Genomic DNA, 230686 nt, shown 5'->3' with positions numbered 1-230686 from the left:
AAGCAAAAAATAGACAAAGAGCAAAACGTCAAAACCTTACCATCATGCCTTATTCATGGTCAAAGTGTTTCATTCCCTTACAAAGCTTAATGACGGGGTTTACGTAAAATTCAAAACATCTCAACACCGCGGCACGGAGACACAGCAACACCGCAACACAGAGAAAAGCCAGAGTAAGCAGCTCCATCAAATATCGATTAAAGGGTTTTTAGAAGTTCCCACTACGGCGTGCCCATTTTTGCATACTCAATGTTTGCAGAAATCTCCAGATCATTAAAATCAAGTTCCACGCCGACATTTGGGGGGCGATATTGCTAAAATGCGGTAAAGCTCATTGCAAATCGATGTTCCATTCTGCAATTTATTAAAAATGGGGGAGTATCTGCTTTACAAAGCCGATTCCGCACGTAATCATTGCGGAATTAAACAAAAAATAGATATACCCCTAACCAGTATCGAAAATATGACTATTTCAAACGAAAGCGCCCTCGTCCTGTTCAGCGGCGGCCAGGATTCCACTACCTGCCTTGCCTGGGCGTTGTCGCGCTACCAGCGGGTCGAAACCATCGGCTTCGATTACGGCCAGCGTCACGCGATTGAGCTGGAACAGCGCCCAGTCTTGCTCAAAAAAATCCGCAGCTTCTCTGCCGACTGGGATAACAAACTTGGCGAAGATCACATGATCGATCTCTCGCTGATTTCGCAACTCTCCCATACGGCGATGACGGAAGACATCGAAATCGTCATGCAGGAAAACGGTTTGCCGAATACTTTTGTTCCCGGCCGCAATCTGATGTTCATGATGGTAGCGGCAACGCTGGCCTACCGTCGCGGCGCAAATGTACTGGTCGGCGGCATGTGCGAAACGGATTTTTCCGGCTATCCGGATTGCCGTGACGACACCATGAAAGCACTGCAAGTCGCCCTCAACCTTGGCATGGCAACCCGCCTGAAACTCGAAACACCTCTGATGTGGATCAATAAAGCCCAGACCTGGCAACTCGCAGAACAACTCGGTGGTGCTAATCTGGTCGATCTGATCCGTGCCGACACGCACACTTGCTATCTCGGTCAGCGTGGCGAGCTGCATCCCTGGGGACATGGTTGCGGCACATGCCCAGCGTGTGCTTTGCGGGCGAATGGTTATAGCGAGTATGTCGCTGGCAAAGCAGCGTAGGCCGTTCAGGCGGTAAATATGGTCAGGTTTGCCTGATTTGGCGATTGGCAAATTTATTTTCGATGTGATTTTTTAAGTCTATTTTCGACCTTAGCGTAAGCATGGCGTTAGCTATGCCCCGTAGTATCTAGTTATTCCATCACCGACAGACTGATCACCATGTTGCTAGCCATCCTGACCGACCTGCATGCAAACCGCGAAGCGGTCGAGGCGTGCATCGCCCATGCAGAACAACAAAAGGCCGGTCAGTACGCGTTCCTGGGGGATCTGATTGGCTATGGCGCCGACCCCGAATGGGTAATGTCCACGGTCATGGCCTACGTCCAGCGCGGTGCTTATGCGCTGATGGGCAATCACGATATCGCGATATTACAAGACGATCGTCAGGGCATGAACCCGATAGCACGGCAAGTCGTCGAATGGACACGCTCGCAACTCAGCAACGCGCAGATTGCCTTCATCCGCAATCTGCCTTATCGCATCGACCTGCAAGACCTTCTGCTGGTTCATGCTAATGCCTGGGCACCTGACGAATGGGAATATGTTGATGGCGTGATGGAAGCCATGCGCAGCATGCACGCAACAAAAGCGCAGGTGACTTTTTGCGGTCACGTCCACATGCCAACCCTGTACCACATGACGATGACGGGCAAGACCGGCGAATTTCTGCCAACGCCGGAACATAGCATCCCGCTGAGCAAGCAACGACGCTGGCTGGTCATTCCCGGTTCGGTCGGACAACCGCGCGATGGCAATCCGGCCGCATGCTACGCCACCTTTGATACCAATACTCAGGAACTGACCTACTTCCGCGTACCTTACGATAACGAAACCGCCGCCAAAAAAATTATCGCGGCGGGTCTCCCGGTCAGCCTCGCCCAGCGCCTGATGACAGGGGACTAAATTGAGTGATTTGAGCCCAACCGGCGCGTCCGGTACCGCGTCATCCAAGCAATACAATCAGAATGATTCAACACCTAACACGCCCCACCAGAGCCTCAAACCAGGCATGGACGTAAATGGCTACCGGCTAGAGGAAAAGCTGCACACGGGCGGCATGGCCGCATTGTGGCGCATCACCGATCTGCAAAAACGCCATCGGTCCGAAAGTAGTGATATTGATGAAGGCAACATCAGCAGTCCGCCGTTGATCATGAAAGTACCGCTGCTATTTTCTACCGATGATCCGACTGCGATCGTCGCGTTTGAAGTCGAGCAAATGATCATGCCCAAACTCAAGGGCAAACACGTGCCGCGCTACTACGGCTCCGGCGATTTTGATACCCAGCCGTATATCGTGATGGAGCATATCGCCGGTACTTCGTTGCGCAGCCGCTTCGAAGAATCGCCGCTACCGGTGGAAGAAGTCGTCACCACCGGCATCAAAATCGCACACGCCTTACAAGACCTGCACCGCCAGCATGTGATTCATCTGGATATCAAACCCAGCAATATCATGTTCCGCGCCGATGGCACGGCAGTGCTGATCGACTATGGCCTGTCACGGCATGACAAATTGCCGGATCTGCTAGATGAAGAATTTCGCCTGCCGCTAGGTACCGGCCCCTACATATCGCCTGAACAAGTGTTAGGTGTCCGCAACGAGCCGCGCAGTGATTTGTTCGCCCTCGGCGTGCTGCTCTATCACCTCGCCACCGGAGAGCGGCCTTACGGTCACCCGACCTCTGTCGCCGGTCTCAAAAAACGTATGTATCGCGATCCGGTTCCGCCACGCAGCCACAACCCGCTCATCCCAAACTGGCTGCAAGAAATTATCCTGCGCTGCCTCGAAGTCAATCCCGCTGCGCGTTTTGACACCGCAGCCCAGCTCGCTTTTTTACTCCAGCATCCAGATCAGCTCACCCTCACTGAACGTGCCGACAAGAGCAATCAGGACGGCTATTTATCCGTACTCAAACGCCGCTTTCAGGCCGCTGGCGCAGAACCGTTGTTGCAGCACAGCGTCTCCGACCAGCTCTCACAAGCCCCCATCATTGTCGTCGCCCTCGACCTGAGCAATCCCAATGCATCCGCTTCACTGAGCGACAACCTGCGCAACATCACACTACGCATGCTACAAACCAAACAAGGCGCCCGCCTCGCCTGCGTTACCGTCCGCAAAACCAATCGCATCGGCATGGACGACAGCATCATTCAACAAGGCCAGAACATCCACGTCAAACAACTGGTCGACCTCAAGCACTGGGCCAGACCACTCAACATCAGCCCCGACAAAATTACCTTTCACGTCCTCGAAGCACACGATCCCGCCGCCGCCATCATCGACTATGCAAACAACAACGACGTCGATCACATCATCATAGGATCAAGAGGCAGCTCAGCATTACGCAGATTTTTAGGAAGCGTCTCGTCGCAGGTAGTCGCGGAGGCGCATTGCACGGTGACTGTGGTGAAGGTGAGTGAGAAGTAGTGTGTGAATACATCAGCAAACATATGCAACTATTCATCACTTTTTTAAAAAGCGATGCGTCTTTAACTGCGTAATAGACAAACTAGAAGCCTTTCTCGTATACTGTGGAATTGCAAATAATGCAACATGGCAATCGCACGACCACTCCCGCAGCTATGGCATTAGCCACATTTCTAACGAAAATATTGAATGAATAAACCAGATTTCAGTAAATACACGGAAGCACAACTTCGGCAAGTATTAACACGCATTGATACTGTACGTTTTCCAGACAGAGTGAAGGAGATCGAGGAGATTCTCTCAGCCAGAGTATTTCCTCCTACACGTGCCGAGCTTAATTCCGTTGTGGTGAATGCACCGTCCATTGCAACTATTGCCGATCTGTGGCGGAGATTTGGGGCATTCCTTATTGATTTCATTATTCTCGGAATCATTGGAATGGCTGCGGGTACCGTTCTTCAAACGCAATTTGCAGCGCTTGGTGCGTGGGGCAGAGTCATTGGATTTATCATCACACTTATATTGCTCGGCGTATCGCAAAGCAGCCTGGGTGGTGGTCAATCATTGGGGATGAAAGTATTTGGCCTGAGAGTTGTATCACGAACGGGTGACATGCTCGGCGTTCGAGCCACGGTCATTCGTACAACCATTTTTGGCATAGCCTATTTCTTGAATGGCGTAAATGTTAATCTTGGAATTGGCAACGAATGGGGCTCTATAGGAATTGCTGTCCTGGTATTTGGACTGGCCTTTAGTATCTTCTATATGCTAATTTTTAATCGCCGAACGCGACAATCCATCCACGACCTAGCCGTCGGCGCTTTTGTTGTTAAAGCAGGCCCAGGTAAGGTCAATTTTTCGACAGAGTCAATTTGGCGCGGCCACGCCGCTATAGCTGGCGTAACAATTATCGCTATCTGCATTGGGGGAATTGTTTTATCAAAGCATTTCTTGCAAAGCGAGTCATTGGCCTCCCTTGCTCTTACACAGCAGGCTATAGTGAAACTCCCGGGGGTTGACGGCGTGAACATCAACCTCAATTCGTTCCCATCAAGCAAAGGAACAACAAACCGGCTACTTATTAATGCTTTCGTCGACGCATCAACCCCGAATCCCGAGGCACTCGCACTACAAATTGCGCAGACAGCGCTAAAAAACTGTGTTGAGGCAAGCAATCAGGATGTAATCGTCGTTACACTAGTATCTGGCTATGACATCGGTATAGCATCGTCTTGGCGCTGGAGGACCTACCCCCATACACCGCAGGAATGGCGAGCACTCCCGAGCACGTAGGTAAAATTAGGTTACCTTATGGTATCTACGTGCAGTTTCCCCAAGCTGATTCGGGTTTCAACATATTCATTTCTCAACCTGACTAGCAGTCTGCCCGTCAATAACCTGACGTTGCGTGTCTGCGGCTTTTTGCAAGGTTTGTTCTACCTCTTTAGATTTTTGTAGTTGCTCGCGTTGCGGCTCTGCGATGTTGAATGCTGGTGGTTCTGAAGAAACTTTGGGATCTGGTTTTTTGTTGCAGGCACCGAGCAAAGTCAGGATACAAAGAATGAATATGGTGCGCATGATCGGTTTCCTTCTATAGTCAATTTTTGACGCGATTCAAAATAAGGTTTTGTCGGATTTGATGTCACGATATGCAGCCCATGCCAGCATTGCCCAGGCGAGTAAAAAAGCTAATCCGCCTATGGGGGTGATCGCGCCCAGCCAGCGTACACCGCTCACCGCCAACAAATAAAGACTGCCGCTAAAAATCACGATACCGGTCAGCATCGCAATCGCCGAGCGGGTCAGCCAGATTGATGAGACGCGCGGCATGAGCAAAGCGATGCCAAACAAACCGAGTGCATGGCTGGTCTGGTAGCTGACCGCCGTGTGCCAGATGGTCAGCATCTCGGGAGACAACATATTTTTTAAAGCGTGCGCACCAAAAGCGCCAGCGGCTACCGCGATCAACATATTGATGGCGGCGAGGATGATGAGGTGGCGTTGCGTCATAGTCTTTGCATCTTTATCGGGTCGTATTTGTATGAATGTGGCTGACTTGTCTGATGCCATCATCATACGCGCTCACGGCCTTATTGGCGTTGCGCCAGCGCATTCAGACGATCGAGTTTTGCGGCATATAGGGCCTGGTCGTTACGCGTGGTGCTGTTCTGCATCGCAATCGCCATATGCTTGCGTGCCTGCCGGATGTCATCGAGGCGGAAGTAGGCTAGCGCCAGCCAGAACTGAAATTCATGATAATGCGGTGCGCGGTCAACCTCTTTGGCAAACCAGTCTCTGGCCTGTGCGTAGTCATTATTTTTCATCGCTGCGATGCCACGATCAAAATAATAAAACGGTGGAAAGGGTTGCAAACGCTCGAGTTTGGCATGTAGGTCTTTTGCCTCTTCGTCACGTCCTTGCGCAATAAAAACTTGCGCCAGATTTGCCATCGCGAGCAAATTGTCCGGCTCACGTTCCAATGCAAAATTGAAAGCCTGTTCTGCCTCAAACAAATTACGATGTCGCCAATAAATCACGCCGAGCATATTATAAGAAGGCAAGTAGGACGGACTTTGCACAAGTGCCTCGCGTGCCCACCAGTAAGCATCATTCAGATGACCTGTGCTGAGTAATTCAGCCGCTCGGTTATTCATATACATCGCGATGATGGTACTCTCATCAATCGGCGTAACATGCTGACCTCGAACCTCTTCCGGTGGTAAAAAGTCGATAGTCAGCGCCTGGTAATAGTCATACGCGTTACTAGTATCAAAGCGCCTTTTCCCGAGTACCAGATTCACATGTCCAGTAGAAAAATACAAATTTGCGCGACGACTCCAAGTCTCATCAATAGCGACGCTTTGGTACTGTACAGACAAGCCCATTTCCTTAGCAAAGGCGGCGGTCATGATCACTAATGACAAGCAATTACCAGACCGGACTTTGAAGGTATCCGGTGCATTGCGAGTCATCTCGGCGTCATATTCCAATTTAAGCTGATGCTTGCTATATAGCGCATCGAATAATCCTTTTTGCGCCCCCTTCGCTCTGATTTCACTCGCAATATTGAAACTAATGTACTGCCGCATTTCGTCACTGACGGCAAAGATATTGGTCGCATCAATACCGGCTGCAGGTGGCGTGAAATAAGCATCATTGAAAAAATGCGTCGGTTGCGACGTTACATGTTGAACAGCGACCTGGGTTGCACAACCGGGCAGACAAGCAGCGACTACCGCAGACCATAACAAGATGAACCAGTTTCTCATGACAGTGTCTCCTAATCAGGTCAGGAAGGCAGCAACACTAGCTATAAAACAGGTCGCTGAAGAATATCTACTGATATCGTATATTTGATTTCCAGTATCCTCGGCTGCAATGCACCTGTCAAATGTCGTGACATCTTGATTGCGAGAACCATAACGGGCTGGTGCGAACTCAATGAGTTTTACCGACGTCAGAATAGCGATTGTGAAAGCCGACGTGTCAGGGGAACGGCAATTAAAACGCCCTGATCCGCAAGGGGGTCAGGGCGCCAGGGTAGAACTTAAACCTATGTCAGATTTACACCTTAGCAGGCCCGTTCGTAATCAGTTTCCTCAATACCGGAATCAGGACAATCAGTACGATACCGACCGCGACACTGCCCCATCCCAGCATGGAAAAAATATGGTGATAGGTCGGATTGGTCGAGCTGGCCATACCTTCTTTTGCCTCGGGTATCAGCGCGGAAAAATAGCTCGCAAAAATGGATCCAGTTCCGGTCACCAGCATCCAGGTGCCCATCATCACACCCTGATATTGGGTCGGTGCCAGACGCCCGATCATTGCGTAACCAATAGGCGAAATCAGGAGCTCAGCGATACTTTGAAAAACAAAACTAATGAAGATCCATTTAAATGCGACCATACCATTTTCGGCAGCGAATGAGATACCGAGCGGCAGCACCAAAAAGCCCAGTCCTATGATGACCAGAGAGGCAGAAAACTGTCTTGGGATATCAATGTTCCAGCCTTTTTTACGCAAATGATCAAAGAGCATCGCCATCAGCGGGCCGCCAAACATGATCACAAAGGTATTGATATTCTGTATCCACTGAGGCGCGATTTCAAAACCCCAGACAATGCGGTCCACATTGTTATCAGCAAATAATTGCAGGCCACTCGGTGCCATCTGATACAGCGTCCAGAACACCAGGGAACCCAGCGCAAGAATCAGATACGCCGCCATATTGCGACGTTCTCTGAGATCTTTATGCACATATGTCAGATAGCCCAACACAATGGCAATCGCAACGCTGATCGCCAGTACCAGATAACCGCTGACCTCAGCATGATGCAACATAAACTGCACCAGAGGCACCAGGCCAACCAGGATCAGCAATCCAACTGCCAGGCGCTGTTTAAATTCTTTTGGCGGAGCTTGTAATAACGGCGTGTTCAGATCAGAAATTCTTTTCCAGTTCCAAGCAGCCAATACGATCGCCATGAAGTTGCCGATGGTCGCAAAGATAAACAGACTCTGATAATCCTGCTTTAACTGATACACACCAGCGGCAGAGAATCCGATAAAAAACCCGAGATTCATACCGGCATAATTCCACAAAAACGCACTCTCGCGCCGGTCATCTTCGGGCTTGAATCTTTGTGTCAGCATCAGATTAATGCACGTCACATTCAGGCCGCTACCAGTCAGAAACAAGGCCAGCCCCCAATATAATTGCGCCGAGCTACCACCAGAGATACACGCACAACCAAGCACCTGCAAGACCATCCCGCCGACGAACAAATTACGGTTACTGATAAAGCGGCCACCGAGATAACCGCCAAACAAATGCAAGCCATAATTGAACGCACCAAACACACCCATGATCGCCGTCGCATCCTTCACACTAAAACCAAGTTTCTTGGTCGAGTACAACACCAGCGTCGAATACAGCACCGCAAAACCCAAAGTCGCAAAAATCTGGATAAAGAATAATGCACCGGCTCCCTCAGGAATCGCCGCTAGTTTTTTTTTGAATGGTGACAAAATGGTCTCCTGGATAAATAGTTGATTTTGTTGTGGGCGGTTTTAATGGATGGCGGCATCGCTGAGCTGCACGATATACAACTTACCGCCATTGAGGTTGCTAGAGGCTTTTTGTCTTCCTGTAAATTGCAATTGCCTCTTCTGTGCATCCCAGGTCATTGGGCTGGCATCATAAGGATTACGCAGCGCTGGTGAGGCTTTAGCAAGATATTCGGAAATTCCCGACTCTGTAATATGCTGCGAACGTAGCTCCATTTGCAAACTAACCAGACTCAAATAACCGTCCAGATCGATACTTCGTTCCAGATAGGTTACATAAGTTGCCGAGGTATCCTCAGAGACATAGGCGAGAATTTTCCCTATGGGATTATAAAAATAATGGGTGTAGGGGAAAGTCATGTTTTCCTCTATCGCCTTACTCCGGGCAGCGGCCTGCTGGCGCATCGTATCAATAGGCAAAGGAGATTGTCGCAATAAGGCGATGCGCTCTGACCACAACAAAAGAATTTGATTCATCGTCGCATTAGGCTGATAAAAAAATCTGCCTAGCTTCTTTGAGAAAAATCCTTTGACAATGTCTTCTCGTGAGTCATTTTTCTGGTGCAGCAGATATTGCAAAAACGTGAAGAAACGTGCTTCGTTAGTAAATACACCGACGAAATTTTTTTCCTCTTGACTCAAGGGACGAACCAATTCACTCAACTGCTGCCGGTAGTGCGTGAGTAATTCTGGCTTCAACTCGACCAGATCACTGACTAGCTTTGCTTGTTTGCGGATGATCGCGATGCTTACCATTCGCGATATCAGCGTCGACGTATTCCGCATCAGGCTGCGTAAATACCGGTCGTTTTGTTGTAAACGCTGTATGCCGCGGTCAAACTTCCCGTCCGCAATGTCAAATTCTGCCAACACCATCACCATCTCTGCGGCTTGTACCAGTGGGGACATATTCGGTATCGGACTTCCCGGTGTCGGAATCACATGCTCCTCAAATCCCTCCATGACTTGCATTTGCATATACCGTTGCAACAGAATCTGATTCGCCACAAGCAGCTTCTCTAACTCAGCACGCCTGGTCAAATCGGCTTGCATACAATTGTTTAGCGGCGAGATACAACGACGCTGATCCCAGGTGGACTCCAACTTCTTTTCTTTACTCTCGTCCCTCGTAAGCTGATCAAAAGTGATGGGATTCTGGAGGTAACGACGTTCGTCGGACGCCACGATTTCACGACCTGACTTGAATGCGTCGAGCGAGGGATCCGCATCGATTGCGCGCAAAATAAAAAAACCATTTTTTTTGTCGGCGACTTTATAGACAGGTGCTTGCATGAGCGCACGCACCTCTGGCGACAAAGACTCATCATGCAAATTGATGAACATGACCCCAACAATGAACAACAGGATAAGTACAACAAAACCTAGCAATACCCACATAATCCTGCGTAGAACCCGTATTGAACGCGATCTTGGTGAGCGTAGTACAGGCTTGTTTTGCAGCATATCTGTTTGAGAATTCATCAATTACTCAATCCTAAAAAGTGACACTCTAACGCACAAAGGCCGGAGGAATTACCTGACACGTACAAGATACTTATCTCCAGTATATTTTAGAGGCCTACTAAAACAGAGCGAATAAAGTGCATTTAAAAAAAATAATGGGGGAGTATATCAATATTTAATAAAAACCAAGTAATTCGTGGTAAGGGCAACTCTTTGCTCTTTGGTCATCAGCGGTACTGAGTCTGGACGCCTAAGTACAACTAGGTCATCGTCAACACCTGTGACAATACCTGGTGTAAAAATTGATACCACAAGAAATAGAAATGGCCGGCTAGCGCCGACCATTTTTTTACTGCTTTATCAAAGTTTCCATGCTGACTGGCTTATGCCGCCCTTTGCGCTTGCGGTCTGTCATTGAATTCTGCCAGCAATTGCGCCTCTTTCGCTTTTGCTGCGGCGAAGTGGCGTTCCTTGACATGACCGTAACCACGGATGTCTTCCGGAATACTCGCAATCGCGACGGCTTTTGCTACATTGTCGGCGTTCAGCTGAGTGAGCAATTTACTGACTGTGGCTTTGTAATCGACCGGCAGAGCGCGTTCCATCTTACGTTCTGCGGTATAGCCGAAGACATCGAGCGCACTGCCACGCAGGGATTTGAACTTGGCGAGCAGGCCAAAGGCTTTCATCATCCATGGACCGAATTGCTGTTTGATCAGGTGACCCTGGCTGTCGGTCTTGGCGAGCAATGGTGGTGCGAGGTGGAAATTGATTTTGTAATCGCCTTCAAACATGCCAGCGATTTTTTGCTGGAATTTGCCATCGGTGTACAGTCGGGCGACTTCGTATTCATCTTTATACGCCATCAATTTAAACAAATATTTCGCAACGGCTTCAGTCAGGCGTAATGGCTTGCCACCAGCAATGGCTGATTCTGCTGCTTTGACTTTGTTGACAAATTCACTGTACTGCAAAGCATAAGCGGCATCTTGATAATCCGTCAGGAAAGCGATGCGCTTGTTAATGGTGTCGTCGATCGTCGGAGCGCGTTTGAGCTCAATGACTTGGGCTGGCGTAACCAATTTTTTCACCGCCGCCAGATCATGTGCCGCGACGCGTCCCCAGTTGAATGCCTGCTTGTTGAAGTCAATCGCGACGCCATTGAGCTCAATCGCACGCATCAGCGCTGCTTCGCTTAAAGGCACACTGCCCTTTTGCCAGGCAAACCCGAGCATGAACATATTCGAGGCGATGTTATCGCCCATCAGGGCCGTCGCCATGCGCGTGGCGTCGACCATGTCTACGCGGTCTTCGCCACAGGAATGGCGAATCTCAGCTTCGGCGCTCTCACCCGGAAAAGTCCAGTCAGGATTCTTGATGAAGGTGGATGTCGGAGAAACAGACGAGTTGACCACTGCGCGGGTGCGGCCTTCGCCCATCCGGGACAGCGCATCACGGCTGGCAGTCACGACCTCATCGCAACCGATGACCAGATCTGCCATGCCGGTACCGACACGGGTGGAATGCAGGTCACCAGCATTGTCCGCAAGACGCACATGCGACATCACCGCGCCGCCTTTTTGCGCCAGACCAGTGATATCCAATACGGAGCACGCTTTGCCTTCCAGATGTGCCGCCATCGCCATGATCTGGCCAATGGTGATCACACCGGTGCCGCCGATACCGGTTACCAGCACGTTCAAAGGCTCTGTCGTTGCAGGTAAAACCGGTGCGGGCAAACTGGCGACATCGAGTGCGGTGCCTTGTTCTACTTTGGCTTTGGCTGGTTTTTTCAGCTTACCGCCTTCGACAGTGACGAAGCTTGGACAGAACCCGTTCACGCAAGAAAAATCCTTGTTGCACGAAGATTGATTAATCTGACGCTTACGGCCAAACTCAGTTTCCAATGGTTCAACGGACAGACAGTTTGATTGCACGGAACAATCGCCGCAACCTTCGCAGACAGCTTCATTGATCACAGCGCGTTTGGCCGGATCAGGGAAGCCCGGCTTGCCATCCTTGTCAAATTTTTTCCGGCGGCGACGCTTTTCGGATGCACAGGTCTGGTCATAAATCATGGCCGACACGCCTTCGATTTCACGTAACTCGCGTTGAACAGCATCGAGTTCGCTGCGGTGACGTACGGTCACGCCGGGTGCCCAGTTGTAATCTGCCGGATATTTTTCCGGCTCGTCCGTCACTACGATAATCGGTGTGACACCTTCTGCGGCGATCTGACGTGAAATCATGCCAGGATCAAGCGGGCCGTCAAACTCCTGTCCGCCAGTCATTGCAACGGCGTCGTTGAATAAAATTTTGTAGGTGATATTGACATGCCCGGCGACCGCCGCGCGTATCGCCAGCAAACCGGAATGGAAGTAAGTACCGTCACCCAGATTGCTGAACACATGCTTCTCCGTCGTGAACGGTGCCTGACCGACCCAGGTCACGCCTTCACCGCCCATGTGACTGAAAATAGTGGATTCGCGGTTCATCCAGGTCACCATGTAATGGCAACCGATCCCCGCCAGAGCGCGGCTGCCTTCCGGCAATTTGGTCGATGTGTTATGCGGACAACCGGAGCAAAAATGCGGGATGCGGTCCTTGTTCGGATCAGGTTTGGCGGCGATATTCAGCGCGGCTTCTTTTGCCTCTAAATAAGCGACGCGCTCTTTAACGCGCTGCTCGACAGGATGACCGGAAAAATATTTGGTGATGCGTGAGGCAATCGCACGGGCGATCTGCGCCGGGCTTAATTCATACGTCGCTGGCAGCAACCAGTCGCCATGACCAGCGTGATCTAGATCGCTCCATTCGCCAGTATCGTCAAACTTGCCAACCACGCGCGGACGCACATCGTCTTGCCAGTTGTAGAGTTCTTCCTTGAGTGCGTATTCGAGAATCTGACGCTTCTCTTCGACCACCAGAATCTCGTCGAGACCTTTGGCGAATTCACGTACGCCTTGTGATTCAAGCGGCCAGGTCATACCGATTTTATAAAGGCGGATACCGATGTCGGCGGCAGTTTGTTCATCAATACCGAGATCTGCCAAAGCCTGACGTGTATCGAGATAGGATTTGCCTGCCGTGATGATGCCGACCTTGGCGCGCGGACTATCCCAGATAATCTGGTTGAGCTTGTTGGCGCGGGCATAAGCTAAAGCGCCATACCATTTGTAGTTAATCATGCGTGCTTCTTGGGCGAGCACAGGATCGGGAGTGCGGATGCTGATACCGTCAGCGGGCATCTGGAAATCACTCGGAATAATCGGCTTGATACGCTCTGGATCGATATCGACTGAGGCACCGGATTCCACGACTTCGGTCACGCATTTCATCGAGACCCAGAGACCGGTGTAGCGTGACAACGCGATACCATGCAAGCCGTAATCCAGATATTCTTGTACCGACGATGGGTACAGAACCGGAATGCCGCACGCTTTCAAAATATGTTCAGACTGATGTGCGGCGGTCGAGGATTTAGCAGCGTGGTCATCACCTGCAATGACCAGTACACCACCATGCTTGGACGTACCTGCCAGATTCGCATGCTTAAACACGTCACCGCAACGATCTACACCAGGGCCTTTGCCGTACCACATCGCAAATACACCGTCGTATTTAGCACCCGGGAAAAGATTCACTTGCTGCGTGCCCCATACCGATGTAGCGGCCAAATCTTCGTTCACACCAGGGTGAAATTTGACATGCGCTTTTTCCAGATGCTTTTTGGCTTTAGCGGCGGTCAGATCGACGTTGCCCAGTGGTGAGCCGCGATAGCCCGAGATAAAACCTGCCGTATTCAATCCGGCTTTTTCATCTGCCTGACGTTGCAGCATCATCAGGCGCAATAGAGCCTGTGTGCCAGTCATGAAAGCGCGTCCGCGCTCCAGGGTAAATTTGTCGTCCAGCGTGATGTCATTATCGATCAACGTCTGTGACTTGATGGGTGCATTCATGGGGTCTCCGTGCTTTTTAGTGTTGGCGGGGTAACGCCTCTGACAACCTGGTTCACCTTGTGAGTGAATCATATACCTCTTGCGAGCTTGCCACAGTAGCACGGTGTATTGCCAGTCTCAATGGACAGTGCACAACAAATAGACCAGTACAGTATGACTGACAGATACATAAAGTGTACTGGTCGGATCGATAAAACAAGCCCGCCAAAAACATTCCTAACCGCAATTATTTTTATCAATTTGGCGCAATGGAGGATCAAAAATCTGCGAGAATGGCTGAGAGACACTTCGCCTCCTCCTACCAAATAAAACGGCAGGGAATAGCGCGAAATAATTTGAGAGGACAGCATGGCCACCTACCAAGAGCTTGTCAGCAAAGTGATGTACCCATGCTCGGTTATCATGGGTAAATTAAGTTTGCGCACCAAATTGATCGCCATGACTGCAACTTTTGCGTTGCCCATGCTCTTCCTCAGCATCAACATTACGCTCAAATACCAACAAGACCTAGACATCGCATTAAGTGAGGCAAACGGAGTGCAACTGAGCCGAGAGGTTATGGACCTCGTGGTTGAGACACAGAAACACCGCGGGCTAACGAATCTTAAATTTGCGGCACAAGAAGTTGAACAAGCGCTTAACACCAACCGCGGCAAACTAAAAGAACAAATCAATCGTATCAATCAATTGATCAAAAGCGTGCCGGATCTCGAACTCGATACAACATGGAAACCGCTGTCTGAAAAACTAATCCAACTCTCTGACGGCAAGATTGCGGCAACAGCCACAGAGAATCTGACGCAACACCACCAGCTTGTCGCTGAGGTAAATCGTTTTCTTTTGTTGGCGGCGGAAAAAACCGGCCTGGTGCTGGATCCCGAGGCAGGCACCTATTTTTTGATGGACGCGTCTATTCAGAAAATGCCTTCCTGGATAGAAAATATGGCGCAATTGCGCGGGCTTGGCGCAGGATTTGCAAAAAAATCTGAACTCGAATTTCGTGATAAATCTACATTAATTTCTAAAATTGATGCGATCGGCGTCGCGTCAAATGCGGTGGTGGAAACTAATGCCGCGCTCAAACGGGCAAACGAAGAAATTCCCTCTGCGCAAAAAGCCGCTATTGACGCCTCAGAGGCATTTATTGCCAGCACCAGGAAAAATTTGTTAGGTGAAAAACCAAGTATTGAGGCAGCAGTTTTTTTCGAAGATGGTACTACCGCGATTAACAAATTGCTGGCCTTACAAAGCCAGATATTGAACAGACTGGACAGCTTATTGCAAGAACGGGTCAGACAGTTTTACTTTAAACGGAATCTGACCATCTCCATTATTGTCGTTGCATTTATTTTTACGGGCTATCTGATTTTTGGTTTCTACCGCGGCTTCATCCGTGCACTCAATGCAGTATCCCAATCATCAAAATCGGTGGCATCCGGCGACCTGACAACGCAGGTCCATATTCACGGAAAAGATGAATTGGCAGAGACCGGGAAAATTTTAGAACATATGAATTTTAACTTGTCTGCGCTCGTAGCCAACGTTCGCACCAATGCCAGCATGGTGTCCCAGCTAGGTGGACAACTCGCGACGGGAATTGGCGACTTATCAATCAGGACCGAGCAGCAAGCATCCAGCCTTGAGCAAACTTCAGCAAGTGTAGAAGACCTTGCAGAGACGGTCAGAAAAAACGCAGAGAATGCCCGTGCGGTCGACAATATGGCCTCGAATGTCAGATTGATCGCCGAATCTAGCGGTGCAACTATGAATGCCGCTGTGGATTCGATGCACGGAATACAGAACAGCGCTCTTAAAGTGCAAGAGATCGTAAGCCTGATTGACACCATTGCCTTTCAAACGAATATTCTGGCACTCAATGCGGCCGTCGAAGCTGCCCGCGCAGGAGAACAAGGCCGGGGCTTTGCCGTGGTTGCGGCTGAAGTCAGAAATCTCGCTCAACGTAGTGCGGGATCGGCAAAAGAAATTAAACTTTTGATCGATGAATCGGTAGGTAGAGTCAAAACAGGTGTGTCTCAAATTAACGAGGTCAATTCAACGCTGGCCGATATCGTTGATGGCATCCGAAACTTGGCGGGCAATATCAATTCCATTTCGACTGCCTCTGAAGAACAGAGCAATGGGCTTGCACAGATTTCTGAAGCCATCCGCCATCTCGATGAGATTACACAAAGTAATGGTCAAATGGCGGAGCAGGCAAAAAATTCCTCCGTCCTGCTCGAAGAACGCGCTATCGAATTAGCGAAGGCCGTTTCCTCTTTCAAACTCAGACAAGGTACGGCCGACGAAGCCCTTGCACTCGTTCAAAAAGCACTCGCGCTCCATAAAACCATGGGGCGTCACACTTTAGCAGCAATTACCGCAAATAAAGATGATGCCTTTGCGGATCGGGATATGTATGTCTTTGCCTTTGATCGACAAGGCCAATATCGCGCTTTTGCTGGCAATGCGTCGAAGCTCCAGGTCAATCTGATGCAAGTAACCGGATTAGATGGTCGCAAACTGGTTGCAGATGCCTTTGCAATACCTGCTACAGGTGGCTGGGTTGACTACACTATTCTGAACCCCACAACACAAAAAGTAGATGCGAAAACATCGTATATCGTACCGATCTCAGAAGACCTTGTATTAGGCTGCGGTATATACAAAATTTTGTAAGATATTTCGTCGACACTGAGAGCTTCAATCGGCCAACTTAGCCAAGGCTGAGCGCGCTATAATGTGCTGATGAAACTCAAATTCACCAAAATGCATGGCGCGGGCAACGATTTCGTTGTGATCGACGCCATTAATCAAGCTATTTCGTTCACGCCCGCGCAATGGAAACTGCTGGCAGACCGGCGCTTTGGCGTGGGTGCCGACCAGATTCTGGTGGTCGAACAATCGCCGAGTGAGGGCATTGATTTTCGCTATCGCATCTACAACGCAGATGGCGGCGAGGTTGAACAATGCGGTAACGGTTCACGCGCTTTTGTACGCTTCGTCATCGATAAAAAACTCACCGCCAAAACAGCGATCCGGGTCGAAACCATGTCCGGCGTGATTGAGCCGCGACTCGAAGCCGATGGCAGCATCACCGTGAACATGGGGGCACCGGTTCTGCTGCCTGCCGATGTCCCGTTTGACGCCACAGGACTGACCGCTACAACACAGGGACGTGATGCGCTCTGGCCTCTGGAAATCAATGGCCAGACGATTCTGTTCTCCACCGTCTCCATGGGCAATCCGCACGCCGTGCAAGTCGTCGGCAACACCAGCACCGCTGCGGTCGCCACGGACGGCCCGGTGATTGAACATCACCCGCGCTTTCCACGCCGGGTCAACGCTGGCTTTATGCAGATTGTCTCACCTCAACACATCCGTCTGCGCGTGTTCGAACGCGGCGCAGGTGAAACGCTCGCCTGCGGCACCGGCGCCTGCGCGGCTGCCGTTGCTGGAATCCGTCGCGGTCTGCTGGAGTCCCCTGTACGGGTCAGCATGCAAGGCGGCGAGCTGTCGATTGCCTGGCAGGGCGAAGGACAACCTGTATATTTAAGCGGTCCGGCTGTCACTGTGTTTGACGGCGAAATCGACATTATCTAATTTACCGACATTGACCAAGAATGAATTCCTCTGATATCGCCGAGTACCTCGCCAGCCATCCGCATTTTTTTGAAGAACATGCCGAGCTCCTGTCCAGCGTCAAACTGACCAGCCCGTTGATGGGGCGAGCGATTTCGCTGCAAGAACGCCAGATGGAAGTCGTGCGCGAAAAGTATAAAGTGCTGGAATTACGCATGTCCGATCTGATGCGTCTGGCGCAAGAGAATGATGGAATTACGACTAAATTCCAGAGCTGGACGCGGTCGTTGCTGCTGGCACGCAATGACGTCGATCTGCCGCATATCCTGACCCAGGGCTTACAGGATATTTTTACCGTTCCGCATGCAACGCTGCGCCTGTGGCAAGTCGCCCCCGATTTTTCCCATACCTGGTTTGCCGAGCCTGTCAGCGAGGACGTACAGTTGTTCGCCAAAGGTCTGGTGACGCCATATTGCGGCAGCAATCATGATTTTGAAGCGGCTGGCTGGATCGAATCCGATCACAGTATTCAGTCGCTGGCGATGCTGCCTTTACGCCTGGCACCCGGCTCCGCTACGTTTGGTTTGCTGGTATTGGGCTCGCCTGACGCGGCTCGTTTTACCAAAGAAATGGCAACCGATTTCCTGGTGAAAATCGCGGACACCAGCAGCGCTGCGCTGAACTGCCTGATCGACTGACGATTCACGCGCATCTATTTTATTTATATCAATCCCGCACAATCCATCACACACCATGACCGCTGATGCGCCCCGGACAGAGATTCACGATTATCTGGAGGTCCTGCGCACTCAGCGGCAACTCTCGCCACATACGGTAGAGAACTACCGGCTCGATTTACTCGAATTAAAAAAATTTGCTGGTGAGTTTAGTCTTGCCAGCCTGAGCTATCACCAGATCCGGCGTTTTACGTCACAGCTACATGCACAAGAAGTGAATCCGCGCTCGATTGCACGCAAGCTCTCGTGCTGGCGCGGCTACTACCGCTGGCTGGCTGAGCAGATCACTCTGCCAGCGAATCCTGTCGATGGCATTAAACCGCCGAAAAAAAATAAAAGCTTGCCCAAAGCCTTAGGCACCGATGATGCGGTGCGCCTGGTCTCGCAACACCGCTCTGACACCGCGAGCCAATGTGCGAACCGGGCGATGTTTGAATTACTGTACTCAAGCGGATTGCGGGTGTCAGAACTGGTCGCACTCGATATCAGCCAGTCCATTGAAAAAGCACACATCAGCCTGGGCTGGGTCGATCTCGAACAGGCTGAGGTGCATGTCACCGGCAAAGGCAATAAACAGCGCATCGTTCCGGTCGGCCGCCATGCCATAGATGCACTGCTCGCCTGGATTGCCGTACGTCCGACATTGCTAAAAGCCGATCCCCATCCCTTATTTTTAAGCGAGCGCGGCAGCCGTATCTCGCAACGTCTTGTACAACTACGGATCAAGGCGCATGCGCAGTCGCTGGGCATTCCGGCCGATGTGACGCCGCACGTCATGCGTCACTCATTTGCCAGTCATGTGTTGCAATCCTCAGGCGATCTGCGGGCGGTCCAGGAAATGCTGGGGCATAGTTCGATTGCCGCGACCCAGATCTATACCTCGCTCGACTTTCAGCATCTGTCCAAAGTCTATGACCAGACGCATCCCAGAGCGAAGAAATAATATACTCCCCCTTATTTTATTAAAAATAGTCCTGATCCCCCGCTTAAACAGGGCGCATTAAAATATACTAGGGATGAGTATATTTAAATCATCATCAAATACCGCTCATGCATGCCAATGCTGCCGCCATGCATCGAGACGCTGGTAGAACCAGTCACGCACGATACGATAACGAGCCACATCGCGCTCAAGTTCTTCGCTATTTTGACTACCTTCGCATGATGCGGCAGACAAACGCGGCAAAGGCGACGCATCACCAAAGAAATTATTTAACTCCGCAACCGATGCCGCATTCCATTCAGGATGAAATTGCACAGCAATCCGCCGCTCGCCATGGGTCACATATTGCTGAGGACAAGCCGGACTGCTGGCGTGCAATACGGCTCCCGGCGGCAAACTAAAACTATCTTCATGCCACTGCAATACCGTCATCTCGCTGCCATGAGTCAATTGCACCTGGCTCCAGCCTCCTTCTTTTTCGGTTGCCGGAATAATCTCCGCTCCAAGGCAGCCTGCAAGTAATTGCGCTCCCATGCAAATTGCGAAAACCGGCGCATCTAGCGTCAGGATTTGCTGCAGCCACGCTCGTTCACGTTGCAACCACATCGGAGGGCGGTACACCGCGTAAGGGCCACCCAGGATAATTACAGGCCCTGCGTCCATCGCCGGTAACTCGCCCAGATCAGCGCGCACTATGTTGAGATGCACACCTCGCGACGCTGCCCACACAGCAATCTCACCCGGCCCTTCGGCAGGATGATGCTGAATCACATTGAGCGATAGTTTGACTGGCTTGAATGGTTGGTCTGGCATAAATGAGTATTCGTTGTATATGCAATCTGCCCCTCAAAACACAGCCACAGAGATGCAGAAGATGCACCAACACAAAGAGAATATCAATGCATCAGTGCTTTTCTCTGCCGCTGTTGTTCCTCTGTGTCTCCGTGCCTCTGTGGTGAGAGGTTTTGTTTTTCCGTCAGTCTATAACGGCATCACAGATTGATAAGAAGGTCCACGCGGCTACTCAGACTAAGTGAATAAATACAGGGTTTCTTTACATCACAATTAAGGCATTTTGCAACTGAATTGCATTTTCAGGCATAATACTGCAAAGTATCGTACAGCTCGCATCCTACTACCGCCGTTTTGCTCTCACCGATTTTCATCATGACAGCCGCCACCCGCAAAAAATCACCCGCACCCTCTCAGACCACAAACGAGGTGAGGGCACTGGCCGAACACATGCTGCAGCAAGCGACGATCCGGGCAACAGAGGCACGCACCAGCGTCCTGACGGTCTTGCTCAATACCAGCCGCGCCTTATCGCACCAGGAGATACAAGATACTCTGCCGGAGATGGACAGAGTGACGCTATACCGTGCACTTGACTGTCTGACCGATGCCGGTCTGGCGCATAAGATTGCAGGCGATGACAGAATTTTTCGCTACAACACAGGAAGCGACGATCAGGCACATGTGGCAACAAGCGGCATACAGCATCAGCATGGTCATTTTAAATGCACGCGATGCGCCAAAGTGTTTTGCCTTGATGAAGAACGGCATTGCACGAACCACTCACATCATCACCCGTCCCTACAGGATCAGTTGCAGGCGACCCTGCAAGCGACACTGGGTAAGGGTTTTCAGAATCACGACATAGAACTGACCATCAAAGGCTGGTGCGCCGAATGCGCCAGATAACACGACAAAACGCACAAAGCACAGAAAGACAGTTATGGCATTAATTCCCACCACGATACTGACCGGCTTCTTAGGTTCAGGTAAAACCACGTTACTGAACCGGATTCTCCAAGAAGACCACGGCCACAAAATCGCTGTGATTGAAAATGAATTCGGCGAAGAGAATATCGATAACGATATTCTGGTACAGGACCGCAACGAGCAAATTATCGAAATGAACAACGGTTGCATCTGCTGCACAGTTCGCGGCGATCTGATTGTGGCCCTGAGTAATCTGATACAGCAAAAGAATGACGGCAAGATCGACTTTGATCGCGTCGTGATAGAGACGACAGGCCTTGCTAATCCAGGGCCGGTTGCGCAAACCTTCTTCGTCGACGAAGAAGTCGGCAGTTATTACATGCTGGATGCCGTTGTCACCATGGTCGATGCGCGCCACGCTATGCAACAACTCGACGAGCACGAAGAAGCGCAACGCCAAGTCGGTTTTGCCGACAAAATTCTGCTGTCTAAAACCGATCTGGTGGATGCAGAGCAAGTCCGCATCTTGCGACAACGCCTGAGCCGCATGAACCCGCGCGCTACCATCAGCATTGCTGATTTTGGCAAAGTTGCGATTAGCGAAGTGCTGGACCTGAAAGGCTTCAACCTGAACGCCAAGCTCGAACTAGATCCAGATTTTTTACAGGCTGAAGCCGCTCACGAACATGCTGATGAACACATTGACGAGCATCATGTGCATGACGAACATTGCGGACATACTCATGATGAGCACCATCATGACCATCACCACGCCCATCATTCGGATGATATTGCCGCCTTTGTGTTTAAAAGCACACAGCCATTTAATACCGCGAAACTCGATGAATTTTTAGGCGGACTGGTCAATGTATTCGGCCCTCGCATGCTGCGCTATAAGGGAGTGCTCCTGATGGATGGCGCTGATCGCAAGGTCATTTTTCAGGGGGTGCATCAAATTATGGGCACCGATGTCGGCATGAAATGGGGCGACGACGAGTTGCGTGAGAGCAAGATGGTGTTTATTGGCAAAAATTTACCTAAAGAAGTATTTATTGATGGTTTAAAACTATGTTTGGTATAAACTAGCGGGCTACTGAATTGGGGCAACCGTTTTTGCTGCTCCAGCAATGTAAAAGGCAAACTTCATCAGGATGTCATTTACTTTGTCAGTAAGGGGAGGATAATGGCTAGCCAAATGCAGATTCAGTGCAATTTAGCTATTACTTGTATATTAATCCGTCGTATCGAAAGTCAGCGAAGTGGCAACTAAATCACCTAAATCGACTGCAACAGTCAATGCGCCCGCAGCTCTGCTCACCGAAGAAGAAATTCTGAAGATGGGCGAGAAGGACTACATGAATGCTGCACAACTGGCATTTTTTAAAGCCCGTTTGCAACAGCTAGAGAAGGATTTGCTTAAAAACGCCGACGAAACTACCGAACATCTGCGCGAAACAGTGCTGGTTCCGGATCCGGCTGACCGCGCTACCATCGAAGAAGAACACGCGCTGGAATTGCGTACCCGTGATCGTGAACGTAAATTGTTGAAAAAAGTTCAGCAATCCATCGCCAGCATCGACGAAGGCGATTATGGCTGGTGCGAAGAAACGGGCGAGCCTATCGGCGTTCCACGCTTGTTAGCGCGACCGACAGCAACTTTGTCTCTGGAAGCACAACAAAGACGAGAAATGAAGCAAAAACTGTACGGCGATTAATCCTCGGCCTACGGTCAGTCAACAGCGTGCATTATCCATGCACGCTTTTTTTGGCAAAATGTATGCAACCCAGTTGCAAATAATGAGTACGCAGTCAGCGATTGAGGACGTTTATGCAAAAGAATGTCGGTTTTTTGCCACACTACCGGATGCATCAATAGCCACAATCCATGCGCTAATTTTTTAACGACACAAGCGACCGTAAGATCATTCTCTCGTATGAGATTTGATGCGAACTTAAATGACGGAGGCTTGTCATAAAGCAGGCAGCAAATAAATACACTCATGGCGACATGAAAAGACAGCAAACGACACGTAACATCACAGCAATAGACCTGACCATTTTTTTGTAAAAATCACAAAATCTGCATGCGATTTTTTTCTCTATCCCGTCCACATCACACAGCCCGCTTGCTGTTATGGATACTGCTGCCCGCATTATTGCTGGCGCAGTGGATAGGGCAAAGTCACAAAATCGCCCATGCTGGCTGGAGCAATGGCAAGCCCGCCTATAATGTGCTCGGCAGTCAGGTGCAGAACCCGTCTGCAGTCACACTCTTAGAAGCGCTCAGTCAGCCATTTGGCGACGATAAACAAGTACACTCTTGCGCATTTCTTGATGCACTGACGGCCGCCGACTGTCTGCATGCAGTAACGCCGGGGTTACCGGATTTAGCCGGCACCGCCATCCCCGCCGACCTGCCTGCAGAACAAAGCTGGCAAGCGCCTTTGCAACTGCACTTCTCCTCGCGCGCACCACCAGCTTCTCTCTCCTGATCGGGCAATCTGCCCGCTGTAATGTCACGAGCCATCGTTTCGATGACGCTTGTTTTTTTCCATTTTTCAGGAAGTAATATGTCTTTCCAACGCTCCCTTATCGCAAGCGCCGTGCTGTCTGCACTGGCCTCATTGAGTTCTGCCGCATTCGCCGATAGCGCGATCAACACCGTTACCGTCTCATCCAATCCTCTGGGTAATGATGAGAATATGCAAATCCTGACACCCGCCAAAATTCTCTCTGGTCCTGAATTACGCGCCAAACTCGGCACCTCGCTGGGCGATACTTTGGGCGGCGAACTGGGTGTCGCTGCCTCAGGTTTTGGCGCCGGTGCATCGCGTCCGATTATTCGCGGACTGGAAGGTCCGCGTGTCAAAATTTTGCAAAACGGGATGGGTGTCGCCGACGTCTCCAGCCTTTCGAATGACCACGCCGTTGCAAGCGAAAGTGCCACTGCACAGCAAATCGAAATTTTACGTGGTCCCGCAGCACTGCTATATGGCAGCGGCGCAATCGGTGGCCTGGTCAATGTGGTTGATGAGCGAATTCCCACCGTGCTCAGCAAGCAAATCAGTGGCGAAGCTGAACTGCGTTATGGCAGCGTGAATCAGGAAAAAAATGCCTCATTCTCACTCCTCGGCTCGAGTGGCGATGTGGCATTCCATCTGGATGGCAATACACGCGACACCAGCGACTACCGCATCCCTGGGCAGACCGAAGCCGGCAACCCCAATTCTGCAAGCGGCAAATTACCAACTAGCTACACACATGAAACAAGTTTCGGGATCGGCGCAGCGCTGATCAAGGATTGGGGTCATGTCGGCGCTGCGGTACAAACAATGAGCGATCGCTACGGCATACCTACTGCTGAAAAATCCTTCATCGATCTGAAGCAGAATCGACTCGATATCGACGGCATGATCAAATCGCCGCTGTCCGGTTTTGACTCGCTGCATTTCAAACTTGCCGATACAGATTACAACCATACCGAGAAAATGGAAAATGGCACGCCCATTACCGATTTCACAAATAAGTCTCTGGAAACCCGCATCAGCCTTGCACATAAGAACTGGGACGGATGGGAAGGTAGCTGGGGCATGCAAACAGAGAGCATCCGTTTCTCTGCCTTATCTGCCAGCACAGGTCGCTCCGATACCGTACCAACGACAAAGTCCACATCCTTCGCCCTATTCGCGGTTGAGCAAAAAGCGTTTGGTGATGTGATGGCCAGTGCCGGCGCCCGTCTCGAGAACGTCAAACGCGATCCGGAAGCACAGTTCCAGCTACCAAGCCGCAGCTTCAATATCGGCTCTGCATCGGTCGGCGGTTTATGGCAATTCGCACCCGGCTATGGCATCGGTGCGACACTCTCGATGGCACAACGCGCACCATCGACCGAAGAACTGTATTCGAACGGTCCGCATGAATCGACGTCAACCTACGACATCGGCAGCAATACATTGAAAAAAGAAAGCTCGCGTAATCTGGAGTTGACCGCACAAAAAACGACCGGCCTGATCCGCTGGAAAATCAATGCATTCCTGAACAAGGTCAGCAATTATGTATATGGTCATAGCGATGGAACCAAGGTCGACGAGGCGGGCATCCCTGATGCCGACGCCGAATTCACCCGTCGCTATTGGTCCCAAGCGAACGCGACCATACGCGGTGGCGAAGCTGAAGTGAGCTACAACCAGCATGGTGAAGGTTTATCAGCACGCGCATTTGCCGATACATCCCGCGGCACACTCGACGACGCAGGCAATCTGCCCCTGCAACCGGCAACACGTTTTGGCACCGATCTGGCATATAAAATGGGCGCGTGGAATGGTGGCCTGAATGTCTTGCGTGCACAAAGCCAAGACCGGCTCGCGAGTTTCGAGGATTATGTGACGCCAGGTTATACCAAGCTTGATGCCAGCCTGACCTACACACATGCCTACAATAATAGCCAGCTCACCTGGTTTTTATTGGCGAAAAATCTCTTGAATCAAGATATCCGTCTTGCGACATCGGTATTAAAAGAAACCGTTCCTCAGCCGGGTCGTGGTGTCGTCGCCGGAGTCAGAGTGATGTTTTAAATGCAGGCCTTGTCAGGTAAGTAAATTACAAATCAGCAGGACACCGCCAACACAAAACGGTAAAAAAAGAGGGCAAATAAAGTCCTCTTTTTTTATTATTCAACAAATTTCAAAGACCTTACGCAAGCTTAAATGCAAAATTATTCTTGTCTGTTACAATTTTTGTAGAATTTTTTACATTTTCATTTGAGCAAAGCCGCTCCACAGCTAACAAAAGTTACATGTTTCAGACTATACTTTAGCTTCGCCAAATTGGTCGCGCGCCCATGACCAAGATTATTTTGTAATCCAAAGAAGCAGATAATAGTTTCAACTATTTATATTCAGGAATAACGTGGGGATTTTTTCGCTTTTCGGCAAGAAGAATGGTCAGCAGGAGAATGACTCCTCGCAGAAAACTTCTGCTAAAAAAACACGTTCAAAAAGCGGCAATACCGATATCGCGGTGCCTGCTGAGGACGAATTAGCGTCTCAATCCATCATGGCGCAACGCCATGTTGCACGTGCAACTGCCCGTAAAATTGATGCGATCGAATTTGAGATGTCGCGCGATATGGGTAAGACAAAAAGTCCGATCCCTCCTAAATCTGGGTCAGATGCTGCGAGTAAAAAAACAGCTAAAAGTATCGATGCTTCTACTGCAGAACATGTTACCGACTTCCAAAGTACTCTGCCTTTAGAAGGTCAATCTACCGACTACCTGCTAGATCAGCACACGGATGTGATGACAGTTGAACTGGCAGAAACCGAATCAGTTCCCTTGCTCGAAGAGGCAGCGATCCTCTTCGCCAGTGGTCAGAACGAAGTAGCAGCACAAATGCTACAGGCAGCAATACATAGCAACAATCTCGGCCAGGTAGAGCAAATCGGCTGGTATATGCTGTTTGATCTGTATCAGATCACCGGTAATCAGCAGCAGTTTGACAGTCTGTCGCTTGAATACGCGAGTAAATTCGAAACATCCCCACCAATCTGGCATGGTCCTGATGAAGCGGAAGCAGACACAGAAAACGAGGCTGACCAAACCACGGCCAATCTGTCTTTCCCAGCAAGCCTGGATGCGAATATCGTCAAGGTATTAGCCCGCTTGCAACAGATGAGCCTGAAAAGTCAAAGTCTGAAACTTGATTTCACCCGTGTAAAAGAAGTGGATCCAGTTGGTTGCGGCTTATTGCTACGGGCGATTAAGAATCTGAAAAAAACCAAGCATGATCTGATGCTTGTGGCTGCGCAAGATCTGGCAGACAACATACGCGCGATCTTGCAAGTGGGTCGTCGTGACGAAACTGAAGCGCCATGGCTGCTGCTACTGGAAATCCTGCAATTGCTCCATTTCGAACAAGCGTTTGAAGAGGTTAGCATGGATTACTGTATTACATTCGAAGTGTCTCCTCCCTCATTTGAAGCACCGATCAATAAAGTCACCACCTCCCTGCCAGATATCCGGATAGAAACACTTCAGCCCTCAAACCGTTTCATGATGCCTGCTGTGATTGACGGTAAAACCGATATTCTGATCAATCGTATCGCCGACCACGCCAAAACTTTCCATAACCCCCTGATTCTTGACTGCTCCAAACTTGAGCGGGTGGAATTCGGCGCATCTGCGCAACTGCTCAACGGTTTAGTGCCACTATCCGCAGCACGCGACACCCATATCCAGTTTGTCGAAGTTAACTATCTCGTCATGGCGCTGTTCAATGCAATGGGCCTGAAAAACGTTGCCACTATTTTCCCGCGCAAACGTTAATTCCACACAGCGCTCTACTTCTGTCCTATCTTGTAATTTTGGGGATGCGCCCCATTTTTCAGTACAGGCTAAGGTCAATGTGTCGCGCAACTGCGTTTTGCAGATTAAGTGACATTGAAACTTGATACGAAATCAACTACATCGAAATAATCGGATACTGATTGAAGCGCAGAATGCTTGTCTTTATTCTTGCGTTTAGGCTCTTAATCAGACAGATGCCGCTGTAATTTACGCACATATAGCAAGTAACATCATCATTGAGGATCACATGGAACAATTCCACGGCACGACTATTTTGTCGGTACGACGCGGCAATCTGGTCGCACTAGGCGGCGACGGTCAGGTCACTTTAGGCAACATCGTCATGAAGGGTACTGCACGCAAAGTACGCAAGCTGTATCACAACAAAGTACTGGCAGGATTTGCCGGTGGAACGGCTGACGCCTTCACACTGATTGAACGTTTCGAAGCGAAACTGGAAAAGCATCAAGGGCATCTGATGCGCGCATCCGTAGAGCTCGCCAAGGACTGGCGTACCGACCGCATGCTGCGTCGCCTGGAGGCGATGCTGCTGGTAGCGGACAGAGAAACTACTCTGGTCATAACCGGCAATGGCGATGTATTAGAGCCCACTGACGGCATCGGCGCGATTGGCTCAGGCGGCACCTTTGCTCAGTCAGCGGCCAAAGCGCTGCAAGAAAATACCGATTTATCGCCGATAGAAATTGTCAAAAAATCGCTCACCATCGCAGGCGAATTATGTATCTACACCAATTTGTCGCACACGATAGAAACCTTAGAATAAGCCTGGACTAGCGCTATGAACATGACTCCCCAAGAAATCGTTTCTGAACTCGACAAACATGTGGTCGGCCAGGGCCGCGCCAAACGCGCCGTCGCCATTGCACTGCGCAACCGCTGGCGCAGACAGCAAGTGCCAGAGCCGCTCCGTCACGAAATTACGCCAAAAAACATTCTGATGATAGGCCCTACAGGTGTCGGTAAAACCGAAATCGCCCGCCGGCTGGCAAAACTTGCCGATGCCCCCTTCATCAAAATTGAAGCGACTAAATTTACGGAAGTTGGCTACGTCGGTCGCGACGTCGATACGATTATTCGCGACTTAGTGGATATCGGCATTAAACAGACCCGCGAAGCAGCAACGCGCAAGGTGCGCGCCCGCGCTGAAGATGCCGCAGAAGACAGAATCCTCGATATCCTGTTGCCGCCATCACGTGATTTTGGCTTTACCCCGAATGCCGATAGTGCAGCCAATACGGGCGATGCTGAGTCTGCAAGCAATGACAAAGCCGTCGACAATCCGACCCGTCAAACCTTTCGCAAACGCCTGCGTGAAGGTGCCTTAGACGACAAGGAAATTGATATCGATCTCAATGAGCCAGCGCCGCAAATGGAGATCATGGCACCGCCTGGCATGGAGGAGATGACAGAGCAGATCAAATCCATGTTTTCCGGAGTGGGCAGCGGCCGCAAAAAATCCCGTAAGCTGAAAATCAAAGAAGCGCTGAAACTCTTGATCGAAGAAGAGGCTGGCAAGCTAGTCAACGAAGACGAGCTAAAGCAACACGCGATCCAGAATGTCGAGCAAAACGGTATTGTGTTTCTTGATGAAATCGACAAAATCGCATCGCGCTCAGAAACTGGCGGCGCTGAAGTATCACGTGCTGGCGTGCAGCGCGATCTGCTGCCACTAGTCGAGGGAACCACCGTCAATACTAAGTACGGCATGATCAAAACCGATCATATTCTGTTCATTGCTTCTGGTGCCTTTCATCTGGCAAAACCGTCCGATCTGATCCCGGAATTGCAAGGTCGCTTTCCGATACGCGTCGAGCTGGAATCTCTGTCGATTGCTGATTTCGAACGTATCCTGACCAGCACCGATGCTTGTCTGACACGTCAATATCAAGCATTATTGGCAACCGAAGGCGTCACCGTAGAATTCAGTGACGAAGGGGTACAAAGGCTCGCGGGAATTGCTTTTTCCGTCAATGAAACAACCGAAAACATCGGCGCACGCCGGCTCTACACTGTGATGGAAAAACTGCTGGAAGAAATCTCTTTCGACGCCCATCAGAACTCGGGCAGTACCGTTGTGATTGATGCCGCCTATGTGGAGAGTAAGCTCGCCGCCTTATCGGTCGACGAAGACTTGTCCCGCTATGTTTTATAAGCTTTGTAAGCGCTTACAAACTATAAAACATAGCACTGAAAAATGATCGAAAAGGAAAGCAGCAATGGCTAATAAAACTTCAGGAACGCGCCAGAAACTGACTTTCCGCCTCGATCCGTCACAGACCAAACCACGCAACCCGGTAGCTGTCGCCGCCAAACAAAGAAGCGCAGGCAGTCACCAGAAATCGCCCTCCGCTCTGCGACAAGCGCATAAACTCGTCGTCAAAAAATTGCCTGTCGATGGAGAACAAGATTGATTTGGCCGAAAAATCAGTTACAGTGAGAACGTCGGAGTGAGTAAGCAAAGTAAGTGGCGTAAGTAATTTACCCGAGCTTGTTCGAGATGCAGTCCAGCCATGCCCTATGTAGTCCCCTCTCCAGTATCACTTTCGCAGAGAACATCAGGTGCAATCATGTCAGGAAGCAGGCGCAGAAAACAGCAGGTGCAACACCATATGTTCTTACGCCGTAAGGATATTCTTACGCGTTTTATGGTGGATCTGGGAACGCTTTATCTGTCTACGCTGGGTTTGAAAAAGACCCGCGAATTAATGAGACGGCAGCATGTGCCTGAAACCGTCATCATCCGGGTATTAAGCTTTCCGGGTTTTCGCCGTACGTATGGCCGCACCTGATTTATTAGGCGGCTTTATTGTTGCCCAAAACTTGTCTAACGGAGCTCTTGCTTGGCATCGCGTGCCAGTAAGCGCGCAATCATTTGCTGTGCAGGAACATCATCGAACAACACCCCTGCGACGGCATTTGTAATCGGCATTTCAATCCGCAAACTTTCTGCCAGATTTTTGACGGCTCTGGCACAACGCACACCTTCTGCGACATGCCCAAGCTCTTGCACAATCACCTCCAGCGACTTACCCTGGGCCAATGCCAGTCCGACTTTACGATTGCGGGAAAGATCGCCGGTGCAGGTTAAAATCAAGTCCCCGACACCGGTTAACCCCATCAACGTTTCCACATGTCCGCCTAGGGCAGCACCGAGCCGACTAATTTCAGCCAAGCCACGCGTCATTAAAGCAGCCCGGGCATTTAAACCCAGGCCAAGTCCGTCGGCGATGCCGGTGGCAATGGCTAAAATATTTTTAACAGCTCCACCGACTTCAACGCCGACCACATCATCACTGGAATACACGCGAATCGCGTTGCCGTGCACCGCATTAACGACGTGCTGACATAGCTCTGCGGAGCTGGACGCAATCGTCAGTGCACACGGCATACCTCTGGCAACTTCCTGAGCGAACGAAGGACCGGACAAGGCCCCTGCCAGCGTGTCATCGCCCAACACCTGACGTACTACCTGATGCGGCAATAATTGCGAACCTTCTTCAAATCCTTTACACAACCAAACCACATGCTTGGGATGATACGGGAGGCATTGCTGCAAAAGAGGTCGCAAACCCGCAACCGAAGTCGCAATAATCAACAAACCGTCGTCTGTACTTGCATGACTCATTGCTTGCTGAAAATCGTCACTTGCTTGCAATTGAGGCGGGAACGGGAAGCCTGCAAGATAAGTCTTGTTCTCACGCACGGCCTGCATCGCCTGCATGACATCAGCGTTACGCCCCCACAACTGCACCTGATGCCTGGCAGCTAAAGAAATCGCCAGGGCAGTCCCCCAGGCTCCTGCACCAAGTATGCTGATGTTCATAGTCTGACCTTCACAAGAAGTTGTTTCATAGTTGCTGATACCGGAACCGCCATTTTGCTGCGCACAGGTACGCCAATTCCCTATCTACTGATGGTATATCGTAACGGCTGACAGCATGATTTTTACATCGGAATCCATATACTCCACTTAGTATATTCACAGGCACTAATTTTTATATGCGGATGCAGATATATTTTTTAGTAAATGAGGGGGAGTATATAAAAAAGGACAGCTTCCTGTCCTTTTTTATGCGTGCCTTTTACTCTGCGCAATACCTGTTCCATCTGTCTTCCGTGCTTCTGACTTAGACGCCCCAGACTTCCGACACTTTGACATAACCGATCTGGCCATCACGATGTTTGACCTTGACCCAGCCAGCATTGACCGGCTCTGCCATTTCTAGCAACACATTCTTGTCTGCACTGAAAACTAGTGCGGAAGATTCGTCAGCAGTGGCACGGACTTTCGCATTCGCTACACGCACGACCACATTACGACGGGCAAGCAGTTCTTTGGACTCGACCCAACTGAGATCACCACCCATATCGCGCACCTTGCTCCAGGTGCCGTAGGTCAAAATTACTTCGACCGGCATACCACGTGGCGCAACATAGACCTTGCTGCCTTTGGCAGACGGCGCGTCATACAAAATGACTGGCGAAGCACCAATCGACTTGAAATCGAGAGCGAGCGCAGCACCTGACACCGATGTCAGGGCAAGCACTACAGATAAAACCAGAGAACGACGCATAGTAGTTTCCACTTAATCCCCCGCCAGCACAATGGCTGACAGGGTAATCATCAAGAATGACAATTAGTGAGTGGTTGCTGGCGTTTCAGTACCGGCATCTGCTGCGAGTTTGGCTTGTTGCTCAGCCAAAGATTGCAGACGTTGATGGTAGAAAGCTTCAAAATTGATTTCTGACAAATGCACTGGCGGGAAACCAGCACGGGAAATCACATCAGCGATGTTGGAACGCAGGTATGGATAAATGATATTCGGGCAACCGATACCGAGCAATGGATCGAGTTGATCCGCAGGGATATTACGCGCTTCGAAAATACCCGCTTGCTTGCCTTCAACCAGGAAAGCAACTTTGTCTTTGATTTTCGCTGTCACTGTCACAGTCACAGTGGACTCAACGATGCCTTCAGCGAGCGGCTCAGCAGTCACATCCAATGCAACTTCGATCGTCGGTGCTTCTTGTTCCAGAAAAATCGCTGGAGAGTTTGGCTGTTCAAGCGACAAATCTTTCAGATAAACGCGTTGAATTTGAAATACGGGCTGCAGATTTTCGTCAGACATGTGAGACTTTCTAAAAATTCTAAAAGATTAATAATGAACAGCGAGATGGCAAGATGTGGCTGTTTTCAGCCATTTCAAGATCACGGCGCATTATTCTATCAAGTCAAAGACAAAATCAGCAAAAATCCTCAAATTAGTGGGATTTTTGCTGATTTTATTTGATTTCCGGCAAGCAAACCCCGAGCAAAAGCTGCCAGTTAAGCCGGATTCAGCAGCGCATCGAGTTTACCAGCCCTGTCTAATGCAGACAAATCGTCAAAACCACCGACATGCGTTTCGCCGATATAAATTTGCGGCACGGTACGACGACCGGTCTTTTGCATCATATCATCACGAATCACCGGATCCAGGTCGACACGGATTTTTTCAATCTCTTCAACACCCTTGGATTTCAGCAGGCGTTCTGCCATGGTGCAATAAGGACAAACTGCGGTGCTATACATTAGGACATGCGCTGTCATGTTGTTCTCCTGCGCTAAATAACTTAATAACTGAATTACCGGATTATTTTACTGTTGGCAGACCTTGCGACTTCCAAGCCGCAACGCCCCCCTCAAGACTGACCACCTGTTCAAAGCCTGCTTTATTCAGAACACCAGTAGCGGTCGCAGAGCGGATACCACGCTCACAGACTGTAATGATGGTAGCGCTTTTTGATTTTTCCAGCTCTTTCAAGCGGTTTGGCAATTCAGCAAGAGGAATATTTTTTGCGTTTTGTAAATGACCTGTCGCAAACTCAGCCGCATCGCGTACGTCAAGAACGACGGTCTTGCCTTGATTGATCAATTGGGTTGCCTGCAGTTGTGTGACCTTCGCGCCACGTCTCTGTAGCGCGGGAAAAAGCAATGCTCCGCCAGAAACCAGGGCGAGGCCAATAATCCAGATGTTATCAATAAAGAATTTCACAGTGTTCCAATGATGAGTTAATTGTTATAAACGGTAATAAGTAGCAGTAAAGTATCTGTAACGAACGCCGCCATTATAAAATAGATGCTGCAATAGCGACTGACTCCCTCAAATTCACAACAATTTCACGTAAATCATGTACAAAATCGTTTTGATGCGCCACGGCGAATCCACCTGGAATCTCGATAACCGCTTTACTGGCTGGACCGATGTTGATCTAACGGAGAAAGGCGTAGCCGAAGCACGTCAGGCCGGACAGGTTCTTAAAGAAGCTGGTTTCACTTTTGATCTGGCATTCACCTCCGTATTGAAACGCGCCATCCGCACGCTCTGGGGCACCCTAGATGAAATGGATTTGATGTGGCTGCCGGTAGTACATGACTGGCGCCTCAATGAGCGTCATTACGGCGCGTTGCAAGGCTTGAACAAAGCGGAAACCGCCGCCCAGTATGGTGATGAGCAGGTGTTGGTATGGCGTCGCAGCTACGATACGCCGCCGAATGCCTTAACTGAAAACGATCCACGTGCTTCATTCAATGACCCGCGTTACGCTGGTTTGTCCCGCGCACAAATTCCACTCACAGAATGCCTGAAAGACACCGTAGAACGCGTCATGCCAGCGTGGGAAGATACGATTGCACCAGCAATCCGTTCCGGCAAACGCATCATCATCAGTGCTCACGGCAATAGTTTGCGCGCTTTGATCAAAATGCTGGATGGCATCAGCGATGCCGATATTGTTGGCCTGAATATTCCAAACGGTCAGCCGCTGGTGTATGAATTAGATGCTGATCTGAAGCCCATCAAACATTATTACCTTGGCGACCAGTCCGCTATCGAAGCGGCGTTGCAAGCCGTTGCCAGCCAAGGAAAATCCAAATAAGTATCTTGATGCATCAAGCCGTAACGGGTGCTTTTCAACAAAGTACTCACCACACACCATCGCATGTAGTGTCCTTAGCGTCACGACTATGTGCGATGGTCTGTCATGCTGCGATTGTGCTGACAATCAGCTTAACGGCATCGCATATCGCCCATGCGGCCTCCACTGCGCGCGCCACGCAAAAAAATCAGGCCGAAGCACAACGCGCCGAACTTCAGCAAAAACTGAAGACGCTCAAAACCGATATCAATAAAACGGAAAACGCCAAAGACAAAGCCAGCGATGCTTTAGCGGCATCCGAGCAGGCGATCTCAGAGGCGAATCGTTCTTTACGTGATTTAAAAATCGAGCAGGGCGACACAGAAGCACGTTTACAAAAACTATTAGACGAACAAAAGCGGCTCAGTGCCAAGGTAGATCAGCAGAAGAAACAGCTTTCCGATTTTTTGCGTCACCAGTACATGCGTGGCGATAGTGACCGTATCAAATTATTACTCTCTGGCGACAATCCGAATCGCATCAACCGCGACTTGCAATACATGGGCTATGTCTCGCAAACCCAGGCCAAAATGATAGAAGGCTTGCGTGTCAGCCTGGCTGCAGTGGAAAAGAATGCGAGGGATGAGCAGGAAGCCAAAGACGAATTAGATGAAATCGCGCAAGAAGAACTCACGCATAAAAATGCGCTCGAATCAGAAAAGAAAAAGCGCAGCACCCTGCTCGCCCAGTTAGCAGACAAATTGCACGCGCAGAAGAAAGAAGCGGATAGCCTGCAAAAAGATGAGCAGCGTCTGGGTAATCTGGTGTCGCGCCTGAATAAACTAATCGAGGAACAAATCAAGGCAGAGCAAGCACGAGCTGCCCAGATTGAGAAACAACGCCTGGAAAAACTCGCCGCAGAAAAAGAACAGCGTGACAGAGCGGCCAAAGACAAGGCGCTCGTAAATCAAGGTAAAAAATCAGGCAAAGCAAGCAACCCTAATGCGATTGACGCCGATGAGCCACCGGCAAAATCCTTCGCCAAGAACGAGCAAACGCCCACACCCAATAATTTTGAAGGGGAGTTCAGCAAGCTCAAAGGGCAGTTACGCCTCCCTGTCAAAGGTGATCTCATCGCCAGATTTGGCAGTAAACGAGGCGATGGCCCTAGCTGGAAAGGTCTTTTTATTAAGACCAATGAAGGCGCTGAGATCAAGGCAATTGCAGCGGGACGAGTCATTTTTGCCGAATGGCTGCGCGGCTTTGGCAATATGATCATTGTGGATCACGGCAGCCGTTACTGGAGCCTGTATGGCAACAATCAGTCGGTTTTCAAGCATGTCGGCGATGTCGTCAAGGCCGGCGACACGATTGCCAGTGCGGGTAATAGCGGCGGCAATGAAGAATCAGGTTTATACTTTGAGCTCAGATATCAAGAGCGCGTATTCGACCCGTTAACCTGGGTAACAATTAAGTGAGATGTGAGTTATAAAACATGGGCAGCAAAATTAAGAACTTTGGTTTAATCAGTTTGGGCATGATCGCCGGTGTCGCTGCGTCAGTGCAATTTTCTGCGTTGGCGCAAAAAAGTGCCGGCACGCCTTTACCGGTTGAAGAGCTGCGTCAGCTGGCCGACGTGTTTGGTCTGATCAAATCGGATTATGTGGAGCCGGTAGAAGATAATAAACTGCTGACCGAAGCCATTTCAGGCATGGTCGCCTCACTTGATCCACATTCAGCTTATCTGGATAAAAAAGCCTACGCAGAACTGCGCGAAGGCACACAGGGCAAGTTTGTCGGCCTCGGGATCGAAGTCGGGATGGAAGACGGCTATGTCAAAATCATTTCCCCCATCGAAGATTCTCCCGCCTATCGCGCCGGTGTCAAAGCAGGCGACCTGATTACCCGCCTTGACTCTCAACCGGTCAAAGGTCTGTCGCTGGACGAAGCCGTCAAAAAAATGCGCGGTGAACCGAATACCAAAATCACCCTGACGCTAGCACGCAAGACGGAAGACAAGCCTATCGTCGTCACCATCACCCGCGAACTGATCAAGCAGCAAAGCGTCAAAGCGAAACTCATCGAGCCTGGTTACGCGTGGTTGCGCATCGCGCAATTCCAGGAACCGACGGTCGAGGACATGGCGAAAAAAATCCAGACACTGTACGCGCAGGATCCGAATATCAAAGGTCTGGTCTTAGATTTACGCAATGATCCCGGCGGTGTATTGCCAGGTGCTATCGGCGTCTCTGCTGCGTTTCTGCCAAAAGACGTAGTCGTGGTATCAACAAACGGCCAGCTGCCAGATTCCAAAGCGACGTATTACGCTAAGCGCGAAAATTATGCTAACCGTGCTGTCGGCGATCCGCTCAGCAAGTTACCTGAAGCGATCAAAAATGTACCGATGGTAGTGCTGATTAATACCGGCTCCGCATCGGCATCCGAGATCGTCGCAGGGGCATTGCAAGACTACAAGCGTGCAACCATTATCGGTACCCAGAGCTTTGGCAAGGGATCGGTGCAAACCATCCGTCAACTGTCTGCCGATACCGCAGTCAAACTGACGACGGCACGCTATTACACACCGAACGGGCGCTCTATCCAGGCGAAAGGTATCGTGCCAGATCTGAACGTTGAGGAAACTGCCGATGGAGATGGATTCAATAGCCTGCGTACACGTGAAGCCGATTTACAAAAACATCTGACGAACGATAAAGAAGCTGAGCAAACCAATAAAGGCAAAGTCGATGAACTCGAAGAGGAGCAAAGACTGATTGCAATGGCAAAGAAAAGTAAGCCGCTCGAATACGGTAGCAAAGATGACTTTCAGCTGGCGCAAGCTTTAAATCACTTGAAGGGTTTACCCGTCAAAGTCACCAAAGCCGAAGCGAAAGAAGAGATGAAGGATGAGGCCGATACCAAGTCAGATGGCAAATCGGACAGCAAGAAAAAATAACCGAAAACTGGAATTAAATCAGGCCTGACAAGGTTGATTAAGCTGTCAGACCGGATGGAGCTGACTTAAGGCTCGTTAAAAGACCGCAACTGATGCGGTCTTTTTTTATCTGCGTCCCATGCATTCTTATTCCGCTTACAATACCTGGCAAGTTACGCAGTACACTTTTCCAAAGCCAGAGAATCCCATATGGACGACCACCAGCTATTACGTTATTCGCGGCATATCCTGCTCGATCAGATTGGGATCGAGGGGCAAGAAAAAATCCAGGCAGCTCATGCCTTAATTATCGGTGCAGGCGGTCTAGGTTCGCCTGCGGCCTTGTATCTCGCCAGTGCTGGCGTCGGTACCATCACACTGGTAGATCACGATACCGTCGATCTGACTAACTTACAGCGGCAAATCGTGCATAGTACTGCACGCATCGGCCAGGCCAAAGTAAGCTCGGCAAAACAAACGCTGGATGCCATTAATCCCGAGATCAATATCGTCGCTCTGCAGGAGAAAGCCAGCGATGAACGTCTGTACGAATTAGTTCAGTCCGCCAGTATTGTGCTCGATTGCTGCGACAACTTTAGTACGCGCCAAGCAGTCAATCAGGCCTGTGTCACGGCGGGTGTTCCGCTGATCTCTGGTGCGGCAATCCGCTTCGACGGGCAGATTAGTGTGTTCGATACGCGCGACGCTACATCACCTTGCTATGCCTGCCTGTTCCCGCCAGACCAGGCGTTTGAAGAAGTCATGTGCTCAACCATGGGCGTGTTCGCTCCCTTAGTCGGCATCATCGGCAGCATGCAGGCCGCTGAAGCCTTAAAAGTAGTCATGGGGATAGGACAGGCATTGACCGGTCGTTTGCTTCTGCTCGATGCCCAAAACATGGAGTGGACACCGATCCGCATCACCCGCAATCCACTGTGTCCAGTATGCGCTCAGCGCCACCATACACGATGATATCAAACTGATGTAATGCTCACGACCTCATGCAACGGTGAGAACGGCAAAGACCCTTTATTCAGCCGATCCGGTCGACCTAGCCTCTTTTGACGAGGACATGCAGCGCAGATTTGCATACCGTGTTTGCACCTGTTATTATTTGCTTTTAGACAATTAATATTTTGTTAGCGTTTATCCTTATCTGTATCACCACTATTATTGGTAATGGCGCGCCAACACAATCAAACCAGCCGTTTGCACATCCCATGCTGAATATCGTCAAAAACGAAATCAGGTCTTTATTCAAGATCCGCAAAGAACGGATGCTACCGCCACCGGGTAACATGCCCACTTTTGGCAGCACCATCGTCCTGCATCGTTTAAAAATTCAATTGCGCATGACTCTGGAGCCAGAGCAATGGGAATGGCTAACCTTAAAAGGCTGGCGCACGCAAGACATGCGCAAAAATCGCCGCAAGTATTTTAAAGTTCCGAGCAAAGCCGTCGCACGTCTGCTGCATGCCGCGCCTGAAGAGCGTGAAGATATTTATCAGCGTATCGTGACGTATGAATTTGATGAGAGTCATCTGATCTGAACCTCACGACCGCGGTCCGTCGTTACTAAGAGAGGCAGCTCTCCAGCACCTTTTCTGCGTCCTGTCTTAACTAACAGACTGACTATAATTCATCATCACTAAAAAGTATCTGCCCCCCCTCGGTTGTCTGGAAACCCTGACGACGTGTGTTACTTCCTTCCTTCATCACTAGCTATCTCGCTAGTTGGGCATCATCATCTTCCGTTTTAGCAAAGATTGGCTCCAAAAGGACCCCAGCACGACTAATTGCACTACTTTATGTCGTTGGATTACGCTTAACTTGATTGTAGGGCCCGCCAATTTCGACAATATTGATGAACCCCGATATTTAAAAAATATTTAAAAACTAGTGTAAGTAATTCTGGTTTGCGTACGACTGATGCTCAAGTTCAAGCAAAGAACAACAAATAACTCTTTGTGATGAACTTGAAGGTTCAATCCTTGACCGGTAATTTTTACTCATCAACAATTTATTTTTCGGAGAACACATCATGAAACAAACTATCCAAACTGGCGCCCTGATCGCTGCTGCCGCTGCTGCTATGGCATTGTCCGGTGCGTCTTTCGCTGCGACAGCAACTGTCAGTGCTGGCGATAAAGTACATTGTGCTGGCATCAACAGCTGCAAAGGCACCAGCGATTGCAAAACAGCGGAGAACGCTTGTAAAGGCCAGAACTCTTGCAAAGGCCACGGCTTCGTTGCAACAAAAGCAGGTGAATGCCTGGCGAAGAACGGCAAGATCGTTGATCTGGATAAATAATCCACAAGTCCGTCTGTCATGCGCTTGCTCTGGTCATTCCGGACAAGCGCAATTTTTTTAAGTGATTAAAAATGAGTATGCCCATCGCTTCACCAGGTTTCGGTCTGGGATTACGCACCGATCATTACCATGAAATTCTGGCAGCACCACAGGCAGTAGACTGGTTTGAAATCCTGTCTGAAAATTACATGGTACCGGGAGGTAAACCGCTCGCGATGCTGGATGCCGTACGACGTGATTATCCTATGGTGATGCACGGTGTATCGATGTCGATAGGCTCAGCTCAAGGACCGGATCCAGACTATTTGCGTGACTTAAAAAAATTGATACAACGCGTTCAGCCAATGTGGGTTTCTGACCATATTTGCTGGACTGGTGTACATGGTAAAAATCTGCACGATCTGTTTCCTCTGCCCTATAACGAAGAGACGATCAATATTCTTGTAAAGAATATCCGGCGCGTACAAGATGTGCTGGAACGTCCGCTTGTATTGGAAAACGTCTCCAGTTATCTCTCTTTTCAGAGCGACACGATGAGTGAGTGGGAATTCGTGGCCGCTGTGGCAGAAGAGTCGGACAGTCTGATTTTGCTCGATGTCAACAATATCTATGTCAGCAGCGTCAATCATGGTTTTGATCCATTGACTTATCTCAATGCAATTCCCGTGCGGCGGGTACAGCAAATCCATCTGGCTGGCCATCATGATCACGGCACCCATATCATCGATACGCATGATCATCCGGTCGCCGATCCGGTATGGGCTTTATACGAACAGGCTTTGCGCCGTTTCGGTAACATCGCCAGCATGATAGAGCGTGACGATCATATTCCACCTCTGGCAGATCTGGTGTCTGAACTGGCGATTGCGCGTCAGATTGCCCGGTGTGTCTCGGAAGAACAATGTCTGCTGGCTAAATCAGCTCCTTCACAGCCTGCATACCCTGCTCACCATCAATACCATCAAGCCATGCCGGAGACTTCGACATGATGCCGCTTTCCGCACTGGGCAAACTGCAAGCTGAATTTCAAGATGCGATTCTTGGTCTCAATACGCCGGCCAGCATACTGCCTCACATAGGCAATCAATCTGGGCTAGCGACGGAAGAGCGACTTGCCATTTATTTCGATGGCTATCGTTTGCGCTTATGCGAAGCAATGTCCAGCGCGTTTGATAAAACCCGTGCCTATCTCGGTGACGAATTATTTGATCAGGCATGCCGTGTTTATATTCAGGGGCACCCATCCCAATCGCGCAATTTGCGCTGGTATGGCGCTGATTTTCCTGCGTTTTGCCAGGTCTTCTTTTCCGACTATCCCCTGGTTGCCGAACTTGCCGGATTTGAATGGTATTTAAGCCTGGCGTTTGATGCAGAAGATCAGCCCGTGCTAAGCATCGATAACCTAGGTTTGATAGCGCCGCATGCATGGGAAAGCATAGGATTTAGTTGTCAGGCATCGCAACACTTTTTGCACAGCCAGTGGAATTCGGTGACAACCTGGCTGGCGCTGAGCGAAGAACAAACTCCGCCAGCACCGCAGCGATCTGAGGACACGGTTATCTGGCTGATCTGGCGCAGAGAGTTGCAAGCGCATTTCCGCTCGGTCTCGCCGGCAGAACACCAGGCGCTGCAGTCACTCAGTGCCGGAAAAAGTTTTGCCGATGTGTGTGCCGGGGCGGCCGAACATAACCCGGAAAGCACCGTACAAATTGCAGGCTGGCTGCATACTTGGCTTAACGAAGGACTACTCTCAGGGATAACCTGATCTGCTGATGCCATCATTGCGCCTGACCTTGGCCAAACAACGGGAGCGGAGCCAGATGCTACAATCTGGCTCCGCTGTTTCCTGCCTTCGACCATGCCCCTCTCAGATCTGATCAAACTCATTCTCCTTGCTGCAATCTGGGGAGGATCATTTATTTTTATGCGTGTCGCGGTACCGGAATTAGGGGTTGTAGTGACAGCGAGTTTGCGCGTGACAATCGCTGGTCTTGCCTTGCTGGGTTTTGTGCGGCTGCAATCCGTTCCCATGTTATGGAGGGAGAACGTAAAATCGTATGCCATCGTCGGATTTTTCTCTGCAGCGTTTCCATTTTCCTGCTTCTCTTACGCATCACAGTTTTTGCCGACTGCATACTCAGCAGTGTTAAATGCCACTGCACCTCTATTCGGGGCTTTATTTTCCATCATCTGGCTAGCAGACCGTCTGACAATACGTAAGCTGACTGGTTTATTGCTGGGTATTATCGGCGTGGCCGTTCTGGTTGGCGCAGGTGCACTGGATTTAAATCCACAGACACTCAGCGGCGCTCTGGCATGCCTGTCTGCCGCAGCCTCCTATGCGATCTCCAGTATTTTGATGAAAAAGATGGGGCAGAATAAAACTGCTACCAACACCCCATCAACAGGCATTCATCCATATGCAATGGCATGCGGATCCATGCTAATGGGAGGCTTGATACTGGCACCGGCAGTACCGTTCTCGCTACCGCATCAAATCCCCTCAGTCACTGCGATTGTGTGCATGCTCTCACTCGCATTGCTGGCAACTGGCGTGGCGCAAGCGATTTTCATTCCGCTAATTAGTCGTATTGGCCCTACCAAGGCAATGACCGTGACATTCCTAATTCCAATGTTCAGTATGTTGTGGGGTTATTTATTTCTACAGGAAACCGTCAGCACGTCGACCATTTTAGGTACCACCATCGTACTCTGTGCAATGGGTTTAATTTTGCACACTCGGCCATCAGTACCCGTATCGGCGAAAACTTAAGTCGACATAGTTGGAGTCCCCTGCATGCGCAATGCAGGACGTAAATTTTGTTCAACAAAGTCGGCGCACTGCGGTGCAGGTAAAGGCTTGCTGAACAAAAATCCCTGTCCGTAAGTGCAATCTAGCCCCCGTAAAAATTCTGCCTGCTCCCGGGTCTCGATACCTTCCGCGACAACCCGCATATCCATATGATTTGACAGCGAGACGATCGCCTGTGCAATCGCGGCATCATCTTTATCATCAGGTAAATCTGAGACAAAACTCCGGTCGATTTTTAATTTGTGAATCGGAAAGCGTTTTAAGTAAGCCAGTGAGGAATAGCCTGTTCCAAAATCGTCGAGTGATAATTTAAAACCACGGCTGGACAAATCCGTCAAAATCGTCAGAGTCTCCGCCGTTTGCGACATCAGCATCGTCTCAGTCAATTCCAGCTCCAGCAAATGCGCCGGACAGTCATTTTCCCGGGCGATGCGCTCCACACTGTCGGCAAACCCGGGCTGACGAAACTGCCTTGCCGAGACATTCACCGCGACGAACAGAGGTCCGAATTGCTGTTCCCACCGGTTGATCTGCGCACAGGCTTGATGCAATACCCATTCGCCTATAGTCACGATCAATTGGCTCTCTTCGGCAATCGGAATAAATTCCGCAGGAGAGACAAAACCCAGACTCGGATGCTTCCAGCGTAATAAGGCTTCCATCCCCGCGACTTTATTGGTCGCCAGTTCCATGATCGGCTGGTAATACACTTCCAGCTCGGCATTTTCAATCGCCTTGCGCAAACCAGATTCAATCGTAAAGCGCTGTAAAGTACGCTTAGACATCGCAGGCTTCCACAGCTGGACATTGTTCTTGCCAAAGGCTTTCGCCTCATACATCGCCGCATCGGCCGAGCTGAGGAGGTCTTCAAATGTACTGACATGATCAGGCATCATCGCCACACCGATGGAGGCACCGACATTGAACTCATGGATCTCGCACAAAAATGACTGACTTAATAATGCCAATAATTTTTCCGCCAGACGCAAGGCATCATCGGTACTTTTAGGATTATCGAGTAGCACCGCAAATTCGTCGCCTCCTAGCCGCACAACCAGATCATTCGAGCGCAAGGTTTTTTGCAAGCGATCTGCCACGGCGATCAGTAACAGATCGCCTATGCGATGACCGAAGGTATCATTCACATATTTAAAGTTATCAATATCGATAAAGAGCAGGCCAAATTTGGCAGAATTTTTAGCTCGATGCTCCAACTCTCTGGTGCGGCGATTAAAGAAATGCCGGTTCGGCAATCCCGTCACACTATCGTAGTGCGCAATATGATCGAGTTGAATTTCTGCACGCTTACGTTCAACTAATTCCTTGCCGATTGCCATATCCCGCCGCTGGATCTGCTCAATCATGAAATTAAAACTTTCACCCAGCGTACCGATTTCATCATCGGTAGGAATCAAGGCGCGCTGATTGTAGTCATCTTTACCGGATACCTCCTGCATCAGTAAAACCAGCTGCTGAATAGGATTAAGAATACGGCGCAAATAACGTCTAAGTAACCGTCCTGCCAGCAATACCGCTGCCAGCGTCGCGAGTACGATCACCGTCACCAGCCCGGCTATCCTTTGATATGTCGCGGTCAAATCAACATGCATCTGCAGGGTACCGACCTGCTGCTCTTCTGCCATGACAGGCGTATTCACAACCAGATAGCGCGAATAAAAACGTGACTCGACGGTGTTCAAAGGGGTGGTTTCTGGTGCGTCACTGATCTGCCATGGCTGGTCAGGACTCACCGGACGAACATACGAAGCAAACAAAGTGGCATCCGGGTAGCGCAACTCACCGGCCAGAACATTTGTATCCTGCGCCAGCGCACGTACGACTTCCTGTGCCGCTTTTGCGTCTTTGAATAAAAACGCCGGGGCGCTGTTTTGTGCAATGACCTGGGCGACGATTTCGGTATTACGCAGCAGATCGGTGCGTGCCGTCATCCATAGGTAAGACACGATCAGCGCCACCGCAAAAAAAGACGCCAGACTGAAAGCCAGCAGATTCACCAGCATCAGCTTTTTTTCCAGCGTTTTTTTTATCATCGGCTTAGTCGTCATCGCTTTATCCATCATTTAACATTACGCGCGAGACGCAACAGCTTGGAACTCAGGGTCAATCCTGCCGTTTTTGCGACGTTTTGATTGACGTCAAACATGACGTTACTACCGTCCTGCACGATGACGATCATAACGTTCGGGTATTTCTCATCGATATGTGATGTTTCGGTCACAGTGAGAATGGCTTGCTGACTAATGGATGGCGCAATCCGGTTAAAGTTTTCTCTCTCTGCAGCAGGGATAAACAATAAATGGCAATTTTTAAGATCCGCGCTACTCACGGCACGGCGAATACGGATGGTTTTACCACGGATTCTTTTTTGTGCGGCTTTTTCTAAAAAACGTCCAAACGGATCTTTGCCGAATACGCAAAACTCCAGGGCCTCATCAGTGGATTCAGGCCAGTCAGTAAATAGCGCAAAATTATTCAGATAAACAGCCTTCAACGCGTATTCAGGCGCATCTGCAACGTCGTCAGCCAATGCCGGCGAGGCAATGCACAAAGGCAGCAATGCAGCCAAGGTGAGATAGTTCAAAAATTGCCTGCGCAATTTAAAACGCATAGTTCAATCCTAGTTGCCATTGTCGTCCATCGCCGGGCAAGGTGCTGGTAGGTGCTTCGTCTGAGGCAGGATATAAAATCCGCCGGCCCAGTGCGTTTGCGACGCGTAGTTGCAGATCCAGACCATGCAATAATTTAGTGATATTCAGCGTCAGATTCAGCACTGATTGCGTGCCCATCGCAGTGCGTGTACCGCGCCAATCCAGCGTTCTCGGCCCCAGCGCATTGAACTCAAGTCCGCCGACCCAGTTGTCATTCCATAATGCACGGCTGGCGCGCAGCTTACTGATCCAGCGCGGACTGTTCCCCAGACTCATACCATTCATATCACCGCTACGATTAAAGGCAAGACTGGTATTGACGACCAGACCGTCCCCGGCACGCAAACGATGAAATAACTCGACGCCCTGCGCGGCAACGCTAGGATGATTTTGATATTGAAACAGACCGCCGCCCAGATCGACCTGACGTATCAGGTCGGACAAGCGATAATCGAACAGGGACAATCCCATTTCCTGACGCGAATTAATCTGATATTCCGCTATCGCCTCCAAGGTACGTATCGTCTCTGGCGCGAGTTTGGGATTCGCCAAATATACCTGATCGCGTGCATACGCAGATTCATAGGCATTCGCGGCGCGGTAAGCACGGCCACCCAGAAGCTTCAAGGTCAGGTCAGAACTCGGATTCCAGATCAAGGCAAGCCTAGGGCTCGTATGAAATCGGCTGTCGCTGTTTCTGTCCGTACGCAGACCTGCATTTAAACGCCAGTCGGGTAAAAAATTCCACTCATCCTGCAAGTAAAAACCATAGCGTTTTCCTGGTGTACTGATCGACAAAGGCGTATTCACCGAGGCACTGATATCGGCATTTTTTTGAATGGCATCAAGATCGCTTTGAAAATCAATTCCGGCAATCCATTTGTGGTCGTCCAATCCGGTGTACATGAGTCTGGCCTCACCAGAAAGCCAACTGCCTTTAGCCTCATCACGGTTAACATAGCTGCCAGCGACGGAGTCCTTGTAGGGTGCATCGCCCTGATAGGTAATACGCTGATAAGCGAAACGCGCATCAAACTGGGTCGTGGCCGTCAATGCCTTTTGATACGAACTCATCAGGCCATAACTGCTGTCGATCAAATGCAGGCGGCCATCATCAAAATTGCTGCCATACAGCGCGGAGGAGGGATGCACATCACGCCGGGCAGCCCAAGCAGACATGGCAAATCCGCCTTGCTTCAGTCCAGCAAATAGTCGCGTGACCGTCAGCATATCCAGACCATGTGTCATGCCATCGGGTGAAGGTTTGCCATTGCTGGTCAGCAGCCCGATTGCACCGGGATATTGCAGATCCTGTCCCAGCTTATCGGCACGGCTCACTGACATGATCAGATCAGGCATGTCGCTATCAGCCCGCCTGCTGGCGACTGCATGTAACTCGCGCCATCCATCGCTTTGCCATTGCATACCGGCACTCAGCGCGGGCAGGCTTTTGGCGCTGCGGGTCAATACATTGATCACGCCAAACATCGCATTGGCACCATAAATCGATGAACCAGGACCAGGTACATATTCGATCCTGTCGATCAGCCCCATGTCGACACGGAACTCATGCCCCAGATTGGCCTGGTCATATAAATTGTCATTTAGCGGCTGCCCATCCAGCAACAGCAAAAACCGCATGTTGTAGTCACCCGGCACCATAAAACCACGGGCACCGACAAAGGCAAACGCACGATCCGAACTCGCATACATACCCGGCAAACTGTCCAGAGCTTCGGCCAGTGTGCGCCAGCCGTGACGACGGATATCTTCTGCGCTGATGACCTGCACTGCCGAGGGCGCCTGACTCACGCTTTGCGCATACTTGGAGGCACTGCGCACCTGGACCTTCATCAGGTCTTCGAGCGACAGTTCATTGAGATCTTCTATGCTGGTACCCGCTGTGCTGGCAGCTTGTGCCGATGCGGGTTGTGAGGCAAAAGCAGAGGCAAATCCCGCAAGAAGGAAAAGAAGGGGCAAGCGGGACATGCAAGACTCTGCAACATTCATGGTGTTGTTCTCTGCCAGTTAGTGGAATTATATTACTCTAACAACTGGCTTTTTGCCAATTAAACAACACCAGTTTTATCTGTAAACAAATTTAATTTTTCGGATTGAGGTAAGAATTCAAGCCTTTTTTTGTTGCAATACAGATGACAGCAGTATCGATACCAATATACAACATTATTATTTCTTAGGCGAAAGAATTGTGCGGCCTAATGTATTTTCACTACATTGAGAAAATCGGGTCAGCCTGCATCACGCCTCGTAGGGAATTGCACAGAATAACCGCCTCGGCATCGCGTACGTCATCGATACACAGGTGCGCTTCGCTGGCCTTCCACTGCGGATCGTCGAGCAAGACGGCCCGCATGATGCCTGGCAATACGCCGTCGCTGAGTGGCGGAGTCAGCCATGTGCCATTTTTCCGGACGAACACATTGCTGCGCCCGCCCTCGGTTAAGTGCCCGTGCTGGTTGAAAAACAGCATATCAAATGCGCCTTGGCGCTCGGCGGCCTTCCAGGCCTGATCATAAACTTGGCGTACCGTCGTTTTATGGCGCAAAAACAGATCGTCGCTATGTGTAGAACCGCTTGCCAGCAGCACCTTCACACGCGCCGTCAACGGCAGTAGCGCAGCACTCTGTATATCCACCTGACCATCGGCCCGAAGTGCCAGACGCAGGCGGTGAGCGCCTTGTGGCGGCAAATTGGCCTGAAAGGCGCATAAAGACTGCGTGATTAGATCTTCATCAAATTTGAAACCAAGATAATCTGCCGACTGGCGCAGGCGCTGTAAATGCCGTGTCAGATGGCGACAGCCCTCGGCATGAGTGGCGTGCATAGTTTCAAACAGTTCGAATTCAGGCGCCAATCCACTCAGGAACCTGGCTTTTAACTGGCACTCTGCAAATTCCTCTCTGGCGACGCTGTCATGCACGATACCTGCGCCAACACCCATGACAGCAGGCCTTACAAACAAGCTATCCGATGCGGGTAAATGCAAAGTGCGTATTGGCACCGACAGGCAAAAATCGCCGAGATTGTGGGACGCTTGCGGTGGATCGAACCAGCCAATGGCGCCGGTATATAAGCCGCGCGGCGCTGTCTCCAGCTCACGCACGATCTGCATCGTTCTGCGCTTTGGTGCGCCGGTGATAGAGCCGCAGGGATACAGGGCCGATAAGACAGCATCAAGCCCAGTCCCTGCCAGCAACTCAGCATCAATGCTGGACGTCATTTGCAAGACGCTGGAAAACCGCCTGACCTCGAATAAAGCAGGTACCTTGACCGATCCGGGCACCGCGATACGTCCGAGATCATTGCGCAGCAAATCGACGATCATCAGATTCTCTGCACGATTTTTTACGTCCGCCGCTAGCGCCTCTGCCAACGCCGCATCCTGCACTTCATCGCCGGTCGCAGCAGCCGTACCCTTCATCGGCTTGGCATGCAAATGTCCGGCCTGATGACGGACAAAAAGCTCTGGCGAGAGTGACAATATTGCCTCGCCATCGGGCAGACAAATCAAGGCGCCATAAGGCACAGGCTGACGCTGGCGCAAACGACGATACAGATTCAGGGGCGAGCCATACACATCAAAATGCAAGCGATAGGTGTAATTCACCTGATAAGTATCTCCAGCTGCAATGTACGCACGCACCTGATCGATAGCCTTGGTGAATTGCGTCTCGTCTACGCTATTGCGCATACCGGCAACACCGGCAAGGCTGGCTAACTCGGAGCCTCTAGCCTCTGCCTCGGCTGTGGCCGACGCCTCCAGCAAATAATGAACCTGCGCTTGGCTCACGACCTCACAACGTGAGAATAACAAGATCCTGGATGGTATTTGCCGACCGCTCCACGAGTCGATGTCCTGCAAGGCAGCGCCAGTCTCATACGATAACAACGCGACCGCGTACCGCCCCTGCTGCAAAGCGACTTCTAGCTCTTGCCACAGCACATGCCAGGTTGCCGCGTCATAGCAGGTCAGCACCTCGATAAGGTCCGAATATAAACGTGACGAGGCGCTACCTTCCGGCGACTGCGCGTCATCAAGCAAGGCAAAACATGCAGGTGACTTGTGGGGCAAAAAAGACACTGATCATTCCAGACAAACGAGGATGCGCAGGAGTTTACTCGCAGACGCCATTCAGTGCATGAGTGATACGATTATTTTTATTGCAATAAAAATAACAAAATCTTATACTGACTTCAGTAAGAACAACACCACTCGCGCTTATTGGTCGATAATATCGTTCAAAATAACTCAAATAATAGACAAGATAATGCAAACAGCATTCCTCCGATTACCTCTCGCAAAAAAACTACTGCACGACAACCTGACCGCGATCACGATCGTACTGTCGTCCGTGCTAGTGTTGTTTCTACTTTTCTCGACTTACATGACGCAAAAAAACCTGCGTGCCGAGACTTTGTACAAAGCGAATGTACTAGCTGCCAATCTCGACGACAATTTGAGTATTGAATATCAGAAACAGGCACGCAAACTAATACTCAATGCAGGCACCGCAAGCAATGTTCTGAGCATCTACGTATTTGACAATAAAGGTGTGCCTCAGATTAGCTGGAACCGCATGTCACATTTTGTCAGGCCCGATCCTGCTGCGACCATTACGCCTGCCAACCACGCACAGACGAGTTTGCAATCGTCTTACCTGGCCGCCACCGTACCTGTCATGGATGGTGCGGAAATCATCGGCATGATTCAGATGCATGTGAGTCTGGAGTCGATTTATAAAGACTTCTGGCTGCACCTGGTCATGGGACTATTGTTGCTGATCGTCAGCACAGTCGCGAGTGTCTACCTGCTGACCGAACGCCAGATACAACGACTGGCGCCGATCATCGAACTATCCCGGGTCGCGGAGCAAGTCGCTAATTCAGAAGACTACACACTGCGCGTACAACATCCTGAGAGCAAGCAACTAGGCAGCCTGAGCCAGCATTTTAATAAAATTATGGCGCATATCGAAGTCTGGGAATCCGACATCCAAAGCGAAGCACATCAGCGTCGCGAAGCTGAACAACGGCTGTCGATTCTGGAAAATCACGATAGCCTGACCAAACTGCCAAACCGGCATTTCTTCCATCGTCTCCTGACGAATTGCGTAGAAGACGCGGTTGAATCGAATCAGCTAGCCGCACTGGCGTTTATCGATATCGACCATTTCAAGGCGCTGAACGATGCCTATGGCTATGATGCCGGCGACCTGATCATCACCACGATGGCGAATCGTCTGTGTAATGTGTTGCGCAATACTGATACGCTGTGCCGTGTCGATGGTGATGAGTTTGCCGCGATCTTACCGAATATCGGTAGTGTTGAGATGGCACAAATTTTATCCGAACGCCTGGTGCAGGCAGTGCGTGAACCGCTGATTGTCCGCGGCAAAAAACTGGTTATCACAGCCAGCGTCGGCGTGGCATGCTGCCCCATGCATGGCAAAGAGCAGCGCCTGTTTTTACACAATACGGATCTGGCCTTGAAAGAAGCAAAATTCTCGGGTACGAATACCTGGAGAATCTTTACGGCCCCCACCGGGAATCTGGTACCGGCTACCCCAGCAACACGCTTAGCTGTACAGTAGCCTGCTCGCCTGGCAATTGTTTAAAACCGGTTTTGGCGTAACGGTGCCAGCGCCCCATGATAAAACTCACCAGCAAATTAGCGCGCGGCAGGACTTCCGATTCCAGCGCGCTTCCTTGGGTGCTGGCGAGGCGCAATGACTGCTTGAAGGCGAGTTCAATCCGCTCGGCGAATTGATTCATGCGTAGCTGCAAGCGCTCATCTTCATTGACCAGAGCATCGCCAATTAGCACCCGCGTCATACCGGGATTACGCTCGGCAAAATTGAGTAACATCAGCGCAATTGCCTGTGCCTGCAAGATACCGTCCTCTTGTTGCTGACTGATCTGATTGATCAGGCCGAACACCGATCCCTCGATAAATTCAATCAGTCCTTCAAACATCTGCGCCTTGCTCGCAAAATGCCGGTACAAAGCCGCCTCGGATACGTCGAGCCGGGCCGCCAGAGCGGCTGTCGTGATTTTTTCACCCTTAGGATTTTCCAGCATTGCCGCCAGAGTTTGTAAGATCTGTAGCTTACGCTCACCAGGTTTCGTAGTTGCCATATTATTGATTTTTTAGAAGTGCGCTGAACATAAACGATGAACGTGATCGGGTAAGTCGAGTACTGATTTTACTTTGACATCGACGCAGGCATACATTTTTTTCTGCGACAAACTGTCGGCTGGCAAATACGCCGTCACCAGCACCGTACGCATCCCGATCTGCTTGGCGGCACGGAGATTACTCACCGTATCCTCAACCAATACACAGTCGCGCGGATGCACGCCTTGCCTCGCCAGCAGTTTTAGCAAATACGGCACCGAGGGTTTCGGCCGCAATTGCCCATGCACCCGCATGGCTTCAATCGGTATGTGCTCAGCAAAATGCCGGTGCAAACCCAGATGCCGCACGACCTCATGTGAATACTGTCGCGGTGCATTTGTGAGCAAAATTTTTCGCCCCGGCAAACGCTCTAACAAACGCCCCAATCCGCGTTCGGCGCGAATCATATCAGCTAGATGCTCAAAGCGATGCGCTTCGTGTAAAAAATGATCGGCTTTTACACCATGATGACGCACCAGTCCCATCAGGGTTGCACCATAGCGCTTCCAGTACAGCTGCCTTGCCGCATTGACGGTCTCCGCATCTGCCGGTGTAATGCCGTCGCCCAGCAGATCCGCCATAAACACATTCATGTTGTGCGTAATCGCAGGAAAAATCGCATGACTGGCATTATGCAAGGTGTTATCAAGATCAAACAACCAGAGCGGGGTGCGTTGCTTCATAGCGCCATCAAAGAGAAAAAGGGCGGATAACCGCCCTGTTTATTGGTTTAATTGACTGAATCAGTCTGATTATTATCGCTATACGACTACATACCCGCTATGCATGAACATGTTTTTCCGCATGCATGTTTTCTAAATGCGTGTTTTTCTGCACGATTTCTGGACGTTTAATGGCTGCGTATCATGGTACCAAAGGCCTGCTCGGTCAGTACTTCCAACAACAGGGAATGTTCGATCCGGCCATCGATAATATGCACCGTATTCACGCCAGATTTCGCCGCATCCAGTGCAGAAGAAATTTTTGGCAACATCCCGCCAGAAATAGTACCATCAGCGAACATCTCATCAATTTCACGCGCCGACAAATCCGTTACCAGATTACCTTGCTTGTCTTGTACACCGGCGATATTGGTCATCATGATCAGCTTTTCGGCCTTCAGGATTTCTGCAATTTTGCCTGCCACCACATCGGCATTGATATTGTATGCCTGACCGTCTACACCAAAGCCGATAGGTGAAATAATAGGAATAAATGCATCATCCTGCAAAGCCTTCACAACAGCAGGATTGATGGCATCGATCTCACCGACAAAACCGATATCGAGGAACTGGCCTGGTTTTTCCCGATCAGCCATCATCATTTTTTTGGCACGGATCAAACCACCATCTTTGCCAGTCAGGCCGACTGCCTGTCCACCGTAGTGATTGATCAGCATGACGATGTCCTGCTGCACTTCACCACCGAGTACCCACTCCACGACTTCCATGGTTTCTTCATCGGTGATGCGCATACCCTGGACAAAGGTGCCCTGCTTACCCATTTTTTTGAGTGCATTATCAATTTGCGGGCCACCGCCATGGACGACAACCGGATTCATCCCGACCAGTTTGAGCAAAATCACGTCACGCGCAAAACCATGCTTCAGGCGCTCTTCTGTCATGGCATTGCCACCGTATTTGACGACGATGGTTTTCCCGTGGAATTTACGGATGTATGGCAAGGCTTCTGCGAGAATCTCCGCCTTGATCTCAGGCGCAACACCTGCCAATTTATCGTCTGTAGACGCTGCTGTGTCGGTTACACTACTCATAATAAAAGTATCCTATATGCATGGAAGTTTCCCGAATTTTACAGGGAAAACTCCCTGCTCAGTCAGTGAGCTTAGGATTTACGCCGTCTCTCTTGTGAATACCACGAATAAATTTAAAAAATGACATCACTATCGTCTTTGCATCAACAACTGGAAGCCATGCGCCCAGTCTTGTTTCGCTTCGCGATGCTGCAACTACGCAATGACTCACAGGCAGAAGATGCGGTCCAGGAGGCTTTGCTGGCGGTTCTTGAAAAACCAGACAGTTTTGCCGGGCAATCTTCTTTACGCACCTACGTCACGGGCATATTGAAGTACAAGATTATCGATTGCCTGCGCGCGGCGAATAAAGAAGTCTGCCTGCAAATAGATGACGATGAGTCCGAAGCCGATTTAATCGACAGCCTGTTCACCAAAAACGGCCATACTCAGGAACCGCCCAAAGCCTGGGGCAATCCTGATGCCAGCCTGGAGCAAAAAGATTTTTTCCGGGTGCTTGAAGTCTGCCTGGAAAAATTACCCGCCAATACAGCACGGGTATTCATGATGCGCGAGTGGCTGGAATTAGAAACCGAAGAAATTTGTAAGGAATTGGCGCTGACCACGTCTAACCTGTGGGTGCTGCTCTATCGCGCCAGACTACGCTTACGTGAATGCCTGGATTTGAACTGGTTTGCGAATAAAACTTAGTACTTATTACAATAAAAACCGATCAATCATGCGATTACTTATTACCTGCAAACAAGCACATCAGATGGTGTCCGAAGGCTTAGACCGGCATCTCAGCCTGGGGGAGCGTGCGCGTCTGAAAATGCATTTATCCGTCTGCGATGGCTGCACCAATTTTAACGGGCAAATGCAATTGCTACGCCGCGCAATGCGCAAGCTGCCGCTACGGGATGACAGCAACGATCAGGACCATACGTCATGAGCATTTGTCCACGCTGCCAAGCTGTGTTCACCTGTGCCATGGCGGACAATACCGGCAAAGACTGCTGGTGCACAGCGATACCTCCTATCGCCTTTGAAAAATTACCCGATGGCAAACTGGAGATGGATGCACGCTGCTTCTGCCCCAGGTGTTTGCCGGAGTGGAAAGCGGAACGGGAAGCGCTGCAAAACCCGATATCCACAATTCAGTTACCATAGCGTTTTGATGACGTTTTGCATCGTCATCCAGCATCTCAGGCAAAAAGAAAAGAGAGAGGTCGATAATCCTCGTCAATTTGCCTGAAACAGACATCATCCCGGACACCCACTATGCCATCTGATCAGAAAACTGAACTCACTCCTGCTACTACAGCTGTTACTACGGCCGTTACTACGGCTCTTACTCCAGTTAGCGTCCCCATCTCGCAGCGTATCCGCGAACGCATTGTAGCCAGCAAAACACGTTATCACGCGAACGATAATATCGCCGCGTTTATCCAGCCTGGCGAACTGGATCAGTTGCTTGATGAAGTCGAAGAAAAACTCAAAGGTGTGTTGCAAAGTTTGGTCATTGATACTGATAGTGATCACAACACACAGGATACCGGTCGCCGTGTCGCCAAGATGTATCTGAATGAAATTTTTAAAGGCCGGTATGTCAGCATGCCACCAGTCACGGAATTCCCGAACGCATCACACCTGAATGAGCTGATGATCATCGGACCGATCACGGTACGCAGTGCCTGCTCGCATCACCTGTGCCCGATTATCGGCAAGGTCTGGATCGGCGTCATGCCGAACGAGCATTCGAACCTGATCGGCTTGTCAAAATACGCCAGGATCGCCGAATGGATCATGAGCCGACCGCAAATTCAGGAAGAAGCTGTAGTGCAGCTAGCCGACACCTTGCAAGAAAAAATGCAACCAGATGGTCTTGCCGTTGTGATGGAAGCAGACCATTTCTGCATGCACTGGCGCGGCGTCAAAGACATGGATGCCAAAATGATCAACAGCGTCATGCACGGATCTTTTTTAAAGGATCCGAATTTGCGCCGTGAATTTTTATCTCTGATCAAGCGTTAACCGGTAGCACAATACCGGTAATCTGTCTTTCCCACTACGCTCATACCAACTTAAAAGAGAACATCATGTTAGTCCGACTTTTATATGCCAGCCGTGCCATCGATAACCAGATGTGCGACATGATTCAAGGCATCATGCAGCAGTCGCGCGCGCACAATCCGGCTAACGGCATTACCGGCATTTTATGTCACAGCGATCACGTCTTTATGCAGGTATTAGAAGGCGGACGTGAAGCAGTCAATATCCTGTACGGTCATATATTGCGCGACCCGCGCCATACCGATGTGACGCTGCTGCATTACGAAGAAATCAATGAACGGCGCTATGCAGGATGGACCATGGGACAGGCGAATCTGGGGAAAATCAATCCATCGATTTTATTGAAATATTCGGCTTTGCCAGAACTTCATCCTCATCGTATGTCAGGGAAAAATTCTCTGGCCCTGATTGATGATCTGATGGCGACCGCGGCAATCGTCGGCCGCACGTAGACGCCATGTAGTGCCGGCCAAACCTGCTATGTAATCGAATAGGCAGAGTAACTCGCGGCGACTTTGTCCGGAATCGGGGCATCAATCGCCGCACAAATACAACGCAAGATGTCGGCGGAGTCGATACTCAATTGTTCACCAGCGGCGGCAAGCAGCAAGCGTATCAGGAATGGTTTGGCCAGCGGTGCCAGCTGGTTCAATTTATCCAGCGCTTGTTTGACTTCAAAATAATCCGGGCTTTCTGCCGCCACACTCGCTACATTCGCTGCACCCTCAGTACCTACCGCCGCACTAGCCGTCATCATCTGCATATCACCGGCACTCAGCCCCAGCTCCGGCATGCTATTCGCAGCGCGCAGGAAGATATCTCTGGCGGCAAAATCAGCAGCCTGTTTGCCTGAGGCAGTTTGAGCTACCAGTGACAATAATAAGGCCGCTTCTTTCTTTAGTTGAGTCAGTTGCGTGTAGCGTATCGGTACGGCACGTCCTGCCATTGGACCAAGCCTGCGCTCAAGTACCGTCTGCAGCACAAATTCTGCCTGTGTCATTTTCTGGTCAGCAGCAATAAGCTTGTGTACGTTGGACAAGACCAGACCCCTTTGCTCAGGCGATAATAATTTCAACGCAGGCATCGCCAAGTCAAGCAAAGGCAAGCGGACACTGCGAGGGAGACGGTCGACATGATCTTGCAACATCGTGGCCAGCGCACATTGCGACTGCGCTGATTGCTGCAATAGCTGTATCTGCGCGGCATAGCCCTGAGCTTCGCTACGGTCAAGCAACAAAGCGTAGACCAACGCGGCAGCTCCTGCAGGCTCACGTAAGTTGTTCAGCAACTCCGCAGGTAAACCTGGTTGGGGCTGAGATTGAGGTTGAGATTGGCTATGGTTACCAAAAGCGATAGCTGCGCTGCCCGTATCCGCACTGACATGACGGACCTCAGCGGCTCTGGCAGCCTGTGCGGATAAGACATTACGTGCACCGAAGCCATACATGCCCTCAGGCAAACCCGCATGTGAACCGGTTTCTACAATTTCGCTTGCATCAAGGAATTCAACACTCTTGCCATACACCCGACGCAAGCGCTCCTGCAAAGGCGGATGCGTCGCAAATAATCCATCCAGCAGATTCGGTCTGGCAGCGCCCAGGAACATATGCGAAAACTGTTCTGCATGCGGATTGTCGATGCGCGAGCCACAATCGTTCGTGCGCGTTAGTCCGCCAATTTTACGCAGCGCGCCGCCGATACCATCCGGGTTACGGGTGAACTGCACGGCGCTCGCATCTGCCAAAAATTCCCGCTGACGCGATACCGCTGATTTGATCAACCGTCCGAAAAATATCCCTACATAACCGACCACAAACAAGACGCCACCAACGACCAGCAGAATCATTTGTGCCGATGGCCCTTTTTCGTCACGGCTGCGCGATGAACCAAAACGCGCGCCCCAATACATCAGCTCCTGACCGAAAGTCGCAATCATCTGTATGCCAAACAGAACGCCGATCAGTTTGATATTCATGCGCATATCGCCGTTCAGGATATGACTAAACTCATGTCCGATCACACCTTGCAACTCATCACGGCTAAGACGCGACAAGGTGCCTCGCGTCACGGCGACTACCGCCTCATTCTGATGATAGCCCGCCGCAAATGCATTGATCGCATCCTCATGATCCATGATGTAGACGCGGGGACAGGCGATACCGGATGCCAGCGCCATTTCTTCGACGATATTCAGCAAGCGACGCTCTTGCAGATCCTGGGATGATGGCATCACCAGACGTCCGCCAGCCATCTCGGCAACCGCATCGCCGCCGTCACGCAGACGGAACATTTCAAATAAAGTACCGCCACCGATAAACAATAAAGTGAGGCCGGTATTTAAAAAGAAAAATCCACGGGGGTAATGATGCAGACCCGCGAAACGCTGACCACTGGACCAGATCCAGACCAATGCCAGGCTGAAGTTAACTGCGAGCACAATAGCAATCACCGCCAGAAAAAACAAAAATAGTAGTTTTTTACTTTGGCGGTGAGCCTGGTCTTGTTGCTCGAAAAAATCCATGCGGATTCAGGCAGCTAAAGAGAAATGGATCGCGATCAGAACGATACCTTCACTGCTTTACGTTCTTCTGCTGATTCAGTTGCCTGCAATAATTCGCCTGGTTTAAAACCGAACATATTGGCAATCACCGAACCCGGGAACTGCTCTATCGACGTGTTGTACTGCATCACGCTGTCGTTGTATGCCTGACGTGAAAAGGCAATTTTATTCTCGGTACCGGTCAGCTCTTCTGTGAGCTGCATCATGTTCTGGTTGGCCTTCAGATCGGGATAAGCTTCCGACAAGGCAAACATCTTTCCAAGGGATGCTGTCAGTGTACCCTCGGCTGCCGCCAGTTGCTGCACTGCTGCGGCATCAGAAGGGTCGCTCACGGCCTTGGTATTGGCGGTCACCGCCTGATTGCGTGCAGCGATTACCGCCTCTAAGGTCTCACGCTCATGCTTCATATAGCCTTTTGCGGTCTCGACCAGATTAGGGATCAGGTCATAACGGCGCTTGAGCTGCACGTCAATTTGTGCAAAAGAATTTTTAAAGCGATTACGCAAACTCACCAGACGGTTGTATGCACCGACTGCCCAGAAAGCGACCACTGCAATAATGACGATTAAAACGATGAGTGCTGACATATATTCCCCTGATAAAAAAGAGAGGCCGAATGATCAGCCTCGTACTTACCGTTACAGATAATTTATTGCACTGGTTCTTGTTTCTTCGGTGCTGCCTGCATTTCTTTTAATTCGGCTTCGGAGATGTATTCAAACACCTTGACGACTTTGCGTACGCCATTCACACCACGGGCAACCTCACCGGCCAGATTGCCTTCGCGCTGAGTGACGCGTCCCATCAGATAGACAGTACCAGCCTCAGTCACGACTTTAAATGCACTCGCGTATAAATCTTTCGTATCGACAAATGAGGCTTTGACCTTGGTCGTAATTAAAGCGTCGCTGGAACGTGCCGAATAATTCGACAATCCGGCAATCTGCAATTCATTCTGTACCGCCTGTACGCCTTCGATCGCACGCATCTCACGCTCAGCGTTCGCTCTGGTCTGTTCATCGGCGACTTCGCCGGTCAGTAAAGCGCGGCGGTTAAAGCTGCTGACATTGATATGCGCAGCATCGCCAAAAGTGCGCGACATGCGGATTTCGCCTTTGAGCGTGATCGACTTATCTTCTGTCTGCGCACCGAAAGTACGCCGGTCCGTCGCGGCAAACGTGCCGACAACCGCGCTGCCTACCATCATTTCTACGCAGCCCTGCAAACTCACGGCTGCGGCGCAGCACAGGCTGATCGCCAGTAACGGTCGCGCTGATTTCTGGAATAAATTTTTAATCATCTGCATCACCTCCGAATAAAGCGGCATCGATGCCGTCACACAAACAATGTATGGTTAATAAATGGACTTCTTGTATCCTGGCAGTACGGTCATGCGGCACACAGATATGGACATCCGCATCCGTTAAAATTTCACCGATCTGACCACCGCCTTTGCCCGTCAGCGCAATCACGCGCATATCACGCTCAATGGCAGCGTTGACGGCATTCACGATGCTGGCGGAATTGCCCGACGTCGATAAAGCCAGCAAAATATCGCCTGCCTGGCCGAAAGCCTGTACCTGCTTGGAAAATACCTCCTGAAAGCTGTAGTCATTCGCTACCGCCGTCAGAATGGACGTATCCGTCGTCAATGCCAGCGCTGGCAAAGGCAGCCGTTCACGTTCAAACCGCCCGACCAGTTCCGCCGCAAAATGCTGGCAATCTGCAGCGGAACCGCCATTACCGCAGGCCAATATCTTGTTACCGTTAGACAGCGCGGAGAACATTAGTTCCACTGCTTGTTCAATAGGACGAGCCAGAACACTGGCCGCTTGGATTTTGAGTTCGGCACTCTCTTGGAAGTGCGCAAGGATGCGTTGATTTGTCATGGTGCGCTGATTATAAAGCAGGTTATCCCTTTTCAAAATCATTCGTGTCACTAGCCTGTGACTACAGCCTTCCTCCTACTACAATCCGCAGGCTGGATGCGGCTTGTGGAGGCATTTCATGCCAGAAGGCGCGTCCTGATTGCGGATGCGGTTTTGGACGTTGCTATTAATGCCGCAATACTATGCGGGTTCACTGAGAAAGCGTCATCTATGGGACGAGGAATTTTGGTGTATGTATTAGCTTGTTGGACACAACCGGCTACAAGCGTGAAGCAAATCATCAGGCAACGATCACATTCTTTAGCCAGTTGATATGCCCGCCATCAATCGCGATCAGATCAAAGCGGCAAGCGGGTTCCGTCGATTGTTGTTGCAAATAGACTTGTGCGGCATGCGTCATACGACGTTGTTTGGCTGGCGTGACGCTGGCAACCGCACCGCCGAATTGCTGGCCGCTCCGGGCTCGGACCTCGACAAACACCAGCGTTGCACGATCCAGCATGATGAGATCTATCTCCCCGCCTTTACACGAAAAACTTCTTTGCACTAAGCTCAATCCTTGATGAAGCAAATAAGTAAGTGCCTGCTCCTCACCCTCATCACCTTTTCTCTGGCGACTGGTTCTGACTGATGCCAGCCGCTTTGATAACCAACTCTGCTCCACCATTGTCGTACAATCCTTATTTGATCAAACTGAAGTGAACTCGCATGCATCCATCCGAACCGTATCTGCTCGCCAACTCGCCCGTCATGGATGCGGTCGCTCACCAGACTTATCCTGTCGGGACATTATATGTAGTTGCCACACCGATAGGAAATGTCTGTGATATTTCCCTCAGGGCCTTGCATTTGCTGGGACTGGCAGACGCTATTGCCTGCGAAGATACGCGCAATACCGCTCAATTGCTGAGTCGCTACGGCATCAACAAACCTTTGATCGCCGCGCATCAGCACAATGAGCGCGAGGTCGCTGAAAAAATTCTCGGCCGTCTGCAAGCGGGTGAACGTATTGCCCTGGTTTCGGACGCGGGGACGCCCGGCGTATCAGATCCGGGAGCAAAGATTGTGGATCTGGTACGCGCGAACGGCATGCAAGTCATGCCATTGCCCGGTGCCTCCGCCGCGATCAGCGCACTGTCTGCCAGTGGCCTGATCAATGACCAGTTCTATTTTGTCGGCTTTTTGCCTGCGAAAGCAGGACAGCGCGAAACCAGCTTACGTCATCTGCTCAGCCTGCCTGCCACACTGATTTTTTATGAAGCGCCACATCGGATTACCGAGACAGTCAACGCCTTGCAAGCCGTCTTTCAGGCGGACCGGCAAATCGTGTTCGCACGTGAATTGACTAAATTGTTTGAAGAGATTCATCGCTGCCCTTTGGCACAGGCGGCAGGGTGGCTGAGCGCCGATCCGCATCGTGAAAAAGGGGAATACGTTATTTTGCTGGAAGCTGCGCCGCTTGCGAAGGATGATGAACAGGTCGAAGCGCGCCATATACTAAGCATCTTGCTGGAAGAATGTTCAGTGAAGCAGGCCGCCTCGTTAGCCGCCAGAATTACCGGCCAAAAGAAAAATGCTCTGTATCAGATCGCGCTGGAAATGAAACAGGCTGACGAAAGCCAGGATGACTAAGATGCACCGTCGATAGTGCGGTGAATAGCAAATTCATCCCGATACTGCGTCACATTGATAATGCAAAGCACTAGCAATTTTTTACACTAGCGTTGCACCACAATCGGCTTAGCGATGCCTAAATCGGCGGTTTGCACGATCGCTGCAGACGCTTCCGAACGGCTGGAAAAAGGACCACTGACCAGCCGGTATAAACTCCCTTGCTGCACAATATCGAATCCTGGCAAACGGCTCTCCGCCTGCGTCTTCAGTCTTGACATGACGGCCTCTGCGTTCGCCCGTATCGCAAACGCGCCGAACTGAATATAAAATCCGGCAACTGCACTAGTTCCGGCCCCAGCACCAGTATCGGTCGTGACGTTGATTAATTGCGCTTTAGAAGGCGTCGTTGCCTCCTTGCTTGGAGCAAATTGCTCAACAGGCTTGCTACTTTGCTGAGCTAACAACTCTTCCATACTGATTTGCTTTGCCGTCGACTCACTCATGGCACCGGGCACCTGCACGGTTGATGCCAAGGTCGATGCCAAGGCTGTTTTCGCCACGGGCACCGGCCCCTGATTTTTGCGGTTTTCCGCCATGCGCTCTATATCTTCAGGCAATAAACGCTCGACTTCCAGCTGACTGCTGCCCTTCCCTAAATAGTCAAGCTTCAGTGCTGCGGTATAAGATAAATCGATGATACGGCTGGAGTGAAATGGTCCCCGGTCATTGATCCTGACGATGATCTGCTTACCATTCGCCAGATTGGTGACGCGTGCATACGACGGAATCGGCAATACCGGGTGCGCTGCCGTTATTTTGTACATGTCATACAGTTCGCCGGACGAAGTTTTTTGCCCGTGAAATTTTTTGCCGTACCAGCTACCGACGCCGCGCTGTACAAACGGTGTCGCAGTATCGGTTAAAGGTGTGTAGGTCTTGCCAAAGACAACGTAGGGCTTGTTGCCTGAGCGGGAAAATGCTTCCACGGCCGGAATCGGCTCAACGGTATTTTCCAGTCCTTCGGGCGGATTATCCCCAGGGCCGTCATCTTTGTAATAGGCACCTTTACCGGAATTGGCTTTGGGAAGCTGAGGCACGACAGATGCATTGCCAACAGGCTTACCCGGGACTTGCGTAGATGGACGCGGCTCATTGACAACCGCTTGCCTAGGAGCGCTGCCACATGCAGCAAGGAACATCGCAGTGATCAGCAAAGACCCGTTGCGCGCAAGCTGAAAGCGGCGGTCCATCATGTCTGCACCAGTTTGCGGTTTCTTTGTATGCTCATCAAAATACCGGCCCCCATACCCAACGTCATGAGTGCGGTACCACCATAACTCATGAACGGTAAAGGCACACCGACGACGGGCAAAATACCGCTGACCATACCCATGTTAACAAAAGCATAGGTAAAGAAAATCATCGTCACTGCTCCCGCCATCAGACGCGCAAACAAAGTCGGCGCGTTTGCGGCAATCATCAGGCCGCGGATGATCAGCAAGAAATACAGCACGACCAGTACGCAATTACCGATGAACCCAAATTCCTCGGAGAACACCGCGAAAATAAAATCCGTCGTTCTTTCCGGAATAAATTCCAGATGTGCTTGTGTACCTTTGAGCCAGCCCTTACCCGTCGCGCCGCCGGAACCCACGGCGATCGTCGCCTGAATAATGTGAAAACCCTTACCCAACGGATCGCGGCTGGGATCAAGCATCGTCAGGACACGGTCACGCTGATAGTCATGCAATAAATAAGGCCAGATCACCGTAGGCACAGTCACCGCAGCAAACACGGCAATAGAGATCAGGATTTTCCATGATAATCCCGCCAGAAAAATAACCGCAAAACCGGCGGCAACCACGAGTAAGGCGGTTCCCAGATCCGGTTGCTTGGCGATCAGGCCCACCGGTATCGCCAAAATCACGGTCGCGATCACAAAGTCCTGCATGCGCAGCGCACCCTCGCGCTTTTGAAAATACCAGGCCAGCATTAACGGTGCAGCGATCTTCATCATCTCGGACGGCTGCACCGGAGTGCCGATGTTAATCCAGCGACGCGCTCCTTTTTTTACCATGCCGAAAGCAGCAACCGCAATCAACAGGGCAACACCAAATGTATAAATCGGAATGGCGAACCGCATCAGGGTTTGAGGGGGAATATTGGCAACGATCCACATTGCCACAAAAGAAATCAGGATATTACGTAACTGATCCTCGACCCGCCCCGGAAAATCAATCCCAGCAGAATATAAAGTCACGATACCAATCGACATGATCAAAAAAATGATCATCGCCAGCGCAGGATCGAATACCAGGAAGCGCGACTTCAGCGATTGCCAGTTAACTCGGTGATTATTCATCGCTTAATCCTTATTGCCTTGTGTCTGTCCACCCGGTTGCGGGCCACCTTCTGATTCCGCATCGGCTTTAAGCTCCGATTCGGCACGCGTCGTCAGGGCATCGCCTTTGATGACAGGTGTTTTGTCTTTATCCAGCGGGCGCTTACCAAGCAAATAATAATCAAGCGCTTTGCGGACGATCGGTGCAGCCGCCTCGGATCCCCAACCGCCATTTTCTACAATCACGGCAATGGCGATTCTTGGTTTATCCAGAGGAGCGAATGCAATAAACAATGAGTGATCCCGCTGGCGCTCAGCGACTCGTTTAGCGTCATATTTTTCACCTTTTTTCAGTCCAACAACTTGCGCCGTGCCGGTTTTACCTCCTGCCAGGTAAGTCGCAGTATGAAATACACCATAACCAGTACCACCATTAGGATCCGTCATGACACCTGCCATGGCCTTTTTGATGACATCAATATTTTCCTGCTTCAAAGGGATGCGGGCACTTTCTTTAGCGACGGTCAGCGTTCTGGCATGCGACTGCGGATCCTCGGTCATCTTCACCAGATGCGGTTTCATCACGACACCATCGTTCGCCAGAGTTGCCATCGCATGGGCCATTTGTAAAGGCGTAAAGGTGTTATAGCCCTGGCCTACCCCGAGTGAAATTGTTTCGCCGGCATACCATTTTTGTTGTGCCGGTTTTTTATACACCGAACGCTTCCAGCTTGTCGATGGCAACACACCTTGTTTCTCATGCTCCAGATCGATCCCTGTCTTTTGGCCGAAACCAAACGGCGCCATAAAATCGTGGATCGCATCAACGCCAAGATCGTTCGCCAAAATATAGTAATACGGATCGCAGGAAGCTACGATGGAGCGATACATATCGACGTAACCGTGACCGCCGGGCTTATCGTCATTAAAGCGATGTCCGCCAAACATAAAATAGCCGATGTCGTTAATGCCCTGGCTTGGTGTACGCTTCCCGAGCTCCAGTGCTGCCAGCGCCATGTAAGGCTTGTAGGTTGACCCCGGCGGATATGCCCCAGTCAGTGGACGATTCAATAAAGGCCGGTCTTCTGAGGTATTCAGCTCATTCCAGCTTTGCTGATCAATCCCCTCGACAAATAAATTAGGATCGTAGGTCGGCTTAGATACAAATGCCAGTACGTCGCCTGTGGCCGGCTCAATCGCAACCAGAGCGCCGCGCCTGTCGCCAAAGGCCTCTTCGATAATTTTTTGCAGTTCGATATCAACGGACAGAATCAAATTCTTGCCCGAGGTTGGCGCGGTCCGGGACAAGGTGCGAACTGCACGGCCACCGGCTGAAACTTCAACTTCCTCAAAGCCGGTCGTGCCATGCAACAATTTTTCGTAGCTTTTTTCCAGACCTTCCTTGCCGATGTAACTGGTACCGTTATAGTTCGCACCGTCTTCGCTGTCATCAATGATTTCGGCATCTTTTTGACTGATACGGCCAATGTAACCAATCACATGGGAGGCCACGTCACCCAGAGGATATTGACGGAACAGACGGGCCTGGATATCGACACCGGGAAAACGGAAGCGCTGCGCCGTAAACCGGGCCACCTCTTCATCGGTCAGTTTGGTGCGGATAGGCAGACTCTCGAAACTCTTGGACTCTTCCATGAGCTTACGAAATTGCTTGCGGTGCTTGGGTTGAATGTCGATCAGCATCGCCAGCTCGTCAATGACGATATCCAGATCCCTGGAAATTTTCGATGGCGTAATCTCTAAAGTGTACGCTGAAAAATTACGGGCCAGAATGGCGCCGTTCCGGTCGAGAATCAAGCCCCGATTCGGCACCACAGGAACGATGGAAATACGATTCTCATCGGCTTGCAGCGCATACACATCATGTTTGACAATCTGCAGCCAGACAAAGCGGGAGATTAAAGCAATGAAACAGAAAACAGCGAACGCACCGATGAAAAACAGGCGCGTCCTGAACAGATAGAGTTCACGTTCGGTATTCTTGAGTTCGGTCATATCTGTTTCTATCCAAGAGACAAGCCTGGATTAAATCTGGATCAAATGGGGCGGGTATCGTCTTTATCGACCGCACGACGCTGCGGTGCTAACAATAACCAGGTAACGACAGGCCATAGCAAGGTTGTGACAAAGCTTTCCGAGAAATACAGAATGCCGGGAAACTGTGCATCCGGCGCAACCAACATACGCACGACAACTTGAGTTGCCTGCACAAACAAGAACAACGGCAGTACATGTAAAGACTGCGTCAAAGGATTAAACCAAAGTACGCGCCGGTGTATGGTAATCGCGAAGTAGGATAGCAAAGTGTAGGCCAGCGCATTCTCACCGAGGTGAATCGCATCATGTACATCCATCAGCAAGCCCATGGCAAAGGCCACACCAATACCTACTTTGCGCGGCTGATGAATACTCCAGAACACCAACACCAAAGCAACAAAATCCGGTACGCCGATCCATGTACCCCAAGGTAAAAAATTCAGGAAGAAAGCACAGACCAGACTCACTGCTATAAAGGTCGAACTCACCGGCAACAAGATATAGTGCGGGCTATTCATTATGGCGTCTCCTTGCGAGTATCCCTAGCTACATCCTGGCCAGCGTCTTTGCTATCTTTAACCGGCGCGTTCTGTATGTCAGGATTTGCAGGTCTCGGTCCGTCTACAGGTTTTTGCACAATACCGTCCGGCGATTCTGTCGCTAATTCTCGCGCGGCATCACGGGTAACTTTACGGTTGATTTTTTCTTTTTTGACGCGGATATCTTCCGTATCGGGACGGGATAAATTATTGGTAGAAACCAGCAGTATCAATAATTGCCGGTTCTTTTCTATTCCCGCAGAAGGTACGCAAATAATATTTTCAAATGGCGTTGCCGCCTTATTCTCCACTTGCGCGACTTTAGCGACCGCTAGTCCGGCCGGATAGACGCCATCAATACCGGAAGTGACCAGAGCATCACCTTTCTGGATATCCGCATTCGTCGTCATACGCATATCCAACTGACCGGGCTGACCACGTCCATACACCACGCTGCGCAAGCCATTGCGGGCAATCTGCACCGGAATCGCCTGATTTTTATCCGTCAGCAAAGTGACTTCGGCTGTCATCGGAAAAACCCGTGTGATCTGTCCAACGACTCCGAGATCATCAATGACAGGCTGACTCAGCGCCACACCATGCTGCAGACCGCGATCGACAATGATCTTGCGGGTAAAGGGATCGCGTGCATCGTAAATGATTTCACTGAGGATGGATTTGACTGGCAGGCGTTCACGGACATCCAGCATTTTTCGCAAATGTGCGTTCTCGGCGGAGAGCTGTCCGTTTTGCTGCAATGCCTCGGCATTCAACGTCTGCTGACGCTTGAGCGTTGCATTTTCTTTTTCCAGCGTGGAAGCCGAGGTAAAGAAGTCAGATACCCTGAGTACAGCATCGCGCGGCATGACGGCAACAACCTGAATCGGATACAGCACCGTAGCCAACACCTGGCGGGCAAAGACCAGCGTCTTCAGGCGCGAATCAACAACGAGAAGGAAAATTGCCAGAATCGTAAAGAACACCACTTTGGCGCGGGCAGATGCGCCTTGTTTGAAGAGAGGTGGTGGACTGTATTGCATAAATTAAGCAAAACTTCGGCTAAAAAACTCATCAATATAACAGCAAGGCGAATACTGCCGGTACTATCATTGCGTGCAATTCGCGATGAAAGACTGATTGTATTCGCCGTGCCGGAAACTACTTTTTTACTATTTTTTGCTACTTTTTTTGACCTAGTAAATCTGCCTGAGCAAAATTTTACTGGCAGGTTTATTCGTAGGAAAAAATTGAACCCAGTTTGTCCATACGTTCCAGAGCCATGCCTGAGCCGCGTACCACGCAGGTCAACGGATCTTCCGCCACGATCACCGGCAAACCGGTTTCCTCCATCAACAGACGATCCAGATCACGCAGCAATGCGCCGCCACCCGTGAGCATCATGCCTTTTTCTGCGATGTCGGCACCGAGTTCCGGTGGCGTTTGCTCCAGCGCGTTTTTAACCGCCGACACGATATTATTCAAAGGGTCGGTCAGCGCTTCGAGAATTTCGTTACTGGAGATGGTGAACGAACGTGGAATACCTTCGGACAGGTTGCGTCCTTTGACTTCCATTTCTTTCACTTCAGAACCCGGGAATGCAGAGCCGATATTTTTCTTGATTGCTTCAGCAGTCTGCTCACCGATCAACATGCCGTAGTTACGGCGGATGTAATTGACAATCGCTTCGTCGAACTTGTCGCCACCGACGCGCACAGAGCCTTTGTACACCATGCCGCCCAGGGAAATAATACCAACTTCAGTAGTACCGCCGCCGATATCCACGACCATGGAACCCGTCGCCTCAGATACAGGCAAACCGGCACCGATCGCCGCTGCCATCGGCTCTTCAATCAGATACACTTGCGATGCACCGGCACCTAGTGCAGATTCACGAATCGCACGGCGCTCCACCTGTGTAGAACCACAAGGTACGCAGATAATGATGCGTGGGGATGGTTTGAAAAATTTGGTGTCATGCACCATGCGGATGAATTGCTTCAGCATTTGCTCTGTGACAGTGAAATCGGCAATCACGCCGTCTTTCATCGGGCGAATCGCTTCGATATTACCCGGCACTTTGCCCAGCATCTGCTTGGCTTCTTTACCAACAGCCTGGATGGTTTTTTTACCGTTAGGGCCACCTTCCTGGCGAATCGCCACGACGGAAGGCTCATCCAGCACGATGCCCTGGTTGCGTACATAAATCAGCGTGTTGGCTGTACCTAAGTCAATTGCCAGATCATTAGAAAAATAACTGCGAAAAAAACCAAACATGAAAGAATCCTGTATTTTGTGTTGTTGTCATGCGCAATCCCGTTGCGCGAATCTGTTGTACCCGCTCTTCGCTCGCCAATTAACGACTTATTACTGCCGGGCCGGCGTATACTATGGACGCAAGATCGGGCATTAAGTTGCACATTACTGTAGAGCAAATCATAAACAAAGAAGCTCTCAAAACCCTCGCAAGCGTTTCAATTCTGGCTGAGAAACATGCGATATCAAAAATCACCAGATACGGCAGGCTTCACAAACGCAATATTGTGCTGCGCAGCAGGTTTTCAGAGCTTCAACAGGTATTAACCCTACATTCTACCTTATAATCTGGGGAATAATAGGCTATCTGCAACAGATGCTAAAAACGGCTTTTTTGCCGATGTTGGCGACTTTAACCAACTTTTAGTCTTGTTGTTTTTAGTTTTATTCCCATTTTGTCATTAGCAGGTTTTTACTTACTTTTTACTTACTTTCTCACACGCGATTTACGCGTTTTTGCCATGTCATTAGACCTATCCGACGTAAAACGTATTGCCAATCTGGCACGACTTGAGCTCTCCGAGGCTGAAACTGTCACCACTTTAGACAAGCTAAATGGCATTTTCTCTCTGGTCGAACAGTTGAAAGCCGTCGACACCACCGGCATTACCCCATTAAGCCATCCGATTGCAGCGCTGATGCCTGAACTCGCATTACGCCTGAGAGAAGACGTCGTCAGTGAAGCGAATCATCGTGAGGAATACCAGAAAGTCGCCCCCGCAACGCAAGACGGGCTGTATCTGGTGCCGAAAGTACTGGAATAAGGCGAAACGCTGCCAGCCGTACCAAACACCGACACCCCGATTCACGCATCCAGTACTCACTCGTAACACTTGATCGCTTCGTCAAATAGCCTCCCCCGGCGCTATAAAACGAAATGACGTCAGACACCACGGACAGCCGAACATGCATAAGCACTCTCTTACACAACTCTCTGCCCTGCTGCACAGCAAGCAGATTTCCGCTACGGAACTCGCACAACATTACTTACAACGCATACAAGCCAGTGAATTGAACGCATTTTTACACGTCGATCCTGCGCTGACTTTGCAACAGGCAGCGGCAGCAGATGCGCGCCTGGCGAAGGGGGATGCGACGGTGCTGACGGGTATCCCGATTGCGCATAAAGATATTTTTGTCACACGCGACTGGCGCTCGACTGCTGGCTCCAAGATGCTGGCTAATTACACCAGCCCGTTTGATGCGACCATCGTCGAGCATTTCAAGCAGGCTGGCATGGTCACTTTGGGTAAACTCAATTGTGATGAATTTGCGATGGGCTCCAGTAATGAAAATTCGGCCTTTGGTGCGGTCAAAAACCCGTGGGATTTACGCGCCGTTCCAGGTGGTTCATCAGGTGGATCCGCTGCCGCAATCGCTGCACGTCTGGCACCTGCTGCGACCGCAACCGATACCGGCGGATCGATTCGTCAGCCAGCGTCCTTTTGCGGAGTGACCGGCATCAAACCAACCTATGGCAGCGTATCTCGCTATGGCATGATTGCTTTTGCGTCATCTTTGGATCAGGGCGGCCCGATCGCACAGAGCGCAGAAGATTGCGGTCTGCTGCTCAATGCCATGACGGGATTTGATGCGAAAGATTCGACCAGCCTCGAAAGAGCACAGGAAGATTTCAACCGCGACCTAAACAAAGATCTGAAAGGTCTGCGCATCGGTGTGCCACGCGAATTTTTCAGTGAAGGACTCGCCAAAGATGTCGAGCAGGCGGTACGTGCTGCACTCGCTGAATATGAAAAATTAGGCGCGGTTTTGGTCGATATTTCTCTACCAAAAACTGAGTTGTCGATTCCTGTGTATTACGTGATTGCACCTGCAGAAGCTTCGTCAAATCTGAGTCGCTTTGATGGCGTCCGTTACGGTCACCGCGCAGCGAATTACTCAGACTTGAACGACATGTACAAAAAGTCGCGGGCCGAAGGTTTTGGCGATGAAGTCAAACGCCGCATTCTGGTCGGCGCGTATGTGCTGTCGCATGGCTACTACGACGCTTACTACTTGCAAGCGCAAAAAATCCGCCGCCTTATCGCTCAGGACTTTCAGGCAGCCTTTGAACAATGCGATGTCATTATGGGCCCTGTTGCCCCCACTGTCGCATGGGATCTCGGCGATAAAACTGACGACCCCGTTGCGAACTATCTGGCCGATATTTTCACCTTATCGACTAGTCTGGCAGGTCTGCCTGGCATGTCGATTCCCTGCGGTTTTGGTCAGGGCGAAAAAAATGCAAAGCGGCCTGTCGGTCTGCAATTAATCGGTAATTATTTTGAAGAAGCAAAATTACTCAACGTTGCACATCAATTCCAGCAGGCGACTGACTGGCATAGTAAAACACCGGCATGAAACTAGCATGCGCACTGCTTCTGCTCATGCTAAGCACACTTAGTATGGCGCAGCCATCTACAGATAATCTGGATGCAAAGTTTTCTTGTAATCTGGTGCGTCAGGAAGGTGGTGACGGCGAACGTCTGAACTATGCGGATCAAGGCGTGATCCAGTTGCAAGGTAGCGTGATCAAAAACCTGCAATGGGAATCAAGTTTATTCCGCAGTACCAATGGTCACGAATGCAGTATCGACCTCAGTGACGAACCGCAAGCAGAACAGACAGCCAAGGGCTGGCGTATCAGTCTCAGCAATGCCGCAGATGCGCGCAGCAAACGTGGTTACGATTTTGAACGCGGACTCAATTGTAGTATTCGTTTAGAACGCAGTGGCGACGAACTGGCAATCAAACCAAGCTGTCCTGCGCTATGCGGGTCACGCGTCAACTTTACAACGCTGACAGTCAACCTGAAAAATGGCCAATGTCAGTATGATGAATAAAAAATAGATCTCACGTCTATTTGTACACGAAGGAAAAGGACACATCATGGAATGGGAAGTCGTCATCGGTTTTGAGACACATGCACAGCTCAAAACACAATCAAAAATTTTCAGCGGCTCCTCGATACAATTTGGCGCCGAGCCAAATACCCAGGCCAGCCCGGTCGATCTGGCCTTGCCTGGCGTGTTGCCAGTCATGAATAAAGTGGCGGTCGAAAAAGCAATTCAGTTTGGTCTCGCCGTAGGCGCAACGATCGCACCGGAATCTATTTTTGCCCGCAAAAATTATTTCTATCCAGATCTCCCCAAGGGCTACCAGATCAGCCAGTTTGAGATCCCCGTCGTTCAGGGTGGCACGGTGACTTGCGTCGTTGAGAGAGACGGCAAATCCGAAGTCAAAGTCATCGAACTCACGCGCGCTCATCTCGAAGAAGATGCCGGCAAATCACTGCATGAAGACTACCATGGCATGACAGGGATTGACCTCAATCGCGCTGGCACACCGCTGTTAGAGATCGTCACAGAGCCTTGCATGCGCAGCGCAGCGGAAGCCGTCGCCTACGCCAAAGCACTGCATTCACTGGTAGTCTGGCTCGACATTTGTGACGGCAATATGCAAGAAGGCTCCTTCCGTTGCGATGCCAACGTTTCCGTTCGTCCGGCCGGACAAAAAGAATTTGGGACACGCGCTGAAATCAAGAATTTGAACTCCTTCCGTTTTCTCGAAGAAGCGATCAATATCGAAGTCCGCCGTCAGATTGAATTGATTGAAGAGGGCGGTACCGTCGTACAAGAAACACGCTTATACGATCCGGATAAAAAAGAAACGCGCTCCATGCGCAGCAAAGAAGATTCGCAAGATTATCGCTACTTCCCTGACCCGGATTTGCCGCCGCTGAAGATCGACGCAGCGTGGATAGATCGCGTGAAAGCGACAATGCCAGAGCTGCCTACCGCCATGCGCGCACGCTTTACCGAGCAATACGGCATTTCTGAATACGACGCCATGATCGTCACGCAGTCGAAAGCCACTGCCGCTTATTTTGAAGCCGCAATATTAGCCTCCGGCAGCGCAGACAAAGCGCTACAAGCAACGCAGGCCAAGCAAGTCGCGAACTGGATCATGGGTGACGTGTCCTCTACCTTGAACCGCGAAGGCATGGATATCAGCGCCATTCCGGTCAGCGCAGCGCAACTCGCTGTGCTATTGCAGCGGATTGCAGATGGCACGATTTCTAACAAGATCGCGAAAGAAGTTTTCGCCGCCATGTGGCAAGCGCCATCTGTCGATCCTAAGCTAGCGGATCAGGTCATAGAAGCAAAGGGTTTGAAACAAATTTCCGATGTCGGCGCTTTAGAAAAAATCATCGACGAAGTCATGGCAGCGAATCAGCAATCCGTAGACGAGTATCGTGCCGGCAAAGAAAAGGCATTTAACTCACTGGTTGGTCAGGCGATGAAAGCCACCAAAGGCAAAGGCAATCCTGCTCAAGTGAATGAATTGCTGAAGAAAAAATTAGCGGGCTGATTCAATTCTCCGCTTAGACAAATGTAGAGGTTATAGTGACAAACTTAAGACAAGAATTTATCGAATTTTCCGTGAATGCCGGTGTAATCAAGTTCGGCAGTTTTATTACGAAAGCTGGTCGTAATTCACCTTATTTTTTTAATGCCGGTCTGTTCAATGACGGAGCAAATCTTGGTAAGCTGGCCAATTTCTACGCTGACACGTTGATCAGCTCAGGTATTGAATTTGACATGTTGTTTGGCCCGGCATATAAAGGGATCACTCTGGCCTCCGCGACAGCAGTTGCGCTGGCAGCACGAGGACGCAATGTACCGTTTGCATACAATCGCAAAGAAGCTAAGGATCACGGCGAAGGCGGCACGATTGTCGGTGCAAAATTAGTGGGAAAAGTCGTCATCATCGATGATGTAATTTCGGCAGGAACCTCTGTGCGTGAATCAGTGGACATGATACGTGCAGCCGGTGCCGCACCGTGTGCGGTATTGATTGCTCTTGACCGTATGGAGCGTTCTGGAAAAGATGATGCTTTATCTGACCAATCCGCAGTTCAGGAAGTCAGCAAATCGTATGGGATGCCCGTTGTGTCAATCGGCAACCTGAATGATTTATTTGATTACCTGTCCTCATGCACAGATAGTCGTTTGACTGAGCATAAAACGGCAGTTGCTGCTTATCGTTCAAAATATGGTGCGACAGCAAACCAGACATAATTTGTGTCCGCGTAAATTAACCATCAATTGGCCAATAACCTAAACAATCGGTTGCCTGCGTAACTATTTAACTGTTCAATTCCATTACATAAAAAAAGGGTTTGCTGAATAGCAAACCCTTTTTATTTTGTTTATCGCTTCTCTACAGCCCGCCGCAATTCCTCTAACAAATCTGCATTTTCTACAGGCTTAGTTCCTGGCAATGCCGGTACGGATTTTGCACCAGAAGTAGCTGCTTTATTTTTCTTAACGTCATCTGCTTTGCCTGAAGAGGCTGGTACTGTTGTGGGTACCGGCTTACTCATAACCACATCGGATGGTGCCAAAGACTCTTTGTTACTCAGAGATTCTGCGGTACTGAGTTTTCCTTTGACCTGATCCTCACTACGCTCAGCTGGTACCGGCTCGTCTGACGTTAGCTCTTTCACGACTGGTTCAGCAACCGGTTGATTAGAGCGGTCTTTGGTGTTTACAGGCGCATCATCTTTAACTGGAACATTGACCGATGGAGGCATACGCTTCAACGCCCTCAGATCAGTCCGCTCCTTCAAATCCTTAGCCCAATCACCGAGAGAACTCTGAAAAGCATTACTGATCGATTCAGCCTCAAAATCATCATTGATAATGTAAGGCGTAATCAAGATAATCAGTTCTTTTTTATTCTTGTTAGTAGATTCAGTTTTGAACAAACTACCAATACCCGGAATATCCTTAAGCAAAGGAACACCAGAATCAGATGAGCTATTGTCATTGGAAATCAGACCAGCCAGCATGACAGTACTACCATCACGCAAAGTCAATTTAGTATCCACTTTACGAGTACCAATCGTCGGTGAGGTAATTGCACCGCTGCTCAAGGATTTGACGTTACTCACTTCCTGAGAAATATCCAGATCAATACGATTGCCTGAATTGATCACCGGACGCACCTTCAAAATCATACCGGCAGTACGGTATTGAATTGTGTTGGTTGTCGTGCTGCCAGAAATAATAGAGCCCGGCGTACTTGTCGTGCTAGTCAGGATAGGTACTTCATCGGCAACTTGAATCGTCGCCGTTTCACCGTTACGTGCCATCAATTTAGGACTAGATAAAATCTGCGCATCGTTTTTTGAAGCCAAGGCAGAAATATCTGCACGCAGCAATCCAGCAGAATTCAAGAAACTGAAAGTCAGACCGCCAGAACCAGAACCCGCGTTCGATGAGGTGACCGTACCCGGCACACCACCAGCTGAAGTACTTCCGGTAGTTTTAGAATTACGGAAATTCCAATCCACTCCCAGAGTATTTGCGGTGCCAGCAGTGACTTCAGCAACCATCACATCAATTAAAGCGGACTTAGTCGGCTTATCTAGTTCTGCTAGCAATGCCATCCATTGGCGATACTGGTCTGGACCTCCACCTTGAATAATCAAGCTGTTTGTAGCATTGTTCACTACAATCTTTGAGCCGCCCCTCGATGTCGGGGCGGTTGAGGCTCCTGCTGGCTGCCCAGATGCTACCGTGTTAGTTGCATTAGTAGATCCCCCAATCAGTTCGGATAGCGTCTTGGCTAGCGCCTGAGCATCCGCATATTTAACGGGATAAGTAAAAAATGCGCCTCCAGCTTGGCTGTCAGACGGCTTATCTAATTCTCTGGCCCACTTTAAAGAATGATTTAATATTGTCTCAGAGGACGCAAAAATGATAATGCTATTAATAGGAGGTATTGCTAAAACTAAAATTGGTGCCCCAGATGTAATTGACGTACTGGCGGCGTAACCTTCCGCGGTTAATACATCGACCAGTCGCCGGCTAAACTCATCAGCCGTCCAAAAAACCGGAGTAATCTTCTTGGTCCGCTGACCACGCATAATAGGCTGATCAAAAACTTGAATAACTTCCATCGCTGCTGAAATGTCGTCAGCTTGACCACTCAGTAATAAAGCATTACGAGCCGGATCATCTTGAATTTGAATTTTGGCACCAAACATCGTCCGTAACAAACCGCTAAAATCGCCGATACGAACAGCATCTAATTCAACATAATGAAATACCGGACGCAAACTCATCGGCGTATCAGGCTGAGCCCGACCGCGTCTGATCGCTGGCGAATAACTGCTGGTCGCATTGTCTGGCACCATTCGAATCACACCACCAAAATCCTGTACGGCGATGCCATAACTTTTTAAAAGCATTCGAGCCAGGTTTGCCATCTCGCTTGCTGTTTTTGGTCGCGGAGTATGAAAAGTGACAAGGTCAGTGCGGGCAGCAACAGCGCCGTCCATCGAATAATTTGTCTTTAGAACGCTTCCATAAACAGCTTGAATAAATGTTGGCAAAGGCATCTGATCAAATGACACTGTCAATTCGCTTTTTTCATTGGCGACGTCAGATGATTTGCTCTGATTCTTCTCAACACTGCCCGATCGCAGTGCAGGCAGTTTCGGCGTATCGGTCTCGGTATACTTACGCTGCAACTGCTCCTCGCCCAATAGGGAGGCTGAACTCAATTGTGGGCTGCGCTCAAACTCTATTTTCTTTGGTACATTCAATTTTGGATCTGCGCACCCAGATATCAATAACAGAATAGTTATCGCAGAAACTGGAGCAAAACGATTCACCAGAAATCTTGTGTTAAGTCGGGAAGATGATTTTTTCATTGCTTACGTAAATTCAGTTTCATAAGTTGACCATTCAAAGAAATTTTCAATTGGTCTTGGGCGATTTCAACAATCCTGGCACCACCTGGCAATTTCTCACCAATTTTTCTAGTCTCTGTCGCAGGCTGATTTTCAAACAAAAGTAGAACATTTTTTTCACTGCCCACCGAGGTCACTCCAACGATTCTCCAGCGAGGCGGTGTCAGCGCCTCTTTTCTTGGAGGTAAGGGCTGTCTGACGGCGGCTTCCCAAACACGAAGCTCACCCAGATCCGTAGCCACTTTCTGTGCATCATCTACATTCGGCTTTTCATCTTTTTTTACTTTTTCAGGCGGTGCCGCAGGTACGGTAAATGCCGGATCTGACTGTGTTTGTTTTTGCTCACTCTCTAGCCGCATTTCGGCCAAAGAGCTGAGTAATACATATCTGCCTGATAAAGCGCCGACAACGGCACAACCTAATACAAAAAAGGCAGCAATCCACTGCTGGCTAGAAATTTTCTTTAAATTCAACATAATCATGTGCGATCAGAGCGCCCTTGAAACAGATTGGCTCTCTGCTTTGTCTTTAGCAAATGCAGTATCAACACGCCAATAGCAACGAATACCAATTTCCATCTGCGCACCACGAACGATTGCACGCTCAACAACAGTAAATCGTTGTTCCTCTTCCAGGGAGTGAAGTAGTTTCGTAAATGCCAGCGGATCAAAGCGGCCTGTCACGGTCAATTTGATCATTTGAACACCAGAAGGTAACACATCAAGCTTAGTCTTATCCGCGTTAGACTGATAAGAGGATTTCGTGCCATACCCTCCAGCAGACAGGTCAGTCTTCTCACCACCCTCGGCATCGGTAGCTGTGACCGCTAGACTGGGTATTCCCGCATCTTTCGCTAAATCACGAATATCACTCAGTAACCTTGCCTTAGCAAAAGTAGGCGATTTTTCAGTTGGCAAAAACCCAATCCAGGCTTTTTGTACTTTTTGTACTGCAAGCAAATTTTCAGTCCAATGATTTTTCTTCAGCAGAGATTCCTGACGATCCAGCAATTGAGTCTGGCTTTCCAACTGCTTTTGTTGCGCCACATTCGCGTCATATAACTCAGCAAGTCCGTGCGCGACGAGTATCAACATCACCATACCTAGCAGTTGCCAAAAACGTTCACCCGTTTTCATTTCACTCCCCCTTCTCTCGCTTGCCGCTTCGGTTAATGGAAGGAGCTTGATCCGCTTTCACAGGTTCAACTGATTTTTGCACTTGCCCTAAAATCTTCAGCTCACCAGATGGCTTCCCAAAGCGTTGCATCTTTGCAGATAATCTGACGACTCTTACATCGCTGTCCGGCAACAACCGTATGTTGCTTAGTTTAGGCAGCGACTCCATATCTTGTATCAATGAAGCGATATTAAGTTCTGTATTAATCGGCACCAGCATTAAGCGCAGTTCACCGTCAAGGTAATCAAATTCACGTAAAGCAGCTTCTTGTTGCTGTAAAACAGGTTGTAAGCTTTTGAGCATGTCCTGAATACCATCTGGATTGCGCAATCCCGCCAACTTATTAATCCATTGCTGTTGTATTAGAGCCTTACTGCGAGCATCGTTCAAAGGATCAACACGTACCGACAATGTGGCAATTTTTACTTCGGTCTCTTTTTGCAAGGACTGCAAAGTCCACCACTGCATGGCTAAATAGGCTGCAAATCCGGCCAGAAGTCCTCCGGCAACAACCAGCAGCATATCAATGCGAAAATCTTTAATAACATGCCACCACTGGACGCCAAGTACATTGCGCCCCCATGGCTCTGCCAGTCGTGCTGATTTATCGACAGGTGATACTTCGACAGGTGTGACATGGGCGGGCATCTTTTCCGGCCAGCTGACGAGCTGTGAACGAGTACCCGCTCCTGCAGCGGAGGTAGGGCGCCACGCATCCCACTCATCAGAACTAATGCGATCTGGCCACCAGGCACTGTCGATCAAAACACCCTGATGCCATAACTGCGCCTCAATACCCTCTTGGCATTGGTAAACAACCGCACCGTCTTTACGTTTTGGAAAACAAACACTTTCCGGAGCAAGCTGAAGCGAAGCGAAGTCCAGGCCTTTTTTTGCGCACAGCTCCCGTACGCGCCGGTTTTCCCAGAACCAGAGATGCACCCAGTCTCCTGAGCGGCAGGCATACACACCACAATCAGCAAAAGGAGCCAGCCGGCTTAAATGCAACTGCACCAGTGCAGCAGTTTTATGACGGGCTACACCCTTAACTTGCAAAGACGTCGTAACACACCAGGCACGTGGCAGTATCCACAATGGTTTGATCCAACCCGCATGGTTAATGGACTTCTCTCCACCGCTGTCGCCTGCGGGCGAGCTGGCAGATCCGGCAAAATCAGAAAGGTAGTATCGGTTGCGTAATTGCATTCTTATCCGTATCAGAAATTTGGTCGATTTTTGGCCATTCGGCACGACCAGCCGGCATGATAACCGAAGCCAATGGTATTCGGCGCGGAGAAGAGAGCTCCCAAGGCATCCCTTCGGCATTAGACCGTAATTTTAATTCATAGCGAAAAACCCACGACATATCAGGCATCGAGTGTGTCACACGCAAAGTGCGCCCGGGATAACGCCCGTCCGGCAAGCCTAGAAAATTATTTGCCTGATTGCTTTGCTGCAGTGCATTGATCGTCGTCGACTCACCAACAGCACGCTCCTTGTCCACAGTTGCCACTTGTTCAGATGTTAGTCCATACGCTGCCAAGGCCTTGGCTGTTGCAGTACCGGGATTAAAGTTACTATCACCCCATACAGTAACGTCTTCAAAACAACGGCGCGAGTCCCAGGTTGCCTGCAATTTTTGCCAGCCATAAACACGCCAGATCTCTGGCTCCGCCAATAGTGGAGCACCGCGTGGCGGTGGAAGGCTAGCCATTGAGTATTCAAAATCTTTGGCGCCATTCAATCGCTTCAATTTACCTGGCTCGGCATAATCTTCTAATGCATCCATCAGTGCGTCTGTTTGCGACTCATCTGCACCGCAGCTAACCAAGAGCTTTGATAATAGGTTTCGCTTAGGGCGGTTTAAATTTAATAATCCTCGTACATCCTGAAGTTGTATAGTGCTGCTACCCGCGCCAGCATAACCTCTGCTGTCAACGCGCAAATATTGCCCTGACCAGCCATAACCAGACTCCGTCGCCTTGCTCGTCGACAACCAGTACAAGGCCTCGCTACGGCTGGACAAAAATGCCTGCTCAGCGTCAGCACGTTGTTTTAGTTTGGCTTGCCGTTCTGCCAGTATCTGATTGGATTGACTAATCATGGCAGCCAATATGGTCAGACCAGCCAGCAACCATAATACGGCAGCTAGCGCAAACCCGTTATTCTCATATTTCAATGTTAAGTAAGGTCTTAAGTAAGTTCGGCGCATCATTTCACATCAACCCCAAACAACTTACTCATATCGTTTTTTCCATTTGGCTCAGCCTTGCGTAAGCCATTGTACGAAGCAATCATTTGTATTAGTCGCTCACCAGAACTCGCACGCACAATCACGCCTCGGGGCATGTCCTCAACAACCTTGCCAAGGGGTGGCCACATCGACTCAGCAGTACCATCTTCAGTAAGATACTCTAGTTGAATCGGCATATCCCAAGAGCCAATAATGACCGGTTGCGCATCACCAACCGTAACTAGCAAATCCGTTTTACCTTGTTTAGCGGAACTTAATTTCACCTTGAATTGTTGCAAATTACCCCAGTCATTTTGCGGCAAGGACAAAGAATAAGCCTCAAAGCCATTACCGTCGCCCTGAAACGGCCTCTCTACATTTTCAGGCAATACAAGATTGCCAACTAGGTCTTTAAGCGAATTGATGCGTATCCACTGGGACTGAAATTGACCGTTGACGTTTTCAGCAATCCGCACGACTTGCGCAACCTGAAAAAAAGCCCCAGACATAATCACGACGACAAATCCTAAGATTACTAGGCTGACGAGCAACTCAATTAAGGTAAGGCCTCCCTGATTCTGACCAGAGATTGCTTTATGCCGCACTGGATAACCCATGCTCAGATAAACAGGTTTCGACTTTGTCATACTAAAACGGCGTAGCCGCTGCTGGCTGACGAACCTGCTTATATCCCACCAGCCGTAATGGAAACTCAAACCAGGTACGACCTGTTTTGTCGTATGCCTTCACTTGTACTTTGTACATACTCATTTGATACAAACCCAAACCACCGGTGGGGGACACGGCATCTCTGACCTCTGTAACAGGCTCGCTCTTCCACTCCATCTTAAAAGAGTCAAAGACCTGCTTACCTTCGGGGATCAATGCTGGATTTTGTGTAGAGAGAAAATCAATCGCCTGTAATTTGGCCAAGGATTCTTTTTCTTGCATTTGAAAGCGATTGAGTTGCCCCATCGTCTGCCCAAGCCAGCTGAACAAAACAACTGAACCTATCGTCAAAATAGTGAGTGCAGCAATCATCTCCAGCAAACTAAAACCAGCTTGTTTCCGACGACCAGAACGCAGCCGGCTACGACCTACCTTGTCTGGAGACGCTGCAGACATAAACATACTCATGGCCTGATCACACTGACGTCACAACTGACAGACGCGATATTTAATTTCACTTTGCGCGCTTGAGGGCCAGTAAGTTCGACAACGCCTCCCTCACATACACCGCTATGAAAAAAGGTAACGGGTTTTTCATTCACAATCGACCAGCCATCCGGCAAACTCAGCATCGTGCTCCCGTCGCCCAGCTTACTGGTCCAATTCAGCTTACTCAGCTTCACCGTCTCGGACAACAACGCCGCACGTGACGCGAGCCGCTGAAACTGAATCGATATCTCAGTCAACTGCGCCCGCTCAGAAATAGAATCAAACCACCGTTGCATTGCGGGTACTGCGACGCCTGCCATCACTGCCGCCAGCGTCAACACCGCCACCATTTCGATCAGCGTAAAGCCACGTGCAAACTCACGCCGGACAACCACGTGCTGACACCCCGAGTCAAACGGACATCGAAGAGCTAAAGTCGTCACAAAATCCATTCCATCAATTCAGATTCCACCGTTTATTTTGCAGGAGCACCAAGACCAATATCAGCATTCAACCCGTCACCGCCCGGCTTGCCGTCCGCACCAAACGAATACACAGAATACGGTTTGTTATCAATGCCAGGAACCTTGTACTGGTAAGGATTACTCCACGGATCCAGAGGAATTGCCCCCTCAATGTAAGGCCCCTTCCATAAGGGTTGCAGGTTGGGATCCAAGGGAGCCGTCAACAACCATTGAAGTCCCTGCTCCGGGGGCGGCACTTGTCCCACATCGAGTCGCATAATATTCAATGCACTCTCCAGCATCTTGATTTGCGTCTGCGCAGTTTGTACCTTGGACGAATCGACTTTACCGAAAATACGCGGACCAACCAAACCAGCCAGCAATCCGATAATGACCATCACCACCAACATCTCCAGCAAGGTAAAACCTGCAGATTGTGTAGTCCTACTTAACTTGCATAAATTGCTGCGCATAACACCCTTTCAAAACAAAATTTTGACCCATTTTTTTGACCCCTTTATCTGCAATATTCATGTGCTCACGTTATTACGGGGAAGAATACGTGAAACCTAATACGCAGTCTGCATGGGGCTTACAGACGTTTTTCATGCCAACAGGCGCGCCAACATTGCGCACTCTATTTCAACATAACATCCACCGTCCGCATCCCCTCGCAGCAACCCATGGCTCACGGGACGAAGATCATAGCATCATCACACTAAAGCCAGCGAATCGGCGCTCCGTAGTAGTACCCGACAATTCCTATCCTCGTCTGCCGGAGATAATACTGAGGGTAGTAGCAAATTTTTTAGCAACATCAGTACAAAGACGCATTCAAGTATCATCGTCAATACGACAAACTTTCCTTTACTGTGCGTCAATCCAAACTAAATTACATTCGTCAAACTAGTAATCGCCAGCATGACAGAAATCATAATGCCGCCCAACACCACCGATACGAGCAGAATTGTCACCGGCTCAAGCAAAATTAAAAACTGTCGCATCTGCTGCTGGCTATGCAATCGATGCATATTCGCCAGAGACGCTGTTGTTTTTCCCAATGCACCAGAACGCTCACCAACTCGCACCAGATTCACACCGGTAGCATCAATAAACTGATGTAGTTGCAGCGATTCTGCGAGCGTTTTACCGCCTCTGACATCACCCAAAATTAAGGACGCCTTCTGACGCCAGACATCACCCCGCAATGCATTCTGCGCATGCGCCAATGCTTCTAATATAGAGACGTGATTTTGCAATAGCACACTAAACATAGAACTCCAGCGAGCCATCTCTGTATGCATAATCCAACTTCCGATGACAGGTAAACCAGCTGCCCAGTTCCAGAGATTCTGCTGCACTTTTTCCTGACGTAGCAACAGATAGCCACTAATACCAGCTCCTGCGACGACAGCTGCCAACAGCAACTTATTTTTTGTCAGCCACATACCAGTCGCCAGCACCCAGACAGATAACAGTGGAATATCCGCTTTAGGGTTACTCAAAATATTGGCAAACTTTGGCACAACAAACACAAAGACCAACAGCGTCGCTAAAAAGCCGCTCACCACCAGCACCATTGGATAGATCAGAGCGTTACGCGCCTCTCGCTGAAAATTCTGCTCAAGCTCCAGCTGTTCAGCGGCGGATCGCAAAGAACCTGCCAGCTTACCTGTAGACTCACCAGCCTTGCAAAGTTCAATCACATAATTAGGTAAACGCAGATCCGCCTCAATTAACGCCTTGGAAAAAGCGACACCACCACGTAATTGGGAATAAATTTTTGTAAAAGCCATACCCAGCGGTGAATCAACGTAACCACGAGCGACATTCTCGACTGCATCGGCAAGCGTGACTCCGGCATCTAATAAGGTCGCCAGCTCCTGCAATACCACTAACAAAGCGTCTCGCCCTGCACGCTTTGGCTGGGATAAGCGTATGGACTTAGGTGCGGCAGCCTGCTGCATCTCAAATACCATCAATCCACGTCGCTGCAACTGCGACATGGCTTCTGCCTCAGTCTCAACGGTGAGAACCCCCTTGACAAGACCACCTTGGGGATCAGTTGCTTGGTAACGGTATTCAGGCATAGCTATTTTAACAATCCAATAAGATAAAGCACTCAAAACGTGAATAAGAGGCAAGTAAACTACCTTATTATGTTCTGCAAAATCCGCACATACATATATGTATACACACACTTAGAAAAATAAAGGCAATTTGGGACAATGCAGGATTGTATTTCATCAGGCAAGCGCGTACTAGTAACAAGGCGTAAATAGGGTAAATACCTCGCCAATCATGAATAGGTTTTTAAACACGAGAGTAAACCTCGATTTTTTGCGGCGCCGCAACGACATGACAAAGTGTTGCCGAGGCAGAAATCAAAACAAAAATCTACTGTTTTCCATCAAACACCCCAGACTTTCGTCACAATATGTACCTAAGCAACAACAAACACCTGTACAAAGTTTAAGAATGACGTGCAGAATGCGGCAACTACGCCTAATATGAGTTGGTCGATCTTACCGATATGACTTATAGAAGGAGGGAATGTTGCCCGAAATTACGTTTTCCATTTATTTGCACACAGTAACTTGCTGTAATTGTAAAAACATGATTTAATCTCCCTCGGCTAGTCATATGAGTACTCGTATGACAAGTACTTGTATCAAACGTACGTTGTACATTTTAATTAAGTAATAACTAAATGTCTTTTCTAGAGAGGCTATTCAAATGAAACAAAAACAACTAAGTATCCTGGCGGCTAGCCTGGTTGCTGCTTTCGCTGCTAACGTAGCTTCCGCAGGTCAGATCCAATCTTCTTCGATTCAGATCGCACACGAAGTTATCACAGCTGATGCGCAAGCAATCAAAGCACCTTCAGTCACTTACCGCTTCGCTGGCGACGTCGATGCGACTAACAATGACCAAGTATTCCAAGTTCAATTGGTATTGACCGGTGGTGGTCAATGGAAAACTGCAGGTAATGCAGCTTCCGTAGTACTGGTAGACAGCACAGGTGCACCAGTTGCGCCAGCAAAATACTCAGTTTCTGCTCCAGCAATCAGCACTGACAAAAAAACACTGTTCGCTACAATCACAGTATTGAAAGCAGCAGCAACTGGTAGCTTGGTAACTCCAGCGGTTCGTTTCAACGATCCAGCAGGTACAGCATCTACAGTATCTAACTTGTACTCTGTAGTTGGTGCAGTTAATCCATGTACTAACACAGTACCTAACCTGCCATTCGCATTCAAACACTTTACTTCTGTTTCCTCAACGAACATCGCTGACGGTACAACAAACGGTATAGCTGATGAGCACACACGTTCGGGCAATACAAGTACAGGTACTTTGTACACATTCCCAACAAACATCAAAGTTACAGTTGCAGCATCAGCTGACGGCTCCGCAAAAATCGATCCAACAAGCCCATCTCTGAACACTAAGTTCTCTGGTGTAGCCGGTTCCACAGCAGACGTTTTGGCAACTCCGTCTTCATACGATACTTTCGTATCCACAACTTTGGTTAACTTGGGTTCAGTAGCTTTGTCTCAAGCATCAAACGGATATGATTCTGACGCAGCAACGCAATACCTGCTGGCTAACTTGTCTGCTGGTGGCGCTGCTGCTACAGCAACACTGGTTAACGGTACTGTTGAACAAAAATACCTTAAAGTAGATGTTACAGCATCACAAGGCTTCCAAGTCGGTGGTACTCTGTTCTTGTCAACTGGTATGGTTTGCGGTGCACCAATCGCTGGTGGCATCACATTCACATCAACAACTGCTGGCTCCCCAGCAAGTTTGACATATGCAGTTCCAGCTGCAACAGCAACTAATGCAGTTTCAGTCTGCTACCAAGCTGCTGGCGCGAACATCATTCCTTCCTCTACATTCAACGCGACTGCGACTTTGGTCAAAGCTCCTGATGCTGTAGCTACTGCTTACACACAAGAGCAAAACAACTCTTGTACTGGTACTTTGTACCCACTGTCAGGCAGCGTGAAGATTGACGTACGTAACTACGCAACTCCATCAACTGGTGGTAACTGGACTAGTGTTCTGCGTTTGATCAACCCAAGTGAAGTTAACACTGCAACAGTGTACGGTCAATTGATCCACGCTGACGGTTCATACGGTAACTGGGGTCCAATCGCTACATTGAAACCACGCGCTGTGTCTAACATGACAGCAACTGCAATCAATGCTCTGTTGGTGAATGTTCCTGCAACAATCACTCCAGGTACAGCACAACCAACTGCAAATGCAAACGGTGCTGGTGACCGTCTGCGCGTAACAGCAGAAGGCGTATCTTCCCTGCGCGTACAGAACTACCTGTACAACCCAGATAGCAAAAACTTCATCGAAGCGTCTTCTACTCAAGGCGTCGATTTTGAAGGCACAATCGACCGTGCACCAGCATCTGAAGGTCAGTACCAAGATCAAGATGCACAAACTGGTCTGCAAAAATAATTTTTGCTAACTAAGTTGATCTGGAAAGGGAGGCGAAAGCCTCCCTTTTTTTATGCCTGCCATTTTATGTATGTGTAGCAATCATTCAAGATCACTCCAAGTCTGGGCAGTGGCACGGTGTACAATATCGCCAGTTAGCCTTACTCTACCTCTCAAGCTCACACAAAAGACGACATGTTTATGTTCTTTCTACGCCCTATTTCCAAGCAAAACATTCATCGCCTAGGCAAGCTTATAGGAGTTGCACTACTAGTGACTTCGTCATTAACGACTCAGGCGCAAATCAGCACTGGCAATGTGCCCGGCACATCACTAGAGAGCCTCATGCCAGATCTACTGAAAGCGGATAGTGCAGATAAAGCACTGAGCATTTTCAAACCAGCTGTCAGCAAAACGCAGTTAGTGAAGTCCGATTATTTATTGCTGGATTCCCCTGCTATCGCATCTGCTGGCCTGATTCAGGTTCGCCTGATGAGTGAATTGCCGGGAACCGAATTATTTCTGCTTCTCAATGCCACCCCAGCGAAGGGTGAACCTACCGTATTAGCCGCACAGGAAATCCCGAATATGAGTAAGGCGGATATTCGCGTCAAAATAAAACTGGCAAAAAACAGCGAATTATTGTTAGTAGTGCGGGCGGGTGGCAAATGGTATAGCGTGACAAACGATGTAAAAGTTGTAACGAAATAATACGTTTGGCTTTAATCCTCAACAAACAACTATGATCAGGCAATGAGCACCTTTATCTCCTTTGAACAATTTCTCGAAACGAATGCGATCGTTCCGGCAGAAACATTAGTCAACGCGCGCTTGCTTCAACGAGAACAATTTACCCCCTTGCCAGCACTACTGGTGAGGATGGGTGCGTTGTCAGAGGACGTCCTTTATCAGCAAATGGCACTGCATAGCGGCATGCCATTGGTCAGTGACGACGATTTGCATCATGCTCAAATAGCGTTTCCGTCTACGATGAACCAATGGGGTCTGCTCTCGCACTGGTGCCAGGCTCAGGGCATGATTCTCTGGCAACAAGAAGATACCAATATCACGCATTGCGCAGCGAAAGAAGCCATCAGCGCCAATGTGCAGGAAGTATTAAGGCTTAAGTCGCCGCCAGACACCAAATTACAGTACTCACTGATACGCCCTTCCGCTTTCGAAGCCTTTTATGCCGCACTGGAGCGACGCGAACCCAAAATAGCGGCAACCGGTGATGTCATGCATTTGCGCGAACTTGCTGAAGAAGGCCCGATCATTGAGCTGGTGAACACGGTATTGTCGCAGGCGGTAACTCGCCGCGCCTCAGATATTCACGTTGAGCCGGGCGAGTATGAATTTGCGATTCGCTTACGGGTAGATGGTGTGATGCAAGAGCTCAGTCGCATGCCACTAGATAAATTTGATGCAACGGTATGTCGTATCAAAATTTTGTCACAACTCGATATTGCAGAACGTCGCTTGCCACAAGACGGTCGCATGACTGCACGCGTCAATAGCGAAGTTTTTGACGTGCGTGTATCAGTACTACCGGGTGCGATGGGTGAATCCGTAGTGATGCGTTTGTTACGCCAGGATCGCAAACCTTACCATCTTGAAGATCTTGGCATGATGCCGGATCACGCAGCACTGTTTAAGCGCTGGATCCAGATGCCAAACGGCATTGTGTTGGTTACCGGACCGACAGGCTCTGGAAAAACCACGACCCTGTATACGGCCTTAGATATAGGTAATGACGGGCTGAATAAAATCATTACGGTAGAAGATCCGGTCGAATATCGTTTAAAAGATATTACTCAGATTCAGGTCAATGCCGATATTGGATTTACCTTTGCAGCCGCCTTACGCTCTATTTTGCGACATGATCCGGACGTCGTCTTGATTGGTGAAATTCGCGATCAGGAAACTGCTGCAATCGCTGTGCAATCCGCATTAACAGGTCATTTGGTGTTTTCAACCTTGCATACAAATAGCGCTGCAGGTGCGGTTACACGACTGGTCGATATGGGAATTGAAGCGTTTTTGCTAGGCTCTAGTTTGAAAGGCGTGATGGCGCAACGGCTAGTACGGTGCCTGTGTGAACATTGCGCGCAACCATTCGAGGTCGATCAGGAAACACATCGCGTATTGCTAGAAGGTGTAAAGCACTGGAGCGATAAACTGGTGAGCAAACCACAATTACGTCGTCCGGTAGGCTGCCGTAGTTGCAATCAAACAGGCTTCTCCGGTCGTGTAGCGATCTATGAATTGTTTGAGGTTGATGCCACTTTGCAACATCAAATTCTGACACATGCGAGTGAAGCAGATATAGTTCGGTATTTGCGCGAGAGCAATGTTCGCTCTCTGCGCGACGATGGCATGCTCAAGGTGTGGCAAGGGATTACAACCGTGGATGAGGTACTCAGTCTGGCGGGTGCGTAAAAATTTCATTTACTACGATTTTTACTCTATATTATTTTATGAACTACGTATGCTTGGTGCAACTCTGACCTCGATGAAAACTGACGGGGGAATCATGTTAAAACATGGTGTTGACCACGTTTTAATTCGAGAAAATCAAATTTTTGCTTATGGCTGGGGTTTCGCGCCAGGCTTAAGCATACATAAAGTTGTATTAATCCTGCACTTTGATCAGGTCAAGCCATCCATTGAGCTTAATGCCAATTATGGTCAACGCAGAGACGATGTTCGTAAAAAATACCATGCCACACCAGAAGCAAATGACGCTGGTTTTTTGGTGCTGGCAGAGACGGGTGAACAAAAAATCTCCCGCATAGAGCTGCGCTGGGAATTATCCGAGAACAGCATTCTCACGACACAGGTCCACTTCACTCAGCGTCAGGAGCATGAAAACGCGCTAAGTAAGGTCGCGCATTATGCCGTTCTAGCAAAAAAATCCCTGTTATTGTTAAAAAATTCCGGCCCTAAAGCTTTGGTCAATAAAGTTTTACGCTACAAAACCGGCAGACCGCAGACGCTGGACTCAGCCATCTGGAAAAAACTGATTCACCAACTTACATCTCGCCCCTGCGCAGTGGTGGTTGATCATGATATGGGAGGTGGTGCAAACATCTACCGCCAGAAACATATCGCTGATCGACTTGCAGCCGGTGAAAATGTCTTGATGCTGGGTTTTCATATCGCTAGTTTGCAATACTTTGTGGAGTTCTACGACGGTAAATCACCGACACGTTATTCGATTGCTTCAATAGAAGAGTTTGTCTATTTGCTCGGATATTCCCAAATACAGCATATCCTTTATAACTGTGCAGTATCGTTCAGGCAGCCTCTTAGCGTGATTAACATGTTGGTCACGCTGAGAAAACATGTGCATTGTGAATTACAGGTTGTGGTACACGATTACTTTGCCATCTGCCCCAGCCATTTTCTGATTAATGACAAAGGCACGTTTTGCGATGTGCCCGATCTGAACGAATGTCAGCGCTGCATCAGTGCGCATACTGATGGATTTGTCTCCGTCAGCAGTGTTAGGGACATACAGCAATGGCGTAACACTTGGTCAACGTTACTAATCGCTGCAGATGAGGTAAGACTATTCTCCGAAGCATCCGAGCGACTGTTACATCGGGCATATCCGGATGTGCCTCAAAATAATTGGCGAGTGCAACCTCATACACTTCATACCGCAGTTAAAAAAGTTTCTGTCACACCCGCAGAAGAGTTACACATTGGCGTCGTTGGTCTGATAGGTAAGCACAAAGGTGCAGAAATCATTAATGCGCTGGCACGTGAAATACAAAAACGACATTCCAATATCAAAATAACTGTCATCGGTACAATCGAGGCGAGAGTGCCCGGCCATATTGTAAATGTCACTGGACCTTACCAGCCCAAACAACTGAGTAATATCATTCAGGAATCTGGCGCAAACGTATTTTTACTCCCCTCAATTTGGGCAGAAACATTCTCGTATGTTTCACACGAACTGGTCGATATGGGTGTTCCATTCGCCTGCTTTAATTTTGGCGCGCCAGCAGATCTAGCCAAAGCATACGAAAAAGGATTAGTTCTGAGCTCAATGCAACCCGCTACAGTGTTAGATGAATTGGAACGATTTTGGCAGCAGACAGTCTTAAAAAAGAAAGAAGTTATATGGATGAACGCGGTAGCATGAAAAAAAAAATACACGTTTTTACCAGCGCTGCATGTAACTACATTCCCAAAGTTAGAGTACTAATAGAATCCATCAAGCAATGGCATCCTGAGTGGGTCGTTCACTTGGCGCTGTCAGATCAGATTCCACCTGAGATTGATTTATCCAAAGAACCTTTTGACGAAATTCATCCGGCAGATAGTTTAGCTATTCCTGATTTTATAGGATGGTCTTTTTGTCATAATATCGTTGAACTCTCAACGGCAATCAAACCGTTCATGCTAAAAAAGCTGTTGAATCGTGACGACTGCGCCGGTGTTATTTATCTCGATCCGGATACCGTATTGTTCTCGCGACTGGACGAAGTTATAACCGCGTTGGAGAATTCTAATCTGGCCTTAACTCCACATCAGCTGCAACCTGAATCCTCTGTCGCGTCAGTAATGGACAATGAGATTTGCAGCCTGAAACACGGCATTTACAATTTAGGTTTTTTTGCTGTTAATGCGACTGAGATTGGCAAAGCTTTTGCGGCATGGTGGGCTGAGCGTTTATATTATTTTTGTCGTGCAGATATTCCGAATGGCTTATTTACAGATCAACGCTGGATTGATCTCGCGCCCGCTTTCTTTGAGGGCGTATGTATTTTACGATCTCCGAGACTCAACGTCGCTCCATGGAATCTCACAACGCGGGAGCTAACCGGTAAAGCGCCAGATCAGGTTCTGGTCAATGGAGAATCATTAGGCTTTTATCATTTCACAGGATTTGATAGTGGAGCGCACATTATCATGTCGAAAAAGAACGCAACTGGAAATCAAACTGTTACGGATCTGGTTAATTGGTATAGCGCAGTAACTGAGAATTTAAGTACCGATCCGTTGAGTCAGGTTTCATGGCGTTTTGGCAGTTTTGCTAATGGAAATAAGATCAGTCCGCTTGAACGCATGATCTATCGCGAACGCATAGATTTACAAAAAAAATTCCCAAATCCTTATTTAACTGGTCAAGATAGTTTTAAGGCCTGGATAGAAGCCAACGGTAAGTCAGAATATCCAAAATTGTTTGATAAAACTACCGAGGCACTAGAGATAGCACGACTGCATAAAATACTCACTCCAGGTTTTCAGGCGGGGAGAAGCCAATCTCAATTGAGTTTAGGATTGTTGTCAGCGCATCTGCTACAAGCCTTATTGAATGCCGATCATCGAAGAAGAATAAGTAAACGGACTTGGGAAATTTTAAGTAATGAAGGAATGGCTGGAGTGATAAAACGCATTTCTAAATGATAATTTCGATATAGAAAGTCGGAATTAGTTTTGTAGCGTCAGTGTCATGAACAGATAGGCTCGATATACGAATTAACATGAATAAAAAATTTCCTAATTTGTTTTTTTCAATTGCAATAAGCGCTTTGTTGTTGTCTGGCTGCGGTGGAGAAAATAATTCAACCCCGGAAAACTCAATTAAAGTAGACACGCGCGCTAACACCGTTAAGAGCAAGGACGACATTCGCGCAATGCGTCCCGCGCCAGTGGCAAGTAAGTTACAAGAAAAAGCAGAAATACTTAGCGCCTTTAAACTTCCTCACAATTCTGGATTAATAAAATTTTCGTTGGGAAAACCCACTCAAGCAGAGACCACCTTAAAAAAAACGTCTGGCGTCGCGGTAAGCGAGCGTCAACATCAGATAGGGTTTAGCCGCAACTTAACTGGAAGGACAGATCAATCGCCGGATGTATCAAAATTGCTCTGGATGCCACTGCCGACAGGTGGGCAAGTAGCGAGCCTGAGTATCACATCGACAGCGGCGGCGGCAGTACGTATAGGTCTGCTCGTAACGCGCATGCCTAATGCCACAGAGATTCGCTTCGCAGGATCGGATAATCCAAGCACAGTCGTTGGGCCAATACTGGCTGGTAGAATCCAACTGAACCAAACGTACTGGTCGCCAGCATTGGATGGCGATACGGTAACAATGGAAATATTTTTACCAGCAGGGTCAAGTCCCAGCGACCTTGATTTTAGAATTGTGAAGATATCGCATCTTGTCAGCACTCCGTCAAATCCGCGCAATATCAACGTTAGCGAAAAAGGAGCCTCGTACTGTGAAGTTGATCTCGCATGCGCCAATCCACTGACACCAGAGTTGGAAGCAACTGGCAATAGCGCTGCAAAAATGATCTTTACAAAAACGGATGGAAATTCTTATTTATGTTCAGGCACGTTAATCAATAACGTAGCCAAAGACCCTTTATTTTTCTCTGCGAATCATTGCATTTCCGATCAAGAGACAGCCAGTACACTGAACACGTATTGGTTCTACCAATCATCCAGCTGTGGCGGCGGGTTAAAGCAAGTTGTTCATCTTTTTAACGGTGCCTCATTGTTGTATCACAGCACTCAAGACGATTTTTTGCTGCTGAAACTGAATGACTCCCCACCGACAAGTGCAAACTTTGCCGGTTGGGACGCAAAAGTGATCACGCCTCAAAATGTCATAGGAATCCATCATCCTCACGGCGATATTAAAAAAATTAGTTCTGGAGCTACGGATGCTAATTTCACTATCGTCAACGACAAAGGTTTATACACACCTGTTGTCTGGCAGTCGGGTATTACAGAGCCAGGCAGCAGCGGCTCTGGATTATTCACCTACAGCGATGGGTATTATGCTTTGCGCGGCGCACTTTATGCGGGTTCATCTACCTGCGCATCGCCAAGTGAGGCAGACTACTTTTCGCGCTTTGATTTAGTCTATGACAGTATTAAGGAGTACCTCACGACAAAAACCACACCCCAGACTGGGTGGTGGTGGAACCCCAATGAAGGGGGGAGAGGATTTACGATTGAAATCTTAAACAATAAGATGTTCTTTGCGGGATATCTTTATGATGAGAGCGGCCGAGCTACCTGGGTTGCATCAGGACCGACGTTGATGAGCTCCAGCTCCATGTATCACGGGGTATTAACCAGCTATAAAAATGGACAAACCTTGAATGGAAAATTTCAACCGGCAACTCAGGTTAATACAGGCATAGGAAATATCGACATCGTTTTCTCAGATGCGACTCATGGCACCCTAACTTGGCCTGGCGGTGTAGTGGCAATTCAACGCTACGACATCGTTCCAGGTGGAGTTAGTGCTCCAATCCCGGTCAATACACCAGAAACTGGATGGTGGTGGAACCCTAGCGAAGGTGGGCGAGGATTTTCTATCGAAATTCAAAATGGCAGCATGTTTTTAGCAGGCTATATGTACGATGCAAATGGTAATCCGGTCTGGTATGCCTCGGGACCAATGAGTATGACGAACGCTGGTACTTACAACGGGTTTTGGCAGCAATATGCGAATGGCCAGACATTGAATGGTAGTTTTAAGCCCGCAAACGTCATCAACAATAACGTCGGAAAAGTAAGTATTAACTTCTCCGACCGGAAAAACGCTATATTAACGCTGCCAAATAATACGCAAATAGCAATTACACGCTATGTTTTCTAATGTGTATAAACGACAAAGAATCGGGCCTTATCAAATTAAAAGATATTAAAATGACACACCTATATTCTGAATATCAGAATATTTCTCAAATAAAATAACCCGATTTTAATAACCTCATGCTGGGAATGTGAATACGTTCCGAAGCAGAAATTGGGTTAACAATTTAAGATTTATTCAATACAATTTTCTGTATTCAGATAACATTTAAGTACAAAATCCATTGAGACTACGACTAAAGACAGAAATAATCTTGTGCCGGACTTAGTCCCTGAACTTACACTAATTTCACACCTTCTTCGAATAAAGAATTAACCAACAAATTTATAATTCGAAACATTTGCTTTGGGTACCGAATATCCTGCAGCCACTGAAGAGATGCTTATTATTCGCTCAATTGCATGCGCTAAAGTTCCATCAATCTGCCCAGACTCAGCTTCAAAGTCATCGTCACTTATCGATAAATTTAGCAATGGTTGTAATGCATTAACCCTAGCCGCAAACATTGTTCCAGCGATAAAATTTTGCTTCTCAACAATTTTTGGCTGTATTCCTAATCGTTTAGCCAAACGATTAACTTTTGATGCATTTGCGCCCCAGTAATAAGACATCGGTACTACATGATTTTTAGGTCCGTATAAGCCAGCATCTGGATTTGTATCAAAATAATTCAACATCTCGTTTACTGCATTTTCTGAAATCAGTTCGTCATATAACTCTTTTCTCCACAAATAACCATCCTCCCTGTGGAGAGATTTTTTTGTATGTACCTTTATAAGAATCTCATGCCCATTGTTTATGACATGGGGCAAAATATTCAAAAATGGTAGTACATCTCTTCCTCTGTTCTCGACTGATTCAAGCAAAAATGGCTGTCCATTGATAAATAATTTTTCTCGAACACTGTCAACAATTTCATTTGGTGCAGTAATGTAAAGTTTATAAGCAACAGACGTCAGTTTATTTGCGTAGGATAATATTTCATCAAAAATCTCCTCATAATAGGCATGAACAACGATTGCAATCGGTATTGTTCTGTTAATGCGCACTCTTTCAGATCGCAATATATTTGTAACCTGTGCCATTCGAGCAGCCTCTAAGAACGCATAGCCATAACGTTGATCTGGTTCTAAATGCGCCCCTTCCGCCCACTCATTCCAGGCATTTACAAATACCAACCGTTCATCCCTCTTAGTTTGAGTATCACAGGTGTACTTAATAGCGTTTGACAGCCATTTTTGAAACAATACTGGCTCACTATTTATCAAAATAGAGCCTTTATTTTTTCTTCTGGCAGTGTTGTCCCAAGACGGACAAACACTACGAAATAACTGGTAACCCGGGGGCTTATATTTTTCGCTTCGCTCAATAAATGAACTCCAGTCATAAACTTGAGCCTGAAAATTCTGACTCAATGGTTGTACCAGATTAGTCACATTTGGAAGCCCTGCATTATTAGGAGGAAACTCAATAGCAGCGTCAAAGTCATACTCGGATGGGTCAAGCGACTCAAATGATTGCGTATAAGCCAGATAAATCTCACCAATCCCATTCTCTCTACACCAAGTGCGCCAACGAGCAACGGTCTCTTTTGGAGATGGTAATAGCCCCGGTCGGTAGACAATCAACAAGGGTTTACCATTGACACGAATATATCGCTCATCTCTCATGTATTGAGCAACATGCGCTATGAATGCAATGTCGTCTTCTGGGCTATGCTTCTGTTGAATCAACATCTCCTGATCCAGTCCATCCCAACGACGGCTCCAATTCTCATTCGCCCAACATAAGCAAAACGGCAAATCTAGCGATCTATCATGCAGGTAATTTTCTATCGGCTTTTCAAGTAATCGGGTTCCGCCAAACCAATAAAAATAGAAGCAGAATCCTTCTATTCCGTAGAGTTTTGCAAGCTCAATTTGGCGCCGTTGAACTGAGGTATCAAGCAGATCGTAATACCCAAGTTCGCCCGGAATATGTGGTTGATAGTGATTTTTAAATTGAGGTTGGGCTGGTTTAACGTTCGTCCACTCAGTAAATCCATCTCCCCACCATTCGTTGTTTTGAGGGATCGCATGAAATTGTGGCAAATAAAAACAAATCAGCTTTACCTGTTTATTTTGTAGCGGTTCCGCCTCTAACAAAGGGACATAAGTTGCAATACCGGTCGGCTCATCCGTTAATTCAGCATCACCCAACAAGGAAGCGTAGTTTGCCAACCCGGCATGTGCCGAGTCAGAATTAACCCAATGACGGTATCGACCAAATAAAGATGGAAAACTACTGATTAAGGAGCTTTTTAGTATGCCTTTCCATTTGCGAGGTAAAGGAAATATTCGCCAGAAAAACCGAATCGTATCAAATATGGTTGTTTGTAACGCTCCCAAAATACCGGTTTTTAATTTGCGATTGATGTAGCGAAAAGGCTTAGTAATAATCCATGAATGACTATTCAAAATTCTTTGCAAACTGGCGTCTTTATCAGCAACTTGTTTTGTCAATTCTTCAGCAAATTTTATGCGCGCATTCAAATCTTCTTCAAGCGTTTGAATATAAGTATTTTGCTTTAATACCGCTTCTGTTTGTTCAGTGATTATTTTTTGCGTTAAATTTTTTTGTCTATTCCAAGCTGTTTCTATTTGAGCGTCTATCAGCGCGCCATCATCACAAATCGTCATTGAAAACTGATAACCGGTTTCTATGGCGTGAAGTATCGTCAATGGTATTTGTGGATACCATTGAGGATCGTCATTTTCTGAACAAAGTATTCGCCCCTGGTCTGGGTTAACACCAGTCCAGTATGCATTGATTAATTCGGCGTCAGCATCTTTAGAAGACCATCGCCATAAAATTTCTTTATCTAAATTGACGATGTGAGCCTGTTTAATCCAGATTGATTTCCTAGCAGATGCTGGATCAATGCGAATTTGATTTAATTGCTCGTGACTTTCGTGTTGAAAATTAAACTCGACAATAAATTCATTGGCATTGACTTCATGTTTATAGCCAGGTAATTTTTTTTCCTCACTAAATCCCCCAGAGGAGGCTGCAGAGAAATAAAGTGCCGTAGTAAATATGGGGCTGACAAGCTTTTTCTGATATCGGGCGATATCATTGACCGGCTCAAGACTAGGATAGATTTTTGTAGCGAATATCCATTGATAGACTAGGGAATCAGGACGACTGGAAATAACGGCATCCAGCCAAGAGCTTGGAAAAAGTTTTGTTTGTTCATCACCGAACTCTGTATCCGACAAATTTCTTTGAACAGTATCTAAGTCCCAAAGGTATATGCCGCTCTCTGCTAATTTGGCTTGAAGGTTTTTGTAAGAATAAAATCGCAGGTGCGTATTATCAAGAAGGCCGTTTTGCGCGTAGCTAAACTTACCACCCAATAACTCGAGGGATGCCGCTATGTGGGTAATATTTGGTACGGAAAATAAAATCGTACCATGCGGTTTAATTAAAACTCTTAATTGTCTTAATAGTTGTTCTGGCTGATTAAGATGCTCTATCACGTCCGCGACAACGATATAGTCGTAAGACTCTGGGGTAAAGCTATCAAGTAAATTATCAGTTTCTAGATTTTTTATCGCAACTTTTCGATATACCGGATAGCAAATATCGATCGCGTCATGATCTAAGTCGACGCCATCAACAACACATTCCTTTTTCATTACAAGGTAGCGTCCAAGCATTCCACTAGAGCATCCAATATCTAACACGACTGAATTCGTGTCGATTTTTTCAACAATCTTAGATAACGATTCCTCTATGCCAGGGATAACATCCCTGCTGTATTTCGTGTGATTTTCCATTGCTTGATTCTTAACTCATCCGATATATTTTCATATTAAGCAATACTATAATTTTCTACTTAATTGAATTAAGAAATGCCTCAATGCATCGCGGATACCAAACGCACGTGTCTTTTGCGCTATTAGTGCGGAGTCATGCCAACAATTGGTGTGCTCATCGTACAAAGGAGAGTCTTCCCACTGTGTATAAGACTCGAGTACGTCTAGTTTGGCGTATTTGGCTAATGCGCTGAATCCGTCAGGATAGAACCGCCAACAATCAACAGGGTAACGATGTTCATAACCTGATGACGGTGCAACGATACAACATAAGCCTCCTGGTTTCAGAACTCTGGCAATTTCGAGCATCGTAATCCAAAAATATTCGATGTGTTCAAACGCCTGCCCAGAAATCACTACGTCAACAGAATTTGATTTGATTTGACTCCAGTCATATGGATCCGTCAAAACGATATCCACATTATTTCCTGGAACCATATCGGCACCCTGGTATTTCCAGTTTTTTTGATCACTGAATAAAGGTTTATAACTACCATTGACGTGAACTTCTTGCGCACCAATATCAAGGATAACGATGTGATTATTTTTTTTTGCTTCAAGATATTTATCTCGAAACGCCTTCATTTTGTCCATTGAACTTGTATGCATGGTCTATATTTAAAAGTAAAAAATTGAATTAATATTTATTCGGTAACGATGCTAATACCGATATTTTGCATGGGAATACCAATTAGCCCGGTGGTAGCTGACGATGACTCAGATCTTAAAATCATTGCGTCATGCACCCACTCAAGTTGGGTGTGCGTTTCATTTGTACCTATCGCAATTGCGACGCAAACTGAGTAATCCCCTTTTGGCAATATCGGCATATTGAACTCAAATTCAGCACAAATCTTAACATTCGACTGAACCGAAAGTGGCTGTTGAGAGTAAGTCAGGTAAGTATTATCTCCAAAAAGAACCTGGCCTAATTTATCTTTAATATAAAAGCCTAAAATTGGAGAGTAGATGTCTCGGACTACCGCAGCAACAACAGATAACACGACTCGCTCTCCACCAACGATCCAACTAAGAGGATTCAGGTCGTGATCGTGTAACTCAACTGATACGATTTTGGCCTCTTTAGTGCCAAAACTATTTGCATGTTGGTCAAACTCAAACACTTGAATATCATTTCTCAAATTGCTTGAGTTAATCCAGTTTAATCGCAGATCTTTTTTTTCTACAGCGAGGACTGTAGAAACGACGGGGGAGCTTACCTGAACCGTGACAGGAGGTCCTTGAGTGGCTTCATAAAAAGCAGCTAAGTATTGTTCAGACACGTCTTTTGCTGAGCCATTTAATTGTGTGCGACCTTTTTCCAACCAAATGGCGTTTTGACATAAACTCTTGATGGCAGCGGTATCATGGCTAACGAACAGGATCGTGCCTTTTTCCATAAACGCGCGCAAAAACCGCATACATTTTTGAGTAAAAAATGCATCTCCAACCGCAAGTGCCTCATCAATTACTAAAATATCAGCATCAACGTGCGCAATTACGGCGAATGCGACACGCACAAACATGCCACTGGAGTAGGTCTTAACTGGTTGTTCGATGAAATCGCCAATGTCAGCAAAAGCGATAATATCGTCAATCCGTGCGTCTACCTCATTTTTGCTTAAACCAAGCAATTGGCCGTTCATATAAATGTTTTCGCGACCGGTGTATTCAGGATCAAAACCTGAACCGAGCTCTAGTAAAGCTGCCACACGGCCATTGATAACTATCTCACCATGAGTTGGATTTAAGGTCCCGCATAAAATCTGTAAAAGAGTACTTTTACCCGAACCATTTCTTCCAATAATTCCGAGTGTTTCACCTTTTTTCAACTCAAAACTGACATCGTGCAACGCCCAATATTGCTTCGAAGAATTCTGCGCTAAAGATCGTAGTCGCTGCTTTATGGTATCAACCGGGCATAAGCGCGCTGCTAACGAGAAAAGTCCCTGCTTGAGCCTGTCATTTGGCTTTTCGTAGATTTGATAGCATTTACTGATATTTTTGATAGAAACAGCTAAATCAGAGGACATCCGCGAATCCCCTACGTGTTTTTTGAAAACAAATAAATCCGGCCCAGGCAATAAAAAATGCGACCAACGTGTACAGAACTAGCTCAGTCCAATCGGGTTGATTACCCCAGACAATGACCCTTCTTGCCGTTTCGATTGGGAACACCATAGGATTTAATTTAGCAAAAAATTGCCAACGTTCAGGTATGGCGGAAAGAGGAAAAAATACTGGAGAAAGAAACATCATTCCTGTCACTAAAATTCCGATAGTCTGACCGACATCCCTCAAAAAGACCCCTATCGCGGACAGAAACCAGCTTGCGCCAAGACAAATTAAAGCAAGGGGGAGAACGACCATTGGAAGAAACAATAGCGTTACCGGTACATAGCCAGTAATTGCAAACTGAAAAACCAGTAAAACAAGTACGCTAATTGACATATGAAACATTGCCGATAGCAAATTAACGCAGGCCAAAATTTCCAGAGGAAAGACAATTTTTTTAACAAAATTCACGTTATTGAGAATCAAACCAGGAGCACGATTCACATTCTCAGCAAACAAATTGAACATAATCATGCCTGCAAACAGAACAATTGCAAATTCAGATTTAGAGCTATGTGTCGCAGTCCAACGTGCTTGAAATATCTCACTAAATACAAAGGTATAGATAGTGAGCATAAAAACAGGGGTCAATAGTGACCACAACACTCCCAAACTAGATCCCTTATATTTACCCAAGGCATCTCGCGTCGCCATATCGGTAATTAAACGTCTGTGGACCCACAAGGTATGAATTGCGTAAAACGGTGAAATAGGGGGGGATGTCATTAGTGATGTTGGGTCAGGTTTAAAACTTGAAGTTGGATAATTACAGCGCGCGTTATTGTAAGTCTAAATCCGCTGTCTTCACTCAAAAACAGGATAGTGCCTGCCATGCTGCAGACGCACAAGAACAGTTACATTCTGTTAATACAAGCCAAACTACCCACGCCCATAAATATCATCAAATCGCACGATATCGTCCTCGCCCAAATATGATCCTGATTGCACTTCAATGAGTTCAAGATCCACATCGCCCGTATTTTCGAGGCGATGTCTGACGCCTAAGGGAATATAAGTAGATTGGTTTGCAAATAGCGTCATCATGTCCATGCCTCGTGTGACTAATGCTGTGCCACTGACGACAATCCAGTGTTCAGCGCGGTGATGATGCATTTGCATAGATAGGCGGCCGCCCGGCTTAACGACTATACGTTTCACCTGAAATTGTTCACCATTATCAATGGAGTCGTAATGTCCCCATGGACGATAAACTTTGCGATGATTTTCGGTTTGCGGATAACTAGCTGTTTTTAACCGGCTGACGATTCGTTTGATATTTTGGGTATTTTTTTTGTCCGTTACCAACACCGCGTCTGGTGTTTCGATGACGATCATATCCTCTAGCCCCAGACATGTCACTAAACGGCTATCGGACATGACTAGACAATTTTTAGAGTCTTCTAGTACGACATCACCGTGAACGACATTTCCTTGTGAGTCTTTTTCCGACACTTGCCAAACGGCATCCCACGCACCGACGTCGGACCATCCTGCATTAAGCGGCACCACTGCCCCTATGATACTTAACTCAGGGCTAACGGGTAATTTTTCCATCACGGCATAGTCAATGGAATCAGATGGGCAACGAAGGAAAGATTCTTTATCAATCCGAATAAAATCACAGTCGACTTTAGCCAACTCAACGGATTGCTGACAACTTGCCAGCATTGCGGGATTCAAGTGTCCTATTGCTTTTAACCAGACACTGGCGCGCATCAAAAAGATGCCGCTATTCCATAAATAATTACCACTTGTGACATAGGCTTGAGCGACGCTCAGTTCGGGCTTTTCAGCAAAAGCTTTTAACTTTCGAACCAGTCCGGTATCAAAATTTTCGCCGACTTCGATGTAGCCATAACCAGTTTCCGGGCGATCGGGTACGATCCCAAAAGTAACCATGGCGCCATTCAGTGCATGCGAGAGTCCTGCTTGTATCGTCTGATGAAAAGCGACCTGGTCTGCGATTACATGGTCAGCAGGCATCACTAACAATACTGAATCAGCCTGATGTTGAACTGCGGCGAGCGCTGCCAATGTGAGCGCCGGAGCCGTATTTCGGCCAGCTGGTTCAAGTAAAATCGATGGCGTATTGACACCGACGGCACGCAATTGTTCGGCAGTGATAAAACGATATTCTTCGTTACAGACAACCATCGGTGATGAGGCGACGGTGACGTCCCCTTGAAATCCGTGCAACCGGCTAGCAGTTGCTTGCAACATGGTTTGCTCGCCAACCAGACTATGCAGCTGTTTAGGATGTTTTTCACGAGAAAGCGGCCACAGTCGGGTGCCAGATCCACCGGATAAAATGACTGGTTGAAGTAACATAGTTAGATCGTCGAAAATGACGCGTTGAAGTTGCCAAATATTGCATTTAATTCAATTACTCTATTATACCGTGATGCATCGGATAATAATGTCTGTGAATTGTCATAATAGTATACTGGTCGGCGTACAGTTTTACCCAAAAGCAGGCGAGATGGGACGTCAACGAAATGCTCAAAAAAATACAAGAGCGCCACTATTTTTAACCTCTTTTTTCTTCCGTTTTTAATTTAAAACCATGACAAAAATCATCTCCGCCAATCTCAACGGCATACGCTCCGCAGCGAAAAAAGGCTTTTTTGAATGGATGAATCAACAGCAGGCTGATTTCGTTTGTGTGCAGGAATTAAAGGCGCAGGAACCGGATATGACTGATGATTTTTTGACGCCGCATGGCTATCATGGGCATTTTCATTATGCAGAGAAGAAGGGTTACTCAGGTACCGGCGTCTATAGCAAGCAAAAACCTGATGCGGTAGAAATCGGTTTTGGTAGTCCTGAATTTGATGCGGAGGGACGTTATGTGCGCTGTGATTTCGGTAACTTATCGGTGATTTCTGTGTATTGCCCGTCCGGCTCCTCATCGCCTGAACGTCAGGAAGCAAAGTTCCGTTTTATGGATTTATTTTTTCCACATCTCGCCTCGTTGATCGCGGAGGGGCGGGAGCTGGTCATATGCGGCGACTGGAATATTGCCCACAAAGAGATCGATCTGAAAAACTGGAAAAGTAATCAAAAAAATTCCGGTTTTTTACCTGAAGAACGCGCCTGGATGACGACCTTGTTTGAGGAACTGGGTTGGGTGGACGTGTATCGCCGCTTACACCCGGAGACAACAGGTGACGCGTACACCTGGTGGAGCAACCGTGGTCAGGCTTGGGCAAATAATGTCGGCTGGCGCATTGACTATCATGTGGCAACTGCTGGCATCGCGGCCAAGGCGAAGCATGCTTCTATTTATAAAGAAGAACGTTTTTCTGATCATGCACCACTGATCATTGAGTATGCCTGAGTCTAGGTCAGCCTAACTGATATCGTTACCATCCTGAGACGGACATCCCTCACACAAAATAAGGAGGCAAATCCATATACTCCTCCACAGTATGTAATTGCATTGTATGATTCCGCCCGTCTTCATTGCGGAATCATACAAAGAAATGACATACTCCCCCCATATCCTCTATTAATATCGGACGGAAATTTGTCAGTATCGGCAGTCATTATTTAACGGCATCACTGCGCATTACCCGGTCTTTTTTCACACCCGATAATTTGCTTCCCTGTTTCTGCACATAGACCTCGAGCGCCTCCAGATCGTGACCGATGATCTGGCGCTGCTGGCCTTGTTTGAATATGGTGAAACCATCGCCACCGTCGGCCAGGAATTTATTCACAATCACTTTGTATGAACGCGCTAGCTGGATAGGCTGACCGTGTACACGCAAATCCTGAATACGCTGAGAGATATCCGACGCCGGGTTCCAGCGATAGCTAAAACCGTTAGAAACAAAAAGCTTCTTAGGATCGTCTGCATCACGCCCCGCCCATTGCTGCTGAAGTAAAGCGATGATCTGCTCGCCGGTCAAACTCATGCTGACCAACTCATTACCAAACGGCTGTACGGCATAGATATCGCCGAAGGTAACGTCGACTTCTTTGCTATCCGTCACCGAAGGTAAATCGCTGCGGATACCGCCTGCATTCATAAAGGACACATCAGCCGGACCAAAGCGTAAGCCGAACTGTAATTGTGCGTCTGAAATGACATTGCCCAGAGCGCTGTCAAATCCATGAGAACCGCTTGACCGAGTCAATGGTGCAGCCAGTTTCGTCACAACACGTTGGCGTATTTCTGAGGTAAGGGCCGTGACTTTATCAACCAATTGTTGCGCAATGGGATCGGCAACCAATGCCCCCTGATCGACCAGATAATTGGTCGCATTGGCGGACACTACCAGGTTGTTGCTGCGATTAATCGTGAGCTTGGTCTCAGTCAGATAAGCGCCATAGCTGCGCGCCTGCACCACCAAACGGCCATCAATCTTGCAGGTATAGCCTTGATGCGAGTGTCCGGACACCACCATCGTGACAGCCTTGTCCAATCGACGGGTGATATCAATAATCGGTCCTTTTAAGCCTTCGCAGCGATAGCTAGGATCATTGGCTGCGCCCGCATAATTGGCACCTTCATGTATCAACACGACAATCACAGAAATGCCTTGAGCCTTAATCTCCGGAACATAGCGATTAATCGCCGCAGCTTCTTTATCGAACTGCAAAGTCTTGATGCCTTCAGCTGAGACAAGATTAGGCGTATCCGATGTCACTGCACCGATAAACGCGACTTTAATATCACCGACCTGACGGATGACATAGGGTTTCAACCACGGCTGCGCACTCGCCTTGTCAATGACATTAGATGCAATGTAGTCAAATTTAGCCCCCTTAAATCCTGGAAATTCACACCCCTTCTCAGGGCAATCACCGTTGATCTTGCGCTGCAGATCCTGGCGTCCACCATCAAATTCGTGATTGCCAACCGACGTGACATCCAGCCCAATTTGATTCATGCCTTCAATCACAGGCTCGTCTTTGAGTATTGATGAACCTATCGGTGACGCACCGATCAGATCACCGGCGCCAACGAGTATGCTGGCCGGTGCTAACTTGCGACGCTCTTTTAAAATACTCGCAAGATAGGCATAACCGCCTGCGGGTTTTGTTGCGGCCTTGCCATTCGACGCTGCCCCTTCCGTCGGAGCCAGATAAGGAATAGGCTTGTCCGATTGCAGATTGCCGTGAAAATCGTTGATACTGAAAATCGTGATTTCGGTAGTAGGGCCGGGACTAATAGCTGACTGCTTTGGCGCAGCGCAGGCCGTTACTAACAAGACGGTGAATATGGATGCGACAGATTTCGTGCTGAACATATCGGTTCCCAAAAAAATAAAGCCTGCAATAACGCAGTGCGATATTGCAGGCTAGTACAAATCAGATTGTTATGACATTGAATTAAATAAAGAACTCACTATCGCAATAATCTTTGTTGAAGCAAATTAATAATCTACTGAGAAAGTTACAGAAGCGTAACGTGGAGCACCTAAGTAGTAGAAAACCGATTTACCAGCAGCAGTACCGTATGCCAAAGCATTCGTCACGTTGAAGCTTGATGGGTTACGGTATTCTTTATTAAGCAAGTTACTGACGCTGAAACGCAGTGTTGGCTTTTTCAAATACGTTGTATTTGAAAATTGGTAACCCGCATCCAAACCAACCAATGTGTAAGCAGGAACCAATTCATCATTGGTCATAGTTGCCCATTGCTTGCCAGTATATTTCGCTTTCAAACGTGTGTACCATGCGCCTGTTTCATATTGCGCGCTCAGTCCCGCTTTCCAGGTTGGCGTCAATGTCATTTCTTTACCAGCTGTTGGCAAAGTTGCTGTTTTGCTGACGATCAGATTGTCTTGAATTTCGCTCTTAGCGTAACCCAAAGAGCTGTAGAAAGACCAGCCGTTGACTGGCGTATTACCCAATTCAACTTCAAAACCGCGAGTTTTAACTTTACCTACGCTAGTCAAGCTGCTCAGATTCGTTACCGGATCATAAGCAGTGGCCTGACGGTCACGGAAATCAACAGAGTACACCGTGAACTGACCTGTCAGTTTTTCGCTTTGTAAGCGATATCCCAGATCCAGGTTATACGAAGTTTCTGCTTTCACATCGACGGGCATCGTTGCAACGCCGTTTGTTACGACAACGTTACCCGTTGTGGCATACACAAAGTTTGGCGGTACTTTCATGTTCTTAGCTAAGCTTGCGAACACGGAGTTATTGTAATCGATCTGGTAACGAGCACCTAACTGAGGCAATACTTCAGAGTAGGTTTTCTTGATGTTATAACCGACACCTGAACCCTCACTGGCGTAGTTTGTGAAGTCACGCTTCATCGTTGGCGCGCGAACACCAAAATTCAAACTTAACTTATCATCCATTAAGCTAATGGTGTCTTGTGCAAAAATCTGGTAAGCAGTACTAATTGTTTTCCAGTCACGACCTTGATACGGAGTGCCATCTGGACGAGTGATGCGTCCTTCTTGCAACCAGATATCTCCCGCATTGCCGTTAGCGTCAACAGCAACCATAGGTCCAAATTGCTCATGCACAGCACGCTCAGCCCAGAAACCGGCTAAAACTTGGTGATTGCCAAAAGTATGGGTTAATGACGCTGTAATACCTGGGCGATTCGTACGTGTCACGTTTGAGCTCGCAACAATGACCTTGTCCAGTGTGTCGCCATCGCCATTCAGGTCAACAGCAGCTGTATTTTTTCCAGTAACTGGGTTGAGGAAGGCATTTTCGGTTTGCAAACGTTGTTGAACGCCACCCGTACCATATCCATACCAAAAATACGGAATTATTTTCAAATCAGTATCTTCACCAATACGGAATTTACCGACTGCAGATGCAATAACGTTTTCAAACGGATTCTTAGTCAGTTGATAGAAAGTGTCCGCATTTGCTTGAGTTGGATCGCTACCAGCCTTGCCAGGTGTTGGGGCTACGTGACCGATGAACTTGGTTGAATAATCGTAGTAGTAACCGTTTTTAGCCAGATCAGCCAAGTTGAAAGTGCTGATATTTTGGTTAATTGCTTTGTTGTACAAGATCGTACCGTTGATCGAATTAAAACGATCGAAATCAACGCGGAATCCCATATCGACGTGATCACGGTTAGCACCACCCCAACCTTTCCATTTATCCGCTTGCGCATGAGAAACGGAAATGAAGAAACGTGAACGCTCACCCAGCATACCTGTGTCATAACGCACATAAGTTTTCGACAAATTCAAGCCACCAAGTGTCTGCATCAGGCGGAAGTTTTGTGTCTTCGACGGATCGCAAGTAGTGATACCGAAGTTACCGCCAGTCGCACCGATCTGTGGAGAGTCAACGTCTGTTGAACCTTGTGTTACGAACTGGGTACAAGTATTTTCCTGATCCACGAATTCTTGCGGGAACACAGAGAAGCTACCGGAGTCATTGACCGGCACGCCGTTAATCGTTGCACCGATCTGATCGCTGTTAAAGCCGCGCAATGTCAAGCCGCCACCGAACAAGCCTGTTGCATCGTAGTTGTAGCTATTCACTGCTGGCATCAGCTCCAGAGCTTCGTACGCATTGCCGGTAGGACGCTGTTTTGCCAACTCTTCTGCTGTGATCGTGCTGCGTGCTTTTGGCGCGATTTCTTGCACCATCAAACCCATACCGACTTTCTTACCGGTGATGGTCACACGGTTAGGATCAGTTGGTTCGTTAGTTTCTGCTGGCGGCGTTGTTTGCGCATAGGCACTCAGACACACCAGTTGACAAGCGACAGCAACCATCGACAAACGCGATGGAAATGCTGATGTATTTCTTGATTGTTTCATTTACTACTCCTGGATCAAGGGTTTTTAGAATTCATTACAAAACGATAAATCAGGGACCAATTTCTTCACTGCTTGAAATATTGCTGATCGACTTCAGTCAAAACAAAAACATGTTGCAAAAAATTTGAAAATTACTTCCAATCCTTAGGCTGAGCGTTGTAGTACCACAACATCTCCCTTTTTTAGCGCATTTAACATGTCAAAAAAATAAGCCTATTATCAGGATTGCGCAAACGATTGCTTGTATTCAAAAAGCGGAAAGCTGAGGACCGCGCAAACGATTGCTATATTTTTTAAAAAAAACGGGAAAGTCTATTTTCACAGTTACCGCACCATTTTTAGAGTGCAATATGTCTTGTGAAGACTGAAATACCTTCTTTAAAGCAAAAAAGCAGGAAGCATGCCATTCACAAATACCGATCTTTTCTCACTACATGCTTTAGAAAAAACAGCGGTTTTTTTGCAATTTTCAGCCGATATATCTATGTCAAAGTAAAGTCTAACAACAAATTTTTACAAAAGCAAAGTCTGCCAGCCAATTATGAAGGCTTCGTGACATGAAGAAAAAACTCGCAGAAAAAAGTCACAAATGAGACAAATATGCACAATTTGCACTATTACAGTGCAAATTTGAATCAAGCGGTGGTTGAGATGGGTGGCAAGTGCAGTTCAATCAATCGCAGCAATCTGTTTGACATTACTGCGGTAGGGAGCAATGGAGGCAGAGTTCAGGCCTTTGGCGTGAACATAAAGAGGCATGACCTCGGGCAAGTGACGACGAATTTCCTCTATCCGGTCTTTGCCGGCAGGATGTGTAGAGAGCCATTGCGGAGGCGCACTTTTATTCACGATGGCCATCTTTTGCCATAACGCAATACCAGCACGCGGATCGTAGCCAGCACGCGCCGCAATGTCGAGGCCCACAACGTCTGCCTCTGTTTCGTCATCACGTGAAAATTTCAGCATACCTAAATTAGCCGCACCACCGGCGACTGAACCGGCGAGATTTGGGTCATAGCCTTTGGCACCGGCGATAATTTCCGCGAGCTTGACACCAAAATTAGCAACCCTGGCTTTACCTGCACGCTCAGCACCATGTTCACGCAAGGCATGCGCAATTTCATGCCCCATTACGATCGCCACCTCATCATCCGTTAATTTGAGCGTATCGAGAATGCCCGTATAAAAAGCGATCTTGCCACCTGGCATGCAATAGGCATTAATTTGTTTTGATCCGATCAGATTAACTTCCCATTTCCATTCGGGCGCACTTGGATTCCAACGCATGGCAAATGGCTTTAATTTTTCTGCGATCGCGCGTAGACGTATGACTTGCGGATGATTGTCTGGCCCTAACGCATGCTGACCCTGAGCCTGCTGCAAGGTCTGCTGGTACTGCGTCGCCGCCTGTGTCTCCAGACCGCCGCCTAACTTACGAAAAATCGACATCTCGCCGACTTTCACGCCGTCTTGGGAATCGGGCAACTGAGCATAGGCAGATAAACCCGCTATCTGAGCGAGCATCAGTACCGAAAAAAAGATCCGTTTCATTATTCCTGCTCCTGACACATTTGACGACGACATGATAACGAATAAAAGAATATCAAGATGTCACAAATAGAAAAATCAAATACGGTCACTAACCAACGGAGGCGACGCTTTTTTTTTCATTCCAAGGCGCGACTTTCAACAACAGCAACAACCCAGGAATCGCCAGCAAAAAGCATAAGAGAAAGAATTGGAACCACCCTGTCTGCGCGACGATATAACCAATCAGCGACGTGGTAAACGTACGTGGCACTGCGGCCAGGCTTGTGAACAAAGCAAACTGCGTTGCTGTGTAGCGCGGATCCGTCGTACGGGCAATGAATGCGACAAAGGCTGAAGTACCAAGCCCAACGCCAAACGCTTCAAACGCCAACGTCGTTCCGAGCAACAGCATGTTCGGACCAGTATGTGCCAGCAAAGCAAACCCCAGAATGCTAAACGCCTGCACCACACCAAATATCCACAAGGCACGGTTAATGCCAAGCTTGATCATCCAGATACCACCGACAATTCCACCGGCAATGCTACCCCAGAATAATGTGACCTTGGCAATCGCACCGATCTGCGTCAACTGAAAACCTAGATCAATAAAAAATTTGGTCGCCAGAGTCGCCGCCATACTATCGCCGAGTCGATATAGGAAAATAAAGCTCAATATCCAGACAGCATTGGCCCAACCGTCACGTGTGACGAATTCACGAAACGGCAAGATAACTGCATCCTCAATTGTCTTCGGAGGATCGCCATAGACTTGCGGCTCTTTGACCAGCAATGTGCACATCAATCCGGGCAACATAAAAGCTGCGGTGATCCAGAACACCCACTGCCAGCTAATTAAGTCAGCCAGAATCAACGACAAAGCACCAGGCACCAGTCCAGCAACTTTATACGCATTCACCTTGACCGCAGCTCCCAAACCTTGCTCGTTGTCGTCGAGAATCTCGCGGCCAAATGCGTCGATCACAATATCCTGACTCGCGGAGAGAAACGCCACCAGCGTCGCCAAGGCGGCAATGATGGGTAACTGCGTCACCGGGTCCAGCCAGCCCAGACTACCTATGGCGAAGAACAAGGCGACTTGAGTAAGCATCATCCAACCGCGTCGGCGGCCCAGACTGCCAAAGCTGAAGCGATCCATCAAAGGTGCCCAGATAAATTTCCAGGGATAAGGAAACATCACCAAGGTAAATAGTCCAATCGCCTTCACGTCCAGACCCGACTTGGATAACCAGGCCTGTACGAGATTGATCAAAATAAATAAGGGCAATCCTGAGCTAAATCCTAAAAAAACCAGGATCAGCATGCGCCGGTTCAGGTATTGCTGCCAGCCGGCGGATTCCGTTTTATCTGAAGCGACTTTGCTCGGATCGTTGTGCTTATTATTCATGCAGATTTTTCTACGTTAAGAATGCCAGCCGGTCACACTGTCGGCTACACAAGTTATCAGTTGTAATTAGTTGTAGTTAGTCGTAACTAGACAGGCTGAATCAGATGGTGCAAATCCAGCGTGACTGACTACTGGCAATACTATTTTTTCCGCAACCGAAATACGGCAAGGCTACCGCGTAAATTCGGTAGAAATGTCACAGGCCGACCTTCATGCAACGCGACACATTCCAATACCTCCAGACCTACTTCAGTCGCCAGATCGGCGAAATCGTAAATCGTCGCGCAGCGCAAGTTCGGCGTGTCATACCATTCATACGGCAAAGATTTGGATACTGGCATTTTGCCGCACAACAGGGCTGTGCGATGCGGCCAATAACCAAAATTCGGAAACGAGACAATCGCCTCCTGCCCTACCCTGGCAATATCGCGCAGCAAGGGTTCGACATGCTTCATCATTTGCAGCGAAGACAAACAAAGCACTGTATCAAAACCATTATCCCGAAACATGCTGAGACCATTTTCCATATCCTGCTGAATCACGTTGACACGACGCTGAGTGCAGGCGAGGACTTTGTCATCTGCGATTTCTATGCCGTAGGCCGCACACTGTTTATCACTTTGCAGATAATCCAGCATCACACCATCGCCACAGCCTACGTCGAGAATACGCGCCTTTGGCTTGATCCAGTGCGCGATAAAGGCCAGATCAGGACGCAGTTCACTGAGTTCAGAAAAATTCATGACAGCTCCTGCGCGATATTGTTGAAATAGGCAGCTACCAGATTCAGATAGCGCGCGTCATCGAGCAGGAATGCATCATGTCCATGCGGCGCATCGATTTCTGCATAGCTGACCGTACTCTGGTTGCTGACCAGCGCCTGCACGATGTCGCGGCTGCATTGCGGAGAAAAGCGCCAGTCTGTCGTGAACGACGCGAGCAAAAATTTTGCCTTTGTTCCCGCCAGCGCCTTGCTTAAATCGCCGCCGAATTGTCTGGCGGGATCAAAATAGTCGAGCGCCTTGGTGATCAGCAAATACGTATTCGCATCAAAATAATCTGAAAATTTATCGCCCTGATAACGTAGATACGATTCGATTTCAAAATCGACGCCAAAGCCAAATTGATATTCGCCTGACTTCAAATCACGTCCAAATTTTTCCGCCATATCGTCGTTAGACAAGTAGGTGATGTGCCCTATCATGCGCGCCACCCGCAAGCCTCTCCGTGGTACTACACCATGCGCATAAAAATCGCCGCCATGAAAATCTGGATCCGTGAGGATTGCCTGTCGCGCGACATCGTTGAACGCAATATTTTGCGCTGACAATTTAGAGGTCGACGCGATCACGACACAGTGGCGTAAGCGGTCCGGGAACAACATACTCCATGCAAGTGCCTGCATGCCCCCGAGCGAACCGCCCATGACCGCTGCAAATTGCTGAATACCAAGCCGGTCTGCTACCAGTGCCTGTGCTTTCACCCAGTCTTCCACCGTCACAACGGGGAAATCTGCGCCATAAGGTTTTCCGGGATTGGGGTTCGAATGCATGGGTCCGGTCGAACCGAAACAAGAGCCTAAATTATTGATACCGATGACAAAAAACCGGTTGGTATCCACCGGTTTACCGGGACCAATCATGTTGTCCCACCAGCCCACATTCTTTGGCTGATCGGCATACACACCAGCCACATGATGCGAGGCATTCAGTGCATGACAAATCAATACGGCATTTGATTTATCCGCATTTAACGTGCCATAGGTTTCCACCATCAGGGTGTAATCGGTCATCGTCGCACCGCTTTGCAAAGTCAGTGCATCGGCAAAATGAAGCGCCTGCGGCTCCACGATACCGACGCTGCTCGCAGCGCGATGATCGGTTGTTGACGAACTAGTAGTCATGAGTCTTCCTAGAGATCTGATCTCGTATACTGATTTACTGAAATACAGGAAGGCTAAAAGGGGGGCTGAATGAGAGAGGTACCGCGTGCATTCAAGCTCGCTTTAGCCGTATTTATTGCTCTGAAATAATGTCAGAACTGCGCCCGCAAGCTGATTTCAAATCGGCGCACCATGAGAAGGATAGCGAAGTCTGAGCCGGGCGTCAAACCTGACCAGCCAAGGCCGGATAAGCACCGATCCTCATCAGATTTAATCAGATTTAATTAGATTTAATTAGATTTAATTAGATTCAATGAAATTCCATCAAATTCATTGGAATTTCTTAAATCGGGTGTCGTCTATTCAGTATCAGATCAATGCCAGCTGTGTCAGGTAATCCTGAATCACATCCGGATCATAGCAATGCAGGATTTTTTTAATCAGTGCCTGAAGATTGCCGATGTTCGTATTCAGAATTTCTTGCTTAATCTCTGGCAACAAAGCGGCGGGCATCGAAAGTTCGCGGAAACCCATTCCTATCAATAAGCGTGTGAGGCGCAGATCACCCGCCATACCGCCGCAAATCGCTACCGGAATTTCGGCACGCTGTCCGGCGGTCACCGTCATTGCCAGCAACTGCAAAATCGCCGGATGAATATCACTGTATAAATGCGCGACCTCATGATCTGCGCGGTCAATGGCGAGCGTGTATTGAATCAGATCATTGGTACCGATGGAGAGAAAATCCAGTTTCTTCACAAACATCGGCAAGCTCAGGGCCGCAGCAGGCACCTCGATCATGGCGCCGACAGGCACAGTGTCATCGAATTTTTGCGATTCGTGGCGCAAAGACTCCTTGGCCTGGTCAATCAGGGCCAGAGACTGATCAATCTCAAAGGCATGCGCCATCATCGGGATCAGGATATGCACGGGGCCAAATGCTGAGGCGCGCAAAATCGCCCTCAATTGCGTCAAGAATAATTGCGGCTCGGCGAGACAATAACGAATCGCCCGCAAACCCAGAGCCGGATTCAAAATATTATGATCGCTGGCATCCAGCGGTTTATCCGCGCCGACGTCCAGCGTGCGTATCGTGACAGGCTTGCCTTTCATCGCAAGTACGGCATCACGATAGGCGACGAACTGTTCTTCCTCGGTCGGTAATTGCTGCTCCTGACCGGTGCGCCCCATAAACAGGAACTCGGAACGGAATAAGCCTACACCGCTGGCGCCCGCCTCCATTGCGCTGATCGCATCTTGCGGCAATTCGATATTCGCCAGCAAGGTGATTTCTATTCCGTCCTGGGTAATCGCCGGAGTTTTTTTGAGTTTGGCTAATTTTTTACGCGCTTTTAACAAAGCTGCCAGGCGATGACGGTATTCCTCAATCACCAATGGCGTTGGTGCGACGATCACGACACCTGCGTCGCTGTCGATAATCAGCCAGTCATCTTGCTGAATCAGGCGGGACGCATTGCCCAAGCCGACCACTGCCGGAATACCAAGGCTACGCGAAACAATCGCAGTGTGAGAGTTCTGACCACCTTCATCGGTGACAAAACCAGCGAATGCGACGTCACGGAATTGCATCATATCGGCGGGCGAAATATCCCGCGCTACTACGATCATATTGGCATTGCGCTCGTCGATCCCGGTCTCACGAGGCAAGTCATGTGCGCTACCGGTCAAGACTTTGAGTACCCGTTCCGCTACTTGCTGGATATCGGCTTTGCGTTCACGCAGGTAGTCATCTTCAATCTCATCGAACTGCGCTGACAAGGCGTCGATTTGGGTGACCAGCGCCCACTCGGCGTTGTAGTGGCGGGAACGAATGATATCCAGCGGCGCTTCAGAAATCATCGGATCAGACAGGATCAAGGCATGCACATCCAGGAAAGCGCCCAGCTCGGTCGGCGCATCCTGTGGCAAATCAGCCCAGATTGTTTGCAGTTCTTTATGGACTTGCACCAGTGCGTCCTTGAGACGCTGAACTTCTGCCTCGATTTGCTCCTGGGCGACCAGATAATGCTGAACATCGAGCGCTGCCGGGCGCAGTAAATGCGCTCTGCCGATGGCGATGCCACGTGATACGGGGATACCTTGCAATGTAAATGACGCCACGCTTTGTCCCCTCGTTCTTTTTATGTCGATCGTGATTTTTGCTTTGGCTTACCCGCTACTGGTTTGATGAGGCAGGTAGGCCGCTGACCTCGCTACTCGCCTTCGCCGAACTTATCATTAATCAGGGCGACGATGGCATCGAAACAGGCTTGTTCGTCTTCGCCCTCGGTCTCCAGCATGACTTTGCTGCCTTTACCCGCTGCCAGCATCATGACGCCCATAATGGATTTGCCGTTGACACGCCGGTTGTTGCGGGTAAGCCAGACTTCGCTTTTGTATTTGCTCGCTAACTGAGTGAATTTGGCAGAAGCACGTGCGTGCAGGCCAAGCTTGTTCACGATTTCGATTTCTTGTTGGATCATGGTGCTTTCACTTTTTTGAACAGAACGAACAACATTAAGGAGAACTAATGGGGAGAAAGACGAACTCGGCTATCAACACGCAGCGCGCCGTTTTGCCCGCCCGCCAGCGCCATTTCGACCACCACATCCAGCGTATCGTGGCGATAGGTGATCGCCCGCAACAGCATCGGCATGCTAATGCCAGCAATCGTGGCGACCCGATCCGGCTCACCGAGCTGTCGGCAGCAATTCGAAGGCGTACCGCCCAAAATATCGGTCATGACCAGCACACCGGAACCATCGTCGAGACGTTTGACGGCCTCACGGGCGAGGTGATTGACCTGATCAATATTTTGATCAGCAATCACATCAATTGCCTCCAGGCGCTCCGGCCTGCCCCGGAACACATGCGATGCAGCCTCGATAAAGGCTGAACCTAGAGGCGCATGGGTTAATAAAAGAATCCCTACCATTTTCACATTTCTGGGGAGTATGCTAAAAAACTATGCTTACTCCGCACTATTTATCTAGACATTAAAAAAATACTCTAGAGGAGTATATAAATTCTTTCACCTCACACAACTGCTGCACAGATGTTGTTACTACTCTCACCCGGATACTCGTAATGCAGAAAAGGAATTCATTTACCGCTAACTGCCACCTCCAATGCATCAATGAACATACCCGACACATTGAAGCCTTTTTGCTGGGTAATCTCCTGGAAGCATGTCGGACTGGTGACATTGACTTCCGTCAAATAATTCCCAATGACATCTAATCCTACCAGCAACAGGCCACGCTGGTACAGTATTGGCGCCAAAGTCTGTGCAATTTCCAGATCCCACGCCGTCAATTCCTGCGCCACACCCACACCACCGGCAGCCAGATTGCCGCGCACTTCCCCGTTCTGCGGAATACGGGCCAGCGCAAACGGCACGACCTTACCGCCGATCAGTAAAATCCGTTTATCGCCCTGCACGATCTCAGGAATATAGCGCTGCACCATGATGGTACGACGACCATTCTCTGTCAGCGTCTCAATCACCGATCCCAGATTCATGCCGTCTTCACGAATACGGAAAACGCCAGCGCCGCCCATGCCATCCAGCGGCTTCAGAATAATTTCCTGGTGAGTTTGATGGAAAGCGCGAATCCTTTGCTCATCCCGCGTCACCAGCGTGGGCGTGGTGAACTGGCTGAATTGCGCAATACTCAATTTTTCATTGTGATTACGGATCGCTGCCGGCTTATTAAATACACGTGCACCCTGCTGCTCAGCCAGCTCCAGCAAATACGTCGCGTATATGTACTCCATGTCAAATGGCGGATCCTTACGCTGCAAGACGGCATCAAATTCACTCAGGCGCATCGCCTTGGGCGCGTCCGCACGATACCAGTCATCAGCGTCGCCTGTGAGTGTGATGAGGCGAATATTTGCCACAACCACACCACTTTCCAGCGCCATGTCTTCGGGGCCGAACGCATATAAGGCATACCCTCGCTGCGCCGCCTCGCGCATCATCGCAAAGGTCGAATCTTTATAGGTTTTGAATTGATCGAGAGGGTCGGTCAGGAAGGCAATTTTCATAGTCATTAATTGAACACTACTGTTTTTTATGAGAGCAAAACAAGTTTTTTGGGGTTGCAGGATTACTTGAACTGATCACCCGTTTCACCATTGCCGCCAGAGCCAGTCTTTCAGTGAATACCAAAACTCGTCGCCATATTTCATCGCCAGGAAACCGCAGACAAGCGTGGCAGCAACAACCATCCCAAGCTTTAATCCAAAAGAAGAAACCACATACTCGAGAACTAAACCTTTACCAACAAATACGCCAAGCAGAGCACCACAACCAAAACGAACACGCTTTTCCGAATCATCCGGCTCCATATCGCTCTGGCCGCTCATACACGCTCTGATGAATATACTTCAATACACTTCAGGATTCGGATCCGTTCTTTCTAGCTCCAGCGAGGCCGCCAGCAACGCCAGTCGCGCCACTACGCCATACATATAAAACCGGTTCGGCGCGGCAGTTCCCGGCTTAGCCTTCATGTCAGGCACCGCGTGCTGCTGTGCAAATGCCAGCGGCACAAAATGCATGCCCGGCGCGTTGAGATTTTCATCAACGCCGCGATCTTCGTGGACGCGATAAAAGCCGCCGACCACATAACGGTCAATCATATAGACAACAGGTTCTGCGACCGATTCATTAATTTGCTCGAAGGTGTGTACGCCTTCCTGCACGATGACATCTGAGACTTCCAGTCCATCTTTGACAACCGACATTTTATTGCGCTGCTTGCGGTTCAAATCACGGACTTCGCTTGAATCATGCACCGTCATAACGCCCATTCCGTAGGTACCAGCATCGGCTTTCACAATAACGAAGGGTTTTTCTTTGATGCCGTATTCTTTGTATTTTTTGCGTATCTTTGCCAGAACGGTATCGACCGTCGCCGCCAGCGTGTCAATCCCTGTACCTTCGTGGAAGTTAATCCCATGACATTTAGCGAAGTAAGGATTCAGCATCCAGGGATCAATATCTACCAGCTTCGCAAATTTTTTAACAACCTCGTCATACGCTGAAAAATGATTGGTCTTGCGACGCACGGCCCAACCAGCATGCAGCGGCGGCAACAAGGTTTGCTCGTTCAGATTTTCCAGAATCGCCGGAATCCCTGCGGACAAATCATTGTTTAATACGATGGTACAAGGATCGAAATTCTTCAGGCCGAGGCGGCGACCATTGGCCGAACGCTCTAGCGGCTCCAGAATGAGTTGCGTACCATCGGGCAGGTCAACCGGCGTTGGCTCCTTGATGTCTTCGGATAGAGAGCCGAGACGCACGTTCAGACCGGTCTGACGATAAATCTGCATCTGGCGTGCCACGTTTTGCAAATAAAAAGCATTGCGGGTATGGCGCTCAGGGATCAACAGCAAATTCTTCGCATCGGGGCAATATTTTTCGATCGCGGCCATAGCGGCCTGTACGGCGAGTGGCAGCATTTCTTGCGAAAGATTATTAAACCCGCCAGGGAAAAGATTAGTGTCTACCGGGGCCAGCTTAAAACCCGAATTACGCAGATCAACCGAGCAATAGAATGGCGGCGTATGCTCCTGCCATTCGAGCCTGAACCAGCGCTCAATCGCCGGCGTGGCTTCAAGGATTTTCTTTTCTAGATCATGCAAGGGCCCGTTGAGGGCGGTGACGAGATGCGGAACCATATTGACCTTTTGATAGCGGATACTAGCGAATGCTACTAGCTGACACGTTGAGACTTAATAGCCGATTTTAACGGGAATCAGCAATCGACGTGCCTGGTCTTGCTAACTTGGGATGAAACGCTGATTATCAAGATGTGTCGTCGTTTTGCCTCACTAAATTTGCATGAAAAAACAGAATGCAAATCTCAGGCGACGCCAGCCTGATTCACCAGCATTAAACAACCATTATGATTTGGCTAATAAATCGAAGTGCTCTACCGTCGGCGGCACAGCAAAAAAAGAACCCACAATCCCGCGCCATTGCAAGAACGCAGGCGATTCACGAAAATCAACCGTGTGATTTTCCAATGTATCCCAAAAAATCATGAGCACATAACGCTCCGGGGATTCAATGCCTTTGTTCACTTTATATCCGCGAAAACCCTTGGCGTGCGAGATCACCTCTGTCAAGCCACGTTGAATAGCAAGATCAAATTCTGCCTGCTTGCCCGGCTGAATCCGGATATCGGCGAGTTCTAAAATCATGGTGCATCCTTTTTAGTCGGTATTTTAGTCGTTAATAAGTTCTTTGAATTCTATGTCAAACCTCTTCAAACCAGCCCCTGATCGGTTAGCTCTTTTTTGAGATAAGCATAAAACACGGGGGCGGCAACCACGCCGGGTAGACCAAATACGGTCTCCATCACCAGGATTGCAGTCAGCAATTCCCATGAACGGGCGTTGACCTGCGCGCCGATGATACGGGCGTTTAAGAAGTATTCTAGTTTATGGATCACGATCATGAATACCAGTGATGCACCGGCAGTGTTGAGAGAATGCGACAGGCCAACGATCACAATCACTGCATTAGATACGATATTTCCGACGACCGGAATCAGACCGGCGATAAAGGTAATCGCAATCATGCTCTTGGTCAGAGGCAAATGGATTCCTGCCAGTGGCAATACAATCATCAGATAAATAGCGGTAAATACAGTATTGATCAGCGAAATCCGCACCTGAGCAAATACGATTTTCTGAAACATCAATCCCAGATTAGCAACGCGCTGATGCAAGGCCGCAGCAAACGGGCGATAGTTCGCCTGCTCTATGGTGTCCTGCAAAGCAACCATGCTACCGATCACCATCCCCAGCAAGAGATGCACAATCACATGAAAAGCTTCCTGACCCAGGATCTTGGCCTCTCCCGCATGTTCACGCAAAGAACTGCTCAGCATCTCCCTCAAGTCGTCCACATCGCCTGGCAAATTAGCGCTGACCCATTCCGGCATCTGATTACGTGAGGCCTCGATAATATCTGCGAGTTTTTGCAGTAGCACATGCACATTGCCGCCATCACTGCGAAGATAGGCATACAGCGCCCAGATCATCAGGGTGATCGCGGTGACGATCAGTACCGATAAAAAAATGACGGCAATCATGCGCGCACGCTGACCGCTGAATTTTTTCTCTATCGTCGGAGCCAGTAAATGGATCAGCGAATACACCAGTAAGCCGGAGAACAGGGCCGCCAGCAAACCGGCCTTCAGTACCAGCAACAAAGCCAGCACCGCTAGCGTATAAGACGCCCATAGCGGCGCATTGAATTTAGTGGTTTGGGTCATAGGGAGTCATTCCGTAAAAGTAGTCGGTGGCACCAAACCTATGTAGTCAAAACATAGAGAAAGATACAACCAAGAGCAGTACCAACATCAACGCAACAAGCCGATCACCGCGAGCAGTAGCAGGCTCAGCGATGCCGTAATCGTCAGCACAAAACCTTTAGCACGCCTGCTGGCATCCCGATAATAGGCCAGCGCATACCAGATCCGGCCCACGACCCACACAGCACCACCGATAGCCGCAGCGTGATCACTAAACCACAGCGCGCATAGCCACAGAGAAGGTAAAAACAAGATAATTTGCTCTACCGTATTGAGCTGCACCCGCATGGCACGCAAAAACTCAGGAGGCCCGTCAACGGCGGGTGCTTTGACACCATAACGGCTGCGTGCCCGGCTGACATTGACCGCAGTCCAGACATACACGGCCAGTGCCGCTATCGTTGCCCAACTAGTCCATTGCATTTGCATCTTCGGTCCGATCACAAACAGATTGAGGAAAATTCCAGAGCGCTTGCTACAACTTGTTGCATCAACAGAAACGAGTTTTGATAATGCGACAAGTATCATATTGCACATCAGGAAATAATTGATACAGACTTTTACATTTTGCGTGTCTTCCTGTGTCTTCCTTTTTGGGGTGTTCGTCGTTATATGAGGACTGTGATTAATAAAACGAGGTACAAAATGCGCATCAATCTGAAAAAAACAGCCATTCTCTCCGCCACGACAGCCTTATTGGGCTTGGCAGGCATGTCCGCAGCAAGTGCGGCAGATTTTGAAGATTTTGCCCGGGTCATCAGCGTCACGCCTCAAGTAGAGCAAGTTAATGTGCCACGCCAGGAGTGTCGTACTGAATACGAAAACGTCCAACGCCAGCAACCACAACGCGAACGTAGTGCCGGCGGCTCTATCATCGGCGGTATCGCCGGTGGCCTGCTGGGTAGCCAGGTCGGTGGCGGCAATGGCCGTATTGCTGCCGCAGCAGCCGGCGCATTGACTGGTGCGATCGTCGGCGATCGTGTCGACAATGGCAACAACGACAATAATCGCGGACAAAGCACCTACGAGAGCCAGCCAGTGCGTCGCTGCGCGAATGTTGACCGTTGGGAAACCCGCAATAACGGCTACGCAGTGACCTATGAATATCACAACCGTACCTACACCAGCGTCATGCCGTACGATCCGGGTTCACGTTTGAAACTGCATGTCTCATTAACGCCACGTCCATAATGCAGCCTGTAACGCAGGCTGCCATGTGAAAAAAATGCCGCAATTTGCGGCATTTTTTTCATGCAAAATATTTCCACGCGGAATTAATTTTCACGCAATTTAGCAGGAAATCTGCCATCTTTATAGTATGATCTTGCCGCAACACTGCAAACAGTGATCCGTGTCATGCGACCACACGGCATCAAAAATTGACCGCGTTTTGATCACCATCACATGCGAAAAATATTAAAACAATACGGTTTGTTGATCTGGCTATCGCTGATTCTGGTCGCTGGTTTCGTTTTCACCAATCTGGCTGGATTCATGGTGTCGCGCGATGCGATCCATCAGAGCTTGTCCGAGCAGACGCTGCCGATCACGAGTGACAATGTGTACTCTGAAATCCAGAAAGATATACTGCGTCCGGTCTTTGTCTCATCGCAAATGGCGCATGACACCTTCTTGCGCGACTGGATCATCAACGGTGAACAAGAGCCGGAGCAAATCGTTCGCTATCTGAAAGAAATCAAAACCAAGAACAATGCGATTTCCAGTTTCATGGTGTCTAATCTCACGCACCAGTACTATCACGCCAGCGGCGTCCTGAAATCCGTCAGCCCGACCGAAGCACGCGATCAATGGTTTTACCGGGTTGCCGCCATGAAACCTGCTTACGAAACCAATGTCGATGTGGACATGGCGAATCGTGACAGCATGACGATTTTTATCAACTATAAAATTCTCGATTACAGCGGCAAATTTATCGGCGCAACCGGCATCGGCATGACCCTCGATACCATGAAACGCCTGATCGACAGTTATCAGACTCGCTTCCACCGGAATATCTATTTCGTCGATCAAAAAGGGACGATTGTTCTGGCTGGCAGTAATATCAAAAAATCCCGTAGTTCGCTACAAAGCACACCGGGGATCAGCGACATCGCCACGCAGATTCTAGCGAATAAAAAAAGTGATTCACTGCATCTGGAATACAAGCTCGATAACGATCACATTCTTGTCAATTCGCGCTTTATCCCCGAACTGGGCTGGCATCTGCTGGTAGAGCAAGAACTCAACGGTGACCTGAAACCTTTACAAGATATCGCCTTCATCAACATCGCGATCAGTGCGGCAATCACGCTGATTGTCCTGATCCTGCTGGTGCTGTCGGTAAAACGCTATCAAGCCCGCATAGAGAAATCTGCCGCAACCGATCAGCTGACCTCACTGCTCAACCGCCAGGCATTTGACTTCGTATTTCAACAGGCGCTGCTTGATAGCGAACGCTCACGCCAGCCCTTATGCGTGGCGCTGGTCGATATCGATTTTTTCAAAAAAGTGAATGACAAACATGGTCATCTGGTCGGTGATCATGTACTCAAAGAAATTGCCCTGATTGCAAAACGGTCGTTACGCGAGAGTGACATCATCTGTCGCTGGGGCGGTGAAGAGTTCTTGATTTTATTAAAAAACTGCACTCTCGAAAAAGCCACGTCCATTTCCGAAAACCTGCGCAGCACCATTGCGGCAAATGATTTTTCGCGTACAACCGATTTAGCAAAAGGCAGGCTCAGCATTACCGTGAGCATGGGGGTTGCCCAATACAAGGATAATGAAAGCGAAGACAGCGTATTTGAACGTGCGGATGTCGCCTTATATCAGGCAAAAGAAAACGGTCGTAACAGCGTCTACTTCTCTGAATAACTTTCTGATTATTTTCTTAAATAAGCGCAAAATATTTATCGCTTTTTCGCTGTCAAACCGACGGTAGGTGCGATAAAGGCCTGATAGACAGCTCCCGCCTGTTCATTCCATTGCGCTACTTGTCGTTGCTGCTTATGGACTGTTGCCATATCGCCGCGTGCAATCGGCCCCGTCAGGGCTTGTGCTGTCCCCATCTGAAACACATTGCTTAAACTCTGCTGTGCCAGAGGCTGTGCCATCGCCATTGCCATCTCCGCCGGGATACCCGCGGCCTGATACGCCTGCAGCGCCAGCTCCATCAGGCTGACCAGATAATTACTCGCAAATACCGAACCGGCGTGATACAGCAATTTATTCTCGGCACTGATCTCGACGGTACGAGCACCGATGCTCTGCATCGCAGGCAATAAGACCGCGAGTCCAGCGTCATCACCCTCCAGGCTACAAATCGTGCCGGAAAAATGCGCAGCAAGATGCGCGACATTCGCAAAGCTACACACCGGATGCACGCTCGCGACTTTCGCGCCAACGGCAATCGCCGCCCGTAACTCTATCGATGCTTTCGCCCCGCTACAATGAAACACGAGGCTGGCAGCGTGAATAATTCCGGCGTCGACCAGAGCCTGACAAGTCGTCTCAATCTGGTCGTCTGGCACCGTCAGCATCAACACATCCGGAATGCGCAAGTGCGCCCCGGCAATATCGTTACCAAGATCGTTAACAATACCAGCAGCCCGTCCCGCTCCTATCATGGCTGCCGCACGCTCTGCGCTATCGAACGACCGGTTACAGACATCGAGGATAGAAAAAACCTGATGCTGTACAAATTGATGGCCCAATACTTGACCGACTTTACCCGCACCGATGATGCTCAGGGTTTTCTTATCCATGACACTCATTTTCCCGGTTCACCCATAAACCCACGCAGGCCATCCAGATCGAGAATCGTGATACCGCCGTAATCGACACTGAGTAATTTTTTCTTTTCCAAAACCTGCAAGGCCTGATTCGCCCGTTGCCGCGACACGCTGGAGATATAACCGATCTCTTCTTGAGAAATTTGTAGTTGCATGCTACTACCGGGATTCAGATACGGATGAAACATCGCTGCCAGGCAACGCGCTACCCGCGTGTCGGTGTCCAGCATGCGGTCATACTCGACTAAAGAAATAAATAGTCCCAATCGCTCATTCAACTGTTGAAGCAAGAAGCGGTTAAACGGAATACTGTTATCCAGCAACCAGTTGAAGGTACTGCGCGGCATGTAGGCAACCCGCGTATCGCGCAAAGCAACGACATCGTATTTACGCGGCTCCGTCTTCAGCAAAGAACCTTCACCAAACCAGCCTCCGGCCAGCATGCAACTGAAGGTCACTGTCTTGCCTTCTGGCGAAATACTGCTCATTTTTAAAAATCCCTGAATTACGCCCATCCAGAAATCGACGGTATCGCCTTTACGACATACATAACCACCAGCGGGGACAAAGCGCTCGATGACTTCGGCCTCCACTTTTTGCATATGTTCGGGTGCCAGCATGCTTGCCCAGATCGTCCGTGCAAATTTGCTCTCCGCTTGAGATTGATGCGTGCTTGCCGCCAACGGATTGTCTGACATGATTAGTGATCTGCATCCTGATTGAGGCAGCGTACAGGTAGGCACACAATAAGATTCATAAATGTGAAGGCGCTCGATAGAATTAGATGATGCCAGATCATATCGGCTATCGATGAATGCTGCGACGCACCAACGATAGTCTGTGGTTTAAATGAGATTGTCGGGCAGATGACAGCCTGTTGCGTTTGACCTGTCTACTATCCTCTTAACAAATATAAACGAGAAAATCTGGAGACATTGTATAAGCGAACAGAGCCACAAGGAACATCTTGTGCACTCGCGCAACATCCACGCTGCTACACCATGTCTGCTTCTGCATCGGGACCAATGACACAAGTTCTATCTGCCTGTGAGGTTTTGAAAAAACTCTCAGAGAACAGTAAGTATGCCGTAAGGGAGTGTGAGGAAACTCACCCACATCATCAGAACTAAGGTGATCTATGGCGATTGATTACGATCCATGGCGATCCATTTTGTGCAAGTCGAATTAAGTAGCTGGCGGAGACAATGACCTACACGAATACTGCAATCACGACTGACACGACCTTTCCCAGGCTCTTGCTGCGCAATGCGCACATGCGTGCGGATCGGCCCGCGTTCCGCGAAAAATATTTAGGCATCTGGCAAACCTGGAGCTGGGCTGAGGTCAGTGCAGAAGTCCGCGCGCTCGCCTGCGGGCTGGCGGCACAAGGCTTTCAACGCGGGATGAATCTGGCGATTATCGGTGACAATCGTCCGCGCCTGTATTGGGCCATGGCAGCAGCACAATGTCTGGGGGGTATCGCGGTTCCGCTGTATCAGGATGCTCCCGCAGCGGATATGGCCTATGTGCTGGAGAATGCTGAAATTCAATTCGCCATCGTCGAAGATCAGGAGCAAGTCGATAAACTGCTGGAAATCAAACAGCAGTACGCGGGGATCCGGCATATCGCGTTCGATGATGATCGCGGCATGCGTCATTATCACCAGCCGGAACTCACATCGTATGCCCAGCTGCAGGAAATCGGCCGCGCCTTTGATCAGGCTCATCCCGAATTTTTCATGCAACAGCTTGAGTCAGGACGGGCGGATGACACTGCCGTTATGCTGTACACCTCTGGCACCACGGGCAAGCCGAAAGGTGTCTGCCAGACGCATCGCTCATTTATGAACGCTGCGCATGGCGGTGCGAGTTTCGATCATCTGACTGAACGTGAAGATATCTTGTCTTACCTGCCGATGGCATGGGTCGGCGATCATTTATTTTCCTATGCACAGGCAATGGCGGCAGGCTTTACGGTGAATTGTCCGGAGTCGGGCGAAACGGTACTCACAGATCTGCGCGAAGTCGGCCCCACTTACTATTTTGCACCGCCACGCGTATTTGAAAATATGCTCACCACCGTGATGATACGTATGGAAGATGCTGGCGCAATCAAGCGCAAATTGTTCCATCACTACATGGAAGTAGCGCGTCAAGTCGGATCAGATATTCTCGACCGCAAACCCGTCTCCCTGTTGGACAAACTGAACTATGCCCTGGGCAATTTCTTTGTCTATGGCCCCTTAAAAAACGTTCTCGGTCTGTCTCGCGTACGCGTCGCTTACACGGCAGGTGCAGCGATTGGTCCTGACCTGTTTCGCTTTTACCGTTCTATCGGTGTGAACCTGAAACAACTATACGGCTCAACCGAGACCTGCGCTTATGTTTGCCTGCAACCTGACGGTCACATCAAATTCGACAGCGTCGGACTTGCCGCACCGGGAGTCGAAGTCAAACTCGACGACAACGGAGAAGTGCTGGTCAAATCGGTCTCAATGTTGAAGGGCTATTACAAACGCCCCGATGCCACTGCCGAAGTCATGGATGCAGACGGCTACTTTCATACCGGCGATGCGGGTATCTTTGACAGCGAAGGTCATCTGAAAATTATTGACCGCGCTGCCGACGTTGGCAAGCTGAGCAATGGCGATATCTTTGCACCGAACTATATCGAGAACAAACTCAAGTTCTTTCCGTTTATCAAAGAAGCCGTCGCCTTCGGCCATGACCGCGATACCGTCTGCGCTTTCATCAATATTGATATGGAAGCCGTTGGCAACTGGTCAGAGCGGCGCGGCATCGCTTATGCCGGATACGCCGAACTGGCGGGCAAGGGGGAGACCTATCAGCTCATTATGTCCTGCGTGGAAAAAGTTAACGCCGATCTCGCCAGCGAAGCCCTGATGGCGAACACGCAAATCCATCGTTTCCTGATACTGCATAAAGAACTTGATCCCGATGACGATGAACTGACCCGCACACGCAAGGTGCGCCGTGGTTTTGTTGCGCAAAAATATGCGGTACTGATCGATGCCCTATACTCAGGAAAACGTTCTCAGCATATCGAAACTCAAGTAAAGTTTGAAGATGGTCGTCAAGGCAAAGTCAGTGCCGATCTGCATATTAGCGATGTCAAAGTAATCGCCGTCAATCAGCCCGCGACAACAACAAAAAATAGCGTGAGGACAGCATGACGGACATAGCAAGCACAACAGACACTGGTAGAAAAATCGGAGAAGTGATCCTGGATTTACAAGGCATCTCACTGTCTTTTGGTGGTGTGAAAGCATTGACGAATATTTCTTTCAACGTCAGAGAACACGAGATTCGCGCCATCATCGGTCCCAACGGCGCGGGTAAAAGCTCCATGCTGAATGTCATCAATGGCGTGTATCACCCGCAAGAGGGCAATATCACCTACAGGGGCCAGCAGCGACGCGGAATGAATACCTATGCCGCGGCAAAAAGTGGCATCGCCCGCACCTTTCAGAACATTGCCTTGTTTAAAGGGATGAGCGTGCTCGACAACATCATGACGGGACGTAACCTGAAGATGAGAGGCAATTTTCTGATGCAGGCCTTGTATTGGGGCCCGGCACAAAGAGAAGAAATCGCCCATCGCCAGAAGGTCGAAGAGATTATCGACTTTCTCGAAATCCAGCACATCCGCAAAACCCCGGTAGGCCGCTTGTCGTATGGTCTGCAAAAGCGCGTCGAACTTGGCCGGGCGCTGGCGGCAGAGCCGGAGATACTCTTGCTCGATGAGCCGATGGCCGGTATGAACGTCGAAGAAAAACAAGACATGAGCCGCTTCATACTCGACGTCAACGATCAGCTCGGCACTACCATTGTGCTGATCGAACACGATATGGGCGTCGTGATGGATATCTCCGACAGAGTGGTGGTACTCGACTACGGCAAAAAAATTGGCGACGGTACACCGGCAGAAGTGCTGGCGAATCAGGAAGTGATTAACGCTTATCTTGGCGTAGCCCATTGATGATAAAAAATCTTAAAACCGCTAAACATAAAGGCGCTGTGACACAAAGAAAAGCACAGAAAAAAATCACGTGCTGAATATGAACAATTTTTCTCATGTTTTCCTCTGTGTACCTGTGTATCCGTGTCTCTGTGTTGAGAGGTCTTCTGTCAACAATACATCTTTGCCTAATATTTGCGTCATGTAAGCTGAAAGCTAGAAATGAATATCAATTTTTTCTTTGAAGTCCTGATCGGTGGCCTGCTCTCAGGCGTCATGTATGCGCTGGTTGCCCTGGGCTTTGTGCTGATCTACAAAGCCTCCGGCGTGTTCAACTTCGCTCAGGGGGCAATGGTATTTTTTGCCGCGCTGACTTGCGTCGGGCTGACCGAGCAATTCAATCTCTCGCTCTGGCTGGCGATCCCGCTGACCATGATCGTGATGGTCGCGCTTGGTCTGGCAATTGAACGCATCGTTCTGCGTCCTTTGGTCAATCAGCCGGAAATTACCTTGTTCATGGCGACAATTGGCCTGACGTTTTTTATCGAAGGTCTGGCCCAGCTATTGTGGGGCTCACAACCACACAGGCTGAATCTACCCATCGAAGACGTGCCTATCGAGATATTGATGGAAAAATTCAACATCATCGTGTCGCAATTCGACGTCATCGCTGCGCTGATTTGCGCCCTACTGGTCACGGGTCTGGCATTGTTATTCTCAAAAACAAAAATCGGCCGTGCGCTGCGGGCGGTCGCTGACGATCATCAGGCAGCGCTCGCTGTCGGTATTCCCTTACAACAGATCTGGGGCGTGGTGTGGGCCGTTGCTGGTTTCGTCGCGCTGGTTGCGGGTCTGTTGTGGGGCGCCCGTAATGGCGTACAGTTTGCGCTGACCTTTGTAGCGTTAAAAGCTTTGCCGGTGCTGATCCTGGGCGGCTTTACTTCGGTGCCGGGTGCAATTGTCGGCGGCCTGATTATCGGCGCGTCGGAAAAACTTGCCGAGGTCTACATCGGCCCTATGGTCGGTGGTGGTATCGAAGGCTGGTTTCCATATGTTCTGGCGCTGCTGTTCCTGCTAGTGCGGCCTGAGGGTTTGTTTGGCGAGAAAATTATCCGGCGTATCTGACGTGCTTCGTATAGGACTGATGCAAAACCCAGACCTCTCAATGCAGAGACATGGGAACACGGAGATACGAGAAAAAGATAGCAGTAAGCGGTTCTATGACATATCGATTAAAAGGTTTTTGGACGTTACCGAAACTGAATGCGCAATATCCATGAGCCTTCCCAAGCATAAACACGTGAAAAACCGCAGGAACATTACGCATTTGAAATTGAAAATAAGGGAATTCTATGTTCTACCGTGAAGCAGGTCAGTTCAAACCCAGTTACGCTGCGGACAATCAGATTTTTCCTATTCGTCAGGACAGGATAGGGTTCGCGATTATTCTGGCGCTGGCCTTTGTGGTCGTACCGCTGATCGCGACGCCTTACGCATTTTCTGCGATATTGATTCCGTTTCTGATCTTCTCGCTGGCGGCACTGGGACTAAATATTCTGACCGGCTATGCAGGTCAGTTGTCTCTGGGGTCAGCCGCGTTTATGGCGGTAGGGGCATTTGCCTCATATAACTTTGTGCTGCGGATTCCTGGCATTCCGGTATTGCTGGCCTTTATCCTAGGCGGCCTGTGTGCGGCACTGGTGGGAATCGCCTTTGGCTTGCCGTCGCTGCGTATCCGCGGCTTCTATCTAGCGGCGGCAACTCTGGCGACGCAGTTCTTTGTGGTCTGGTGCCTGACTAAAGTACAGTGGTTCACGAATTACAGTTCTTCCGGCGTCATCACAGCGCAAGAGATGGTGATCCTCGGGGTGAGCTTTACTACTCCCGTCAAAAAATATCTGCTGACTCTGTGTATCGTCTGTGTACTGGCGCTGCTGGCAAAAAACATGGTGCGGTCGAATGTGGGTCGCTCATGGATGGCTGTGCGGGACATGGACGTCGCCGCCGAAGTGATCGGCTTTCGGCTGATGCGGACTAAGTTGCTGGCCTTTGCCGTGTCCTCGTTCTACTGCGGTGTGGCAGGCGCTTTATATGCGTATGCCTATCTCGGTACAGTGGAGCCTGAAGCCTACAATCTCGATCTATCGTTCCGGATCTTATTCATGATCATCATCGGTGGCGTCGGCTCTATCCTTGGTTCTTTCCTCGGGTCCGCCTTCATCATTTTGCTGCCGATTGTCTTGAATCTGATTGCGCATGGCATGTCTTTACCGACCAATGTGGCATCGAATCTGGAACTGATGGTGTTCGGCGCGCTGATCATTTTTTTCCTGATTGTAGAACCGCATGGTCTCGCAAGACTGTGGCAGATCGCGAAAGAGAAATTACGCTTATGGCCATTTCCGTATTAGGGTCTGTGAACAACGAAAATAAATAATAGAGCTGACGGAAAAATATCCCGGCAGTCCAGATAAAAGATGCGATGGTACTCAAGGTGTGCACATCAAGCATCGGGCTTTACCTTATCCAACCACGAAGGAGACATCATGAAATTACTCAAATCAATACTGCTAGGCACCGCCTTTGCAAGCGCCATCGGCGCTGCCAGCATCGCGCGGGCGGATGAACAATTTATTCCCTTGTTGTCGTACCGGGTCGGCCCTTATGCCGCCGGTGGCTCAGGATTCTATGGCGGTGCGATTGATTACTTTAATCTGATCAATGCCAAAGGCGGCTTGAACGGCGTCAAGATTTCATGGGAAGAATGCGAAACCGAATACAACGCCTCTCGCGGTGTTGAATGCTACGAACGCCTGAAAAAATCAAATGGCGGTGCATCGCTGGTCGAGCCACTCTCTACCGGCATCGCCTACGGCATCCTGGACCGGGTCGCCGATGACAAAATCCCGATGACGACACTGGGTTATGGGCGCTCTGACGCCGCGAACGGTAAAGTGTTTCCGTATATTTTTCCCCTGATCACGAGCTACTGGAATCAGGCAGCGGCAATGACAAAATATCTGGGCGATAAATCCGGTGGCATGGACAAGCTCAAAGGAAAAAAAATCGTCCATCTGTATCACGACTCTGCGTTTGGCAAAGAACCTCTGCCCGTACTGGAAGCGCAGGCCAAACAATACGGTTTTGAACTGATTAAGATCCCGGTGGCGCATCCGGGTAATGAGCAGCAATCACAGTGGCTGCAAATCCGTCAGGCCAATCCTGATTACGTGATTCTGTGGGGCTGGGGCGTCATGAATGCCGTCGCAATCAAGACCGCACAACGTAATGGTTTCCCACGTGAAAAAATGCTCGGCGTCTGGTGGGCAGGTTCCGAGGAAGATGCGATTCCGGCAGGTGATGCGGCCAAAGGCTACACGACGATGACCTTCAATACACCGGGCAACTATCCGGTACTCGATGAAATCCGTAGCAAGGTGTATGCCGCCGGTAAAGGCAATCTGGGCGATAAGAGCCGGGTCGGATCGGTGTATCACATGCGTGGCGTAACCGCCGCAATGCTGTGGGCAGAGGCGATTCTGAAAGCACAGGAAAAATACGGTAAAGGTAAAACAGTCACATCGGAACAAATCCGTTGGGGCTTTGAAAATCTGAATGTTGATGAAGCACGTCAAAAAGCGTTGGGCGCTCTGGGCATGTTCCCGCCAGTTAAAACCTCATGCGAAGACCATGAAGGTTCAGGCGCCGTCAAAGTCCAGCAATGGACAGGCGACAAATGGAAAGCCATCACACCAAACTGGATGACGGGTGATAAGGCACTGACACGCGCATTGCTGGAGGAGTCTTCCAACAAATATGCAGCAGAGAAAAAAATTACCCCGGCGTGCCTGAAGTAAATCGCCGCAATATCAAGATGCAAAAACTTCCTTACTGGATTTCCCACTCCTGCCGCCTCATTCGTGGTGATAAAAAACAGGAGTGGGTTCTTTTAGCCTGATGAATTAGCGCAGATGAAGTCCGATCTGCCATCAGTACAAAACGACTGTGATTGCCGCAGGCGCGCGCGACCCGGCACAACCTGTCTGAGATGAATGAGAACACCATGACGATACACACGATCAGTAATACCAATGCGGGATATGGCAATAGCGGCAACAGTGACACCAGTGTGATGGATCAAAATCCTGCCTATCTCAGTGTGAACAATATTGAGGTCATATACGACCATGTGATCCTGGTGCTCAAAGGTATTTCGCTGCAAGTCCCGCAAGGAAAAATCGTCGCCCTGCTCGGTGCCAACGGCGCGGGTAAATCCACCACGCTAAAAGCAATCTCGACGCTGCTACGCAATGAGCGCGGCGATATTACCAAAGGGGATATTTGCTTTAAAGGACAGCGTGTCGATCACCTGACCCCGAACGAGCTCGTCAAGCGCGGCCTGTCGCAAGTCATGGAAGGACGCCACTGTTTTGCACATCTGAGCATAGAAGAAAATTTACTGACCGGCGCCTACACCCGTAGCATCTCGCGCAGCGAATTAAAAGAGTCGCTGGAGATGGTGTATCACTACTTCCCACGCTTACGTCAGCGTCGCAGCTCGCTGGCGGGCTATACCTCCGGTGGCGAGCAGCAGATGTGTGCAATCGGACGCGCCCTGATGGCAAAACCGTCAATGATTTTACTCGATGAACCATCAATGGGAATCGCACCGCAACTGGTCGAAGAGATTTTCGAGATCGTTAAAAGCCTGAATACCAAAGAGAATGTGTCCTTCTTGCTGGCTGAACAAAACACCAATGTCGCTTTACGTTACGCCGACTTCGGCTACATCTTGGAAAACGGACGTGTAGTGATGGAAGGTGATGCCAAAGATCTGGCCACCAATGAAGACGTAAAAGAATTTTATCTCGGCGTCTCCGGTGCTGGTCGCAAGAGTTTTCGCGACATGAAATTTTATCGCCGTCGTAAGCGCTGGCTGGCGTAGCCTAGCTTCTGCTTTCAGCAGAATTGGCATTCTCCGATAACACCAACGTGATTTTTACCGACAACCCCCTTCTTTCCTTTTTCTATCAGCCATGAGCGCATATTTTGACGCATATCTGGACGCATTAGAAACCCGTCACCCACAAAGCCGCGAGCAGGCATTGATGACGCGGCTACCGCAATTGATCGCACAAGCACAAACCGCAGCGGGATGGGCCGCGATTTTGCAGGGAGTACAGGCCGGCGATATCAAAAGCCGCGCAGCCCTTGCGCAACTGCCAGTAACGCGTAAATCGGATCTGAAACAAATACAAAGAAGCGCACTACCATTCGGCGCACTGACAACGACGGGCGTGCGGCAGATGAATCGCATCTTTATGTCGCCGGGACCGATCTTCGATCCCGAGGGCAGATCGCCGGACTGGTGGCGGTTTGCGCGCCCGCTGCATGCGGTTGGCTTGCGCGCCGGACATCTGATTCAAAACTGTTTTTCCTACCACTTCACGCCAGCGGCTTTTATGGTCGAAGGTGCCGCCGCCAGAATCGGCTGCACAGTGATCCCGGCAGGTACAGGCCAAACAGAGATGCAGGTGCAGGCGATCGTAGAATTACGCCCCGATGCGTACGTTGGTACGCCAAGTTTTTTAAAGATCATTATCGAAAAAGCGGCGGAGATGGGCGCCGATATCTCCAGCCTGCAATATGCCGTCGTTGGGGCAGAAGCGCTGCCACCGAGCCTGCGTCTGTGGCTACAAAAACATGGCATACCGAATGTCGTGCAGATGTATGCGACTGCCGATATTGGCAATATTGCGTATGAAACCGTCAGCGATGGCACACTCAATCCCGGCATGATTCTCGATGAAGACCTGATCCTCGAAATCGTCAGACCGGGCACCGGAGATCTGGTGGCGGAGGGAGAAGTCGGCGAAGTCGTGATCACCTCGTTTAATCCAGATTATCCCTTGGTTCGCTTTGGCACCGGTGACATGTCAGCGATACTACCCGGCATATCGCCCTGCGGCCGCACCAATACCCGCATCAAAGGCTGGATGGGTCGCGCAGACCAGACCACCAAGGTCAAGGGCATGTTTGTCCATCCGTCCCAAGTTGCCGAAGTCATCAAACGGCATCCCGAAATCCGTAAAGCACGACTGGTCGTCACCGGTGAATTGGCGAATGACGCGATGACACTACATTGCGAAAGCACGATGCGCGACGCAGCCCTGAAAGCAGCGATTGTGGATAGTTTACGCGAGATCACCAAACTACGCGGTGACGTGCTATTTGTCGATGATCTGCAATTACCGAATGACGGCAAAGTCATTGACGATGCACGCAGCTATCAGTAGCAGGCAAAGTAGTTTGCCGTCTTTAAAATGTCAGATGAAAGGTTCAATGCTGAGCCTGCAAGCTGCAATCTGAAGCCTTAAGCGACGGGATGGGCTCAGTCACCGCATCTACTACCAGCGACGCCAGTGATGGTAGCCGTAACCATAACCCCAGCCAGGACTGACGATAACTGGTACGGGTCTGACGACAACAGCGGGGCCATAAGGTGCAGGCGCATACACCGCGCAACCGGATAACGCGGCTGATGCAGCGATGAGACTAATGAGTGCAAGTTGAGATAAACGCATGGGGTGCTCCTGTTCAATAGTGTGCATAACACTAAGGAGATAACCCCTGAGATGCCTGTTGAGTTGACGCAGAATTTGTAAGAGTTTGTAGCCTTGCCACGCCGCGTAGTGCACGGTCATTGTTGCCTGGAAAAACGTCGTCCCCCTTGTATGGTGACGCTACGTTACTCACAGCACTAAACATACTCCCGTCTAGTATAAATAATTCACAAAGCAAACATTAGCGTTTACTGCCTATTTTTCCAAAAGACAGAGGGAGTATAGTAAATTTCACCCTCAACACTAATTCGATTCTTTAATCAGACGACCCGACGGTTTTTGGATGGGCCGCGCATTCATTGGATACAAACGGTTAAAGATCGCCAATTGTTCCGGTGAAATTTCAATCGGCTCTTTCATCACAAGCCACAACACGCCTTCGCTGCATGGCGGTGTCGTCAGTGATCCCATGTAAGTGTAGTAGTCACGCTTGGCAGGCAAAATCTGATTCATGTCGATCGTGGTCAGCGCCTTAACCGGGTCATCTTTTTCTAAAGGCAAATTATTCCAGACCTGCTGCACCAGCGCCTGCGGCTTGCCGCGCTCAATCAATACGGCAACAACGGCGAGCTTGCCATTGGCATCTTTGTGTACCAGATGCGCAACCATCTCAAAACTACGACCATTTACCCGCTCTTCTGAGGGCTTATGAAAATGAAATTGCACCAGTTCATAGCTATGACCGCCCACCATGATGTAGTTACCCGCGCCCAGATTGACCTGGATTGTGTGGCCGTTATCTAGAACATTGAAACTCGCGGATTTGTAGTCAAATCCAATCGGATCCAATTCAACTTTAATCCCGTCACGGATATCAATCGGCGACTGACGCTCACCGGTATCGCATTTAGCGTTAGCCGGACTGAGCTTACCCCAGCTTAGCGGACCGCCCTCACCTTCATAACTCCAGTGCACAGCGCTATGCGCCGCCAACGTAGACGCGCCGTGCGCATCAGCCATCTTGGTCTTGCTTTCCATTGACTCGATCGGCTTTCTGACCGGTGCAATATACGAATTGCGGATCACTGGACGTGGATTCGGATTGGAGCGAACGCTGGCCTCGTCTTTTTCCTTACGAATAACGGCAAGCTTTTCAGCGATTTTGGCGGCGAGCTCGTCAGCGGCAAGCGACTCTTTTGCCCGCGCTGCCGCATTAGCTTTGCTCTCTTTGGTGTCCTTTTCCTTAGGCTCTTTGTCCTTGCTGTCTTTCTCTTTACTGGACGCCTTGCTCTCCTCCTTATCTTTTGAAGAAGCCTCCTCCTTCGCCGACGCCTGCTTGATCGGCTTAGAAGGAGTAGGCGCATCATTAGCCTGGACTTGCACACAGGTCAACTGAGCCAATAAGGTAATTAAAACAAGAGTGAGGCGGCGCATAAGAAGTTTCTTCGCGGAAAAGGCTGGAGGTAGTCTGGTTACGGCAAACAAGCGAAAAAACTTGAATTTTGGCAGCTATTTAGATACATACGGTGCCGGTTACATCGATTGCCAAGTGGGTAGAAGTGCCCTTTTAACAATAGGAAATTTTTCCGATGATGGAATTTAGTTGGCAGGGTGAAAAGGAATAACGGAGGTTGTCAGGACGGCGACCAGAATCAACTTCGACTAATTGACTCAGACAACTATTCAACAGAAAAAAAGCATCCATCGGATGCCTTTTTAATTTCGGTACCTAAATTACCGTATTCGTAAATATCTCAATCTACGCCTTGCAGATACGCTGTTTTGCAGCATCGTATTCTGCCTTCAGTCGGGCGACGACTTCGGCGACGCTTGGTGCGTCTTCCATCAGGCCTACGCCCTGGCCTGCGCCCCAGATGTCGCGCCAGGCTTTGGCTTTGCTGCTACTGCCTGAGCCGAAGTTCATGGCGGTTTTGTCTGCGACTGGCAGGTTGTCGGGATCCAGTCCTGCAGCGACGATGGATTTTTTCAGGTAGTTGCCGTGCACCCCAGTGAACAGGTTGGTGTAGACGATATCGGCGGCGCTAGATTCAATAATCGCCTGACGGTAGGCATCATCGACGTTGGACTCTTGCGTTGCCAGCCAGCGTGAGCCGATATAGGCAAAATCAGCGCCCATCGCCAGAGCTGCCAGAATTGCGTCGCCGGAGGCAACCGAGCCGGATAAAGCGATCGGTCCTTTAAAGAATTTGCGGACTTCGCCCACCAGAGCGAACGGGGATAGACCACCGGCGTGACCACCAGCGCCCGCGGCCACCAGAATAAGGCCGTCAACACCGGCTTCCAAGGCTTTTTGTGCGTGACGGATAGAGATCACGTCGTGCAACACGATACCGCCGTAGCCATGGATGGCGTCCAGCATTTCTTTTGGCGGTGCGCGCAGTGATGAGATGATGATGGGGATCTGATGTTTGACGCAGACTTCGACATCATGTGCCAGACGGTCATTTGACTGGTGCACGATTTGATTGACGGCAATAGGGCCAACGATAGCATCAGGGTTAGCCGCCTGATACTCGGCCAGCTCGGCTTTGAGATCGGTCAGCCAGGTATCGAGCAGTTCCGCAGGACGAGCGTTCAGCGCAGGAAATGAGCCGACAATACCGGCCTTGCATTGGGCGGCAACCAGCTTGGGTCCGCTGGCGATAAACAGCGGTGAGCCGATAACCGGCAAGGAAAGATTCTGTAACGCTTTAGGCAGGTGAGAAGTCGTCATAAGGGGGTCCGGTCTCTTAATTAAATTGGTTCTCACTGGATGATACCGAGCTGGCGCCAGGCGTTGCAGTATCAATCAAATTGCACAAGTAACCTGGGTTGGTTGCGTGTTTAGCGTGTTGTTCTTGGCGTTTTTTAGTGAGGCTGATATGATGTTATCAGAAAAAACGTTGTTTTTCACAAGAATTTTGCGGGTCATTTATGCCAATACCGAAAACCAAAGTCATCGATTTTAAGCAAGGGCAGGAAGAGCTGCGCAACACGCTGCGTCAGGGCATGCTCGACGCGGCAACCCGCTTGCTGGTTGAAGAAGGCGCGGCAGCACTGACCGTGCGCAAAGTAGCCGATGCGGTGAATTGCTCCACCACCTTGTTGTACTCGCTGTTCGGCGGCAAAGACGGATTGTCCAATGCGTTGTATCTGGAAGGTTTTAGCCGCCTGATCCAGGATTTCACACAACATGAGGCCAGTCTGCCCACCTCGCAAAAAAACCACGGGCTTGATCGTATCTGGATGTATGCGACCAATTATCACAATTACGCCAGACGCAACCCCAGCTATTACATGGTGATGTTCGGTGATGCGATTGCCGGATTTTTGCCGCCGCTGGAATCGCGGGTCGCAGCGTGGGAATCATTCACGCCGCTGATTAATGAATTTGAGCATTGCATGCAAGAAGGCAGCTTGCCTAAATCCAGCCCGAGTGCCGCGGCCCGCTTGTTGTGGGCAGCAATGCATGGTGTGATCAGTCTGGAGCTCAAAGGCTATTACCTGAAAAAAGAACATTCGGATGAACTTTACCGCGCTGCAATCCGGGCGGTGCTGCATTCGCTAAAACATCCCGAATAAAATATCCTGAATTTGATACGGCAAATTAGTTTGCCTCGCAATTTTTACGCTGCACTCTTACGCCATTTGTATCCGCACTATTAGCTACATCACCAACAATCAACAACAATCGCCCACGATTACCATCTCCGGAGACCCTATGACTTATCAATGTTTTGACTTCAGCATCAAGGACAAAGTCGCTCATCTGCAATTTAACCGACCGGCCAGTATGAACACGATGCAGCCGGTATTTTTTCGTGAGTTGGTGAGTATTCTTAGTACTCTGCAACGTGAGGCATCGGCACGGGCGCTAGTGATTTCATCGACCGGTAAACATTTCACTGCCGGGATGGCGCTCGATGTATTCGCGGGTGGCGGTGTGAGTCTGGATGATGCCACCGCGGTCGGTCGCGCCAATATCACGCTGGTGCTGCGAGACATGCATCACTCTTTTAATCTGATCGAGCAATTGCGCATGCCAGTCATCAGTGCGATTCATGGCGGCTGTATCGGTGGCGGCGTCGATCTGATCTGCGCGAGCGATATCCGGCTCGCCAGCGCTGATGCTTTTTTCTGCATCCAGGAAATTAATATCGGCATGACTGCGGATCTCGGTACCTTACAGCGCTTACCTAAACTGATCCCCGAGGGCATCGTGCATGAGATGGCTTATACCGGTCGTCGCCTGCCAGCCCAGCGCGCACTGGCGGTCGGACTGGTGAACGAAGTGTTCGAGAGCCGAGAATTAATGGTAGAAGCCGCGCTGCACATGGCAGCCGAAATCGCCAGCAAACCGCCGGTAGCAATCTGGGGCAGCAAACAGGCGATCCACTACGCGCGCGACCATTCAACTCACGATGCCTTGCAACAAATGGGCTGGCTGCAATCGGGCATCTGGCAAAGCAGCAATCTGATGGAAGCCTTTATGGCGAAACAACAAGGCAGGCCAACAGAATATGCCGATCTGGCGCCCATCAGTTCTTTTGAAGACGCGCCTTATCAATTGAAATGAGCACGTCAACACACTAACGATTAATTTGCAAAATACGGGTTGTAAGATCATGCGCACAGCAGTGATCTCATCACATCGCTTATGATGATGAAATCACTGTTTATTCAATGCTGACCAATTTACCTACATGATCCGTATTTTTGCCTGCCATTGGCGTTCAGGGGTTAGCGTTGAAACCAACGTGCGGCCACTAATCAAAGTCGTTCGATGACGACGCCTCACAATCTGACTGGCATCTTCCGCCCGCGCATCACGCTGCAAACCCTGACGCGTGGCGATGGCTTATTAGGAATGAAACCGACCGGTACCTTCGGACCACGTGGCGGCAGTGTAACGGTTGTCCAGATTGACTGGCTCTACACTACAGACACGGGAATACGCTGGCAGACGTCGGCACCGACCACTTTACTCAATCGCCGCCCGCATTCCACACAGGATCTGCTTGATTCAGAAGGAAAACCCGTCGTGTTACTACGCGATCTCGGCGCAGAAGCAGATGCGCTGGATCGGGTCTGGGATTTGCATTTGTAACCCGTGCCCGCAGCAAGTCTGCAATGGCGCAATAATGATGCCGCGCTGCCGTTCGGGCCTTTATGGAGCTTGCAGCAAGAAGATTTTTTTGCTGACTTTTGGGCCGAGCAATTACCTGCATTGCAAGCGCTTGGCTGGTCCGTAGTCGTGCATCCGGGCTTCGCGCATGAGAGCGTGCCTGTCGATGCCTGGCATCTGATCATCGATCAGGAAACCGGCGAAATAAGCGGTAAAGAAGTGGCATCGCCTATGCACGGTTACAGCACCGCCATCACACCGCTGGGACTGCCGGCACGCGAGGGATCGTGGCTGCTCAGTCTGGGGATAGAAATCGACGGTCAGGTGCTGGATCTGGTTCCCATGCTAGCGAATCTGATACAGCGCGACGCCCGCTGGCTGAACGCGGCGCAAGTCGCTGCGATTGACGATCTGGCCGTGATCCGGTTACGGGCGCCGGGCGGCAAGCGGGTCGATGCGCTGGCTGCTCCGCTCAAAGCGATTGTCATGCACATGCTGGAATTGCTGACCGATGAAAAACGCCTGCAAGATAAATTGCAAGGTCCCCTGCAATTATCAGCCTGGGATGCTCAGAGAATAGAGGCATTGCGCCTGAGTTTGCTAAAGAGCCAGGCCGCGCGCGCCGGTGTGCATGGCGGCTGGCAATTGCAAGGCGAATCCGGTTTACGCATGCTGGCAAAGCGTTTACAAGTCGTTGGTCAGCCACAAGCGATCAGTGTCCCCGCAGGTCTGGGCATTACGCTGCGACCATATCAATTACATGGTGTCGCCTGGCTACAATATTTACGGGCAAATCATCTGGCAGGTATTTTGTCAGACGACATGGGGCTGGGAAAAACTGCACAAGCTCTTGCCCATATCCTGATTGAAAAACAGGCGGGCCGGCTTGATCGTCCGGCGCTGGTCGTCCTGCCAACCTCGCTGGTATTTAACTGGCAGGCCGAAGCCCGGCGCACGGCACCGGGCTTACGTGTACTGGCACTACAAGGCGCACAGCGCGCCGATGAATTTGCCAATATTGCAGATGCCGATATCGTGCTGACGACCTATCCGCTGCTATGGCGTGATCTGGCGACGCTGGAAGCGCAGACTTTCCACCTGCTACTACTCGACGAAGCCCAGACCGTCAAAAACGCTGCCAGCCGCAGTGCCAACGCCGTGCGCCGCTTACGAGCCAGGCATCGCCTGTGCATTACCGGCACGCCGCTGGAAAATCATCTTGGCGAGTTGTGGACCCAGTTTGATTTTTTGATGCCGGGCTTTCTTGGCGACATGCGCAGCTTTACCCGCTTATGGCGTAAACCCATCGAAATTAATGGTGAGACTCTGCGCGCACAACTGCTGGCACAACGCGTGCGCCCCTTTATTTTGCGACGCCGGAAGCAGGATGTCGCCAGCGAATTGCCGCCCAAGACTGAGATCATTAAACGGCTCAAATTGAGCGGACAACAACGCGATCTGTATGAGAGCGTGCGGGTCGCCGCCGACGAGCAGGTACGCCGTATTTTGCAGCGCAAAGGCTTTGCCGGAGCGCAGATCACGATACTCGATGCCTTGCTCAAATTGCGGCAGGTATGTTGCGATCCCTATCTGCTGAAAGGGACAAAAACACCGGATACCATGGAGCGTGCCAAACTTGAACTGCTCAGCGATATGCTGCCCAGTCTGGTGGTCGAAGGCCGCCGTGTGCTGGTATTTTCCCAGTTTACAGAAATGCTCGACTTGATCGCCGGACGACTAACGACGCTGGCATTGCCCTACCTTAGCCTGACCGGCAAAACCCCGCCCGCACAACGCGGCAGCGTCGTCGCGCAGTTCCAGAATAAGGAGGTACCCGTCATGCTAATCAGTCTGAAAGCCGGTGGTGTCGGCCTCAATCTGACGGCGGCTGACACGGTAATTCATATGGATCCGTGGTGGAATCCGGCAGTCGAAGAACAAGCAAGCGACCGCGCTCACCGCATCGGTCAGGAGCAAGCCGTGTTTGTGTATAAGCTGGTAGTCGAGGGCAGCATCGAAGAACGCATTCTCGATCTGCAAGCGCGTAAAGCATTACTGGCAGAGGGTGTTCTAGGTAGCGATGCAGCGCTAGCACCGAAATTCAATGCAGACGATCTGCAGGCGTTACTGGCACCTTTGAGCGTGTGATTTCTTTCAAACGAAGCTTACATGTTCTGAAAAGAATCGTATCTAAAACAGGATCCGCTTATTCCATAAACTTTCCCACGTGTTTTTGACCCAGAAGCCGCACTGGATATGCGGTTTAAGTTTTGGAAACGTCTAAAAATACTTTACTCGATAGTCGATGGAACTGTTTACTCCTGCTACTCCTTGTCCCTTTCTGTGTATCCGTGTCTCAGTGTCACCGCGTCTCTGTAGTGAGTGGTCTTAGTTTTGCGTAAGCCCTATCGATGTGATTTTTTAATATGAATATTTTTAGAAAGTTCGCTTTTGAAATTTTCTTACTCTAGCGCTTACAATTCTCTCAGTCCGATGTCGTAATCGTTCGATACGCCACTTTTTTATCAGCGTAGTATGCTTTTCTTGTCAGCGACCAAACTCAATAAAATTCCGGTCAATCGCATATCGTCAGGGACCGTAAAGTGATTAACGGTCGTAGTGAATATTCTCCTCAAACCGGTCACTGATTCTCATCTCAAAACGGACACGTATTCTTTCGCGAAAGCGGACAGGTAATGCTCGCAACAGACCCTGACGCCAGGGGGCGCTCGCCACCTGCAGCGAGCGGCTGTAAAGCAGACATTGGCTAGTCTTCTGGCTACCGCATCGAGTTGCTCTTGCGAATAAGTGGAAATATCCAACCCCTTGGGGAAATACTGCCGCAACAGGCCATTGGTATTTTCATTCGAGCCACGCTGCCATGGGTTTTGTGGATCGCAGAAGTAGACTTGGATGTCGGTGGCCAACGTAAAGTGTTTATGCCCAGCCAGCTCGCTGCCAGGATCCCAGGTCAGCGATTTATAGAGCTCGTGTAGCAATCTGCGGGCATTGTCAATCAATGCGTTGACGACCGTTTCGGTATTTTGGGCTGCGACCGCAAACTCATTCCGCATCGTTACATACGTCGTCTCAATGACGATGCTGCTCAAAAAGCCAGTTTCGCCACCAATAACCAGGGTAGAGATCTGCGGGCAATTGATGATCTAGGCCATCATACTCCCTGAAGAAAATGCGTTGACCACCGCGCCTTCTAATCAGCTTCGTTATCCTGTGGTCGGCAAAAATTGGGTTCTCTGCATCAGCATTGCCATGCATGACCCAGATCGGCAAGTCCTGAAGGGCATCTGCGGATGTATTTTTTGGCGCGATGCCTGAGATTGGCATGATGGCTGCAAACAAGTTCGGCTTCAATGTTGGCGCAAGCCAGGCTGCCGAGCCTCCCATCGAGAATCCGAGCGCATAAATTCTCGCGCTGTCCACCGAGTTCTCTTGAGCGAATTTCTCGACAAGTTCGAGCGCCGCAATAAAGGCTGTTGAGTGTTCAGCGTATTGATCTGGTGACGGCGGGCCGTAGTTCGCACTTCTGACTGGAAGCTGCGGTACAAGTACGTATGTTTTATATCTTGCGCGGATCTCTGGCATTGCCCAGGATTTTGCCAGGCGATCGAGCTGTTGAAGGTTATCGGTGCCGATTCCGCCTGAGCTGTGCAGTTGAAGTACCAGGGGATAGCGAACTCCTGGCTCCAGCTTAATTGGAGTCAAAATTCTGTACGGCAGCACAATCCCATTCGATGCCGTAAAAGTTTTCTGCTCAAATAAACTGGGCTCAACAGATGCAACCACATCACGTGCCATCGGTTCCGCGCTATTGATCACCTCATGCTTCAGTATTGCCGCCTTGTCAGTTTGTGAAGTAGCCGTGTCTTCAGCGAGTGTTTGTGCAAGCTTGGCTCGGGCCTTGGCAGCGTAGTTGCGGCACGCGTCCTTATCGATAAAGGCGGCGTTGCCGAGTGCCGGCTGCTTCGCCTTTCGCTCCCACAAACCGCTCAATTCCGGGTGGGCGGACACGAGTACGTCACACCTGAGTGACTCGACCGTGGCGATGGATCCCTCAACGGCTGCTTTCGCATTGGAGTAACCCGGGTTGTCGCTGAAGCGGATCCCGTCGCCGGACAACGCGTACAGGCTGTCCGCATAAACCATATTGGCCATCCGTCCGTTTTCCATCGATTGCCAGGTCCAGCTGATTCCTCCTTTGGTGTGCCCGGATGTGAAGTGTGCGGTTAGCGCGATTGGCCCAAGTCGGACCACTTCGCCGTTATGGATTACACGAATCTTCGTGACAGGTGTCATCGGAACCAGATTGGGGAATTGCGGGTCGGTTTTGTCCGGCTGACCGCTCGAGATAATATCCAGCGACGCCGGGCTCGCCAATACCGTGACACCGCTCAGCTTCTGTAGTTCGGCAATGCCACCCGCATGGTCGTGGTGCGCATGCGAATTGAGTATGTAGCGGATGTCCTCGACTTTGAATTCCAATTTACGGATGTGTTCCACGATCTGGGGTGGCGACATCGGAGCGCCGACATCGATAAGAATATGACCGGCCGGAGAAGTAATCAGTACCGCACTGATGCCGCCGGTACCAACGTAGTAGGTATTGCCATAGATAGCAAATGGTTCCTGTGGGGCGTACCAGTCTGCTGCCTTGGCGGTAACCAGAGAGGCAGCAAACACGATAGCGGATAAGCAAACATATTTCTTTTTCATTTTTAAAACGCCTTTATGCGTCGTTGCCAAAAATCTTGTCTCCGGACACCACCGGGGCCGAGCTACAGCGTGCTCCGCGCCAGTTCACTCAGGAACGCGTCGCGGGTTAGCGGACCACCATAGCCATCGGTGCGGACCGGTTGTTCCAACAGCCGCGCGAACACCAGCGTGCGGCCGCCTTTGTTGGCCCAGCCGACGAACCAACCAATTGAGTCTTCGCTGCCGTCCGGCAGCCGTATGTTTGCCGTGCCGGTCTTGCCGTAGACCTCCCACCCGTTCGCGAGTGCCTCGCCCTTGAGCAGGCGTGCTGTCATATCGTAGGCGTGAGGGGATACCGGCAGGCTGCGGTTGACGAGCTTGCGCAGGAAGACGGTTTGCTCGATCGGCGAAATCTTAAGCGTGGGGCTGAGCTCGGAAAGCGCGACCGTATCGTTCACGCCGGTACGGCCGCGGTTGCCATAGTCGAACGCTTCGACATAGCTGCGAACGGCTGCTGCGCCCAGCCGCGACCTCACCTGGTCCGAATACCACAGGACCGATTCGCGCAGCCAGCGGGCCGGATCGGTGCCGTGGCGCCAAGATGGATTACCGGCCGCATAGCTCGTCTTGTACGGCAGGTAGGGTGTGTGTTCATCGCGCAGCACGCCGTTGTCGAAGCCCATCAGGCTGATGGCGATTTTAAAAGTCGACGCAGGGGTGACGCGCTCGTCGCAGCTGCCTTTGCGGACCAGGGCGGCGCCGCTACCCGCATCTATCACGACCGTGCAATCGAGCGGCGCCGATGTTGCAGACGGCATGCCCGGCCATGCGTTCGCTAGCAGTTGCGCGTGGCCGTCCGGCACGCCGGCGGCATGCCAGCCGAGCGCCGGCTGCAGCGCCAGGTTGGCGCAGACCACTGCTGCCAGGCAGCCGAATGCGGCGACGCGCGTCCAAGCGCCCTGAGCTGCTTTCGGTGTGCGAATCAGATTGATGCGCGCGGTCAGCGACGGCCCTGCGCTGTTGCCGAACGCCAGCGCCATGCTGGACGGGCACTGTTGAAGCTTCAGTTGTGCGACCTGCGCCGCCGCATAAGCCTTGCGCTCGCCCTGAGGCCGCATGCGCAGCACGTCGAGGTCGCAGGCGAACTCCTGAGCCCAGCCCAGGCGCACGCGCAGCATACGCATGAAGGGATTGAACCAGAACAGGCACTGCAGTGCGAGGGCGGACGCACTCCAACGGAGGTCGTGGCGGCGCAAGTGTGCCAATTCGTGTTCGATGATCAGCTGCTGCTGCAGCGGATCGAAACTGCGCAGGTGGCGCGGCAAAAGCAGGCGCGGCTTGAACAGACCTTGCAGCATCGGAGAAATGGGCGCGTCGACTTCGATCACGGCGGGCAGCGATGTGTGCGCCTGTGCTGCGAATCCGGCATGAGCGCCCAGTTCGGTAACGGGATCGCCACTGGCAGCCAGCGCATCCAGCAGACGCTGGCCGCGCCGCCAGCGGTACAGCGCATGAACGAGACTGAGCATGTACAGCGCGAGCCAGGCGAGGGCTGCATCGCGCAACCAGGCGTGCCGCGATGAGGATGCCAGCGCCGGTGCGGACGCCGGGGCAGGGCGTGCCGCCGCCGGCACAGACGCCGCGGCGGTATCCGGCGGTACGCGTTCTCCCATCTCGAGCACAGGCACCACCCGCAGGCGTTCGGTCGTCGGCAACAGCATCGCGACGAACACTGCTGCTACCGCCAGCTGCCCCAGCAGCCAGAGCGAGCGCTGCTGGGAGAGCGCCGGCAGGCATTTGTGGCACAGCGTGGCAACGGCCCAGATCGCGCAGCCGGCCAGCAGCGAGCCAGCGGCTGCCAGCAGTAGCCGCGCTAGCATAAGGTCAAGCGATGTCATTGGGGCTCGTCCGCGTCGGCCGGCCAGTGCTGCAGCAATTGCTCAAGCTGAGCGAGCTCCTGTTCGTCAACCAGCTTGCTGCCCGTGAACATCATCACCGGCAGCGGCGCGTCGATTTCCATCACGCGCTTGCCGAAATCGTGCGCAAAGGCTGCCAAGGTATCGACCTTTTCCAGCACTGCTTCATACACCTGCACGCCATGGCGGACGTGCTGCGCGACCATGCCCTTGTCCAGCATGCGCTCGAGCGTTTTACGGGTCGAGGAATAGGACCAGCCCAGTTCCTCCTCGACGCGCTCGTGGATTTCACGCGCGCTCAAGGGCTGCTGGCGCCACAGTGCCTTTAGCAGGCTGAGTTCGGTAAGCGAAGGGATGGACAAGATCGGCTCTCATTTGTGACAAGTGACACCATTGTGCGACATATGTCGCGGATCGGTCAAGCAATTAGAACCCAGGAATTCCCTCAAAGCACCGAATACGAGAATCGGCGCCTGTGTTCGATACGATTAGGTCGCGGTGGTCGCACGAATGCTCACTAGTGTCCGGTTTAAGTTGAGAAAGGGCGTCCGGTTTTCAGTGCAAACTGGTGTCCGCCTAGCGATGAGAATTGCTGTCCGGTTTGATGAGAATACTCAGTAGTCCGCAGCAAATTTTGAACGATACAAAGATGAACGAGAATGGCTGGATGGATCGCGTGTTGCCACACTTTCTGTTGTCTCTGCATTCACATACAGATTCGTCAATAAGGATATTTTATGCACCAAGGACAACGTCTGCATTCACTCGATAATCTCCGCGCAGTCATGATGTGGCTAGGCATTGTCCTACACGTCGCCGTCATTTATATGGCCGGACCACGCATGCTACCCTGGCACGACAATCAGAGTACGCTGGCGGCAGATTTGCTGGTTGTCGTCATCCATGCATTCCGGATACCGGTATTTTTTATCGTGGCCGGATTTTTTGTGGGCATGCAGCTGCAACAGCGCGGAGCAGAGGCGATGTTAAGTAACCGTATGCGTCGCCTGGCGCTGCCTTTTATCGCGTTCTGGCCTCCGCTCTTTATCGCCTCCGGTTTGATGATCAGTTTGTATGTACATCTGAACCAGTTTGGTACCGTCGGATTTGATACTTCACTGATTCCGCAGATACCGGGCAAAGCGGTCATACATACGCTGCATCTTTGGTTTATCTATTACCTGATGCTCTTTTGCCTGACCGCAGCCGCCGTATATCGCCTGAGTCACCATCTGACGGATACGCTGAAAACTCGTATCACTCACATCTGGAAAATCCTGTCCTCGGCGTGGTGGGGCTTCTTGGTACTGGCTTTGCCATTGGCGGTGACCGGTGCGTTCTATCGCGGTGGCGTGGTAGCGCCGGGAGGGTCGTTCATTCCCGACCCGGCAGAGTTCCTCCATAGCGGGCTGTTCTTTGTTTTTGGCTGCTACCTGTATCAAAATCAAACGACTGTATTAGCCCTCTATGTGCGCTATCGCTGGCGTTATATGCTGGCTGGCTTTGTACTTTTGTTTATCTATCTGGGGCTGTTTAAACGCTTTGAAACCCTGCAAGACAGTCTGTTACCGCTCAAGGCGGGGATGGCGTTTTTATATAACTGTGTCAGTTGGTTGTGGTGCTTTGGCATGGTCGGTCTGTTTTTACATTACCTGCCAAAACAAAACCGGTTCCTGGCGTATATCGCAGAGAGTTCTTACTGGGTCTATCTGGTTCATCTGGTGGTGACCATCGGCTTCGGAGCATTGCTGTATAACAGTCCGCTCAATGCCGTCGGACGCATTGCTGTCAATATCGTGCTGACGAGCGCTGTCTGTCTGCTGAGTTATCAACTGCTGGTAAGACATACCTGGCTAGGTCGATTTTTAAATGGAAAAATCGTGTTCAAGAAAATGAATCCTGCAAGGGTCTGACCATGATTATCCGGGACTAAGGTACAGCAGGTACTACTGAAATTACAGGATTTCTACCACCGTCGCTCAACACAAACTGAGTCACGGTATCGAGAGTTGGTGCGAGAGCGCGTAAAGGCCAGGCCATACTACCAATCAGGCTGACATGGTTAGTATGGTCGAAGTGAAATTCCTGCACCGACACACCCGCGGCACGGAGCTTGTTTGCCAAGCCCGTCGTGTTACGCACAGGATTCACTAATTTATCCTCCAACGGCGCAATGAGCAGGCTGGGCGGCGCACTGGCGCTGACGTGATGAACCGGTTGTGAATCTCTGGGTGTATCGGGATAAAAAAATACCGGACGGGCATCGACATTGGTAATCGGAATAAAGTCATAGGGCCCGGCCAGTCCGATCAGACCTCGAAATATCGTTGGCTGCATCCCGACTTCTGCCAGCCAGCGCGGATCGAGCGCGAGCATTGCCGCGTTATAAGCCCCCGCGCTGTGCCCCATCACAAAAAGGCGAGAAGGATCTCCGCCATAACGCGGTATCTCTTTTTTGACATAGGCAATCGCCAGCGCACCATCCTGCAAAAAAGCCGGATAACGGACTTGAGGGTATAGCCGGTAATCTGCCAGCACACAGAGGATGCCGCGTGATGTGAGCGCCTCTGCTACGAAGAGATAATCCGCACGCTGACCGGAGTTCCAGGTTCCGCCATAAAAGAACACCACGACAGGAACGCTACTGCCAGAGGGCGCATGAGCCGGGGCATAGATATCGAGTTTTTGCCGTGGATCTGATCCGTAGGCAAGGTCCGCCGTTTTGACATAGGCTGAACCGGGTGTCAGGGCATTAATCGTACGCACTGGGGAGCAAGCAGCGATCACGCCAAACAGCATCAGCAATGCGCTAAAGGAAAGTAGTATTTTGAGCCAGACTGCCACGATACCTCCAACAAGATGTGTACAACTTTATTCGCAGGAATATCGCTTTTGGTTTCAACAATCTCAAGATTGAGACTGATGATGCAGGGCATCAGACTTAAGGTGTACTGATTAACGTGTGCTGATTAAGACATCACCTTGCAGGCTTGCGACACCGGACTTCAGCAAATCTGCGATCAGAGAGTCGAGCAAAGGATCCAGTAGCTCATCGACAAGACGCGCCGAGGCTTGCATCAGGCGATTCTGAACTAAGGATTGCCTGATCTGAAGGAGCGGCAATTGCTGCGACTCCAGGAGCTGAAAAGCGATCATGACTTTAAGCGCATTCCGCGCATTGCGTCTGGGATCGGCGGATAAATACGCAAGCCGGCTGCGGGCACGATCGATCGCATCTGACACGTCACTAAACGGCGCGCCATGACCGGGAATGACGATACGGACATCGAGTCTCTCGATCAAATCCAGCACTGCAGCCTGCTCGGCAAAACCCGACTCAGCTTCCAGCTCGGGGAAAATAACGCCAAAACCGTTTTGCCACAATGCATCCGCAGAAATGAGTATCGCCTCGCTGGCGCAGTACAACATAAATGAGTGAGGATCATGCCCTGGTGCAGCCATTGCCTGCCATGATAAACCGCCCAGATGCAGCTGCTGACCGTGGGACAGGATGCCATCAAACGTGAACCGCTGGCAACGCTGTCCAGTCGCACTGAAGGTCAATGCGTCGTCATCCCATGCAGCGACCGCTGCGGCATCTGCCTCCGGAATCAGAGTATGGCAGCGATAAGTATGTTGCAATATTGCGTTGCCACCGCAATGATCGGAATGCAGATGGGTGTTGATCAGCAGATCGAGTGGCCGCGCTTGCAGTGCATGCCGCACTAGCGCCAGCGTCTGATCAGCATGGGTCATATAGCCGCTATCAACCAGCGCAGCAGATGCAGAATCAGACGCGTCATCAATGAATAAAATATTATTCGACGACAGCCAGCCCCGCTCGAATACCTGCATGCTGGCAGGCAGTTCTGGTACTTGTGCGGCTGATGTTGACATAGAGGTCGTCGCTTATTTTGGCTTGATTAATTAATCGGAACTAAGTGATCTGAACTAAATAATCTGAACTGCCTGATCTGAATTGTTGAGTTGTTTGGGTTGTTTCATTTTTTTAAAAAAATCTGAACAAGATCTAGCCTAACCCGGCTCAAACATACGCTGTTTAATCTCGATCCAGACGCGTCGCTTAGTATCATTGCTGGCGCGGCTCCACATCGTGATCTCATCAATGCTACGAAAGCAGCCAACGCACCAGCTCCGCTTCTCATTCATTTTACAGATACCAACGCAAGGCGACGGTACTTCATTGACGGCGGCCTGTGCGCTCGTCGGATCGTAATCGTACAAAATACTCATCAGACGGCCCTCAAGGCGATATCTGCCACCGGTGCCTGCGTCATCGCAATCAATTGTGCGGGCGTCAGTTTGAACACAGCATGCGGATGTCCGGCTGCGGCCCAGACTGCGGCGTATTGCAGCAAGTCCTGGTCGATCAGCATAACTGTTTTTTCGACGTGTCCAATAGGACAGACGCCACCAATTGCATAGCCAATTTTTTCTTTCACGAACTTCGCATCAGCCTTGCCCAATGGGCCGACAAGTGCTGCGACTTTGGCCTCATCGACACGATTGCTACCGCTGGCAACCACCATCACAGCGGCATTATCGGATAAGCGGCGAAAAACAATCGATTTGGCAATTTCGGCGACACTGCAACCGAGACCGGCAGCGGCCTCGGCAGACGTCCTGCCAGTTTCCGGTAGCATGACGACGCTGTGATCATGAGCGAGTTGTTGTAGCAAAGCGGCGACGCGCTGTGCTGTATCTGGAAGCGTAGGATGTGATGACATAGTAATTAATTAAACCGAAGTTTCCATTCGACGCACCACAGGTAGACGGGTGTACAGCTACTACGGAGTGCTGATGGCGAATTTTGCTCATCATCTTAAATCGTATTGAAAAACTCCGGCAGAAACGGAAGAGTATGTTTATAACACAGCATGCAGTGCCATGCTCAGGAGTGAGGGAAGGGTTCTGGGATAATCTTGAAAAGCTGCACTAATGCGTTGATACGCTGATGCACTTATTCCATGGTGACCGGAGCACCGGCCCAGCTTTGCAGGAGCAACAGGTGTTCCGGTGCAAAGTCAAAATATTTCATACCGGAGCGATATTCGTTACCGCTTAAAATATTATAGCGAACCGTCGCCTTGCAGACGACCTGCGTACGTTGCGAAGCATCGCGCTTCGATGGTACTTCCATCATGATCTGATACGTCTGTCCTTCCTTCAGAACATGAGCGCATTGCAGTTGTATACCTGCCATCGTGAAATCCAGAATTTTAGCCGCAACAATATTGCCGGGCGCGAGCTGAACTGCAGCACGCCAGGAAACTTTAGATCGGGGATTAGAACGAGAGTCACTCATACCACAAACACAGATATCAAACTAGATGTGCAAAAAAACCAGAACCAGAATTAATCATGCGATTAATCTGCAGCGAATTACGGTGTGCGGATTGTACCAAATTTCCGCAATGCAAGATGATTGAATCATGACTATTTAAGGTTCAGCTTAACTTGCCAGCAAGTAAATTCTTCGTTTTGAAAAACGTAAGTTAGTAAAAATTAGTGCGATTGAATGATACTTAATTTATGCAATTGGCTTTTTCTTTAACCAGGCTGCCGCTCCCGCGCCTGCTCGTCTACCCGTCGCAAAACAAGCGGTTAGTAAATAACCACCAGTGGGCGCCTCCCAATCCAACATTTCACCAGCACAGAAAAGTCCTGGTAACTCATTCAACATCATTTGCTCGTTAAGCGCCTCAAATCGGACGCCTCCAGCACTGCTAATCGCCTCATCAATCGGTCGTGCTGCATTTAACACTAACGGCAGTGCTTTGATCGCGGCGGCCAGTAGAGCTGGTTGCTGATATTGATCCATCGCCAAGCACTCGCGTAACAAACCTATTTTCAATGCATCAAGCCCAACTTTCGACTGTAGGTGGCTTGAAATCGAGCGGGACCCGCGTGGATGCGTGACTTCTTGCAAAATACGCTCGGTACTTTTACCCGGTGCCAGATCGAGATGCAGCAGCGCTTTGCCCTGGCTCGCAATCCGGTTGCGTATCAAGGCCGACAGCGCATAAATCAAGCTACCTTCTACACCGCCGTCAGTAACGACAAACTGTCCCTGACGTACTAACGAAGTGCCATCGTCCTGCCCGAACTGCACGGCAACCGTCATCAGCGCCTGACCTGCAAATCGGTGCCGGAAGTAGTCCGACCACGCGACATCAAAACCGCAATTTGATGGCGCCAGAGGTGCAACCGCAATACCACGTTGCTGCAGAGGCGCAACCCAGGCTCCGTCGGATCCCAGACGCGCCCAACTGCCGCCGCCCATTGCTAGCACTACGGTATCAGCGGGGACGATTTGCTCACCGTCGGGCGTCGCAAACAGATAATCATTACCGTGCCAGCCCAGCCAGCGATGACGCATATGAAACCGCACACCGGCTTGCCGCAAGCGGTGCAGCCAAGCGCGTAAGAGAGGCGCAGCTTTCATATCCACGGGGAATACACGCCCGGAACTACCGACAAAAGTCGCAATACCTAAACCATCTGCCCAAGCCCGCAATTCCTGCGCACCAAATTCTGCGAGCATCGCAGTCAGATCCGTCTGATGTTCACGATAACGTGCATGAAAAGCATCGGCTGGTTCTGAGTGGGTGAGATTCATGCCACCTTTTCCGGCCAATAAAAATTTGCGTCCGACCGATGGCATCGCGTCATAGACATCCACCTGAATACCGGCAGCTGCCATGGTTTCAGCAGCCATTAAACCGGCTGGTCCACCGCCAATTACGATAGCACCTGGCGATGCAGATCGCGTATTTTCTTCATCATTCTTCATGCGCGAATTGTAATTCTATTTCATCGTTTCAGGAATAATCTGCCAACTTGTTGGTGACACTTTTACGTAAAAAGCAAAAAGGGCAATCAGCTGCCTGATCGCCCTTCTCTCATCATTCTACTAGCGCTTTAACTCATGCCCTCAACCACATTCGAGTCGTTTATTTTGCCCAGATTCTCTGATACTGGCTGCGATAATCATTACTCGGATCAAATACGTTTTTCGGCCCGCCGTCATAAGCAATATTTTGCGCAGTCACCAGATGCACCGGTGTGATATAACCGCTGGGAGCAACATCTGAGAAGGCACGATTAAGCTCATCAACCAATTGCCAGCCATGCATAAACAGCGGCTCAGGCACAGTACCGATTTGTAATGAACTGGCACGAATACGCTTGAAAGCGCCGCTGGATCCATCGCCTGCTGACAAGCCCGATACCTTATTCGTCGCGATCAGTGCAGCAATCGCAGGGCGCTCCATCAAATCAAAATACATATCGTTCACACCGATCGCATGAGTCCATTTGGCGCCAAATTTCTTGGTCAGGTTCTCGACTACATGCTGCATTTTGGCGCCGGCTTCTGCCACCGGAACATCCTCTACGCTTAACAAACGGCAGCTTTCGCATTGTTTGATAACTTCAATAATTGCCTTTGATTTTTCGACAGAATAAGGATTTGAGGTATCTGAAAAGACCACAATGCCAGCTTTGCTGTTGGATTCCACGACACCGTACAATGCGGCGATCTGCGCAGCTTCTTTTGGATTCGATGTGATATTCGTGAACAAGCCATCAGTCGGTCCGCTCTTAACAGAAGCATGCCAGCCAACGACAGGGACTTTAGCATTCGACGCGGCAACTAAACCCTTTGCCTGACTTGCTGCGTCAACACCGGCGAGAATAATACCGTTCGGCGACATATCCAGTGCTTGACTCACGATTGCGGCGCCCTGATTGCAGCGGCCACGACAATCGATGTACAGAATTTCCCAGCCAGCACCGTTGATCGCTTCTTTCACGCCGCTAAACAGTCCGGCAATACTCGGATCGCTGAGATCGGAGGCAATGAATACGATTTTTTTCTTTTTCAATAATTTAGGGCCGTCAACCGGACCTTCCCAACGTGTCTTCAATGCGGCAGCTTTCGCTACTTTCGCATTCGCACGGCTCAGGAACTGCATGGGATTTTCCTGCGCTACAGCATCGGTAATCAGACAAAAAGCAACAAGCAACACGGTCAGGCACTTACTTTGGATAGCAGTCATGATTCTGGGTCGGTCAAGTTAAGAGGAAAAACCGGCATGTCTTTTTATTTTTTGAGACATCCGCACCACGAATGAAACTTTTTTTACAAATGCGGGACGATTATTGCAGAAAATTGTCCCAAGTAAATAGAGTTTCACTACCAAGCAGCGGCCATTGAATTTTATTTCATTTTACTGAAGCATTACTACATTATATTTGGTGAAAAGCAACATTTCCCATGATAAATACCAAAATCAGTGGTTGCAGCGCGACACAATTTTCCTGCTGACACTCACTGATTTGGTGAATATTCTGATGTAAGGACATGCCTGACCCGGCGGCGGCACAGTCTGCGGTTGTCCGCTTTATTTTTCCATTTTTATTGCTTGTTTACTGCTTGTTTATTGCTTATTTACTGCCAGTAAATATCGCCAGATCCTGATTTTGTCAGTTGGCGTTTTGCCGGGTTGCCGTACACTCTGACGTCACCGCTACCACTCAGCTGACCTTTGACTTCTTGCGTTGCCGTGATTTTGGCATCGGATGAACCGCTGAGACTGATGCTAGCCTGGTTGCTTTTCAAGCCAGCCGCATCCAGATTACCTGAGCCGCTTAATTTTGCACGCAACACTTTGGTTTGCCCCTTGACCATGACATCGCCGGAACCCATCACGCTGATGTCCACATTCTCGCAGGCAGCCAGAGCCATCTTCATATCACCGCTGCCGACAATGCTGGCCAGTACGTCCTGGAAATCACTATCAAACTGCAAGTCACCGGAACCGCGAATGGAGACATCGACTTTTTTCCCGCGAAAACCCTTCACACTTGCATCACCGCTCCCCTGCATCTGCAATTTTTCCAGTGCAGGCAAGGCCATCTCTACCTGCAACGGCTGACGGATCATAACGAACATGCCGCGGGTACCGATGTATAAGGTATTGCCTTCGATCCGGGTGGTCACACGTGACAGCATCGAGGGTTCGCCACGCACCATCAGTTCCGGTATGGCCGCCTGTCTGAGTACCAGATCAATAGGGCCATTCATGACGATATTGACGACACTGCCATCGATGGTACGCACTTCACTTGACACAGAGGCGCTGGAGCTGGCAGCGGGAGTTCCTGCATGGGCCCGCATTACCGCCGTGCTGATGGCAATCAGGACGATGGCCATCAACAACATTCCTACCGCGGTTTTAACTAATTTTTTCATGATGATTCTCCTTTAAGGATTAATTCAATCAAGCATTCGCTGGAATACGAAGCAAAGATATATTCCATTGCAGGTAGTTTTTAAAACCAACGAAGGTATATCGGGTCATCAGCAAACTCAGTAAGAGTAGAACGATGCCACTCAGCAAAATACCTATGCCCTGAATAGCGTTATAGTGGCGTAATTTATTTTCTACGTTGACTTCGACACGACCAGGCGCAACTGTCGACACACTGGCGGACGCCACCTCAGCGCCGCCGAGCACGGCGATGGCGACAGGCTTACCGGCGGTAGTTGCTGATGCTGAGGCGGATGTTGCGCTAGCAGGAGTTTTTTCCAGATTTTTTCCTTGTACTTTTTCTTGTGCTTTCTCTTGTATTTTTTCCTGTCCTTCAACTACGATGCCGGAGGACGAAATATCAACCTTGAATCCATCATTCGAGCGAGAATGAATGCGTACGTCGTCGCCATCGTCCACCATGACTTCATAGCGATGCGAAGGCATATTGACTTTGAAATGTTCCACGCCCGACAAGCTGCCTGCGGTAATCACGATACCCGCAACATAAAAAACCATTGAAGCAACAAATGCGGTGAATAACATGCTGGCGTAGACCATCGCCGGAATAATCATGAAGAAGTTAAACACCATCACGCCGATCAGAGATACAAACAGGGCAGCGAGATTGGATGGACTGGCTTGCTGTTTAAATGCATCCAGACGCTGTTTGCTGCGCTTCTGTGCTGCAACCAACTGAGGACTTGGCAAGCTGGCCGCAACTTGTTCCTCGGTGCGTCCGCCCATCATCGCGTTGACGAATTTCGCTTCGTAATCCCACATCGTTTCTTCAATCACGATGGCAGGCAAACCCTCAAGGGCTTGCTTCAGTGAATTCATATAATCGGCTTTGTTCATGTCTTATCTCCCTAATCACTTTGTGATGAATACCTCATCGAATTGAGGCAAATTGGATTGCGTAGGGTGACTTTAAGCAAATGCCAGAGGCAAGACCAGCAGGATGCGACAGTGCGCAGAAATGGGGGAACAGATGGCAGGGATCAGCGACAGAATGAGTGCGTTCGAGCGCTCTTAGTAGGCTAAGCCAGCGATGATAGTCCTACAGATGCTGGCGACGGGCAGTATTAATTCTTGCAATCCTTCCGTAAGCCACATCACCAGAAGTATAAATATATGTCCGTGTTGAGATTTCATGGTTAAAAGAATGTGCAAACAATATTTTTGTCATAATCTAATACCAGCGCGCCCCAAAAGTATGGCCCCCAAATTAACTAGACTATGCACTATCGCAGCACATGCGAAACCATACCAAAATGACTTTTCTTTCCATTTTAAATACATGGACGAAAAGACAAAAAATGACCAAAAAGTCCCAACAAACCAAAATGGAACTGCCAATGCATGCAATCCCCCCCACGCTACCGAAGATAAAAGCGCAATACGATTTTTATCCACAGTGATTTGAGATAGTAACGAAATCCCTACCGCAAGAACGAAGGTCTCAATAATTGGGCCTAAAATCATCGCCATAAAAATCGATACATTTGGATTTGGATCCGGAGGCAACTGCCAGCCAGGAACGGTCAACTTCAGTAATTCATTTGTTACATAAACAAAAGTAAGGGAGGGAAAAAAAGCAACTGGAAATGCAAATAAGCACGAACGAACAAATGTCTTATGTTCAAAAGAAAATACAAAATACTTCAAATCAAATGCCCCCCGATAATTGCCGTCATAAAAGTAATTAGCAGCTATTTTTACATGTAGATCAAACAACTACCCGTACACAAGCTAGCGACGGGCAGCATTGCGTCTTGCAATCCAGGCATCTACTACAGCGCTGGCCTCCGCCGGATTATGCAAACCAAGCTTAGTACGGCGCCACAATATATCTTGTGCCGTACATGCCCACTCGTAGTTCAGCAAATACTCGGCTTCGGCCTCATATAAGCCTTCAACAATCTGCTGTCCCATGGCGGCCAGAGACTGTCGGCCCACCAGCAGCTTGCGGATACGTGTGCCGTAAGCGCGGGCATATCGGTGCAATAGCGCGGGAGGAAGCCAGGGATATTCGTCAACGAGTTGATGAATGAAGTGATCAAATTCGAGGACTGCGCGGTTGTCTGGCCGGCTGGTAAAAATATCGCCGCCTGGCAAGCATGCACCGGCCGTCCACGCAGACGGATGCGGCTTGTCGCTCGCGATGACAGGCATCAGCATGTCGACGGCCTCTTCTGCGAGTTTGCGAAACGTCGTTATCTTGCCGCCGAACACCGTCAGCATGGGCGCGTCAGTATTGGATAATTCCAGACGATAATCGCGCGTAATCGCTTTGGCATCTACACTGCCATCATCCACCAGCGGACGCACGCCCGCATAAGACCACAGCACATCCTCAGGCTGAATGCTCTGCTGAAAATACAAACTGCTCAGCTCACACAAATACTGAGTTTCGTCCGGCTCAATCGCAACCTGATTGATATCGCCGTGATAATCAATATCGGTGGTACCGATCAGCGTAAAGTCGTTCTGATAAGGAATCGCAAACACAATCCGGCCATCGGGATGCTGAAAAATATAGGCATATGGATGCTCGAACAAGCGTTTGACGACGATATGACTGCCCTTGATCAGACGTAAGGTTTTACCTGCCTGATCGGGAGCGACCATCTGCTGAAATTGTGCCGCCCAGGAGCCGCTCGCATTGACCAGACTCTTCGCACGTATCGTCGTCAGCCGGCCGTCGTCACCACGTAATTCGGCCAGCCATAGACCGTTGTCTCGCTTTGCAGACAAACAAACTGTGCGCGTAAGGACCGTCGCACCACGCTCTGCCGCATCCATCGCATTCAATACGACAAGGCGGGCATCATCGACCCAGCCGTCGGAATACTCAAATCCCCGGACCAGATGTTGCTGTAGCGGGACTCCGGCAAGATGCTGATGAAGTTTGATGGCGAATGATGACGGGAGCAATTCGCGAGGTGCCAGATAATCATATAAAAATAACCCAACCCGCAACATCCATGCGGGTCTCAGGCCTTTCATATGGGGCATGACGAAGCGTAATGGCGTAATAATGTGGGGAGCAGACCGCAATAAAACTTCGCGCTCAATCAGCGATTTTCTGACCAGTCCGAATTCGTAATACTCGAGGTAGCGCAGACCGCCGTGAATTAATTTAGAGGAAGCCGATGAGGTATGTGAGGCAAGGTCATCTTTCTCGCACAGCACCACTGACAGTCCACGTCCGGCAGCATCCCTTGCGATCCCAGCACCATTGATACCTCCGCCGACGACCAAAACGTCATACTCGATTATCGTGGGAGGACTGGACAAAGGATTCATGACAGATGACAAGTTACGCCTTCTCTACCCGATTGCGACCATTATGTTTAGCGCGGTATAGAGCAGAGTCAGCGCGGGTCATCATGGCTTTCAGGTCGTCACCGCTTTGAACGTGAGTAACGCCAAAACTCATGGTGATATGCAAGCCTCCTGCAACACGGGACCAGTCAAACGATTCAATCGTTTTACGAATACGTTCACAGGCTTCCACCGATTGAGCTGTCCTGTCCAATACCAGGGCAAACTCCTCACCGCCGATACGGGCTGCAAGATCGCCAGAGCGCAGACAGGACTGTATCAAATGTCCGATCTCACGTAAAACATCATCACCGACCAGATGTGAAAACCCGTCATTAACCTTTTTAAAATGATCAATATCGCACATGACAAAGGCGACATTGCTCGCTCGGCCAGTCAGACGTTGCAACATTTTCTCTTCAAGGGCTCGACGATTCGGCAAACCCGTTAAGGTATCTTCATGCACCTGCACACGCAACGTACGATTGAAATCCTCCAACTGATCCACTCGCGTTTTATGAACGCTCGCCTCTTTTTGCGCCCGTTCCAGATCCATTTTTGCGGCAAAAATCTGTGCACTGATCTGGGCGCGCTGATCGCGCGATTTGAGGGTAACGCTATGGAATTCTTTGTAGACCTTCAGAGATGCATCAAACTGCTGATTAGCCTCATAAGCCGTGGACAAAATTTTCAACAAATCGCCCATAAACGGGTAATTGCCGATGTGCAGCGCAGATTCACGCGCTTCCAGCATGCATTGAATTGAGTCTGCAATCTGCCCCATGTGGAGTAGCAAAGCGCCAATACGAACTTTGATATCAAGTTCTTCTTTCGCAAAACCATGACCGGATGCGCGTACCAGCCCTGCCCCCAACTCATCAAGGGCGATGCTATAAAATCCCCGTTCTTCCAGCGCATGCGCCAACGTCTCAGTCGCCAGTAACTGCGTTCGCAACAGCGAACTTGTCTGTGCGTGCTCAAGCGACTCACGCCCTAACCGGATTGCCTCATCGAGCATGCCAAGCGGCGGCAATGCCTTGTCTTCTCTCAGGGTTTCAAAATAAATGACAAGATTGTCCGCCCAATTATTTTTAACGCGCGCCAGACCACCCTGGTCATTGTTCGATTCACATAAATCAAGCGCCTCTGCATACATCTGCGCACCACGCTCAAACTGTTGTGTGTAGGTGAAGATCAAACCCAACGTGATAAGTATCTGGGCGAATTTTTTAGGGCTATCGACTTCACGACCTATCGCCAGTGCTTTCTCACCGTACTGCAACGCGCTGTGGGTATCGCCGAAGATGACAAAGGTTCTGGCTAAACCGTGAAATACATCTGCTTTCAACGACATACTATCGCTGCGATCGGCGAATTCGAGAGCGGATTCAAAGTCACGTATGCCCAGAGGATCATTGAGCATGAGGCGGCAATTACCAAGCTTACAGTAGAGATCGCCCAGTAATTTGGGATCGGTGTAGCGATCTGTTCGCCTGATCGCCTCGAGTAACACCATGATTGACTTAGCAGGTTGACTTTCAACCATAGCATCTGTCTGCTGACTTAACACAGACATGGCATGATCAAGATCAGTGGCAGGCAAATCAAATCGATTCGACAAAATGTCACTCCAGTTTGTCAGCAAAAAAGGCTTACTATCGCTAACATAGTAAGCCATTCTTGATAAAAAATTGCAGCTTTTATATTTTTACACGTCACCGACAGTCTGACGATTCAGCAAACTTAAGCTGCTGCGTTCAACAGATCCATCATTGCCTGATCAATTTTCATTGCCCTGGCTGGCGGGATAACCAGTGTCGTAATAGGTTTTACATTTGCATGTGGCAAGTCACCAAGGCACAACCGATCGATACGAGTTTGTTCCAGTGGATGCGTGGCGGCCTCATACAAAATCACTTCGTGATCAAGCGGATAGTCTCGTGCTAGCTTGTCTACCAATAACTGCAAACGCTGGGTACTGGTATCAAAACGCTTCAGGCTCAAATCGCCGGCAATACCCGGTTGCCACAGGATCAACAAGGCGGTTGGATCAAGACAACGCTCATAGATCATGAATTGCGTGGTCTCCATCGATTGCATTCCCGTTTTGGCCGGATCAATACCAATATCGGCAACCAGACAATCCTCGGCAGAAATACCCGGTTCCATATGGGCACTGAATCCCTCAGCCCGCGCATCCGCAATCGCCATATGCGAGATACAGGCAAAAATCCCAGGATGCCCATAAAATGCGGCACACACATTTTTACCTGCCCGCAACTCAGCCAGAATCGTGTCTGCCATACGACGATAGGTATCTCGACGGTCTTTACCCTCCTCATCACAGTCAGAGTAATAACCCAACAGGCACACGTATTCCTTCGCAATGCCTTGCAACCATTTACGCGCAAAAATATTTGGTACCGCAGCAACAACCACATCACAAGTTTCAACATAACTCTGGGCTATCGGTGTTAATTGCCCGGCCATGCGCATACCTGTGCCGACGCAGACCAGCTTTCCTTTTTTTGAATTTTGCATTGATTGCTTTAGTGTAAATTATTGACAAATCGAGACGCGATTGCGTCCGTCGGATTTCGATACGTATAACGCCTTATCAGCGGCTGCCAACATATCCTCAAAACTGGTAGTGCCGTGCGCTACTCGAGTGGCAACACCGAAGCTCGCGGAAATCGGGAAGCGATAACCACTTGGGTTGGTATCGATCTCCATAATTGCAACACGGCAGCGATCCGCCAGCGCGATAGTCTCTTCTTCACTTGCACCTGGGGCACAGATAACAAACTCCTCGCCACCGAGGCGACCGAATAGATCTTTTTTCCCAAGTAAAGCTTTAATTTTTTCAGCCACAGTACGCAACACCCAGTCACCAACCGCATGACCAAAACTGTCGTTGATACGTTTAAAAAAATCCATATCAAACAGAATCACACTGACTGCTGCGTGATTAGACTGCATCGCCTGGGTTCCACTTTCAATAAAATGAGCGCGGTTACTAATCTGGGTCAGGCCATCAATCTGTGCCGTCTGGCGGAATTGATTCTTTTGTTGCCAAGTACGGATCAGCCATGCGGTCAGGATCAACAAAATCACGGAGATCAAGGTCACCAGCAAGATCAAATTTTGGTTATTCCGTTTTTCCAGTTCACGAGCAATTGCCAGAGTTTTATTTTTTTGTTCCAGCAAACTCAGTTGATTTGCTTTGTCCTGACTATCGTATTTGACGCGCTGATAAGCAATATTTTTATGCAACTGATCATCGAGAATTTTATCTTTCAGCGCGAGGCTTGTGTCGTAGTATTCGAGTGCACTGGAGAATTGTCCTTGTGCACGTTTGATAGCTGCCATTGTCTCTGCAGAACGTTCTAATAATTGAACAATATTTTGATTTTTTGCCGTCTCAAAAGCTATAAACCCATATCGTTCAGCTTGTGAATAATTCTCTAACTTCAAATATATTTTCGCTACCGCATCGTTTAGGTGAATGACGTAATCAGAACTATCATTTATTTTTTTAAATTCTATTAAAAGTGGTATCGCCATATCCAAACCTTTGGAATATTGGGACACTTTAATAGAATCAAGAGTCACTAATGCCTTTACGATCAAAACAATAATCTTACGATCATTGGCTCCGCACAAATCCTCGGTCTCTTTTACCAGCGCTAAAGCGTTGTCTCTTTTTCCACGTAAAAAATTAATGTCGATACGATCAGCAAGCGCAATACACTTTGGGAAAAAGTTATTTTCTTCTGCCTCAAGAGAGTACATACGGTCTGCATAAACCATAGATTCATCGTAGGCATGTAAAGAGTTAAGTAAAGTTATTGCTGTCTGCAGCGTGTCTATCTTTGCATTTAACTTTACCAGTTTCGGTAAGAGCAAGATGCTTTGATTCATTGCGTCTAACGCTTGTTCATATTGGCCAAGATTTGTATAACCATCGGACAATTGATAGAGAAATCTAACTTTAATTTCAGGATCTTTGACTTGAGCTATGTAAGATTCAGCCAATAAAACCCTTTCTTTATGTCGCCCTCGAAAACCTAAGAACGATGCACGTAAAATATGATACCGGTCGCTTTGTTTATGATCAAAACTCTTTACTTGTGATTCTAATTGTGCAAGCGCCTCTTCAGCTTTATTTGGTGATGTTTTTAGATTGTCTGAAACTTGCTGCAACAAGCTATCAACCGATGTAAATTCACCGGAAAAAGATGTCATGGGTAAAAAATACCCCATGACAAATATGATTGAGATTATTAATCTCACGTTAAATAACAGATAATTTTTCTATCGCAAAAAATATTTACTCATAACTAGTTTCAGTAACTTGTATAGATGGAAGGTCATCTTCACCGATGCCAAGATGTTGCGCCAATTTTGTTTTGTCGCCGGACATAAAGGCACTTTGCTCTTCGTCAGATAAGCCAAACTGATCCATTGCACCTTTCGGGTCGTTTGCATGCGCCTCACGCGCCGCTGCATCTTTATCCAGAGTATTCAGGTAATCCAATAATTTAGACATAATTACTCGCTTCAGTTGTGGAGGGGTGAATTTGTTACAACCTGGGAATTTTATAGCTTTTTGATGCAGTCAAGCCAAGTATTTTTAGCAAGTTTTGCTTTGTGTCATCTTAAATACCTATGCTCCTGCCCCCGATACAGTAATTTAGCTCGATAGTAAGGGTGAAAAGCATGTCTGATATAACGACGGTATTGCGCTCCGGTTTGGCAATCCTGTTGCGCATCTGCCTCATTTTTTGGCAATCCAAGCCAGACTATTGGCACGCAGGCTCTGAATATACAGACGGCCAGCCGTCTCGGTGACGCCAGAGGTTTCTGGGTAAACGCCCGGAGGATCTTGCATATCCTTGAGTACTTTGCCAGTCTCATCAAAGGCAACCACGTGTCCATAATCCTTGGGGACCTTCCACATTGCGCGCGGCAAGCGCAGGGTGAGCGAGCGCAACCACGGCTTGGGCGACATTTTGTCAAAATCGACGCTGCGTGGTTTGACGATGCCAACCCAGAGTTTTCCGTCTGTTCCACGCATCAGGTTGTCAGGGAAGCCCGGCAAATTATCGAGCAGTACCGACGCTCGCAGCGGATCTGGCTTGTCCTTGAGTTGCAGTTGATCTGCGTGTATCGAGAGCTTCCAGACGCGGTAGCCGGCGGTTTCACTGACGAACAGATGTTGCTCATCATGGCTCAGGGCGATGCCGTTAGAAAAGCAGAAGCCGTCAGCGATGATGCGGGCGGCTGATGTGGCGGGATCATATTCCAGCACGCGTGCAGTACAAGAGTGTTCTAAAAAATCGAGCATGCTGGCGTTCAGTACTCCGCCATATGTATTGACGCCAAAACGCTGAGTCGCATCGGTAAAGTAAATTTTGCCGTTGCGGGCAACAACGACGGCATCCACAAACTGCAACGGGATTTGTTTCACTTGTGTGACCAGCTCACTGACTTTTTTGTCCTGAGTAATCATGAGTAAGCCGCGTGATGGAATGGCAACGATCATGCGGCCCTGTGCATCAAACGCGAAACCCAATACACGCTCACCCATTGAGATCCATGTCTCCAGCTGTGTGCCGTCTGGCTCCATGCGCAAGATCGCGCCGGATGCCACCGCAGCATAAATTTTTCCATCAGGTCCGGGCAAGATATGCTCTGGGCCAGACTCTTTTCCAAGAGGAATTAATTGCAAGCCACTCAGGTCGTGATTAGCGGCATGAATACCTGTATATCCTGCGTTTGGCACTGCCTGCCACGCAACAGGTTGTATGGGCACTGGTGCTACTAACAAATAAACGAACAATACGAGAATCAAGAAGAAAATGATCATCGCGCCGCGTATCAGTATTTTTTTAAGCATGACCTTCTCCTAATTTTGCCACATGGATAGACATTGATTGCTATGATGGCATGTAAGTCATCGGCACTGCCAATCATTCTTGCTTTCAATCGACTCTTTGTTTTTACCTATGCGCACAATTCTCACACTGATATTGACGACACTCATCAGTATCCCTGTCATCACGAACGCAGAACCGTTGACGATTGCCTGGCGGATTAAACCACCGCATCAATATATCGAAAACGGAGTTGAGAAAGGGATATTGCTGGATCGTGCCAAGCAAGTATTTGCAGATGCCAAAATTGTCGTGCGCTTTTCGGAAGAGCCGGCAAAACGGATCTGGAATAATTTTGCGATCGGCACACAGAATTATTGTTCATTTGGCTGGTATCGGATTCCTGAACGCGAGACGCTGGTGCAGTTCAGCAATGTGTTTCATACAGATCCGCCACACACTTTGCTAGTTAGCCCGGTAGCGGCAGCGCAAGTGACCGCGCATAAAACACTGGGCTCGTTGCTATCCGATAGCAGCTTAACATTAGGTGTTGTCGATGGCGTGTCCTACGGCGAGGCAATTGATACCCTGATCAAGTCCAGCCAGAATAATCAGGTACGCAGCAGCGCGGCGCCGATGATCATGGCACGCATGGTCGGTGCAAACCGAGCATCGTTTATGTTTATTGACCGTGAGGATTGGGAATACTTACATGACAAGGAGGATAGCATGCGTGAGACCCTGCAAGTCGATTTGAAAGGTATGCCGCCTGGATTGAATCGCTATATTGTATGCAGCAAGGATGTCTCTGCCGAAACCATGCGGAAGATCAATCTGTCATTGGCGAAGCTTCTGGCTGTGAAGCGCTAGAACCTGCTTAGCTTAGCTTTGTCTATCTAGTCGGAACTGACGTTTATTGTGCGCGGCTACCATTACTGGCACTGAGTTTAGATTCAAAAGTGCGCAACCAGGTTAATTGCAATACCCGCGCATCGCTGCTGGCACGATGACGCGCTACATGCAGCTCTTGTTGAACCCGGTCTTTGGTTGCATGCCAGAGTGCCTGCTGCTCATCCGAGATAATTTCGCGCAAGTCTGCCAATTTGAATCTCGGTACTTTATCAGCGGCATCAAACAAGCGCGCCATCCAGACATAATCCTGCGCCCAACCGTCGGTGTAGACCGTATAGCCACTTAAGAAATAATTGAGCTGATCGGCGACATAGCCTGCTGAGCGACCCCGCTCAACTAAGACTTCACGGGGAATATGATGCACTTTCGCAGCATCAGTATCCCAATGATCCCAATCGTCTTCCGGACGAATCAAGGTACACCACCCCTCACCATGCCGGCCAGAGAATCCGACCTCAATAGGATAACTGCCCTTACCAAATCCTGAGGCTTCAAAATCGATAATGATGGGCACGGTCATCATCACTGGCTCCTGTGGGGTGTAGGACCTTAAATAAAAAAACATCTACGGCAAAGTGAGGATGAATATTGCCGGATAGGTTCAGTTGTAATTTGATCAGCCCGGCTAACCTCATCAGCGCAAATCCGATCAGAGCTTAAAACTGCCGATTTTTCCTCATTTTGCTCTATTTAAATCTCTTTGCAAGGCAAATTCAGAGATTTAGCCGAATCAACAACATTCAACCGCGGTTTTCCATTTCGCTGGAATCAAACCGTAACAACTTAAGTCAAAGACTGCATCAAAGGAATTAATAGCGCATCGCCGTAACACCGTCACCATTTGTGTGCCGGTGTTGAAATAAAAATTCCACGCTTAATGCTCGTGATGCGCCGGCTTTCTGATCTGCACCTCAATCTGTCCCGCGTTTTTTTCGTCCGTTGACTTTGTCGATTCTCGCTTTGGGTCTTGCAAAGGGCCAGTCCACTCGTATGCCTGCGATCCTTTTGGCTGTTGATACCAGCCCGGATCTTTGTAGTCACCGGCTGCCTGGTTTTTACGTACTTTGAGCACGCTGAACATTCCTCCCATACCCAAAGAACCGAATGGCCCGTCCCCGCCCATCATAGGTGCCGTATTGTGCGGCAAAGGCATCTGCATTTGCGCCATGTCGGCCATGCCCTCAGATCCCATCGTCATATAGCCGGGTATCAGATTCGTCATTTTTTCGGCGAGATCAGCATGCGGCACACCGATCATATTCGGTACATCGTGGCCCATCGCGTTCATGGTGTGATGCGATTTGTGGCAATGAAAAGCCCAGTCTCCCTCCTCATCGGCGACAAACTCTATCTGGCGCATCTGTCCAACTGCAATATCCGTTGTCACTTCAGGCCAGCGAGCCGTTTTTGGAATCGCGCCACCGTCAGTACCCGTGACCTGAAATTCGTGTCCATGAATATGGATCGGATGATTCGTCATGCTGAGATTACCAACTCGGATTCGGACCTTGTCATTTTTACGAACGACCAGCGGGTCGATGCCCGGAAAAATCCGGCTATTCCACGTCCAGAGATTAAATTCCGTCATGGTCGTCACCTTCGGTGTGTAACTACCGGGATCGATATCGTAGGCATTCAAGAGAAACACGAAATCTCTGTCGACTGCATCAATCAAAGCATGTTTTTCTTTAGGGTGAGTAATCCAGCTGCCCATCATTCCCATCGCCATTTGTACCATTTCATCCGCATGCGGATGATACATAAAGGTTCCCGGACGACGAGCGATAAATTCGTACACAAAGGTTTTTCCCGGAGGAATCGCAGGCTGAGTTAAACCAGTGACGCCGTCCATACCGTTGGGCAACCGCTGGCCATGCCAGTGGACACTGGTGTGTTCCGGTAACTTGTTAGTGACAAAAATCCTGACACGATCACCTTCGACCACTTCAATCGTCGGTCCCGGCGACTGTCCGTTATAGCCCCAAAGATGTGCAGTAAAACCCGGTGCCATTTCGCGTATCACTGGCTCTGCCACCAGGTGAAATTCTTTAATCCCCTGGTTCATACGCCATGGCAAAGTCCAGCCGTTCAGAGTCAACACAGGATTGTATGGTCTGCCATTCTTCGGCATTAAAGGGGGCATCGACTCCGCACTCTGGTGACTGACCGCTTCAGGTAATGCAGCCATCGCTACGCGACTGACAGCAGTAGCGCTGGCAGCAGCTGTAATTGCACTCGCTACTTTAAAAAAATCTCTTCTCGAAGTCATAGTTATTCCTTATCTGCTCGCTAATCACTAATGTGAGACCGGTTTGTCACCGGACTCGCTGCCGATGTTCTGGCCTGTGGTCATAGAATTACCGCTGGATTTCCCTAACTTTGACATCTGCCAATCCGCTTCTGCAAACCAGAAATCCCTTGATGCCTCGATCGAGGCGTTGACACTGGAGATCTGCGAACGGGCATCCGACAATAACTCGAAGACGCTGATCAACATGCCGTTATAACGCAACAGGTTTTCGTCTGAAATACGCTTCTTCAACGGTAAAACTTCATCGCGATAATGTTTCGCAATGGCATAGCTGGCCTGATATTGCTGATATGACTGACGTAACTCCGCACGTGCCGCCAACGCGACATCCGCAGTGCGATGAATCGCCTGCATATATTGCGCCTCCGCTTTAGCCACTCTGGCAGTGCCCCAATCGAATAAAGGTAGTTCGATACTGATTTCGTAGCCTGTCTGATTGCTTTGCTGACTTGTACTATTTTTGACGGCACCGATTTCCAGTACATTGATAAATCGGGTGAATTTATTTAAACCCAAATTGTGCGCAAGTGCGTCGGTATTGGAACGCGCCATCTGTACGTCCAGCCTCTGTGATAGTGCCTGCTGCATCTCTGCTGGTGTTTCCAGCACAGCAGGTAGCTCTGGCAAGCGTTCAGGCAACTTTAGGCTTATTCTCGTCATATCGAGACCCAGTAACCGGTAGAAATTTTCCCTGGCACGGCTATGCGCTAGCGCAGCACGTTGTCTGTTCAATTCGGCGTCGGCATAAAAGCTTTGCTCTCTTGCTTGCTTTAACTGACTAAAATTACCGGCCTTTTGCATGCGCTGTGCCAGCTCGGCACCGGCCTGTGCAGCATCTTTAACCTGCCCGGTATAACTCAAGGTTTCGGTCGTGGCTAGCAAATTGAAATAAGCTTTTCGCGTTTCTGACGATAGCGAATATATCGCTTGCAGAATTGCCATTCTCGTTGCGTCAAAACGCCGCTGTTCAATTTTTCGTGTCTGCTGCATCGTCAACAGACGTACCAGATTGAAATGAATGCCGCGATCAATTTCAATCTCGTCACCACGGTGTAATCTTGAGAAACTAAAACCAGGATTTCCCAGACGACCCGCCTGTACCAGGTCAGCTTCGGCAATACCGAGCTCATCAAAACTGGCTTGCAAACCGGGATTGTTCAACAATGCGACCTGCACTGCCGTTTCTACCGACAATTCCTGTAGTAACAGAGCGTCTGTGTATTGCTGGATTCTAGATTGATCAGCATCGGATTTGTGCCAGACCACTTGTTTATCGAGCTGGGTACGGGCATTTTTTTCTAAAAACTCAAAACCACCATCAGAAGAAAACGTCGCACAGCTACTGAGCAATACCGTCGCGAATGAGATAGCGACAGGTACTACCAATTTTCGCCTGTAAGCGAACAATGGAAACATGAAAACCTCACATCAAACTGTGTAGAAGGACGCGGAGACTACAAAAATCTCAGCGTATATTGATCACAATAAACAGTCAGGATAGCCTGGGCGGCGGATGAGGATGGTCGGCAATAAAGCCCGTATATGAAAGAAACGCAGTGGGAAGATAGTTCGCAGGCTGGCGCTCTACGTTCAGCAAGCGCTGCGCTGGCATTAATACCGCAGCGATGCAGCAATCGGCGCAGGTACTGCACTTACCCAGATCCGCATGAGCATGTTGATGCTGTGTTTGGGTAGATCCAGCTTCCACATGATGTTGATGCATCGACGATGCAATGACACGGCTGGCATGATTGGCCTGGTGATGGTGGCTATTACATAACAGCATCGACGTCGCGGCGAAGCTCTGAAAAGGAATCGCCAGCATCATCAAGCACACAAAAACTGTTTTGAATAATTTCGCCATAACCGGATTTTAACGCAAATACCGTCATCGCCGGTCAATTCCCATGAAGACTCGTTGACATAGCACAAGTCAGGTAGTCAGGCACAGCCGTGCTGAATTACTACAATCAAGCTCGCCTAAGACGTTACTGAGAGCGATAAGCTGCATCTAGGTTTCATCCTTGCAAATCCTCTCGCATTTCTCTTTATCATCGAGCTCCTTCATGCAGCGCTTATAGCAATCCTTTTTGATACCAAGCGCATAAGCTGTCAACGCAGACAGTAAAGTGAGACTCACAAATACCGCGATATATTTTTTCATATTTACTCCTGACGATAATTTTTAGACGACAAGTATTTTGATTTCAGTTTTACATGCTTATTGCTTTACAGCAGGACTTTTTATTATTTCATCATAAGCATTTTCGTCGAAACCGACCACCAATTTGTTTTGAGAAACGAGCACCGGCACACCGCTTTCGTGTAGCTGTTTAAAACTTACGGCCGCCTCCCTGGATTCATCAATCAATACGTCATTGAATGCTATACCAGCTTGTTTTAAAAATGTGCGGGCTGACTGGCAATGCGGGCAAGTAGAGGTACCATATAACGTAAGGCGATGAGGTTTTTTTTCAAGGTGGGTAGAGAAATCACCACTTCTGATCGGGCCACGCGATTGATTAATGAAGTGCGGTAAGTTACTTCCTATCGCTACCGCGCCAGCTACCGTTACGGCCATCAGCACGCTATTTTTGATCCAATTTTTAATCTGTTGTTTCACGTGTTCATCCTTATTTGGCAGCAATTAATTGCGTTCATAATTTCACTTCTAGTCGAACACCTATTTTTGCCGGCGTCGTCTTATTTGTTTGCAGTCTAGTTAATTCATCATTGGCGAGATATTCATCGACGCGTGTTGAGGTTTTATTCAATAAATTATCCAGATTGATAAAGAGCTTGGTATTGGAGCTGAATTTCCAGCTTGCACTTGCGCTCAAATTTATTTTGTTTGCATAAAAAATGCGTTGAGAAAGATTGGTACGCACCCAGTCGCCGGGCGTCCAGTTCACATCGGCATTTAACTTCAATGGCAATTCTTTGGCCTCATAAGTAAGCCCAAGTTTCGCCCGGTAGGGAGACTGGTCAGCTAGGCGATTGTCAGGTCCCGGTAAACTACTAATCTGTGAACGCGCAAAACCGAGGCTGCTACGAACATCAAGTTTGGGCGCATCTTGCCAAATATCGCGCATCGACAATTGCATTTCCAGATCGATTCCTTGCACCGTGGCACGTCCCAGATTCGAGGGTCGCGCAACATACCGCTGCGAGTTAGACCAGGAAACATTTTCAATCATGAGATCGGTACCAATCAGGCGATCGATCGCACGTGAATATAGCTCAACACTCAATTGGCTATCGGCACCAATACCGTGTTCATACGATATGTTTAAACCAAGTGCACGCTCGGGCTGCAAACGCGGATTGCCCGCGGTATCCGCCGTTTCTATACTGTTACCACCACATACGCCGTTGGACAAACACATCGCCAGCGGGTTAATCGTTGGACGCAAACTAAGCTGATCGGGCGACGGTGCTTTGTAGGACCGCGCCAGACTAATACGAAATTGACGTGATTCATCCCCGTTGATTTTTCTGGCTAGGTGGATTGACGGCGAAAATAAGTCGTATCGCGCCTCACTGTGAAAGTTACCCTCGGTGATGTCAATGACACGGTCTTCAAATGAGAATCCAAAATTCAGCGCGAACTCTTTGCTCAGCCTCCAGTCATCCTGCATAAACAGTCTGCGCTGGTCTTGCCGCATGTCGCGTCGGGTACCCAGAGCATCCAGACTGGTGTCTGGTGCGCCATTGATCTGGTTGCTGAATTCACTGCTGTTCCTGCCGTATCCTATGTGACCACCCGCTTTGACATCGTGATTATTTGGAAGGGCAATTTTATAATTAACGCGCAAAAAATCCGCATCGATGCGTCGATTTTCTGTTCTTTGGCGCAGAGTCGTTGTTTGTTGAGAAAAACTCTCTACCTGACTCATTTCAGAACGTGCGCGGATACGATTGGAGTTCCAGTTCAGCGTGAGCTGACTTTCGTCATTTGGTATGTAAGTCCAGTTGAGCGGCAAGCCTAAAAAAATAAAAGGGCCTGCTGTCCTTTGTTGTAAATCCCGCGTTTTCCCATCGGTATAATTTTTGTGCTCCACGCTACCCTGATCAAAGTAGGTGTCACTTATTCCCGGTGAAAAATTAATCGTGTTACGTGCATCTGCCCTCCATTCAATTGCGCTACTAACCGACAGATCCGAATTACGGTTGTACGCTACGACATTAGCATCATCAATCAGCGTCGTGAGTCCGGCTAGGGTAATAGTTTGCCGCTTATGATTTTCATTGGATGAGGATTGGCGATAAGCAGATACTTGAGTATTGAAGCTTAGCGGCGAGTCTGTTTCGCTTTGATTTACCGACCATGCAAGATCGGCACCTAGTCTGCCATCCGCACTGCTCGCACCGGCACGCAATTGTTCAACTTTTTTACGTTCGATTTTGCGCGTAACAACATTGATCGTCCCAGCAATACCAAAGGGGCCAAATTCAGCAACGGCCGATTTGATAATTTCAATTTTCTCTAAACGAACCAGATCCAGTTCGCTCAACTCCTTACCGGCCGCCGGCGGCATACCATCAACCAGTACCTGGGTATACCCGGGCAAACCAAGTAAGCCAATGCGACCATCCTTAGCAATCGTCACAACCGGCTCGCGTTTTAATAATTCGACGACATTTTGTAAGCCACTTTCTTCAATACGCTTACGCCCGATAATGATTTTTCCAGCGACAAAATCACGCCGCGCCTCGATATCAGTCAGTCTGCCATTGATCACAACTTCTTTTGGAGCGGGGGTAGCGGGGAGGTCTTCGGCCCAGCTGGAAATTGTTTGTTGACTCGCTAAAATGAGCAAGACCCAGAATCTGGTATGTGTTTTTATGATGATAGTTCCAAGATCAGGTGTCACACCTCAAACTATAAACATTTGTATGCCTATAGTTTGAGACAATCTTAATTTACAAACTTAACATCCACAAATACGTTTGCAACTTGCTTGGGATACCCCCTCCATACCGCAGAGGCCATAGCAACCAGCGTCGCAAGTAGCATACTCAACGTATTCATATGCGTAAGCCGCAGACATACTGGTAAAAAACACAAATAATAGACTTAACCGACGAAACATTGAATTTCTCCTTCTGTTAATGGAAAGGTAACAATATCATTTAAAATAGATATTGTGCCAACTTTTCCAACAGGAAAAATTTTGAGGTGGCCCATATTAAGACGGCAATTTTCTAACAGCTATATAAGCAGTTGATTTATTGGAAATTTTTCAAACATAGCGGGCTATAGAATTCATAGAATCCCATAATCCCTGTGTGTTAAATGCAACATTCTTACCCATCACAATAAGTAAATCAGGGCATTTCCCGACCGGTATCATTAGCTTATTCATAACGCAGACAATCCACCGGCAATAATCTGGAAGCACGTCTTGCCGGATAAAATCCAAAAAAGATACCGACAAAACTGGCAAAACCGCATGCGACTATCATTGCACCTACGCCAATTTCCACATCGAGTTTGCCGGTCGATGTAATCGCTGCCGCGCCTGCACTTGCAAGTAAAATACCGATTACACCGCCGACTAAACAGATTACGACCGCCTCGGTCAGGAACTGCAATAACACATCGCGTGGCTTGGCACCGATTGCCATGCGGATACCGATTTCACGGGTACGTTCCGTGACCGATACCAGCATGATGTTCATGATGCCGATACCACCAACAATCAATGAAATCGCACCAATGGCTCCTAGCATCGCTGCTAAACCTGCACTGATTTTAGCGCCGGTCTCGGCAATTGATGCCAGATTGTCGATACGAAAATCATCGACCTGATCAGCGCGAATGCGATGGCGGTCACGCAGCATATCTTTGATGTCATCTTCCGCATCTTTCATGCCTTTATCAGTTTTACCCTGCACCACAACATAGTGCACATTGCGTGGAAAAGGACTGCGCATCAGTGTTGCTCTCGCTGAAGTAATCGGTACCAGTACCATCTCGCCGAGATCCCCGCCATCAAACATGCGGCCCTCACCTTGCAAGACGCCGACCACCTGAAACGGCACATTATCAATGCGGACAAACTGACCAATCGGATTAGCTTTATAAAAAAATTGTTCCGCGAGTTTTTTGCCGATAATCACCATACGGGCGGCGCCCCGGATATCGGATTCGCTAAAATAATTTCCCTGATCGACTTTCCAGTTGCGGACTTTAAACATCTCAGGCGTGATACCAAGCACAGCATTATTTGTGTTGTCGTTACCAACGGCAATCTGGAAAAAACCCTGTAAAGCCGGTGCCGCACCGTTCAGGCTTTGCAAATCGTTTAATGCCAGTGCATCTTCAACCGACAACGATGGCGCGGTACCAGTACGCGCCCGCACCCCTTGTGTCCGGTTAGCCCCGGGAGAAATAATCATTAAATTACTACCCAGTACCTCAAGCTCTTTGGCAATGAACTTCTTGGCGCTCTCACCGACCGCCAGCATCATGACAACAGAGGTAATGCCAATAATAATACCGAGCATGGTCAGCGACGTGCGCAAGCGATTTGCATTCATCGAGCGGAATGCTTCAATAAATACCTGGAGAAAATTCATACCTGTACCCCGCTTAATCCTTGTTGCAGGCCAGCCAGCGCATGTGCTTCATGGCTTTGTACCAGCTGTTGCAAACCTTCAGCAGACGGACCGTCGTATAAGACATGACCATCTTTTAAGCGCACTAGGCGTTTGCTGTAGGTCGCGATATCTGGCTCATGAGTGACCAGTAAAATCGTGATGCCACGCTCTGCATTTAACTGCTGCAAAGACCGCATTATCTCAACACTGGTTTGGGTATCCAGATTGCCGGTTGGCTCGTCTGCCAGGATCAAAGGTGGATCGCCAACCAGTGCGCGCGCAATTGCTACCCGTTGTTGCTGTCCGCCGGATAGCTGATTCGGCAAACGTTTCGCCAAGTCTTTTAATCCCACCCGCTCCAGTTCAACCAACGCTTTTTTATATGCCTTATCACGCGAAACTCCTGCGTAGATCAGAGGCAAGGCAACATTCTCCGCGACACTCATGCGCTTGATCAGATTAAAACTCTGGAATACAAAACCAATCGTACGGTTGCGTATCGTGGCCAGCTGGCTGCGTGAAAGCGTCAAGGTATCGACGCCATTGAGCAGATACGTGCCGCCGGTCGCCTGATCGAGACAGCCCAGAATATTCATCAGCGTCGATTTACCAGATCCTGATTGCCCCATAACGGCGAGAAAGTCGCCGTGAGGAACAACCAGATCAATGCCGTGCAGCACTTGAGTTTCGATACCGCCGGAAAAATAGCTCTTGGTTACCTGATGGATATCAATCAGCGTCTTTGGCATGGCACTGGGCGCATTGAGTGCATTGGAGGCCGTCATAGTGCTATCCATTAGCGCGCGCTGGTGCTGGTATTGTCTAGTGCGCGGATGACAACTTTATCGCTAAGTTTCAGATCGCCGGACAGTACCTCGGTATAACGAAAATTAGACAATCCAATCTTGATATCGACAGGTTTTGCCTTGTTTTTCTCATCCAGAATAAATATTTTAAACGAACGCGTCATCTCGCTTTTACTGCGGAACGCAATATCATCATCGGCTTCGGGATAAGGGACTGCATTAGCACTGGCTGACGCGGATGCATTCTCGGTACCGGATTTTTTTGCTGCCTCTTTTTTTGCTTTTTCTTCTTTGGCGATCTCTTCGTCACTCAATTTAAAGCGCAATGCGGCGGTCGGAATACGTAAAACATTCTGGCGATTGCCGACGACCAGGCGAACCTGAGCCGTCATCCCGGGCTTCAGTAACTCGTCCTTATTATCGACATCGAGCACCACATTGTAGGTGACGACGTTTTGCTGCACATTAGCCGCAAGACGAAACTGACGCAATGTAGCTTCAAATTCGCGATCAGGATAGGCGTCGACGACAAAGCGAGCGGGCTGACCGTCTTTCAAGGCACCGACATCGGCCTCAGAGACACTGGTATCGATCTGCATCTTGGTCAGATCACGGGCGATCTGGAACAGATTTGGCGTCTGGAACGACGCAGCAACTGTCTGTCCCATGTCAATCGTTCGTTTAATAATCACGCCGTCGATCGGCGAGCGAATCACGCTGTTGTTGTAATCTGCCTGTACCCGGTCGAGCTGGGCTTTGGCGAGTTTGATATTGGCGTCGGCGACTTCGACTTCGCGCTTGGCCTGATCCAGCACACTGCCAGAAATATAGTTCTGTATGACCAGCTTCTGATTGCGTTCAAAATTCGCGACAGCCAGACGCTTAGACGATTCGGCGGATGCCAGACTCGCTTCACTTTGCTTGATCTGGGCGTTAAAAATAGTCGGATCGAGCTTCAGCAACACCTGACCTTTTTTGACCCGGTCGTTAAAATCAGCATTCAACTCAACGACTGTGCCGGAGACTTGCGAACCGACGTTGATCAGAGCAACCGGATTTAACGTGCCACTGGCAGTGACCGTCTGCGTAATATTGCCCTTATCAACTAAAGTTGTTTTGAACTTAGGTTCTTCTTCCTTGTTTGATTTTTGATTTTTCTGGTAGTAGCTGCCAGCCGCGCCGGCCACCACCACGATACCAACAGCCCAAGCAACTCGTTTTTTGGTAAAGAATGTCATCGCAAGATCAATCAAAAAGGTAAAGCATGAGTGAAAAATATCAGCTCCGACATAGCCGGAACAATGCTGTGTGACCAACTATTAGGTATTTCGTTCAATCCGCATCAACCAGGCAAGACCCAATAACGAAAATGCTAGGACAAGCGGTATCAGCCCCATCCAACCATACAGCATGCTGAAATAGACGGTCGCGGCCCAAGAGATTGAACTGAACGCTTCAAGCACACTTGCCAGCCAGTTCCCTTGCCCCCGTTTATTGAATTGCCCTCTGGAGCTGGGCTTGGCCAGCCATAAATTCAACAGGGCAATATTCGTCATCGCAGCGAATATTGCAAGTGTCAGTAACAATCCTATCAGCGGCGTCTGCAGCCCGAGCCAGAGTAAAAATGGCGCAACCAGTATTAGCAGAGGAATCACCGCAGCACTGACCTTGGCATTGCGAATAGTCCGCTGACTGCACGGTGCAGACATAAGCAAATCCGGTGCGTCCTCCGCGGAGACCATGACCCAGATCAGTGATCCGGCTAAAGACGCGCCGATAAAAGTCACCATCCCCGCGGTAGCAGGTAATACTGTACCGTTTTTATACGCAACAAAAAACATCGGCATCATGTACAGTAATTGTAATAAGACCTGGGAAATTAACTGCGGATCGCGCAGGATCATACGCCATTCTTTGACAACGACGGTGCGCCATAATCCCGATTTAAACTGATGCTGCGCACCTTTGCGCTCACCTTTACCAGTATGTGCGTGTGCCGTGGTAGATGCAGCACTGACGCCACCCGCCTGTTGCACACCCCGCACAAAAAAATCATGGGTCAAGTATGTCGTCAGCTTGAAACAAGCGACACCAAAACCGGCCATGACCAGCATGGCCCAAGGTGAACCGAATAAAGCGCGTGCAGGTAACCAGACAATGCTTTGTTCACTCAACAAGCGACCGGGCTCCAGTAACGGCTGAATCTGGGTAAAGATTTTTTGACGCCAGGCGATATCCAGATGATTCATCAGCTGGATGACGAGAAAAATGGATGCACCACTCGCCGCCCCCAGCAACTGCGCAGCAACCAGCGTACGGCGCACTCCAAGCCATCGCACTAAACCCAAAGTCAGCATCATGGATAACGACGATGCAATCAAAGCCATACTCAATATGGCTGGATAAACGCCAAGATAGCGTGGCTGTCCCAGAATCAAACCCACGTGGGCAACCGGTGTCAAAAACAGTAAAAACAATATCGCCACACCAATCACAATGCCAGTCAGCCGAACCGTAAAAATCGACTGCGATGCAAGCGGCGAAGATAACAGCAAGTCCAAGTCGCCGCGTTCAAATAAGGCACGCACACTGCGGTTTAGTCCAAAGGACAGCATCAAAGTGAACATCACAAACAGCGCTGCACCTGAACCCATCAGTATCGTCGCCGGCGGTTCTGTATTGAGCGCTGGCAATTTACGCATGACAAGCCATAATCCCCAATGCAAGAGAATGAGCATCGCCGAGATAATTACCTTACTCATCAGGGGCATGCCACGTTTGATTTTTTTCCGGGATTTATCGTCACCCATCTCATAAAAAAACAAACGGACTTCATGTGCCAAGAGCCAAGCGGCAGTCCCTTGTTTAAAATGGCGCAAGCCGAGCATTATGCAGGCTCCGTAAGTTGAAGGAAGACCTCCTCCAGAGTCGTTGCACCTTGACTGGTCTGACTGCGTAGCTCATCTAATGTGCCTTCAGCGATTAATTTACCGTTTTGAATAATCCCGATCCGTTCTGCGAGGCGTTCTGCCACATCGAGAATATGCGTGGTCAGGATGACCGTGCCACCGGCCTGCACGTGCCGCAGCAACAAATCCTTGACCTGACGCGCAGCGGCGGCGTCCAGTCCGGTCAATGGTTCATCGAGAATAATCAGTTCCGGCGAATGAATCAGCGCACCGGCCAGTGCAAGTTTTTGTTTCATGCCACGCGAAAACCCTTCGGTCAGTTCATCCGCATGCTTGCTGAGATCGAGCCAGTCGAGCAATTCCTGCGCTTTGGTTTGTGCAGTTTGCGCCGGTATCCCCCACAGACCGGCTACAAACTCCAGATACTCAAATGGCTTAAGCTTGTTGTACAGCATGGGATCGTCAGGCAAATAGGCGAGCTTTTGCTTGGCCAAATGAGGTTCTCTGGCGAGGTCGGTCCCAAGTATTCGGACGCTGCCCGAATCCGGCGCAAGCAGACCAGCCACCATCCGCAGCGTCGTTGTCTTACCCGCACCATTTGGCCCGAGCAGGGCGTAAAGCTCACCGCGCCGGACCTGAAGATTCAGTTGATCAACCGCAGGGCGGCCAAATTGCTTGCTCAATCCGCTGAGCTCTAGCGCTGGGGTGGTCGGTGTCATATTCATTTTTATTTGCTTTTTTAGAAATAGTGGATCTATTATATTTTCCAAAAGGGAATTTTTTGTTGTCTGCCGGTTTTATTTTTTATCTGCCCGAATTTTCGATTGGAAAGTCCGGAGTCAAGGTATTCGCCTTGCGTTCTTGATGTGACTCTACTAGCATGGGCGGGTCTCTTTACTCCCCCCGACCTCGCCATGGCCGCTTTACCAGAACTGCAAGAACTGGAACGTATATTGGAATTAGGTCGCGGCCATCTGGAAGCAGAAGTGGTCTGCGAAGTCAGTGCAGCCCATCAACGCTTTCCGGTCTATCAGATCTGCCTGGGCAATCCTGATCCCGCCTTGCCGGCGATCGGTTTTTTTGGTGGCATTCATGGTCTTGAGAGAATCGGCACTCAAGTTCTTCTGAGTTTTTTGCGCGGATTATTGACACGGCTAACGTGGGATAAAAGCCTGCATCACCTGTTGCAGGATGTGCGTCTAGTGTTTATGCCGCTGATTAACCCGGGTGGCATGTGGCAATCTACCCGATGTAATCCGCAAGGGGTCGATCTGATGCGCAATGCACCGGTCGATGCCGAAGGCAAGGTTCCCTTTTTAGTCGGTGGGCATCGGATCAGCCGACATCTGCCCTGGTATCGCGGTGCTGCCGATGCCGGAATGGAAGTCGAAAATCAGGCGCTATGCCAGGTTGTACAAAAAGAGCTGCTGGGCCGCTCGTTCAGCATGGCAATTGATTGTCACTCGGGTTTTGGATTGCGCGACCGGATCTGGTTTCCGCATGCGCATGATGTTCATCCGATTCCGCATCTGGCGGATATTTTGTCGCTGGAAGAATTATTTCAGCAAACCCATCCGAATCATCACTATCTGTTTGAACCGCAAAGTCTGCAATACCAGACGCATGGTGATGTCTGGGATTATCTGTACCTGCAATCACAGCAGCATCATGGCAATACTTTTTTACCACTCACGCTGGAGATGGGATCATGGTTGTGGGTAAAAAAAAATCCGCGTCAACTATTCTCGCGCCACGGTATGTTTAATCCGATTGCGGAACATCGCTTGCAACGGGTATTGCGCCGTCATAATTCTTGGCTGGATTTCTTAATGCGCGCTACCTGCGGGCATCAGCAGTGGCTGGCACAGGGGCCAAGCCGTCTGCGCCTGCAAGAACGTGCCGTCGCCCGCTGGTATCGGCCATGACCTGGGTGCTGCTGCGCGGGCTGATGCGTGAATCGCGTCACTGGGGTGAGTTTGCGACGCAATTTCAGGCTGCGCATCCGGACGAAGATATCGTCACCCTGGACTTTCCGGGGAACGGTGTGCTGCACCGAGAAACGAGCGCTAGCAGCGTGCAAGAAATGGCAGAATTCTGTCGTCATGAGCTGAAAAAACGGGGCTACGCACCACCCTATCAGCTCTTATCAGTATCATTGGGGGCCATGGTCGCCGTCGCATGGGCCGATGCCCATCCCGAAGAACTCAGCCGGGTCGTGCTGATCAACACCAGCCTCGCTCCGCACAATCCGTTTTATCACCGTTTAAGACCCAAGAATTATCCAGCGCTGCTGTTCACCATGTTATTTGGTAGTGTGGCAAAACGCGAGCAGCTGATCTTGCGCATTACCAGCACAACCAGCAAACAAAACACTACCGTAGCAGAGCCGATTTTAAAACAGTGGCAGGCATATGCAGAGAATTCGCCGATTTCAGTCCGCAATATCTGGCGCCAATTACGGGCCGCATTGTGTTACCGGGCCCCTGCACAAAAACCAGCACTACCACTACTCATGCTGGCGGGTGAACAAGATGATCTGGTCAATCCTCAATGCTCGATCCGTCTGGCAAAAAAATGGCAATGCGAACTATGTTTGCATCCGGCAGCAGGACACGATTTGCCGCTGGATGACGCTACCTGGGTGATACAGCAAGTAGCTGCTGACCACGCCGCTTAAGAAGCCATTTAAGGTCATCAGGAAAATACCGGCATATGCTGTTCAACACCGCCAAAGCCTACTTCCGGATGACGCTTCGCAATCAGATCCTCGACTTGCGCAACCCGGTGATAAGGCCCATCAACCATCATAAGCACCTGGCCACGTTCAATATCTTCATTGATTTTTTTCAGACGAGAATTCGGAATCGCCGCAGCCGCCATCCCCGATGCCCAGGAACCAAAAAACGCACCACCAATTATCGACGCCAGCAGAAAAATCGTACGCAACTTTATGCCCTCGGGAGGAAAAATCAGGATCATGCTGCCAGCCAGCAAACCCGAAAATGCGCCAATTAGCATCCCGACCTCTGCACCGTGGATCAGATCGGTTTTCTGAACAAAGTTTGCCTCCGGCATATCACGCGGCAAGCTGCCTTCTTTGGCATGGAAATGTAAACTACGTTCATCTACACGCGCCAGCAACAACTCATCCACATCGCCCTGGCACTCGGTACATCGGGGAGCATGAAATACAGTCTGCGTTTCATATTGGCCTCCATTTTTTTGAAAAAAATCCCGGAGGTTTTGCGTTGTACGCCGGCATTGGCTGAGGAGTCGCGACAAGTTTGTCAACAACCGTGGCCAAAAGCAAAGTATATCGATGCAAAGTCTCTTATCTCGATATAGAAAATTCTGGCTAAATTTCTATTAATTTTTAGAAAAACGCAAAAAAATGACATACAGATTTTCTTAAAAAAAGCATGCTGGTGTGCAATAGAAAACTCTTTTTTTCGATGTCAAACACTGGTCATTGATTCAAGCTACTATCCAACAGGTAAAGTAGAACAATCTTGCTTTGTCGCCAGCTTGTGATCAGGTTTGCTGTCTGTTTCGTCGCCCGCTCTACCAGTAACTAAACATTCCCGGCATGGCTCACATAGTGGTCTTACTGATGGTTTATAAAAGGTGGTGTATGTCTGTTATCGTTCACGAAAATAAGGCAATCCAGCAAGAACTTGCCAACGGGTTGCTGGCCGACAGGGCGCACACCTCTCCAAAATATTTTTATGATGCCGTCGGTTCAGTCCTGTTCGAAGCAATTTGTGTGTTGCCTGAGTATTACCCGACACGTACCGAAGCCAGTATCATGTCAGAGCACTTAGCTGACATCGCACATGCGATTGGGCCCGGCGGCACGCTCATCGATCTGGGGGCGGGCAACTGCGCCAAAGCAGCGCGACTGTTCCCGCAGCTCCATCCGGATCAGTATGTGCCAATTGATATTTCAGTAGTTCACTTACGTGGCTCCGTGCGACGCTTGCAACAACGCTTTCCACACATAGAAATGACTGCTCTTGGTATCGATTTTTCGCAAGACTGGTGTCTTCCAAGCGAGGTACGCGCGGACCGCCGTCTGTTCTTTTATCCTGGCTCATCCATCGGTAACTTTGAACCAGAAATGGCACTGGCCTTCCTCAAGCAGCTGCGCGCCTTATGTGGTGAAGACGGCGGTATTCTGATCGGGATAGATCTAATCAAAGATCATGCTGTATTGCATGCAGCCTATGATGACGGGCTGGGCGTGACCGCCGCATTTAACCTGAATGTATTACGACACACCAATCAGCAACTAGACACCGATTTTGATGTTCAACAATGGCAGCACCGGGCCTTCTTTAACGCGGAACAATCACGGATAGAAATGCATCTGGAAGCGCGGCAAGATCTGACTATACACTGGCCTGGTGAACATCGGCGCTTCATCCGTGGTGAGCGCATTCACACCGAAAATAGCTACAAATATAGTCTGGAGTCGTTCATAAGTTTGCTCCATACAGCAGGATTTGGTCAGTCCCGTCACTGGACCGATGATGCAGAATGGTTCGCCATGGTCTATGCTAAAGCTCTCTGACTTGAACGACCTTACTATGCCATCACACTGCTTACCATATCAGCTATTACAGCGCTGGATGCAAGTCAGAGAGCGTTCGCTGTGCATTGCGGCCTGCTTGTCAGCTGAAGATGCGGGTGCACAATCGATGCCAGACGCCAGTCCGCTGAAATGGCATCTGGCGCATACCACCTGGTTTTACGAGACCTTTATCCTGGCTGAATTTGAATCCGGCTTTCAGGCTTTTCACCCGGCGTTCCGACTGCTGTTTAACTCCTATTACAACGGCATAGGCGAAAAACATCCCCGACCGCAACGAGGTTTGCTGACACGCCCCAGCCTCGACGAGGTGCTGGCATACCGGCAGGACGTTGACCGGCGTATGCAGCAGTTATTCAGTTCGTCCTCCAGCGAATCCTTAAATAAAACCCTGACTGCGACGAACGTCTCCGCTAGCCTGGTCGAGTTAGTTGAGCTGGGCATACAACATGAGCAGCAGCATCAGGAATTGATGCTGACTGACATCAAGCATCTCCTATCCTGCAATCCTATGGCTCCGGCAATGCTGACAAGCATCGCCGCGGGTAAAAATGACGATATAACAGACCATTGCACCGACACCGTTCAGACACAGCAATGGTACACATTCGCAGCGGAGCTTGTGACGATCGGTCATGCTGGCGATGGTTTTTGCTTCGATAATGAAGTGCCCAGGCACCGGCAATTCGTGGAAGCATTTCAACTGGCGCCAACGCTCGTCAGCAACGGCGACTATCTGGTGTTTATCGGCGATGGCGGCTACCAGAATCCGGTTCACTGGCTAGCCGAGGGCTGGGACTGGATACAGCAGCACCATATCCGGCATCCGCTGTATTGGCGAGATGGATCGGGCTGGCAAGAATATAGTTTATATGGCTTACGCGAACTACCTCTGCAGCAAGCGGTATGTCACTTATCGTATTTTGAGGCATCCGCGTATGCAAGCTGGGCAGGTGCGCGGCTCCCGACCGAAGCCGAATGGGAATACGCTGCACAGCAAGAAAAACAGCCTAACCTGGAAGCCAGGGATAACGCGATATCGCAACTCTTCGGTTGTTGCTGGCAATGGACCAGCAGCAGCTACGCGCCCTACCCCGGCTACGCAACAGCAGCGGGTGCCATCGGTGAATACAATGGCAAATTCATGGCGAACCAATATGTATTGCGCGGCTCCTCGTGCTTTACACCGAAAGATCATTCACGCATCAGCTATCGTAATTTTTTCCCCTCCACCGCCCGGTGGCAAAGAACCGGCATACGCCTCGCCCGCAGCGTAGCGGCTGCTCTCTGATCTCAACAAGGAACCTTATGCCAAGCGCTATCTGGAACAATGCCGTCATCGCCGATGCCGATGCCTCCGAAGTCATCGTGGTCGAGGGCAACACCTACTTCCCGCGGCATGCGATCAAAGCCGAGCATTTCCGGCGTACCGAAAAAGAAACCGTCTGCAGCTGGAAAGGCACCGCAAATTACTTCGATGTCATCGTCAATGATGAGGTCAATCCCAACGCCGCCTGGACCTATGAACATCCTAAAGATGCAGCAAAAAAAATCACCAGCTTTGTCGCCTTCTGGAAGGGTGTGACAGTCGTTGCGTAAGGCTGTAGCAAATAAGGCAGGAACAAAATAAAAATGGCGCATTATTTACTAATGCGCCATTATCGATTCAGCTTACTCAGCTTGCTCAGCTTGTTTAGCCACTAACAAGCCAGTTTATTTTTTCAGGGCATCCAGAAAGCCGATACGATCGGTTGTCGCATTACGCGCATCTTCCAGACCAATTTTTTTCTCGATCAGCAGCTGCTTCAACGACATGTTCATCGAAAAACAGCCCGGATGCTGCTTGCTTGCATCACCGTCCATCAAGGCCCGCAGACCAGAGATGCCGCCGGTTTCTATCATCCGCGCCACCGCAGGACTGGAGGTCAGACATTCCGTCGCGAGGTAATAGCGCTCGCCTTCAACTGACGGCAATAACGCCTGACATAGAACCCCACGCAAAGCCTGCGCCAGTGCTTGTGCCTGCGGCTCACCGTTACCCAGCAAACGCAACATTTTTTGCAACCCCAGCTCGGTCGAACGCGCATGCAGGGATGCCAGCACGAGAGGACCAGACTCCGCCAGCGCCAGCGCCTCTTGTGCGGTCTGCGCATCGCGGATCTCGCCGATCACAATTACATCAGGACGCTCACGCAGAGCATCCAGAGCACCCAGATAATAGCTCTCGACGTCACCGTCAAAGCCGACTTCGCGTTGCGTGATAATGCATTTGCGTTGCGGTATCAGCGTCTCGACCGGATCTTCGATCGTAATGATGTGGCCGGAGCGGGTCTTATTAATCTGATCAAGCATCGATGCAATCGTGGTCGATTTACCCTGGCAGGTATCGCCGATGATCAACACCAGACCGCTGGCCAGTTTGGCAAAATCCTGTTCGCACTGACGCAAACCCAGCTGACTCAATTCCATCGGCTCCCGCGGGAAACGACGAATCACGCAACCCAGCCGCTTCTTACCCTGAAACGTAAAACAGTTGGCACGAATGCGCGCCGTGTTCAGATCAATCGAACGGTCAAATGCACGATCCTGAATACGCGCAGACCAGTTGGGCTCAATGACCTCAAAAAATTCTTCAAGTTCTTCTTTGGTAATAGGCGAATCCGTCACCGCAACCAGCCCCTTAGGCTGACGCAACATGATAGGACTATTTTGATGAATCAGAATGTCGCTGAAACTCAGACGTGAGTTCAGCAAATGCAAAATTTGCTCAACCAGGGTACCAAATACCGGGTGGTCTTCATTCTCGATATACGACAGCGTACGAATCTGCGAGGACATATGGGCTTCCATCATTATTTGATCTCTGTTTGGAAAATATGCCTGATTATAAACTCAGTATATTTGCAGATGGGAAAGATTCTGCGATTTGTTGCTTTGGATGATTTTTGCTGCCTAAGAAAGTCGCAAACTGTTGATGAAAATTCCAAACATAGTAAAGAAAGTGACTACAATCGGCTAAAAATTGGTGATCGAGATTTATTTCGTCTTTGCAAATGTTGTTGGTAAAACCAAAACTGATTCTTGAACCCATTTTCTAGATTTGGTTTTACTGAGTAGATATTAAACTCAGTCAACTGGAGCCCATTGCTATAAGACTTTCCAGAAAAATTTTACCTATGCCCCCGCTGCTCCCAGTTTTCGTGACAAGCACGCTATCTAATTAGCTTCTGTGCAAACAATAAGCTCGAACACTAGATTTTCAATACACCGTGAACGCCCTCTTATACCCATTCATGCTGCTATCAGCCTTTGGTCTGCTTCTCAGCATAGCGAGTCATCTTAGTGCCTTGGCAGGGATTCCCATTCCGGGTGGTCATCTGGTCTGGAGTTTGCACGCAGGCATCTTCGTTGTTTGGCTTCCGACAGTTCTGGTTGCTAACCGTATGTCATGTCACGGCAAGCGCTCAGATTTTTGGAAATTGGCGCTGTCGGGTTGTCCCGTTTGGGCGCGCTACATGCTCTGTGGCTTATTCGGCTATGCCGTGATCAATTTCATCTTTTGTATGAACAATATGCCGGGTCATCCTGGCGGATTGAATGCGTCAAATGATGGAACCGAAGTGAGGCTCTTTTCCGGACATTGGATGGTCTTCTACGCCGTAGCGTTTGCAACGCTTTACTCAGCAATCAATAACCCGCATCTGCTAAAAAGCCGCAAGTGCGCTCACGGGCATGAGGTCGCACCATTCGACCAGTTCTGTCCCACATGCGGAGCAGTTTTGGCGCCTGATCATCCGAAGATCTGATCCTCATATCAAGCGCCCCGCCTCCCGGTTTACGCCCCCAAAAACTCAATCAACCTCTGATTGAATTCCGCCGCATGAGAAAGATTAAATCCGTGCGGGCCGCCCTTGATGACGCATAGCTGACTGCCTTTAATCGCCTTATGAGTCCGAACGCCGCTGACTTCCAGCGGTACGATGGCGTCGGCGTCGCCGTGGATGATCAGGGTAGGGACAGTGCACTTAGTCAGGTCGTTGCGGAAGTCGGTGTAGGAGAATGCGCCTATGCAATCCAGCGTGCCTTGTGGCGATGCAAATGAGGCGATTTCGCGTGCATATACGCGTTGCGCTTCGCTGACCAGCAACTTGCCGCCTGCGCTGAAAAAATTCGTGGTGAAGGCATCCAGAAAGTCGATGCGGTCCTTGGTGATGGCTCCCTGAAACTGCTGGATGGTTGCATCGTCCAAGCCGCCTTCAGGATTATCGTCGGACTTATAGAGATATGGCGGGACGGCGCCAGCAAATACGGCCTTGGCGACGCGTTCCGTACCGTACTTTCCGATGTAGCGGGCGACTTCGCCGCCGCCCATGGAGAATCCGACCAGGGTTGCTTTTTTCAGATCAAGGTGGGTCATCAGTTGATGCAAGTCGGCAGCAAAATGGTAGTAGTCATAGCCAGACCATGGCTGTGAAGACCAGCCAAAACCGCGCCTGTCGTAAGTAATCACCCGGTAACCAGCTTCTATCAGGGCCGGGACTTGCGCCTCCCACGAGCGTCCGCTCAGTGGCCAGCCGTGGATCAGGACAACAGGCAAACCGCTGCCGTGGTCTTCGTAATACAACTCAATTGGAGCTTGCTGAGCGTTCTCGATTTTCAGTATTGGCATGTCATAACTCCTTAGAACAAAGGCGAAACAAGAATATCGTATAAAAATACTTGGCTGGCAGTCATCGCAGGCTGGAGTAGCGAATATGATCCCATTGCATTATGAAATGAACATGACAAACAGCGCGTTTATGTACATTAGGATTCTTTTGCAGATAAGTTGGGTTGCCGTAACTGGCCTATATCAAAACCCCACTTTTCGTCCGGCACATTTAGCCGTACATTTTGCGCCTGGCTTCCAGGCGGAGTTGCGCATCCATTGAAAGCGTGGCGGTAGGGCGGGCTAGCAGTCTCGGTATTCCTATTGGATCGCCTGTTTCGGTACACCAGCCATAGTCACCCTGCCCGATGCTCACCAACGAGGTTTGAATTTTTTTAAGAAGTTTGCGTTCACGGTCACGAGCTCTAAGCTCGAGTGTATGTTCTTCTTCGATGGTCGCGCGATCTGCCGGATCTGGCACAAGCACAGTCTCTCGCAAGTGCTCAGCAGTTTCGTTGATATTGTGCTGTAGCTCAACTTCCATTTCCCTTAGTTTTTGGGTAAAGAAGGCGAGTTGATCACTATTCATATAGGAATCATCATCCATAGAACGGATTTGTGCCTCGCTCGGAACTGTCCCCATGCCGTGGGCTGTGCCAAATAGTAGATTTGAGTGATTGCGCATGATAGCTCCCTTTTGAGAATCCCAATATGGGCCAGTGAAGATTCTGCGACTGTGCGCTAACGAACATAAATATCGTTTTATCTTCACCGATCCGGGGAGAATAAACAAACTAAGCAAACACAAAACACACCTGTCTAATTGCTTAACAAGCACGGCAAAAATTGTACTAGTAAAACAAATCCAAATTCGAACCAGCCGCAGGCCGATTATCCGGCAACGCCTTTGGCTTTCGAACCTTTTTAGCGACGGGTGCTGGCGCCGCGATCATTAGCTCAGGATTAAATCCTTGCAGATAAGATCGGGCGACTTCTGTGTCGGTACAGCCTAACCAGTCGTCATATTCACTTCTTGGTATGATGACCAACTGCCGTTTCTCCTCACCATTTTTATGAAATCGCTTCATCAGGGAATGCTCGTCTGCATTAATTGTGAGTTGGGTAAACGCATAAGCAACAGAACAGTCAGCCTCGTCCCATTCGCGATAAATACCAGCGACTGCAAATGGGGAATCGTCCATCATGCCTATCTTCCAACGTACGTGTTCGCCCGCTTCATAATTCGGTTCAAAAAAAGCACGCATCGGTACCAAGCAGAACTGACAGGTTTTCCAGTATTGTCTGTATGTCCGTAATGAACCTACCGTGTCGGAACGGGCATTCATCGTAGATAGATTAAGACCAGGAGGCATAAATCGCTTTGGGACCATCCCGTAATTCCCTACGATACCCTGACGGTTGCCGTCTTTGCCTCTGATGATGATCGGTGCCAGATAATCACGAAAAAGTTCCTCACTCCACTCAGCGGACTGATCATAGACAGTATCGAATTCCTTAGTTAATACTGGCCTAGTTACTAGGACGTAGTTAACACACATAGAATCCTCAGTACAAAATTCTGGTTGAAACGGTCAATTGCTGTAGAAGCAAATTTACAGATCACCTTTTTTTCCAAAGTCCACAATACGTTTCAAGACTTTCCAGATTGTCGCCGACAGCACCGTTACTTCCAACGATCTTGATAAAACCATTTGGTTTGCTTGGACTAGGTTTTTGATTACAATCCGTATGAACCCAATGAATGCCCTTGGTGCCGTCGGTATATTCTTGTCCGCATAGTTCCAGCTTGTCGCCGACCTTGATTTGACTAAGCGATGCGGGTATTGCTTTGCTATTTTTGATGTAACCAGCCGCAAACACATTATCAATAGCGACATCATAGAGGTCACCCGACCCATCCACTTTAACCTTGAGATGGGTATGAGAAAGCTCCACGCCTTTTAGAAATTTGCCGCTCTTAAATTTTGGCCCGGACGCTACCTGACCCGTGATAAAAGTGCCCTTACCAATATCGCATGCTGCTCTATCATCAGCCCATGCGGCTGAACATGAGAGGAGTGCTGCGAGAAATACACTGCCAAAAGCGAAAGTCTTCATGATTTTCCGTTCAATGTGAAACACATGCTCATATAGAGCCAGGTTATCTGCGAATACAGTGCATCGATACATTGCAATATCGGCTGCTATTTTATGGGAAATTGTTTGATGGAAGTGAAAGCATATAAAAGACTAAAAAAGAAATCGCCTCCGGAAGTACTGTTGTATTGAATAATACTGATATATGGAGGTTACAAAAAAATTAGATGCAAACATATATATGTTATCTGTAGTTTTTAGCCTTGCACTACCAAACCATGTCCCAATAAAAATAGTTCTAAAAAACGTTCGAGTGATTTGAATATCCATTATTGATCAATACAGACCACCCTAATACAAAGCGCCTTTAGTCTGCTGTACTACTTTATATACCAAACTGATCTGCCTTAATCACCTCGTCAGGAAAAACAATCCCGATCATTTCGCCGATCTCCGCAATCGACTTCTGCATGCGTTCAAACTTAGGCGGCACCGCTAATTCCTCCTGAATTTGCAAACCATATTTTTTCACTACGTCGGCCTGCGACAATACATAACCATAGGCGAGTAACTTGGGACGGCGAGCGGGTGAGGCCGGGACGACAACCACTTTCCAGAACAATGTTGGTACGTCGATCGCCACACCGCCAACCTTGACGGACTTGATACTGTCATCAGTCAGCACCGGCCCGGCAAACAAGACCGCCTGACCGCCACCGGCTGCCACCTGTTTTTGCACAACGGATTCAAACTCACCCCAGATACCTTTCACACCAGCGTACATTGCTTGTTTAGTGAAGTTGTCTTTCGGGTTCTCCTGATTAAACGCCTCATGCTGCGGTGTGCAATTAGTCCAGTGATAGCTGTCGGCATTGGCGAACGCAGTCTCTTCACCTTCGGCACCCCAGCAGTTATCTTCTCTGCGCACAATATGGCCGCGATCTATACGCTTGCCGGGTCCGTAGATGTCTTTATCCTTCAGTTGCAGCGCAGGAGGAACACGCGGATCCACCGCCCAATCCTCACCACCCAGATCCTGACGCTTGCGCTTGTCCTGCCGTGCTGCATCGGAGTAATCGACATTCGACGCTGTCCACATACACATACGAAATACCTGATTGAACGCCAGCGAATAATGGTGGTAATGCAGGATCAGCGGATCATCCGCCGTCAGACCCGACACATCCACATCAGGCACGGCACGGTCCGTATCGGCATAGCTCTGATAATCCTTAACGCAATAGAGCTCGCTCAGGCGTGATGCCGCAATGACGGGTAGCGGCAAGGCAACACCGAGAAAGTGATCATCGTAACCAGTACGCGATGCATAATCCAGATCGAAAGTTTGTCTGGCCTCGGTCGCGACGGCACCCAAGGTGAATGCCCTATTGTTGATGTTGCTGCTGACATTGCTGGCGTTGTCGGTATCGGCTCCGGCACTGCCATCATTGATATTATTCGCCGGATTTCCTGCTGCATACACATGTATCGTCACCGGACCGTTGAATGAAAATAGATTGTTTGCCATGGCGCTTCTTTCAGAGGAGGAAACAGCTTGAGAACTCGCGGTGTAGGCGACGAGAGGGTCTGTGGTGCTAGTCAGTAATCGCTCCAGCATCCGTCGCTGCGCGGAAGAGAGTCCGGATGACACTGCGGACGCAATCGTCAATGAGTTGGCAGATGCGCTCGCATACAAAGCCCCGAGCCGCTTGATCACCGCACTGATGCGCGCACCTTCGTTGGCAACCCAGATGACATCATTCTCGCTATCGGCATCCTCATTAAAAGGCTGACCGCTACGGGTAATTACCTGATCATTGACGATCTTCGGAATACCCGCGTGATGGACGCCCAGTAACTCCCAATTAGCGTTGAATAAAGGGGATCCGGACGAGCCGGGCAAGGTATCCGTTTCGTAATGAAGAAAACCTTCGGGCAGAATATCCACCAGACGATTATTGGTTACGGCAAACGTACGCGGCCCGCCATCAGGATGCTGGATAATATTGACAGGCATACCGGTCAGGGTCTTACCAGTAGCAACAATCAGGCGGCACACACCGACATCAGCGAGAGGCTCGCCATTGGTGCCGCTGTCGGACACGCCGACCAGCGCAAAATCCAGCACAGGATCCGCAAAATAAAAACGCTCGACGTCAATCGTGAAATAAGTTCCGGCAGCAATACCACGCTCATCCTGGATATAACCAAAATTAGCCGCTGCCTGAAAAGCCTCCTCCTTACGGGGAAAAACATGGTGGTTCGTCATCAGCAAACCCGGTGCCACCATAAAGCCGGTCGCAATCGCGCTGGGGCTGTAGCCATTACCCGGCAATCTGACAATCCGCGCCACAGGAGCCGCCGCCTTCAGCGCCAGATCGCCCGGCGCCACCATCGTAAAGTCCATCGTCGGCCCGATAATCCGCTCTTGAAAACGCAAATTAACCCGGGCCGATTCACGCAAAGTATGGGCACGCACCTGATCAGCCGGGTCCGCCGCACCGATGCCGCTCTGGGAAATTCTGGCAAGACCCGCCTCCCGCACCACCGTCCGCTCTCGCCACCGGCTTAACGCCGCTGCATTTGCCGAACGAACTGCTTGCGCTAAAGCATTATCAATATCACCCATCGCCAGTCTCCAATCAAGCTAGTTGGCCACTCTTTAACGCTATAGATTTACTGTCACAACATTGGTGCCATTCCTTTGGTTCTAAAAATATTCTAGACCACGGATGTGACAGTTCCATGGCAAATATCAATGAATTTGTACGAAACTTGGTGGTTTTGTGCTGTAGAGAAATAGTAGGAATGAACTTTGTTTGCATCTGACGTTCATAAAGACAATACTGATGCAGTCAAAACACACAAGTTATATCCCCACAATTGAAACCCTAGTGTTTATGTGGACTTGCAGCCAATATCAGCCTGAGAGCCGCATGGGTATTGCGGAGTCAGTGATGGAATTTCTAAAAATCACCACATTGAAAAATCGCATCGACGGTACTGATATAGAAATCAAGACCTCTCACCACAGAGGCACAGAGCAAAAGCAGGAGTAGCAAAAGTAAGGCTTACATCGACAATCGATTAAAGGTTTTTTAGAAGTCCCGGATGAATCTTTAGAGATATCTTTTTAGATCAACAGACCGCTTTATTTAACGCACGTCAAAACCGAAGGAGTCACCATGAATCGTCAATCACTGATCATCAATTCCGTGCTGTGGGCAGGTGCCATCATCGCCTCCGCAATCGTCGGCGCACCGAGTCTGCTCTCCACCGTGCTGCTCCCTGCGCTGGCAATCATGTCGCTGATACTCACAGAGCGCACGCCAAAGGCAGCAGCGACTTGCATGAACAAATAAAGCCTCATCAAAGACGCCGTTAAGCTCACTGACCAATTACTCACCCGTCAGCGTAGCCTTGCACGATATGTCTGCTCTGGCATGGGATAGCACAAACCAAGCAGGCAGTAACCGACAAAATGACTCGCCGAACTCCGAAGCTTAGGAGTAAGGCAGATATTGGCTGCCAGCATTTCTCCATCAACGAAATCTAACCCAAACGGCACGCAACGCTATTGCCGTTGATTTGCTTTTGAAGTTGCAGTTGCAGTTGCAGTTGCAGTTGCAGTTGCAGTTGCAGTTGCAGTTGCAGTTGCAGTTGCAGTTGCAGTTGCAGTTGCAGTTGCAGTTGCAGTAGATTTGTAACCCGCTGTGGCGCTGCCGTTTGAGCAGGTCAGAAAATGGAAAAAGAAGTGTCCGTTGTCTGAGCCGCAGGCGAGTTTCGGACACTTCCCATTTTTTGACCTGCTCAAACGGGAACCCGAAGGGCAGCGACTGTGCGGTCGCCTTCTTTTGCTTACTTTTCTTGGCGAAGCAAGAAAAGTAAGTAGCCGCCGGTCTACCACCGGCCGGCAATCCAGGCAGACGACATCAGTAATTCAACGAAAAAATGGTGCGCACGGCGTGCCCTACATCAGCTACAACGCTGATATCAAATTACTTATCAGACACACTAAAACCTTGATAAGATACAAATCAATTGCAGTAATATTTTTAATGAAAATTAAAACACTGATGAAAAATGCAGCGCATCATTAGAAAACCAAGCGGTACGAGAATTTTAAGAGCTTTTTTCTTAAAGTGTTATATGGCAATCTTGCGTCCACTTCCTCTAAGGATGGCGGATATATCTAATTAGGACTCATCTACATATGGCAGCGGAAATCGTAACTGCACTTATCGCAGCTTCCGGAACAATCGTTCTTACCGTAGCTACATACTGGTTTACAAAGAAACGGGAACGAGAAGCAGAACTTCGAAAAGAAAAACTCGAGCACTACAAGGATTTTGTCGCAAGCCTAAGTGGCATAGTATCCGGAGAGGGAACTCCTGAAAGCCAACGTACATTCGCTAGAGCTTGCAATAAACTCAACCTTGTTGCACCTCAAACAGTCGTGAAAGCGCTACAAGATTTTCAGCAAGAAATAAAAATCAGCAATTCGAGCAGGAGCGACGAGCGTCATGACCAGCTTATGTCAAAATTGTTCTATGAAATGCGCAAAGACCTTCAAATAATGCCGAAAGACAAGGATCCATCATTCATTTTCGGCCTTTGGTCATCAGGATCTCCAGCAAATAATTAGCCATAACACGTCATTCATGGGGATTACTTAAAGGGATTGTTGAGCTCTGTCGCAACGAACCCTCATCCAACCCTCTTCGCCGCAATAGCATTCCCAGCCCGACTAACCGCCTTCCTACCCAAATGCCCGGAGATAAACTGCCCGGCATCTACCACCGCATTTAAATCAATCCCCGTAGCAATTCCCAAGCCCTGCATCATAAACAGCACATCTTCCGTCGCCACATTCCCCGTCGCCCCCTTCGCATACGGACAGCCACCCAGACCTGCAACGGACGAATGGAAAATTGAAATCCCGACTTCCAGACTCGCATAAATATTCGCCAGCGCCTGACCATAGGTATCGTGAAAATGTCCCGACAAACTAGTTAGCGGAAAGTCCTGTGCCACCAGTTGCATCACGTGCTGTACCTGCCGAGCAGTGCCGACGCCGATGGTGTCAGCGATGTCGATTTCATCGCATCCCAGATCGCGCAAGCGCTTGACCACATCGGCGACACTGGCGGGGGCGACCTCGCCCTGATACGGGCAACCGAAAGAGCAGCTGATCGAACCGCGCAGGCGGATCTTGTTTTGTTTGGCAGCTAGTGCGACGTCGCGGAAACGTTCTATCGATTCGGCGATCGAGCAATTGATGTTCTTTTGTGTGAAGGCTTCAGAGGCCGAGCTAAAGATCACTACTTCGTCAGCACCGGCGGCGAGTGCTGCTTCGAAGCCTTTCATGTTTGGCGTGAGTACCGAGTAGATCACGCTGGGCTTGCGCTGAATGCCTGCCATGACTTCGGCCGAGGTTGCCATCTGTGGTACCCATTTGGGAGAAACAAATGAGGCGGCTTCGATATTGCTGAAACCGGCATCGGTGAGCCGATTGACCAACGCGATTTTGACGTCGGCAGGAATGCTTTCTTTTTCGTTCTGCAGGCCATCACGTGGACCGACTTCAACGATTTTGACTTGTTTGGGTAAGCTGGTCATCATATTAATATCCTCTCGATGCGTCAACGATACCGCTGATCGCATGACCTTGTTGCAGTGCCTGAATCTTGTCGGCGATCTGTCTTGCGCTTTCGTCACGCAGGGTGAGTGCGGCGATATGCGGGGTAATACTGATGCGTGGCTCGGACCAGAACGCATGTCCGGCGGGCAGCGGCTCTTGCTGGAATACATCGAGGGTCGCACCTGCGATGTGCTCCTCTCGTACCAGTGCCAGCAAGTCCTCTTCGACCACATGCGCACCGCGTGCAACATTGATCAGGTAAGCGCCCTTAGGTAATTTTTGCAGGTTCTCGCGATGCAAAATGCCTTGTGTGTCCTCGGTCAAGGGCAGGATGCAAACGAGTACGCGCGATGCTTGTAAAAATGCATCCAGACCGTCAGTCCCGGCATAGCAAGTAACGCCGAGAATATGTTTCTGCGTGCGGCTCCAGCCATGGAGCGGAAAACCAAAATGGCCGATCGCATCGACGATGCGCTGCCCCAGTACACCGAGTCCTAATACACCGACACTGAAATCGCTTTTTTCAAACGGCTTCAAAAAGCGCCAGTGCTGCGCGTCGCGCTGCTGATCGTAGCGATCAAAACGCCGGAAATACCGCAACAACGCGTGGCTGACATACTCTGCCATCTGTATGCCCATACCGGCATCATCGAGACGAATCACCGGCACACCGGCTGGCAAGGCATCACCCAACTGCAAAATCGCATCCACTCCGGCGCCGAGATTAAAAATCCCTTTTAAATCGCTGCGGCCTGCCAGCATCGCGGCAGGCGGTTTCCACACAATGGCGTAATCAGCAGGCGCAGTATCGCCCTCATGCCAGACGCGGATGTCGTGTTGCGGGAGTGCGAGATTAAGGCTGTGCAACCAATGATCAGGATTGCCGCCGGTGGCGTGGAAAATAATTTTCATATTCGATAGCCGTAATATTTCCCCTCCCAAAAGCGGGAGAGGGTTCTGAAAATCAGCTTAGTCCTGCTTGAAACTCAGCAAAGGTGCGCCCTCTGCAACCTGATCGCCGATCGCGTACAGCACCTCATCCACTACGCCGTCATGCGGTGCGGCGATGGTGTGTTCCATCTTCATGGCTTCCATGATCAATAAGGCGTCGCCCTTTTTGACTTCTTGCGCTGCGCTGACCAACACAGCAACAATTTTGCCTGGCATCGGTGCCGTGAGGCGGCCACCTTCGGCTTCGGCTTCGCCCGCGTGGGCGAGGGCGTCGTGGTAATGCAGGTCGGTATGCACGCCACAGCTAAAGACATGGAAATGCTCACCATCGCGCACCACCGTACCCGTGACCGTTTGGTCGGCGATTCTCAAGACCAGATCATTCTCGGTCGCAGAACCAAGTTTGACCTGAGCTACTGCGCTTCCCTTCTGTACCTGCCAGCCGTCCGCCAAATAAGTCAGCAGGACATCATGCGTCTGGTGTTCTTCAGTAAATTGCAGAGCGCGTTGCAATTGACTATTCATGCGCCAACCCTGGCTGCTTTGCCATGGGTCACTACCTTGGGACTTTTCAGATAACACCAGTGACACGCTTGCCAGCGCCAGTGTCGTCAGCGACGTAGCGAATGGTGCCGGAAATAATTCGTCCTGATTACGCTCGATCAAGCCTGTGTCGAGATCCGCGCCAGAGAAGACTTTGCTGCCAATCAGGCGCGATAAAAAGGCAATGTTCGATGACAAGCCGACGATCTGGTATTGCGATAAAGCCTGTGCCATACGGGCCAGCGCTTCTGTTCTGTCTTTGCCCCAGACGATCATCTTGGCGATCATCGGATCGTAAAAAGGAGAAATCGTATCGCCTTCGCGTACACCGCTGTCAATACGGAATGCCGCCGGATCCGCGCTGCCGCCGAGTTCAAAATGTACTGCGGCTGGCGTGCGTGCGTGACGCAAAGTACCTATCGATGGCAGGAAGCCTTTTTCCGGATTCTCCGCATAGACACGGGCTTCAATTGCATGACCATGGATACGTAATTCAGACTGTAGCAAAGGCAGTGGTTCGCCAGCGGCAACCCGCAATTGCCATTCAACCAGATCCGTACCGGTGATCATCTCGGTCACAGGATGTTCAACCTGCAAGCGGGTATTCATTTCCATGAAGTAGAAAGAACCATCCTGATTGGCGATAAACTCCACGGTACCGGCACCGACATAACCCACCGCCTTTGCAGCAGCGACTGCGGCCTCACCCATGGCAGCACGACGTTCTGCGGTCATCCCTGGCGCGGGTGCTTCTTCTAATACTTTTTGATGGCGTCGTTGTACCGAGCAATCGCGTTCAAACAAGTAAACGCAATTGCCATGCGTGTCCGCGAATACTTGAATTTCAATATGACGAGGGCGTTGCAGATATTTTTCGGCGAGGACTTTGTCGTCACCAAAGGAGTTAATCGCCTCACGTTTGCAAGAGGCGAGCGCATCTTTGAAGTCCGCAGATTTTTCAATCACGCGCATGCCTTTGCCACCGCCACCAGCACTGGCTTTAAGCAAGACCGGGTAGCCGATGCGGTCTCCTTCAGCTTGCAAAAAGTCAGGATCCTGATTGTCGCCGTGATAGCCGGGCACTAGCGGTACATTGGCTTTTTCCATCAATGATTTAGCGGCAGATTTACTCCCCATCGCCTCAATCGCCGAAGCCGGCGGTCCAATAAAGGCGATACCCACTTTGGCGCAAGCCTCAGCAAATTCACTATTTTCGGACAAAAATCCGTAGCCCGGATGAATCGCTTGCGCGCCCGTCGCCAAGGCGACTTCGATAATCTTGTCAGCACGCAGATAGCTCTCTTTAGCGGGAGCAGGTCCGATCAGGACTGCTTCGTCGCAGACGGCCACATGTTTCGCATTCGCGTCAGCTTCAGAGTATACAGCGACGGTTTTGATGCCCATGCGGCGTGCGGTAGCAGCGACACGGCAAGCGATTTCGCCACGGTTGGCGATGAGTATTTTGGTGAACATGTCTCTAACCTCTGTTGGATTTTTTCTGTTTTTTTTAACTGCAACTACCTGCTTTGGCTTCGACCTTGCCCCGGGTTTTCAAACCCAATTTATCAAGCAACACGCGGTCATCTTCGGCCTCAGGATTTTGCGTGGTCAGTAATTTATCGCCATAAAAAATCGAATTGGCACCCGCCAAAAAGCACATCGCCTGTACGGCCTCACCCATCTGGCGACGACCGGCTGACAAGCGCACGCGCGCCTTTGGCATAGTGATACGGGCTACCGCGATGGTGCGGACAAATTCCAGAGGGTCGAGCGGATCGAGACCATGCAGAGGCGTACCCTCTACCTGCACCAGGTGATTGACCGGTACGGATTCAGGATACGGATTGAGGTTTGCCAATTGCGCAATCAGACCAGCGCGTTGGCGGCGTGATTCGCCCATACCGACGATGCCGCCGCAGCAAACCTTGAGTCCGGCACTGCGCACGTGACCAAGTGTATCCAGCCGATCCTGATAATCGCGGGTAGAAATCACATTGCTGTAGAACTCGGGGGCGGTATCCAAATTATGGTTGTAGTAATCGAGACCAGCATCTGCAAGACGCTGCGCCTGTTCTTCTTTTAGCATGCCTAAAGTCGCGCAGGTTTCTAATCCCATGGCTTTGACTTCGCGCACCATGGTTTCTACTTTTTCCATGTCGCGGTCTTTCGGCGAACGCCATGCTGCGCCCATACAGAAACGGGTTGCGCCGTTTTCACGTGCGGCTTTGGCGGCATCTAAGACTTCGCGCACGTCGAGCATTTTTTTAGCTTCGACGCCGGTGTCGTAACGTGCTGCTTGCGGGCAGTAACCGCAATCTTCTTCGCAACCGCCGGTTTTGATCGACAACAAAGTCGCGAGCTCGATATCGGCATTAGGGAAGTTTGCGCGATGCGCGGTCTGCGCCTGAAACATCAAGTCATTAAACGGTAAATCAAACAAGGCTAGGACATCGTCTACTGGCCAGGTATCAGCCTCGATTTTCTTGACTGGCGCTTGAAATTGAACCGCTTGTTGTGTTTGTTCTTTGGCTTGCATGAGTCTTCCTTCACTTCAATAAATTCAAATCTAAATACGCGGCAGCACGCTGCGCCATCGTTACGTCTGCATCAGGTGCGGATGCATCTAATCTCGGTATCTGTCCTAATAAAGGTGCGGATAATCGCATCTGTAAAGCTGCTATGTTATCAGCAAGGTAGAGCATGTCCGGATCGACGGTATTCGCAACCCAGCCTGCCAGCCTTAAACCACGCGCAGCAATCGCTTGCGCCGTCAGCAAGGCATGATTAATACAGCCCAGGCGCAAGCCCACAACCAGAATTACTGGCAAACCCAGTTGCTGTGCCATATCGGCAGTGTCGTGCTGCGCAGTCAGCGGTACACAGAAACCACCGACGCCTTCCACCACAACGGCATCTGCCTGCGTCGTCAATTGCTGGTAACAAGCGCGAATATGCGGCAAAGAAATCGTCACTTGCTCACGCTGCGCCACGATATGCGGAGCAGCAGGTGTCTGCATCAGATAAGGACAAACTAATTCCAGCGGCGCACTCACCGAGGATGCCGCCAGCAGCGAATCGACATCGTCGTTGTGCAGCACACCGTCACGCAAGTCGGCACCGGCTGCGATGGGTTTCATGCCAGCACTGCGCCAGCCTTGCTGCGTCATCGCATGCAGCAAAGCGCTGCTGACCAGTGTCTTGCCAATCTCGGTATCGGTGCCTGTCACAAAATAATCATGCTGACGTAAATGTCCATTCTTATTTATATCGGTATTTACGCTGGTATTTACCCTGGCATTTAGTTCGGCATTTAGTTTTATACTCACGCTGTCTCCATCAGATTCATCGCCAGATCGCTGCCATTTTGTGCTTCCAGTCTATTCAGGGCATCGACTAACTGCATCACTTGCGTCTCGGTATGGGATGCCGACAAGGTGATACGCAACCGTGCTGAACCGACCGGCACGGTAGGTGGGCGAATTGCACCGACCCAGATCCCCTGCTCCAGCAAATCCGCCGCTACCTTTAACATCACCGCATTGTCACCAATCACGATAGGTTGTATCGCGGTATCTGAAGGCATCAACTCCCAGCTAGGCAAGCGCAAGCCTTGACGGAGACTTGCAATCAGCTGTTGCAGATTACGACGACGCTGCTGGCCTTCGGTACCGCTGATGATGTCGAGGCTAGTCAGCAGCGCATGCGCCAGAGAGGGCGGTGCAGCGGTGGTATAAATATAAGGACGAGCTTTTTGCACCAGCCATTCAATCACCGTAGTATGCGCGGCGACAAACGCTCCGCCGACACCTGCGGCTTTGCCTAGTGTGCCCATGTAAACCAGATTCGGTGAGCGCAAATTAAAATGTTCCAGCACGCCACGACCGTGTTCACCGAGCACACCAAACCCATGCGCATCGTCGACAATCAGCCAGGCATCATAACGCTCACACAGGGCAAGCAAGGCTGGCAAATCAGCGATATTTCCATCCATGCTGAATACGCTATCGGTGACAACGACCTTGGTGGTCGAAGTCGACTCTCGCAGCATTTGCTCCAGCGTTAGGTAATCTCTATGCGGAAATACTTTGACCGCAGCACGCGATAAGCGTGCACCGTCTATCAGTGAGGCATGATTTAGTGCTTCTGAAAATACCGCTGCATCTTTGCCGGCAAGCGCACTGATGACAGCAAGATTTGCCATATATCCGGTGCAAAAATACAGGGCACGCGCATGATCCATATAGGGCGAGATAAACTCAGCAAGACGATCTTCCAGCAGAGCATGCGCCCGGCTATGTCCGCTGATCAGGTGTGACGCACCGCTGCCTGCGCCGTACAGTCTTGCCCCCTCTTGCACAGCAGCGATAATCGCAGGATGCGCTGCCAAACCCAAATAGTCATTGCTACAAAATGCTAACAAGTCCCGGCCATCAGCGCGCAATGCTGGGGCCGATACGGTCTCAACCGTGCGACGACGACGAATTAGATATTTAGCATCCAGCACATCCAGTTCATCGCGTAATTGGCTTAGTAAACGCTGACTCACACCGTCACCTCATTCATGACATCATTAAATACCTGGGTCGTTTTTGACGCTAACAAGGCGATTTCTTGCGGGTCGAGAATGTACGGAGGCATCAGATACACGGTGCGGCCAATCGGACGTAATAACAATTCCTGCTTTAAGGCAGCAGCAAAAAATCGGCGTGAAAAAGTCGCTGCCTGCGCAGCATCATCCACCACCGCATCAAATGCGAAGATCATGCCCTGCTGTCTAATATGGCTCACACGTGGATCGTCGGTCAGGCTGGAGAAAGCATCTTTAATCGCTGTTGCCTTGATGCGATTTTTTTCCAGTACATGGTCGTCTTCAAAAATTGCCAGCGTCGCCAGAGCAGCACGGCAGGCCAATGGATTGCCGGTGTACGAATGCGAATGCAAAAAACCACGGCGCATATCTGCATCATAAAAAGTCTGATACACCGTATCGGTCGTCATCACCAGCGATAAAGGCAAATAGCCGCCGCTGATGCCTTTGGACAGGCATAAAAAATCAGGCCAGATACTCGCAGATTCACAGGCAAAGAAAGTACCGGTGCGGCCACAACCGACAGCGATTTCATCGGCAATCAGATGTACCTGATACTGGTCGCATAATTCGCGTAAACGGCGCAGATACACCGGATCGTGCATGGCCATACCCGTCGCACACTGCACCAGCGGCTCAATAATCACGGCGGCAATTTTGCCCTCACGCTCTTGTAAGACACGCTCAAGATCGGCGGCAGCACGCAATGCGACATCGGCAGCTGTTTCTCCCGCTTGCGCCAGACGGGCATCAGGTGAGGCAACGACATGCGCTCGTTGCAGCATCGGGCCATAGGCTTCGCGGAACAGGCTGACATCGGTGACCGCCAGTGCACCCACGGTCTCACCGTGATAACTACCTTTGCTGCAGATGAATTCTTGCTTCTCTGTTTGACCGCCATTACGCCAGGCATGGAAACTCATCTTTAAGGCGATCTCGACCGCCGACGCACCATCAGATGCGTAAAAGCAATGACCCAAGGCGTGGTTACTAAGCGCTGCTAATTTTTCTGATAACTGAATCACCGGCTCATGCGTAAAACCGGCGAGCATCGCATGCTCGAGTTTATCGAGCTGATCCTTGAGTTCTGCGTTGATGCGAGGATTAGCGTGACCAAACAAATTCACCCACCACGAGCTAATCGCGTCGAGATAGCGCTTGCCTTCCATGTCGTAGAGCCAAGCACCGCGACCATGGCTGACAGGAATCAGCGGCACAGGATTGGCGCTAGAATGATGCTGCATCTGGGTACAAGGATGCCATACATGCTGCAGGCTACGTGCGACCCAGTCTTGTTGATTATTCAAATTTACTCCAGACTACTTTTGAAACCCGCACATTTTACGGGCTTTTCCAGCCATTTTTGACTTAAAACCCGCGTAAAAACTAGGCATTCACATCGTAATTACTAAAATTACTAAAAAATCCTTTAAATCTTTTAAACCCTTTAAATCAGAATACGAAATACCGCTTAAGCATAGCGACGCAACTGCCAGCTGCCAGTTACTAGTCGCCAACAAACGATGTCACCAGACGGGTTAAAACTGAATTTCCTTAAGATGATTCTCGATGTGCATCACATGCGCGTTTGCAAACTCTGTCTTGCTCAATACACCATAGGCAAAGTGTGGATGCAGTTCACCGCTATAACTCTGAAACGCTTGCAACGCCGTAATCACTAGATCAATTGCCTCGCTGACATTGCCGGCATCGGCAATCGCTGGCGCACCCGGAATCGGTTCGGTCAGATTATGACGCATCGCTCCCGCTACCGAGAAGGCATAGAAGGCGGCGCTGCCAGCGGTATGCTGAAACAACTCGGGCTTCATCTCAGGATAGCCGGTCATTGAATACTGAATGCTTTGCGCCAGATGCACGAATACTTTGTACGGTGCCCAACCCGTTTTGGCGACTAATTTCGTCACTAAGTCAGGCGACTTCAGTGCCTCTAACTGCTTCAGCATCGCGGCAATTGAGGTGATTTCGACAGTTGATTTACGATAGGTCGCTAACCCCAATGCGGCGACCGCAGTGAGAGCGAACGCACCTGTTAATAAACGCCTCTTTTTCATAGCAACCATCCTGGTTTGCGTTTTTCTAAGAATGAACGAACACCTTCTCGCCCCTCTTCCGATGCACGTATATGGGCAATGCCTTCAACTGTTGCGGCAATCAGTTCACCGGTGAGTTCACGATTGGCAACCTCCTGCACCAGACGCTTTGCCTGCTTCACAGCATTCGGGCTGTTCGACACCAGCGACTTAACGATCTCTGCAACTTTTTCGTCAAGCGTCTCCGCGCTGACCAATTCATGTACGAAGCCGATGCGATGCGCTTCTGCCGCGCTGAAACGCTCTGCCGTGATGAAATACCGCCGCGCCGCACTCTCGCCCATCGCCTTGATAACATAGGGAGAAATCGTCGCTGGAATCAAACCAAGCTTGACTTCACTTAAACAATAGTTCGCACCATCTGCACTGACTACGATATCGCATGCAGCGACCAATCCCATACCACCCGCATAGCAATCACCCTGTACTTTAGCGACCACTGGTTTGCTACAGGTATAAATCGTGCGCAACATCTCGGCCAGTTGCCCGGCATCGGCAATGTTTTCCGCATGCGAGTAATCGGCCATCTTCTTCATCCAGTGCAGGTCAGCACCGGCGCAAAACGCCGGGCCACTCGCTGCGAGCACCACAGCACGGATCGTAGTGTCTGCATCAAGCTCACGAAACACTTGGGTGATTTCGGCAATCGTTGTTTCATTAAAAGCGTTGCGGACGTCGGAGCGATTGAGGGTCACTGTCGCTATCGCAGCTAATCTATTTAATTGTAAAGACTGATAATCCATGTTTATCTAAGTGCTCCAATTTTTTGGATAAATAACATCACATCAGTTTTCCAGCCCTCGACGTTTTTTCCATTACTAAAAAAAGCATGTCCATCATCTCCGAATGGAGCTGGAGTAATAAACGTCACATCAACTGATTTCTCTCTGTAAGCCTGATGTAGGCGACTAGCAATCGCAGGACCAAAGTAGTGATCATTTTGTGCATAGAACCACAACATGGGAACTTTGGTCGTTGCAGCAAACTCTGCAAACGTCTGAAACAAGCGCTCGGGATTGCATACCGTATCGGCATTTTGCGAACCACGTCCTCCAGCAAAATTGACAACCCCAATGACACCTGGGAGGTTTTGACTTGCCAGTGCTAGAACGCCAAACCCACCAGCCGACTGACCTACTAATACGATCCTTGATACATCAATATATGGTTTGCTTTTGGCATACTCGATCGCCGCTTCAATATCTTTAGCTGTTTCCAAGCCAGCTTCTTTATAAGCAGGGGAAGAACAGGAGAAATAATTTTCTGCCCAGGGGCCTGTAGATTTGCCATAACCACGTCGTACAGGATTCAATACAACAAAGCCTTCATTGGCCATCGCGCGCGATTGCGCAGGATAGCGCCCGCTGAGGTTGACCCGGTCTGCCGGATTACGCGGGCTACCGTGATTAATCAATAGCAACGGAAAAGGCCCTGTACCCTCAGGCTTAAATTCTGTCGCCTCCAAGGTCACCTCCTTCGTACCCCAGAATCCTTTTACCTGCATTGGAATCTGTACCGTTTGTTCGCTGATCTGGCTTGCAAATAGCGACGATGACACGAGAAGTAACGAACACATCGCCAGTAAATATTTTTGAATCATTCTGCCCACTCTTTTTTAGGTTCAGTCGATTTCATGATTTTCCGAAACTCTGACAAATATAAAGATTAGTAGTGCCTGACACACTTCTCTCGGTAAGCTTTCTTCAAACTGTCAGATCATTTACAGAAATAAGCAAGCAGCTATAAATTTACATCCTGAACAAGCCAAATTTGACATCAGGAATAGGCGCATTCAATGCGGCCGACAAACCTAATCCCAAGACCATCCGCGTGTCTGCCGGATCAATAACGCCGTCATCCCACAAGCGTGCCGAGGCGTAATACGGATGTCCCTGGTGCTCATATTGTTCTTTGATGGGTTGTTTGAAAGCGGCTTCTTCATCCGCCGTCCAGCTGCCGCCTTTACCTTCGATACCGTCGCGTTTAACGGTCGCCAGAACGCTGGCGGCTTGCTCGCCACCCATGACGGAGATACGTGCATTTGGCCACATCCACATAAAGCGTGGAGAGAAAGCGCGACCGCACATGCCATAGTTACCGGCACCAAAACTACCTCCGATAATGACAGTGAACTTTGGTACATTGGCCGTGGCGACAGCTGTCACCATCTTTGCACCGTTACGGGCGATCCCCTCATTTTCGTATTTGCGTCCCACCATGAACCCAGTGATATTTTGAAGAAATACCAGTGGGATTTTACGCTGGCAGCAGAGCTCAATAAAGTGCGCCCCCTTCAAGGCGGACTCTGAAAAAAGAATACCGTTATTCGCGATAATACCCACCGGCATGCCGTGGATATGTGCAAAACCGCAGACTAAGGTCGTACCATAACGCGCCTTAAATTCATCGAAATGACTGCCGTCAACAACACGCGCAATGACTTCGCGTACATCAAATGGCTTACGGGTATCCACCGGGATCACGCCATATAATTCTTGTGCGGGAAATTTTGGTTCTTCGACGTCTTTCAACACAACACTGGCTGGCTTTTGACGATTCAGATTTGAGACGATGGTACGCGCCATTGACAAAGCGTGAGTATCGTTTTGTGCCAGGTGATCGACCACGCCCGACAGACGCGTGTGGACATCACCACCACCAAGATCTTCGGCGCTGACGACTTCGCCGGTTGCGGCTTTGACCAAAGGTGGGCCACCGAGAAAAATCGTCCCCTGATTCTTCACGATAATCGATTCATCGCTCATCGCCGGGACATACGCGCCGCCCGCAGTACACGATCCCATGACCACCGCGATCTGTGGAATGCCTTTGGCCGACATGGTAGCCTGATTAAAAAAGATGCGGCCGAAATGATCACGATCCGGGAATACATCATCCTGATTCGGTAAGTTTGCTCCGCCGCTATCGACCAGATAAATACACGGCAAATTGTTTTGCTCGGCGATTTCTTGTGCACGTAAATGCTTCTTTACCGTCATCGGATAGTAGGTACCACCTTTGACCGTCGCATCATTACACACAATAACGCACTCTTGCCCGGACACCCGGCCAATACCGGTAATCACGCCCGCTGACGGTGCGGCATCGATGTCGTTTTTTTCCTTGTACATGTCATAAGCTGCGAGCTGAGAAAATTCCAGAAACGGCGTCCCCGAATCAAGCAACATTTGTACGCGGTCACGTGGCAATAATTTGCCACGTGCCAGATGTTTTTTGCGCGCCTCGTCACCCCCACCGAGAGCGATTTTGGCAATTTTTTCTTTTAAGTCATCGACCACGCGTTGCATCGCAGCGGCATTCGCCTTGAAATCTTCAGAGCGGCTATTCAGTTTGGAATCTAAGGTCGTCATTTGTCTTTTCTCTTCTTATCGTCTTTGGTCGGGAAGTTACCATCCACATATAACCATTTGCCATCTTCTCGTGAAAAACGGCTTACTTCATGCAGGCGATGTGCTCGCCCGCCTATTTTGTAACGCGCCACAAATTCTACGGTGGCGCTGTCTGTCTTACCTGTATCCAGCGCATATTTTTTGACTTCTAGGCCCAGCCATTGCGTCGGATCATCATGGACTATCCGTTCCGCAGGACAAGTACGCACATCCCAAGTAGCACGCAGATAAATCTCGTCGTTCAGAGTGTAAGCCGAGTAACGTGAGCGCATTAAGGCCTCAGCATCTGGCGCGATCGCCGTACCGTTTAAAAATGGCGCACAACAATGTTCAAACACTTTTCCTGAACCACAGGGACACATGACCTTCATACTGATTTATTTACTTTCATTCTTTGCTGGCTTGGTCATCATTGGCGCGCCTGCCGCTTTCCATGAACTGAAGCCACCGTCAATATGCGCGACATTCTCTAAGCCCATATCTTGTACAGTCTTGGTCGTCAACGCGCTACGCCAGCCTGCGGCACAAAAAAATATGAACTCTTTACGCTCACCGAACACCGGTTTGAAATACGGAGAATCAGGGTCAATCCAAAACTCGATCATGCCGCGTGGAGCATGAAAAGCTCCGGGAACGATGCCTTCACGCTCCAATTCACGAACATCGCGGATATCAATGAACTGCACATGAGGATCAGTCAACTTAGCCTGTGCCTCAGCAACGCTATAGGTCGTGATCTCTGCGCTAGCTTCGTCGACTAATTGTTTGAAGCCTTTTTTCATCTATCCCTCCGTAAGGTGCGCCATGCGCACCAGACAACTCCACCGGTGCGCATGACGCACCCTACCTGGTCCTTACGCCAGTGCCCGTCCAATCAGAATTTTTTGAATATCTGAGGTACCTTCATAGATCTGGCAAACCCTGGCATCGCGGTAAATTCGCTCAACCGGAAAGTCGCTGACATAGCCATAGCCGCCATGAATCTGGATCGCATCGGAGCATACTTTTTCTGCCATTTCAGATGCAAACAATTTCGCCATTGCCGCTTCTTTCAGGCAAGGCTTACCGGCGTCTTTTAAACTTGCCGCATGCCAGATTAATTGACGGGCAGCTTCGATCTGGGTCGCCATGTCGGCAAGCTTGAATTGTACCGATTGATGATCAAAAATCGCTTTACCAAAACTGGTACGATCTTTGGCATACGCCAGAGCGGCGTCAAATGCGGCGCGTGCCATGCCGACTGATTGCGAGGCGATCCCGATGCGACCACCCTCTAAACCGGACAAGGCAATTTTGTAACCCATGCCTTCTTCAGCGATCAAATTCTCGGCTGGAATACGACAATTCTCAAACAGGATTTGCGCCGTATCAGAAGAATGCTGGCCCATTTTTTGTTCCAGACTGGCGACGATGTAACCCGGTGTATTGGTGGGCACCCAGAAGGCGCTGATACCCTTTTTACCTGCAGCTTTGTCCGTCACTGCCATGACAATAGCGACGTCCGCATGTTTGCCGCTGGTGATGAATTGCTTGACGCCATTGAGTACGTATTCGTTACCCTTTTCGCTTTTTTCCACCTTCGCTGTCGTACGCAGCTCGGAGGCATCGCTGCCTGCATGCGGCTCTGTCAGGCAAAATGCACCGAGCATGTCACCGCTAGCCAAGGGGCGTAACCATTGCTCTTTTTGGACGTCGTTCGCATACATCATGGCGATACTGCATACGGGGCAATTGTTGACCGAGATCACGGTGGAGGTGCCGCCGTCACCGGCAGCAACTTCTTCCAGTACCAGCGCCAGAGACAGATAATCCATACCTGCACCGCCGAGTTCCTCCGGCACAGCGACGCCATACGCGCCCATCTGCGCGAGTTCTTTTAATTCTGCGGCTGGGAAATGATGTTCCTTATCCCAGCGCGCGGCGTTTGGTACTAATTTTTCCTGGGCAAAGGCGCGAATGGCATCGCGTATCATCTCGTGTTCTGGCGTTAGTAACATACTCTGTCTCGTGGTTCTGTTGTTGGTTACCAGCTCAGGCTGGAACCGTTGTAATTAAAAAATTGTCCGTTGTCGTCGGCGTGCAGACCCGCCAGTGTTTTGCGTATGCCTTGTGCACTGTCTTCCACAGTAAGTTCAGCACCGATACCGCCCATTTCTGTTTTGACCCACCCCGGATGCAGCGCTACACAAATTGCCTGCTGCGTCTGCAAAGACACATCCTTGAGCACAGAATTCAAAGCAGCTTTACTGGCGCGATATAACCAGCCGTGGCTACCGTTGCGCTCACTAATAGAGCCCATCATGGATGAAATCACGGCAAGGCGACCTCCAGCGTTTTCAACCAGCGGCAACACCATCGGCAATATCCGCATCGCCGCCAGTACATTGGTATGCATCACTTCATCAAATTGCGTGTCATGCGGTGTCTGCAAGCCCGTCGTGCGCGGGCCATAGACACCAGCGTTCAAAATAGCGACGTCGATTTTTTCATCATCGAGCCGCCAGCCGAGGCCACCACAGTCATTAATATTCGTCACATCCAAAGGCATGGCCTCACAGCCCAGGGCCCGCAAGGCGGACAGATCGACAGCTTTACGTGCGGTGGCAATCACGCGCCATCCGGCGGCCTTATATTGCAAGGCCAGTTCGCGGCCGATACCGCGTGACGCGCCGAGGATGAGTGCTGTAGGCATTTTGTTTCTTTCAGTTAGCGCAAACGTGAACCGTTTGGATTCATTGCTTCTTCATCTTTTCGAGTTGGGTAATAAATTTTCTTCTTTTCTAATCCGTAAAAAAGAAGTCCATGAATACCTTGCGCTAAACGTTTTGGAATACACCGAGCCCAAATATTTTTAAATGCATCGTTCAGTAACGCTTCGGACCCACGTGCATAAACTTCGTCAATGAAAGCAATATCTTGATCCCCAGGAAAAATAAGTGAAAACTCTTCATCGGTCGCCGCAAAAATATCGTAAACACTATTTGCTGCGCCATCGATAATTTGAATATTTTTCATGGGGTCAGTTAATTCGTCCGAACATCTAGATCAGATTTAAACCAGCTCGATCGCCATCGCCGTACCTTCACCGCCACCGATACATAGCGATGCGACGCCGCGTTTTTTACCTTGTTTCTTCAGAGCGCCGATCAGGGTAATCACGATACGGGCACCGGATGCGCCGATAGGATGGCCGAGCGCGCAGGCACCGCCGTGTACATTGACCTTGTCATGAGAAATACCGAGGTCTTTCATTGCCGCCATTGGCACTGCGGCGAAGGCCTCATTGATTTCGAACAGATCGACATCGGCAGTTGTCCAGCCGATTTTTTTGTACAGCTTTTCAATCGCGCCAATGGGTGCTGTGGTGAACCAGCCTGGTTCTTGTGCATGGCTGGCGTGACCGAGGATTTTGGCGATCGGTGTCAGACCGAGTTCTTTGGCTTTTGATTCACGCATTAATACCAGTGCAGCAGCACCATCGTTGATCGAAGAGGACGATGCAGCAGTGATAGTGCCGTCTTTTTTAAATGCCGGTTTCAATGCAGGAATTTTGTCGAGCTTAGCTTTGAGGGGGCCTTCATCTTTGTCGATGATCACGTCTCCGCCGCGACCAGATACGGTGACGGGTGCAATTTCCCAGGCAAAAGAGCCATCCGCTGTTGCCGCCTGTGCACGTTTAACTGACGCGATCGCAAAGGCATCCTGTTCTTCACGACTGAATTGATATTTCGCAGAGCAATCTTCAGCGAACGTTCCCATCGACCGACCTTTGTCGTAGGCATCTTCCAGTCCATCAAGCATCATATGATCAAAAATCTGACCGTGACCGATGCGGTAGCCGCCGCGTGCTTTAGGAATCAGATACGGCGCGTTGGTCATGGATTCCATACCGCCTGTTACTACCACGTCATTGCTGCCCGCACTGATGGAATCGAACGCCATCATAGTCGCTTTCATCGCGGAGCCGCACATTTTTGACAAGGTAACCGCGCCGGTAGACATCGGCAAACCCGCGGCCAGCAGCGCCTGACGCGCTGGCGCTTGTCCCTGGCCTGCCATCAGGCAGTTACCGAACAGGACTTCTTCAACCAGTTCCGGTTTGACACCGGAACGCTCAACTGCCGCCTTGATGGCGACTGCACCTAACTGGCTGGCGGTCAGTGAGGAAAAATCGCCCTGAAACGCGCCCATAGGAGTGCGTGCAGCACCGACGATAACGATAGGATCATTCATGTTTGTCTCCAAAAAATAGTCAAAAATTCGAGTGGGTCAATGTAGTCAATCTAGGCAGTTTATGCATCTTAATCATTAGTAGTTCCGGCAGCTTTCTGCGCATTGGCTGCCATCGCCTGATGTCCCGGATACGTGCTAGCGTGGCTGAAACGCACTTCTTGGGGATACGGAAAAACGTCATCGACCTTGCCTTCCATGATGCGTTTTTTACGGGTCTGCCAGTAGTCTGCCGTCAGCAGATCCGCATGGTGCTTCATGAAATACTGGCGCACTTTGATATTACCAAGCAAGAAAGTGCCGAACTGCTCAGGAAACACATCATTCCTAGCGATCGGATACCAAGGCTCTGCGGATATTTCGTCTTCTTCATTACGCGGCTGCGGGATCACGCGAAAATTACAATCGCTGATGTATTCAATCTCATCGTAATCGTAAAACACGACACGGCTGTGACGGGTAACGCCAAAGTTTTTGTACAGCATATCCCCAGGAAAAATATTCGCTGCGACCAGTTCCTTAATAGCATTGCCATATTCAGCTATGCCGTGCTCGATAGCAGCATCATCACCGCGCTTTTCTGCTTCGGTCAGAAAGATGTTCAGCGGCACCATGCGACGTTCGATGTACAGATGCTTGATGATGATTTCATCGTCATCTTCTTCCAGAATCGATGGGGCAAATTGCTTGATCTCTGCCAGCAATTCATCCGAAAAACGGGCACGTGGAAATGCCACGTCCGAATATTCCAGCGTATCTGCCATGCGGCCGACACGGTCATGGTTTTTGACGAGCTGGTATTTTTCTTTGATCAGTGCTTTGGTGGTCTCTTTCGGTGGCGGAAAACTGTCTTTGATCAGCTTAAACACATACGGAAACGACGGCAAAGCAAATACCAGCATGACCAGGCCGCGGATACCCGGTGCGGCCTCGATGCGGTCAGATGAGTATTTGAGATGATGTAAAAAATCGCGGTAGAACAAATTCTTGCCATGCTTTTGCAAACCCAGAATCGTATAGATTTCGCTGCGTGGTTTCTTCGGCAAAATGCTGCGGATAAACTGGACATAGGCCGACGGCACCAGCATATCGACCATGAAATAAGCGCGGGTAAATGAGAACAAGACCGTGATCTGGATATTGTCGAATAAGACGGTATCCAGTACCAGTTCGGCTTTACGGTTATGCAGGATGGGGACGACGAACGGATATTCTTTGTTGCCGTTGATGCCTTTACCGACAATATAGGCGCCCTTATTACGGAAGAATAAATTCGCCAGTACCTGAATCTGATGATTGGGTTCGATCTTATCGTCGCCAAAGATGGCCGTGAGACGCTCGGCGACGAAGCCGATGTCTCTGTCAAGATCAGAAAAATTCGCTTTGAGCTGAAAATTCGTGACGATACGTTTCAGCGTGTAATGCAGACCATCGGTAGCCGGGTAATATACGCGGTAGGTCGGCGGCGTCTCTTTGTTTTCGATGTATTCGGTCGATACGGCGGGACGTACAAAGATGAAGTCATTATGAAAATAATTACGGTGCAGCATTTTGGTACAGACCGTATTGTAAAAAGTCTCGGCCAGCTCAGGTTGCAGATGATCGATCAGCAAACCCATGTAGTGCAGTTTGACCTCGCGCCAGACTTCGTCGGTCAGATCGTCTTCATCGTATTCATCTTCCAGACTTTGCACGCACTCTTTTACACGCTTGTCGTAGTAACCGATACGCTCTCTCGCCGCATTTTGTGCAGCCTTCCAGTCGCCTGATTCAAAATCGCGCTTGGCCGTCTGGCTCGATGCGCGGAACAACCGGTAATGCTTGTCGAAGCCATCCATGATCATGCGGGCAATATCGAACGCAATCTGGGATGACAACAGTTTAGGGAAGGCGACTTGGGGCATGGCGACTCGGCTGGCAGATTAAAAGGGGTAGCTCATCATGCTCATGTTAATGATGGGCTAAGCGCTAGTGTACCTAGCTTCACCAAGTTCGCCAGATCTACCCCCATTCCGCCACACACAATCATCAAAGGACGTTGGTATTGCGCCAAAACCGGTAAATTCTGATAAGCCACCGCCAATGCGGCACCGCAAGCAGGCTCCACCAGCGCGCGCATATCATCGGCAAAGCGCAGGCAAGCATGTATCGCCTGCGCATCGGTGACGGTCACGGTCGTTATCTCATGTTCTTTCGTGTACTGAAACGCTTGCGGTGCGACCCGACGGGCGCCCAGCGTACTAGCAACCGATGTGATCGCCGGTAAGGTGACCAGCTCACCAGCGTGCACGGCTGCATGCAAAGAGGCCGCACCGTCTGTTTCAACCGCTATCACGGGAATATGTGCCAGACCATTACGCTGCAAGCCCTGCACCACACCGCTCATCAGTCCACCACCGCCGACAGAGCAAATAACGACATCAAACACATGGCCAGCATTCACAACTTCATCAATCAAGGTCGCGTTGCCGTCCCAGATATCGGGATGATCGAAAGGCGGTATATACACCGCCGCAGGGTCCTGACACATAGCAAGAGCAAGTTGATTCGCTTCATCCCATTGCTTGCCCTCGACGATCAGTTCGGCACCGATGGCACGAATCGCCTGTCGGACATTGTCCGGTGTCGTGTGCGGCACGACGATGGTGGTGCGAACACCTAAAGCTGCACCCGCAACAGCGGCGGCAAATCCAGCATTACCACCCGACGGACAGACCAGATGCGTCGCGCCTTTGGCCACCGCACGCTGGCACAACAACCCGATGCCGCGCAGCTTGAATGAACCGGAGGGCTGTGTGTTTTCCATTTTCAGCCAGACCGCTTTGTCGAGCTGAACCGACAGGCTACGATGCTGCAGCAAAGGTGTTGATATGTGCAAAGGCGTCATGTGATCGGCGATAGACATTAGGTAATTGGTTGATGTGCTGCGCTGTATTTCTCTGGAAATTCGCTAGAACTTCACTAAAGGCTGGAGAAATATGCGTGCAAACGCTCTTGTGACGCTCTTCCCGCTCTCGTAAGCAGGAAAGAGCTTCACAAACTTACTTCGTTTCAGCAAACAATTCACGGCCAATCAGCATACGGCGAATTTCGCTGGTGCCTGCGCCGATTTCATACAGCTTGGCATCGCGCCACAGGCGTCCGACCGGATATTCATTGATATAACCGTTACCGCCCAGTGTCTGGATCGCCTCACCCGCCATCCAGGTCGCTTTTTCTGCGGAGTACAAAATCGCTCCGGCGGCATCTTTGCGCAAGGCACGGATTTGCTCGGGATTGGCTGCGCGATCACATGCCTGACCGACCGCATAGACATAAGCCTTACACGCCATCATGGTGGAATACATATCGGCGAGCTTGCCTTGCATCAACTGGAATTCGCCAATCGGCTGACCGAACTGCTTGCGGTCATGCACGTAAGGAACGACTGCATCCATACAAGCCTGCATGATGCCCAGCGGGCCGCCCGACAAGACAGTGCGCTCGAAATCCAGGCCGGACATCAAGACATTCACGCCTTTACCCAGACCGCCGAGGACGTTTTCTGCGGGTACTTCACAATCCTGGAATACCAGCTCACCGGTGTGAGAACCGCGCATGCCGAGCTTGTCGAGTTTTTGCGCAATGCTAAATCCCTTGAAATTCTTTTCGATCAGGAAAGCCGTCATGCCGCGTGGACCTGCTTCCAGATCGTTTTTCGCGTAGACCACCAGCACATCGGCGTCAGGACCATTCGTGATCCACATCTTGGTCCCATTCAAAACCCAGCGATCACCTTTCCAATCGGCGCGCAATTTCATGCTGACGACGTCGGAGCCGGCGTTTGGCTCGGACATGGCGAGCGCGCCGATATGTTCACCGGAGATCAGTTTTGGCAGGTATTTTTGCTTTTGCTCTTCGCTGCCGTTGCGTTTGATCTGGTTCACACACAAATTTGAATGCGCGCCGTAGGACAAGCCGACCGATGCAGAAGCGCGGGAAATTTCTTCCATGGCGATGATGTGGGCTAGATAGCCCATATTCGCGCCGCCATATTCTTCGCCGACGGTGATGCCCAGAATACCGAGGTCGCCCATTTTGCGCCACAGATCCATGGGAAACTGGTCATTGCGGTCGATCTCAGCAGCACGCGGAGCGATTTCGGCGGCGGCAAATTGTTGAATTGTCTCGCGCAGAGAAGCGATGTCTTCGCCGTGATCAAAAGTCAAACCTGGTAGATGGAGCATGTCATCCTCACTTCATTATTAAAAGTTGTTGTACTTCATATTACGCTTCCGGGCACTGCTGATGGCGCATTTTCCGGGACTACATCACCTGCGCTCAGTCAATGTCAGGAGTTCTCCCTGGGAATTACAAATAAAGTCTGCTGCATGACGGCGCAGAGTTTTTCTTTTCCCTGATTGACGACAAAGAGTTCTGCACTAGAAACGACCAGCGTTTTTCCTGCCTTGACGACCTTACCGCGGGCGATCAGGGTGTCGCCGATACCGGGCGACATGATGTTGATTTTATACTCGGCAGTTAAGCACTCACTTACTGGCATCAGCAAGGTGTTCGCCGCATAGCCGCCTGCTGCATCGGCTAAGGCGCCCATCACACCACCGTGAAAATAACCGTGCTGCTGACTTACTTTATTACTCATCGGCACAACAATTTCACAGGCGCCGGGCGTCATACTGGTCAGGCGCGCATCCCATGAGGTCAAGGCGCCTTGCTTGTTAAAACTTTCCAGCAGCATAAAAGCGAGCGTGTGATCCAGGGCTGCGGGTGTTGTCGATTGCTCCATACATCCTCTGATAGCAGTGAAAATCAGGGTAGTTCAGTGGCACAGTGCCGACGTACAGGCAAGGTGCGCGAATGAGTCTAAAAATCATACGTTAAATTGACGTTTACGTAAACGTCAATCAAACCAGCACAAGGCTTATCGTAGTTTTACTTGCTACCTGCCTGTTCAGCCAATAAACGCTGACTTTCTTCCTCGTGAGCACTGATTTCAGCCAGCATGATCTCTATATCCTCGCGCTGCTGCTCCAGCGCCGCCCGGTGTCGCGCCAGTACCTGCAAGAAACTTTGCAACTGCACTTCAGTATCCTTGGGCGAACCGTACATATCGACCAGACTCTTGATATCGGACAGGCTGAGGCCGAGCCGCTTGCCGCGCAAGGTCAGCTTCAGGTGCGTGCGTTCACGGGCGGTGTACACGCGATTGCGCCCGGTCGGGCCGTCGCGCGTCGGGCTAATCAAACCCTGATCCTCGTAGAAACGAATTGCACGCGGGGTGATATCGAATTCTTTGGCGAGTTCTGTAATCGTGTAGGTGGCCATAGGCAGAAACAAGGAAGTAAATAGTTGATTACAATCTGGGGCGAAACAAAACGAACCTAGGCATTGCAAAATTCAGGCTCGTGATACGCACAATGCGTCACAAATGCCGTTTACGTAAACGTCAAATCAGGCAAAATCGCATTGTAGGACATTCTGTGGCGGCTGTGTACGCCCTCAACTTAGCAAAGTACTACCTAGTGAAAGTACCACGATGAATCCATTGGAATTACAACTCAACTACCCGCTCGGCGAGCATGTGCCTGAGCTCGGGCAGACCACAGAAATCGCCCCCGGTGTGCTGTGGGTCAGGATGGGCTTACCGTTTGCGCTGAATCACATTAATTTGTGGCTGATCGAAGATGTATATGAAAACGAGCATGGATCAACGCATGGCTGGACCTTGGTTGATTGCGGGATTTCCAGCGATGCGACGCGTGCGGCGTGGGAGAGCTTGTTCAATAATCCCGATGCAGGGCTGCGCGGATTGCCGGTCGTCCGGGTAATTGCGACGCATTGTCACCCTGATCATGTCGGGCTGGCGGACTGGCTTTGCGGTCGCTGGCAGGCACCGTTGTGGATGACAGCAGGAGAATATGCGTTTGCACGCATGATGTTGGCGAACTTGCCGGGTGCAGATGGGAGCGCCATGTTTCCGCACTTTAAAAAACACGGCATGGTCACTGACATGCAGGAAAAAATTCAGGAGCGCAAAAGCTATTACACCACGCTGGTCCCCTCGGTGCCGGCCGCTTATCACCGCATGCAGGAGGGTCGCCCCGTACGCATTGGCGGGCGCGACTGGCAGGTGATCACTGGTTTTGGACATTCGCCGGAGCACGCTTCACTGTATTGCGAAGAGTTAGGTCTGCTGATCGCTGGCGACATGGTACTGCCGCGGATCTCGACCAATGTCTCAGTATTCGCGATCGAACCAGAAGCCAATCCGGTGCAGCAATATCTGGACTCGCTGGCGAAATATGCATCGCTGCCGGAGGACGTACTGATCCTGCCATCCCATGGCAAACCTTTTCGCGGTTTACACACCAGGATTCAACAGCTCAACGACCATCACCGTGACCGTCTGGCCGAAGTAGTTGACGTCTGTATCACGCTGCAATCCGCCGCCGATATCGTGCCTATCATGTTCCGCCGACCGCTCGATGCACATCAGATCACCTTCGCCATGGGCGAAGCGCTGGCCCATTTGCACAAGCTGTGGTTTGACGGCGTGTTACGTCGTGAACTTGGTGCTGACGGCATTCTGCGGTTTATCTGTGTTTAGCCCAGATTGCGGACCGGACACGGGACTACCTTAACTGCTCCTATGACGGTTCAGGATATCCAGGAGTAACTGAACTGAGGCGACATCGTTACGATGAGACGCTGCAAAATGCTACAAAGCGCTAAAAAGCACCGTAAGACTAACGGCAATCCGGCATCAGCATCACGCATATACTTAGGTGGAGTATCAATATCAGATCACCTACTTCGCTTATGTTAAGTGCGGAATCTCATTTAAATAACAGATACTCCCTTGTTTTACTCAAATATTTGATGCTTCGGACTTCCCTTTGTCCATCCTTTGACTATCATCAGTTTTTTTTCTTAACACTCTCATGCCCACTAACGCACACGCACCACTCCGTACTTACCTCAAACTGATCTGCGTCGCCTTGTTTTGGGGAGGTACTTTTATTGCGGGCAAAATGGTCGCTCAACAGATCCCGCATCTGATCGCCGCGACGGGACGTTTTCTGGTCGCCAGTGGTTTATTGCTGTTACTTGCATGGCGGGTTGAAGGTGGCTTGCCCAAGCTGACTAGGCCGCAACTGCATGCGACGTTTGCGCTCGGTGCGACGGGGATTTTTCTATACAACATTTGCTTCTTTTCTGCGCTGGCTCGCATGCCTGCGGGACGCACTGCCTTGTTTGTGGCACTTAACCCTATCGTCACGGCACTAGCGCTCGCGCTGTTGTTTGGTGAACGCCTCGGCGCACGTAAATGGCTGGGAATCGCGATTGCCTTTGTCGGCGCGGCGATTGTGATTACGCGTGGCGATCTCGCAGGAGCCGCGCATGACCTGTCGCAATCGGTCGGCGTGGGTGAATTTTTTATGCTATGTGCCGTTTGTGCTTGGGCAGCCTACACCATCATTGGCCGCCATGCGCTGAAGGGTTTAAGCCCGATCGCGGCAACCACCTATGCATCGCTATGGGGATTATTGTTGCTGACCTGCGGATCCTTGTTTGAAATCCGCGATGTCGACTGGAGTCACTTCACCTGGCCCGTTCTGGCAGCAATCGTGTATCTGGGGGCGTTCGGTACGGTGATTGGCTTTGTTTGGTATTACGAAGGAGTTAAGTCAATAGGACCTGCCCGCACAGCAGTTTTTAATAATCTCGTGCCGGTGTTTGGCATCAGCCTGAGTTCGCTGCTACTGGGTGAGCCTGTTTTGGTGTCAATGGTGGTCGGTGGCTTGCTAGTGATTGCCGGCGTCTCGCTGACCAACAAATAGTTCGACTACAGCACGGGTTAACCATCTGGCAAAATTTCTTCTATTTTTCGTTGCCAATTTATACTATTCTGAGAGCCTAAAATAAAATAGGAGGCAGCATGAGACATGCCGCACAACCTGCATTCTTCAAAGACACAATTGTGGTCGCGTGGACACGTGCGTATCGCCTCATCATCCAGACTTAACATGACAACCCAAGGCGAGTTGCCCTCACCCATGTTTGGCGCTCCCAGCATTTCGCGCGAAACAATCTATAAAGCTATGGTAGAGCAATCAATGGACGCCATGCTGGTGTTAGAGGGAACACGCTTCGTTGATTGCAATCCAAGCGCAGAACGCCTCTACGGGGCAAGTCGGGAACAATTTTCTACGGTATCACCGATAGAATTCTCACCCGAATTTCAGCCAGATGGACGAGAATCGACGCCGACAATACGCGAGCATGTACGACTTGCCAATCTTGGAGCTCCCCAACGCTTTGAGTGGATTGCAAGGCGGCTTGATGGCAGCGTGTTTCCCGCGGAGGTAGGTCTGAGTCGCCTAATCGATGGTGAGACTATCCGAACAATCGTGGTAATTCGTGACCTGACAAATCAAAAACTAGCGGAAGAGGTCACTCACAAAAAAACATCAACACTTCAGGTATTGCTGGATAATTTTCCCGGCGGTGTCGCGTTGATTGATGAATCATGGCATGTCGTTACCTGGAATCAAGCGGTATTGAAGATTCTCGATTTGCCTGAATATTTATTTGAACAAGGCGCCCCGCATCTCCACACAATTTTTTCCTTCAATATCGAACGTGGCGAATACGGCGAATTCGGTAACACGATGCAAGAAAAATTTAAACGCCTGCTACAACTGCTGGAGAAGGGCCATGCCTATACCTATGACCGCGTTCGTTCTGATGGCAAAGTCATCGAGATCCGCAGTGCGCCAGTCAGCACAGGGGGCTTTGTCATGACCTTTGTTGACGCCACCAATAAACGCGACATACAAAAACAATATAAGCGTCAGTCTCTTTTGCTAAAAACGGTACTAAGCAGCATGCCACAAGGTATCAGCGTATTTGATAAGGACTTGAAACTACAGCTCTGGAATCAGAGTTTTATCGACGTTCTGAATTACGATCCGGCAGTTATTAACGAGGGCAGACATTTCGCCGACTTGCTGAGAATCATGGCGGAGCGCGGTGAATATGGCGACGGTGATATGGAGCAGCAGATACAGCAACGCCTTGCACTGGCAAAGCGTTTTGAAGCACACCGGTTTGAACGCAGACGCCCCAATGGCCATACCCATCTAGTACAGGGCACGCCGTATCATGATGAGGGCGAGCTGGGTGGTTTCATCACGACTTACACGGACATTACGGATCTCAAGAATGCACAACTCGCACTCTCCAATGCCAACGCGATGCTGGAAAAAAACGTCGCGGAACGTACCAGTGAACTGCGCAGCGCTCTAGATGATCTGATCCGTAGCGAAAAACTTGCTGCACTCGGCTCGCTTGTAGCCGGAGTGGCACATGAGTTGAATACACCGATCGGCAATAGCCTGCTGATATCAAGCACACTCAAAGAACGCACCGGCGAATTTATTAAATTGATCGAACAAGGGCAATTACGGCGCTCGGACTTGCAGCAGTATTTGGCAGAAGCGAGTCACGCCTCTACGTTGCTGGAGCGTGGACTCAATGCTGCAGCCGACCTGATCAGCAGTTTTAAACAGGTTGCAGTTGATCAGGCGAGTTCAAAGAGACGACGCTTTAATCTGGCCAAGGTCGGCAGCGATATCATTGCCACCGTGATGATGAAAATTCGTCAGTCAGGAATTAAAGTCGATCTGGATATTGCTGCGAATATCGAGATGGATAGCTATCCCGGTCCGCTGGAGCAAGTCATCAGTAACCTGATCGACAATGCCATTTTGCATGGCTTTGAGTCAAAGACCAAAGGAGAAGTCCGGCTCTCGGCGCAATTACTCGATAGTGAAACCGTCGAGATCCGCTTCCGGGATAACGGTGTCGGCATACGGCAAGATGATATCCCACGCATCTTTGATCCATTTTTTACCACCAAGCTTGGCAAAGGCGGCAGCGGATTGGGGTTAAATATTGTCTATAACATCGTGACCTCTCTGCTTGGTGGCAATATCCATGTTGCGAGCAATCCAGGTGACGGTGCTTGCTTTATTCTGCACTTGCCAGTGCGTTCGCCGTCGGAACAAGAGTAATGAAAATAATTCTTAGCACGTCATTTTCATTGATAGTATGAGCAATCAACATATCTCCCTGAAAGGCAAGGCCTTCATGAATCATCAAGCACGCGGCACATTTGAAGTCATACTCCCCACGCTCAGTTTGCATCATGGTGATGCCCATTCAATGATGGGGAGACGTGCAATTGACAAGCAATTTCATGGTGACTTGCAAGGCAGCAGTCAAGGCGAAATGCTAAGCGCTGGCACGGCAGTAAAAGGCTCGGCAGGGTATGTTGCTATCGAATTTGTGACGGGTAGCCTGCATGGTCGCAACGGCAGTTTTGCCTTGCAACACAATGGCGTCATGACACGTGGTGTGGCGACCTTGTCGTGTACCGTGGTTCCCGATTCAGGTACGGAGGAGTTGCGCGGACTCAGCGGCGCACTGGCGATCACGATAACAGATGGCAAACATCACTATGAGTTCAATTACCGTATAGATACTGATTAACAGTGGCTGAACACTGACTGTATTGAGCGTCTGTTGATTCAATAAAAAAATGGCAGCAACCGAAGTTGCTGCCATTGTCTTTATCATCTTACCCCGTCTGGTTTAGAATTTTTTCCACAGCCTTGCGAAATACGAAGCACCGTTCAGACCAAACTGCACGCTATCGTAGTAGAAACCGTTATCGGTTTCATCCGGATTTTGTCGTGTTGGTTTGACGTTGAAAACGTTATTCGCACCGATGGTCAGCTTGGTTGTATCGTTAAATGCATAAGTCAGACTCACATCAGCCGAGGTCTTAGGTGCGTAATACGCGTTTGGCACACCGACAGCCGTACCGGAGAAAGTGCCCAGTGTCTGCGCACCGAAATGGATGATCTTGACATCGCTTTCCCAAGGGCCGCGAGCGTAATCAAAGCCTAAGGTTGCCTTCAGACGCGGACCACCGTTCTCGATAAACAGTCTTTCGCGTTCAGACAAGACGACGTCTTCGAAACCCGCCAGTGAAGCTGGTGGGTGGACTTTGGTCACTTCGGTCTTGCTGTAGTTCAGCCCAAAATAGGTTCCAAGTTTGGCACCGGCAAAATCCATTTTGTGAGTCAGCGTCAAATCAACACCTTGGGTTTTGGTATCGATGGAGTTGACGAAGAATTGTGCCTGACCAACACCCAGAGTTGCCAGAGTCGCGCCCAGTGCCGGATAGTTATCGGAGTCAAAACGGCCTGACAATACGATGCGATCCTTAATATCGATACGATACAAATCAGCTGTAATGGACAAAGCTTTTGCTGGTGTCAGCGTGACACCCAAGGTGTAATTCTTAGATTTTTCTTCTTTCAGCTTCGGAATACCTGCGGCATTTGCTGCAGCACTGCCATTTGGTGCGAGTACGACGTCTTGTGGGACACCGCTGATGAAGTCAGTAAACGTCGAGGAAAAATACACTTGTTGCAGCGACGGCGCACGGAAACCTGTGCTCAGCGAACCGCGTAACAGCGCAGCATTATTCAGCTTGTAACTACCGGCTAATTTACCGGTTAATGTAGAACCAAAGTCGCTATAGCGTTCGCCGCGGACGGCTGTCTGCACTTTAAAGCGATCGCTGATATCGGTTTCAATATCGAGATAGGCAGCAACGCTGTTACGGCTCTTATCAGTCTTATCGCCAGGCTGAAAACCCGGGAAACCCTGGCTACCGGCATTACCACCAAAACCTACGCCATCAGCATCAATATATGAGCCAGGTTCGCCTGCATTGATTTTATAGTTTTCACGACGATATTCACCACCAAAGGCGACGTTCACACCGTTCATGAAACCATCAAAAAAGCGACTGAAATCAAGGTTGGTGGTCGCTTGTGAAAAAGAAAAACCCCCTGCGTTGAAACTGCTAGGACTGATCCCTTTACCACCTGCCAGCAAATCCTTGTTCGCAATCGAGGCGTTCAGCGTATTAGTGATGTTGTATTTCAGCTCGTTGTAACCATAAGTCTGGGACAAGTCTGCGCGCCATTCACCAAGCTGCCATTTATAGCCAGCCGTGCCGTAAATATCGTTGATATCACCGTTGATATAGGGAACAAATCCGTTCGGATACATTGCAGCAGAATTGCGTGACGGGATGTCGTCGGAACCGATACCACCGCGCGCGAATGCCGCAGAAGAGGCCTTGCGCTGTTGCGTACCGAGAGTGAAATAAAATTTATCGCTGCCGCCGTTCGGCAACTCACCATTCACATACACCGTAGGGCCTTGTACCTTGGTGTCGCCGATGGTACGTGGATTGCCAGGATCAGCACGATTCGAGCGACCGCGGTCCGTGTACTCAGCCGTGATACCAATCACGCCTTTGTCGCCGATCTGAATGCCACAGTAGGCTGATGGTAAAAAACTCTTACCGTCACCTGCGGAATATTGGCTGTAACCAAATACCGCTTCGCAACCGAGGTTCTTTTTCAGAGTGATATCCATAACGCCCGCAATCGCGTCAGAGCCGTACTGCGCCGCCGCACCATCACGCAAAATTTGTACGTTGTTGATCGCCATCATAGGGATAGAGTTCAGATCGGTACCCGTATTACCACGATTGCGTGCGCCAAACAGATTGACCAGCGAAACAGTATGGCGACGCTTGCCATTCACCAGAACCAGAGTCTGGTCTGAACCGAGACCACGCAATGCAGCGGAGTCGATCAGATCCGCACCATCAGCACCAGTTTGGCGCGTCGAGTTAAAAGAAGGGGACAGATACTGCAAGGTCTGCGCGAGATCAAACTGTCCACCTTGTTCGGCAACTTTGGTCAATGAGATGAAGTCGATCGGCAATGGCGTATCTGTCGCAGAATTACTTGCACGACGGGATCCGACAATCGTCATGCTCTGCATACCAGCGTCAGCCTTGTCGGCTGCCGGTGCAGTCTGGGCAAATACAACAGGGCTAACAGTGGCAGCAGTCGCGCCGTAGAGTGCCAACAGAACAGCTCTTCGCAAAATGGTCATAACAGGATTCCCCAAAAAATGTATATAAAACGGATACGTCTGTCCTCTTTTAGCCAATTCTCCAGATTGAAAAGACGACGTCATTTATTTACTTGAAAGCAAAATATAAGCCTGCAATATGCATCGATGTAGTGCACGCCTATGTCCGCGACACTGGTGACTTGGAGGGCAGATCAATTCAAAGTCATTACCAGAATTAAGCTGAGAACAGGTGTCACAAGACATTGCCGGATACTGCTTTATTGCAAGTCATCAGCGCCTCACATTGGAAGCAAAGAGGATGGTTTGCAGTATCTGCGCGGCCTTCAATATGTGTCAACAAGGATGCGACTGTCTGTGTCTTTTATGAGTAATTTTCCGCTGAAGAAAGATAAAAATGGGTGAAATGATCTAAACAAAATAAAAATTTTGCCGTTCTGTGATAACGCGGTTAGCTATAACTGAGGCCCGGCTCAGTGCTGTCCATCGAGGTGTAGTTTGGAGTGCCGCTGGAAAGCAGTTTCTTAAGTCCGCTGTAATGTACTGAGATAACGTAGTCCCTGGATAGCCCTGCTGCCATACCACGACAACATTTCACCATCGACTAACTGAACCGGTTTGCCTAGCTGCTTTTCTAGTGCTTCGACATGGGTGTCGGTAAAACGATAGGGCTCGCTGGATAGCAGGACGCGGTCAATGCCGCGCACCAGCTCATCGTTCCATACGAACGATGGGTAACGCTGCGAGGGTGTTTGCTCAGGTTTGCCGGTGCGCCATTGCTGCCAGCCGATCAACGCCAGCATATTGGCGATATAGGTGTCTTGCGACACCGTCATCCATGGGTCTTGCCAGATGCAGTACAACACTCGCTGCGGATGCTTGTGTTCGGGTAGTTCGTTATAGGAACGTTCAAATTCAGAGCACAGCAATTCTGCCGCAGCATCTACACCAAATATGCCACCTAACGTGCGATACAGATTCAGATTGTCGCGTGGCGTATTCGGATGCGTAACGACGATATGTGGAACAAATCCAGCAAGCTGATCGACGGTGGGCTTTTCGTTTTCATCGATATTGACGATCAGATGCGTCGGTGCAAGGCACCTGATTTTCTCAATGTTGACATCTTTGGTGCCGCCAACTTTGGGAATGTTTTTAATTGCTGCTGCCGGATGAATACAAAATCCTGTGCGCCCCACCAGATAATTTGCCAGGCCAAGGTCACAGAGCAATTCCGTAATCGATGGCACGAGACTGACAATGCGCACAGCACCATCCGCTGGCCTGCACGGACGATGCTGCTGACCTATCGCATCGGTAAAAATTAAGGACGTTTCCATTGTATTCAGCTTTCGCTGGCACGAGGCTTACGGCGGGCTTTCGCAAATACGGCGTCATACAAGAAGTTTGGCAAAAGTCGGAGTATCTTGGCAACGACGCCCATTTGCCAAGGGATCACACGGTAAGAATCGCCCCGGCCTATCGCAGCAAGCGCTGCCACTGAAAAGGCTTTGACTGGCATCAAAAAAGGCATGGGATAGGGATTGTCCCGTGTCATCGGCGTATCAATATAGCCGGGAGCGATCGTGACTACTTGGATACCGCTTCCTCTCAGTTCAACGCGTAAGGATTCGCAATAACTGATCACGGCAGCCTTCGATGCACTGTAGGCTTCGGCACCCGGCAGGCCGCGGATACCTGCAACACTGCCAATTCCCACCAGTCGGCACGGATACTCTTTTGCATAAGCCTGCATCACTTGAATAAATGGTGAAAAAGTCGCTACGGTGGCGATCAGATTAGTCTCAATCACGCGGGCAAATACTGGGATGTCTTCCGCATGTTCCGTCAGGGTGCCGACGGATACACCAGCGTTTGCAATCACGACATTCACACGACCTACCTTGCGAATAAAGTCATTCGCAGCGCTGGCCAGCGCATCGTGATCGGTAACGTCGACAGCATAGATGTAGTGCTGATCCGCACTGGGCAAACTCTGCCGTAATTGCTCTAATACGTCCTGGCGACGGGCGACCAGACCCAGGACCGCGCCTTGCTCTGCATAACGGCGGGCCAGTTCAGCACCTATGCCGGATGATGCACCGGTAATAAAAACGGTTGTCATATAAAAAAAGTCCGCCATTGACTGACGGACTTCCTTAGATTCAGGGCAAGCCCGGAATGATTAGTATTACTTCTTCTTTGATGCGGCTTTTGCTGCTGAGGCTGCCGGTGTTGCTGGCGTTGTGGATGCCGGTGCATTTTTTTCGCGTTGAATTTTGCTGACCAGTGAGTCCAGCACCTGGATTTGTGCAAGGTTCTGAGCATCTTCTGTGACGCGTCCCATACCGCTGGCAGCCATCACTGGTGAAGTCACATAGCGTCCATCAATAGCAAGCTTAGGCCAGGAATCGACCTGATAAGCGGACATCAATTGTGTCGCACGGCTCAGTTTGCTCTGCACAGAAAACGAGTTATAGACGTCGACGAATTTTTGTTTGTCGATACCTGATTTGACGGCAAATTCCAGCACATCAGCGTCGGACATCAGACGGTTGTTACGCTCGACGTGGAATGTATGAAACACCTTGGTATGCAATTCATCGACCTTACCCAGTGCTTCTAAGGTATAGAATAATTTTTGCTGCGGCAGGACCCGACTGTCCGATACGTGCACACGCTTGAAGACGATGTTGTCACCTTGTTTTTTTACCCAGTCAGCCAATAGCGGCTCAAGCGCGTTGCAATGCGGGCAGTAATAAGCGAAGAATTCAATGACTTCAATTTTTTTTCCACTATCGACTGGCTGTGGTCTTTCCAGCGTCGCATATTCCTTGCCGTTTTCTGGACTGGCAGGCGCAGCACTTACGGACAAGGCGCACAAACCGAAACCAGCTACCAACAATAATTTCTGTGTCATTTGACGGATAAAACGCATCATATTTCCTTTAGATTAGTCACTTGTTTATGTTATTTGGCAGTCCGGACAACGGCCACATCCACACTATTCTCAGACAACTTGGCGCGCATTCGGTTCATTGTTTCAATCTGATTGAAAGGACCGATACGCACGCGATACAGATTTCCCGTATCAGAAGGCTTTTCGCTGATACGCGCCTCAAATCCGATCAATGCGAGTTTCGCTCGGGCACTTTCTGCATCTGCCTGCTCGCGAAATGCACCAGCTTGCAGATAATAAACGTATTTATCATCGACTGCATCAGCAGGCTTAGCCGCAGCATCTGTTGGTTTGGCATCGGTTTTTTCCTGCGCAGTAGCCGCAGCTTTATCAACGACAGGTGCCTTGATATCGGGCTTGGTTTCAGACTTTGCCTCCGGCTTGTTGTCGCTGGCCTTATTGGCAGCAATTTCTGCGGCCTTGACTGCATCATCTCTGACAAAATCTTTAGCAGCCTCTTTGACTGCATCCTTATTGCCATAGAGCGGCTTGTTCGGATCCTGTATCTGAGTGACCGGTGTATCGGCGGCCTTATTCCCCTTATTGGTAAAGGGTGTTGAGGATTTGGTAATCAGTAAAGCAACCGCTACAGCAATCGCCAGTCCGATGACCAGGCCAACGATCAAACCAAGCAGGGTGCCGCCACGCTCCTTCTGCGACAAATTATAAATGTGTGATTTCATGCGTCTCCGATACACCTGTTTGTTTACATTTTATTCGGCGCTGATACACCGATCAGGGCGAGGCCATTACGTAATACCTGACGCGTTGCCAGCATCAAGGCTAGCCTCGCCATCTTAGTCGCTTCATCATCAACTAAAACACGTTCGGCATTGTAATAGCTATGCAGCTCACCTGCCAGATCACGCAGATAGAATGCTACTTGATGCGGCCCAAGCTCATCCAGTGCTCTTTCCAGTGCTTCCGGATATTCTGCCAGCTTGGCCAGCAGGCTGGCTTCACGTGGTGCAGTCAATGGCGACAGATCAACATTAGCCAGCGGCGCGAAAGCCGCTTCGTCTGTCGCATATTGTGCCAATACGGAACAGATACGGGCATGCGCATACTGTACGTAATACACCGGGTTTTCATCCGAACGTGCCAGGGCAACGTCGACATCAAATACAAATTCGGTATCGGCCTTGCGCGAGATCAGAAAGAAACGTACGGCATCACGGCCACGCTGCTCATCACCACCACCCGACCATTCGATCAGGTCGCGCACGGTGACATAGGAACCGGCGCGCTTGGAAATCTTCACCTCGGCACCATCCTTCATGACGGTGACCATCTTGTGCAGGATGTAGTCAGGGTAGCCTTGCGGTATGCCCACATTCAATGCTTGCAAGCCACCACGCACACGGGCGATGGTACCATGGTGATCACTGCCCTGGATATTGATGGCCTTACGGTATCCACGCTCCCATTTGGTAACGTGATAAGCCACGTCCGGCACAAAATAAGTGTAAGTACCGTCAGACTTTTTCATGACACGGTCTTTGTCGTCGCCATATTCCGTCGTGCGCAACCACAATGCACCATCCAGCTCGTACGTCTTGCCCGCGGCTTTCAGTGCGTTAACTGTGGTTTCTACCTTATTGTCTTTGTACAGCGAAGTCTCAAGATAATAATTATTGAACTTGACGCCAAAGGCCATCAAGTCTGCATCTTGTTCACGGCGAAGATAAGTCACACTGAAATGGCGTATGGATTCAATATCATCGACGTCGCCACTCGCCGTGACAGGCGCGCAATCACCGGCAGAGACTGTTTGTTTCGCCAGGAAGTCCTGTGCAATATCGGCGATATAGTCGCCGTTGTAGGCGGACTCTGGCCAGCCAGCGTCGCCGGGTGCAAAACCTTTGGCGCGGGCTTGTACTGACAAAGCCAGATTATTAATCTGCACACCCGCATCGTTATAATAAAACTCGCGGCTGACGTCGTAGCCTTGCGCGTCCAGCAGGGCAGACAGGGCATCACCCAATGCACCCTGACGACCGTGGCCTACATGCAGGGGACCAGTAGGGTTGGCAGAAACAAATTCGACCACCACTTTTTCACCGGCACCACGCTGGCTTTTACCGAATTCAGCGCCTTTTTGCAGGATAGTCGCGACCACAGCCTGCTTGGCCGCAGCAGTAAGGCGGATATTAATGAAACCAGGCCCGGCGATTTCCACACTGGCAACCAATGGACTATTTTGTGCTTCTACGGCTGCAACAATTGCTTGTGCCAGTTCGCGCGGGTTCTTGCGCAGCGGTTTGGCGATCTGCATGGCAATATTACAGGCTGCATCACCATGGGAAGGATCGCGCGGACGCTCGAGTGCTATCGTAGGCTTGAGCTCGGAACCGATCAACAAAGGGTCAACCGCATTCTGGAATAGTTTCAGTAATTCTTGTTTTTGTTCAGCTAGCATGGCACAGAAGTTTTATTGTGTTTTGACAATAAATAAAATAAGGACAGGGGACATTATACTGTCTCACCCTGCCCCTGTCTGAGATGCCGCATGTGAATCTTGCATCTTCTTGTTACTACAACTCATTCTCCTCCTTTAGCTCCCCCGACTGCTTTTTATACCGCCGCAGAGCTGGCAAATACTGTGTTTGAAGACATTGCTTGATTGTACATGATCAGGACACGCAGCATTTTGCCGAGGAATAAGCCGTTAAACAGGCCAAACAGTGCCGTGCTGATGGCAGCGAACAGTACATTGCTGTGCAGGGCTGGGTTCATGTGCAAGCCGACATTCACAACATACTTCATGACAAAGATGGTCATCATCATGACCAGCGGGCCCCAGCTTCCACGATAAAACACCGTTCCCTTGTCTGCCAGGATCCGCACGTTCTTGTCGCTGACCATATTCCAGGACACTACAGCACCTGCCGTCATCGTTGCCAGCCACGTTGCTAGTACTAGTGGATCAGCACCGAAACCAGACAATATTCCTTGTACCGACAAGGCCAGCATGACCAGAGGAATGGTTGCCACTGCCCTGACTGTCAATTCGCGGTCAACACTGGACTTGAGGCCACGGTAAGCCAGAAAGCCCAGAATTGCCCATACATAGATTGGTGTGTTGCTGATGATTTGGTTCAACATGATGATCTCCTTGTGTGCGGTGGGTTCGTTTCGGGTGTTTGTTTTGCTGCGATGGAAGAAGTATTGCAAAGCTGTTCCAGCCTGTATGCTTGAAAGCGACGAAGCGTTGGTTCTTGCCGCGAAAGGGGTGTTTTTGGTCGTGAGTGTGTGGTCTCAGGCGTGTAGAATGCTAGGTTTTCTTCGTCTGGATACGCTATGTGGTTCAAGAATCTGCAAGTTTTTCGTCTTACTGCTCCCTGGAAGATCACCGCCGAGGAGTTGCATGCACAATTGTCACGTATTTCGTTTTCGCAATGCCCTTCGAATGAAATGCAAAGCCAGGGTTGGGCATCCCCCCGCAATAACGATCAGCTGGTGCATTGCGTCAATCAGCAATTCCTGATCTCGCTGGCAACAGAAAAGAAATTGCTGCCTTCCAGCGTCATCAATCAGGTCACCAAGGCACGTGCCCTGGAAATCGAAGAAGAACAAGGTTTCGCGCCTGGTCGCAAGGCCATGAAAAACTTGAAAGAACGCATCACTGAAGAGTTGTTGCCACGCGCCTTTGGCGTCAAGCGTAATACCAATGTATGGATAGATCCTGTGAACCGCTGGCTGGTCATCGACGCTTCCAGCCCATCCAAGGCCGATGAAGTCATCAAACTCTTGCTTAAATGCTGTGACAAGCTGCCTTTGGAAGGTTTGCGTACCAAAGCCTCGCCGCAAGCCGCCATGACAGGCTGGCTTGCTGGCAATGAAGCCCCAAAGGGTTTCACCATAGACCAAGATACCGAACTGAAGTCTTCCACCGAAGACAAGGCCACCGTTCGCTATGTCCGTTACACGCTGGAACCCGACGATATACAAAAGCATATCAGTGCAGGTAAGCAGTGCACCAAGCTGGCATTGACCTGGGATGACAAGATCAGCTTTGTCCTGACTGATACCCTGACCATCAAGCGCATCAAGCCGCTGGATGTGCTGGATGAAAGCAAGGACAAGGGCAGCAATGAAGAAGAACGCTTTGATGCGGATTTTGTGCTCATGACTGCAGAACTGGCCCGCTTGCTGGATGACGTGGTGTTTGCGCTGGATGGCGAAATGGACAGCGCGCAGGCTGCCTGATGTACTAAGGCGTTCTCTCCCGACCCCCGCTCAATTAATTGGACGGGGGTTTTTCTTTGCGCGCAACACCTTAAGACTTCTCAACGCTGAGGCACAGAAGAAGGGAAGGCTGCTTGCACGCAGCCTTCGTTACACCGGCGAACGGCATACCGTTCGATATTCCTGCTGCACCACAAAGTAGCACGGAGAAACAGTGTCCAATGAGTTGCACCACATAAGCAGTGGTAATCCCCCCATTTTTAGCGCGAGCTATGAGTAGAGGCTATGCGGCAAGTGCGAGTTTCTGTTTCGGGGTGATGCCGCCGATGCCCGTGTTGGGCCGGTCGTGATTGTAAGTCCATAACCAGCT

The 230686-nt window shown here is 49.8% G+C and carries 205 protein-coding genes and 2 pseudogenes; 75 read left to right on the top strand and 132 right to left on the bottom strand.

Annotation, left to right across the window (positions count from 1 at the left end; translation table 11 throughout):
• The first annotated feature begins 463 nt into the window (after window positions 1-463).
• The 4 genes from queC (at window position 464) to ACO0LE_RS02740 (ending at window position 4901) form a co-directional block, all read left to right on the top strand.
• The gene (gene queC / locus ACO0LE_RS02755; protein WP_422958882.1) at window positions 464-1177 is read left to right on the top strand and encodes a 7-cyano-7-deazaguanine synthase QueC; all 714 of its coding nucleotides are present in this window, start codon (window positions 464-466) and stop codon (window positions 1175-1177) included.
• Between the two features lie 159 nt (window positions 1178-1336).
• Entirely contained in the window at window positions 1337-2080 is a 744-nt protein-coding gene (locus tag ACO0LE_RS02750; RefSeq protein ID WP_422958881.1) for a metallophosphoesterase family protein, read from the top strand.
• Between the two features lies 1 nt (window position 2081).
• Complete coding sequence (locus tag ACO0LE_RS02745; RefSeq protein WP_422958880.1) at window positions 2082-3608, top strand: protein kinase domain-containing protein; 1527 nt, start codon at window positions 2082-2084, stop codon at window positions 3606-3608.
• Window positions 3609-3797: 189 nt separating this feature from the next.
• The gene (locus tag ACO0LE_RS02740; RefSeq protein WP_422958879.1) at window positions 3798-4901 is read left to right on the top strand and encodes an RDD family protein; all 1104 of its coding nucleotides are present in this window, start codon (window positions 3798-3800) and stop codon (window positions 4899-4901) included.
• Between the two features lie 66 nt (window positions 4902-4967).
• On the opposite strand, the gene ACO0LE_RS02735 is transcribed toward ACO0LE_RS02740, so the two are convergent.
• The 6 genes from ACO0LE_RS02735 to ACO0LE_RS02710 form a co-directional block, all read right to left on the bottom strand.
• Complete coding sequence (locus ACO0LE_RS02735) at window positions 4968-5186, bottom strand: hypothetical protein (protein ID WP_422958878.1); 219 nt, start codon at window positions 5184-5186, stop codon at window positions 4968-4970.
• Between the two features lie 36 nt (window positions 5187-5222).
• Window positions 5223-5618 carry a DUF423 domain-containing protein gene (locus ACO0LE_RS02730; protein WP_422958877.1) on the bottom strand — a complete coding sequence of 132 codons (396 nt, stop codon included), beginning with the start codon at window positions 5616-5618 and terminating at the stop codon, window positions 5223-5225.
• 80 nt (window positions 5619-5698) lie between these two features.
• Window positions 5699-6877, bottom strand: coding sequence for a tetratricopeptide repeat protein (locus tag ACO0LE_RS02725; protein WP_422958876.1), 1179 nt, complete (start codon window positions 6875-6877; stop codon window positions 5699-5701).
• 295 nt (window positions 6878-7172) lie between these two features.
• Window positions 7173-8639: a peptide MFS transporter gene (locus ACO0LE_RS02720; protein ID WP_422958875.1), complete on the bottom strand. Its 1467-nt coding sequence runs from the start codon at window positions 8637-8639 to the stop codon at window positions 7173-7175.
• A 42-nt stretch (window positions 8640-8681) separates the two neighbouring features.
• Window positions 8682-10160 (bottom strand): hypothetical protein, encoded by a 1479-nt coding sequence (locus tag ACO0LE_RS02715; protein ID WP_422958874.1) that lies wholly within the window; start codon window positions 10158-10160, stop codon window positions 8682-8684.
• Window positions 10161-10525: 365 nt separating this feature from the next.
• On the bottom strand, window positions 10526-14101 hold the full coding sequence (locus ACO0LE_RS02710) for an indolepyruvate ferredoxin oxidoreductase family protein (protein ID WP_422958873.1): 3576 nt from the start codon (window positions 14099-14101) through the stop codon (window positions 10526-10528).
• 348 nt (window positions 14102-14449) lie between these two features.
• Here ACO0LE_RS02710 and ACO0LE_RS02705 point away from each other — a divergent pair, with 348 nt between their 5' ends.
• From ACO0LE_RS02705 to xerC, 4 genes are all read left to right on the top strand, one after another.
• Window positions 14450-16777, top strand: a complete 2328-nt coding sequence (locus tag ACO0LE_RS02705) for a methyl-accepting chemotaxis protein (RefSeq protein WP_422958872.1) — start codon at window positions 14450-14452, stop codon at window positions 16775-16777.
• A gap of 69 nt (window positions 16778-16846) precedes the next feature.
• Entirely contained in the window at window positions 16847-17701 is an 855-nt protein-coding gene (gene dapF, locus ACO0LE_RS02700; RefSeq protein WP_422958871.1) for a diaminopimelate epimerase, read from the top strand.
• Between the two features lie 20 nt (window positions 17702-17721).
• On the top strand, window positions 17722-18378 hold the full coding sequence (locus ACO0LE_RS02695) for a DUF484 family protein (protein ID WP_422958870.1): 657 nt from the start codon (window positions 17722-17724) through the stop codon (window positions 18376-18378).
• Between the two features lie 55 nt (window positions 18379-18433).
• The gene (gene xerC, locus ACO0LE_RS02690; protein WP_422958869.1) at window positions 18434-19360 is read left to right on the top strand and encodes a tyrosine recombinase XerC; all 927 of its coding nucleotides are present in this window, start codon (window positions 18434-18436) and stop codon (window positions 19358-19360) included.
• A 105-nt stretch (window positions 19361-19465) separates the two neighbouring features.
• On the opposite strand, the gene ACO0LE_RS02685 is transcribed toward xerC, so the two are convergent.
• Window positions 19466-20173, bottom strand: a complete 708-nt coding sequence (locus ACO0LE_RS02685; protein WP_422958868.1) for a type 1 glutamine amidotransferase — start codon at window positions 20171-20173, stop codon at window positions 19466-19468.
• 354 nt (window positions 20174-20527) lie between these two features.
• On the opposite strand from ACO0LE_RS02685, the gene ACO0LE_RS02680 reads away from it, so the two are divergent.
• The 10 genes from ACO0LE_RS02680 to ACO0LE_RS02635 all read left to right on the top strand — a co-directional run bounded on the left by ACO0LE_RS02680 (window position 20528) and on the right by ACO0LE_RS02635 (window position 30237).
• The gene (locus tag ACO0LE_RS02680; RefSeq protein ID WP_422958867.1) at window positions 20528-21061 is read left to right on the top strand and encodes a Fur family transcriptional regulator; all 534 of its coding nucleotides are present in this window, start codon (window positions 20528-20530) and stop codon (window positions 21059-21061) included.
• A gap of 34 nt (window positions 21062-21095) precedes the next feature.
• Entirely contained in the window at window positions 21096-22163 is a 1068-nt protein-coding gene (locus ACO0LE_RS02675) for a CobW family GTP-binding protein (protein ID WP_422958866.1), read from the top strand.
• Window positions 22164-22392: 229 nt separating this feature from the next.
• On the top strand, window positions 22393-22797 hold the full coding sequence (dksA, locus tag ACO0LE_RS02670; RefSeq protein WP_262838172.1) for an RNA polymerase-binding protein DksA: 405 nt from the start codon (window positions 22393-22395) through the stop codon (window positions 22795-22797).
• Between the two features lie 369 nt (window positions 22798-23166).
• Complete coding sequence (locus ACO0LE_RS02665) at window positions 23167-23574, top strand: hypothetical protein (protein WP_422958865.1); 408 nt, start codon at window positions 23167-23169, stop codon at window positions 23572-23574.
• A 78-nt stretch (window positions 23575-23652) separates the two neighbouring features.
• Window positions 23653-25656: a TonB-dependent receptor gene (locus ACO0LE_RS02660; RefSeq protein WP_422958864.1), complete on the top strand. Its 2004-nt coding sequence runs from the start codon at window positions 23653-23655 to the stop codon at window positions 25654-25656.
• A gap of 334 nt (window positions 25657-25990) precedes the next feature.
• Window positions 25991-27406, top strand: coding sequence for a hypothetical protein (locus ACO0LE_RS02655; RefSeq protein ID WP_422958863.1), 1416 nt, complete (start codon window positions 25991-25993; stop codon window positions 27404-27406).
• A gap of 268 nt (window positions 27407-27674) precedes the next feature.
• Window positions 27675-28211, top strand: a complete 537-nt coding sequence (gene hslV, locus ACO0LE_RS02650; protein ID WP_422957431.1) for an ATP-dependent protease subunit HslV — start codon at window positions 27675-27677, stop codon at window positions 28209-28211.
• A 15-nt stretch (window positions 28212-28226) separates the two neighbouring features.
• Window positions 28227-29600: an ATP-dependent protease ATPase subunit HslU gene (gene hslU / locus ACO0LE_RS02645; protein WP_422958862.1), complete on the top strand. Its 1374-nt coding sequence runs from the start codon at window positions 28227-28229 to the stop codon at window positions 29598-29600.
• Window positions 29601-29664: 64 nt separating this feature from the next.
• On the top strand, window positions 29665-29859 hold the full coding sequence (locus ACO0LE_RS02640) for a hypothetical protein (RefSeq protein WP_422958861.1): 195 nt from the start codon (window positions 29665-29667) through the stop codon (window positions 29857-29859).
• A 156-nt stretch (window positions 29860-30015) separates the two neighbouring features.
• Window positions 30016-30237: a hypothetical protein gene (locus tag ACO0LE_RS02635; RefSeq protein WP_422958860.1), complete on the top strand. Its 222-nt coding sequence runs from the start codon at window positions 30016-30018 to the stop codon at window positions 30235-30237.
• A gap of 35 nt (window positions 30238-30272) precedes the next feature.
• Here the strand turns inward: ACO0LE_RS02635 and ACO0LE_RS02630 are convergent, their stop codons facing one another.
• The 5 genes from ACO0LE_RS02630 to ACO0LE_RS02610 form a co-directional block, all read right to left on the bottom strand.
• Window positions 30273-31271, bottom strand: coding sequence for an NAD(P)H-dependent glycerol-3-phosphate dehydrogenase (locus tag ACO0LE_RS02630; RefSeq protein WP_422958859.1), 999 nt, complete (start codon window positions 31269-31271; stop codon window positions 30273-30275).
• A gap of 304 nt (window positions 31272-31575) precedes the next feature.
• Window positions 31576-32022, bottom strand: a complete 447-nt coding sequence (locus ACO0LE_RS02625; protein ID WP_422958858.1) for an SH3 domain-containing protein — start codon at window positions 32020-32022, stop codon at window positions 31576-31578.
• Between the two features lie 63 nt (window positions 32023-32085).
• Window positions 32086-32577: a protein-export chaperone SecB gene (gene secB / locus ACO0LE_RS02620; RefSeq protein ID WP_422958857.1), complete on the bottom strand. Its 492-nt coding sequence runs from the start codon at window positions 32575-32577 to the stop codon at window positions 32086-32088.
• A gap of 197 nt (window positions 32578-32774) precedes the next feature.
• Complete coding sequence (gene grxC / locus ACO0LE_RS02615) at window positions 32775-33038, bottom strand: glutaredoxin 3 (RefSeq protein WP_422958856.1); 264 nt, start codon at window positions 33036-33038, stop codon at window positions 32775-32777.
• 43 nt (window positions 33039-33081) lie between these two features.
• Entirely contained in the window at window positions 33082-33483 is a 402-nt protein-coding gene (locus ACO0LE_RS02610) for a rhodanese-like domain-containing protein (RefSeq protein ID WP_422958855.1), read from the bottom strand.
• Window positions 33484-33619: 136 nt separating this feature from the next.
• On the opposite strand from ACO0LE_RS02610, the gene gpmA reads away from it, so the two are divergent.
• The 9 genes from gpmA to ACO0LE_RS02565 all read left to right on the top strand — a co-directional run bounded on the left by gpmA (window position 33620) and on the right by ACO0LE_RS02565 (window position 42364).
• A complete protein-coding gene (gene gpmA, locus ACO0LE_RS02605) occupies window positions 33620-34366 on the top strand; it encodes a 2,3-diphosphoglycerate-dependent phosphoglycerate mutase (protein WP_422957439.1) in 747 nt (248 codons plus the stop codon).
• A gap of 8 nt (window positions 34367-34374) precedes the next feature.
• Window positions 34375-35823: a murein hydrolase activator EnvC family protein gene (locus ACO0LE_RS02600; protein WP_422958854.1), complete on the top strand. Its 1449-nt coding sequence runs from the start codon at window positions 34375-34377 to the stop codon at window positions 35821-35823.
• A gap of 17 nt (window positions 35824-35840) precedes the next feature.
• Window positions 35841-37301, top strand: coding sequence for a S41 family peptidase (locus tag ACO0LE_RS02595; protein ID WP_422958853.1), 1461 nt, complete (start codon window positions 35841-35843; stop codon window positions 37299-37301).
• A gap of 189 nt (window positions 37302-37490) precedes the next feature.
• A complete protein-coding gene (locus ACO0LE_RS02590) occupies window positions 37491-38252 on the top strand; it encodes a HesA/MoeB/ThiF family protein (RefSeq protein WP_422958852.1) in 762 nt (253 codons plus the stop codon).
• A 248-nt stretch (window positions 38253-38500) separates the two neighbouring features.
• Window positions 38501-38830 carry a hypothetical protein gene (locus ACO0LE_RS02585; RefSeq protein ID WP_422958851.1) on the top strand — a complete coding sequence of 110 codons (330 nt, stop codon included), beginning with the start codon at window positions 38501-38503 and terminating at the stop codon, window positions 38828-38830.
• 491 nt (window positions 38831-39321) lie between these two features.
• Window positions 39322-39591, top strand: a complete 270-nt coding sequence (locus ACO0LE_RS02580; protein ID WP_422957448.1) for a hypothetical protein — start codon at window positions 39322-39324, stop codon at window positions 39589-39591.
• A gap of 71 nt (window positions 39592-39662) precedes the next feature.
• A complete protein-coding gene (locus ACO0LE_RS02575) occupies window positions 39663-40580 on the top strand; it encodes a DUF692 domain-containing protein (RefSeq protein ID WP_422958850.1) in 918 nt (305 codons plus the stop codon).
• On the top strand, window positions 40577-41356 hold the full coding sequence (locus tag ACO0LE_RS02570) for a DNA-binding domain-containing protein (protein ID WP_422958849.1): 780 nt from the start codon (window positions 40577-40579) through the stop codon (window positions 41354-41356). Before ACO0LE_RS02575 ends, ACO0LE_RS02570 begins: the two co-directional genes overlap by 4 nt.
• A gap of 93 nt (window positions 41357-41449) precedes the next feature.
• Complete coding sequence (locus ACO0LE_RS02565) at window positions 41450-42364, top strand: DMT family transporter (protein WP_422958848.1); 915 nt, start codon at window positions 41450-41452, stop codon at window positions 42362-42364.
• Here ACO0LE_RS02565 and ACO0LE_RS02560 read toward each other — a convergent pair.
• From ACO0LE_RS02560 to ACO0LE_RS02545, 4 genes are all read right to left on the bottom strand, one after another.
• A complete protein-coding gene (locus tag ACO0LE_RS02560) occupies window positions 42361-44469 on the bottom strand; it encodes a putative bifunctional diguanylate cyclase/phosphodiesterase (protein WP_422958847.1) in 2109 nt (702 codons plus the stop codon). The two genes, ACO0LE_RS02565 and ACO0LE_RS02560, sit on opposite strands and share 4 nt — an antisense overlap.
• A gap of 11 nt (window positions 44470-44480) precedes the next feature.
• A complete protein-coding gene (locus ACO0LE_RS02555) occupies window positions 44481-45032 on the bottom strand; it encodes a YfiR family protein (protein WP_422958846.1) in 552 nt (183 codons plus the stop codon).
• Window positions 45022-47061: a TonB-dependent receptor plug domain-containing protein gene (locus ACO0LE_RS02550; protein WP_422958845.1), complete on the bottom strand. Its 2040-nt coding sequence runs from the start codon at window positions 47059-47061 to the stop codon at window positions 45022-45024. The genes ACO0LE_RS02555 and ACO0LE_RS02550 overlap by 11 nt, the downstream gene beginning before the upstream one ends.
• Window positions 47062-47302: 241 nt before the next feature.
• Entirely contained in the window at window positions 47303-49174 is a 1872-nt protein-coding gene (locus ACO0LE_RS02545) for a chorismate-binding protein (protein WP_422958844.1), read from the bottom strand.
• Between the two features lie 187 nt (window positions 49175-49361).
• On the opposite strand from ACO0LE_RS02545, the gene ACO0LE_RS02540 reads away from it, so the two are divergent.
• Window positions 49362-50684 carry a diguanylate cyclase domain-containing protein gene (locus tag ACO0LE_RS02540; RefSeq protein ID WP_422958843.1) on the top strand — a complete coding sequence of 441 codons (1323 nt, stop codon included), beginning with the start codon at window positions 49362-49364 and terminating at the stop codon, window positions 50682-50684.
• Here the strand turns inward: ACO0LE_RS02540 and slmA are convergent.
• From slmA to argB, 3 genes are all read right to left on the bottom strand, one after another.
• The gene (gene slmA, locus ACO0LE_RS02535) at window positions 50653-51228 is read right to left on the bottom strand and encodes a nucleoid occlusion factor SlmA (RefSeq protein ID WP_422958842.1); all 576 of its coding nucleotides are present in this window, start codon (window positions 51226-51228) and stop codon (window positions 50653-50655) included. The two genes, ACO0LE_RS02540 and slmA, sit on opposite strands and share 32 nt — an antisense overlap.
• Window positions 51229-51240: 12 nt before the next feature.
• Entirely contained in the window at window positions 51241-51951 is a 711-nt protein-coding gene (locus ACO0LE_RS02530; RefSeq protein WP_422958841.1) for a pyrimidine 5'-nucleotidase, read from the bottom strand.
• 167 nt (window positions 51952-52118) lie between these two features.
• The gene (gene argB / locus ACO0LE_RS02525; protein WP_422957458.1) at window positions 52119-53042 is read right to left on the bottom strand and encodes an acetylglutamate kinase; all 924 of its coding nucleotides are present in this window, start codon (window positions 53040-53042) and stop codon (window positions 52119-52121) included.
• 120 nt (window positions 53043-53162) lie between these two features.
• Between argB and ACO0LE_RS02520 the strand changes: the two genes are divergently transcribed.
• From ACO0LE_RS02520 to ACO0LE_RS02500, 5 genes are all read left to right on the top strand, one after another.
• On the top strand, window positions 53163-53732 hold the full coding sequence (locus ACO0LE_RS02520; protein WP_422958840.1) for a sigma-70 family RNA polymerase sigma factor: 570 nt from the start codon (window positions 53163-53165) through the stop codon (window positions 53730-53732).
• 28 nt (window positions 53733-53760) lie between these two features.
• Window positions 53761-53973 (top strand): zf-HC2 domain-containing protein, encoded by a 213-nt coding sequence (locus ACO0LE_RS02515; RefSeq protein WP_422958839.1) that lies wholly within the window; start codon window positions 53761-53763, stop codon window positions 53971-53973.
• A complete protein-coding gene (locus tag ACO0LE_RS02510) occupies window positions 53970-54191 on the top strand; it encodes a cysteine-rich CWC family protein (RefSeq protein WP_422958838.1) in 222 nt (73 codons plus the stop codon). Before ACO0LE_RS02515 ends, ACO0LE_RS02510 begins: the two co-directional genes overlap by 4 nt.
• A gap of 111 nt (window positions 54192-54302) precedes the next feature.
• Window positions 54303-55055, top strand: a complete 753-nt coding sequence (gene folE, locus ACO0LE_RS02505) for a GTP cyclohydrolase I (RefSeq protein ID WP_422958837.1) — start codon at window positions 54303-54305, stop codon at window positions 55053-55055.
• 65 nt (window positions 55056-55120) lie between these two features.
• Complete coding sequence (locus tag ACO0LE_RS02500; protein WP_422958836.1) at window positions 55121-55546, top strand: BLUF domain-containing protein; 426 nt, start codon at window positions 55121-55123, stop codon at window positions 55544-55546.
• A 26-nt stretch (window positions 55547-55572) separates the two neighbouring features.
• Here the strand turns inward: ACO0LE_RS02500 and ACO0LE_RS02495 are convergent, their stop codons facing one another.
• The 5 genes from ACO0LE_RS02495 to ACO0LE_RS02475 all read right to left on the bottom strand — a co-directional run bounded on the left by ACO0LE_RS02495 (window position 55573) and on the right by ACO0LE_RS02475 (window position 60210).
• Window positions 55573-57615: a M48 family metallopeptidase gene (locus tag ACO0LE_RS02495; protein WP_422958835.1), complete on the bottom strand. Its 2043-nt coding sequence runs from the start codon at window positions 57613-57615 to the stop codon at window positions 55573-55575.
• Between the two features lie 35 nt (window positions 57616-57650).
• Window positions 57651-58241, bottom strand: a complete 591-nt coding sequence (locus ACO0LE_RS02490; protein ID WP_422958834.1) for a LemA family protein — start codon at window positions 58239-58241, stop codon at window positions 57651-57653.
• Between the two features lie 62 nt (window positions 58242-58303).
• On the bottom strand, window positions 58304-58954 hold the full coding sequence (locus ACO0LE_RS02485) for a BON domain-containing protein (protein ID WP_422958833.1): 651 nt from the start codon (window positions 58952-58954) through the stop codon (window positions 58304-58306).
• Window positions 58947-59543, bottom strand: a complete 597-nt coding sequence (locus tag ACO0LE_RS02480; protein ID WP_422957467.1) for a phosphoheptose isomerase — start codon at window positions 59541-59543, stop codon at window positions 58947-58949. The genes ACO0LE_RS02485 and ACO0LE_RS02480 overlap by 8 nt, the downstream gene beginning before the upstream one ends.
• A gap of 280 nt (window positions 59544-59823) precedes the next feature.
• Window positions 59824-60210: a YraN family protein gene (locus ACO0LE_RS02475; protein ID WP_422958832.1), complete on the bottom strand. Its 387-nt coding sequence runs from the start codon at window positions 60208-60210 to the stop codon at window positions 59824-59826.
• Window positions 60211-60251: 41 nt separating this feature from the next.
• Between ACO0LE_RS02475 and rsmI the strand changes: the two genes are divergently transcribed.
• A complete protein-coding gene (gene rsmI / locus ACO0LE_RS02470; protein WP_422958831.1) occupies window positions 60252-61175 on the top strand; it encodes a 16S rRNA (cytidine(1402)-2'-O)-methyltransferase in 924 nt (307 codons plus the stop codon).
• Window positions 61176-61261: 86 nt separating this feature from the next.
• Here the strand turns inward: rsmI and ACO0LE_RS02465 are convergent, their stop codons facing one another.
• The 6 genes from ACO0LE_RS02465 to ACO0LE_RS02440 form a co-directional block, all read right to left on the bottom strand.
• Window positions 61262-62410 (bottom strand): septal ring lytic transglycosylase RlpA family protein, encoded by a 1149-nt coding sequence (locus ACO0LE_RS02465; protein ID WP_422958830.1) that lies wholly within the window; start codon window positions 62408-62410, stop codon window positions 61262-61264.
• Window positions 62407-63519 carry a rod shape-determining protein RodA gene (rodA, locus tag ACO0LE_RS02460; protein ID WP_422957471.1) on the bottom strand — a complete coding sequence of 371 codons (1113 nt, stop codon included), beginning with the start codon at window positions 63517-63519 and terminating at the stop codon, window positions 62407-62409. Before rodA ends, ACO0LE_RS02465 begins: the two co-directional genes overlap by 4 nt.
• A 3-nt stretch (window positions 63520-63522) precedes the next feature.
• Window positions 63523-65514: a penicillin-binding protein 2 gene (mrdA, locus tag ACO0LE_RS02455; RefSeq protein WP_422958829.1), complete on the bottom strand. Its 1992-nt coding sequence runs from the start codon at window positions 65512-65514 to the stop codon at window positions 63523-63525.
• A 41-nt stretch (window positions 65515-65555) separates the two neighbouring features.
• The gene (gene mreD / locus ACO0LE_RS02450) at window positions 65556-66074 is read right to left on the bottom strand and encodes a rod shape-determining protein MreD (RefSeq protein ID WP_422958828.1); all 519 of its coding nucleotides are present in this window, start codon (window positions 66072-66074) and stop codon (window positions 65556-65558) included.
• The gene (gene mreC, locus ACO0LE_RS02445) at window positions 66074-67135 is read right to left on the bottom strand and encodes a rod shape-determining protein MreC (protein WP_422958827.1); all 1062 of its coding nucleotides are present in this window, start codon (window positions 67133-67135) and stop codon (window positions 66074-66076) included. The genes mreD and mreC overlap by 1 nt, the downstream gene beginning before the upstream one ends.
• 190 nt (window positions 67136-67325) lie before the next feature.
• Entirely contained in the window at window positions 67326-68369 is a 1044-nt protein-coding gene (locus ACO0LE_RS02440) for a rod shape-determining protein (protein ID WP_262837957.1), read from the bottom strand.
• Between the two features lie 500 nt (window positions 68370-68869).
• Here ACO0LE_RS02440 and gatC point away from each other — a divergent pair, with 500 nt between their 5' ends.
• The 5 genes from gatC to pyrE all read left to right on the top strand — a co-directional run bounded on the left by gatC (window position 68870) and on the right by pyrE (window position 73489).
• Window positions 68870-69172 carry an Asp-tRNA(Asn)/Glu-tRNA(Gln) amidotransferase subunit GatC gene (gatC, locus tag ACO0LE_RS02435; protein ID WP_422958826.1) on the top strand — a complete coding sequence of 101 codons (303 nt, stop codon included), beginning with the start codon at window positions 68870-68872 and terminating at the stop codon, window positions 69170-69172.
• 142 nt (window positions 69173-69314) lie between these two features.
• Entirely contained in the window at window positions 69315-70769 is a 1455-nt protein-coding gene (gene gatA, locus ACO0LE_RS02430) for an Asp-tRNA(Asn)/Glu-tRNA(Gln) amidotransferase subunit GatA (RefSeq protein WP_422958825.1), read from the top strand.
• A gap of 44 nt (window positions 70770-70813) precedes the next feature.
• On the top strand, window positions 70814-71251 hold the full coding sequence (locus tag ACO0LE_RS02425) for a hypothetical protein (protein WP_422958824.1): 438 nt from the start codon (window positions 70814-70816) through the stop codon (window positions 71249-71251).
• Between the two features lie 46 nt (window positions 71252-71297).
• Complete coding sequence (gene gatB, locus ACO0LE_RS02420; RefSeq protein ID WP_422958823.1) at window positions 71298-72779, top strand: Asp-tRNA(Asn)/Glu-tRNA(Gln) amidotransferase subunit GatB; 1482 nt, start codon at window positions 71298-71300, stop codon at window positions 72777-72779.
• A 35-nt stretch (window positions 72780-72814) separates the two neighbouring features.
• Window positions 72815-73489 (top strand): orotate phosphoribosyltransferase, encoded by a 675-nt coding sequence (gene pyrE / locus ACO0LE_RS02415; protein WP_422958822.1) that lies wholly within the window; start codon window positions 72815-72817, stop codon window positions 73487-73489.
• A 131-nt stretch (window positions 73490-73620) separates the two neighbouring features.
• Here pyrE and ACO0LE_RS02410 read toward each other — a convergent pair whose 3' ends face one another.
• The 10 genes from ACO0LE_RS02410 to ACO0LE_RS02365 all read right to left on the bottom strand — a co-directional run bounded on the left by ACO0LE_RS02410 (window position 73621) and on the right by ACO0LE_RS02365 (window position 83291).
• Window positions 73621-75981, bottom strand: a complete 2361-nt coding sequence (locus tag ACO0LE_RS02410; protein ID WP_422958821.1) for a secretin N-terminal domain-containing protein — start codon at window positions 75979-75981, stop codon at window positions 73621-73623.
• Between the two features lie 146 nt (window positions 75982-76127).
• On the bottom strand, window positions 76128-76652 hold the full coding sequence (locus ACO0LE_RS02405; protein ID WP_422958820.1) for a hypothetical protein: 525 nt from the start codon (window positions 76650-76652) through the stop codon (window positions 76128-76130).
• A gap of 6 nt (window positions 76653-76658) precedes the next feature.
• Complete coding sequence (locus ACO0LE_RS02400; protein WP_422958819.1) at window positions 76659-77270, bottom strand: hypothetical protein; 612 nt, start codon at window positions 77268-77270, stop codon at window positions 76659-76661.
• A gap of 37 nt (window positions 77271-77307) precedes the next feature.
• Window positions 77308-78552, bottom strand: coding sequence for a hypothetical protein (locus tag ACO0LE_RS02395; protein ID WP_422958818.1), 1245 nt, complete (start codon window positions 78550-78552; stop codon window positions 77308-77310).
• Window positions 78521-79558 carry a hypothetical protein gene (locus ACO0LE_RS02390; protein WP_422958817.1) on the bottom strand — a complete coding sequence of 346 codons (1038 nt, stop codon included), beginning with the start codon at window positions 79556-79558 and terminating at the stop codon, window positions 78521-78523. Before ACO0LE_RS02390 ends, ACO0LE_RS02395 begins: the two co-directional genes overlap by 32 nt.
• Window positions 79558-80226, bottom strand: coding sequence for a type II secretion system protein (locus ACO0LE_RS02385; RefSeq protein WP_422958816.1), 669 nt, complete (start codon window positions 80224-80226; stop codon window positions 79558-79560). Before ACO0LE_RS02385 ends, ACO0LE_RS02390 begins: the two co-directional genes overlap by 1 nt.
• 1 nt (window position 80227) lies before the next feature.
• Window positions 80228-80704, bottom strand: coding sequence for a PulJ/GspJ family protein (locus ACO0LE_RS02380; protein WP_422958815.1), 477 nt, complete (start codon window positions 80702-80704; stop codon window positions 80228-80230).
• 8 nt (window positions 80705-80712) lie between these two features.
• Window positions 80713-81180 carry a pilus assembly FimT family protein gene (locus ACO0LE_RS02375; RefSeq protein WP_422958814.1) on the bottom strand — a complete coding sequence of 156 codons (468 nt, stop codon included), beginning with the start codon at window positions 81178-81180 and terminating at the stop codon, window positions 80713-80715.
• 32 nt (window positions 81181-81212) lie between these two features.
• The gene (gene gspG, locus ACO0LE_RS02370; protein WP_422958813.1) at window positions 81213-81674 is read right to left on the bottom strand and encodes a type II secretion system major pseudopilin GspG; all 462 of its coding nucleotides are present in this window, start codon (window positions 81672-81674) and stop codon (window positions 81213-81215) included.
• Window positions 81675-82088: 414 nt separating this feature from the next.
• Window positions 82089-83291 carry a type II secretion system F family protein gene (locus ACO0LE_RS02365; RefSeq protein WP_422958812.1) on the bottom strand — a complete coding sequence of 401 codons (1203 nt, stop codon included), beginning with the start codon at window positions 83289-83291 and terminating at the stop codon, window positions 82089-82091.
• 646 nt (window positions 83292-83937) lie between these two features.
• Between ACO0LE_RS02365 and ACO0LE_RS02360 the strand changes: the two genes are divergently transcribed.
• The 6 genes from ACO0LE_RS02360 to ACO0LE_RS02335 all read left to right on the top strand — a co-directional run bounded on the left by ACO0LE_RS02360 (window position 83938) and on the right by ACO0LE_RS02335 (window position 93293).
• Window positions 83938-85680, top strand: a complete 1743-nt coding sequence (locus ACO0LE_RS02360) for a hypothetical protein (protein WP_422958811.1) — start codon at window positions 83938-83940, stop codon at window positions 85678-85680.
• 180 nt (window positions 85681-85860) lie between these two features.
• A complete protein-coding gene (locus ACO0LE_RS02355) occupies window positions 85861-86370 on the top strand; it encodes a hypothetical protein (RefSeq protein ID WP_422958810.1) in 510 nt (169 codons plus the stop codon).
• Window positions 86371-86412: 42 nt separating this feature from the next.
• The gene (locus ACO0LE_RS02350) at window positions 86413-88098 is read left to right on the top strand and encodes a GspE/PulE family protein (protein WP_422958809.1); all 1686 of its coding nucleotides are present in this window, start codon (window positions 86413-86415) and stop codon (window positions 88096-88098) included.
• Window positions 88091-89812, top strand: coding sequence for a glycosyltransferase (locus ACO0LE_RS02345; RefSeq protein WP_422958808.1), 1722 nt, complete (start codon window positions 88091-88093; stop codon window positions 89810-89812). Before ACO0LE_RS02350 ends, ACO0LE_RS02345 begins: the two co-directional genes overlap by 8 nt.
• Complete coding sequence (locus tag ACO0LE_RS02340; RefSeq protein ID WP_422958807.1) at window positions 89755-91080, top strand: glycosyl transferase; 1326 nt, start codon at window positions 89755-89757, stop codon at window positions 91078-91080. Before ACO0LE_RS02345 ends, ACO0LE_RS02340 begins: the two co-directional genes overlap by 58 nt.
• Before the next feature lie 77 nt (window positions 91081-91157).
• Window positions 91158-93293 carry a trypsin-like serine peptidase gene (locus ACO0LE_RS02335; protein ID WP_422958806.1) on the top strand — a complete coding sequence of 712 codons (2136 nt, stop codon included), beginning with the start codon at window positions 91158-91160 and terminating at the stop codon, window positions 93291-93293.
• Between the two features lie 308 nt (window positions 93294-93601).
• On the opposite strand, the gene ACO0LE_RS02330 is transcribed toward ACO0LE_RS02335, so the two are convergent.
• The 5 genes from ACO0LE_RS02330 to ACO0LE_RS02310 form a co-directional block, all read right to left on the bottom strand.
• The gene (locus ACO0LE_RS02330; protein ID WP_422958805.1) at window positions 93602-97108 is read right to left on the bottom strand and encodes a glycoside hydrolase family 99-like domain-containing protein; all 3507 of its coding nucleotides are present in this window, start codon (window positions 97106-97108) and stop codon (window positions 93602-93604) included.
• Window positions 97109-97153: 45 nt separating this feature from the next.
• Window positions 97154-97756, bottom strand: a complete 603-nt coding sequence (locus tag ACO0LE_RS02325) for a methyltransferase domain-containing protein (RefSeq protein ID WP_422958804.1) — start codon at window positions 97754-97756, stop codon at window positions 97154-97156.
• Window positions 97757-97791: 35 nt separating this feature from the next.
• Window positions 97792-99180 (bottom strand): ABC transporter ATP-binding protein, encoded by a 1389-nt coding sequence (locus tag ACO0LE_RS02320; RefSeq protein ID WP_422958803.1) that lies wholly within the window; start codon window positions 99178-99180, stop codon window positions 97792-97794.
• Entirely contained in the window at window positions 99170-99988 is an 819-nt protein-coding gene (locus ACO0LE_RS02315; protein ID WP_422958802.1) for an ABC transporter permease, read from the bottom strand. The genes ACO0LE_RS02320 and ACO0LE_RS02315 overlap by 11 nt, the downstream gene beginning before the upstream one ends.
• A gap of 153 nt (window positions 99989-100141) precedes the next feature.
• The gene (locus tag ACO0LE_RS02310; protein ID WP_422958801.1) at window positions 100142-101590 is read right to left on the bottom strand and encodes a mannose-1-phosphate guanylyltransferase/mannose-6-phosphate isomerase; all 1449 of its coding nucleotides are present in this window, start codon (window positions 101588-101590) and stop codon (window positions 100142-100144) included.
• Between the two features lie 235 nt (window positions 101591-101825).
• Between ACO0LE_RS02310 and ACO0LE_RS02305 the strand changes: the two genes are divergently transcribed.
• Complete coding sequence (locus ACO0LE_RS02305; RefSeq protein ID WP_422958800.1) at window positions 101826-102599, top strand: exodeoxyribonuclease III; 774 nt, start codon at window positions 101826-101828, stop codon at window positions 102597-102599.
• A 208-nt stretch (window positions 102600-102807) separates the two neighbouring features.
• On the opposite strand, the gene ACO0LE_RS02300 is transcribed toward ACO0LE_RS02305, so the two are convergent.
• From ACO0LE_RS02300 to ACO0LE_RS02230, 15 genes are all read right to left on the bottom strand, one after another.
• Window positions 102808-104517, bottom strand: a complete 1710-nt coding sequence (locus tag ACO0LE_RS02300; RefSeq protein WP_422958799.1) for a bifunctional metallophosphatase/5'-nucleotidase — start codon at window positions 104515-104517, stop codon at window positions 102808-102810.
• Between the two features lie 126 nt (window positions 104518-104643).
• Complete coding sequence (locus ACO0LE_RS02295) at window positions 104644-107019, bottom strand: TonB-dependent receptor (protein WP_422958798.1); 2376 nt, start codon at window positions 107017-107019, stop codon at window positions 104644-104646.
• 669 nt (window positions 107020-107688) lie between these two features.
• A complete protein-coding gene (locus ACO0LE_RS02290) occupies window positions 107689-108570 on the bottom strand; it encodes a M48 family metallopeptidase (protein ID WP_422958797.1) in 882 nt (293 codons plus the stop codon).
• Between the two features lie 88 nt (window positions 108571-108658).
• Window positions 108659-109954, bottom strand: coding sequence for an AmpG family muropeptide MFS transporter (locus tag ACO0LE_RS02285; RefSeq protein WP_422958796.1), 1296 nt, complete (start codon window positions 109952-109954; stop codon window positions 108659-108661).
• 140 nt (window positions 109955-110094) lie between these two features.
• Entirely contained in the window at window positions 110095-110697 is a 603-nt protein-coding gene (metW, locus tag ACO0LE_RS02280) for a methionine biosynthesis protein MetW (protein ID WP_422958795.1), read from the bottom strand.
• Window positions 110694-111857 (bottom strand): homoserine O-succinyltransferase MetX, encoded by a 1164-nt coding sequence (gene metX, locus ACO0LE_RS02275; protein WP_422958794.1) that lies wholly within the window; start codon window positions 111855-111857, stop codon window positions 110694-110696. The genes metW and metX overlap by 4 nt, the downstream gene beginning before the upstream one ends.
• Window positions 111858-112205: 348 nt before the next feature.
• A complete protein-coding gene (gene ptsP, locus ACO0LE_RS02270) occupies window positions 112206-113957 on the bottom strand; it encodes a phosphoenolpyruvate--protein phosphotransferase (protein WP_422958793.1) in 1752 nt (583 codons plus the stop codon).
• 92 nt (window positions 113958-114049) lie between these two features.
• On the bottom strand, window positions 114050-114319 hold the full coding sequence (locus tag ACO0LE_RS02265; RefSeq protein WP_422958792.1) for an HPr family phosphocarrier protein: 270 nt from the start codon (window positions 114317-114319) through the stop codon (window positions 114050-114052).
• 44 nt (window positions 114320-114363) lie between these two features.
• A complete protein-coding gene (locus tag ACO0LE_RS02260) occupies window positions 114364-114771 on the bottom strand; it encodes a PTS sugar transporter subunit IIA (RefSeq protein WP_422957854.1) in 408 nt (135 codons plus the stop codon).
• 167 nt (window positions 114772-114938) lie between these two features.
• Complete coding sequence (gshB, locus tag ACO0LE_RS02255; RefSeq protein ID WP_422958965.1) at window positions 114939-115886, bottom strand: glutathione synthase; 948 nt, start codon at window positions 115884-115886, stop codon at window positions 114939-114941.
• Window positions 115887-115970: 84 nt separating this feature from the next.
• The gene (locus ACO0LE_RS02250; RefSeq protein ID WP_422958791.1) at window positions 115971-116207 is read right to left on the bottom strand and encodes a hypothetical protein; all 237 of its coding nucleotides are present in this window, start codon (window positions 116205-116207) and stop codon (window positions 115971-115973) included.
• A 21-nt stretch (window positions 116208-116228) separates the two neighbouring features.
• The gene (gene gshA, locus ACO0LE_RS02245; RefSeq protein WP_422958790.1) at window positions 116229-117527 is read right to left on the bottom strand and encodes a glutamate--cysteine ligase; all 1299 of its coding nucleotides are present in this window, start codon (window positions 117525-117527) and stop codon (window positions 116229-116231) included.
• Window positions 117528-117752: 225 nt separating this feature from the next.
• Window positions 117753-118052 (bottom strand): antibiotic biosynthesis monooxygenase family protein, encoded by a 300-nt coding sequence (locus ACO0LE_RS02240; RefSeq protein WP_422958789.1) that lies wholly within the window; start codon window positions 118050-118052, stop codon window positions 117753-117755.
• Window positions 118053-118117: 65 nt separating this feature from the next.
• Window positions 118118-119131 (bottom strand): AI-2E family transporter, encoded by a 1014-nt coding sequence (locus ACO0LE_RS02235; RefSeq protein WP_422958788.1) that lies wholly within the window; start codon window positions 119129-119131, stop codon window positions 118118-118120.
• An 87-nt stretch (window positions 119132-119218) separates the two neighbouring features.
• Window positions 119219-119698 carry an MAPEG family protein gene (locus ACO0LE_RS02230; protein WP_422958787.1) on the bottom strand — a complete coding sequence of 160 codons (480 nt, stop codon included), beginning with the start codon at window positions 119696-119698 and terminating at the stop codon, window positions 119219-119221.
• A 117-nt stretch (window positions 119699-119815) separates the two neighbouring features.
• On the opposite strand from ACO0LE_RS02230, the gene ACO0LE_RS02225 reads away from it, so the two are divergent.
• Both ACO0LE_RS02225 and ACO0LE_RS02220 read left to right on the top strand, forming a co-directional pair.
• Window positions 119816-120361, top strand: coding sequence for a glycine zipper 2TM domain-containing protein (locus ACO0LE_RS02225; protein ID WP_422958786.1), 546 nt, complete (start codon window positions 119816-119818; stop codon window positions 120359-120361).
• Window positions 120362-120574: 213 nt separating this feature from the next.
• Window positions 120575-122044 (top strand): sensor domain-containing diguanylate cyclase, encoded by a 1470-nt coding sequence (locus tag ACO0LE_RS02220; protein ID WP_422958785.1) that lies wholly within the window; start codon window positions 120575-120577, stop codon window positions 122042-122044.
• 35 nt (window positions 122045-122079) lie between these two features.
• On the opposite strand, the gene ACO0LE_RS02215 is transcribed toward ACO0LE_RS02220, so the two are convergent.
• The gene (locus ACO0LE_RS02215) at window positions 122080-122934 is read right to left on the bottom strand and encodes a Rossmann-like and DUF2520 domain-containing protein (protein WP_422958784.1); all 855 of its coding nucleotides are present in this window, start codon (window positions 122932-122934) and stop codon (window positions 122080-122082) included.
• A 5-nt stretch (window positions 122935-122939) separates the two neighbouring features.
• Entirely contained in the window at window positions 122940-123659 is a 720-nt protein-coding gene (locus tag ACO0LE_RS02210; RefSeq protein WP_422957863.1) for a Crp/Fnr family transcriptional regulator, read from the bottom strand.
• A gap of 507 nt (window positions 123660-124166) precedes the next feature.
• Between ACO0LE_RS02210 and ACO0LE_RS02205 the strand changes: the two genes are divergently transcribed.
• The 7 genes from ACO0LE_RS02205 to ACO0LE_RS02175 all read left to right on the top strand — a co-directional run bounded on the left by ACO0LE_RS02205 (window position 124167) and on the right by ACO0LE_RS02175 (window position 133236).
• The gene (locus ACO0LE_RS02205; RefSeq protein ID WP_422958783.1) at window positions 124167-126155 is read left to right on the top strand and encodes an AMP-dependent synthetase/ligase; all 1989 of its coding nucleotides are present in this window, start codon (window positions 124167-124169) and stop codon (window positions 126153-126155) included.
• The gene (locus tag ACO0LE_RS02200; protein WP_422958782.1) at window positions 126152-126961 is read left to right on the top strand and encodes an ABC transporter ATP-binding protein; all 810 of its coding nucleotides are present in this window, start codon (window positions 126152-126154) and stop codon (window positions 126959-126961) included. Before ACO0LE_RS02205 ends, ACO0LE_RS02200 begins: the two co-directional genes overlap by 4 nt.
• 207 nt (window positions 126962-127168) lie before the next feature.
• Entirely contained in the window at window positions 127169-128065 is an 897-nt protein-coding gene (locus ACO0LE_RS02195; protein WP_422958964.1) for a branched-chain amino acid ABC transporter permease, read from the top strand.
• Window positions 128066-128292: 227 nt separating this feature from the next.
• Entirely contained in the window at window positions 128293-129351 is a 1059-nt protein-coding gene (locus ACO0LE_RS02190) for a branched-chain amino acid ABC transporter permease (RefSeq protein WP_422958781.1), read from the top strand.
• A gap of 135 nt (window positions 129352-129486) precedes the next feature.
• Window positions 129487-130797, top strand: coding sequence for an ABC transporter substrate-binding protein (locus ACO0LE_RS02185; protein ID WP_422958780.1), 1311 nt, complete (start codon window positions 129487-129489; stop codon window positions 130795-130797).
• A gap of 275 nt (window positions 130798-131072) precedes the next feature.
• Window positions 131073-131885 carry an ABC transporter ATP-binding protein gene (locus ACO0LE_RS02180; RefSeq protein WP_422958963.1) on the top strand — a complete coding sequence of 271 codons (813 nt, stop codon included), beginning with the start codon at window positions 131073-131075 and terminating at the stop codon, window positions 131883-131885.
• A gap of 91 nt (window positions 131886-131976) precedes the next feature.
• On the top strand, window positions 131977-133236 hold the full coding sequence (locus ACO0LE_RS02175; protein ID WP_422958779.1) for a phenylacetate--CoA ligase family protein: 1260 nt from the start codon (window positions 131977-131979) through the stop codon (window positions 133234-133236).
• A 111-nt stretch (window positions 133237-133347) separates the two neighbouring features.
• On the opposite strand, the gene ACO0LE_RS02170 is transcribed toward ACO0LE_RS02175, so the two are convergent.
• The 3 genes from ACO0LE_RS02170 to ACO0LE_RS02160 all read right to left on the bottom strand — a co-directional run bounded on the left by ACO0LE_RS02170 (window position 133348) and on the right by ACO0LE_RS02160 (window position 136237).
• Entirely contained in the window at window positions 133348-133524 is a 177-nt protein-coding gene (locus ACO0LE_RS02170; RefSeq protein ID WP_422958778.1) for a hypothetical protein, read from the bottom strand.
• A gap of 282 nt (window positions 133525-133806) precedes the next feature.
• Window positions 133807-134937 carry a carbonic anhydrase family protein gene (locus ACO0LE_RS02165; RefSeq protein WP_422958777.1) on the bottom strand — a complete coding sequence of 377 codons (1131 nt, stop codon included), beginning with the start codon at window positions 134935-134937 and terminating at the stop codon, window positions 133807-133809.
• 325 nt (window positions 134938-135262) lie between these two features.
• Window positions 135263-136237, bottom strand: coding sequence for an NAD(P)H-dependent flavin oxidoreductase (locus ACO0LE_RS02160; RefSeq protein ID WP_422958776.1), 975 nt, complete (start codon window positions 136235-136237; stop codon window positions 135263-135265).
• Window positions 136238-136437: 200 nt separating this feature from the next.
• Between ACO0LE_RS02160 and ACO0LE_RS02155 the strand changes: the two genes are divergently transcribed.
• From ACO0LE_RS02155 to ACO0LE_RS02145, 3 genes and pseudogenes are all read left to right on the top strand, one after another.
• A complete protein-coding gene (locus tag ACO0LE_RS02155; protein ID WP_422958775.1) occupies window positions 136438-137085 on the top strand; it encodes a TetR/AcrR family transcriptional regulator in 648 nt (215 codons plus the stop codon).
• A gap of 139 nt (window positions 137086-137224) precedes the next feature.
• Window positions 137225-138079 (top strand): enoyl-CoA hydratase-related protein, encoded by an 855-nt coding sequence (locus ACO0LE_RS02150; protein WP_422958774.1) that lies wholly within the window; start codon window positions 137225-137227, stop codon window positions 138077-138079.
• Window positions 138080-138286: 207 nt separating this feature from the next.
• A pseudogene (locus tag ACO0LE_RS02145) lies at window positions 138287-140776 on the top strand (DEAD/DEAH box helicase).
• A 620-nt stretch (window positions 140777-141396) separates the two neighbouring features.
• Here ACO0LE_RS02145 and ACO0LE_RS02140 read toward each other — a convergent pair.
• From ACO0LE_RS02140 to ACO0LE_RS02125, 4 genes and pseudogenes are all read right to left on the bottom strand, one after another.
• Window positions 141397-141672, bottom strand: a pseudogene (locus ACO0LE_RS02140) (IS30 family transposase); the annotation flags it as partial.
• Between the two features lie 46 nt (window positions 141673-141718).
• Window positions 141719-143389, bottom strand: a complete 1671-nt coding sequence (bla, locus tag ACO0LE_RS02135) for a subclass B3 metallo-beta-lactamase (RefSeq protein WP_422958773.1) — start codon at window positions 143387-143389, stop codon at window positions 141719-141721.
• 32 nt (window positions 143390-143421) lie between these two features.
• Complete coding sequence (locus tag ACO0LE_RS02130; protein WP_422958772.1) at window positions 143422-145236, bottom strand: penicillin-binding transpeptidase domain-containing protein; 1815 nt, start codon at window positions 145234-145236, stop codon at window positions 143422-143424.
• Window positions 145233-145616, bottom strand: coding sequence for a BlaI/MecI/CopY family transcriptional regulator (locus tag ACO0LE_RS02125; protein WP_422958771.1), 384 nt, complete (start codon window positions 145614-145616; stop codon window positions 145233-145235). Before ACO0LE_RS02125 ends, ACO0LE_RS02130 begins: the two co-directional genes overlap by 4 nt.
• 375 nt (window positions 145617-145991) lie before the next feature.
• Between ACO0LE_RS02125 and ACO0LE_RS02120 the strand changes: the two genes are divergently transcribed.
• Complete coding sequence (locus ACO0LE_RS02120) at window positions 145992-147167, top strand: acyltransferase family protein (RefSeq protein WP_422958770.1); 1176 nt, start codon at window positions 145992-145994, stop codon at window positions 147165-147167.
• A 16-nt stretch (window positions 147168-147183) separates the two neighbouring features.
• Here ACO0LE_RS02120 and ACO0LE_RS02115 read toward each other — a convergent pair whose 3' ends face one another.
• The 16 genes from ACO0LE_RS02115 to ACO0LE_RS02040 form a co-directional block, all read right to left on the bottom strand.
• A complete protein-coding gene (locus ACO0LE_RS02115; protein ID WP_422958769.1) occupies window positions 147184-148098 on the bottom strand; it encodes an alpha/beta hydrolase in 915 nt (304 codons plus the stop codon).
• A 111-nt stretch (window positions 148099-148209) separates the two neighbouring features.
• Window positions 148210-149151, bottom strand: a complete 942-nt coding sequence (locus ACO0LE_RS02110; RefSeq protein ID WP_422958768.1) for an MBL fold metallo-hydrolase — start codon at window positions 149149-149151, stop codon at window positions 148210-148212.
• Between the two features lie 138 nt (window positions 149152-149289).
• Entirely contained in the window at window positions 149290-149508 is a 219-nt protein-coding gene (locus tag ACO0LE_RS02105; RefSeq protein ID WP_422958767.1) for a DUF1289 domain-containing protein, read from the bottom strand.
• On the bottom strand, window positions 149508-150002 hold the full coding sequence (locus ACO0LE_RS02100) for a YbaK/EbsC family protein (RefSeq protein WP_422958766.1): 495 nt from the start codon (window positions 150000-150002) through the stop codon (window positions 149508-149510). The genes ACO0LE_RS02105 and ACO0LE_RS02100 overlap by 1 nt, the downstream gene beginning before the upstream one ends.
• A 233-nt stretch (window positions 150003-150235) precedes the next feature.
• Window positions 150236-150580 (bottom strand): hypothetical protein, encoded by a 345-nt coding sequence (locus ACO0LE_RS02095; protein ID WP_422958765.1) that lies wholly within the window; start codon window positions 150578-150580, stop codon window positions 150236-150238.
• A gap of 225 nt (window positions 150581-150805) precedes the next feature.
• A complete protein-coding gene (locus ACO0LE_RS02090; RefSeq protein WP_422958764.1) occupies window positions 150806-152068 on the bottom strand; it encodes a TIGR03862 family flavoprotein in 1263 nt (420 codons plus the stop codon).
• A gap of 160 nt (window positions 152069-152228) precedes the next feature.
• Window positions 152229-153335: a substrate-binding domain-containing protein gene (locus ACO0LE_RS02085; protein WP_422958763.1), complete on the bottom strand. Its 1107-nt coding sequence runs from the start codon at window positions 153333-153335 to the stop codon at window positions 152229-152231.
• Between the two features lie 392 nt (window positions 153336-153727).
• The gene (locus ACO0LE_RS02080) at window positions 153728-154531 is read right to left on the bottom strand and encodes a head GIN domain-containing protein (RefSeq protein ID WP_422958762.1); all 804 of its coding nucleotides are present in this window, start codon (window positions 154529-154531) and stop codon (window positions 153728-153730) included.
• A 28-nt stretch (window positions 154532-154559) separates the two neighbouring features.
• Window positions 154560-155447: a DUF1700 domain-containing protein gene (locus ACO0LE_RS02075; protein WP_422958761.1), complete on the bottom strand. Its 888-nt coding sequence runs from the start codon at window positions 155445-155447 to the stop codon at window positions 154560-154562.
• A 327-nt stretch (window positions 155448-155774) separates the two neighbouring features.
• Window positions 155775-156326, bottom strand: coding sequence for a hypothetical protein (locus ACO0LE_RS02070; RefSeq protein WP_422958760.1), 552 nt, complete (start codon window positions 156324-156326; stop codon window positions 155775-155777).
• A 15-nt stretch (window positions 156327-156341) separates the two neighbouring features.
• Window positions 156342-157889, bottom strand: a complete 1548-nt coding sequence (glpD, locus tag ACO0LE_RS02065) for a glycerol-3-phosphate dehydrogenase (RefSeq protein ID WP_422958759.1) — start codon at window positions 157887-157889, stop codon at window positions 156342-156344.
• Between the two features lie 22 nt (window positions 157890-157911).
• Window positions 157912-159537, bottom strand: coding sequence for a diguanylate cyclase domain-containing protein (locus ACO0LE_RS02060; RefSeq protein WP_422958758.1), 1626 nt, complete (start codon window positions 159535-159537; stop codon window positions 157912-157914).
• A 122-nt stretch (window positions 159538-159659) separates the two neighbouring features.
• Entirely contained in the window at window positions 159660-160457 is a 798-nt protein-coding gene (locus tag ACO0LE_RS02055) for an SAM-dependent methyltransferase (RefSeq protein ID WP_422958757.1), read from the bottom strand.
• An 18-nt stretch (window positions 160458-160475) separates the two neighbouring features.
• Complete coding sequence (locus ACO0LE_RS02050; RefSeq protein WP_422958756.1) at window positions 160476-162161, bottom strand: GGDEF domain-containing protein; 1686 nt, start codon at window positions 162159-162161, stop codon at window positions 160476-160478.
• 85 nt (window positions 162162-162246) lie between these two features.
• On the bottom strand, window positions 162247-162465 hold the full coding sequence (locus tag ACO0LE_RS02045; RefSeq protein ID WP_422958755.1) for a hypothetical protein: 219 nt from the start codon (window positions 162463-162465) through the stop codon (window positions 162247-162249).
• 228 nt (window positions 162466-162693) lie between these two features.
• Window positions 162694-163815: an SMP-30/gluconolactonase/LRE family protein gene (locus tag ACO0LE_RS02040; RefSeq protein WP_422958754.1), complete on the bottom strand. Its 1122-nt coding sequence runs from the start codon at window positions 163813-163815 to the stop codon at window positions 162694-162696.
• Between the two features lie 109 nt (window positions 163816-163924).
• Here ACO0LE_RS02040 and ACO0LE_RS02035 point away from each other — a divergent pair, with 109 nt between their 5' ends.
• Complete coding sequence (locus ACO0LE_RS02035) at window positions 163925-164662, top strand: hypothetical protein (protein ID WP_422958753.1); 738 nt, start codon at window positions 163925-163927, stop codon at window positions 164660-164662.
• Between the two features lie 43 nt (window positions 164663-164705).
• Here ACO0LE_RS02035 and ACO0LE_RS02030 read toward each other — a convergent pair whose 3' ends face one another.
• The 11 genes from ACO0LE_RS02030 to ACO0LE_RS01980 all read right to left on the bottom strand — a co-directional run bounded on the left by ACO0LE_RS02030 (window position 164706) and on the right by ACO0LE_RS01980 (window position 178058).
• Entirely contained in the window at window positions 164706-165227 is a 522-nt protein-coding gene (locus ACO0LE_RS02030) for a hypothetical protein (protein WP_422958752.1), read from the bottom strand.
• 351 nt (window positions 165228-165578) lie between these two features.
• The gene (locus tag ACO0LE_RS02025; RefSeq protein ID WP_422958751.1) at window positions 165579-166973 is read right to left on the bottom strand and encodes a multicopper oxidase family protein; all 1395 of its coding nucleotides are present in this window, start codon (window positions 166971-166973) and stop codon (window positions 165579-165581) included.
• Between the two features lie 27 nt (window positions 166974-167000).
• Window positions 167001-168431, bottom strand: coding sequence for a TolC family protein (locus ACO0LE_RS02020; RefSeq protein WP_422958750.1), 1431 nt, complete (start codon window positions 168429-168431; stop codon window positions 167001-167003).
• A gap of 76 nt (window positions 168432-168507) precedes the next feature.
• Entirely contained in the window at window positions 168508-168879 is a 372-nt protein-coding gene (locus ACO0LE_RS02015; protein WP_422958749.1) for a hypothetical protein, read from the bottom strand.
• Window positions 168880-169236: 357 nt separating this feature from the next.
• Window positions 169237-169638, bottom strand: a complete 402-nt coding sequence (locus ACO0LE_RS02010) for a glutaredoxin family protein (protein ID WP_422958748.1) — start codon at window positions 169636-169638, stop codon at window positions 169237-169239.
• Window positions 169639-169672: 34 nt separating this feature from the next.
• Window positions 169673-171835, bottom strand: coding sequence for a TonB-dependent receptor plug domain-containing protein (locus ACO0LE_RS02005; protein ID WP_422958747.1), 2163 nt, complete (start codon window positions 171833-171835; stop codon window positions 169673-169675).
• 538 nt (window positions 171836-172373) lie between these two features.
• Window positions 172374-173597: an ABC transporter permease gene (locus ACO0LE_RS02000; protein WP_422958746.1), complete on the bottom strand. Its 1224-nt coding sequence runs from the start codon at window positions 173595-173597 to the stop codon at window positions 172374-172376.
• Complete coding sequence (locus ACO0LE_RS01995; RefSeq protein ID WP_422958745.1) at window positions 173594-174403, bottom strand: ABC transporter ATP-binding protein; 810 nt, start codon at window positions 174401-174403, stop codon at window positions 173594-173596. The genes ACO0LE_RS02000 and ACO0LE_RS01995 overlap by 4 nt, the downstream gene beginning before the upstream one ends.
• 11 nt (window positions 174404-174414) lie before the next feature.
• Window positions 174415-175662 carry an efflux RND transporter periplasmic adaptor subunit gene (locus ACO0LE_RS01990; protein ID WP_422958744.1) on the bottom strand — a complete coding sequence of 416 codons (1248 nt, stop codon included), beginning with the start codon at window positions 175660-175662 and terminating at the stop codon, window positions 174415-174417.
• A gap of 81 nt (window positions 175663-175743) precedes the next feature.
• Window positions 175744-177312: a putative ABC transporter permease subunit gene (locus ACO0LE_RS01985; protein WP_422958743.1), complete on the bottom strand. Its 1569-nt coding sequence runs from the start codon at window positions 177310-177312 to the stop codon at window positions 175744-175746.
• On the bottom strand, window positions 177312-178058 hold the full coding sequence (locus ACO0LE_RS01980; protein ID WP_422958742.1) for an ABC transporter ATP-binding protein: 747 nt from the start codon (window positions 178056-178058) through the stop codon (window positions 177312-177314). Before ACO0LE_RS01980 ends, ACO0LE_RS01985 begins: the two co-directional genes overlap by 1 nt.
• Window positions 178059-178247: 189 nt before the next feature.
• Between ACO0LE_RS01980 and ACO0LE_RS01975 the strand changes: the two genes are divergently transcribed.
• Both ACO0LE_RS01975 and ACO0LE_RS01970 read left to right on the top strand, forming a co-directional pair.
• Window positions 178248-179258, top strand: coding sequence for a M14 family zinc carboxypeptidase (locus ACO0LE_RS01975; protein WP_422958741.1), 1011 nt, complete (start codon window positions 178248-178250; stop codon window positions 179256-179258).
• Window positions 179255-180010 (top strand): alpha/beta fold hydrolase, encoded by a 756-nt coding sequence (locus tag ACO0LE_RS01970; protein ID WP_422958740.1) that lies wholly within the window; start codon window positions 179255-179257, stop codon window positions 180008-180010. Before ACO0LE_RS01975 ends, ACO0LE_RS01970 begins: the two co-directional genes overlap by 4 nt.
• 17 nt (window positions 180011-180027) lie before the next feature.
• On the opposite strand, the gene ACO0LE_RS01965 is transcribed toward ACO0LE_RS01970, so the two are convergent.
• Window positions 180028-180486 carry a DUF1269 domain-containing protein gene (locus ACO0LE_RS01965; protein WP_422958739.1) on the bottom strand — a complete coding sequence of 153 codons (459 nt, stop codon included), beginning with the start codon at window positions 180484-180486 and terminating at the stop codon, window positions 180028-180030.
• Window positions 180487-180964: 478 nt separating this feature from the next.
• On the opposite strand from ACO0LE_RS01965, the gene egtD reads away from it, so the two are divergent.
• The 3 genes from egtD to ACO0LE_RS01950 are packed head-to-tail and all read left to right on the top strand — an operon-like array spanning window position 180965 to window position 183520.
• Complete coding sequence (egtD, locus tag ACO0LE_RS01960) at window positions 180965-181903, top strand: L-histidine N(alpha)-methyltransferase (RefSeq protein ID WP_422958738.1); 939 nt, start codon at window positions 180965-180967, stop codon at window positions 181901-181903.
• A 16-nt stretch (window positions 181904-181919) separates the two neighbouring features.
• On the top strand, window positions 181920-183212 hold the full coding sequence (gene egtB / locus ACO0LE_RS01955; RefSeq protein ID WP_422958737.1) for an ergothioneine biosynthesis protein EgtB: 1293 nt from the start codon (window positions 181920-181922) through the stop codon (window positions 183210-183212).
• A 17-nt stretch (window positions 183213-183229) separates the two neighbouring features.
• Window positions 183230-183520 (top strand): DUF427 domain-containing protein, encoded by a 291-nt coding sequence (locus ACO0LE_RS01950; RefSeq protein ID WP_422958736.1) that lies wholly within the window; start codon window positions 183230-183232, stop codon window positions 183518-183520.
• A 114-nt stretch (window positions 183521-183634) separates the two neighbouring features.
• On the opposite strand, the gene ACO0LE_RS01945 is transcribed toward ACO0LE_RS01950, so the two are convergent.
• Window positions 183635-184771: a type IV pilus twitching motility protein PilT gene (locus ACO0LE_RS01945; protein ID WP_422958962.1), complete on the bottom strand. Its 1137-nt coding sequence runs from the start codon at window positions 184769-184771 to the stop codon at window positions 183635-183637.
• Between the two features lie 419 nt (window positions 184772-185190).
• Between ACO0LE_RS01945 and ACO0LE_RS01940 the strand changes: the two genes are divergently transcribed.
• On the top strand, window positions 185191-185727 hold the full coding sequence (locus tag ACO0LE_RS01940) for a hypothetical protein (RefSeq protein WP_422958735.1): 537 nt from the start codon (window positions 185191-185193) through the stop codon (window positions 185725-185727).
• A 29-nt stretch (window positions 185728-185756) separates the two neighbouring features.
• Here the strand turns inward: ACO0LE_RS01940 and ACO0LE_RS01935 are convergent, their stop codons facing one another.
• The 5 genes from ACO0LE_RS01935 to ACO0LE_RS01915 form a co-directional block, all read right to left on the bottom strand.
• Complete coding sequence (locus ACO0LE_RS01935) at window positions 185757-186590, bottom strand: alpha/beta fold hydrolase (protein WP_422958734.1); 834 nt, start codon at window positions 186588-186590, stop codon at window positions 185757-185759.
• Between the two features lie 211 nt (window positions 186591-186801).
• On the bottom strand, window positions 186802-187254 hold the full coding sequence (gene dksA, locus ACO0LE_RS01930; protein WP_422958733.1) for an RNA polymerase-binding protein DksA: 453 nt from the start codon (window positions 187252-187254) through the stop codon (window positions 186802-186804).
• Window positions 187255-187420: 166 nt separating this feature from the next.
• The gene (locus tag ACO0LE_RS01925) at window positions 187421-188128 is read right to left on the bottom strand and encodes an SOS response-associated peptidase family protein (protein WP_422958732.1); all 708 of its coding nucleotides are present in this window, start codon (window positions 188126-188128) and stop codon (window positions 187421-187423) included.
• Between the two features lie 61 nt (window positions 188129-188189).
• Window positions 188190-188687 (bottom strand): hypothetical protein, encoded by a 498-nt coding sequence (locus tag ACO0LE_RS01920; RefSeq protein WP_422958731.1) that lies wholly within the window; start codon window positions 188685-188687, stop codon window positions 188190-188192.
• 364 nt (window positions 188688-189051) lie between these two features.
• Window positions 189052-191295 carry a DNA/RNA non-specific endonuclease gene (locus tag ACO0LE_RS01915; RefSeq protein ID WP_422958730.1) on the bottom strand — a complete coding sequence of 748 codons (2244 nt, stop codon included), beginning with the start codon at window positions 191293-191295 and terminating at the stop codon, window positions 189052-189054.
• Between the two features lie 220 nt (window positions 191296-191515).
• On the opposite strand from ACO0LE_RS01915, the gene ACO0LE_RS01910 reads away from it, so the two are divergent.
• The 4 genes from ACO0LE_RS01910 (at window position 191516) to ACO0LE_RS01895 (ending at window position 193311) form a co-directional block, all read left to right on the top strand.
• The gene (locus ACO0LE_RS01910; RefSeq protein WP_422958729.1) at window positions 191516-191725 is read left to right on the top strand and encodes a hypothetical protein; all 210 of its coding nucleotides are present in this window, start codon (window positions 191516-191518) and stop codon (window positions 191723-191725) included.
• A 126-nt stretch (window positions 191726-191851) separates the two neighbouring features.
• Window positions 191852-192028 carry a hypothetical protein gene (locus ACO0LE_RS01905; RefSeq protein WP_422958728.1) on the top strand — a complete coding sequence of 59 codons (177 nt, stop codon included), beginning with the start codon at window positions 191852-191854 and terminating at the stop codon, window positions 192026-192028.
• A 351-nt stretch (window positions 192029-192379) separates the two neighbouring features.
• Window positions 192380-192766 carry a hypothetical protein gene (locus ACO0LE_RS01900; protein WP_422958727.1) on the top strand — a complete coding sequence of 129 codons (387 nt, stop codon included), beginning with the start codon at window positions 192380-192382 and terminating at the stop codon, window positions 192764-192766.
• A 113-nt stretch (window positions 192767-192879) separates the two neighbouring features.
• Window positions 192880-193311: a hypothetical protein gene (locus ACO0LE_RS01895; protein WP_422958726.1), complete on the top strand. Its 432-nt coding sequence runs from the start codon at window positions 192880-192882 to the stop codon at window positions 193309-193311.
• 62 nt (window positions 193312-193373) lie between these two features.
• Here the strand turns inward: ACO0LE_RS01895 and ACO0LE_RS01890 are convergent, their stop codons facing one another.
• From ACO0LE_RS01890 to ACO0LE_RS01785, 22 genes are all read right to left on the bottom strand, one after another.
• Window positions 193374-194285 (bottom strand): hydroxymethylglutaryl-CoA lyase, encoded by a 912-nt coding sequence (locus ACO0LE_RS01890; RefSeq protein ID WP_422958961.1) that lies wholly within the window; start codon window positions 194283-194285, stop codon window positions 193374-193376.
• A 4-nt stretch (window positions 194286-194289) separates the two neighbouring features.
• Complete coding sequence (locus tag ACO0LE_RS01885) at window positions 194290-195219, bottom strand: 2-hydroxyacid dehydrogenase (protein ID WP_422958725.1); 930 nt, start codon at window positions 195217-195219, stop codon at window positions 194290-194292.
• Between the two features lie 57 nt (window positions 195220-195276).
• On the bottom strand, window positions 195277-197274 hold the full coding sequence (locus ACO0LE_RS01880; RefSeq protein ID WP_422958724.1) for an acetyl/propionyl/methylcrotonyl-CoA carboxylase subunit alpha: 1998 nt from the start codon (window positions 197272-197274) through the stop codon (window positions 195277-195279).
• 34 nt (window positions 197275-197308) lie between these two features.
• On the bottom strand, window positions 197309-198337 hold the full coding sequence (gene bioB / locus ACO0LE_RS01875; RefSeq protein ID WP_422958723.1) for a biotin synthase BioB: 1029 nt from the start codon (window positions 198335-198337) through the stop codon (window positions 197309-197311).
• Between the two features lie 10 nt (window positions 198338-198347).
• On the bottom strand, window positions 198348-199067 hold the full coding sequence (gene bioD / locus ACO0LE_RS01870) for a dethiobiotin synthase (protein WP_422958960.1): 720 nt from the start codon (window positions 199065-199067) through the stop codon (window positions 198348-198350).
• A 56-nt stretch (window positions 199068-199123) separates the two neighbouring features.
• The gene (gene bioF, locus ACO0LE_RS01865) at window positions 199124-200347 is read right to left on the bottom strand and encodes an 8-amino-7-oxononanoate synthase (RefSeq protein WP_422958722.1); all 1224 of its coding nucleotides are present in this window, start codon (window positions 200345-200347) and stop codon (window positions 199124-199126) included.
• On the bottom strand, window positions 200344-201696 hold the full coding sequence (bioA, locus tag ACO0LE_RS01860; RefSeq protein WP_422958721.1) for an adenosylmethionine--8-amino-7-oxononanoate transaminase: 1353 nt from the start codon (window positions 201694-201696) through the stop codon (window positions 200344-200346). Before bioA ends, bioF begins: the two co-directional genes overlap by 4 nt.
• 231 nt (window positions 201697-201927) lie before the next feature.
• On the bottom strand, window positions 201928-202461 hold the full coding sequence (locus ACO0LE_RS01855) for a DUF1569 domain-containing protein (protein WP_422958720.1): 534 nt from the start codon (window positions 202459-202461) through the stop codon (window positions 201928-201930).
• A complete protein-coding gene (locus ACO0LE_RS01850; protein ID WP_422958719.1) occupies window positions 202458-203243 on the bottom strand; it encodes an enoyl-CoA hydratase/isomerase family protein in 786 nt (261 codons plus the stop codon). The genes ACO0LE_RS01855 and ACO0LE_RS01850 overlap by 4 nt, the downstream gene beginning before the upstream one ends.
• Window positions 203244-203245: 2 nt before the next feature.
• Window positions 203246-204100: a dienelactone hydrolase family protein gene (locus tag ACO0LE_RS01845; protein ID WP_422958718.1), complete on the bottom strand. Its 855-nt coding sequence runs from the start codon at window positions 204098-204100 to the stop codon at window positions 203246-203248.
• Between the two features lie 148 nt (window positions 204101-204248).
• The gene (locus tag ACO0LE_RS01840; RefSeq protein ID WP_422958717.1) at window positions 204249-205871 is read right to left on the bottom strand and encodes a carboxyl transferase domain-containing protein; all 1623 of its coding nucleotides are present in this window, start codon (window positions 205869-205871) and stop codon (window positions 204249-204251) included.
• Window positions 205868-206281 (bottom strand): YchJ family protein, encoded by a 414-nt coding sequence (locus ACO0LE_RS01835; RefSeq protein ID WP_422958716.1) that lies wholly within the window; start codon window positions 206279-206281, stop codon window positions 205868-205870. Before ACO0LE_RS01835 ends, ACO0LE_RS01840 begins: the two co-directional genes overlap by 4 nt.
• A 6-nt stretch (window positions 206282-206287) precedes the next feature.
• Complete coding sequence (locus tag ACO0LE_RS01830) at window positions 206288-206692, bottom strand: rhodanese-like domain-containing protein (RefSeq protein ID WP_422958715.1); 405 nt, start codon at window positions 206690-206692, stop codon at window positions 206288-206290.
• 72 nt (window positions 206693-206764) lie between these two features.
• A complete protein-coding gene (locus ACO0LE_RS01825) occupies window positions 206765-207907 on the bottom strand; it encodes an acyl-CoA dehydrogenase family protein (protein WP_422958714.1) in 1143 nt (380 codons plus the stop codon).
• A gap of 26 nt (window positions 207908-207933) precedes the next feature.
• Complete coding sequence (locus ACO0LE_RS01820) at window positions 207934-208602, bottom strand: SDR family oxidoreductase (RefSeq protein WP_422958713.1); 669 nt, start codon at window positions 208600-208602, stop codon at window positions 207934-207936.
• A 14-nt stretch (window positions 208603-208616) separates the two neighbouring features.
• Complete coding sequence (locus ACO0LE_RS01815) at window positions 208617-208925, bottom strand: hypothetical protein (RefSeq protein WP_422958712.1); 309 nt, start codon at window positions 208923-208925, stop codon at window positions 208617-208619.
• A 36-nt stretch (window positions 208926-208961) separates the two neighbouring features.
• Entirely contained in the window at window positions 208962-210143 is a 1182-nt protein-coding gene (locus tag ACO0LE_RS01810; RefSeq protein WP_422958711.1) for an acetyl-CoA C-acetyltransferase, read from the bottom strand.
• 68 nt (window positions 210144-210211) lie between these two features.
• Window positions 210212-212044 (bottom strand): bifunctional isocitrate dehydrogenase kinase/phosphatase, encoded by a 1833-nt coding sequence (aceK, locus tag ACO0LE_RS01805; RefSeq protein WP_422958710.1) that lies wholly within the window; start codon window positions 212042-212044, stop codon window positions 210212-210214.
• A 41-nt stretch (window positions 212045-212085) separates the two neighbouring features.
• On the bottom strand, window positions 212086-213045 hold the full coding sequence (locus tag ACO0LE_RS01800; RefSeq protein ID WP_422958709.1) for a pyridoxal-phosphate dependent enzyme: 960 nt from the start codon (window positions 213043-213045) through the stop codon (window positions 212086-212088).
• A gap of 136 nt (window positions 213046-213181) precedes the next feature.
• Window positions 213182-214366 (bottom strand): isovaleryl-CoA dehydrogenase, encoded by a 1185-nt coding sequence (locus tag ACO0LE_RS01795; protein ID WP_422958708.1) that lies wholly within the window; start codon window positions 214364-214366, stop codon window positions 213182-213184.
• Between the two features lie 104 nt (window positions 214367-214470).
• A complete protein-coding gene (locus tag ACO0LE_RS01790; RefSeq protein WP_422958707.1) occupies window positions 214471-214926 on the bottom strand; it encodes a PaaI family thioesterase in 456 nt (151 codons plus the stop codon).
• A gap of 146 nt (window positions 214927-215072) precedes the next feature.
• Window positions 215073-215465, bottom strand: a complete 393-nt coding sequence (locus ACO0LE_RS01785; RefSeq protein ID WP_422958706.1) for a MerR family transcriptional regulator — start codon at window positions 215463-215465, stop codon at window positions 215073-215075.
• Window positions 215466-215676: 211 nt separating this feature from the next.
• Here ACO0LE_RS01785 and ACO0LE_RS01780 point away from each other — a divergent pair, with 211 nt between their 5' ends.
• The 4 genes from ACO0LE_RS01780 to ACO0LE_RS01765 all read left to right on the top strand — a co-directional run bounded on the left by ACO0LE_RS01780 (window position 215677) and on the right by ACO0LE_RS01765 (window position 220694).
• Complete coding sequence (locus tag ACO0LE_RS01780) at window positions 215677-216747, top strand: MBL fold metallo-hydrolase (RefSeq protein WP_422958705.1); 1071 nt, start codon at window positions 215677-215679, stop codon at window positions 216745-216747.
• 334 nt (window positions 216748-217081) lie between these two features.
• Complete coding sequence (locus ACO0LE_RS01775) at window positions 217082-217981, top strand: DMT family transporter (protein ID WP_422958704.1); 900 nt, start codon at window positions 217082-217084, stop codon at window positions 217979-217981.
• A gap of 186 nt (window positions 217982-218167) precedes the next feature.
• Entirely contained in the window at window positions 218168-220216 is a 2049-nt protein-coding gene (locus tag ACO0LE_RS01770) for a PAS-domain containing protein (RefSeq protein ID WP_422958703.1), read from the top strand.
• A gap of 76 nt (window positions 220217-220292) precedes the next feature.
• The gene (locus ACO0LE_RS01765) at window positions 220293-220694 is read left to right on the top strand and encodes a DUF3224 domain-containing protein (RefSeq protein ID WP_422958959.1); all 402 of its coding nucleotides are present in this window, start codon (window positions 220293-220295) and stop codon (window positions 220692-220694) included.
• A gap of 102 nt (window positions 220695-220796) precedes the next feature.
• Here the strand turns inward: ACO0LE_RS01765 and ACO0LE_RS01760 are convergent, their stop codons facing one another.
• The 7 genes from ACO0LE_RS01760 to ACO0LE_RS01730 form a co-directional block, all read right to left on the bottom strand.
• The gene (locus ACO0LE_RS01760) at window positions 220797-223190 is read right to left on the bottom strand and encodes a TonB-dependent receptor plug domain-containing protein (RefSeq protein ID WP_422958702.1); all 2394 of its coding nucleotides are present in this window, start codon (window positions 223188-223190) and stop codon (window positions 220797-220799) included.
• Between the two features lie 503 nt (window positions 223191-223693).
• Window positions 223694-224509, bottom strand: a complete 816-nt coding sequence (locus ACO0LE_RS01755) for a helical backbone metal receptor (RefSeq protein WP_422958701.1) — start codon at window positions 224507-224509, stop codon at window positions 223694-223696.
• A gap of 5 nt (window positions 224510-224514) precedes the next feature.
• Window positions 224515-225294, bottom strand: coding sequence for an SDR family oxidoreductase (locus ACO0LE_RS01750; RefSeq protein WP_422958700.1), 780 nt, complete (start codon window positions 225292-225294; stop codon window positions 224515-224517).
• A gap of 66 nt (window positions 225295-225360) precedes the next feature.
• Window positions 225361-226107 (bottom strand): thiol:disulfide interchange protein DsbA/DsbL, encoded by a 747-nt coding sequence (locus ACO0LE_RS01745; RefSeq protein ID WP_422958699.1) that lies wholly within the window; start codon window positions 226105-226107, stop codon window positions 225361-225363.
• A gap of 32 nt (window positions 226108-226139) precedes the next feature.
• Entirely contained in the window at window positions 226140-226811 is a 672-nt protein-coding gene (locus tag ACO0LE_RS01740; protein WP_422958698.1) for an SPOR domain-containing protein, read from the bottom strand.
• Between the two features lie 23 nt (window positions 226812-226834).
• A complete protein-coding gene (gene argS, locus ACO0LE_RS01735; protein ID WP_422958697.1) occupies window positions 226835-228547 on the bottom strand; it encodes an arginine--tRNA ligase in 1713 nt (570 codons plus the stop codon).
• 155 nt (window positions 228548-228702) lie between these two features.
• The gene (locus ACO0LE_RS01730; RefSeq protein WP_422958696.1) at window positions 228703-229233 is read right to left on the bottom strand and encodes a DUF6622 family protein; all 531 of its coding nucleotides are present in this window, start codon (window positions 229231-229233) and stop codon (window positions 228703-228705) included.
• 195 nt (window positions 229234-229428) lie between these two features.
• Between ACO0LE_RS01730 and ACO0LE_RS01725 the strand changes: the two genes are divergently transcribed.
• Window positions 229429-230337: a recombination-associated protein RdgC gene (locus ACO0LE_RS01725; RefSeq protein ID WP_422958695.1), complete on the top strand. Its 909-nt coding sequence runs from the start codon at window positions 229429-229431 to the stop codon at window positions 230335-230337.
• Window positions 230338-230686: the final 349 nt, after the last annotated feature.

The sequence above is a fragment of the Undibacterium sp. Xuan67W genome (assembly GCF_049340165.1).
Lineage (GTDB): Bacteria > Pseudomonadota > Gammaproteobacteria > Burkholderiales > Burkholderiaceae_D > Undibacterium.
This window is presented reverse-complemented; position numbering and strand designations above follow the sequence as displayed.

What these genes read in the sequence shown, in the direction of transcription:
- queC (WP_422958882.1), top strand. Translation starts at nt 464, where the DNA reads ATGACTATTTCAAACGAAAGCGCCCTCGTCCTGTTCAGCGGCGGCCAG.
- ACO0LE_RS02750 (WP_422958881.1), top strand. Translation starts at nt 1,337, where the DNA reads ATGTTGCTAGCCATCCTGACCGACCTGCATGCAAACCGCGAAGCGGTC.
- ACO0LE_RS02740 (WP_422958879.1), top strand. Translation starts at nt 3,798, where the DNA reads ATGAATAAACCAGATTTCAGTAAATACACGGAAGCACAACTTCGGCAA.
- ACO0LE_RS02735 (WP_422958878.1), bottom strand. Translation starts at nt 5,186, where the DNA reads ATGCGCACCATATTCATTCTTTGTATCCTGACTTTGCTCGGTGCCTGC.
- ACO0LE_RS02730 (WP_422958877.1), bottom strand. Translation starts at nt 5,618, where the DNA reads ATGACGCAACGCCACCTCATCATCCTCGCCGCCATCAATATGTTGATC.
- ACO0LE_RS02725 (WP_422958876.1), bottom strand. Translation starts at nt 6,877, where the DNA reads ATGAGAAACTGGTTCATCTTGTTATGGTCTGCGGTAGTCGCTGCTTGT.
- ACO0LE_RS02715 (WP_422958874.1), bottom strand. Translation starts at nt 10,160, where the DNA reads ATGAATTCTCAAACAGATATGCTGCAAAACAAGCCTGTACTACGCTCA.
- ACO0LE_RS02710 (WP_422958873.1), bottom strand. Translation starts at nt 14,101, where the DNA reads ATGAATGCACCCATCAAGTCACAGACGTTGATCGATAATGACATCACG.
- ACO0LE_RS02705 (WP_422958872.1), top strand. Translation starts at nt 14,450, where the DNA reads ATGGCCACCTACCAAGAGCTTGTCAGCAAAGTGATGTACCCATGCTCG.
- dapF (WP_422958871.1), top strand. Translation starts at nt 16,847, where the DNA reads ATGAAACTCAAATTCACCAAAATGCATGGCGCGGGCAACGATTTCGTT.
- ACO0LE_RS02695 (WP_422958870.1), top strand. Translation starts at nt 17,722, where the DNA reads ATGAATTCCTCTGATATCGCCGAGTACCTCGCCAGCCATCCGCATTTT.
- xerC (WP_422958869.1), top strand. Translation starts at nt 18,434, where the DNA reads ATGACCGCTGATGCGCCCCGGACAGAGATTCACGATTATCTGGAGGTC.
- ACO0LE_RS02685 (WP_422958868.1), bottom strand. Translation starts at nt 20,173, where the DNA reads ATGCCAGACCAACCATTCAAGCCAGTCAAACTATCGCTCAATGTGATT.
- ACO0LE_RS02680 (WP_422958867.1), top strand. Translation starts at nt 20,528, where the DNA reads ATGACAGCCGCCACCCGCAAAAAATCACCCGCACCCTCTCAGACCACA.
- ACO0LE_RS02675 (WP_422958866.1), top strand. Translation starts at nt 21,096, where the DNA reads ATGGCATTAATTCCCACCACGATACTGACCGGCTTCTTAGGTTCAGGT.
- ACO0LE_RS02665 (WP_422958865.1), top strand. Translation starts at nt 23,167, where the DNA reads ATGCGATTTTTTTCTCTATCCCGTCCACATCACACAGCCCGCTTGCTG.
- ACO0LE_RS02660 (WP_422958864.1), top strand. Translation starts at nt 23,653, where the DNA reads ATGTCTTTCCAACGCTCCCTTATCGCAAGCGCCGTGCTGTCTGCACTG.
- hslV (WP_422957431.1), top strand. Translation starts at nt 27,675, where the DNA reads ATGGAACAATTCCACGGCACGACTATTTTGTCGGTACGACGCGGCAAT.
- hslU (WP_422958862.1), top strand. Translation starts at nt 28,227, where the DNA reads ATGAACATGACTCCCCAAGAAATCGTTTCTGAACTCGACAAACATGTG.
- ACO0LE_RS02640 (WP_422958861.1), top strand. Translation starts at nt 29,665, where the DNA reads ATGGCTAATAAAACTTCAGGAACGCGCCAGAAACTGACTTTCCGCCTC.
- ACO0LE_RS02635 (WP_422958860.1), top strand. Translation starts at nt 30,016, where the DNA reads ATGTCAGGAAGCAGGCGCAGAAAACAGCAGGTGCAACACCATATGTTC.
- ACO0LE_RS02630 (WP_422958859.1), bottom strand. Translation starts at nt 31,271, where the DNA reads ATGAACATCAGCATACTTGGTGCAGGAGCCTGGGGGACTGCCCTGGCG.
- ACO0LE_RS02625 (WP_422958858.1), bottom strand. Translation starts at nt 32,022, where the DNA reads ATGCGTCGTTCTCTGGTTTTATCTGTAGTGCTTGCCCTGACATCGGTG.
- secB (WP_422958857.1), bottom strand. Translation starts at nt 32,577, where the DNA reads ATGTCTGACGAAAATCTGCAGCCCGTATTTCAAATTCAACGCGTTTAT.
- grxC (WP_422958856.1), bottom strand. Translation starts at nt 33,038, where the DNA reads ATGACAGCGCATGTCCTAATGTATAGCACCGCAGTTTGTCCTTATTGC.
- gpmA (WP_422957439.1), top strand. Translation starts at nt 33,620, where the DNA reads ATGTACAAAATCGTTTTGATGCGCCACGGCGAATCCACCTGGAATCTC.
- ACO0LE_RS02600 (WP_422958854.1), top strand. Translation starts at nt 34,375, where the DNA reads ATGCATCAAGCCGTAACGGGTGCTTTTCAACAAAGTACTCACCACACA.
- ACO0LE_RS02595 (WP_422958853.1), top strand. Translation starts at nt 35,841, where the DNA reads ATGGGCAGCAAAATTAAGAACTTTGGTTTAATCAGTTTGGGCATGATC.
- ACO0LE_RS02590 (WP_422958852.1), top strand. Translation starts at nt 37,491, where the DNA reads ATGGACGACCACCAGCTATTACGTTATTCGCGGCATATCCTGCTCGAT.
- ACO0LE_RS02585 (WP_422958851.1), top strand. Translation starts at nt 38,501, where the DNA reads ATGCTGAATATCGTCAAAAACGAAATCAGGTCTTTATTCAAGATCCGC.
- ACO0LE_RS02580 (WP_422957448.1), top strand. Translation starts at nt 39,322, where the DNA reads ATGAAACAAACTATCCAAACTGGCGCCCTGATCGCTGCTGCCGCTGCT.
- ACO0LE_RS02575 (WP_422958850.1), top strand. Translation starts at nt 39,663, where the DNA reads ATGAGTATGCCCATCGCTTCACCAGGTTTCGGTCTGGGATTACGCACC.
- ACO0LE_RS02570 (WP_422958849.1), top strand. Translation starts at nt 40,577, where the DNA reads ATGATGCCGCTTTCCGCACTGGGCAAACTGCAAGCTGAATTTCAAGAT.
- ACO0LE_RS02565 (WP_422958848.1), top strand. Translation starts at nt 41,450, where the DNA reads ATGCCCCTCTCAGATCTGATCAAACTCATTCTCCTTGCTGCAATCTGG.
- ACO0LE_RS02560 (WP_422958847.1), bottom strand. Translation starts at nt 44,469, where the DNA reads ATGACGACTAAGCCGATGATAAAAAAAACGCTGGAAAAAAAGCTGATG.
- ACO0LE_RS02555 (WP_422958846.1), bottom strand. Translation starts at nt 45,032, where the DNA reads ATGCGTTTTAAATTGCGCAGGCAATTTTTGAACTATCTCACCTTGGCT.
- ACO0LE_RS02550 (WP_422958845.1), bottom strand. Translation starts at nt 47,061, where the DNA reads ATGTCCCGCTTGCCCCTTCTTTTCCTTCTTGCGGGATTTGCCTCTGCT.
- ACO0LE_RS02540 (WP_422958843.1), top strand. Translation starts at nt 49,362, where the DNA reads ATGCAAACAGCATTCCTCCGATTACCTCTCGCAAAAAAACTACTGCAC.
- slmA (WP_422958842.1), bottom strand. Translation starts at nt 51,228, where the DNA reads ATGGCAACTACGAAACCTGGTGAGCGTAAGCTACAGATCTTACAAACT.
- ACO0LE_RS02530 (WP_422958841.1), bottom strand. Translation starts at nt 51,951, where the DNA reads ATGAAGCAACGCACCCCGCTCTGGTTGTTTGATCTTGATAACACCTTG.
- argB (WP_422957458.1), bottom strand. Translation starts at nt 53,042, where the DNA reads ATGAGTAGTGTAACCGACACAGCAGCGTCTACAGACGATAAATTGGCA.
- ACO0LE_RS02520 (WP_422958840.1), top strand. Translation starts at nt 53,163, where the DNA reads ATGACATCACTATCGTCTTTGCATCAACAACTGGAAGCCATGCGCCCA.
- ACO0LE_RS02515 (WP_422958839.1), top strand. Translation starts at nt 53,761, where the DNA reads ATGCGATTACTTATTACCTGCAAACAAGCACATCAGATGGTGTCCGAA.
- ACO0LE_RS02510 (WP_422958838.1), top strand. Translation starts at nt 53,970, where the DNA reads ATGAGCATTTGTCCACGCTGCCAAGCTGTGTTCACCTGTGCCATGGCG.
- folE (WP_422958837.1), top strand. Translation starts at nt 54,303, where the DNA reads ATGCCATCTGATCAGAAAACTGAACTCACTCCTGCTACTACAGCTGTT.
- ACO0LE_RS02500 (WP_422958836.1), top strand. Translation starts at nt 55,121, where the DNA reads ATGTTAGTCCGACTTTTATATGCCAGCCGTGCCATCGATAACCAGATG.
- ACO0LE_RS02495 (WP_422958835.1), bottom strand. Translation starts at nt 57,615, where the DNA reads ATGGATTTTTTCGAGCAACAAGACCAGGCTCACCGCCAAAGTAAAAAA.
- ACO0LE_RS02490 (WP_422958834.1), bottom strand. Translation starts at nt 58,241, where the DNA reads ATGTCAGCACTCATCGTTTTAATCGTCATTATTGCAGTGGTCGCTTTC.
- ACO0LE_RS02485 (WP_422958833.1), bottom strand. Translation starts at nt 58,954, where the DNA reads ATGATTAAAAATTTATTCCAGAAATCAGCGCGACCGTTACTGGCGATC.
- ACO0LE_RS02480 (WP_422957467.1), bottom strand. Translation starts at nt 59,543, where the DNA reads ATGACAAATCAACGCATCCTTGCGCACTTCCAAGAGAGTGCCGAACTC.
- ACO0LE_RS02475 (WP_422958832.1), bottom strand. Translation starts at nt 60,210, where the DNA reads ATGGTGGAGCAGAGTTGGTTATCAAAGCGGCTGGCATCAGTCAGAACC.
- rsmI (WP_422958831.1), top strand. Translation starts at nt 60,252, where the DNA reads ATGCATCCATCCGAACCGTATCTGCTCGCCAACTCGCCCGTCATGGAT.
- ACO0LE_RS02465 (WP_422958830.1), bottom strand. Translation starts at nt 62,410, where the DNA reads ATGATGGACCGCCGCTTTCAGCTTGCGCGCAACGGGTCTTTGCTGATC.
- rodA (WP_422957471.1), bottom strand. Translation starts at nt 63,519, where the DNA reads ATGAATAATCACCGAGTTAACTGGCAATCGCTGAAGTCGCGCTTCCTG.
- mrdA (WP_422958829.1), bottom strand. Translation starts at nt 65,514, where the DNA reads ATGACCGAACTCAAGAATACCGAACGTGAACTCTATCTGTTCAGGACG.
- mreD (WP_422958828.1), bottom strand. Translation starts at nt 66,074, where the DNA reads ATGAATAGCCCGCACTATATCTTGTTGCCGGTGAGTTCGACCTTTATA.
- mreC (WP_422958827.1), bottom strand. Translation starts at nt 67,135, where the DNA reads ATGCAATACAGTCCACCACCTCTCTTCAAACAAGGCGCATCTGCCCGC.
- ACO0LE_RS02440 (WP_262837957.1), bottom strand. Translation starts at nt 68,369, where the DNA reads ATGTTTGGTTTTTTTCGCAGTTATTTTTCTAATGATCTGGCAATTGAC.
- gatC (WP_422958826.1), top strand. Translation starts at nt 68,870, where the DNA reads ATGTCATTAGACCTATCCGACGTAAAACGTATTGCCAATCTGGCACGA.
- gatA (WP_422958825.1), top strand. Translation starts at nt 69,315, where the DNA reads ATGCATAAGCACTCTCTTACACAACTCTCTGCCCTGCTGCACAGCAAG.
- ACO0LE_RS02425 (WP_422958824.1), top strand. Translation starts at nt 70,814, where the DNA reads ATGGCGCAGCCATCTACAGATAATCTGGATGCAAAGTTTTCTTGTAAT.
- gatB (WP_422958823.1), top strand. Translation starts at nt 71,298, where the DNA reads ATGGAATGGGAAGTCGTCATCGGTTTTGAGACACATGCACAGCTCAAA.
- ACO0LE_RS02405 (WP_422958820.1), bottom strand. Translation starts at nt 76,652, where the DNA reads ATGATTATGTTGAATTTAAAGAAAATTTCTAGCCAGCAGTGGATTGCT.
- ACO0LE_RS02400 (WP_422958819.1), bottom strand. Translation starts at nt 77,270, where the DNA reads ATGGTGATGTTGATACTCGTCGCGCACGGACTTGCTGAGTTATATGAC.
- ACO0LE_RS02395 (WP_422958818.1), bottom strand. Translation starts at nt 78,552, where the DNA reads ATGCAATTACGCAACCGATACTACCTTTCTGATTTTGCCGGATCTGCC.
- ACO0LE_RS02390 (WP_422958817.1), bottom strand. Translation starts at nt 79,558, where the DNA reads ATGCGCCGAACTTACTTAAGACCTTACTTAACATTGAAATATGAGAAT.
- ACO0LE_RS02385 (WP_422958816.1), bottom strand. Translation starts at nt 80,226, where the DNA reads ATGACAAAGTCGAAACCTGTTTATCTGAGCATGGGTTATCCAGTGCGG.
- ACO0LE_RS02380 (WP_422958815.1), bottom strand. Translation starts at nt 80,704, where the DNA reads ATGTCTGCAGCGTCTCCAGACAAGGTAGGTCGTAGCCGGCTGCGTTCT.
- gspG (WP_422958813.1), bottom strand. Translation starts at nt 81,674, where the DNA reads ATGCGCAGCAATTTATGCAAGTTAAGTAGGACTACACAATCTGCAGGT.
- ACO0LE_RS02365 (WP_422958812.1), bottom strand. Translation starts at nt 83,291, where the DNA reads ATGCCTGAATACCGTTACCAAGCAACTGATCCCCAAGGTGGTCTTGTC.
- ACO0LE_RS02360 (WP_422958811.1), top strand. Translation starts at nt 83,938, where the DNA reads ATGAAACAAAAACAACTAAGTATCCTGGCGGCTAGCCTGGTTGCTGCT.
- ACO0LE_RS02355 (WP_422958810.1), top strand. Translation starts at nt 85,861, where the DNA reads ATGTTCTTTCTACGCCCTATTTCCAAGCAAAACATTCATCGCCTAGGC.
- ACO0LE_RS02350 (WP_422958809.1), top strand. Translation starts at nt 86,413, where the DNA reads ATGAGCACCTTTATCTCCTTTGAACAATTTCTCGAAACGAATGCGATC.
- ACO0LE_RS02335 (WP_422958806.1), top strand. Translation starts at nt 91,158, where the DNA reads ATGAATAAAAAATTTCCTAATTTGTTTTTTTCAATTGCAATAAGCGCT.
- ACO0LE_RS02330 (WP_422958805.1), bottom strand. Translation starts at nt 97,108, where the DNA reads ATGGAAAATCACACGAAATACAGCAGGGATGTTATCCCTGGCATAGAG.
- ACO0LE_RS02325 (WP_422958804.1), bottom strand. Translation starts at nt 97,756, where the DNA reads ATGCATACAAGTTCAATGGACAAAATGAAGGCGTTTCGAGATAAATAT.
- ACO0LE_RS02320 (WP_422958803.1), bottom strand. Translation starts at nt 99,180, where the DNA reads ATGTCCTCTGATTTAGCTGTTTCTATCAAAAATATCAGTAAATGCTAT.
- ACO0LE_RS02315 (WP_422958802.1), bottom strand. Translation starts at nt 99,988, where the DNA reads ATGACATCCCCCCCTATTTCACCGTTTTACGCAATTCATACCTTGTGG.
- ACO0LE_RS02310 (WP_422958801.1), bottom strand. Translation starts at nt 101,590, where the DNA reads ATGTTACTTCAACCAGTCATTTTATCCGGTGGATCTGGCACCCGACTG.
- ACO0LE_RS02305 (WP_422958800.1), top strand. Translation starts at nt 101,826, where the DNA reads ATGACAAAAATCATCTCCGCCAATCTCAACGGCATACGCTCCGCAGCG.
- ACO0LE_RS02300 (WP_422958799.1), bottom strand. Translation starts at nt 104,517, where the DNA reads ATGTTCAGCACGAAATCTGTCGCATCCATATTCACCGTCTTGTTAGTA.
- ACO0LE_RS02295 (WP_422958798.1), bottom strand. Translation starts at nt 107,019, where the DNA reads ATGAAACAATCAAGAAATACATCAGCATTTCCATCGCGTTTGTCGATG.
- ACO0LE_RS02290 (WP_422958797.1), bottom strand. Translation starts at nt 108,570, where the DNA reads ATGAAACGGATCTTTTTTTCGGTACTGATGCTCGCTCAGATAGCGGGT.
- ACO0LE_RS02285 (WP_422958796.1), bottom strand. Translation starts at nt 109,954, where the DNA reads ATGAATAATAAGCACAACGATCCGAGCAAAGTCGCTTCAGATAAAACG.
- metW (WP_422958795.1), bottom strand. Translation starts at nt 110,697, where the DNA reads ATGAATTTTTCTGAACTCAGTGAACTGCGTCCTGATCTGGCCTTTATC.
- metX (WP_422958794.1), bottom strand. Translation starts at nt 111,857, where the DNA reads ATGACTACTAGTTCGTCAACAACCGATCATCGCGCTGCGAGCAGCGTC.
- ACO0LE_RS02265 (WP_422958792.1), bottom strand. Translation starts at nt 114,319, where the DNA reads ATGATCCAACAAGAAATCGAAATCGTGAACAAGCTTGGCCTGCACGCA.
- ACO0LE_RS02260 (WP_422957854.1), bottom strand. Translation starts at nt 114,771, where the DNA reads ATGGTAGGGATTCTTTTATTAACCCATGCGCCTCTAGGTTCAGCCTTT.
- gshB (WP_422958965.1), bottom strand. Translation starts at nt 115,886, where the DNA reads ATGAAAATTGCCTTCCTGACCGACCCTCTCGATCAATTCAAAACCTAT.
- ACO0LE_RS02250 (WP_422958791.1), bottom strand. Translation starts at nt 116,207, where the DNA reads ATGAGCGGCCAGAGCGATATGGAGCCGGATGATTCGGAAAAGCGTGTT.
- gshA (WP_422958790.1), bottom strand. Translation starts at nt 117,527, where the DNA reads ATGGTTCCGCATCTCGTCACCGCCCTCAACGGGCCCTTGCATGATCTA.
- ACO0LE_RS02240 (WP_422958789.1), bottom strand. Translation starts at nt 118,052, where the DNA reads ATGATTTTAGAACTCGCCGATATCCGGATTCAGCCGGGCAAGCAGGCA.
- ACO0LE_RS02235 (WP_422958788.1), bottom strand. Translation starts at nt 119,131, where the DNA reads ATGACCCAAACCACTAAATTCAATGCGCCGCTATGGGCGTCTTATACG.
- ACO0LE_RS02230 (WP_422958787.1), bottom strand. Translation starts at nt 119,698, where the DNA reads ATGATACTTGTCGCATTATCAAAACTCGTTTCTGTTGATGCAACAAGT.
- ACO0LE_RS02225 (WP_422958786.1), top strand. Translation starts at nt 119,816, where the DNA reads ATGCGCATCAATCTGAAAAAAACAGCCATTCTCTCCGCCACGACAGCC.
- ACO0LE_RS02220 (WP_422958785.1), top strand. Translation starts at nt 120,575, where the DNA reads ATGCGAAAAATATTAAAACAATACGGTTTGTTGATCTGGCTATCGCTG.
- ACO0LE_RS02215 (WP_422958784.1), bottom strand. Translation starts at nt 122,934, where the DNA reads ATGGATAAGAAAACCCTGAGCATCATCGGTGCGGGTAAAGTCGGTCAA.
- ACO0LE_RS02210 (WP_422957863.1), bottom strand. Translation starts at nt 123,659, where the DNA reads ATGTCAGACAATCCGTTGGCGGCAAGCACGCATCAATCTCAAGCGGAG.
- ACO0LE_RS02205 (WP_422958783.1), top strand. Translation starts at nt 124,167, where the DNA reads ATGACCTACACGAATACTGCAATCACGACTGACACGACCTTTCCCAGG.
- ACO0LE_RS02200 (WP_422958782.1), top strand. Translation starts at nt 126,152, where the DNA reads ATGACGGACATAGCAAGCACAACAGACACTGGTAGAAAAATCGGAGAA.
- ACO0LE_RS02190 (WP_422958781.1), top strand. Translation starts at nt 128,293, where the DNA reads ATGTTCTACCGTGAAGCAGGTCAGTTCAAACCCAGTTACGCTGCGGAC.
- ACO0LE_RS02185 (WP_422958780.1), top strand. Translation starts at nt 129,487, where the DNA reads ATGAAATTACTCAAATCAATACTGCTAGGCACCGCCTTTGCAAGCGCC.
- ACO0LE_RS02180 (WP_422958963.1), top strand. Translation starts at nt 131,073, where the DNA reads ATGGATCAAAATCCTGCCTATCTCAGTGTGAACAATATTGAGGTCATA.
- ACO0LE_RS02175 (WP_422958779.1), top strand. Translation starts at nt 131,977, where the DNA reads ATGAGCGCATATTTTGACGCATATCTGGACGCATTAGAAACCCGTCAC.
- ACO0LE_RS02170 (WP_422958778.1), bottom strand. Translation starts at nt 133,524, where the DNA reads ATGCGTTTATCTCAACTTGCACTCATTAGTCTCATCGCTGCATCAGCC.
- ACO0LE_RS02165 (WP_422958777.1), bottom strand. Translation starts at nt 134,937, where the DNA reads ATGCGCCGCCTCACTCTTGTTTTAATTACCTTATTGGCTCAGTTGACC.
- ACO0LE_RS02160 (WP_422958776.1), bottom strand. Translation starts at nt 136,237, where the DNA reads ATGACGACTTCTCACCTGCCTAAAGCGTTACAGAATCTTTCCTTGCCG.
- ACO0LE_RS02155 (WP_422958775.1), top strand. Translation starts at nt 136,438, where the DNA reads ATGCCAATACCGAAAACCAAAGTCATCGATTTTAAGCAAGGGCAGGAA.
- ACO0LE_RS02150 (WP_422958774.1), top strand. Translation starts at nt 137,225, where the DNA reads ATGACTTATCAATGTTTTGACTTCAGCATCAAGGACAAAGTCGCTCAT.
- ACO0LE_RS02130 (WP_422958772.1), bottom strand. Translation starts at nt 145,236, where the DNA reads ATGACATCGCTTGACCTTATGCTAGCGCGGCTACTGCTGGCAGCCGCT.
- ACO0LE_RS02120 (WP_422958770.1), top strand. Translation starts at nt 145,992, where the DNA reads ATGCACCAAGGACAACGTCTGCATTCACTCGATAATCTCCGCGCAGTC.
- ACO0LE_RS02110 (WP_422958768.1), bottom strand. Translation starts at nt 149,151, where the DNA reads ATGTCAACATCAGCCGCACAAGTACCAGAACTGCCTGCCAGCATGCAG.
- ACO0LE_RS02105 (WP_422958767.1), bottom strand. Translation starts at nt 149,508, where the DNA reads ATGAGTATTTTGTACGATTACGATCCGACGAGCGCACAGGCCGCCGTC.
- ACO0LE_RS02100 (WP_422958766.1), bottom strand. Translation starts at nt 150,002, where the DNA reads ATGTCATCACATCCTACGCTTCCAGATACAGCACAGCGCGTCGCCGCT.
- ACO0LE_RS02095 (WP_422958765.1), bottom strand. Translation starts at nt 150,580, where the DNA reads ATGAGTGACTCTCGTTCTAATCCCCGATCTAAAGTTTCCTGGCGTGCT.
- ACO0LE_RS02090 (WP_422958764.1), bottom strand. Translation starts at nt 152,068, where the DNA reads ATGAAGAATGATGAAGAAAATACGCGATCTGCATCGCCAGGTGCTATC.
- ACO0LE_RS02085 (WP_422958763.1), bottom strand. Translation starts at nt 153,335, where the DNA reads ATGACTGCTATCCAAAGTAAGTGCCTGACCGTGTTGCTTGTTGCTTTT.
- ACO0LE_RS02080 (WP_422958762.1), bottom strand. Translation starts at nt 154,531, where the DNA reads ATGAAAAAATTAGTTAAAACCGCGGTAGGAATGTTGTTGATGGCCATC.
- ACO0LE_RS02075 (WP_422958761.1), bottom strand. Translation starts at nt 155,447, where the DNA reads ATGAACAAAGCCGATTATATGAATTCACTGAAGCAAGCCCTTGAGGGT.
- ACO0LE_RS02055 (WP_422958757.1), bottom strand. Translation starts at nt 160,457, where the DNA reads ATGCAAAATTCAAAAAAAGGAAAGCTGGTCTGCGTCGGCACAGGTATG.
- ACO0LE_RS02050 (WP_422958756.1), bottom strand. Translation starts at nt 162,161, where the DNA reads ATGACATCTTTTTCCGGTGAATTTACATCGGTTGATAGCTTGTTGCAG.
- ACO0LE_RS02045 (WP_422958755.1), bottom strand. Translation starts at nt 162,465, where the DNA reads ATGTCTAAATTATTGGATTACCTGAATACTCTGGATAAAGATGCAGCG.
- ACO0LE_RS02040 (WP_422958754.1), bottom strand. Translation starts at nt 163,815, where the DNA reads ATGCTTAAAAAAATACTGATACGCGGCGCGATGATCATTTTCTTCTTG.
- ACO0LE_RS02035 (WP_422958753.1), top strand. Translation starts at nt 163,925, where the DNA reads ATGCGCACAATTCTCACACTGATATTGACGACACTCATCAGTATCCCT.
- ACO0LE_RS02030 (WP_422958752.1), bottom strand. Translation starts at nt 165,227, where the DNA reads ATGATGACCGTGCCCATCATTATCGATTTTGAAGCCTCAGGATTTGGT.
- ACO0LE_RS02025 (WP_422958751.1), bottom strand. Translation starts at nt 166,973, where the DNA reads ATGACTTCGAGAAGAGATTTTTTTAAAGTAGCGAGTGCAATTACAGCT.
- ACO0LE_RS02020 (WP_422958750.1), bottom strand. Translation starts at nt 168,431, where the DNA reads ATGTTTCCATTGTTCGCTTACAGGCGAAAATTGGTAGTACCTGTCGCT.
- ACO0LE_RS02015 (WP_422958749.1), bottom strand. Translation starts at nt 168,879, where the DNA reads ATGGCGAAATTATTCAAAACAGTTTTTGTGTGCTTGATGATGCTGGCG.
- ACO0LE_RS02000 (WP_422958746.1), bottom strand. Translation starts at nt 173,597, where the DNA reads ATGAATTTTCTCCAGGTATTTATTGAAGCATTCCGCTCGATGAATGCA.
- ACO0LE_RS01995 (WP_422958745.1), bottom strand. Translation starts at nt 174,403, where the DNA reads ATGACGGCCTCCAATGCACTCAATGCGCCCAGTGCCATGCCAAAGACG.
- ACO0LE_RS01990 (WP_422958744.1), bottom strand. Translation starts at nt 175,662, where the DNA reads ATGACATTCTTTACCAAAAAACGAGTTGCTTGGGCTGTTGGTATCGTG.
- ACO0LE_RS01985 (WP_422958743.1), bottom strand. Translation starts at nt 177,312, where the DNA reads ATGCTCGGCTTGCGCCATTTTAAACAAGGGACTGCCGCTTGGCTCTTG.
- ACO0LE_RS01980 (WP_422958742.1), bottom strand. Translation starts at nt 178,058, where the DNA reads ATGAATATGACACCGACCACCCCAGCGCTAGAGCTCAGCGGATTGAGC.
- ACO0LE_RS01975 (WP_422958741.1), top strand. Translation starts at nt 178,248, where the DNA reads ATGGCCGCTTTACCAGAACTGCAAGAACTGGAACGTATATTGGAATTA.
- ACO0LE_RS01970 (WP_422958740.1), top strand. Translation starts at nt 179,255, where the DNA reads ATGACCTGGGTGCTGCTGCGCGGGCTGATGCGTGAATCGCGTCACTGG.
- egtD (WP_422958738.1), top strand. Translation starts at nt 180,965, where the DNA reads ATGTCTGTTATCGTTCACGAAAATAAGGCAATCCAGCAAGAACTTGCC.
- egtB (WP_422958737.1), top strand. Translation starts at nt 181,920, where the DNA reads ATGCCATCACACTGCTTACCATATCAGCTATTACAGCGCTGGATGCAA.
- ACO0LE_RS01950 (WP_422958736.1), top strand. Translation starts at nt 183,230, where the DNA reads ATGCCAAGCGCTATCTGGAACAATGCCGTCATCGCCGATGCCGATGCC.
- ACO0LE_RS01945 (WP_422958962.1), bottom strand. Translation starts at nt 184,771, where the DNA reads ATGGAAGCCCATATGTCCTCGCAGATTCGTACGCTGTCGTATATCGAG.
- ACO0LE_RS01935 (WP_422958734.1), bottom strand. Translation starts at nt 186,590, where the DNA reads ATGCCAATACTGAAAATCGAGAACGCTCAGCAAGCTCCAATTGAGTTG.
- dksA (WP_422958733.1), bottom strand. Translation starts at nt 187,254, where the DNA reads ATGCGCAATCACTCAAATCTACTATTTGGCACAGCCCACGGCATGGGG.
- ACO0LE_RS01925 (WP_422958732.1), bottom strand. Translation starts at nt 188,128, where the DNA reads ATGTGTGTTAACTACGTCCTAGTAACTAGGCCAGTATTAACTAAGGAA.
- ACO0LE_RS01920 (WP_422958731.1), bottom strand. Translation starts at nt 188,687, where the DNA reads ATGAAGACTTTCGCTTTTGGCAGTGTATTTCTCGCAGCACTCCTCTCA.
- ACO0LE_RS01915 (WP_422958730.1), bottom strand. Translation starts at nt 191,295, where the DNA reads ATGGGTGATATTGATAATGCTTTAGCGCAAGCAGTTCGTTCGGCAAAT.
- ACO0LE_RS01910 (WP_422958729.1), top strand. Translation starts at nt 191,516, where the DNA reads ATGCAGTCAAAACACACAAGTTATATCCCCACAATTGAAACCCTAGTG.
- ACO0LE_RS01905 (WP_422958728.1), top strand. Translation starts at nt 191,852, where the DNA reads ATGAATCGTCAATCACTGATCATCAATTCCGTGCTGTGGGCAGGTGCC.
- ACO0LE_RS01895 (WP_422958726.1), top strand. Translation starts at nt 192,880, where the DNA reads ATGGCAGCGGAAATCGTAACTGCACTTATCGCAGCTTCCGGAACAATC.
- ACO0LE_RS01890 (WP_422958961.1), bottom strand. Translation starts at nt 194,285, where the DNA reads ATGACCAGCTTACCCAAACAAGTCAAAATCGTTGAAGTCGGTCCACGT.
- ACO0LE_RS01885 (WP_422958725.1), bottom strand. Translation starts at nt 195,219, where the DNA reads ATGAAAATTATTTTCCACGCCACCGGCGGCAATCCTGATCATTGGTTG.
- ACO0LE_RS01880 (WP_422958724.1), bottom strand. Translation starts at nt 197,274, where the DNA reads ATGTTCACCAAAATACTCATCGCCAACCGTGGCGAAATCGCTTGCCGT.
- bioB (WP_422958723.1), bottom strand. Translation starts at nt 198,337, where the DNA reads ATGCAAGCCAAAGAACAAACACAACAAGCGGTTCAATTTCAAGCGCCA.
- ACO0LE_RS01855 (WP_422958720.1), bottom strand. Translation starts at nt 202,461, where the DNA reads ATGAAAAAGAGGCGTTTATTAACAGGTGCGTTCGCTCTCACTGCGGTC.
- ACO0LE_RS01850 (WP_422958719.1), bottom strand. Translation starts at nt 203,243, where the DNA reads ATGGATTATCAGTCTTTACAATTAAATAGATTAGCTGCGATAGCGACA.
- ACO0LE_RS01845 (WP_422958718.1), bottom strand. Translation starts at nt 204,100, where the DNA reads ATGATTCAAAAATATTTACTGGCGATGTGTTCGTTACTTCTCGTGTCA.
- ACO0LE_RS01840 (WP_422958717.1), bottom strand. Translation starts at nt 205,871, where the DNA reads ATGACGACCTTAGATTCCAAACTGAATAGCCGCTCTGAAGATTTCAAG.
- ACO0LE_RS01835 (WP_422958716.1), bottom strand. Translation starts at nt 206,281, where the DNA reads ATGAAGGTCATGTGTCCCTGTGGTTCAGGAAAAGTGTTTGAACATTGT.
- ACO0LE_RS01830 (WP_422958715.1), bottom strand. Translation starts at nt 206,692, where the DNA reads ATGAAAAAAGGCTTCAAACAATTAGTCGACGAAGCTAGCGCAGAGATC.
- ACO0LE_RS01825 (WP_422958714.1), bottom strand. Translation starts at nt 207,907, where the DNA reads ATGTTACTAACGCCAGAACACGAGATGATACGCGATGCCATTCGCGCC.
- ACO0LE_RS01820 (WP_422958713.1), bottom strand. Translation starts at nt 208,602, where the DNA reads ATGCCTACAGCACTCATCCTCGGCGCGTCACGCGGTATCGGCCGCGAA.
- ACO0LE_RS01815 (WP_422958712.1), bottom strand. Translation starts at nt 208,925, where the DNA reads ATGAAAAATATTCAAATTATCGATGGCGCAGCAAATAGTGTTTACGAT.
- ACO0LE_RS01810 (WP_422958711.1), bottom strand. Translation starts at nt 210,143, where the DNA reads ATGAATGATCCTATCGTTATCGTCGGTGCTGCACGCACTCCTATGGGC.
- aceK (WP_422958710.1), bottom strand. Translation starts at nt 212,044, where the DNA reads ATGCCCCAAGTCGCCTTCCCTAAACTGTTGTCATCCCAGATTGCGTTC.
- ACO0LE_RS01800 (WP_422958709.1), bottom strand. Translation starts at nt 213,045, where the DNA reads ATGTCTATCGCCGATCACATGACGCCTTTGCACATATCAACACCTTTG.
- ACO0LE_RS01795 (WP_422958708.1), bottom strand. Translation starts at nt 214,366, where the DNA reads ATGCTCCATCTACCAGGTTTGACTTTTGATCACGGCGAAGACATCGCT.
- ACO0LE_RS01790 (WP_422958707.1), bottom strand. Translation starts at nt 214,926, where the DNA reads ATGGAGCAATCGACAACACCCGCAGCCCTGGATCACACGCTCGCTTTT.
- ACO0LE_RS01785 (WP_422958706.1), bottom strand. Translation starts at nt 215,465, where the DNA reads ATGGCCACCTACACGATTACAGAACTCGCCAAAGAATTCGATATCACC.
- ACO0LE_RS01780 (WP_422958705.1), top strand. Translation starts at nt 215,677, where the DNA reads ATGAATCCATTGGAATTACAACTCAACTACCCGCTCGGCGAGCATGTG.
- ACO0LE_RS01775 (WP_422958704.1), top strand. Translation starts at nt 217,082, where the DNA reads ATGCCCACTAACGCACACGCACCACTCCGTACTTACCTCAAACTGATC.
- ACO0LE_RS01770 (WP_422958703.1), top strand. Translation starts at nt 218,168, where the DNA reads ATGACAACCCAAGGCGAGTTGCCCTCACCCATGTTTGGCGCTCCCAGC.
- ACO0LE_RS01765 (WP_422958959.1), top strand. Translation starts at nt 220,293, where the DNA reads ATGAATCATCAAGCACGCGGCACATTTGAAGTCATACTCCCCACGCTC.
- ACO0LE_RS01760 (WP_422958702.1), bottom strand. Translation starts at nt 223,190, where the DNA reads ATGACCATTTTGCGAAGAGCTGTTCTGTTGGCACTCTACGGCGCGACT.
- ACO0LE_RS01755 (WP_422958701.1), bottom strand. Translation starts at nt 224,509, where the DNA reads ATGGAAACGTCCTTAATTTTTACCGATGCGATAGGTCAGCAGCATCGT.
- ACO0LE_RS01750 (WP_422958700.1), bottom strand. Translation starts at nt 225,294, where the DNA reads ATGACAACCGTTTTTATTACCGGTGCATCATCCGGCATAGGTGCTGAA.
- ACO0LE_RS01745 (WP_422958699.1), bottom strand. Translation starts at nt 226,107, where the DNA reads ATGCGTTTTATCCGTCAAATGACACAGAAATTATTGTTGGTAGCTGGT.
- ACO0LE_RS01740 (WP_422958698.1), bottom strand. Translation starts at nt 226,811, where the DNA reads ATGAAATCACACATTTATAATTTGTCGCAGAAGGAGCGTGGCGGCACC.
- argS (WP_422958697.1), bottom strand. Translation starts at nt 228,547, where the DNA reads ATGCTAGCTGAACAAAAACAAGAATTACTGAAACTATTCCAGAATGCG.
- ACO0LE_RS01730 (WP_422958696.1), bottom strand. Translation starts at nt 229,233, where the DNA reads ATGTTGAACCAAATCATCAGCAACACACCAATCTATGTATGGGCAATT.
- ACO0LE_RS01725 (WP_422958695.1), top strand. Translation starts at nt 229,429, where the DNA reads ATGTGGTTCAAGAATCTGCAAGTTTTTCGTCTTACTGCTCCCTGGAAG.